We start from the raw sequence: 230686 nt of genomic DNA on the forward strand, positions 1-230686 counted from the left end.
CTAAATAAATAGCCGCAGCCACCAGGAACCAGGTAAACGGCTCCTGAGTACGGGTGGCGATACTTTTGGTTTGCAGCATCAGGTCGTTGACGCTGATCAGCGACACCAGCGCGGTATCCTTCAGCAGCACCAGCCACTGATTGCCAAGCCCCGGCAGGGCATGCCGCCACATCTGTGGCATAATCAGACGCAGAAATATCGCCGATTTTTTCATCCCCAGTGCCTGACCCGATTCCCACTGGCCGATCGGCACCGCTTTCAGCGCACCGCGCAGGGTTTGTGAGGCGTAGGCGGCATACAGCATCGCCAGCGCAATCACACCGCACAGGAATGGACTGACGTCGAAGTTTTCAATTTCTACCTGGATCGGTAACTGAAACAGTCCAAAATTGAGGGTGAAACCGTCAGAGAGGATAAGCAGCAGCTGAGAGGCGCCAAAGTAGATAAACAGCACCACCAGAATCTCCGGCAGGCCGCGGATCAGGGTAACCAGACCGGTGCCGATCCACGCCAGCGGTTTCCAGCGCAGTGACTCCCAGCCAGCGAAAATCATCGCCAGCACCAGGCCGGCGATAAGCGCACAAACGGCAAGGCCGACGGTCATACCGGCGGCGCTTGCGAGTGGGATCATTTCATTCATCAGAAATTACTGCGGGAACCATTTGCTGTAGATCGTTTTGTAGGTGCCGTCGGCTTTGATTTTATCCAGCGCACCGTTAAATTTAGTTTGCAGTTCGGTGTTGCCGGTACGCACTGCAATGCCGAGGCCGGTACCAAAGTAGGCTTTATCGGTGACCTTCTCGCCCACCGGGGCCAGCGTCGCGTTCTGCTTCAGCCACTCATTGACCACCGCCGTATCGCCGAATACCGCATCGATACGGCCATTTTTCAGATCCAGCACCGCGTTCTGATAGCTGTCGTACGGCACGGTGGTGATTTCACTGTGTTTTTCGGTCAGGTATTTCTGGTGAGTGGTGCCGTTTTGCACCCCGACTCGCTTGCCTTTCAGCGCCTCAACGCTGGCGACTTTCCCTTTTTGCGCCACAAACAGCGCTGAGTTGTCGTAGTAAGGCTTGCTGAACAGCACCTGTTTTTCACGCTCAGGGGTGATATCCATGCCGGCCATCACCGCATCAAAGCGACGGAATTTCAGGCTGGGGATCAGGCTATCGAACGCCTGGTTGGTGAAGGTGCAGGTTGCATCAATCTCTTTACACAATGCATTCGCCAGATCGACATCGAAGCCCTGAATCTTGTTGTCAGAATCGACGAACTCAAACGGAGGGTAAGAGGCTTCGGTGGCGAAACGGATGGTCTGCGCCGCGGTGGCGCTCAGGCTAAAACCAGCAAGCAGTGCAGCAAGTACGACTTTTTTCATTGTTAGCATCCTGACTTAGTGCGAAAGATAGTGAGCAAACGCCTCGGTTTGCGGCTGTGTAAAGCGGCTGGCATCACCCTGTTCCACAATGTGACCATTTTCCATGTAGACCACGCGGCTGGCGGTTTTACGCGCCACTTCCACTTCATGGGTCACGATCACCTGGGTAATCCGGGTCTGGGCCAGTTCGCGAATAATGGTGACAATCTGAGCGGTAATTTCAGGGTCGAGCGCAGCGGTCGGCTCATCAAACAGCAGCACCTGCGGCTCCATCATCAGGGCGCGGGCAATCGCCACACGCTGCTGCTGACCGCCGGAAAGATGCAGCGGAAAACGGTCGCTGTAGGGCGTCAGACGCAGACGATCGAGCAGCTTGTCTGCCCGGGCGCGTGCGTCACTCTTGCTCAGACCCAGCACCCGGCAGGGCGCTTCCATCAGATTCTGCAGCACGGTGAGGTGCGGCCAGAGATTATATTGCTGGAACACCATTCCGACGTTCTGGCGCAGTTCACGGATCGCGGCCTCAGCCGGCTTCTGGCTGAAATCGAAATGATTACCGGCGATCTGCAACTGGCCCGAGCGGGGTTGCTCCAGCAAATTCAGTACCCGCAGCAACGAACTCTTACCGGCACCGCTGGGACCCAGCAATACCAGTGTCTCGCCTTGCGGACACTCAAGATTAATGTCGAACAGCGCCTGATGAGCACCGTAGAAGCAGTTTATTGCGTTTAGTTGAATACTCATGCGCCAGATTTGAATAGCTATTAGTGTCGCGAATTTTAACGTCACCAGAATAGTTATGCAATTGAGGTGGGTTAAAATTTATGAAACAGCCGGAGAAACCGCTAAAGCTTAGCACAATATCGTGTGCTGTCCGGCGGGATGAACCGGTGATTGCCGGGCCAGCGGAAACAAAAAAAGCGCGGGCATCAGTACCTCGCGCTTTTTATCACTCGCCAAACAGGTGATTATTTTTTCGATTTTTCAAGCATCTGACTCAGGCTGCCACCCTCGGCATGTGCCGGGTTCGCCATATAGCGAACATCATCGACTACCCAGCAACTGCCCTGGTGGATCATCAGTACTTCATCCTGCCACTGCTTGCCGTCGCGGCTCAGGTCAACCCGCAGCGGAATGTTGCGCGCATCACGGTTAGGAATGGTAGAGGCGTCGGCTACGCTGGCAGCGGTCGGACCCTGCGACTGGCTGGAGAAGAGATCGCCGTTGCGCCACTGTGCGCCGGCGTTACTGCCGCTGGCGGCCTGCAATGAGCGATAGAGCGCATCGCTCAGGTAAGGGCGATATTTTGCCAGCGTGTTGCTGTCCGGCAGACCCTGGGTCGGCTGCTGAACGCGCAGGTCGTAGAACTGTTGGGCAACCTGGTCAGGGCCGCCTTCGATGCACGGCGCGCTACGCGGGCCATTATCCTTAATCACGGGCTCAACGGTGGTACAGGCGCTGAGCAGCAGGGCCGCGGGGATCATTAGCGCAAACGCGTTGTTTCTCATCTCGATTTCCTTATTGTTCTCTGGCAAGGTGCCCTTTTTAGCATAGAGTATAGCCGTGCTTTTTAGTCGAAAGAGCCTTAGTCCGGTTTTCAACAAGGAGAAGACGATGAAATTTTCAACCACCCCGACGCTGGAAGGCCACAGCATCACCGATTATTGCGGTGTGGTGACCGGTGAAGCGATTCTCGGTGCCAATATCTTCCGCGATTTTTTTGCTGGTATTCGTGACATCGTCGGTGGCCGCTCCGGCGCCTATGAAAAAGAGCTGCGCAAGGCGCGGGAGATCGCCTTTAAAGAGCTGGAAGAGCAGGCCAAAGCGCTGGGCGCTAACGCGGTGGTCGGCATTGATATCGACTACGAAACGGTCGGCAAAGAGAGCAGCATGCTGATGGTCAGCGTCAGCGGGACGGCGGTAATCGTTCGTTGAAACGCCTGCTGTTGCTGCTCGCAGCGCTGATGCTGGTGGGCTGTCAGTCCGGGATGGAATCCCGTCCCGGCTACTGGGCCGACCTGCGACATCCTGCTCTGGGTGCGCGACCGCGGGTTAAAGTGATTGTGATTCACTATACCGCTGAGGATTTTTCCTCTTCGCTGGCCACCCTGACCGATCAACAGGTCAGCGCCCATTACCTGATCCCCCGCCAGCCGCCACAGCGCGCCGGTAAAGGCGTTATCTGGCAACTGGTGCCGGAGCAGCAGCTCGCCTGGCACGCCGGACCCAGCTTCTGGCGTGGAGCCAGCCGGATTAACGACACCTCAATTGGCATCGAGCTGGTGAATCGCGGTTATCGCCGTACCCTGACCGGCCGCGAATGGCAGCCGTTTACCACCGCACAAATCACGGCGCTGGAGGCGCTGCTGCGTGATATCAGCCAGCGCTACGCGATTGCGCCGGAAAACATTGTTGGTCACAGCGATATTGCCCCGCAGCGTAAACAGGACCCCGGCCCGCTGTTTCCGTGGCAGCAACTGGCGCAGCGTGGACTCGGTGCCTGGCCTGATGCCCGGCGGGTAGCGTTTTACTTAGCCGGTGCGGAGCCGCATGCAGCAGTGCCGGTTGAAGTGATCGTCGAGCGCTTACAGCGTTACGGTTATCCGGTGAATAGCGCGATGAGCGCGCGTGAGCAGCAGACGGTGATCGCGGCGTTTCAGATGCATTTCCGGCCGGCAGACTATCGCGGCAAGGCCGATGCCGAAACTGCCGCGATAGCGGCCGCGCTGCTGGAAGAGTATGGCGCGGCGCAGTAAGCGGGAAAGATTACTGCTGCAGAAAGGCTTTCCAGTGGGCCACCACCTGCTCAAGCGCGGCGCGATCGGCATCCAGATGGGTCACCAGTCGGGTACGGGGACCGGCGCTGATCAGCACGCCGCGCGCTTTCATCCACGCCGCTAACGGTTCAGCCTGGCTGGCCGGGAGCTGAACAAACAGCATATTGGTTTGCTGATCAATCACTTCCACGCCAAACTCATGCAGTTGCTGCCCCAGCCAGGCGGCATTATCGTGATCCTGCTGCAGGCGCGTCACGTTATGCTGCAGGGCATAAAGCCCGGCCGCTGCCAGGATTCCGGCCTGACGCATGCCGCCGCCGGTCATTTTACGCCAGCGGCGCGCCCGCTCAATCAGCGCCGCATCACCACACAACAGCGAACCGACCGGCGTACCCAGACCTTTTGACAGGCAGATGGTCAGGCTGTCGCAGTAGCGGGCGAGTGCCGCCAGCGTAGTCTGCTGGGCGACGACCGCGTTGAAGATGCGTGCGCCATCAATATGCAGTGCCAGCTGCCGCTCTCGGGTAAAAGCCCAGGCCTGTTCCAGATAACTTATCGGCAATACTTTGCCGTGATGGGTGTTCTCCAGGCTCAGCAGGCGGGTGCGGGCGAAGTGAATATCATCAGGCTTGATGGCGGCGGCCACGTCGCTGAGCGGCAGCGTGCCATCGGCAGCGGCCAGAATCGGCTGCGGCTGGATACTGCCCAGCACCGCCGCGCCGCCCGCTTCATATTTGTAATTATGCGCCTGCTGACCGACGATATACTCATCACCGCGCTCACAGTGGCTCAGCAACGCCACCAGGTTTGCCTGGGTACCGGTCGGGAAGAACAGCGCCGCCGCTTTACCGCTCAGGCGCGCCGCTTCAGCCTCAAGGGCGTTAACGGTAGGGTCGTCACGATAGACATCATCACCGGTTTCGGCGGACATCATGGCGCTTAACATGGCGGCACTGGGCCGGGTCACGGTATCACTGCGTAAATCGATCACCTGGAGCTCCTGAACGTGGCGGAAAAAAAAGGCGGGCATCGCGCCCGCCTGGGTGAAGCTGTTGTTTTACCGCAGCCAGTTGGTTTTCGCCAGTTCTACCACTTCGTCGCCGCGTCCATTCAGAATGGCGCGCAGCATGTAAAGGCTGAAGCCCTTGGCCTGCTCCATTTTAATCTGCGGCGGCATCGCCAGTTCTTCTTTGGCGGTGATGACATCGACCAGCACCGGACCGTCATGGGCGAACGCCTGCTCCAGCGCGCCGTTCAGCTCTGATGCTTTTTCAACCCGGATACCTTTGATACCGCATGCCGCGGCGATGGCCGCAAAGTCAGGATTGTCCAGTTCGGTGCCGTCGGTGAGGTAGCCGCCGGCTTTCATTTCCATCGCCACGAAACCCAGCACGCTGTTGTTGAAGATCACCAGTTTGACCGGCATTTTCAGCTGGGCCAGCGAGATAAAATCGCCCATCAGCATGCTGAATCCGCCGTCACCGCACAGCGCCACCACCTGGCGATTACGGTCAATCGACTGGGCACCCAGCGCCTGCGGCATTGCATTGGCCATTGAGCCGTGGTTAAACGAGCCGAGCAGCCGACGCTTGCCGTTCATCTTCAGATAACGCGCCGCCCAGACCGTCGGCGTACCGACGTCACAGGTGAAGATGGCGTCTTCACTGGCGTAGTGACTGATCTGCTGCGCCAGATATTGCGGGTGGATCGGCTGTTTATCATTGGGCTGGGCCAGCTCGTCGAGGCTTTTACGCGCATCAACATAGTGTTCCAGCGCGCTGTCGAGATGACTGCGATCGGTTTTGCTGGTCAGCTGCGGCAGCAGTGCCTGCAGCGTGGTTTTCACGTCGCCGACATAGGCTTCATCAACGTGACAGTGCGAACCGAGGCTGCCGGGATTGATATCGATCTGAATAATGCGGGCCTTTTCCGGATAGAAGGCGCGGTAGGGAAACTGGGTGCCGAGCAGCACCAGCGTTTCGGCGTTCATCATGGCATGGAAGCCGGAAGAGAAGCCAATCAGCCCGGTCATGCCGACATCGTAAGGATTGTCATATTCGATGTGCTCTTTACCGCGCAGCGCATGAACAATCGGCGCTTTCAGCGTCTCCGCCAGCTTCACCACTTCCGGATGCGCACCGGCACAGCCGCTGCCGCACAGCAGGGTAATGTTGCTGGCCTGATTCAGGGTGTCAGCCAGCTGGGCCAGTTCAGCGGCCTGTGGCAGAACCTGTGGCAGCTGCGGCGGATACCACGCGGGGTTAGCGTTTTCGGGAGCGGGCTTGAGTGCGACATCGCCGGGCAGGACGACCACCGAAACACCCCGATTAAGAATCGCTTTGCGCATGGCGATACCCAGCACCTGCGGCAGCTGCTCAGGATTAGAGACCAGCTCGCAATAGTGGCTGCATTCGCGGAACAGCTCCTGCGGATGGGTTTCCTGGAAATAGCCGCTGCCGATCTCGCTCGACGGGATATGCGCCGCAATCGCCAGTACCGGCACACGGTTGCGATGGCAGTCGAACAATCCGTTGATCAGATGTAAATTGCCCGGCCCGCAGGAGCCGGCGCAGACCGCCAGCTCCCCGCTGATATGCGCTTCCGCGCCTGCAGCAAACGCCGCCACTTCTTCGTGGCGTGTCGGCATCCATTCAATGGTGCCCATGCGATTCAGACTGTCACTCAGGCCGTTTAATGAGTCCCCGGTAACGCCCCAGATGCGTTTAACGCCGGCGTTTTCAAGCGTTTTAGCGACCAGCGCCGCCACGGTTTGTTTCATCTTATTCTCCTTTGTCGGTGCGCCAGACCGATGGCGCCACCAGAACCGCAAAAAAGAAGCGTAGACGACGTAACAGAAAAGCAGCCGTGAAAAAATGCGCTGGAGGCTGCCCGCACCGGTCAGGCTGAGAACAGGGCGATCAGAATCGGAGCCAGCAGGCTCATCACAAAGCCGTGCACAATGGCGGCGGGCACGATCTCATTGCCGCCGGCCCGCTGCAGTACCGGCAGGGTAAAGTCCATTGAGGTGGCACCGCATAAGCCTAAGGCGCTGCAGCGATGGCGGGCGATGAGCGCCGGGATCAGCATAATCGCCACCAGCTCGCGCAGCAGATCGTTGAAGAAAGCAGCGCTGCCGATCACCGGGCCAAACGCTTCGGTGAGCAGAATGCCGGAGAGCGAGTACCAGCCGAATCCGCTCGCTAACGCCAGACCGGTTTTCAGCGGCAGGCCAAGTGCCAGCGCTGCGATCATCCCACCGACCAGCGCGCTGGTCAGCACCACGCTGGCCACCAGCATCCCCCGTCGGTTGAGAATGATCTGACGCAGCGTCATCCCGCTGCCACGCAGCTGAATACCCACCAGAAACAGCAGGAAAATCAGCGCATATTCACTGGCGGTAGCGGCATAATGCAGGAACGGCCACTGGGTCAGGCCGAGCACAAACCCGATCACTACCACGCCGCACAGTTTGAGTGAATCCAGCGCCATGTGCAGCCGTGAAGGCAATTTTTCCTGTTTATGGCTGTGCTGCCAGGGCACGCGCTTCTCCAGCCAGCGCAGCGCCAGCAGGTTACACAACAGGATGCACAGCGCGGCCACCAGCGCGGTGTGAAATACGGTAACCAGATTGCTGCTGAGGTTATCAAGAAACGCCAGGCTGATGCCCATGAAAAAAAGAATCACGTAGACCATCCAGCCCAGCAGGCGATTGACCTGACGCAGCACGGCGGTTTGACGGAACGGTAACAGCCAGCCCGCAATCAGGGGCAGCAGGATAATCAGAAGTCCGGAATACATAAAAAAATAAGGCCATCCATGCAGTAAGTGGCGACACGCTAACGAAAAAGCGCGGTAGAGTAAACCCTCAGCCCCGCGTGACTTGACCCACCGGTATCCGGCGACCAGGCTTGGTTTAGCAAGAGGATGGAACCCTATGATTCTGGAACATATCGACATTCGTGGTTTTCGCGGCATTAACCAGCTTTCCCTGCCTTTAACCCAGACCAACCTGCTGATTGGTGAGAATGCCTGGGGTAAATCCAGCCTGCTTGATGCGCTGAGTTTATTGCTGTCACCGCATCACGATGAGTACGTTTTTACTCCGGCCGACTTTCATTTTACGCCGGGCGATGTCACCGATTCGATGCGTCGTCTCTCGGTGGTGTTTCACTTTCGCGACGATGGCAGCCCTGACGATGCGCTGCTGGCACCGTTCTGGCAGCGTGACGCACAGAACTCGCGCTGGCTCTATTACAGCGTGCGTGCCACCTGGCGTCAGCAAGGGGTCAGTGCCAGTCGACGCTTTGTCGACCGCCAGCTTCAGCCGCTGACACAGGAAAACTGCGCGGCGGCCATTGCACGCCTGCTGCAGCGGCATCCGGTATTGCGACTGCGCGATGCGCGCTTCAGTAAACGAGCCCGGCTTGAGACGCCGCCGGACGATCCGATCCTGCATCCTCAGTTGATGGCCGGAATGGAAGGTCTGGCGCGCGATCTGGAGCGGCATCCGCAGCAACTGAGCGATGAGGTCTTGCGGCAGGGATTGAAAACGCTGCAGCAACTGATGGAACATTACTTTCTGGTGCAGCAGCCTGCCGCCGCGATTACCCGGCGGGTCGATCCACAACAGCGTCACGGCGATCGGGGCTGGCAGGCGCTGGATCAGCTTAATCAGCTGATCGCCGGCAATGATTCACGCAGCCGGCAACTGATTCTGCTGCAGATGTTCACGCTGCTGATCCAGGCGCGGGGCGATCTGCCGCTGGTACCTGAGGCGCGTCCGCTGTTGCTGATTGAAGATCCGGAAACCCGCCTGCATCCCATTATGCTGTCGGTGGCGTGGAATATGCTGTCGCTGCTGCCGCTGCAAAAAATTGCCACCACCAACTCGGCGGAGCTGCTGTCGCAGGTGCCGTGGAGAATGTCTGCCGACTGGTGCGTGAACCATCACGGGTCGCGGCGTGGCGCATCGGTCCGGAAGGCCTGAGCGCAGAGGAGAGTCGCCGCATCGGCTTCCATATCCGTGTTAACCGGCCGGCGGCGCTGTTTGCCCGCTGCTGGCTGCTGGTGGAAGGCGAAACCGAAGTCTGGATCATCAATGAGCTGGCGCAGCAGTGCGGCTACAATTTTGCCGCCGAAGGGGTAAAAGTCATTGAGTTTGCCCAGTCCGGCCTGAAACCGTTGCTGAAATTCGCTCGCCGGATGGGGATCGCCTGGCATGTCCTGACGGACGGAGACGAGGCGGGCAACAAGTATGCCACTACCGCCCGCAGCCAGCTGCAGCCGCACGATAGCGAGCAGCAGCACCTGACGCAACTGCCGGCGCTGGATATCGAAAACTTCCTCTTCCAGCAGGGCTTTCGCGATGTTTATCTGCAGATGGCGCACCTGCCGTTAAACGTGAGGATGAGTGCCAGGCGTATTATTACCAAAGCGATTCACCAGAGTTCGAAGCCTGAGCTGGCGATCGCAGTGGCTACGTCAGCGGCGGAAATCGGTCAGGATGCCATTCCGCTGTTAATGCGTGAGATGTTCGCCCGGGTCATCGGGCTGGCGCAGGGTAAGGCGGATTGAACGCGGGGCACAAGAAAAATGCCAGCGTCGGTGGCTGGCATTTTTAGGGGAGTGTTCAGTCGGGGGAGGCAGAGGTCAGGCAACGGCCTGTACTTCTGCTACCGGCACGATCAGACTGGCGTGATTGCCTTTCGGACCTTCGTGGACATCAAACTGAACTTGCTGGCCAGCTTTCAGCGTTCTGTAACCCTCCATCTGAATCGTTGAGTAGTGGGCAAAGATGTCTTCGCCACCGCCAACTGGACAGATAAAGCCAAAGCCTTTGGCGTTATTGAACCATTTAACTGTACCCGTCTCCATGCTTTTACTTCCCTCGCAAGACATTTTATAAGTAGGTGAGGTCATTGAAGCTGTGAGTCGAGTTTGATTAAAACTCAATCAGCTTGTGCAAGTAGAATGTAGAGAAATGGCCGCTGGCGTCAAGCAAACCCCCGGGCTCGGTGGGGAAAAAATCATCAAAATTTGAGGCAGTTAACGCTATTGCAAATTTTGTGATACAGGTCGCGGCTGGGAATTTCTGAATAAATTTCCATCAGCGGTCAGCGGTCAGCGGCTTGACAGGCATGTTAAACTGTCAACATGTAGCCGCTTAAATGCGATGGGCGAAATCTCAACGGAACACTATGGCAAACACAAACGACTGGCTTAACTTTGAACATCTGGCCGAAGACAAAGTACGCGAAGGGTTAAAGCCGCCTTCAATGTATAAAGTCATTCTGAATAATGACGATTATACACCTATGGAATTTGTTATTGACGTTGTACAAAAGTTCTTTTCTTATGATGTTGAACGTGCAACGCAACTGATGTTGAAAGTTCACTACCACGGCAAGGCGATCTGTGGTGTATTTACCGCAGAAGTCGCCGAGACTAAAGCGGCCCAGGTGAACAATTATGCGCGGGAAAACCATCATCCGTTGCTGTGTACGCTGGAAAAAGCCTGATCCCGTCTCCATATAGGAAACAGGTCAGAGCGATAATTGGGGGAGGTGCCTAATGCTCAATCAAGAACTGGAACTCAGTTTAAATATGGCTTTCGCCAGAGCGCGTGAGCACCGTCATGAGTTTATGACCGTCGAGCATCTGTTACTGGCATTGCTCAGTAACCCGTCGGCCAGAGAGGCATTGGAAGCCTGTACGGTGGACATTGTGGCTCTGCGGCAGGAACTCGAAGCCTTCATCGAACAAACCACACCCGTTTTACCTGCCAGTGAGGAGGAGCGCGATACACAACCGACGCTCAGCTTCCAGCGCGTATTACAGCGTGCGGTTTTCCATGTCCAGTCATCCGGTCGCAGCGAAGTCTCCGGTGCGAACGTGCTGGTCGCTATCTTCAGCGAGCAAGAGTCGCAGGCCGCTTATCTGTTGCGTAAACATGAAGTCAGCCGTCTTGATGTGGTGAACTTTATTTCACACGGTACGCGCAAAGATGAGCCTGGCCAGGCGCCTGGCGCAGAAAATCCGGTTAACGAAGAGCAAGCAGGCGGGGAGGATCGTATGGAAAACTTCACCACCAATCTCAATCAGCTTGCTCGCGTCGGTGGCATTGACCCACTGATCGGTCGCGATAAAGAGCTGGAGCGTACTATCCAGGTGCTGTGCCGTCGCCGTAAAAACAACCCGCTGCTGGTGGGGGAATCGGGCGTCGGAAAAACCGCCATTGCTGAAGGGCTTGCCTGGCGTATCGAGCAGGGCGACGTGCCGGAAGTGATGAAAGACTGCACCATCTACTCGCTGGATATTGGTTCGCTGTTAGCCGGTACCAAATACCGCGGTGACTTTGAGAAACGTTTCAAAGCCCTGCTGAAGCAGCTCGAGCAGGATGAGAGCAGCATTCTGTTTATCGATGAAATCCATACCATCATCGGTGCAGGTGCCGCCTCGGGCGGCCAGGTTGATGCTGCTAACCTGATTAAACCGCTGCTTTCGAGCGGGAAAATCCGGGTAATGGGTTCCACCACCTATCAGGAGTTCAGCAACATCTTTGAAAAAGACCGTGCCCTGGCGCGTCGCTTCCAGAAGATCGATATCACGGAGCCTTCTGTTGATGAAACCGTGCAGATCCTGAATGGCCTGAAAACCAAGTACGAAGCGCACCACGACGTGCGTTACACCGCGAAAGCGGTACGTGCGGCGGTGGAGCTGGCGGTGAAATATATCAACGACCGTCATCTGCCGGATAAGGCGATTGACGTGATCGATGAGGCCGGTGCGCGTGCGCGCCTGATGCCAGCCAGCAAGCGTAAGAAAACCGTTAACGTGGCTGACATTGAAACCGTGGTCGCACGTATTGCCCGTATTCCGGAGCAAAGCGTTTCAGCAACCGATCGCGATACGCTGAAAAATCTTGGCGACCGCCTGAAAATGCTGGTGTTTGGTCAGGACAACGCCATTGAGGCGCTGACGGAAGCGATCAAAATGAGCCGGGCAGGATTGGGTCAGGATCGTAAACCCGTCGGTTCATTCCTGTTCGCCGGACCGACCGGTGTCGGTAAAACTGAAGTTACCGTACAGCTGGCGAAAGCGTTGGGCATTGAACTGCTGCGCTTTGATATGTCCGAGTACATGGAGCGTCACACTGTCAGTCGTCTGATCGGTGCGCCTCCGGGGTATGTCGGCTTTGATCAGGGCGGCCTGCTGACGGATGCGGTGATCAAACATCCTCATGCAGTGGTACTGCTGGATGAGATTGAGAAAGCGCACCCTGACGTGTTCAACCTGCTGCTGCAGGTGATGGATAACGGCATGCTGACGGATAACAACGGTCGCAAAGCGGACTTCCGTAACGTGGTGCTGGTGATGACCACCAATGCCGGGGTACGTGAAACCGAACGTAAGTCTATCGGCCTGATTCATCAGGACAACAGCACCGATGCAATGGAAGAGATCAAGAAGATCTTTACGCCAGAGTTCCGCAACCGTCTGGACAACATCATCTGGTTCAGTCACCTGTCACCAGAGGTGATTCATCAGGTGGTCGACAAGTTTATTGTCGAGTTGCAGGCGCAGCTGGATGCGAAAGGCGTGTCGCTGGAAGTCAGTGATGAAGCACGTGACTGGCTGGCTGAGAAGGGCTATGACAAAGCGATGGGGGCCCGTCCGATGGCACGCACCGTACAGGAAAGCCTGAAAAAACCGTTAGCTAATGAACTGCTGTTTGGTTCGCTGGTGGATGGCGGCTCAGTCTCGGTGGCGCTCGATCGTGAAAAAGGTCAGCTGACCTATCACTTCCTCAGCGCAGAGAAACGCAAAACAGAAGGCACCGTGCACTGATTGACGGCAGCCAGATATGAAAAAGGCCGGATTCTCATCCGGCCTTTTTTTTCGCTGCATTTCTGGTGCCGCGAGACTATCGCAGCTTAGCGACTACGGAAGACAATGCGGCCTTTGCTCAGGTCGTACGGGGTCAACTCGACTGTGACTTTGTCGCCCGTCAGGATGCGGATGTAGTTTTTGCGCATTTTACCGGAGATATGAGCGGTAACCACGTGTCCGTTCTCAAGTTCTACGCGGAACATGGTGTTAGGTAACGTATCCAGTACGGTACCTTGCATTTCAATATTGTCTTCTTTGGCCATCGAATCCTCTGGGTGTACTACCTTTCAGTTGAACCGGCAAGATAATGCCCAATTCAACGATTTATGTAAAGAACCGTCGGCGATTTTGCCAACGCTTTGCCGTGCTTCGCGTCATAACGCGAGCATTACGGAAAAATTCGGGTGTTTATGTGACGTCTGCGGGGGATTAGCGGGCTAAGAATCTGTATCAACCGGTTACACGCGCACGATTGAAACAGTTCCGAGAGTGCGTTGAGATTCCCAGCCTGGCAATTCCGGCTTGTAAAAACTAAGCGCGGACGACATACCAAACTCGACTATTATATCACTTATACGCCTTTATGTGTGCAAAACATCTGCGCGCGGTTAAAAAAGGGTTTGTGTTCGCCAGCATCCGTCGCTGACCGGTTGCCACGCAAGGCTTTGTACATATTGCAGATAGTCAGCACGCGGGATTTCCTGCGCGCCCAGTGACGCCGTATGCGGGTTAAGTACCTGACAATCCACCAGACGCCCCTGATGTTTGAGGAAGTGCTGGCAGAAAACCAAAAGTGCGGTTTTTGAGGCGTTCTCCTGACGGCTGAACATCGATTCACCGCAAAAGATTTGGCCCAGCGCCAGACCATACATGCCGCCCACCAGCTGGTGCTCATCCCAGACCTCAATCGAGTGCGCATGTCCTGATTCATACAGCCGCAGCCAGGCCCGTTTCACCTCAAAGGTGATCCAGGTTCCTTCTTCACGGCCCGTGGCGCAGCCGTCAATCACCTCAGCAAACGCCTCGTTCATCGTCACGCGATAAGGCGAACGCTGATGAAAACGCTTCATACTGCGGCTAAGGTGAAAATGCTCCGGTAACAGTACCGCGCGTGGATCGGGCGACCACCAGAGAATCGGATCGCCGGGTGAAAACCACGGGAAAATGCCGTGCTGATAAGCGTTTAGTAAGCGGGCAGGGGAGAGATCGCCGCCCATCGCCAGCAAGCCATTCGGTTCACGCAGGGCCATCTCCGGCGGCGGAAATTGCAGAGATTCCCGTGATAGTTGTACCAGTCTCATCGCGTTGTTCTACTCATCAGCATGTCGCCAGACTATAGCGCAATCCGCTGTTGGAAACGCCAGTAGCGGCCCGCTTTTGAGATTAATTCGGCATGGCTGCCTTGCTCGACAATCGCACCGTTATCCATCACACAAATGCGGTCCATCTGCTCCAGCCCGCTCAGGCGATGCGTCACCATCATCACCGTTTTGCCGATCGTAAGCCGCTGCAGCAGGCTGAGGATGTGCTGTTCAGTGGTGGCGTCCAGCCCTTCGGTGGGTTCATCCAGCAGCCAGAGATCGCCGTTATGCAGCAGTGCCCGGGCTATCGCCAGGCGCCGCAGCTCACCACCCGAGAGTGGTCGGCCACCTTCGCCCAGCCAGGCATTTAAACCCTCTGGCGTCTCCAGCAGGCGCTGCAGGCCGGTGTCGATCAGCACCTGACGTAATCTCTCATCGCTGGCGGTGGGGCAGGCCAGCAGCAGGTTATCACGCAGGCTCTGGCTGAACAGATGAACCCGCTGAGTCACTACGCTGATACGCTGGCGCAGTTCTGCTTCCGGCCAGGCGGCGATCGGCAGATCGTTCAGGCCGATCGCGCCAGGCTGGCTCTCCCAGGCGCGCGTCAGCAGCGCCAGCAAGGTTGATTTGCCACAGCCGGTCGGTCCGAGCAGCGCAATGTGCTCACCCGCGTTAAGCCGCAGCGAAAACTGATTCAGCACCTTATCCGGACGATCGGGATAGCTGAAATCAAGCTGCTCAATCTTTACCGCCAGGCTACCGGTCCGGGCGCGGCCCTGTGCGGGAAAAGTGATTGCCGGCACCTGATCGATAATGTCATTAACCCGCTGTGCCGACGTGATCACCTGCGACATTGGCAGAAAAGCAGCGGCAACCGGGGCCAGCGCTTCGAATGCCGCCAGCGAACAAAAAACCACCAGCGCGATCAGTGCGCCGGGTAACTGCTGTTCGCTGATGCTACCCGCGCTCAGCCACAGTAGCGAGGTCACCGTCAGGCCACTGATCAGCAACAGCAGACTCTGCGCGGCAGCCTGTAACCGCAGCTGCTGGCCCTGCGCACACAGCCAGTGCTGTTCCTGCTCATCAAGCTGTTTACGCCACGTCGGTGAAGCGCCATACAGGGTAAGTTCGGCCTGGCCGGCCAGCCAGTGCATCAGCTGGGTGCGCCAGCGGGCCCGGCCACCGGCAATGGCTACCCCGGCTGGTGAGCCAAGGCGATAAAACAGCGCCGGCAGGATAATCAGCGTGCCCAGCATGATAGCGCCCAGCGTGAGTCCCAGCTGCAAATCGATAAAACTCAGGCCGAGGGTAACCACCATCGTTACCACCAGCGCACCCGCCAGCGGGGAAATGACCCGCAGATAGAGATGATCAAGCGTATCGACGTCTGCAACAAAACGGTTGAGCAGATCGGCCTGGCGAAAACGCGACAGTTGGCCCGGTGAAAGAGCAATCAGGCGGCTGAAAGTATGCACCCGCAGATGCTGCAATACCCGGAAAGTCGCGTCGTGGCTGACCAGCCGTTCAGCATAGCGGGCGGCGGTGCGGATGATGGCTGCGCCGCGAACGCCAGCAGCAGGCAGCATATAGTTGAAACTGTAAAGCCCGGCCACGCCGGCCACTGATGAGGCGGCAAGGAACCAGCCGGAGAGCGTCAGTAAACCAATGCTGGCCAGTAAGGTGAGGATCGCCAGCACTACTCCCAGCGCCAGGCGAAAAGGGTGACGCAGCCAGAGGCGCAGAAACGGACGTAGAGCGGACATCAGCCAATCTCCTGTTGACGGTGTTTCAGCATCTGACTGAACGGGCCCGCTTGTTGCGATAGCGTCTGCCAGTCACCCTGTTGCACCAGTTTGCCGGCCTCCATCACCCACAGCGTCTGCCAGTTGCTTAATGCATCAAGCTGATGGGTGATCATCAACGTGGTCTGTTGGGTAGCTGCCTGATTCAGCGCCTGCATCACATGACGTTCACTAAGCGCATCCAGACTGGCTGCCGGTTCATCCAGCAGCAGCAAATGCGAGGGTTTGTAGAGCGCGCGCGCCACCGCAATGCGCTGTGCCTGGCCGACCGACAGCTGGTTGCCGCCATCGCCGGGCGGTGTCTCAATTCCCTGTGGCAGCCGTGGCAGAAATTCGTTAACGCCACTGGTCTCGAGCACAGCGGCAAAGCGTACCGCATCCCAGCTGGCGTTCATCACAATATTGTCACGCAGCGTGGCGGCCGGTAACTGAGGATTCTGCCCGACCCAGCTGAGCTGCTGATGCCAGTCAGTACGGCGTATGTCGCGGACTTCCACCCCGTTCGCCTTCAGCGAGCCCTGGTAGGGCAGAAAACCGAGCAGGGCGTTCATCAGGGCCGTTTTGCCGGCACCGCTTTGACCAACCAGCGCGACGCGCTCGCCTGGCGCCAGGGTAAAGGTCAGCGGGCCACACAGCGGCTGGCCATCCGGCGCAAAGACCAACAGATCGACCGCAGCAAGAGTAAGCGGGGCGCTGGCAGTAAACGGCATGTCACCCTGCGCCGGGCCGCTGGTTGGGCTGCCCTGCATGAACTGTTCGAGCGCATCGGCACCGCCGACGGCCTGCGCTTTCGCATGGTAAAACGCCCCTAAATCGCGCAGCGGCTGGAAGAATTCCGGTGCGAGAATCAGCACCAGGAAACCCGCAAACAGGGTGACGCCCTGGCCGTAATCGCCGAAGTGCAGTTCGCCGAGATAAGAAAAACCAAAATAAACCGCCACCACGGCAATCGCTAACGAGGCGAAGAATTCAAGTACCGCCGAAGAGAGAAAGGCCAGACGAAGCACTTCCATGGTGCGCTGACGGAAGTCGGTAGTGGCTGCCGCCACCGCCTGCTGCTCCGCCTCGCCGCGGTGAAACAACCGCAGCGTTTCGCGGCCGCGTAAGCGATCAAGGAAGTTACCGCTCAGACGCGCCAGCACCAGAAAGTTGCGGCGGTTTGCTTCGGCTGCACCCATCCCGACCAGCGCCATAAACAGCGGAATCAGCGGCGCGGTCGCAAACAGAATCAAACCCGCCGTCCAGTTAAGCGGAAAGATCGCCAGCAAGATGCAGCAGGGGATCAGCACGGCCAGCGTCATTTGCGGCAGGTAGCGGGCATAATAGTCCTGCATCTCTTCGATTTGCTCGAGCAGCAGGGTGGCCCAGCTGCCCGCGGGCTTGCCCTGAATCCATGCCGGACCCAGCGCCGATAAGCGATCTAACACCTGTTTACGTAATGCCTGACGAATAGCCTGGCCGGCACGGTAACCGACCCGTTCGCGGGCATAATTTATCGCGGCGCGCAGCATGAAACAGAGCAACAGCAGCAGCATCTCGCTGGCCAGTGCAGCACGCGGTTGCTGTTCAACAATCAGTGCCTGCAGCAGCGAAGCCAGCAGTGCGGCCTGAACAATGATCAACAGTGCGCTAACCACGCCCAGCAGCGTGCTCAGTCGCAACCAGCGACCGGCGAAATGACGTTGCTGACGAAGCCAGCGGGTGAGGTGCTGCTGTCGGGTTTTGTCCATGCGAGACCCTGCGTTGAGCCGATGAGCGATGAAAATAATCGGGCATTTTCATCCCGTTCAGGCGCAAGAATCTAGCATGCGGGCAATAAAAAAGGCGACTGAAAAACAGTCGCCCGGAACATTTGAGATCAGAGGGTTAACAACTTACTTATCGTTTTTAACCAGCCCGTCAAGGAAACGTTCAGCATCTAACGCAGCCATACAGCCGGTGCCGGCAGACGTAATCGCCTGGCGATAGATATGGTCCATGACATCACCCGCGGCAAACACCCCAGGAATGCTGGTCTGGGTCGCATTACCGTGCAGGCCAGACTGAACTTTGATGTAACCATTTTCCAGTTCAAGCTGACCGTCAAAGATGGCGGTATTCGGGCTGTGGCCGATTGCCACGAACAGGCCTGCGACCTCCAGGGCTTCGGTCTCTTCACTGTTCAGGGTTGAACGTAACGTCAGGCCGGTAACGCCCATCTGATCGCCTACCACTTCTTCCAGTGTACGATGGGTGTGCAGCACGATATTGCCGTTGCGGACTTTTTCCATCAGGCGATCAATCAGGATCTTCTCTGCCCGGAAACTGTCACGACGATGGATCAGGTGCACTTCCGCCGCGATGTTAGCGAGATAAAGCGCCTCTTCCACCGCGGTGTTACCGCCGCCGATCACCGCCACTTTTTGGTTGCGATAGAAGAAGCCATCGCAGGTGGCGCAAGCGGAAACCCCTTTGCCTTTAAACGCCTCTTCCGACGGCAGGCCAAGGTAGCGGGCGGAGGCGCCGGTCGCAATGATCAGCGCATCGGCAGTGTATTCACCGCTGTCGCCGGTCAGGCGGAACGGACGATTCTGTAGATCGACCGTGTGGATATGGTCGAAAATGATCTCAGTATTGAATTTTTCGGCGTGCTCATGCATGCGTTCCATCAGCGATGGACCTGTCAGATCGTGCGGGTCACCCGGCCAGTTTTCCACCTCGGTGGTGGTGGTCAGCTGTCCGCCTTTTTCCAGGCCGGTGATCAATACCGGATTCAGGTTGGCGCGTGCAGCATAAACGGCTGCGGTATAACCCGCTGGACCGGAGCCCAGAATGAGTAACTTACTGTGTTTGGCCGTACTCATGCGTTCCTCAGTTTCATTCGGCTGACATAGCCTGCGATTGTAGGGAATATCCAGCGGCAATGACAAGGCTTAGGCAATTTTGTTAACGATAGCTGCAAACGGCGTAGACGATGAGTCCGCTTTTCGCCTGCCTGCTGCGCCAAAAGGGGGCAAAAATCGGTTTTTGCTGGTGCAGCAGTTCAAAAATACTCATTTAAAAACAGATACCCAGCGGTCTGTCTGGCATCTTGTACTGAATTTGGACATTTTACTTTGACAATCGCCTGCGCTTTTGCGAAAACATTATCAGAAGCGAATAACATTAATCGGAACAAAACAGGGTTTCCTCTCCTGTTTTGCACACAACACCGAATAAATGCAGCCTGATATTGGTAATGACGCATGATGTGGACAGACAACATGCGTCATACGGATGAGTGTGAAAGCGCACAGGCTCGGTTAGTTCACTTCAGAAATGCCCCGAACAATGAGCGTTTTCAGGGCGTGGCAGGTAAAGGGAAGGAATTAAGAGAGACAATAATAATGGTAGACAATAAGAAACGCCCCGGGAAAGACCTCGACAGAATTGACAGGAATATTCTGAATGAGCTTCAGAAAGATGGTCGCATTTCAAACGTGGAACTTTCCAAACGCGTAGGATTATCGCCTACGCCATGTCTTGAGCGTGTGCGTCGTCTCGAACGTCAGGGTTTTATCCTTGGCTATACCGCGCAGTTAAACCCACATTATCTTGATGCTTCACTGCTGGTGTTTGTTGAGATTACTCTGAATCGTGGTGCGCCCGATGTGTTTGAGCAATTTAACGCCGCTGTACAAAAACTTGAGGAAACTCAAGAGTGTCACCTCGTTTCTGGCGATTTCGACTACCTGCTGAAAACGCGCGTACCTGATATGTCCGCTTACCGTAAACTGCTGGGTGAAACCCTGCTGCGCCTGCCAGGCGTAAACGACACGCGGACCTACGTGGTGATGGAAGAGGTTAAACAAAGCAATCGGCTGGTAATCAAAACTCGCTAATGCGGGGCAGGTGCAAAACCTGTGAGATTTCGGTACACTCCTGTGAATTCATACAGGACCAGCGTCGGGCTAGCCCGACGCTGTTGCTTCTTACTTTACAGGCACCTGGAGAGTTCTCTTGAGCCAGGAATACACAGAAGATAAAGACGTTTCGTTACAATCGCTGAGCAGTGGACGTCGTCTGCTGGAAGCGTTGCTCATCCTGGTGGCGCTTTTTGCCATCTACCTGATGGTTTCTCTGGTCAGTTTTAACCCTTCCGACCCGAGCTGGTCGCAAACGGCCTGGCATGAACCCATTCACAACATTGGCGGCAGCGTTGGCGCCTGGCTGGCTGACACCTTACTTTTCATCTTTGGTGTGATGGCCTACGCCATTCCTCCGGTGATCCTCGGCCTGTGCTGGATTGCGTTCCGTCAGCGCGATAACCAGGATTATTTTGACTATTTCGCCGTTGGCTTGCGTCTGATCGGCGTGCTGGCGCTGGTGGTCACCACCTGCGGTATGGCGGCGTTGAATGCAGATGACATCTGGTATTTCGCCTCAGGCGGCGTGATCGGCAGCCTGGTGAGTAATGCGATTGCCCCGTGGTTTAGCCCGGCGGGCGGCACGCTGGCCTTACTCTGCGTCTGGGCGGCCGGCATTACGCTCTATACCGGCTGGTCATGGCTGGCTATCGCCGAAAAAATTGGTGGCGTGGTGATGGGCGTGCTGACGTTTGCCAGTAACCGGTCGCGCCACGATGAACCCTGGCAGGAAGAAGAGGATGAACCGGAAGCGCGCGAGCATACTGACGCGCCGCTGCTGCGTGCTGCTGACCCTGACGATGATGACGATGTGTTGCTCTCGGCACCGCGCAGTGCGGCTGCCGGGGCGGAACTTTCTCAGCAGGATCCGCTGCTGGCGAAAGCTGCTGCGGCGACCAGCGCGGCCGTAGCGGCCACCACCCAAGCGGCAGAAGGGGAGATCGCCCCAGCGGCAGTCTCTGCACCAGCCACGTCTGCAACGTCCCCAGCGCCAGCAACGTCTGCGGCATCACCTGCGCCCGTAGCCTCTGCACCTGTCTCGCAGCCAGCTGCTTCTCCGGCCTATACGGCACCGCAAAGCGCTGCACCGGTAGCCAGTCACGCTACTGAGTCTGCATTCGCCGCAGCCGGTACGTCTGCGCATCACGCGCCAGCGGAGAATCCGCCGTTATATCGCTTTGAAATGCCAGATGAAGCGCCCGCTTCATCGTCGTTCAACGCTGATGACGATAATGAACCTAAGATGGGTAACTGGCGTGATACGCAATCCATACCTGCCGCACCGACCGCAGCCGTAGCCACGGCTGCTGAGGCGGCGACGCGCAGCGCGCCAGTGTTCGATCTGGCGCCTGAAGCCACCCTCAATCCGCAGGTTAAGCAGGGCATCGGTCCGGCACTGCCGCGTCCGAATCCGGTAAAACTGCCCACCCGACGCGAGCTGGCCTCGTATGGCATTAAGTTGCCCTCTCAGCGGATGGCGGAAGAGAAAGCGAAAACCGAAGAGAGTGTTTCGGCTGCACCTTTAGAAGCGGAAGCGGAAGAGGCGATGCAGCAGGCTGAACTGCGTCAGGCATTCCAGTCTGAACAGCAGCAGCGTTATGGCACTGGCTGGCAGCAGGACGACGAAGATGAGCAGGAAGCGCAGCAGCAGGCCGCGCTGGCTCGCCAGTTCGCCGAACAGCAACAGCAACGGTATGAGCCGGAAGTGAAAAAAGAGGCCCCGCTATTTAATCTGGATACGGCGTCTGCTTTTGACTTCTCACCGATGAAAGATCTGGTCGACGAGGGGCCGGTCGAGCCGCTGTTTACGATAGCCGCCACCCCGGAACCGGAAGCACCTGCCGCCTCGCATGAGCCATGGCAGCAGACGCGTGAGGTTTCAACGCCTCAGTCAGCCGCGCAGGTGCCGGCACCTGCCGCGCCGCAGCAGTCTGCCTATACCGCATCGGCTGCGACGCCGTCGCCGTACTCTGCCTCACCGGCAGCCGCACAGACGCCAGCACCGGGCGCTTTTGCACCCGCCGCGCCAGAGCAGTCCGCCTATACGGCACCTGCCGCACCGCAGCCGCACACAGCGTCACCGACGGCTCCACAGCCAGCCGCATATACTTCGCCGGCCGCCGCGCCGGTTGAAGAGGCTAAGCCGACGCTGCATGAAAGTCTGATCCATCCGTTCCTGATGCGTCACGAACAGCCGCTGGAGAAACCATCTACTCCTCTGCCTTCGCTGGATCTGCTGACCGCACCGCCAGAAGAGGAAGAGCCGGTCGATATGTTCTCTCTGGAACAGACCGCCCGACTGGTTGAGTCGCGCTTAGGCGATTACCGGGTCAAAGCAGAAGTGGTTGGCATTTCACCTGGCCCGGTGATTACCCGCTTCGAACTGGACTTAGCGCCGGGCGTTAAAGCCGCGCGTATCTCCAACCTGTCGCGGGACCTGGCCCGTTCACTCTCCACCGTGGCGGTGCGTGTAGTGGAAGTGATCCCGGGTAAACCTTATGTCGGTCTGGAATTGCCGAATAAGCATCGCCAGACAGTTTACCTGCGAGAAGTACTGGACTGTCCTAAGTTCCGCGACAATCCTTCACCGCTGGCGGTGGTGCTGGGTAAAGACATTGCGGGTCAGCCGGTGGTGGCCGATCTGGCGAAAATGCCACACCTGCTGGTCGCCGGTACCACCGGTTCCGGTAAGTCAGTCGGCGTTAACGCCATGATTATCAGCATGCTGTATAAAGCCACGCCGGAAGAAGTCCGCTTCATCATGATCGACCCGAAAATGCTGGAGCTGTCAGTCTATGAAGGCATCCCGCATCTGCTGACTGAAGTGGTTACGGACATGAAAGACGCCGCCAATGCGCTGCGCTGGAGTGTCGGTGAAATGGAACGTCGCTATAAGCTGATGTCGGCGCTGGGCGTGCGTAACCTGGCCGGTTACAACGAAAAAGTTGAGCAGGCCGAAGCGATGGGCCGTCCTATCCCCGATCCGTTCTGGAAACCGGGTGACAGTATGGACATGACGCCGCCGGTGCTGGAAAAACTGCCTTACATCGTGGTGATGGTCGATGAGTTTGCTGACCTGATGATGGCGGTCGGGAAAAAAGTTGAAGAGCTGATTGCCCGACTGGCGCAGAAAGCCCGTGCCGCCGGTATTCACCTGGTACTGGCGACGCAGCGTCCTTCGGTGGATGTGATTACCGGTCTGATTAAAGCCAACATCCCGACGCGTATTGCCTTTACCGTGTCGAGCAAAATTGACTCCCGTACTATCCTCGACCAGGGCGGCGCGGAATCGTTACTCGGTATGGGTGACATGCTTTACATGCCGCCAAACTCGTCTATGCCTGTCCGTGTTCACGGCGCGTTTGTCCGGGATCAGGAAGTGCATGCTGTGGTTCAGGACTGGAAAGCGCGCGGTCGTCCGCAATACATTGAAAGTATCACCGCGGGTGAAGAGAGCGAAGGCGGCGGCGGCATCGACAGTGATGAAGAGCTTGATCCGCTGTTTGATCAGGCGGTGGGTTTTGTGGTCGACAAACGTCGCGCCTCTATCTCCGGCGTTCAGCGTCAGTTCCGCATCGGCTATAACCGGGCCGCACGTATCATTGAACAGATGGAAGCGCAGGGCATTGTCTCTGCACCGGGACACAATGGTAACCGTGAAGTACTGTCGCCACCGCCGCACGATATGTGACGTGTGACGATACGTTTTGCAACATTAATCAATGAGCCAGTTCTGACTGGCTCATTGTTTTTACGCGGTATAACCCCATATCTGAGTGAGCTTTCGGTTTATTCTCCTGTTCTGATGGCGGAATGGCGACCAGGCTTAATGCAGCTATTCATGGGAACGTTTAAATAAGGAATTGAAGCAGATGAAATTACGCGTAATCGCTCTTGGCCTGCTGGCCACCTTTTCTTCAGCCAGCGTCCTGGCTGATGCTTCCAGTGATCTGCAACAGCGCCTGAACAAGGTCAGCAGCTTCCACGCCAGTTTTACTCAAAAAGTGACCGACAGCAGCGGTGCTAACGTGCAGGATGGGGAAGGCGAGCTGTGGGTAAAACGTCCCAGCCTGTTTAACTGGCACATGACCGCCCCGGATGAAAGCATCATCATTTCCGACGGCAAATCGCTGTGGTTCTACAATCCTTTTGTTGAACAGGCGACCGTCAGCCTGCTGCAGAATGCGACCAGCAATACCCCGTTTATGTTGATTGCCCGCAATCAGTCTAATGACTGGAAGCAGTACAACATCAAACAGCAGGGCGACAACTTCGAGCTGACGCCGAAAAACAGCGACGGCAACCTGAAACAGTTCACTATTCAGGTAACGCCAGGCGGAACCATTAACCGCTTCAGCGCCATTGAACAGGATGGTCAGCGCAGCGATTACCAGCTGAAAAGCCAGCAGAATGGCGCGATCAGCCCGGATAAATTTACGTTCACTCCGCCTAAAGGCGTAACGGTGGACGATCAACGTCAGTGAGGTCACAGTGAGTAACCTGTCCCTGGATTTTTCCACTGAAAATTTCAAACCTCTGGCCGCGCGTATGCGGCCAGAAACGTTGAAACAGTACATTGGTCAGCAGCATCTGCTGGGTGCCGGAAAGCCGTTGCCGCGTGCCATTGAAGCAGGCCATCTGCACTCGATGATTCTGTGGGGGCCACCCGGGACCGGCAAGACCACGCTGGCTGAAATTATTGCGCATTATGGCAATGCCGATGTGGAGCGCATTTCGGCGGTGACCTCCGGCGTCAAAGAGATTCGTGAAGCCATTGAGCGTGCCCGCCAGAGCAAACAGGTCGGGCGACGCACCATTCTGTTCGTTGATGAGGTACATCGCTTCAACAAAAGCCAGCAGGATGCATTTTTACCGCATATCGAAGATGGCACCATCACCTTTATCGGTGCCACCACCGAGAATCCCTCGTTTGAGCTGAACTCAGCGTTGTTGTCGCGTGCCAGGGTCTATCTGTTGAAATCGCTGACCCACGACGATATCGAGCAGGTGCTGGATCAGGCGATGCAGGATAAAACGCGTGGCTATGGCAATAGCGACATTGTGCTGCCAGAGAATACCCGCCGGATGATCGCTGAACTGGTCAATGGCGATGCACGTCGAGCGCTGAATACGCTGGAGATGATGGCCGACATGGCCGAAACCAACGCGTCGGGTCAGCGCGAACTGACGCCGCAACTGCTGAATGAGGTGTCGGGCGAACGTTCAGCACGCTTCGATAACAAAGGCGACCGCTTTTACGATCTGATTTCGGCGCTGCATAAATCAGTACGCGGCTCTGCGCCGGACGCTGCACTTTACTGGTACGCGCGGATTATCACCGCTGGCGGCGATCCGTTGTACGTGGCACGGCGTCTGCTGGCGATTGCCTCTGAAGATGTCGGCAATGCCGATCCGCGCGGCATGCAGGTGGCGATTGCGGCCTGGGACTGTTTTACCCGCGTTGGCCCGGCGGAAGGGGAGCGCGCCATTGCTCAGGCGATCGTCTATCTGGCCTGCGCACCGAAAAGCAACGCAGTCTATACCGCGTTTAAAGCAGCCATGCGTGATGCTCGCGACCAGCCTGATTATGACGTGCCGGAACACCTGCGTAACGCTCCGACCAAACTGATGAAAGAGATGGGCCTGGGCAAAGAGTACCGCTATGCCCATGACGAGGCGAACGCCTACGCGGCGGGCGAAGTCTACTTCCCACCTGAAATGGCGCAGGCGCGCTATTACGTCCCTACTCAGCGTGGACTCGAAGGTAAGATTGGTGAAAAGCTAAGCTGGCTGGCTGAGCAGGATCAAAATAGCCCGACAAAACGCTACCGCTGAAACAGACGTTACGGTAATGTGGTCAAGGATTTCAACGCATTCCGCTGGAATGAGCCCCTTCTTTCAATCAACTTTTAAATACACAGGATAAGCATGCTCGATCCCAATCTGCTGCGTAACGAGCCAGACGCAGTCGCAGAAAAACTGGCACGCCGGGGATTTAAACTGGATGTGGAAACGCTGCGTACGCTTGAAGAGCGTCGTAAAGTCTTGCAGGTCGAAACAGAAAACCTGCAGGCGGAGCGCAATGCACGATCCAAATCCATCGGCCAGGCCAAAGCCCGTGGGGAAGACATCGAGCCACTGCGTCAGGAAGTGAATGCGCTGGGCGAACGCCTGGATGCCGCTAAAGCAGAACTGGATGAACTGCAGAATCAAATTCGTGACTTTGCGCTGGCGCTGCCTAACATTCCAGCGGATGAAGTGCCGCTGGGTAAAGATGACAGCGAAAACCAGGAAGTCAGCCGCTGGGGCGAACCGCGCCAGTTCGACTTCGAGGTAAAAGATCACGTTGAGCTGGGTGAAGCGGCAAAAGGGCTTGATTTTGCGGCCGCCGTGAAGCTGACCGGTTCACGCTTTGTGGTGATGCAGGGCCAGATCGCGCGTCTGCATCGCGCCCTGAGTCAGTTCATGATCGACCTGCACACTGAGCAGCACGGTTATCTCGAAACCTACGTGCCTTACCTGGTCAACCATGAAACGCTGTACGGTACCGGTCAGTTGCCGAAGTTCGGTGAAGATCTGTTCCATACCCGTCCGCTGGAAGAGGAATCAGACAGCAGCCACTATGCACTGATCCCGACGGCGGAAGTCCCGCTGACCAACCTGGCGCGTGACGAGATTCTTGAAGAGGAGAGCCTGCCGGTTAAGCTGACTGCGCATACTCCCTGCTTCCGTTCTGAAGCCGGTTCTTATGGCCGTGACACTCGCGGCCTGATCCGTATGCATCAGTTCGATAAAGTCGAGATGGTGCAGATCGTAACGCCGGAACAGTCAATGGATGCGCTGGAAGAGCTGGTCGGCCACGCCGAGAAAGTTCTGCAGCTGCTGAACCTGCCTTACCGTAAGGTTTTACTCTGTACCGGCGATATGGGCTTTGGATCGACTAAAACCTACGATCTGGAAGTCTGGTTACCGGCTCAGAATACCTACCGCGAGATCTCCTCATGCTCCAACATGGGCGATTTCCAGGCGCGGCGTATGCAAGCGCGCTGCCGCAGCAAGCAGGATAAGAAACCGCGTCTGGTTCATACCCTGAATGGCTCAGGCCTGGCAGTGGGTCGTACGCTGGTGGCGGTGCTGGAAAACTATCAGCAGCAGGATGGCCGCATCGTGGTGCCTGAGGTTTTACGTCCGTACATGAACGGTGTTGAGATTATCGGCTAAGCCCGCACTGAATAGCAGACCCGGCTTCGGCCGGGTTTTTTTATGTCTGTTATCCCTGCGCAGGGTTAGTTCTTCTTAGGAACTTATCACAAATAAACGTTATCGATATCAGTGCAGCTGAATGGGTTAAAAATCCTGTTTTTCAGAGAGATAGCATTTGTGGCTCTGCCGCTTAGTCTGTTTGTAACCCACTGAAGATTAGTAAATTAAATTGTGACGCAGCAAAATGTGCTGCGCCAAATTTCTGCCCATTGACTTTAAAAAAGCCAGTGGCAAACTGCGCGCAATTTCCTTCATTTGCTTTGGTTCCTGTCCCCTATGTCAACCTGGTCACGCCCCGTGATATTGCTGCTTTGCGGCCTGCTGTTAATGACCGTCTCGATCGCCGTGCTTAACACATTGGTTCCGCTGTGGCTGACCCATGACTTACTGACTACATGGCAAGTGGGTATCGTCAGTTCATCCTATTACACCGGTAACCTCGCGGGCACAGTGCTGGCTGGCTGGTTAATCAGGCAGTACGGGTTCAACCGAAGCTACTATCTCGCCACCGGCCTGTTTGCCGTGGCGACCATCTGTCTGGCGATGATGGAGGGCTTCTGGGCGTGGAGTTCACTGCGATTTATCGCTGGCGTTGGTTGTGCGCTGATGTGGGTAGTGGTGGAGAGCGCCTTGCTGTGCAGCGGCACGGTGCGAAATCGCGGCCAGTTACTGGCGGCCTATATGATTGTCTACTATCTCGGCACCGTGGCCGGTCAACTGCTGGTCAGTAAGCTGTCGACAGAATTGCTAAGCGTGATCCCGTGGGTAACCAGCCTGGTGTTTTGCGCGGTATTGCCGCTGGTCTTCACCCGTGTTTCCGCCAGCAGTGAACCGCCTGAAGCGGCACCAGGACGCATCTGGCCTATGTTGCGTCGTCGCAGTTCGCGCTTAGGCATCAATGGCTGCATCATCTCAGGCATCGTGCTGGGTTCGCTTTACGGCCTGATGCCTCTCTATTTGTCGCACCAGGGCATGAGCGATGCCAATGTAGGTTACTGGATGGCGCTGCTGGTAAGTGCTGGTATCGTCGGTCAGTGGCCCATTGGCCGGCTGGCTGACCGCTTTGGCCGCATGCTGGTATTACGGGTGCAGGTATTTGTGGTGATTCTGGGTGCGATGGCGATGCTGACCAACGCCGCGATGGCACCGGCACTGTTTGTGCTGGGGCTGGCTGGTTTTACGCTCTATCCAGTGGCGATGTCCTGGGCCTGCGAAACGGTGGCGCACCATGAACTGGTGGCAATGAATCAGGCGTTGCTGATGAGCTATACCGTTGGCAGTCTGGTGGGGCCGGGTATGACCTCAATGCTGATGCAAAATTACTCTGACCGGCTGCTGTTTGTGATGATTGCGGCGGTGGCATTGATCTATCTGGTGATGCTGCTGCGTAAAGCGAATCATCATGCCACACCGGTGGCGCATGCCTGAGGGCAGGACATTAAAAAAGGGAGCCACCGGCTCCCTTTCTCTTGTTATCTGGCTAATCAGTACATTACTTCGTGACCATAGCTGGCGAGAATATTTTTAACCCGCTCCATCGTCTCTTTAGTCGGCGGTTTTATGCCATCCAGCTTGTACTCTTCACCCATCGCAATCCATTTATGCTTGCCCAGTTCGTGGTACGGCAACAGTTCAATCTTCTCAACGTTTTCCATATCACGGGTAAATTCACCCAGCCGATGCACGCTATCATCATCGTCGGAATAGCCGGGCACTACCACATAACGAATCCAGGTCCGCTTACCTTTTTTCTGCAGGTAGCGGGCAAATTCCAGCGTGCGATGATTCGATACGCCGACCAGAATCTGGTGGATCTCATCATTCATCTGTTTGAGGTCGAGCATCACTAAATCGGTGACCTCAAGCAACTCATCAATAACCGGATCGTAGCGGCGGACAAAGCCGTTGGTATCAAGACAGGTGTGAATGCCTTCAGCTTTACAGGCGCGGAACCAGTCGCGCACGAATTCAGCCTGAAGTATTGCCTCACCGCCTGACGCCGTGACGCCGCCGCCTGACGCGTTCATAAAATGACGATAAGAGAGGACATCCGCCATCAACGCCTCGACGCTGATCTCTTTACCTCCGTGAGTATCCCAGGTGTCACGGTTGTGACAGTAGAGGCAGCGCATCAGGCAGCCCTGGAAGAAGGTGATGAAACGGATGCCGGGACCATCGACGGTACCGCAGGATTCGAACGAGTGGATACGACCGTTGACTGACATTGCGATGTATTCTCCAGTGAGTCTGCCGGGACAGACGGCGCAATCTCTGTTGCGCTCAGGGCAGGAAATCGATTCTGGTCGTGACCGTGGCTGAGATCACCATCAGAACAGACTTTTGAATAAAAGGCTCCTTGCGGAGCCTTTTTATATTCAGGATAGCGCGTTGTTTACAGTGACTGCGTAAACGTACGGGTAATCACATCCTGCTGCTGTTCTTTAGTCAGCGAGTTGAAGCGTACAGCGTAACCGGAAACACGGATGGTCAGCTGTGGATAGTTCTCTGGATGCTCCATGGCGTCCAGCAGCATTTCACGGTTCATCACGTTGACGTTAAGATGCTGACCGCCTTCAATGCTGGCTTCATGATGGAAGTAACCATCCATCAGGCCGGCAAGGTTAGCTTTACGCACGTTATCATCTTTACCCAGCGCGTTTGGCACAATCGAGAAGGTGTAAGAGATACCATCTTTTGCGTAGGCAAACGGCAATTTAGCCACCGAGGTCAGTGACGCTACCGCACCTTTCTGATCGCGGCCGTGCATTGGGTTCGCACCGGGTCCGAATGGCGCGCCAGCACGACGACCATCTGGAGTGTTACCGGTTTTCTTACCGTAAACCACGTTAGACGTAATGGTCAGGACAGACTGGGTCGGAACGGCATGGCGGTAAGTGTTGAGCTGCTGAATTTTCTTCATGAAGCGCTCAACCAGATCGCAGGCCAGGTCATCAACGCGCGGATCGTTGTTACCAAACTGCGGATATTCGCCTTCAATATCAAAGTCAATCGCCAGACCATCTTCATCACGAACCGGTTTCACTTTGGCATATTTAATGGCTGACAGTGAATCCGCTGCCACCGACAGACCGGCAATACCACAGGCCATGGTGCGATAAACATCACGGTCATGCAGCGCCATCAGTGCGGCTTCGTAGCTGTACTTGTCATGCATGTAGTGGATGATGTTCAGCGACGTCACATACTGTTTAGCCAGCCAGTCCATGAAGTGGTCCATACGCGCCATAACGGTGTCGAAATCCAGCACGTCATCGGTAATTTTGTCTTCTTTCGGTCCAACCTGCATTTTCATTTTTTCATCAACGCCGCCGTTGATTGCGTATAGCAGGGTTTTCGCCAGGTTGGCACGCGCACCGAAGAACTGCATTTGTTTGCCGACGATCATCGGGCTGACGCAGCAGGCGATGGCGTAGTCATCATTATCGAAATCCGGACGCATCAGGTCATCATTTTCATACTGCAATGATGAGGTATCGATGGAGACTTTCGCTGCATATTTTTTGAAGTTAATAGGCAGTTTTTCAGACCACAGAATGGTCATGTTCGGCTCTGGTGAAGGACCCATGGTGTAAAGGGTATTCAGGAAGCGGAAGGTGCTTTTCGATACCAGCGTACGGCCATCAACGCCCATACCTGCCAGTGATTCGGTTGCCCAGATTGGATCACCAGAGAACAGTTCGTCATATTCCGGTGTGCGCAGGAAACGGACCATACGCAGTTTCATTACCAGGTGGTCAATCAACTCCTGCGCCTGCTCTTCGGTCAGTTTACCGGCTTTCAGGTCACGTTCGATGTAGATATCCAGGAAGGTAGAGACGCGACCAAACGACATTGCGGCGCCGTTCTGTGATTTAACCGCAGCCAGGTAGCCGTAGTAAGTCCACTGTACCGCTTCCATAGCGTTGGTTGCCGGACCTGAAATGTCATGGCCATATTTGGCTGCCATCTCTTTAATCTGGCCCAGAGCACGATGCTGATCGGAAATTTCTTCACGCAGACGGATAGTGGCTTCCAGATTAACGCCATTTTCCAGGTCACTTTGTAAAGAAGCAAACTGGGCGTATTTGTCCGCCATCAGATAGTCGATACCGTATAAAGCCACACGGCGATAGTCACCGATGATGCGGCCACGACCGTAAGCATCAGGCAGACCGGTCAGGATACCTGATTTACGGCAGCGCAGAATATCCGGGGTATAAACGTCGAACACACCCTGATTATGCGTTTTACGGTATTCGGTAAAGATTTTTTTCAGCGACGGGTCAAGTTCACGGCCATAAACTTTGCATGAGCCTTCGACCATTTTAATGCCGCCATAAGGAATAATGGCGCGTTTTAAAGGGGCTTCGGTCTGCAGACCAACGATTTTTTCCAGCGGCTTAATGATGTAGCCAGCGTCATGCGAAGTAATGGTTGACGCCAGGTCGGTATCGAAATCTACCGGCGCGTGGGTGCGGTTCTCAATTTTAATGCCTTCGAGCACGCTTTCCCATAATTTTGTGGTCGCTTCGGTCGGACCCGCCAGGAAAGACTCATCACCTTCATACGGTGTGTAGTTTTTCTGGATGAAGTCGCGCACATTGACGCTATTCTGCCATTCACCTTCAGCAAATCCTTCCCAGGCTGAAGCCAGTTTTGCATTAAGTTCGGTCATAATATACCTGCCTTATATGAGGAGACTTTACGGTCGGGCGCAGTGAACATATTGCGCCGTCAAAAATGCGTTTAATGTGACTGGTCACCGTTACGGAGATAGATGATCCAGTAGGTCAACCCGACCAGTACACCGCCGCCGATAATATTGCCGAGGGTGACGGGAATCAGGTTGTCAAAAATAAAGTTGCTGACTGTGAGCGACTGGAACTGTGCAGCGGTAGCGCCGGTAGCCTGCCAGAACTCAGGGCTTGCGAAGTCGCGAATCACAATGGCAAAAGGGATGAGAAACATATTGGCAATGCTGTGCTCAAAGCCACTGGCGACAAACATCCCCACAGGAAAGATCATCACTACCAGCTTATCGGTGAGAGTCCGGCCTGAATAACTCATCCAGACGGCCAGGCAGACCAGCAAATTCGCCAGGATACCCAGACACATCGCTTCAATAAACGTGTGATGCATTTTGTGGTCAGCGGTTTGCAGGACGTTTAGTCCCCAGGCACCATTCGCCACCATGTACTCGCCGGCAAACCACATCAGTCCGACGAAGAAGAGCGCGCCTGCCAGGTTACCGAGATAGACGTTTATCCAGTTGCGGGCCAGTTGAGACCAGCTGATGCGTCCGCTGGCTTTGGCCACCACAATCAAAACGGTAGAGGTAAAGAGGTCGGCGCCACACACCACTACCAGCATTAAACCCAGAGAGAAACAGATGCCACCGATCAGTTTGGCGATGCCATATGGCATTGCGGCGGTACCGGTGGTTGCTGTGATATAAAAAACAAAGGCAATGGAGATAAATACGCCGGCGTTTATCGCCAGAAAGAAGGTGGTAAAAGGATGTTTAGTTGCTTTGTATATACCTGCATCTTCAGCAACTTTCGCCATCTCGGCCGGTAGTAACAGATTAAAAGGGTTGTCAGCTTTCACACTAACTTACTCCATAAGTTGTCTGAAAAAATACTAACAAAGGAGTATAGGTCAGTAATTGATTTGGATCATGTTTGCCGGAGCAGCTGACGATGCGTGCCCGACTGCAGTAAATAATATTCTATAACTGATTGAATTATCTAAAATAAATAAATTTTAAAAATACAAATATATTTTAGTATAAAAATTCTGTGCAGTTTTTACGCGCGGCTAATGTTATTTATTATTGTCTGATATGTTAAGGATAATGAAGTGTTGAGACGCTAAATAATTTTAATGACGCTAATGTTTCATAAAAAATAACGCCCTGCCATCAGGCCAGCCTGGTAGCAGGGCGTCAGGCGTCATTTACCGTTCAGCAACGGGTAATTACGCGCTTTGCCAGTAACGACGTTTGGCCGCTTGCAGCTTTTCATAGGCCGCAAGCAGAGACTGATGAGCCGGGAATGCTTTCAGCTCCTGATCAACCGCCTGAAGTCCGTAGAACGGACTCTCACCGCTGATGGCTGCTGAAGCAGCTTCCATCGCCTCAGTGCCATACATACGTACAAACGCATGATGATATTGCAGGGGATCACGCTCGTCTTCCATTGCCAGTAACAGCAAGGTTTGCAGGCAACGATAATAGTTGGCACGTTCCGGGGTAAAGATTGAACTGTTGAACTCCATCGTCCATTCGGTCCAGATCAACGCCTGCTCAAGATCGCCGCCCGCCATCGCCAGCATCGCTTTTAGTTCGCCAATGCGCAGCGTGTACCAGCCATTATCTTTACCGGTCGCCAGACCCAGCAGTTCGCGCACGCGGGTAAAGTCATCAAAGCCCTCATCATCAAGCTGCCCAATCAGATCCAGATACTCTTCAGGATTCCAGTTACTGTCAGGCAGGGCCAGTAAGGTTTCACGCATACCGGCGCCCATGCTGTTATTTGCGAGCAATAAATCTTCCGCCGGATAGATGTCTGACATGCCAGGCACAATAATGCGGCAGGCGTACACGCCCAGGTGCTCGTAATCAGCAATATAAACTTCCTGATCTTCAGCGGCGAAAATCGCCATCAGCGTGGCAAATTCCTGCTCAGTGGTACCGGCAAACGTCCAGTCGACAAATGGATAGTCTGCGGTCTCTTTGAACAGATCCCAGGAGATCAGGCCACTTGAGTCAATGAAGTGCGTTTCAAGGTTCGCGTGTTCTGCCACTTCCTCATCATCAAAGGTCGGCGGGGTGAACACGTCCAGATCTTTAAGGCTGCGGCCCTGCAATAATTCGGTGACGGTGCGCTCCAGCGCCACACCAAAATCAGGGTGGGCACCGAATGAAGCGAAACAGGTGCCGTTGGCCGGATTGAACAACACCACGCAGATGACCGGGTATTTGCCGCCCAGCGAGGCGTCATAAGCAAAAATGGGGAATCCTTCAGCTTCCAGCCGCGCAATCGCTTCAACCACATCGGGATAGCGCTGCATAACGGCATCCGGGATCGCCGGCAGGCTAATCGCTTCGGCAATGATGCGGTTTTTAATGTAGCGCTCAAACACTTCTGACAGTCCCTGAACCCGCGCTTCATTGGCGGTGTTGCCGGCTGACATACCGTTAGAAACGTAAAGGTTGCCGATAATGTTCATCGGAATGTAGACGGTTTGCTGATCTGACTGACGGGTGAAAGGCAGCGCGCAGATGCCGCGCTCGACATTGCCGGACTGCAGATCAATCAACTCTGCTGCCGTCAGCGCATTATCCGGGTCATAAAAAGCCCGCAGACGCGGATCAAGAATGCCCTCTGGCAGTGATTCATCAGCCGGCAGCGCAAACCATTTTTCATTGGGATAGTGAACGAAGTCGCCGTTGGCGATACTTTTCCCTAACCAGAAATCGGCGAAGAAATAATTGGTTGAGAGGCGTTCAAAATATTCGCCCAGCGCGGAGGCCAGCGCCGCTTTTTTGCTGGCGCCTTTGCCGTTAGTGAAGCAGAGCGGGCAATCGCGGTCACGAATATGCACAGACCAGACATGGGGAACAGGATTCAGCCAGGAGGCTTCTTCAATATTAAAGCCAAGGTCCTGAAGTTTATTCTGGAAACGGGTAATGGAGTCTTCCAGCGCGGCATCTTTGCCCGGGATAAATGTTTGCGTCATAGTGCCGCTCTCTCAGTTGTCATAGGGTGCGTAAAGCGCGCAATGATACGGATTTTGCTGACGATCCGCTATCAAGGCAGGATAAATTTACCGGCTTAGTTTTCACCTTCTCGCCAGTCAGGCCAAACGGTAAACCGGCAGGCTGGACGAAGCCTCACAAAATTTCGTGCTGGTTTGCATTGGTAACATAACCTCCGGCGCGGCGGATTCAGAAAATGTGACCGCTACCCGATTTATGATTGCAGCCGTCAGGATGCAGTGATAAAACCGGTAAGTTATTCATAACCGTTCGATATGACAGTGGTGAGGGGAAATGACGCAAGTTTATAATTTTAGCTCCGGCCCAGCGATGCTGCCGGTTGAAGTGCTCCGTCGTGCAGAACAAGAGCTGACAAACTGGCGTGGCCTGGGAACCTCCGTAATGGAGATCAGTCACCGCAGCAAAGAGTTTATTCAGGTTGCTGAAGAGGCGGAGCAGGACTTCCGTGATCTGCTAAAAATACCGCCTAATTACAAAGTATTATTCTGTCACGGTGGGGCGCGTGCGCAGTTTGCGGCCGTGCCTGGCAACCTGCTCGGCACCGCTTCCAGCGCAGACTACGCCGATGGCGGATACTGGGCGCACAGCGCCATCAAAGAAGCGCAAAAATATTGCTCCCCGCGCACCCTGGATGTCAAAACCACCCGCGACGGTAAACGCGCGATTCTGCCGATGCGGGAATGGGACGTCAGTGATGCATCCGCCTATCTGCATTTCTGCCCGAATGAAACTATCGACGGTATTGCGATCGACGAGCAGCCTGACTTTGGCAGCAAAACGGTGGTCGCCGATTTCTCCTCTACTATTCTGTCCCGCCCGATTGATGTCAGCCGCTATGGCGTGATCTACGCCGGTGCGCAGAAGAACGTCGGGCCTGCTGGCTTAACGCTGGTGATTGTGCGCGAAGATCTGTTAGGTCAGGCGCAGGCGTCAGTGCCGTCAATCCTCGATTATAAAGTGTTGGCCGACAACGATTCGATGTTCAACACCCCACCTACATTCGCCTGGTACCTTTCAGGGCTGGTCTTCAAATGGCTGAAAGAGAAAGGCGGCGTGGCTGAAATCGATCGGATCAATCAGGCTAAAGCTGACCTGCTGTACGGCGTGATTGACCACAGCGGCTTCTACCGCAACGATGTGGCAACGGACAACCGTTCGCGCATGAATATTCCTTTCCAGCTGGCCGACGCGTCGCTGGATGGCCTGTTCCTTGAAGAGTCATTCAAGGCGGGACTGCATGCGCTGAAAGGACACCGGGTAGTTGGGGGCATGCGTGCTTCTATCTATAATGCCATGCCGCTGGAAGGTGTTAAGGCGTTGACCGACTTTATGGTCGATTTTGAACGCCGTCACGGCTGATTAATGACATATCAGCATTGATGCTGATGCCAGACCTCGCCAGGTGGCGAGGTCTTCGTATTTTTTGAGGATTTCGTTTCACATGCAGGACTCCCTGACTCTCCAACCCATCGCCCGCGTTAATGGTACGGTAAATCTGCCCGGTTCTAAGAGCGTATCAAATCGTGCATTACTGCTTGCCGCCCTCGCTAAAGGCACCACCCGTCTGACGAATTTACTCGACAGCGATGATGTTAAGCACATGCTTAATGCGCTTAGCGCGCTGGGCGTAAGCTATACGCTCTCCAGCGATCGCCGGGTATGTGAAGTCACCGGGAAGGCTGGCCCTCTGCAATCATCACAGCCTTTATCGCTATTCCTGGGCAATGCCGGCACCGCGATGCGTCCACTGGCCGCGGCGCTCTGCCTGGGACAGCAGGATATCGAACTGACCGGCGAGCCGCGGATGAAAGAGCGTCCAATCGGCCATCTGGTCGATGCGTTACGTCAGGGCGGTGCCAGCATTGAATATCTGGAGAATCAGGATTATCCGCCGCTGCGCTTACGCGGTGGATTTACCGGCGGAGATGTCAGCGTGGATGGCAGCGTTTCCAGCCAGTTCCTGACGGCGTTATTGATGACCGCGCCGCTGGCTGAGCAGGATACCCGCATCACCATCAAAGGTGAGCTGGTTTCCAAACCTTACATCGACATTACGCTGCACCTGATGCGCTGCTTTGGCGTCGAGGTTGAAAACCAGAACTATCAGCACTTCCTGATCAAAGGACAGCAGCAGTATCAGTCGCCAGGCGATTATCTGGTTGAAGGCGATGCCTCTTCTGCCTCCTATTTCCTCGCTGCCGCGGCGATTAAAGGCGGCACGGTGCGGGTTACCGGTATTGGCCGTCAGAGCGTGCAGGGCGATATCCGTTTTGCGGATGTCCTGGAAAAGATGGGCGCGCAGATTGAGTGGGGCGATGACTATATTGCCTGTACTGCCGGCACGTTACGCGCCATTGATATGGACATGAACCATATCCCCGATGCGGCGATGACCATCGCGACTACGGCGCTGTTTGCCGAAGGCACCACCCAGCTGCGTAACATTTATAACTGGCGGGTGAAAGAGACCGATCGGCTGAGTGCCATGGCCACTGAGCTGCGTAAAGTGGGGGCGGAAGTGGAAGAGGGCCACGATTATATTCGTATTACGCCGCCAGCGACCCTTATTCATGCGGATATTGGCACCTATAACGATCACCGTATGGCGATGTGTTTTTCGTTAGTCGCGCTCTCTGATACGCCGGTCACCATTCTCGATCCGGGCTGTACCGCAAAAACCTTCCCTGACTATTTCGATCAGCTGGCTAAAATCAGCCAGCCTGCCTGATAACTTCCCTCCGGTGCGATATCGCACCGGAAACCCTCATATTATCTGGCCGTATCGCGGCAGAAATCCTCTGATTTGCCTGGAATTATTAACTCCGTCAGTGCGAAAGGGTAACCAAGGTGGTTTGGGCAGCGTATAATGCTAGTCATTACCGATGGCCGACAGGCCGAAGAGCGCGCAGCAACAGGAGGGAATAATGACAGTAACTGCCCCGGTCATAACTATCGATGGGCCAAGTGGTGCGGGAAAAGGGACCCTGTGCAAAGCGATGGCGGAAGCATTGCAGTGGCATCTGCTGGATTCCGGTGCGATTTATCGCGTGCTGGCATTAGCGGCATTGCATCACCAGGTTGATATCGAATCTGAAGAAGCGCTGGTGCCGATTGCGGCACATCTGGATGTACGCTTTGTGTCACAAAATGGCGAAATGCAGGTGATCCTCGAAGGTGAAGATGTCACCGGTGAAATTCGTACCCAGGAGGTCAGCAACACCGCCTCCCGCGTGGCGGCTTTCCCGCGTGTACGTGAAGCTTTGCTGCGTCGTCAGCGTGGTTTTCGCGAAGCGCCAGGCTTAATTGCCGACGGTCGCGATATGGGTACCGTGGTTTTCCCGGATGCACCGGTCAAGATTTTTCTCGATGCCAGCGCGGAACAACGTGCCCAGCGCCGTATGCTACAGTTGCAGGATAATGGCTTTAATGTTAACTTTGATCGCCTTTTAGCCGAGATAAAAGAACGTGATGACCGCGATCGCAATCGCGCAATCGCGCCTTTAGTACCCGCTGACGATGCCCTGATGCTGGATTCTACTGAAATGTCCATCGATCAGGTCATTGAAAAAGCGCTACACTATGCCCGTGAAAAGCTGGGTATTACGGCTTAACTGAATTTTATCACCCTGTACCACGGATCCGGTGCTGGGCATGTGAAACAACCCCATCCGACATGAAGTCAGATGGACGTTAAATTGAAGAATCCTGAAGATTATCAATATGACTGAATCTTTTGCTCAACTATTTGAAGAATCCTTAAAAACAATCGAAACCCGCCCGGGTTCTATCGTTCGTGGCATCGTCGTTTCTATCGACAAAGATGTCGTTCTGGTTGATGCGGGTCTGAAATCTGAATCTGCAATCCCTGCAGAGCAGTTCAAGAACGCAGCCGGCGAACTGGAAATCCAGGTTGGCGACGAAGTTGATGTTGCTCTGGATGCAGTGGAAGACGGCTTCGGTGAAACCCTGCTGTCCCGTGAGAAAGCTAAGCGCCATGAAGCCTGGATCACGCTGGAGAAAGCTTACGAAGACGCTGAAACTGTTACCGGTGTTATCAACGGCAAAGTTAAAGGTGGCTTCACAGTTGAGCTGAACGGTATCCGTGCGTTCCTGCCAGGTTCACTGGTCGATGTTCGTCCGGTGCGCGATACGCTGCACCTGGAAGGCAAAGAGCTTGAATTCAAAGTAATCAAGCTGGATCAGAAACGCAACAACGTCGTGGTTTCACGTCGTGCGGTTATCGAATCCGAAAACAGCGCAGAGCGCGATCAGCTGCTGGAAAACCTGCAGGAAGGCATGGAAGTCAAAGGTATCGTTAAGAACCTTACTGACTACGGTGCATTCGTGGATCTGGGTGGCGTTGACGGCCTGCTGCACATCACTGACATGGCCTGGAAACGCGTTAAGCATCCAAGCGAAATCGTCAATGTGGGCGACGAAATCACTGTTAAAGTGCTGAAGTTCGACCGCGAGCGTACCCGCGTATCCCTCGGCCTGAAACAGCTGGGCGAAGATCCATGGGTGGCTATCGCTAAGCGCTATCCGGAAGGCACCCGCCTGACCGGTCGTGTGACCAACCTGACTGATTACGGCTGCTTCGTGGAAATCGAAGAAGGCGTTGAAGGTCTGGTACACGTGTCTGAAATGGACTGGACCAACAAAAACATCCATCCGTCTAAAGTTGTAAACGTAGGCGATGTGGTTGAAGTTATGGTTCTGGACATTGACGAAGAGCGTCGTCGTATCTCCCTGGGTCTGAAGCAGTGTAAATCTAACCCATGGCAGCAGTTCGCTGAGACGCACAACAAAGGCGATCGTGTTGAAGGTAAAATCAAGTCAATCACTGACTTCGGTATCTTCATCGGCCTGGACGGCGGCATCGACGGTCTGGTTCACCTGTCTGACATCTCCTGGAACGCGACTGGCGAAGAAGCCGTTCGTGAGTACAAAAAAGGCGACGAAATCGCTGCCGTTGTACTGCAGGTCGATGCAGAGCGTGAGCGTATCTCTCTGGGCGTTAAGCAACTGGCAGAAGATCCGTTCAACAACTACATCACGCTGAACAAGAAAGGCGCTATCGTTAACGGCAAAGTCACTGCTGTTGATGCTAAAGGTGCTACAGTTGAATTAGCAGACGGCGTTGAGGGTTACCTGCGCGCTTCTGAAGCTTCACTGGACCGCATTGAAGATGCCACTCTGGTTCTGAGCGTTGGTGACGACGTTGAAGCTAAATTCACCGGCGTTGATCGTAAAAACCGTGTTGTTAGCCTGTCTGTCCGTGCGAAAGACCAGGCTGATGAGAAAGAAGCCATCAATACTGTTAACACCAAACAGGAAGAAGGTAACTTCTCTAGCGCCATGGCTGAAGCGTTCAAAGCGGCTAAAGGCGAGTAATCGACCTGAAGCACCGGGTGGGCAACCGCCCGGTTTCGGTAAAAGCTGTCATACATTCCCAGAGGGATAACCGGAGGTTACATGACCAAGTCAGAACTGATCGAAAGACTGGCGGGACAGCATACTCATATACCGGCGAAAGTCGTTGAGGATGCAGTAAAAGAGATGCTGGAGCACATGGCCACCACGCTGGCACAGGGCGAACGCATCGAAATCCGGGGATTCGGCAGCTTTTCTTTGCACTATCGCGCTCCGCGCACTGGTCGTAACCCGAAAACGGGTGACAAAGTGGATCTGGAAGGTAAATACGTTCCCCACTTCAAGCCAGGCAAGGAACTGCGCGATCGCGCAAATATCTACGGCTGAGCCGATACCGAACCAGACAAACGACATCTCCGGATGTCGTTTTTTTTTGCCTTCTCTTTTTCAGCGCCGATATCCCGAGTTGCCTTTTGAAGATGCCTTCCGAATTAGTGCAACCCACTCTGCAAGCCCTGCGAATTAATGCGATGCCGCTCGCTACTGCCTGATTACCTGCTTTAACCCTTACCTCCACCGTTCAGAATAGACATATTCATCAGGATGGATGTGATTATGCTGACATGGATGGTTTTAGCCCGGCTGGCAATTATTGCTACGTTGCCTTTACTGTTTATCGCCCGACTTCCTTCTGGCGGCGTCATTCTCGGTTTGCTAATAACCGGGATGGTGTTACTGCAAAGTCGTCCGCAGACCCTGCGGATAACCGGCATTGGCCTGTTGTTTCTGGCATGGGCAACCAACGATGCGCGATTAATGGTGAGAGATATTGAACACCATGCTGCGCGACCAGCCACTTACAGCATCCTTATTAGCGAACTGAGAAAGGAGAGGAAGCAAATCAGAGTTCGTCTGCTGAAAGAGGGCGAAAAGATGCTGTTTCCGCCACGTTTTGCCTGGCTTTACTTTGACGCCGATCCTGAACAGTACTGTCCGGGCCAACGCTGGACCATGACGCTGCGTTTACGCGCGATTCATGCCCGATTGAATGAGGGCGATTTTGATGCGCAGCGTTTTGCATTGGCCAACAATACGCCGCTACAGGGACGTATTATCAAGCAGCAGGCGGTAGAAAATAGCTGCGACTGGCGCTGGCGATTTATTTTATGGCATCGTGCCAGCCGGGGAGAAATGCCAATGCATTCCACTCTGGAGGCGCTGGCATTTGGTAATCGCGACGAAATGAGCCGCGAAACGCGGCAGTTATTACGTGACACCGGTACTGCTCACCTGATGGCGATATCAGGTATGCATATCGCACTGGCTGCCAGTACGGGCTGGTTATTCGCTCGCGGCCTACAGCTTCTGTTACCTGCCCGTTATATTGGCTACCTTTTTCCTCTCATTGTCAGCTGGCTGCTGGCTGCGGTTTATACCTGGCTTTCAGGCGCACAACCTCCTGCCGAGCGTTCTCTTCTGGCGCTGACATTATGGGTATTGACCCGAATTGCTGGCGTCCAACTGAACAGCTGGCAAGTCTGGACGCTGTGCGTTGCTTTGCTATTACTGTCAGATCCGTTAACCGTGTTATCTGACAGTTTCTGGCTCTCTGCGCTGGCGGTGGGAATGTTGATCATCTGGTACCAATGGTTTCCACTGGCAAGAAGGTTTCGTCATCAGCGGCGCTGGCTGCCCATACAGCTGCTGCATTTACAGGCAGGAATGATGATTCTGATGGTGCCGTTGCAGGTGACTATCTTTAACGGCATTAGCCTGACTGCACTGGTTGCTAACGTCGTGGCCGTCCCTGCCGTTTCCTTCATAACTATGCCGCTGGTGACCCTGGCGATGCTGCTGCCGTTCGCACAATTATCCGCTTTTTTCTGGAAGATGGCCGATTTCTCATTGCGTGCGCTGTTTTACAGCCTGGAGTTGCTACCACCAGGCTGGTGGCCGCTGAATGGCGTAACCTGCTTTACTGTGCTGGTATGGGGTGGGTTGATCGTATGGCGAACCCAGCTGTTCTTTGCGCTGCCAGTGAGCAGCAGCGCAATCGCGCTGGCGATGGTATTAAGTCGCCAGCCAGAGCAGGGGCAGGGATGGCGCATCGATATGCTGGACGTTGGTCACGGTTTAAGCATGGTGATCAGTCAGGGCGATGAGGCGGTACTGTACGATACCGGTCCGCGCTGGCAGACCGACAATGCTGGCAGTCGGGTGATTATTCCGTGGCTGGAGAGAAAACAGCTGCGGTTACAGCAGGTGATCCTCAGCCATAAACATCTTGACCATACTGGCGGCCTGGCGTCGATAACAGCGCGCTGGCCAACGGTGAAAGTGCGTAGCGCGTTAGCAAACAACGCCCATTTACCCTGCGTACGCGGTACGGAATGGCATTGGCAGCAACTCCATTTTGAGGTTCTCTGGCCGCTGTCGATACCGACGCCGGGTGACAATAACGATTCCTGCGTGATCATCGTTGATGATGGTCAGGTCAGAGTGATGTTAACCGGTGATATTGAAGCGCTGGCGGAACGTCAGTTGGTGGCGCTGGAAAAACAGCGTCTCAGAGTGGATATTCTGCAGGTACCGCATCATGGCAGCCGCACTTCCTCAACACGGCTGCTGTTGCGCAGTACGGCGGGTAAGACCGCGATAGCCTCGCTGGCACGCTACAATGCATGGCGGATGCCCGCTAAAAGCGTGCTGGAAAATTATCAGCGAAGCGGTTTTAACTGGTTCGACACCGGACAATCGGGTCAGATAAGCATCACTATTCGACAGGGTAAAATTGCGGTATCTGGTCTGCGCGATCAATTAATGCCCCGTTGGTATCATCAGTGGTTTGGCGTCAAACGCGAATCCAGGTAGAATGGCCGGCTATTTCCAACAGCGTGAATAAATAATGCATCTAGATAAAGATCTCTCTACGTGGCAGACATTCCGCCGACTCTGGCCGATGATCGCGCCTAACAAGGCGGGATTAATTGTGGCCTCCATTGCCCTGATTATTAACGCTGCGGGCGACGCCTTAATGCTCTCCCTGTTGAAACCGTTACTGGATGATGGGTTTGGTAAAGCCGATAAATCGGTGATGCTGTGGATGCCGTTAGTGGTAATTGGCCTGATGCTGATCCGCGGCGTGACCAGTTATATCTCCAGCTACTGCATCTCCTGGGTTTCTGGCAACGTGGTCATGAATATCCGCCGTCGGCTGTTCAGCCATATGATGGGCATGCCGGTTTCATTCTTTGACCAGCAGTCAACCGGTACCCTGTTATCACGTATCACCTACGATTCCGAACAGGTGGCTTCCTCCTCCTCCGGGGCGCTGGTCACGGTGGTACGTGAAGGTGCGTCAATTATTGGCCTGTTCATCATGATGTTCTACTACAGCTGGCAGCTGTCGTTGATTCTGATTGTTCTGGCACCGATCGTTTCTTTTGCTATCCGCACCGTCTCTAAGCGTTTCCGTAACATCAGTAAAACCATGCAAAATACCATGGGGCAGGTGACAACCAGCGCTGAACAGATGCTGAAGGGCCATAAAGAAGTGCTGATTTTCGGTGGTCAGGAGATTGAGTCTGAGCGCTTTGCCCGCGTCAGTAATCGCATGCGCCAGCAGGGAATGAAGCTGGTTTCAGCCTCATCAATCTCCGATCCGGTGATTCAGCTGATCGCTTCTCTGGCGCTGGCATTCGTGCTTTACGCCGCCAGCTTTCCCAGCGTTATGGATACCCTGACTGCCGGTACCATCACCGTGGTGTTCTCATCAATGATCGCCCTGATGCGTCCGTTGAAATCGCTGACTAACGTCAATGCCCAGTTCCAGCGCGGTATGGCCGCCTGTCAGACGCTGTTCTCTATTCTCGACAGCAAGCAGGAAGTGGATAACGGCACTCGTGAAGTCACCCGTGCGAAGGGCGATATCGAGTTCCGTAACGTCACCTTTACCTATCCGGGTCGTGATGTGCCGGCGCTGCGCAATATCAATCTCTCGCTGCCGGCAGGCAAAACGGTTGCTCTGGTGGGTCGCTCCGGTTCCGGTAAGTCGACCATGGCCAGCTTACTGACCCGTTTCTACGATATTCAACAGGGAGAAATCCTGCTGGACGGTTACGATCTGCGGGAGTACACCTTACGCTCGCTGCGTAATCAGGTGGCGCTGGTGTCGCAGAATGTTCATCTGTTCAATGACACCATTGCCAATAACATCGCCTATGCCCGCAGCGAACAGTATAGCCGCGCGGAGATCGAAAAGGCTGCGACCATGGCGCATGCGATGGATTTCATCAATAAAATGGATCAAGGGCTGGATACGGTGATCGGCGAAAACGGCGTGCTGCTGTCAGGCGGCCAGCGTCAGCGTATTGCAATTGCGCGCGCCCTGTTACGCGATTGTCCTATTTTAATCCTGGATGAAGCGACATCGGCTCTGGATACTGAATCTGAGCGGGCCATTCAGTCAGCGCTGGACGAACTGCAGAAGAACCGTACCTCGCTGGTGATTGCACATCGACTCTCTACCATCGAAAAAGCGGATGAAATCGTGGTAATCGAAGATGGTCAGATTGTTGAGCGCGGTACGCATCAGGTGCTGTTAGCCGAGCGCGGAGCCTATGCCCAGCTGCACAAGATGCAATTCGGCCAATGATTGAGCGTATCTGGAGTGGTCGTTCACCCCTATGGCTGCTGTTATGGCCACTGAGCCTGCTGTATGGGGCGATTACCACTCTGATTCGATTCAGTTATCAGCGCGGCTGGCGTAAAAGCTGGCGCGCACCGCTGCCGGTGGTAGTGGTGGGTAATCTGACGGCTGGCGGCAATGGCAAAACGCCGGTAGTCATCTGGCTGGTCGAGGCATTGCAACAGCGGGGTCTGCGTGCGGGCGTGGTGTCGCGTGGCTACGGCGGTAAAGCCGAGCAGTATCCGCTGCTGGTTACCGGACAGACCTCCACCGAACAGGCTGGAGATGAGCCGGTGCTGATCGCCCAGCGCACCGGCGCGCCGGTGGCCGTAGCGCCAAAGCGGCGGCTGGCGATTGAAGCGCTGCTGAAACAGGGGCCGTTAGATGTGATCATCACCGATGATGGCCTGCAGCACTATGCGCTCCAGCGCGACCGCGAAATTGTGGTGGTGGATGGGGTACGTCGTTTTGGCAATGGCTGGTGGTTACCGGCCGGGCCGATGCGCGAACGCGCCAGCCGCCTGGGTCAGGTGGATGCGATTGTGGTTAACGGTGGTGACGCGCAGTCTGGTGAGATCGCCATGCAGCTTCAGCCAGGGCTGGCGACGCATTTGCTGAGCGGCGAAACCCGGCCGGTTGATCAGCTTGATCCGGTTATCGCCATGGCCGGTATCGGGCATCCGCCGCGCTTCTTTACCACACTGAAACAGCTGGGCATCACCCCGGTGGCAGAAGTCGCCTTTGCCGATCATCACGCTTACAGTCAGGATGAGCTGACGCGTCTGACAACAGACGGACAGCCGCTGCTGATGACCGAAAAGGATGCGGTGAAATGCCGCCACTTTGCCCAGCCCAACTGGTGGTATCTGCCGGTTGATGCCCGTCTGCAGGGCACGGCAGTCACCCCATTGCTGAACGATATCGAACAGCTGTGCCGCAGCGGTCAGGCGCGCACCTAGTCACCAGACCGGATAAGGAAGAGAATGAACCCTCTGCATTCACTTTCATTACAGCAAACACGTCACCTTCATCTCGCCGCGCAGGGCCTGCTGCGTCCACCGCGTCAGCGCGCCCGCTATCAGGATCTGATTGACTGCATCTCCCGTATGTCGCTGCTGCAAATCGATACCATTAATGTGGTGGCCCGTAGCCCCTATCTGGTGCTGTTCAGTCGCCTCGGTGACTATCCTCAGGTGTGGCTGGAACAGGCGCTGGCGCAGGGCGAGGTATTTGAATACTGGGCACACGAAGCCTGTTTTATTCCGCGTGCCGACTACAGATTGCTGCGTCATCGTATGCTGGCGCCGGAACGGCTGGGCTGGAAATACAATGCGAAATGGGTCGCTGACCACCAGCAGGAAATCGCTGAGTTACTGCAGCAGATCCGCGAAAACGGCCCGGTACGCGCAGCGGACTTTGCGCATGCCGCGAATCATAAGCCGGGATGGTGGGCGTGGAAACCGCACAAGCGGCATCTGGAAAATCTGTTCAGCGCCGGGGAACTGATGGTGACTGAGCGCCGAAATTTTCAGCGGGTATACGATCTGCGCAGCCGGGTGATGCCTGACTGGCAGGACGATTTGCACAGCATCAGTGAAGCTGAAGCGACCCGCTTAATGTTACTTAACAGCGCCCGCAGCCTCGGCATTTTTCGCGGCAGCTGGCTGGCAGACTATTACCGCCTGAAACGGGTGCCGCTCAGTGCCTTCCTGGCGGAAGCGCAGGAAGCGGGCGATCTGATTGCGGTGATGACCGACGGGCTGGGCGAGATGTGGCTGCATCGCGATTTATTGCCGTTGCTTGAGAAGCCGTTGCAGGCGACGCACAGTGCGCTTTTGTCGCCGTTCGATCCGGTAGTCTGGGACCGCAAGCGTGCGCTGGAACTGTTCAACTTTGATTACCGTATCGAGTGTTATACGCCGGCGGCTAAGCGCAAATTTGGCTATTTTGTCCTGCCGATGCTGCACCGTGGTGAAATAAAAGGCCGGCTGGATGCCCGTATGTTGCGTCAGTCAAAGCAGCTGGAGATTAAAAATATCTGGCTTGAGCCGCAGACGCGGGTCACATTGCGATTTGTGCAGGATGTCCGGCGGGCGATAGAGCGCTTTGCGGCGTGGCAGGGGGCGGAAACCGTCTCTCTGCTGCAGATGCCTGCCTCGCTGCGCCAGCACTGGCCGGCACTGTGGTCGCTGAATTGCGAAGCGGGCTGTTCGTGATCTGCTGATACGTTTTACGCCCTCCCGCCCGGGCTGGGCTATGGTATGCTTTACCCCTTACGCATTCGGTCCCTGATGGAGGACATATGGATCATCGTTTACTCGAAATCGTTGCCTGCCCGGTGTGCAATGGCAAACTCTACTATAACAATGCGCAGCAGGAGCTGATTTGCAAACCGGACGGCCTGGCGTTTCCGGTGCGTGACGGCATTCCGGTGTTACTGGAAAATGAAGCCCGTACGCTCTCTGTGGAAGAGATTCATCCATGAGTTTCACCGCCATCATTCCTGCGCGTTATGCGTCAACCCGCTTACCGGGTAAGCCGCTGGTCGACATCCACGGCAAGCCAATGGTGGTACACGTGATGGAGCGCGCCCGCGAATCGGGTGCCAGTCGGGTGATCGTCGCCACCGATCATCCGGCGGTGGCGCAGGCGGTTGAAGCCGCAGGCGGTGAAGTCTGCATGACCCGTGCCGATCATCAGTCCGGCACCGAGCGTCTGGCGGAAGTGATCGAAAAATATCAGTTCGCTGATGATGAGATCATCGTCAATGTGCAGGGTGACGAGCCGATGATTCCGGCGGAGATCGTGCGTCAGGTAGCCACCAATCTGGCCGGATCTGCGGCGGGAATGGCGACGCTGGCGGTACCTATCACCGAGGCGGAGGAAGCGTTTAATCCCAATGCGGTTAAAGTGGTGATGGACGTTAACGGCTATGCGCTCTATTTTTCGCGCGCGACAATCCCGTGGGATCGTGAACGTTATGCCCGCTCACGCGAGCAGATTGGTGACACTCTGCTGCGACATATTGGCATCTACGCTTACCGGGCCGGCTTTATTCGCCGCTATGTCGCCTGGGCGCCATGCCCGCTGGAACAGATCGAACTGCTCGAACAGCTACGGGTATTGTGGTACGGCGAAAAGATTCATGTTGCCGTAGCGCAAACCATCCCCAGCGTTGGGGTGGATACGCCAGATGATCTGCAGCGCGTTCGCGCCGCGATGCAGGCCTGATCAAACGGGGAGATAATCCCCGTTACTGCGCAATTTTATTGATCCGCCACTAAACTTCTTATCTGTAGTCCCTTCAGGATAGTGTGAAATTCATCTGAGGAGGATGCCGCATGGAACAGCTCAAATCCGAACTGGCGCTGGTACTCGGTGAAACCATCAGTCGTCTCGAAGTGATCAGCGAACATCCACCCACCCGACTTTATGCACTTTACGATAGTGAAGGCCAGCCGATGCCGGTGATGGCGAAGTATTTCCGTCATCTGGGCCGTGCTGCACTGGAAGCAAAAAAACTGGCGCTGCTGGGGCATGCCGGATTGATTGCGGTGCCAGCGGTGTTTGGTCTGGTGATGAGCCAGCAACCGCCGGTGCATGAAATGCTGCTGCTGGCGCGGCTCAATGGCGTGACAGCTGAAGCGCCGGCGCGTGATGGCCAGCGCTGGCAACAGTTTTGCGAACAGGTAGTGGAAGGGCTGCTTGCCTGGCACCGGCTGGACAGCCACGGGCTGGTGGGCACGGTGGACAGTACCCAGGAGAACCACTGGCCCGCCTGGTATGCGCAACGGGTAGAGGTGCTCTGGTCGACCTTAAGTTACCTGCGACCGCCCGACTTTACGCTGGACGATCGTCAGATTCTGTTCCGCAGCCGGGCGCGGTTAGCGCATCTGTTTCGCGACTTTAACGATCCCTGCGTGCTGGTTCATGGCAATGTCAGGCTGCAAAGCATGCTGAAAAATCCCCGCAGCGATCAACTGCTGGCGATGACGCAGCCGGGCACGATTCTTTGGGCGCCGCGTGAATACGATCTGATCCAGCTGGACGAGTCGCCCGCTGAAACCGCACTGCTGCACGCCTATCTGCAGCGCGCGCCGGTTGACGAAGGCTTTGTCTGGCGGCGCTGGCTCTATCAGCTGTGGGATTGTATCGATCGGCTGGTGCAGACCGGCGAATTTGACCGGCCACGTTTCGATCGCGCCCGCGCGCAGCTACTCCCGTGGCTCGGTTGACCGCGCTTCCTCTCCCTTCAGCCGCTGCAGTACCGTTCCCAGCGTTTCATAAACAGCCCGCTCGCTGTGGCTCAGCCAGATTGAAGACGGAATGGCGCGCTCCCAGCCGTTGAGCGGCGAGGTGATCGCCAGCTGGTTGGCCGGCGCGGCAATCGGTTTTAGCCCCACCGCATGGAAAAAGCGCATCGCCCGCGGCAGGTGATTGGCCGAGCTGATCAGCAGGAAAGGGCGTTGACCCACTTCCCCCTTGACCGCCTGGGCTTCGTCAGCGGTGTCCCGCGGCTGATCGAGAAGCTGAATATGATCCGCTGGTACGCCCAGGCTTTCCGCCACCTGCGCCGCTACCCAGGCACTGCTGCGCGGATTAGTGCCGCCCGCGGCACCGGTAAAAATCAGCGTGGCATGCGGATAGCGACGCCACTGACGTACCCCTTCCGCCACGCGCGGCAGGCTATTGTTGAGCAGGTTCGAGCTGGGCGCCCAGTCAGGATTAAAGGTATATCCGCCGCCGAGCACCACGATGTAATCGACCGGCTGCGAGCCGTTCCAGGTCGGATAGCGGCTATCAAGCGGCAACAGCAGGCGGTCAGCCAGTGGCTGCAGGCTGAGCAGCAGCAAAAACAGCCAGCTTACGGAGAGTAAAATTTTGCCGCTTTTCTGCCAGTCGGTGAACCAAAGCAATAAAATACCGAGCGCCATCAGCAAAAGCAGAAACGGCAGGGGTAACAACAACCCACCGATCACTTTTTTCAGGGTAAAAAACATCAAAAAAGACTCCTGTTGTCCGAAAAAACAGCAGCCGGAAGGGAAGATGGGGATGAAAGGTTCATTCTTCTGGTGCCTGTGACAAAATAGCACAAGTCTCACCGCAGCATACCGGAGCGCATGCCATGCAGGATCGTAACTTTGACGATCTCGCGGATAAATTTTCGCAAAATATATACGGCACCACCAAAGGGCGAGTACGCCAGGCGATCCTGTGGGATGAGCTGGAAACCATTCTGCCCGGACTGTCACCGCATCCGCTGTCGGTTCTCGATGCGGGCGGCGGGGTTGGCCAGGTCTCCAGCGGGCTTGCCGCGCGCGGTCACCAGGTTCTGCTGTGCGATCTCTCCGGTGAGATGTTGCGCCGCGCCGAGGAAAATGCCGCGGCGCAGGGTGTGAGCCACAACATGCAATTCAAACAAATTAGCGCACAGCAGGTGGGCGAACATTTGGATAAGCCGGTGGATCTGGTATTGTTTCACGCTGTGCTTGAATGGGTCGCGGAACCGGAAAAAGTGCTGAAGGCGTTGTTTGATCTGTTGCGTCCAGGCGGCGTGATGTCGCTGATGTTTTATAACCTGCATGGCCTGACGCTACGCACCTTAACGCTCGGCAACTTCGGTTATCTGCGGACCAATCTGACCAAACGTAAAAAGCGTACGCTGTCACCTGACTATCCACGCGATCCCGATCAGGTTTACCGCTGGCTGGAAGCGTGCGGTTTCGTCATTGAGCAACGCGCCGGGATCCGGGTGTTCAGTGATTACATGAAACCGCCGAAAGATGAGCCTAAAAGCGACGAAGAAATTATTGAGATGGAGCGGCGTTACTGCCGTCAGGAACCCTTTTTGAGCTTAGGGCGCTATATCCATGTAACTGCGCGCAAACCCGGGCAGAAGGACGAATTATGAGTGAATTTTCCCAGACGGTACCTGAACTGGTATCCTGGGCGCGCAAGAATGACTTCTCTCTTGCGCTGCCAGTAGAACGTCTGGCCTTTTTGCTGGCTATCGCCACCCTCAACGGTGAGCGGATGGATGGCGAAATGAGTGAAGGCGATCTGATAGATGCTTTCCGTCACGTCAGTAAGGCTTTCGAACAAACCCATGAAACCGTGTTGGTTCGCGCCAACAACGCCATCAACGACATGGTGCGACAGCGCCTGCTTAACCGATTTACCAGCGAACTGACCGAAGGCAATGCCATCTATCGTCTTACTCCGCTGGCGATTGGCATTACCGATTACTACATCCGGCAGCGTGAGTTTTCGACCTTACGCCTGTCGATGCAGCTCTCCATCGTGGCCAATGAGCTTAAGCGGGCCGCCGATGCTGCGCAGGAAAACGGGGATGAATTTCACTGGCATCGCAACGTCTTCGCGCCGCTGAAATACTCGGTGGCTGAGATATTCGACAGCATCGACATGACCCAGCGTCTGATGGATGAACAGCAGCAGGCGGTGAAAAATGATATCGCCGAACTGCTGAATAAAGACTGGCGTGCGGCGATCTCCAGCTGTGAAATGCTGCTGTCGGAGACCTCCGGTACGCTGCGTGAACTGCAGGATACGCTGGAAGCGGCAGGCGACAAGCTGCAGGAGAACCTGCTGCGAATTCAGGATGCGACGCTGAACAGCCCGGATCTGGGCTTCGTCGATAAGCTGGTGTTTGATCTGCAAAGCAAACTTGACCGCATTACCAGCTGGGGCCAGCAGGCGATCGACCTGTGGATCGGCTACGACCGCCACGTACACAAATTTATTCGTACCGCCATCGATATGGACAAAAACCGCGTCTTTGCCCAGCGTCTGCGGGTTTCTGTGCAGAACTACTTCGATGCGCCCTGGGCGCTGACCTATGCCAACGCCGACCGCCTGTATGACATGCGCGATGAAGAGCTGACGCTGCGTAATGACGAAGTGATGGGCGAACTGCCGGCCGAGATGGAGTATGAAGAGTTCAACGAAATTCGCGAGCAGCTGGCAGCGATGATTGAAGAGGCGCTGCAGATCTACAAAACGCAACAGAAACCGCTCAACCTCGCGTCAGTGATGCGTGACTATCTGGCTCAGTACCCCCGCGCCCGTCATTTTGACCTGGCGCGGATTGTGGTCGACCAGGCGGTACGCCTTGGCGTAGCGGAAGCTGATTTAGCCGGCTTGCCTGTGGAATGGCAAGCCATCAATGATTACGGAGCCAAGGTGCAGGCACATGTCATCGACAAATATTGAACAAGTGATGCCGGTTAAGCTGGCACAGGCACTGGCAAATCCGATCTTTCCCGCGCTCGACAGCCAGTTGCGCGCCGGACGACATATCGGTATTGAAGAGCTGGACAATCACGCTTTTCTGATGGATTACCAGGCATTTCTCGAAGAGTTTTACAGCCGCTATAACGTTGAATTGATCCGTGCGCCGGAAGGTTTTTTTTATCTGCGTCCGCGTTCAACCACGCTGATCCCACGCTCGGTGCTGTCTGAGTTAGACATGATGGTCGGAAAAATTCTCTGCTATCTCTATCTCAGCCCGGAACGGCTGGCGAATGAAGGCATCTTCACCCAGCAGGAGCTGTATGACGAGCTGCTGTCGCTGGCCGATGAGAGCAAGCTGCTGAAGCTGGTTAACCAGCGTTCAACCGGTTCGGATCTCGATCGCACCAAACTGCAGGAAAAAGTTCGCGCGTCGCTGAGCCGTCTGCGCCGCCTCGGTATGGTGTGGTTTTTCGGTAACGACAGCAGCAAATTCCGTATCACCGAATCGGTGTTCCGCTTCGGCGCGGATGTGCGCAGCGGTGATGATGCCCGCGAAGCGCAACTGCGCCTGATCCGTGATGGCGAAGCGATGCTGCTGGAGAGCGCCACGGCTGCGGTTGACGCCGATGAAGGCGAGGAACAGGAAAGCGATGCGAGTGAGAACGCAGAGGAACAACAGGCATGATTGAGCGCGGAAAATTTCGTTCGCTTACGCTGATCAACTGGAACGGCTTCTTTGCCCGCACCTTTGATCTCGATGAATTAGTGACCACCCTGTCAGGCGGTAACGGTGCGGGGAAATCCACCACCATGGCCGCGTTTGTTACCGCGCTGATCCCCGATTTGACGCTGTTGCACTTCCGTAACACCACCGAAGCGGGGGCCACCTCAGGTTCACGCGATAAAGGCCTGCACGGTAAACTGCGCGCTGGCGTCTGCTATTCGATGCTCGACGTGGTTAACTCCCGCCATCAGCGGGTAGTGGTAGGCGTCCGTCTGCAGCAAATCGCGGGACGGGATAAAAAGGTCGACATCAAGCCGTTCAGTATCCACGGCCTGCCGACCGACACCAACCCGACGGATATGCTGACGGAGATCCTAAACAGCCGTCAGGCGCGCGTACTGCCGCTTAACGAAGTTAAAGAGCGCGTCGAGGCGCAGGAAGGCGTTCAGTTCCGCGCCTACAGCTCGATCACCGACTATCACGCCATGCTGTTTGACCTGGGTGTGGTGCCGCGTCGTCTGCGTTCCGCCAGCGATCGCAGCAAGTTTTATCGCCTGATTGAAGCCTCGCTTTACGGCGGTATCTCCAGCGCGATTACCCGCTCGCTGCGTGATTACCTGCTGCCGGAAAACAGCGGCGTACGTAAAGCCTTCCAGGATATGGAAGCGGCGCTGCGCGAGAACCGCATGACGCTGGAAGCGATTCGCGTTACGCAGTCGGACCGCGATCTGTTTAAGCATCTGATCTCCGAAGCGACCAGCTACGTTTCTGCCGACTATATGCGTCACGCCAACGAGCGCCGGGTGCACCTCGACAGCGCATTACAGCTACGTAATGAGCTGTTCAGCAGCCGCAGCCAGCTCGCCTCTGAACAGTATCGCCACGTTGAAATGGCACGCGAACTGGCCGAGCACAGCGGGGCAGAAAACGATCTCGAAGTGGATTATCAGGCGGCCAGCGATCATCTGAATCTGGTGCAGACCGCGATGCGCCAGCAGGAAAAAATTGAGCGCTACGATGCCGATATCGAAGACCTGACGCTGCGGCTGGAAGAGCAGAGCGAAGTGGTGGCGGAAGCCCGCGAGATTCAGGAAGAGAATGAAGCGCGTGCCGAAGCAGCCGAACTGGAAGTGGATGAGCTGAAAAGCCAGCTGGCCGACTTCCAGCAGGCGCTTGACGTTCAGCAAACCCGCGCTATTCAGTACCAGCAGGCACTGCAGGCGCTGGAACGCGCCCGTTCACTCTGTCAGCTGCCTGATTTAACCATCGACAACGCCGCAGAATGGCAGGCCAGCTTCCAGGCCAAAGAGGAGGAGGCGACTGAACGGTTACTCAACCTCGAGCAGAAACTGAGCGTGGCCGAAGCGGCGCACAGCCAGTTTGAACAGGCGCTGGCGCTGGTGACCAGCATCGCCGGTGACGTCACCCGGCAGGATGCGTGGCAAACCGGCCGGGCATTGCTGCGCGACGCCAGCAATCAGCGGCATCACGCCGAGCAGCTCTCTTCGCTGCGTCTGCGGCTCAACGAGCTGGAACAGCGCCTGCGCGAGCAGCATGAGGCCGAGCGCTTGCTGGCGGAGTTTAGCAAACGCCAGGGACAGCATTATGAAGCCGATGCGCTGGAAGGTTTGCAGCGCGAACTTGAAGCGCAGATTGAGCAGCTGAACAGCAGCGTCGCTGACGCAGGTGAGCAGCGCATGATGATGCGCCAGGAGCTGGAACAGCTGCGCGAACGGATCGCCACGCTGACTGCCCGGGCACCGCACTGGCTGGCGGCGCAGGAAATCCTGACGCAGCTTAGTGAGCAGACCGGCCAGGCGCTGACCAGCAGTCAGGACGTGACCGAATATATGCAGCAGCTGCTGGAGCGGGAACGTGAAACCACCGTTGAACGTGACGAAGTGGCGGCGCGTAAACGCGATATCGAGCAGCAGATTGAACGTCTCAGCCAGCCCGGCGGTGCCGAAGATGCGCGCCTCAACCAGCTGGCCGAACGCTTTGGCGGCGTCTTGCTGTCCGAAATTTATGATGATGTGACGCTGGATGATGCCCCTTACTTCTCGGCGTTGTACGGTCCGTCACGTCACGCGATTGTGGTGCCCGATCTGTCGCTGGTGCGTGAGCAGCTCGACGGTCTGGAAGAGTGTCCGGAAGATCTTTACCTGATCGAGGGTGATCCGCAGTCTTTCGATGACAGCGTCTTCAGCGTCGATGAGCTGCAGAATGCGGTGGTGGTGAAGGTTGCGGAGCGTCAGTGGCGCTATTCGCGCTTCCCGAAAATACCGCTGTTTGGCCGCGCCGCCCGTGAGAATCAGCTTGAACTGCTGCACAGCGAACGCGATCGGCTGGCCGAGCGCTATGCCACGCTGTCGTTCGACGTACAGAAAACCCAGCGCCTGCATCAGTCTTTCAGCCGGTTTATCGGCAGTCACCTTGCGGTGGCGTTTGATGCCGATCCGGAAGCCCAGATTCGTCAGTTGGGCGCGCGCCGCGGCGAGCTGGAGCGGGCGCTTAATCAGCACGAGAGCAATAATCAGCAGCAGCGTCAGCAATATGAACTGGCGAAAGAGGGCGTAGCGCAGCTCAACCGGCTGCTGCCGCGCGTCAATCTGCTGCTGGATGAGACGCTGGCCGATCGCTGTGAAGAGATCCGCGAGCAGGTTGAGGAAGCGCAGGAGGCAGCGCGCTTCCTGCATCAGCATGGCGCGAAACTGGCGAAACTCGAACCGATTATCGCCGTACTGCAGAGCGATCCGGAACAGCATGAACAGCTGCAGGCCGATTATCAGCAGGCGCAGCAACAGCAGCGCAACGCCCGCCAGCAGGCTTTTGCCCTGACGGAAGTGGTGCAGCGTCGTGCGCACTTTGGCTATGACGATTCGTCGAGCATGCTTAACGGCAACAACGATCTCAGCGATAAACTGCGTCAGCGGCTGGAGCAGGCGGAGGCGGAGCGGAGTCGCAGCCGTGAACGTCTGCGCGAGCATCAGGCGCAGCTGACACAATACGCCCAGGTGCTGGCCTCGCTGAAAAGTGCCTACGACGCCAAACGCGACATGCTGAAAGAGTTGCAGCAGGAGATGCAGGATATCGGCGTTCACGCTGATGCCAACGCCGAAGCACGGGCGCGGGTGCGTCGTGATGAACTCTATACGGCGCTGAGCCATAACCGTGCGCGGCGTAATCAGCTGGAGAAACAGCTGACCTTCTGTGAAGCGGAAATGGAAAACCTGCAGAAGCGACTGCGCCAGCTGGAACGTAACTATCATCAGGTTCGCGAACAGGTGGTCAGCGCCAAGGCGGGCTGGTGTACAGTGCTGCGGCTGGTGAAAGAGAATGGTGTCGAACGTCGCCTGCATCGTCGTGAACTGGCTTACCTGAGCGGCGACGAGCTGCGTTCTATGTCGGATAAGGCATTGGGTGCGCTGCGTCTGGCGGTAGCCGACAACGAACATCTGCGTGACGTGCTGCGTCTGTCGGAAGATCCGAAACGTCCGGAACGTAAGATTCAGTTCTTTATTGCAGTTTATCAGCATCTGCGCGAGCGTATTCGTCAGGATATTATTCGCACCGACGATCCGGTCGAAGCGATTGAACAGATGGAAATTGAGCTGAATCGCCTGACGGAAGAGCTGACCGCGCGTGAGCAGACGCTGGCTATCAGTTCGCGCAGTGCCGCTAACATTATCCGCAAAACCATTCAGCGTGAGCAGAACCGTATCCGCCAGCTGAACCAGGGCCTGCAAACCGTGAGCTTTGGTCAGGTGCGCAGCGTGCGGCTCAACGTCAACGTGCGGGAAACGCATGCGATGCTGCTGGATACGCTGTCGGAAGAGCATGAGCAGCATCAGGATCTGTTTAACAGTAATCGTCTGACCTTCTCAGAGGCGCTGGCGAAGCTTTATCAGCGCCTCAATCCGCACATCGATATGGGCCAGCGTACGCCGCAGACCATTGGTGAGGAGCTGCTGGACTACCGTAACTATCTTGAAATGGAAGTTGAGGTTAACCGTGGTTCTGACGGCTGGCTGCGCGCAGAAAGTGGCGCACTGTCAACCGGTGAAGCGATCGGAACCGGGATGTCAATTCTGGTAATGGTGGTACAGAGCTGGGAAGAGGAGTCGCGCCGCCTGCGCGGTAAAGACATTTCGCCATGCCGGTTGCTGTTCCTCGATGAAGCGGCCCGTCTCGATGCGCGCTCTATCGCCACGCTGTTTGAGCTGTGCGAGCGGCTGGAAATGCAGCTGGTGATCGCCGCGCCGGAAAACATCAGTCCGGAGAAGGGTACGACTTACAAGCTGGTGCGTAAGGTGTTTAACAACACCGAACACGTGCACGTGGTTGGACTGCGCGGTTTCGCTGCCGATCCTTCTCCGGCCCGACGTCAGGATGAGAGCGATTCGCTGCCCGATTTAGCCGGTGAAAAATCGCAGGCGGAAACGTAGTCAAAAACAGAACCATTGGTTAATCTGGTAACGGCATTTGTCGCGTGAGGCAAATGCCGTTTTTGTTTGTATACTCAACATTATGAGTAAGCAGCCCGGTCGCAGTAGTTTCAGGGAACGCTGCGCAGTTGAACAGATGAGGGGGCAGGGATGTTGCTGGCAAATAGGTTTAAACATCATCGCGTTGGTTCATTGTTAGCGCTGGCGCTAACCGTGGTTCCATTTACGCTGCCGCAGGCCGCTGTGATCGCCGCTATGCCGGGGATCACTCAGGGGGCGACGTCAGTTACCGAAAGTCAGCAACAGATACGGCAGGCCTTCTCCAGCGCCGATCAGCCATTTTACCTGCCTTCACTGGCCACGCTGTATGCGTCGCGTCACATGCAACCAATCTGGCAGGATCGCCAGGCGGTGCAAAAGTTTCAGCAGCAGCTGGCGGAAGCCGCGCTTTCTGGCGTGCAACCCCAGTTTACCCGTTGGATTGAACGTCTGACCGATCCGGCGATTTCTGGTTTTGCCCGTGATGTGACGCTTTCTGATGCGATGCTCGGCTACCTGCAGTTTGTCTCCAGCGTGCCCACTCAGGGTGAAACCTGGCTCTACAATAACGTGCCGTATAAGCTGGCCCAACCGTCGGTATCAGTGGTAAATCAGTGGCAGAACGCGGTGAATGCCGGTTCTGACAGCGTGTTTATCACCTCACTGGAACCGCAGCACCCGCAATATCGCCCGATGCATGCTGCGCTTAAAACATTGCTCAGCGACAAACGGCCGTGGCCACAGCTGAAAAATAGCGAAACCCTGCGTCCGGGACAGGTGAGTGATGATGTGCCGGCGTTACGTGAAATTCTGCAGCGCAGCGGGATGCTGACCGCCCAGACCACCGCACCTGCACCGGATGAGGACGCAGTTCCGGTTTCAACCGTGCCGGTCAGCCACAGCGACCAGCCGGTAGTGGTCAGTCCGTCGGCTACGCCGGTCACCGATCTGCCGGTCTCATCGCCACAGTCACCGGGCAACGTGCAAAGCCTGACGCCGGATACGAATAACAGCGCGAATGTCTACGACACGACGCTGGTGGCGGCGGTGAAACGTTTTCAACAGTGGCAGGGACTGGATAGCGATGGAGCAATCGGTGCCAGAACGCGTCAGTGGCTTAACGTGTCACCGCAGATGCGCGCCTCCCTGCTGGCGCTGAATATCCAGCGACTGCGTTTGCTGCCGGATGATATGCACAACGGCATTATGGTGAACATCGCCAACTACTCACTGATTTACTACAACAATGGCAACAAGATTTTGTCATCACGGGTGATCGTCGGTCGTCCCGATCGTAAAACGCCGCTGATGCGCAGTGCGCTGAACAACGTGGTACTGAATCCACCGTGGAACGTGCCGACCACGCTGGTGCGCAAAGATATCATTCCGAAGGTGAAGCAGGACCCTGGCTACCTGTATAAACATGGCTATACGCTGCTGTCAGGCTGGAGTGAAGATGCCGAGGTGATTGACCCCAGCATGATCGACTGGAGCATGGTATCAGCCTCCTCGTTCCCGTATCGTCTGCGGCAGGCTCCAGGTCAGATGAACGCGCTGGGACGTTACAAATTCAACATGCCGAGTTCGGATGCTATCTATCTGCATGACACGCCGAATCATAATCTGTTCCAGCGCGACATCCGTGCGCTGAGCTCAGGCTGCGTGCGGGTAAACAAGGCTTCTGAACTGGCCGGACTGTTGCTGCAGGATGCGGGATGGAATGATTCCCGCATCTCCAGCACGTTGAAGCAGGGCGATACCCGCTACGTGCCGATTCGCCATCGTATTCCGGTCAACCTCTATTATCTGACCGCCTGGGTCGCTGATGACGGCAAACCGCAGTTCCGAACAGATATTTACAATTATGATGACACGGCACGTTCAGGCAGCCAGGCGCTATTACGGGCTGAACAATTGCTGCTCTAGTGATTGATTTTCAATCGTTAGGCCTCTTCCTCCGCGAATGTACTTCTTCATTAAAAGGCGATCCCACCCGGGATCGCCGCACAAAGCTGCCCACGATGGGTTGACGCCTCTGTGAGAGAAAGTTATGGTTCGGCCTGTGCGCTTTTTGCACATTTCTATGGCTTCACTCTCAGGTAATACGGTTAATGTCTACTATTGATTCTTTTCGTCGCAAGCTACTGCTTTGCGGAAGTGCTGCCGCCGGACTGGCATTATTGCCGGCTTCTGCAAGGGCTTCACTTTCAACTTCTCGCCCGCGGGTATTAACGCTTAATAATCTTCATACGGGTGAAACCCTTAAAACTGAATTTTTTAATGGTAAGAGTTACGACAGGGATGAGTTGTCACGATTAAATCACTTTTTCCGTGACTATCGCGCCAATAAAGTGAAAAGCATCGACCCCCATCTGTTCGACCAGATTTTCCGTCTGCAGGCGCTGCTGGAAACCCGTAAGCCGGTACAGCTGGTTTCCGGTTATCGCTCCCTGGCCACCAATAATATGTTGCGTGAGAGCGGCCCAGGCGTGGCGAAACACAGCTACCACACCAAAGGACAGGCGATGGATTTCCACATTGAAGGCGTTAGCTTAGCCAATGTACGCAAAGCGGCGTTATCTCTGCGCGCGGGTGGTGTAGGATATTATCCTCGCAGCAACTTTGTGCACATTGATACCGGGCCGATCAGGCACTGGTAACGACGCCGGCAACGCTGCGTGAGCCGGTCATGGAGCGTTATGAATTACCATATTATTCCTGTTACAGCCTTTGCTCAGAACTGCTCGGTTATCTGGTGCGATACCACCGGGGAGTCGGCGCTGGTCGATCCGGGCGGTGATGCCGAACGTATCAAACAAACGCTGGAACAACACAAACTGAAACCCGCGCAGATTCTGCTCACCCATGGTCATCTCGATCATGTCGGGGCGGCGGTCGAACTCGCGGCATTTTATCAGGTGCCCGTCGTTGGACCGCAGAAACGCGATGCGTTCTGGCTGGAAGCGTTACCGACGCAGAGCCGCATGTTCGGGCTGGACGAGTGTGCGCCTTTCACGCCGGATCGCTGGCTGGAAGAGGGTGACAGCGTGCAGGTCGGACTGGTGACGCTGGAGGTATTACACTGTCCGGGCCATTCGCCAGGTCACGTGGTGTTCTTTGATCGTCAGGGACGCCTACTGATCTCAGGCGATGTGATTTTCAACGGCGGTGTCGGCCGCACTGATTTCCCGCAGGGCGATCATCAGCAGCTGATCGACGCCATCCGGACAAAATTACTGCCGCTGGGCGATGATGTGACTTTCCTGCCGGGGCACGGGCCGATTTCAACACTGGGCCGTGAACGGATCAGTAATCCTTTTCTGCAATAAAAAATGGGCCGGCTGGCCCATTTTTTCATCACGATTACAGCACCGCGACAATCGCCTCACACAGCGCCGACATATTGTCTGGCGTCATGCCCGCCACGTTTACCCGTCCTGAGTTAACCGCATAGACCGCAAACTCTTCACGCAGGCGAATCACCTGATCTTTGGTCAGGCCGCTAAACGAGAACATCCCGTTCTGCCGGATGATGAAGCTGAAGTCACGCTGCGCACCTTTCTCTGCCAGGGTATTCACGAACAACTGACGCATACGCTGGATACGCTGGCGCATGTCTGACAGCTCCTGCTCCCAGATGGTACGCAGGGCATCGTTGCCGAGGATGGTGGCAACCACGGCCGCACCGTGAGCCGGCGGATTGGAATAGTTGGCGCGGATAGTGTATTTCACCTGGCTGAAGGCGGTATCGGCCACGTTGGCATCAGCGGCCACCAGCGTAATGGCCCCGACGCGCTCGTTATACAAACCAAAGTTCTTTGAATAGGAGCTGGCGACAATCAGTTCCTGATGCGACGCGGCAAAAATACGCAGTCCTTCCGCATCTTCTTCCAGGCCACGGGCGAAGCCCTGATAGGCAAAGTCGAATAACGGTAACCAGCCGCCAGCCTGCGACAGCTGTGCCAGTTGCTGCCACTGTTCAGCCGTGGGATCGATGCCGGTTGGGTTATGGCAGCAGCCGTGGAATAGCACCACGTCGCCCGCCTGCACCTGTTTCAGCGACGCCAGCAGGCCATCAAAATCCAGCGAGTGATTTTCCGCATCGTAATACTGGTATTCACATACCTCAAGACCGGCAGCATTGAACACATTTTTATGGTTCGGCCAGCTGGGATTGCTGACCCAAACCCGTTTAACGCTGGTCTGGGTGGCAAGGAAATCCGCCGCCACGCGCAGCGCACCGGTTCCGCCTGGGGTTTGTGCTGTACGCGCACGACCGGCGGTAATCAGCGCGCTCTGGTTGCCAAACAGCAGCGCCTGGGTACAGCGGGCGAAATCAGCCAGACCATCAATGCTGAGATAGTTTTTAGTGGTTTCGTTTTCCAGCAGGTACTGTTCGGCTTTCTTAACGCTGGTCAGCACCGGGGTCTTGCCGGTTTCGTCTTTATAGACGCCGATACCGAGGTTAATTTTGTTAGGGCGGTCATCAGCGCGAAACAGATCGGCCAGCCCAAGAATGGGATCGGCGGGTGCAGCAGAGATCGATTCAAACATGAGTCAGGTCCAGTAGCGGGAACGTTAGCAAAATGAGCTCTCAGGTTAGCGTCAGGCCAGGCAAAAGCCAACCGTTTGCGAGACTTATTGATACATTTTGCGCGCCTGCTTCCGCTCTGCCCGCCGTCAGTGGAGCATGAATGAGGAAAGGAGCAGGAGAAATGCGCTATTGCCGGCTAACAGACATAAAAAAACGGGGCCGATGGCCCCGTCTTTAAACATCTTCTGACAGCGAGATTAGAACTGGTAAACCAGGCCAACCGCTACAGTATCATCAGTGTTCAGACCCAGACGGTTGTTGTCATCCAGCTGGTTGATCTGATAGTCCACATAGGTAGACATGTTTTTGTTGAAGTAGTAGGTTGCGCCGATATCAATGTATTTGATCAGGTCAGCATCGCCCACGCCTTCGATATCTTTGCCTTTAGACTGAACGTAGGCGATAGATGGACGCAGACCGAAGTCGAACTGATACTGTGCAACCAGTTCAATGTTCTGTGCTTTGTTGGCGAAAGCGGTGGTATCGGTGCCCGGACCAGTTGTCAGCGTGAACGGCGTTGAGTTACGGGTTTCACCGTAGTAAGCCGCCAGGTAGACATTGTTTGCATCATACTTCAGACCGGTTGCCCAGTTTTCAGCGCGTTTACCCTGACCTACAACAGTACCGTTAGCTGCAACGCCAGCGGCCTGTGCATCGGTACGGTCGCTGCTGCTATAGGCACCCACAACACCTACACCGATTGGTGAGACGTAAGAAGTTGACAGACCCCAGCCGTCGCCGTTCGAACGACGAATTTCATCACGCTCGTTTTTGCCCTGATACTGAACGGCGAAATCCCAGCCATCTACCAGGCCAAAGAAGTTAGTGTTGCGGTAAGTCAGCAGGCCGGTGCTACGACCGTTCATGAAGTTATCTGAGTATCCTGAGTCGCCACCGAACTCTGGCAGCATATCGGTCCAGCCGATTGCATCGTAAACCACACCGTAGTTACGGCCGTAGTCGATTGAGCCAGCATCACCGAATTTCAGACCGGCAAAGCCCAGACGGGTTCTGTTACCGTCTTGCGCATCATCGCCTTCAGAGTTGTTAGCCTGAACGTTGTATTCCCACTGGCCGTAACCGGTCAGCTGGTCGTTAATCTGAGTTTCACCCTTGAAGCCGAAGCGAACGTAAGTATTGTCGCCATCGTTGCCGTCGTTATCAGAGAAGTAGTGCAGGCCAACGGCTTTACCGTACAGGTCCAGTTTGTTGCCGTCTTTATTATAAATTTCGGCTGCGTTTGCTGCGCCTGCGGCTAACAGAGCAGGGATAACCACTGCAAGAATATTGCGCTTCATCATTATTCATTACCCTCGTTGGAGTTATTTGTACACCTGCCACTGCCGTCAAGAAACCTTTACGGGAACCTTGAAAGAAGTTTGGTGTCTTCCTGTGTCTGCACGCATCTTTCCATCCCCCCAGCCTTAATTCTACCTCGAAAATGCTACGAAACTCGTAATCTGGTTTCAAAAGGAAAATATGTATTACAAAATGTAAAAAACACGGAACTTTGTGAGAGAACTCAAAATTTACAAAAATAAAAAAAGGCCGGCAGTGCCGACCTCTTTATATATATGAATTTCTTATAATTAATGCAGAAAGTTAGAAGCTCGCATTACGTGGAGTACGTGGGAAGGGGATAACGTCCCTTACATTTTGTACACCGGTGACATAAGCGATCAAACGTTCGAAACCTAATCCAAAGCCAGAATGTGGCACGGTACCGTAGCGACGCAGGTCACGATACCACCAGTAATCTTCTTTATTCAGACCCATTTCTTCGAGACGTGCGTCGAGAACATCCAGACGCTCTTCACGCTGCGAACCACCGATAATTTCACCGATGCCCGGTGCCAGTACGTCCATCGCCGCTACGGTTTTACCGTCGTCGTTCAGACGCATATAAAACGCTTTAATGTCTTTCGGGTAGTTTTTCACCACCACAGGCGCTTTAAAATGCTTCTCGGCCAGGTAACGTTCATGCTCAGAGGAGAGATCGATACCCCACGACACCGGATTCTCAAAGCTCTGACCGCAGTTGATCAGAATCTCAACCGCGTCGGTGTAGTCGACCTGGGCGAAGTCGGTAGTGATGAAACGCTGCAGGCGCTCAACCGCTTCTTTGTCAACGCGCTCAGCAAAGAACGCCATGTCATCAGCACGCTCTTCCAGCACCGCATTGAACACATACTTCAGCATCGCTTCCGCCAGCGCAGCTGCATCATCCAGCGACGCAAAGGCAATTTCCGGCTCCAGCATCCAGAACTCCGCCAGATGGCGGCTGGTGTTAGAGTTTTCTGCGCGGAAGGTCGGGCCAAAGGTATAAATCTTTGACAGGGCGCTGGCATAGGTTTCGCCGTTCAGCTGACCAGAAACGGTCAGGAACGCTTCCTTGCCAAAGAAATCTTCGCTGAAATCGACTTTGCCCTGATCGTTGCGCGGCAGGTTCTCAAGGTCCAGCGTTGAGACGCGGAACATCTCACCGGCGCCTTCAGTATCCGAGGCGGTAATCAGCGGAGTGGAGACCCAGAAATAACCATTTTCATGGAAAAAGCGATGCAGCGCCTGCGCCAGAGTATGACGAACGCGGGCGACGGCACCGATCAGGTTGGTGCGTGGACGCAGGTGAGCCACTTCACGCAGATACTCAATGCTGTGACGTTTCGCCGCCATCGGGTAGCTGTCAGGATCTTCCACCCAGCCAACAACCTCAAGACGGGTTGCCTGAATCTCAAAAGCCTGGCCCTGACCGGGCGAGGCCACCACGGTGCCGGTGACAATCACGGAACAGCCGGTGGTCAGACGCAATACTTCATCCTGATAATTATTCAGAGAATTATTGACGACTGCCTGAACGGGATTAAAGCAGGAGCCGTCATATACGGCGATGAAGGAAAGACCGGCTTTTGAATCTCTTCGGGTACGCACCCAACCACGTACGGTGACTTCACTGTCAACCGCGACGCGACCGTGCAGTACGTCCGCTACAGGCACAACGCTCATAAATATCTCTCTATATAGAAGAAGTGAGTAAAAAGGTCCCCGAACCGGGGGTTTTGCTATGTTACTTGCGAGTCTTCAGGAAACAAGCAAAATCCGGCGGAATGGATGATTTATTACAGCAGAAGCGGGGCGCATCAACGCCCCGATAAGAAGTGGCTTAGCTCGCTTTTTTCACCAGCGGCAGGTCAAAGGCTTTGCGCAGGGCCCGGACGAAGGCTTTATCCTGGCAGATGGTTTTACCCGGACTGTCGGACAGTTTCGCCACCGGTTTGCCGTTGCACTGCACCAGCTTGATCACAATATTCAGTGGCGTAATGCCCGGAATATCGCAGGTCAGGCGGGTACCGATGCCGAAAATGACGTTGGCACGCTGACCAAAGTGGCGATAAAGCGCCAGCGCTTTGTCGAGGTTGAGATTGTCGGAAAAAACCAGCGTTTTGCTTTGCGGATCGATTCCCAGCTTCTGATAGTGGGCAAGGGCTTTCTCGCCCCATTCGACCGGATCGCCAGAGTCGTGACGCAGCCCCTGATAGCGTCGGGCAAATACCGGACCGAAATCACGCAGGAAAGCATCCATGGCGATACAGTCGGTCAGGGCGATACCGAGCTGATCATCATATTCGTCCAGCCACGCCTGCAGCGCGGCGCGCTGACTGTTGGCCAGCACCGGGCTGATCTGCTGGAACGCCTGGAACCACTCGTGCGCCTGCGTACCGACCGGCGTCAGCGTCAGGCGACGCGCCAGATCGTAGTTGCTGGTGCCGATCAGCCACGGGAAGTCCTGTTTCAGCGTTGCCACAATCGCCTGCTGGACATCCTGTGAATAGCGACGGCGGGTACCGAAATCCATCAGGTGGAAGCGTGACATATCCAGATCGGTCACCTGATGAGTAAAGTCGGCAAGCTTATCCTGCAGATGGTCGACCGCCTGTTGCGTGGTGATCTCAGGGGTGCGATGACGATGCACCACTTCACTGATCAGCGCCAGCAGCGGCACTTCCCACAAAATCACTTCACGCCACGGTCCCTGAATACGCAGTTCCAGTTTGCCGTGGTGATTACGTACCTCAACCTGATCGGGGTTGTAGCGAAAATCGCGCAGCCAGTTCAGGTAATCCTGCTGAAAGAAGGGCAGACGGGATAACCAGTGATATTCGTCATCGGTCAGCGCCAGCGTTTGCATTGCGCGAATCGCATCACGAATCTCATCAGCGTAGAGGCCCAGCAGTTCGTCGCCGCGGCAGCGAAACTCCGCCGCCACCGTGACATCATGATAGCGGTGGAAGACGGCTTGCTGCATGTGGAGCTTATAGGCGTCCGTATCGAGCAGCGAGGTCAGTATCGGGGAAGCATGTCCTGTCATGGCGCGTTTCAGCATCCTGTTCGGTGGCGCAGAGCCCGGTGTTGTACACAGTCTTAAAGACGCGGAAGTATAATTCAGTCATTAACGCCAATCACAGCATATTTCACTGTAATGGGTCGAGGCCAATCTGTGCCATTGTTAACAATTTGTAGCCATTTCGCTCATTAGGTGCATTGTGCGTGGCAAGCTTGTAGTAACAAGCTTAGACTTTGCCAGGTAAACTTATAACAACGCGAGACGGAATATGACGCAACAGCCCCAAATTAAATATCGCCACGATTACCGTGCGCCGGATTACACCATTACTGACATTGACTTAACCTTTGAACTGGATGCGTCGACCACCCGCGTAACGGCTACCAGTCAGGTTAAACGTCTCGGTGACAGCCAGGCTGATTTGCGTCTGGATGGCGAAGATTTAACGCTGATCGCACTTGAGGTGGATGGACAACCCTGGACGGACTATCGCCATGAGAACGGTGCGCTGGTGCTCAGCCAGTTGCCGGACAGTTTCACGCTGAAAATCATCAACGATATTCATCCGGATCAGAACACGGCGCTGGAAGGGTTATACAAATCAGGCGAGGCGCTCTGTACTCAATGTGAGGCTGAAGGCTTCCGTCATATTACCTGGTATCTGGATCGCCCGGATGTGCTGGCGCGTTTCACCACCACCATTTTTGCCGACGGCGAACGCTATCCGTACCTGCTGTCAAACGGTAACCGCGTCGACAGCGGGCGTGATGAGCAAGGCCGTAGCTGGGTTAAATGGCAGGACCCGTTCCCGAAACCGTGCTACCTGTTTGCGCTGGTGGCGGGCGACTTCGACGTGCTGCGTGACAGTTTCACTACCCGTTCCGGCCGTGACGTAGCGCTGGAGATTTTTGTCGATCGTGGCAATCTCGACCGCGCTGATTGGGCAATGACCTCGCTGAAAAACAGCATGAAGTGGGATGAGGAGCGTTTCGGTCTCGAATACGACCTCGACATCTTTATGATCGTGGCGGTCGACTTCTTCAATATGGGCGCGATGGAAAACAAAGGCCTGAACGTCTTTAACGCCAAATATGTGCTGGCGAAAGCGGAAACCGCCACTGATAAAGACTATCTCGGTATCGAAGCGGTGATCGGCCACGAATATTTCCATAACTGGACCGGCAACCGTGTCACCTGTCGTGACTGGTTCCAGCTCAGCCTGAAAGAGGGGCTGACGGTGTTCCGCGATCAGGAGTTCAGTTCTGACCTCGGTTCACGCGCCGTTAATCGCATCGACAACGTGCGTATCGTGCGCGGCGCGCAGTTTGCTGAAGATGCCAGCCCGATGGCTCACCCGATCCGCCCGGATCAGGTGATTGAAATGAATAACTTCTACACCCTGACGGTGTATGAAAAAGGATCGGAAGTGATCCGCATGCTGCACACCCTGCTGGGCGAAGCCAATTTCCAGAAGGGGATGCAGCTCTATTTTGATCGTCACGACGGCAGTGCGGCCACCTGCGATGACTTCGTACAGGCGATGGAAGATGCTTCCAATGTGGATCTGTCACAGTTCCGCCGCTGGTACAGCCAGTCCGGTACGCCAGTGCTGACGGTACGCGATGATTACAACCCGGAGCTGGAGCAGTACACGCTGCACGTCACGCAGCACACCCCGGCGACTGCCGATCAGAAAGAGAAGCTGCCGCTGCACATCCCGCTTGATATCGAACTGTATGATAACGAAGGGAAAGTGATTCCGCTGCAGCACAACGGCCATCCGGTGCATCATGTGCTGAACGTCACCGAGGAGTTTCAGTCCTTCATTTTCGATAACGTCTACTTCCAGCCGGTGCCGTCGCTGCTGCGTGAGTTCTCTGCGCCGGTGAAGCTTGATTACAAATGGAGCGATGCGCAGCTCACCTTCCTGATGCGTCATGCGCGTAACGATTTCTCCCGCTGGGATGCGGCACAGAGCCTGCTGGCAACCTATATCCGTCTCAACGTGGCGCGCTATCAGCAGGGGCAGCATCTGTCACTGCCGCTGCATGTGGCAGACGCGTTCCGCGCAGTGCTGCTTGATACCGACTGTGATCCGGCGCTGACCGCGCTGATTCTGACGTTGCCGACTGAAAATGAGATCGCCGAACTGTTCGATGTCATCGATCCCCAGGCGATTGCGCTGGTACGTGACGCGCTGCAGCGCACGCTGGCGCGCGAGCTGGCTGACGAGTTCTTTGCGATTTATAACGCCAATCAGCAGAGTGAGTACCGGATTGAGCATGCCGCGATCGGTCAGCGCAGCCTGAAAAATATCTGCCTGACCTATCTGGCCTTTGGCGATGCGCAACTGGCGGACAAGCTGGTGCAGACGCAGTATCACCAGGCGACCAACATGACCGACGCGCTGGCGGCACTCTCTGCAGCGGTAGCGGCGCAGCTGCCGTGCCGTGATGCGCTGCTGGCGGCCTACGATGAGCGCTGGCATCAGGATGGTCTGGTGATGGACAAGTGGTTTGTGCTGCAGGCCACCAGTCCGGCGGCCAACGTGCTGCGTAATGTGCGTCAGTTACTCAACCACCGCTCCTTCAGCATGAGCAACCCTAACCGGGTCCGTTCGCTGGTGGGGGCCTTTGCCTCCGCTAACCCGGCTGCGTTCCATGCCAAAGATGGCAGCGGCTATAAATTCCTGGTGGAGATGTTGATCGACCTGAACACCCGTAATCCGCAGGTTGCGGCGCGGATGGTGGAGCCATTAATTCGACTGAAACGCTATGACGACGATCGTCAGGCGATGATGCGCGAGGCGCTGGAACAGCTGAAAGGGCTGGAGAAGCTGTCGGGCGATCTCTACGAGAAGATCACCCGGGCGCTGAACGCCTGATAGCAGAACGGCGGAGTACCAGTCGGACTCCGCCGTTTTTTTTAACGCTGCCGCGCAACACGGACCGGTTGCGAGGGTGCGGTGCGGCGCATTACCCGATCCAGCACTTCCGCCTCTAATTCTGCCAGACGCTGCGATCCGCGCCTTCTGGGACGCGGTAAATCAACCAGCAGATCCAGACCAATCTCGCCTTCTTCAATCAATAGCACCCGATCGGCCATCGCCACCGCTTCACTCACATCATGAGTAACCAGCAGAACCGTGAAATGATGCTGCTGCCACAGCGATTCAATCAGTTCCTGCATTTCGATGCGGGTCAGGGCATCCAGCGCACCGAGTGGCTCATCCAGCAGCAGCAAACCCGGCCGATGAATCAGCGCTCTGGCCAGCGCCACCCGCTGTTTCTGTCCGCCTGAGAGAGTAGCCGGCCACTCACTGGCCCGATCGGCAAGCCCGACCGCCGCCAGCGCCTCCTGTGCCGCACTGCGCCAGGCGTTGCCTTTTAGCCCGAGGCCGACATTATCAATCACCTTTTTCCACGGCAGCAGCCGCGCATCCTGAAACATCAGGCGGGTATCGTCACGTGCCGACTGTAACGGCGCATTGCCCGCCAGTAGCTGGCCGCTGGAAGTCTGCTCCAGCCCGGCCAGCAGGCGCAGCAGGGTACTTTTGCCGCAGCCGCTGCGGCCAACCACCGCCACGAACTGACCTGACGGAATATGCAGGTCGATGTTCTTCAGAATGGTACGGTTGCCATACTGCTTGCTGACGTTGTTAACGCCAACCGGGGTGCCCGCATTGAGGCGCGCCGGGGAAAGGGTCTGACTCATGCGTTCTCCTCCTTCAGTTGATAAGCCGGATGCCAGCGCAGCCAGACGCGTTCCAGCAACAACGCGGCGACATCAGCCAGTTTACCGAGCAGGGCATACAGAATGATGGCGACCACCACCACATCGGTCTGCAAAAATTCACGCGCATTCATCGCCAGATAGCCGATGCCCGAGTTTGCCGAAATGGTTTCTGCCACGATCAACGTCAGCCACATCAGGCCGAGCGCGAAACGAACGCCGACCATGATGTTCGGTAGCGCACCGGGCAGGATCACCTGAATAAACAGGCTCCAGCCGGTGAGGCCATAGCTGCGGGCCATCTCCACCAGTCCGCGATCGATGTTACGAATGCCGTGGTAGGTATTCAGGTAGATCGGAAACAGCGTGCCGAGCGCCACCAGGAAGATTTTGGCCGACTCATCAATACCGAACCACAGAATGACCAGCGGGATCAGCGCCAGATGGGGAACGTTACGTAACATCTGAACCGAGGTATCCAGCAGCCGCTCGCCGGTGCGGGAGGTGCCGGTGATCAGCCCCAGCAGCAGACCAATCGATCCGCCGATGCTGAAACCAATCAGTGCCCGCCAGCTACTGATCGCCAGGTGTTGCCACAGTTCACCGCTGGCGGCCAGCTGCCAGAACGTGGTCACTATTTTTTCAGGCGCCGGCAAAATGCGGGTCGATAACCAGCCGGTTTGCGAGGCGATCTGCCACGCCACCACCAGTAGAGCTGGCAGCACCCACGGCACCAGCGTATCGGCGAGACGTTTACCTGTTCTGGCCATGATGTTCTCCTCAGCCGCGGGCGACTTTTTTCTCAGGGGTAAAATCGTTGGCGACCGCTTCTCCGTGTGCCTGCACTACGCGCGGCTGTGGCACCAGCGGAACCTGCAGATCGAGATGCGGGAACAGCAGTTCGCCAACCCGATAAGCTTCTTCCAGGTGTGGATAGCCAGACAAAATAAAGGTTTCAATACCCAGCGCTTCATACTCTTTAATTCGCGCGGCGACCGTGGGTCCGTCACCGACCAGCGCGGTGCCTGCGCCGCTGCGCACCAGGCCGACACCGGCCCACAGGTTCGGGCTGATTTCCAGCTTGTCGCGGCGACCGCCGTGAAGCGCCGCCATCCGGCGCTGCCCGACCGAATCTGCCCGCTGAAACGCGGCCTGCGCTTTGGCGATGGTGGCATCGTCCACATTGGCGATCAGTTTGTCGGCGGCCTGCCAGGCTTCTTCATTGGTTTCACGCACGATCACATGCAGACGGATACCGAAACGTACCGTACGTCCCTGCGCGGCGGCTTTGGCACGGACCTGGTCGATTTTCTCTTTCACCAGAGCCGGTGGTTCACCCCAGGTGAGATAGACATCGACCTGTTCAGCCGCCAGATCCTGCGCCGGTTCAGACGAGCCCCCAAACCATAACGGCGGACGCGGTTGCTGTACCGGTTTAAACATCAGGCGGGCACCGCGCACCTTAACGTGCCTGCCTTCGTAATCGACCGTTTCGCCCTCCAGCACCCGACGCCAGACGCGGGTGAATTCAGCTGACTCGGCGTAGCGCTCACGGTGATCAAGGAAAACGCCGTCACCCGCCAGCTCTTCCGGATCGCCGCCGGTGACCAGATTAAACAGCGCGCGGCCGTTGGATAAGCGATCCAGCGTCGCTGCCTGGCGCGCCGCCTGGGTCGGTGAAATTACGCCAGGGCGTAAAGCCACCAGAAAACGCAGGCGCTGCGTCACCGGGATCAGGGATGCGGCAACCAGCCAGGCATCTTCACAGGATCGGCCGGTTGGGATCAGTACGCCGCCAAAGCCAAGACGATCGGCTGCCTGCGCCACCTGTTGCAGATAGGCGTGATCCACCGGACGTGCACCTTCTGCGGTGCCAAGATAGTGGCCGTCACCATGGGTCGGCAGAAACCAGAATATGGATACCATTTTTTGCTCCTTATTGAGTCACGGAATGTGGTTGCCAGATGCGATCGCGAATCGATACTTTCACTGGCAGCAGATGATTGGCATAGAACAGGTCAGCGGTGTGCTGTTGGGCAACCGCCGTTTTGTCGCTAACCGGCGTAATGGTGGTGGGCGGACGATGGCTGAGATAGCTGGCAATCACCGGCTCGGGTAAGCCTATCGCCTGTGCTAATAGCGTAATACTCTGCGGGCGCTGGCTGACGGTCAGCGCATCGGCCGCGCTAAAAGTGTCCAGCACCTGCTGTATAAATGCGCCGTGCGCCTCGGCGTAACTGCGGGTGGCTAAATAGAACGAGCCGGTCAGATTGAGTTTGCTGCCATCAACCAGCACCCGGGAATTGCCCTGTAACAGCACTGACGAGTAATAGGGATCCCAGATTGCCCAGGCATCAACGTTCCCCTGCTGGAATGCGGCGCGCGCATCTGCGGGAGTAAGATAAACCGGGGTGATATCTTTAAAGCTCAGGCCGGCCTGCTGCAGGGCGCGCAACAGTAAATTGTGTGAGCTGGAGCCTTTCTGAAAGGCCACTTTCTTGCCCTTCAGATCGGCGACCTGTTGCAGCGTGCTGGTTTTCGGGACCAGAATCACTTCAGCCTGCGGCTTGGGTGGTTCGGAACCGACGTAAAGTAAATCAGCGCCCGCAGCCTGGGCGAACAGCGGCGGAAGATCGCCGGTACTGCCAAGGTCAATACTGTTCACATTCAGCGCTTCCAGCATCTGCGGGCCGGCCGGAAATTCAATCCACTGAATTTTAGTGTGCGGAAAACGCTTCTCTAATAGCTGGTGCGACTTGGCCAGCACCATACTGACTGACCCTTTTTGATAACCAATACGGATTTGTGCCGGATCGGGCTCAGCAGCCTGCGCCTGCAGACCCGCCAGTAATAATCCCGCCGTCAGCCATTTAACGAATCTCTGTTTCATCGAACTGCTCCTTTTATACCGCTTGTGCAACGGGATGGTGATGACGGGTCAGCGCCAGCCAGAACGCGGCTACCGCGTCGTCAAGGCGCTGTGCCAGCGAGTCCTGTAGCTCCGGCTGACGATCGTAATGATGAATCTGGTTATCTTCGGCATACACGCCATGCAGAATTTCCTGCGCTTTCAGGGCGTTGAGCACCGGCTTTAGCGCATAGTCGAGGGCCAGCATATGGCCTGCACTGCCGCCGCTGGCTAAGGGCAGCACCACCTTGTGCTCTAACGCACGTTCCGGCAGCAGATCGAGCAGGGTTTTGAGTGCACCAGAAAAAGAGGCTTTATAGATAGGCGTCGCCACAATCAGGCCATCCGCAGTGGCCAGATCTTCACGTAATGCCAGCAGCGCCGGGGCGTCAAAACGCGCATTGATCAGATCGTCCGGCTGGAAGTTATGAATATTCCACGGAATGACTTCGATACCCCGTGCTTCCAGTTTGTGCTGACACAGCGTCAGTAGCGACGTTGAGCGTGAAGGAAACCGTGGGCTGCCTGCCAGCGTAATAACTCGCATCATCACTCCTTATAACTAAAAGTTATTGATTATCTAATGTTGAGAACTTATGCCTTCATACTGTCAGAGCAGGGGAGTGGGCTTAAATGATTTATCCGGCAATCTAAAAGTGAAATCTGCAAATAGGCGGGCTAAGCAATAAGCGATGGTAAAGCGGCTTCCGATAATTCTTAAATTTTGGGCTGTCCGTCCGATTACTCATTAAAGCTGATGAAGCGAGATCACAAAATAAGCGAGCCGCCGCCAGTAAATCATCCGCAGACTGATTGCTTAACCATTCTTATTATGGTGAGAGGCGTGAAAAGCGAGGCGGCTGGGCAAATAATCGGAAAAAACGATATAAAATCAACCCCTCCCAGGGCGGGAGAGTAACAACAGCTCAGATTAATTGCAGAAAGGTCACTGAAACGAAAACAATGTAATAATGAAGATATTAACGCTTTCAGGCATTCGCTTACATTTTCCGGAGACCGGTTACCGCTGCTTTTTACTGCAAAATTAAATCAATCCTCAACCGTTTTAACATCCTATCAGACTATAGATGCAACTTATTTAACAGTGACAGCCTGTTTTTCACTGCGCTATTTTTTTCCGACTGGTCTTTATCGGCTTAACCGGTTTAAGATAATCAGGCTCAAAGTAAGCAGCTTTAATAATGAATACTTCTTTTCCGACGTTTCGCCTCTGGTCATGACCTGCATCAGGCAGGTGAATCGTATTGTCATTTTCTAACAGCAGAGAATTGCCTATGTCTGACATCCTGTTATCGGTGATTATTCCGACTTACAACGTTGAGAAATATATTGTGGAGTGCGTTGATTCATTATTGCGTCAGGTAAAAGCGCCGAATGAAATAATCATTGTAAATGATGGATCAACCGATGGAACACTGGCCCTGATTGAGCAGAATTATGCGCATCTTTCTCAGGTAAAAGTGATCACCATTGAAAATGGCGGACTGGGCAATGCCCGCGATACCGGTATTGCGCTGGCGCAGGGCGAGTTCCTGTTCTTCTGTGACCCGGATGACGTGGTGGTTGATGGGCTGGTGGCGGAGCTGGCCAGCGTTGTGGAGAAACATCCCCGCACCGACCTGTTCTGCTTTAATTCCTGCGTCTACGAAGATGGCCATATTGAGATAACCTCACCCAAAGTCCAACATGACCAGTTTGGTGTGCAGCGGCCTCAGGAAGTCTTTATGCGCCTGCTGCGTAACGGCAGCTATACCTCGGCGGTGTGGAACTACGTGTTGAGAAAAAGCGTGATAGAGCAGCATAAATTACGCTTCGTTCGCCGGATTCATGAAGATCATAATTTCACGCTGTCGGTATTTATGAAATGTCAGCAGGCGTGGGTTAGTCGTCAGGTTTATTATAAGCAGCGTATTCGCAGCGGCTCGCTGACAAACAGTACCAAAGGTGATGAGTTTTTCTTTCAGCGCTACGACGCGTTTATGCACGCTTACAATACCTTAAATAGCTCCCAGGCTAAAACAGAGTGGCGTACGACGCTGGAGAAAGCCTATTTAACCCACTCGTTCCGCCTGATGATCTATTTATCGCTGTATAATCAAACGCCGGTGCCGGAATATGTGCGTAATGCCATTCGTTTTATGGGGCGTGGTGTGAAAGCACAAAACTTTAAAGAGTGGTTGCTGTTCAATCAACCGGATCTGTTTATTGCCTTGCAGAGCTACAAGGTCAAAAAAGAAATTAACCGCGCAGCCTGATTCTGAAAAGTGTTTAGCAATATTGTTTATGCCTTAGCGAAATGAGAAGGTGAGACATGCAATGTGTATAAGGTTGTTGCGACATGGCAAAAGTTCTTGATAAAAGTCTGATTATTAATATCTTCTCACTGCTGGCCTACCGCGGCGCTTCGTTTCTGTTTCCGCTGGCGACCTTGCCTTATCTGGCGCGCATCCTCGGCGTCGAACAGATGGGGACCCTGGCGCTGGCGATTGCCTGCGTGCTCTATTGCAGCACCATCTCCGACTGGGGGTTTAATGTCTTTACCACCAAAGATATTGCTCACCATCGTGATGACAAAGCGCGGGTCAGTCAGCTGTTCTGGTCGACCTTCAATGCCAAACTGATGCTGCTGGTGCTGACCAGCGGCACCTTGCTGACGGCCACCTGGTTTAATCCGGCCTGGCATCCGCTGTTCTTTATTATTCTTGCCAACTGCACCACACTGATCGGCTCGCTGTTTTCGTTTGGCTGGCTGATGCAGGGCTTTGAGAAGCTCGGCAAAACGGCGGTGATTGCCACCTTTGGTAACTTCTGCGCTATCCCGCTGACCTTTTTGCTGGTCAAAACACCTGAGGATACCTGGCTGGCTGCCCTGATCCCGGGGGCCGTTTCGATTATCAGTGCGGCCATCACCCTGAAATTTGTGCTGGAGATGAAGGTGATTGGCCGTTACCGCTTTGAGCCACGCGAAATCAAACAGCGCATCACCGACAGCATGGATGTGTTTATCGCTATCGCCGGGGCCAATCTGTTTAACAGCGTCAATGTGGTAATCCTCGCCTCGTTTACCTCGCACTACATGGTCGGTATTTACAACGGGGCAGATCGCCTGCGTAAAGCGGCCAACTCGGTGCCGGAACAGATCGGCAGCGCCTTCTTCCCACGCGTCAGCCACCTGTTTGGACGCGATAAGCGCGCCGCGATTGCCGCCACCCGTAAAAGTTTGCTGCTCTCGTTTTCTCTCAGCCTGTCGATTGTGATATTTACCTGGCTGTTTGCCGATCAGGTGGTGTCACTGCTGCTGGGCAAGGCGTTTATGCCGTCGGCGGATGTGCTGCGGGTGTTCGTGCTCTGCTTCCTGTTCGGCAATATCTCTTATCCAGCCGGTTTGCAGATTCTGATCCCGCACGGCCTGGCGCGCCAGCGTATGCTGGTGATGATGGCGGCTGGGGTCATCAACGTGCCGCTTTGCTGCCTGCTGGCGTGGCAGTATGGGGCGATAGGTGCTGCCTGGTCGATGGTGCTGGCGGAAGCGTTCGTCTGCATCGGCATTTTTGGCATCATGCTGCGGCGCGGTATTCTGCGTGAATACCTGTTTCCCGCCCACGCCCGAATCGACCCCGTAAACGATTCCGTGGGGTAAGATCAACTCAGCTTCAGATACTTTTCCCCTTCCTCGCCGTTCGATTTACTTTTGCGCCAGAGCACTTTACCATTCTGGCGCACATTTTCCCGTGCACCGACTTTCACGATTGCTTCCGTCCTTCAGGAGAGTGCATGTTTTATCCTATCGTCCGACCGGCGCTGTTTAAACTCGACCCCGAGCGCGCGCACGAACTCACCTTTCAGCAACTGCGTTTCATGAGCGGCACACCGCTGGAAGGGTTAATCCGCCAGAAGCTGCCGTCGCGTCCGGTAACCTGTATGGGATTAACCTTTGATAACGCCCTCGGCCTGGCGGCAGGTCTGGATAAAAATGCCGAATGTATCGATGCCTTTGGCGCAATGGGCTTCGGCTTCGTTGAGGTCGGTACCGTCACGCCACGTGCCCAGCCGGGCAATGACAAACCGCGGATGTTTCGTTTAGTCGAAGCGGGCGGCATTATTAATCGCATGGGGTTCAATAATCTCGGCGTTGATCACCTGGTTGAAAACGTCAAAAAAGCACGTTTTAAAGGGGTACTGGGGATCAATATTGGCAAGAATAAAGATACCCCGGTCGAGCAAGGCAAAGAGGACTATCTGATCTGCATGGAAAAGGTCTACGCCCATGCCGGTTATATTGCGATCAATATCTCCTCGCCGAACACCCCGGGATTACGCTCACTGCAATATGGCGAAGCGCTGGACGATCTGCTGGTCTCGATCAAACAAAAACAAAAAGAGCTGGAACAGCGTCACTTAAAATATGTTCCGGTGGCGGTAAAAATCGCCCCCGACCTCACCGAAGAAGAGTTAATTCAGGTCGCCGACAGTTTAGTCCGTCACCAGATTGATGGCGTCATTGCCACCAATACCACCCTCGATCGTTCACTGGTGAGTGGCCTTAAATATGCTGAAGAGGCCGGTGGGCTAAGTGGTCGTCCGGTCCAGTCGCGCAGCACTGAGGTGATTCAGCGCCTGTCTCAGGAGCTGAAGGGTCGACTGCCAGTTATTGGTGTAGGCGGGATTGATTCGTTGACTGCGGCACGCGAAAAGATCGCAGCGGGTGCGACGCTGGTACAGATTTATTCCGGCTTTATTTATCAGGGACCAGGATTAATTAAAGATATCGTCACTTATCTCTAAGACATTTCTTACAATCGTCAGCCGGGGGGTTTATTTATCCTTCCGGCTCGTTTATATTTTGGCCTGTTGCACGAATTTTCAGCTTTTCCTTATGTTTCTTTTTTCGCTGAATTCTGCGTGATTTTTGGCGCAGCGGTAAATACAGGGCACACTATGAAAATCAAACCTGATGATAACTGGCGTTGGTATTTCGATGCCAGCCACGACCGAATGATGCTCGACCTGGCTGACGGTATGCTTTTTCGTTCCCGCTATTCCCGCAAAATGCTCACCCCGGATGCGTTTAATGAAACCGGCTTTTGTGTTGATGACGCCGCGCTCTATTACACCTTTGAAGAGACCTGTCGGCAGTGTAAGTTGAGCAGCCAGCACCGCGCGGAGCTGGTGTTAAATGCGCTGGTGGCGGCACGATTCCTGAAACCGCTGATGCCGAAAAGCTGGCATTTCTCATCTTATGCGCCCGCCCTGCAGCCGAATATCGGTGAGATGGTGCAGGTCACGCTGGCGGACAATGGCGAACCGGCACGTCTGCTGGTGGTGGAGAAGGGCGATAACGCCGCACTCTGCCTGCTGGCACAGCCCGGTCTGACGCTGGCGGGTAAGTCGATGGTGCTTGGCGATGCTATCAAAGTGATGAACGACCGCCTGCAACCTTACTGTCAGGATATTATGCCGCGCTATGCCCGCGCGGTGTAATCAGTTCAGTTCCACATCGCCAGCCGGAATACAGCTGCAACTCAACAGGGTGCCATCCTGACCTATGGCGCTTTGCTTGAGGGCCTTAACTTCCCCCGCAACCAGCCTGAGCTTACAACTGCCGCATAAACCTGCCCGGCAAGAGTAGGGGATACGGAACCCCTGCATCTCCAGCTGTTCCAGCAACACCTGCTGATTATCACCGGTGAAGGTCTGGCCCTGAAAGGTAATGTTGACGGCCGACGGCGCCTGCCGCTGGGGTTGCAGCGTCTGAACCACCTCACCCGCGCCGTAAACACGCGGCGAACGTCGTTTAATAACGGTAACCGTATCACCGGCGCGAACCACGCCCGAATTGCGGGCAATTAAATTCAGACCGAAATCAATGTCGCCACTGCCGTCCTGCGCGCTGCGAAAGCCCTGCAATGTCGCCAGGGGCTGGCCAGCCGGATGTTTATGCCCGGTCTCCGGGCTGACGGTGGTGAACACGCAGCGGCTGCACGGTTTGGTGACTTCGAATAACACCTCGCCAATCTTAATCTCCGCCCAGCTATCTTCTTCCCAGGCTGCGGGACCGCTGACCACCAGATTCGGCCGAAACTGTTCAACACGGACGCTGGCCGGGCAGCGCTGTTGCAGATCGGCTAACGAGGCGCTGTTGACCAGCAGAAACGGAAAGCCATCGGCAAAGCTGAGCGGCACTGACGCGAAATTTTTGACCCGTCGGGTGGGTTGCGGACCGACCCAGCGCAGCTGCACCTCGCGCGGAAAGAACTGACTGAGCCACTGGTTGATTGCCTCTGGCGCGATACGGGCGGTGAAATGGTTGCCCCAGACTTCAGTCGGATGATACTGCCCGCTGAAATCACTGAAGCTAACGCTTGAATGGCTGCCGTCCGGTGCCAGCAGCAGCAGGCCATCCGGCAGAATCACCGGTGTGAAACGGACCATCTCCGGGTATTGTCGCGCCGTAATAAAGGTTCCATCAGGTTCAGTCACCATGAACAGGCGATCAAACGCCAGTCCGCTGTCTGAAACCTGCGCATGCGACAGTTGCAATCCCCGCATCGACTTCACAGGATGAATAAATAAGCGGGAAAGCATAATCATGGTGATCTCCTTGAAACCAGGCGCGCAAGACAAAAGTAGCTAACTTTATGACATAGGTCTCCGATTCGCTATAATGCGCAACAATTTTCTCAAGAGTTAAAAAGTGACGATATGAATTCTCTGTTTGCCAGCACGGCGCGTGGGCTCGAAGAGCTGTTAAAAAGTGAGCTGGACGCGCTGGGCGCGCAGGATTTGCAGGTGGTGCAGGGCGGTGTTCACTACCAGGCCGACGAGCGCGTAATGTATCAAAGCCTGATGTGGAGCCGTTTAGCCTCACGCATCCTGCTGCCGCTGGGAGAGTTTGGCGTCTACAGCGATCTGGATCTTTATCTGGGTGTGCAAAGCGTTGACTGGCCAACGATGTTCGGCAGCGACAAAACCTTTGTGGTGCACTTTAGCGGAACCAATGATTCGATTCGCAATAGCCAGTTCGGCGCCCTGAAGGTGAAAGACGCCATTGTCGACAGCTTTACCCGCCAGAATCTGGAGCGTCCGAATGTGGATCGCGAGCAGGCGGATATCCGGATTAACGTCTGGCTGAACGACGATCGCGCCAGTATTGCGCTGGATCTGAGCGGCAGTGCGCTGCATCAGCGCGGCTACCGCCAGCAGACCGGACAGGCACCGCTGAAAGAGAACCTGGCCGCGGCGATCGTGCTGCGTTCAGGCTGGCAGCCAACTACGCCGCTGATCGATCCGATGTGCGGATCGGGCACGCTGCTGATCGAAGCGGCACTGATCGCCTGCGATCGCGCGCCGGGCCTGTTGCGTAAGCACTGGGGCTTCACCGCATGGAGTCAGTTTAACGCCGCGCTGTGGCAGGAAGTGAAAACCGAAGCGCAGACCCGCGCCCGTAACGGCACGGCGGCGACTCAGGCACGTTTCTTCGGCTATGACAACAATGGTCGGGTGCTGGAATGGGCGCAGGCCAATGCCCGTCGTGCTGGCGTATTCGAACTCTTTACCTTCGGCCAGCAGGATCTGCTGAAGCTGACTAACCCGGTCGATCCACTGATCCACGGCACGGTGCTGAGCAACCCCCCTTACGGTGAACGTCTGGAGAGTGAGCCGGCGCTGATTGCGCTGCACAGCCAGCTCGGACGCCTGATGAAGCTGCACTTTGGCGGCTGGAATCTGTCGCTGTTCAGCGCCTCGCCGGAACTGCTGAGCTGTCTGCAACTGCGCGCCGATCGCCAGTTCAAAGCGAAAAACGGTCCGCTGGATTGCGTGCAGAAAAATTATCAGCTGTCGGTCAACAGCGGTGAAAGCGCCGGCCAGATCGCGGAAGATTACGCCAACCGCCTGCGTAAAAATCTGAAGAAGCTGGAGAAGTGGGCGCGGCAGGAAGGCATTGAGTGTTATCGCATTTATGATGCCGATCTGCCGGACTACAACGTGGCGGTCGATCGCTACGCCGATTGGGTGATCATCCAGGAATATGCGCCGCCGAAAACCATCGATCCGAACAAAGCGCGCCAGCGCCTGTTCGATGTGATCAGTGCGACGCTCACCGTGCTTGAACTGCCCGCCGACCGTCTGATCCTGAAAACGCGTGAACGCCAGAAAGGCAAAGCGCAGTATCAGAAGCTCAGCGAGAAGGGCGACTATTTTGAGGTCAAAGAGTTTAATGCGCGTTTCTGGGTCAACCTGACTGATTATCTCGACACCGGTCTGTTTCTTGATCACCGAATTGCGCGCAAAATGCTGGGTCAGATGAGTCAGGGAAAAGACTTCCTTAACCTGTTTGCCTATACCGGCACCGCCAGCGTGCACGCCGGTCTCGGCGGCGCGCGCTCAACCACCACGGTGGATATGTCACGTACCTATCTGGAGTGGGCGGAGCGCAATTTACGTCTGAACGGCCTGACCGGTCGTCAGCATCGCCTGATGCAGGCGGATTGCCTGAGCTGGCTGAATGAAAGTGATGAGAATTTTGATCTGATCTTTATCGATCCGCCGACCTTCTCGAACTCAAAACGTATGGAAGAGAGCTTCGACGTGCAGCGCGATCACATGATGCTGATGCGCAACCTGAAGCGTCTGCTGCGTCGCGGCGGCACCATCATGTTCTCCAATAACAAACGTGGTTTCAAAATGGATATGGATGGTCTGAAGGCGTTGGGCCTGCAGGCGCAGGACATTACCCAAAAAACGCAGTCGCAGGACTTCGCGCGTAACCGTCAAATTCACAACTGCTGGCTGATCACTCACGTCGGTAAGGAATAAGTTTACATGTCATTAATCAGTATCCACGGCGCTTATCTCTCCTTCAGCGATGCGCCGCTGTTAGACAATACCGAACTGCACATCGAAGAGAACGAGCGCGTCTGTCTGGTGGGCCGTAACGGTGCCGGTAAATCGACCCTGATGAAGATCATCAACGGCGAACAGCCGCTGGATGATGGTCGCATCGTTTATGAAACCGATTTAGTTGTTGCGCGTCTGCAGCAGGACCCGCCGCGCAATATTACCGGTTCAGTGTATGACTTCGTCGCCGAAGGCGTGGAAGAACAGGCCGAACATCTCAAGGCTTATCACGCTATTTCCCATGTGGTGATGGAAGATCCCAGCGATAAAAACCTCAATGAAATGGCGCGTTTGCAGAGCATTCTCGACCACCAGAATTTGTGGCAGCTGGAAAGCCGTATCAATGATGTGCTGGAGCAGATTGGTCTGCAGCCCGATACCGAACTTTCATCGCTGTCGGGTGGCTGGCTGCGTAAAGCGGCGCTTGGTCGGGCGCTGGTCAGCAATCCGCGCGTACTGATGCTGGATGAGCCGACGAACCACCTCGATATCGAAACCATCGACTGGCTGGAAACTTTCCTGAAGAACTTCAGCGGCAGCATCGTGTTTATCTCGCATGACCGTTCGTTTATTCGCAACATGGCGACGCGAATTGTCGATCTCGACCGCGGTAAACTGGTTTCCTGGCCGGGCAATTATGACCAGTATCTCGAAGGGAAAGAGGAAGCGCTGCGCGTCGAAGAGATGCAGAACGCGGAATTCGACCGCAAGCTGGCGCAGGAAGAGGTCTGGATCCGTCAGGGCATCAAAGCGCGCCGTACCCGTAACGAAGGCCGCGTGCGTGCGCTGAAAGCGCTGCGTCGTGAACGTTCAGAACGTCGCGAAGTGATGGGCAAAGCCAACATGCAGGTGGGCGAAGCGTCGCGCTCGGGCAAAATCGTGTTTGAGCTGGAAAACGTCGACTATGCGGTTGACGGCAAAGTGTTGGTGAAAAACTTCTCTTCCCAGGTGCAGCGTGGCGATAAAATTGCGCTGATCGGCCCGAACGGCTGCGGTAAAACCACTTTACTGCGCCTGATGCTGCAGCAGCTGCAAGCCGATCATGGCCGCGTTCATTCTGGCACCAAGCTGGAAGTGGCCTATTTCGACCAGCACCGCGCCGAGCTCGATCCGGACCGCACCGTGATGGATAACCTTGCTGAAGGCAAGCAGGAAGTGCTGGTCAACGGCAAGCCGCGTCACGTGCTGGGCTATCTGCAGGACTTCCTGTTCCACCCTAAACGCGCCATGACGCCGGTGCGTGCCTTGTCCGGTGGTGAGCGTAACCGCCTGCTGCTGGCGCGTCTGTTCCTGCGTCCCAGCAACCTGATGATTCTCGATGAACCGACCAACGACCTCGACGTTGAAACGCTGGAGCTGCTGGAAGAGCTGATTGATGGCTATCAGGGCACCGTGCTGCTGGTGAGCCACGATCGTCAGTTTGTCGACAATACCGTCACCGAGTGCTGGATCTTCGAAGGCAACGGTGAAATTGGCACCTTCGTCGGCGGCTATCACGATGCCCAACAGCAGCGTGCGGCCTATAAGCAGCAGAAAGCGGGCGCACCGGCCAAAGCCGCGAGCACTGTGGCAAAACCTGCGACAGAGAAAAACGAGGCTGCCAAACGCAGCGTCAACAAACTAAGCTATAACCTGGCGCGTGAGCTGGAACAGCTGCCGCAAAAGCTGGAACAGCTGGAAGCGAGAATTGGCGAACTGCAGGCGAAAATGAGTCATCCGGACTTCTTCAGCCAGGCCCATGATCAGACGCAACCGGTACTGGACAGTCTGGCGCAGGCTGAGCAGGAACTGGAAACCGCTTTCGCGCGTTGGGAAGAGCTTGAGTCAATGAAAAACGGCGCGTAGAGCAAGGGATAACGGATGTGTTCAGCAGATAAAAGTGACGCGTGGATGCTCTGTCCACAATGCGATTTAATGAATAAGCTGCCGGACATCCCCGTTGGCAGCCGTGCCTCATGCCCGCGCTGTCACACTTCCCTGACGGCGAACTGGTACGAGCCGCGCAGGCGGCCAACCGGTTATGCGCTGGCCGCCTTGTTTATGCTGCTGCTGGCTAACCTGTTTCCATTTATCACCATGAAAGTGGCCGGGCTCAGCAGCCAGATCACTCTGACAGAGATACCGCAGGTGATGGTGTCGGAGGACTACAGCAGCCTGGCGACGCTGTTCCTGCTGTTTGTTCAGGCGATTCCGGCGTTCTGCATGGTCACCATTCTGCTGCTGGTAAATCCGGTGCCGCTGCCCAACAGCCTGAAACTGGGGCTGGCGCGCATACTGTTTCAGTTACGCAACTGGGGCATGGCGGAAATCTTCATGGCGGGGGTGCTGGTCAGTTTCGTCAAGCTGATGGCGTATGGCGATATCGGGTTGGAAACCAGCTTCTGGCCGTGGTGTCTGTTCTGCCTGCTGCAACTGCGGGCCTTTCAATGCATCGATCGGCGTCAGCTGTGGCAGAGCATTGCGCCACTACCTGCTCTGCCGCATCCACCCAAAGTTGGCGTCACCGGCCTGCAGCAGGACTTGCGATCTTGTCCCTGCTGCACCGCCATTCTGTCGGCAGAGCAGCGCCACTGTACCCGCTGCGGAGTGGTGGCATCAGTGCGTCGTAAACACAGCCTGCAATGGACGCTGGCGCTGCTGCTGACTTCGGTCATTCTCTATATTCCCGCTAACCTGATGCCCATTATGGTGACAGAAACGCTGGGCAGCGCTTATCCCTCCAATATTATGGCGGGCGTGATCTTACTGTGGAGCGACGGGTCTTATCCGGTGGCGCTGGTGATTTTTATCGCCAGTATTATGGTGCCGACGCTGAAAATGCTGGCGATCGGCTGGCTCTGCTGGGATGCCGGCGGACGTGGAAGCCATGATAGCCACAAGATGCACCTGATTTATGAAGTGGTTGAATTTGTTGGTCGCTGGTCGATGATCGACGTATTTGTGATTGCCGTGCTCTCTGCGCTGGTGCGCATGGGGCAATTAATGAGTGTGTATCCCGCGTGGGGGGCAGTGTTATTTGCGCTGGTGGTCATTCTGACCATGATTGCTGCAATGGCCTTTGACCCGCGATTAACCTGGGATCGTGTACGCGAAAACAATATTAAGGAGTCGCGCCTTGACGGAAACTAATCACGGCCATGCAAAGGTGGAACAGATCAAGCGCTGGTCGCCAGTCTGGATTGTCCCCATCGTTACGCTGTTAATCGGCGGATGGATTCTGTTCTATCACTTCAGCCACCAGGGTCCGGTCGTTACTCTGATTACCGAAAATGCTGAAGGCATTGAAGCAGGTAAAACCACCATCAAAAGCCGCAGCGTTGATGTCGGTGTGGTCGAGAGCGCAGTGCTGAGCGACGATCTGCATCACGTAGAAATCAAAGCCCGCCTCAATGCCGGTATGGGAAAACTGTTGCACAAAGACAGCGTTTTCTGGGTGGTTAAACCGCAAATTGGTCGCGAAGGCATCAGCGGGCTGGGAACCCTGCTGTCAGGTGCCTATATTGAATTACAGCCGGGTACCAAAAGTGAAGCGCCTGAACAGTTTAACCTGCTGGATGCGCCACCATTAGCGCCACCGGATGCTAAAGGCATCCGCATTATCCTCGACAGCAAAAAAGCCGGCCAGCTGAATCCGGGCGATCCGGTGCTGTTCCGTGGCTATCGCGTGGGTACGGTTGAAACCAGCACCTTCGATACCGATAAACGCATGATGACTTATCAGCTGTTTATCGCGGCACCGTACGATCGGCTGGTGACCACCAATGTCCGCTTCTGGAAGGACAGTGGCATCGCCGTCGATATGTCTGCCTCAGGTATGCGGGTGGAAATGGGATCGCTGACCACGCTGTTCAGCGGTGGCGTCAGCTTTGACGTGCCGGATGGCTGGGATCTGGGCCAGGCCGCACAGAATCAGTCTGATTATCATCTGTTTGACGATCAACGCAGCATTCAGGACTCGCTGTATACCGATCATATCGATTATCTGCTGTTCTTTACCGATTCGATTCGTGGCCTGCAGGCCGGTGCGCCGGTTGAATTCCGCGGCATTCGCCTCGGTACGGTGTCTGAAGCGCCACTGATGAAAGCGGGTCTGGATCAGGCGCTGAACAATGATTATCGGGTGCCGGTGCTGATCCGCATCGAACCGGATCGTTTTATCAGCCGACTGGGCGAAAACTTCGACCTGCAACAGCATCTGCAGGATGGTAAGAAACGCGGCCTGCGTGCCACGCTGAAAACCGGCAACCTGCTGTCTGGTGCGTTATACGTCGATCTCGACTTCTATGACAATGCGCCAGCTTACAAAGGGCCGCAGAAAGTATCGGGTTATGAAGTTATCCCCACCGTCAGCGGTGGCCTGAGTCAGATTCAGCAGAAGCTGATGGCGGCGCTGGATAAGATCAACGGACTGCCGCTTAACGGTATGATTAGCGAAGCGACCGGCACGCTGAAAGAGAGTCAGCGAACGATGCGTGACCTGCAACGCACCATCGAAAACATTAATAAAGTGACGGCCAGCCCGGCAATGAAAACGCTGCCGGAAGATATGCAACAGACCTTGCGTGAGCTGAACCGCAGCATGAAAGGACTGCAGCCAGGCTCACCAGCGTACAGCAAGCTGGTCGGAGATATGCAGCGACTCGACCAGGTGCTGCGTGAACTGCAGCCGGTGCTGAAGACGCTGAATACCAAGAGCAACGCGCTGGTGTTTGAGGCGAAACCGGGACAGGATCCCCAGCCTAAGAGGGCGAAACAGTGAAGAAAGGAATGATACTCTCTGCCGCGCTGCTGCTGAGCGCGTGCAGCAGCACCATCGATAATACCTGGTATCAGCTGCCCTCCGGGGCGGCGCCGATGAAGGTCAGCAGTAGCAGCACCACTGAAGCGCAACCGATGCTGTGGGTTCAGCAGGTTACGGTGCCTGATTATCTGGCAGGTAACGGACTGGTCTATCAGACCAGTGACGTAAAATATGTTATCGCCGCCAATAACCTTTGGGCCAGCCCGCTCGATCAGCAACTGCAGCAAACGCTGATTACCAACCTCAGTAAAGCCCTGCCGGGCAGACTGGTCGCCGGTACGCCAATGGGCGCGCAGCACGACACCCTGAACGTGACCATTACTGGCTTCCAGGGTCGCTACGACGGCAAGGCGGTGATCAGTGGTGAGTGGACGCTCGAACATCAGGGTCATCTGACCAAGCAGGCGTTCAATCTGGCGCTGCCACAGACTGAAGATGGTTACGATGCGCTGGTCAGAACGCTGGCGGTGGGCTGGCAGCAAACCGCGCAGCAGATCGCCAACAGTACGGTTGCGTTAAATTAAGAAGAGTATGAATAAATAAGCTAAGCCCCTGATTTTCGTTAAGCACCAGCGACGAAAAACAGGGGTTTTTTTATTAGCGTAATCAGCGAGATAGTGTTGCCGGATCCATCACAAAATAGCGTAATTTTGTCAGACAGAGGTCACATTTATGACACTGGCGTGAAGATTGCGCATTGATCTTTGGGCGCGTAGCGGGTAGAACATTAGGGTGGTTGAACATTAATTCACCACCTTTTTCTTTCCACCAGATTCCACAGACCTTACATGAGGGACACGGAGTATGAAGAGACAGAAACGAGACCGCCTCGAACGCGCCCATTCACGTGGTTATCAGGCAGGCATTACTGGACGCTCAAAAGAGATGTGTCCGTATCAGATGATTGACGCTAAGTCTCACTGGTTGGGAGGTTGGCGACAAGCCATGGAGGACAGGTCGGTAGCTGCCTAGCCGGATGTCACTGAAAAGGGAATATAACCTCCGCTGCGCGCGGAGGTTTTCGTTTCAGGGGGAAACGTTTAGAAAGCTGCGGTATCTTTGAACAGGCCTACTTTCAGATCGCTGGCGGTATAGATCAGGTTGCCATCGACCAGCACTTCGCCATCGGCAACGCCCATCACCAGTTTGCGGTTGATGACGCGTTTGAAGTGGATACGGTAAGTGACCTTCTTCGCTTCAGGCAGAACCTGACCGGTAAATTTCACTTCACCCACGCCCAGCGCACGACCTTTACCTTCGCCGCCCAGCCAGCCCAGATAGAAACCGACCAGCTGCCACATGGCATCCAGGCCTAAGCAACCTGGCATCACCGGGTCGCCAATAAAGTGGCAGCCGAAGAACCAAAGGTCAGGATTGATATCCAGCTCTGCTTCAACAAAGCCTTTATCATATTTGCCGCCGTCTTCGGTCATCTTGACCACGCGGTCCATCATCAACATGTTGCCTGACGGAAGCGGCGGACCATTTTCGCCAAACAGTTCACCACGACCTGACAGAATCAGATCTTCTTTGGTATAGGATTCGCGTTTATCTACCATGTTTACAATAAGCCTTTTTTTAGTGAATCACGAATATTAGCGAACAGTTGTACGCTGAGCAAATCGGATTAACGGTGGTTAAACCAGTTAAGCCAGCGTAGTCCCCACGGACGGTGCGGCACGTCCGACTGGTGCAGTTGGCTAATACGTTCCTGAATGGTGCGCAGCAGGCTGTCGCCTTCACCATCCTCAGTATCCCAGACTTTGCCGGTCAGCAGCGGCAGTGCTTCATCAGCACGTTCAATCGCCCAGATATGGAAGCGACCTTGCTCAACCGCACTGACCACGGCCTGATTCAGACTCAGGTGGCGCACGTTGCAGGCGGGTATAATCACGCCCTGCTGGCCGGTCAGTTCACGCTGATGGCAAATATCGAAGAAACCTTCGATTTTTTCGTTCAGCCCGCCGACCGGCTGCACATTACCAAACTGATCGACCGAGCCGGTAACCGCAATTTGTTGATTGACCGGCTGGTTTGCCAGCGCACTGATCAGCGCACACAGCTCCGCCAGCGAGGCGCTGTCGCCGTCGACTTCAGAATAAGATTGTTCAAACACCAGCGAAGCCGAGAAGGGCAGCTGCTGTTCCAGTTCCAGTTCGGCAATCAGATAAGCCTGCATAATCATCATGCCTTTCGCATGAATATTGCCGCCCAGCTCTGCTTTGCGTTCAACGTCGGTAAATTCACCGTCGCCGGGATGCACTACGCAGGTAATACGTGACGGATCGCCCCAGGCGCGTGGATGGCCGGGATACTCCACCACTGACAGACCGTTAATCTGGCCGACCACTTCGCCTTCGGTTTCAATCAGAATCTGTTTCAGCAGGATCTCATCGCGCATCCGCTCGTTGAGATAATTTTCACGCCACAGGCGCGCTTCGAGTGCATCACGCAGCGCTTCCGCATTAAGCTTTTCGCCCATCAGTGCTGACTCACGCATCTGGCGTTGTAACCAGCGCGGGCAGAGCGGCAACGTTTCCTGATCGCCGCTGAAGCGTACGCCTTCTTTAATCAGTTCCGGCCAGAAATCCGCTTCCGGTAACGGTAGCCCGGCTTGCTGCGCCAGCTCAGCAGTCCAGCGGCACCAGGCGAGCATGTCATCTTCATCCAGAACCTGAATGTTCTCTTCAAATTCGGTGTAAATCGCCATTTCATGTGCTTCAGGATCGAGTTCCTGAAAATCAGCCAGCGCTTCACGATCGCCACACAGGACCAGATTTAACTGCAGCGGTAATGGCGGGATAGCGATCGGCAGCGGACGACGTTCATCCTGAGATGTCCAGTCGACATAACCCTGCTCGATGCATTTCTTCAGGCGTAGCCAGAGAATCGGCTGGGTCATAAAACTGCGCAGCGACAGCACCAGCGTGCCGCCATTGGCGCGATGGATCAGGCCCGGCTCAAGCTGGATACGATCCTTGTGCTGACGCACACAGCCAAACAGCTGTTCGGTCTCAATCCAGTCGGCGAAATGGATACCGCCCTGACTGGTGAAAGGGCGCTGCGGGTCAGAAGGGGGCTGCAGCGTGACGTTGTCGGCCATGATATGGTAATCACCACCATACAGCGTGGTGTTGTCCTCCATGACCCGCTGAGCCGCCTGGGCTATCAGCGCCAGGTAGTCGCGATTTTCCTGGCTGCGAACCAGCAGTAACGGGAATCCCTGCGTCTGGTGGTGTAAATGCGCCAGTGCATTCAGCAATCGGGGCTGTACCGTTGCCAGAGCATCGGTTTCTTCATCAGCAATTCGGGAGAAAACGGATTGGTATTGTGCGCTATCCGGCTGTAAGGTTTGCCACGTAAGTTGGGTGCTGGTCAAAATAATCGCATTTGTCTGATTTAAGAAAAGCGAGATTATACAGGATTCACCCTTGTTAAGCACTGCAGACTTCCTGTTGAAGATGTGACGTTGACAGCATGTTTTTCGTTGCTGCATCCGGGAAAAAAGCTGTTATTCTTAGCTCGTTACGTGATCACGATGAGATTCCGATGAAATACCAGCAACTCGAAAATCTTGAAAGTGGATGGAAATGGAAATACCTGGTGAAAAAACATCGGGAAGGTGAACTGATCACGCGTCACCTTGAATTAAGTGCGGCGCAGGCGGCAGTCGATAAGCTGCTGGCGATGGAAAATAATCCGGTTACGGTCAACGAATGGATTGCTGAGCATATTCATGCCGACCTGGATAATCGGCTTAAGCAGACCATTCGTGCGCGGCGCAAACGTCACTTCAATGCTGAGCATCAGCATACGCGGAAGAAGTCGATTGACCTTGAGTATCTGGTCTGGCAACGGCTGGCAGGACTGGCGCAACGGCGTAACAGTACCTTGTCTGAGACGGTAGTGCAGTTGATTGAAGATGCCGAACGCAAAGAGAAGTATGCCAATCAGATGTCGAGTCTCAGAGAAGATCTGCAGGCGATTCTCGGTAAGTCTGGCACAGAAAAAGAGTAACTACACCCGTATAGTCTGGCAACTTTGCCGACAGACTGGCATAAAAAAACCCCGCCTTAGCGGGGTTTTTTATTACGTGTAAACTTAAGCCTGTGGCTGAGTTACAACGTCTTTGATGCCTTTAACGTCGATTTCTACACGACGGTCCGGCGCCAGGCAGTCGATCAGGGCATTGCGGCCTTTCACGCTGTCACAGGTGTTGCCGGTAACTGGGTTAGATTCACCCATGCCACGTGCAGAGATCTTGTTAGAAGGGATACCTTTAGATACCAGGTAATCTACTACTGACTGAGCACGTTTCTCAGACAGTTTCTGGTTGTACTGCTCTGAACCGATGCGATCGGTGAAGCCCAGTACGACAACGGAACCATCTTTAGGATCCATTGAGCTCAGCTGGCTGTACAGCTGATCCAGAGCCTGCTGACCTTCTGGCTTCAGGGTAGCTTTGTTGAAGGTGAACAGAACGTCAGACTTCAGAGTGAAACGCTTGGTTTCAACAACTGGTGCTGGCGCTGGAGCCGGAGCTGGTGCTGGAGCAGCTTCATCCTGACCGAAGCGGTATGAAACGCCTACGCTCAGCATGCCGTTGTCTGGACGGGTACCAACGGTCTGTGCATCACCAATGTTGTTAACCCACTGGTAATCCAGACGGGTAGCCCAGTTTTTGGTCAGCGCATACTCAACACCAACTGCTGCCAGTGGAGAAACACCGGTGTCGTGGTCGCTGATGCGGCCATTAGTTGGGTTAGTCTGCGTTGAGTCTGCACGCCATACCATGCCGCCCAGACGAGTATACACGTCCAGATCGTCATAAATTGGGTAGCTCAGTTTAGCAGCCAGCTGAATGCCTTGTGCTTTGAACGCGCCGTTAGTCACGTTGCCTTTATTAGGCATGCGACCCAGCCAGTCATAGCCCAGCTCGAAGCCCAGGTATGGATTTGCCTGGTAACCAACGAATGCACCTGCACCCAGCTGGCTTTCGTGAGTTGGACCGTCATTGTTTTGGTAACCGTTACCGTAGTAACCAGTGTCGTGGTACTGAGACCAGCCCAGTTTAGCACCGGTGTACCAGGTGTCATCTTTCGGAGCGGCCTGCGCTACGGTAGCGAAGCCAGCCAGTGCCACTGCGATTGCGATAGCTGTCTTTTTCATTTTGCGCCTCGTTATCATCCAAATAGGCAATGAGCAAAAAGGTTGCTCTTGGTTTAATCCTTCGCCGGGTCAAAACGCTCGCTTATGACTCTACCGCAAAAAAACGGAGGTTATTGAGCACCCTGGCGAGATAAAGTCTACAACGAGATTGGAAACTTACAAGTATGATGTGAGGCGCTTCTGTAAAAAAACAGAGATTTATACACAAATTCTAACAATTAGCCTGGTATTATTGTCGCGGCTCAACGCCCAAAAAACCTGCTAAACCATTGTCAACGCTCGAACTAACAGAATCAGTGGTTTAGCGACGACAGATAAGAAATATAGCTTGAGAAACTTCCGATTTTTACTTAATGAAACAAATCCGACTGAATTTTTAGCGCATTTTGTGGTCCGAGAGGCGCTTCGGGTGTTCCACTCGAACGCAAAATCAATCCCAGGGCATCACCTTCGGCTGCTGCATTTTCCAGTTGACGTCGTTCATCTTCATCCAGCTCGTAGGGAATCCATGCCAGAACGACACTGTAATTTCCGGTACGCAGCGCTTTAATCATCGCTTCAACTGCGTTCAGACGCTCAGAATCGGCAATATGCATGCTCTTGTCCAGCGGCAAGCCGGACTGCTGTAGCCAGGCGCGATTCAGCTTATGCGCAGGGGTTAACCACAGTTGCCAGCGCGACTGCTGACTCAGCTGCTGCAACAGCGGTAACAGTAACATCTGCATCATTCCGGGCTGCTCACTATAGCGTAACTCAGTAATCCAGCCGTGTTGAGAAGCGGATACGGAAGAGGACGCATAATGATGAGCATAGCGTGTATTGTTCGGATGTTGTGTTCGCATAAGTTAATCACTCAGCAGTGGACTGTATGAATATACAGTACTGGCGTTGCGCATAAAGATCAACCCAAATTTCTGATAACGGCTCGCAAAAACGTCACAAGGTTAGCGGAACCGCTATTAATTGATTGAACCGATCAGGCCTTTTTCCTATCTTCTAATTGTCTGAAACAAAAGATAATTTCAGGCATTTCTCTTACATGGAGGTGGTGTGATGAAAAAGTTAAATCCGATCATTGAACGTTCCAGAGCGCAGCTAGCCCCGCTGGGTACGATTGAGTCGCGAACCCAGTTTGGTGGTTATGCACTGGCTGTCGAGCGCGTGGTTTTTGCTTTAGTTAATAATGACGCACTCTATCTGCGCGCCAGTGAGCCGTTACGTGAATACATCGCGCAGCGTCCGCTGGAGCCGTTAATTTTTCGTAAGCGTGGCGTGCTGGTCAGCCTCAACTATTACCGGGTGGACGATGCCTTATGGCATACGCCAGCACATCTGTTGACGCTATCAGCCGCATCACTGGAGACCGCAAGGGAAGAGCAGCAGCATAAGCAGTTATCCCTCCGCTTAAAAGATCTGCCTAATCTCAGCCTGCGTATGGAGATGATGTTGCATGAAGCGGGTATTCTGAACGTTCAGCATCTTCATGAGATTGGGGCTAAGCAGTGCTGGCTGAAGCTTAAGGTGGTGAACCAGAATATCGGATTACAAACGCTGCTGGCGCTGGAGGGAGCAATATCGGGTCATCATTATGCAGCCCTGCCGCAGGCGGTCAGGGCGGAACTTAACGCCTGGTTTCAGCGTACCGTGCTGATGACGCTGAACCCGAAAGGCGGGGTAAACTAGTCTGCGTTAAGCGTGCGGCGCAGGCGAGCGACCTCAGGCATCAGCGCCACCAGCAAGCCAAGTTGCTGCAATACCAGTGGCGCGCGCGTATCCGCATCGGTGGCCAGCTGGCTGATGCGCTGAGCCAGTTGATGACGCATCGTCTCAGCCTGTTGATCGCTGACGACATCCGTTTGCAGCACATCCTCAACATAACAGACCGTATCATCCAGCAGTTTGAGCAGTTCCGGTTCGCTAATTTTATCGCGATGCGCACCCAGTGCAGAGATGTAGCTCAGGAAAGAGTGATTTGAGCACAGCAGCTGAAAAGCGGATTCACGCATCGCCTGGCTGGTACGGCTTTCACTGCTCATATTGGAAACCACCGACGCCAGTTCGGCATCGGCATTATGCGCATCCCGTCGGGCAATACGATAAGCCAGCCGGTTATCTTTGCCCTGATGGTATTGCTCCATAATCGCATCAAGATAGCGACAGTTGGCCTGCAAGGTGCGTTCTGCCACCGCCGGTAACTGACGGAAGCGCCAGTCAGGCCAGATAAAGGCGACGGCCAGCCAGGCCAGACCACAGCCCAGCAGCGTGTCGACCACCCGCGGTAAAGCCACCTCAAACCCTTCGCCGAGCAGGTTGAAACAGAGCAGCACCAGCAGCGTGATAAACAGCGTCGCCTGCGCGTACTGCACCTGCCGGAAGGCGAAAAACAGCACCCCGCTGATCACGATCAGAATCAGTTGTCCTTCGACCGAGGGCACCAGCCAGAGCACCGGCAAGCCAATAGCGATCCCCGCCAGCGTCCCGCCAATGCGTAGCGCCAGCCGCCGCTGTGTCGCATTGTAATTGGGCTGGCAGACAAACAGACTGGTCAGCAGTATCCAGTAGCCTCGCTCCAGTCCGGTAATCTGAATGAAGCCGTAACCGATACACAGCACCACCGACATCCGCACCGCATGACGGAACAGCGCCGAGGCGGGAGTCAGGTGACGACTGAAGCGCAGCCGGATATCGCTCCAGCCGCTCAGGCCTTCGCGTGATAGCAGATTGTCGCTGTGCTGCGGATCGTCGCCTGCCAGCGTCTGCTCCGATTCGATAGAGGCCAGCTGGGCGTCAATCGCCTGCAGGTTGCGCAGCAGCCAGTAAAGCGCACGGGTATGGGTGGCCTCTGGCTCACGCTGCTCAAGGCGTTCTATGGCTTTTTGCAGCCGTTCAAATGCCCGCTCAAACCGGCTGTCGTGCACCCAGCGTTCACGCATTAAAATAGAGTGCGCCAGCTGCCGACAGGCCTGGGCCTGCATATTGAGTAAGCGCTGGAAGCGGAACAGGATCTCGTTATAGCGCCAGTCACCACGCAGCAGGTGATATTGCAGATGAGAAGAGCTGGCACGTTCATGGATATCCTGCGCCACAAAGTAGTAGTGCAGACTGCGCCGGGTACCACGTGAACCGCGATCGCCACGCAACCGGCTCTGCAGAGTGGTCTTGGTCAGATTGAGCTGGGCAACGAGCTGGCTGTTGACCATCGCGGCATCAATAAAGGTCGCATCATCCTGTTCGCCAGCATCCGGATCGAACAGATTGGCTTTGGCATCCAGATAACGCGCCAGCTGGGAAAAACTGCCCGCCAGTTGTTCCTGAACCGGCCGAACCGGAAACATCAGGTGACCGAGCAGGGTCAGCAGGTTGTACCAGAGCGCGCCCACCAGCAACAGAATCGGCTGCATATACCACTGGCTGAACAACCCGATGCCGAGCATGGTATAGACCGCAATCAGCAAGGCACCAAAGGCAATGGTGGCGTAGCGCTGACCGAGCGCCCCCAGCAGAATGAAGCCCCAGGTGGAGATCGCCAGTCCGGCAATAAACGCCAGCGGGTAGGGAAACAGCAGTTCAACCGACACCGAAGCGATACAGAAGCAGAGCAGGGTGATCAGCAGATTCTTTAGCCGCCCGGCTAGCCGATCATCAAGATCCGCCAGCGCCGCGGCCACCACGCCCAGCGTCAGCGGGATGGTCCACTCAATCTGGTGCAGCCACCAGGGAATGGCGGCACACCCGCTCAGCGCAAACAGAATGCGCAGCAGGTAGCGCCAGGTACTGTTAAACAGATACTGCCGCCAGCCGGGCAGGCTTTTCGACATCATACTAATAGCGACGGGCATTGGCTTCGCGCGCGGCACGCGCCTCTTCCACCGATACGACGCGGCGTCCTACCGGCCACAGCGCAATCGCGGCAATTTTGAAGTTAGCGATACCGACCGGAATGCCGATGATGCTGATGCACTGCACAATGCCGACCGAAATGTGCGACAGGCAGAGCCACCAGCCAAAGAAGATCAGCCAGAAGATATTCAGGAAGGTTCCGCCGGTGTTCATGATGTGGCTTCTGTTTTCCGGGCGCAGCACGTCGACATGCACCGCTTCATTGCCAAATGGCAACAGCGACAGTTTGGTAATTTCCCAGCAGGAGCGGGTCAGCGGCAGGGTAAAAATCAGCACAATGCTGATTAAGGTGGCAAACAGCCAGCTCAAGGTGGTGAAAAAGCCACCCAGAACGAAATTAAGAACGTTTAAGACGGTGCGCATGACATTTTTTTCCTTTTGCATTCCGCAAGATGTGACGCCAAGTTTAGCCTGTTTTAAGGCTGGAGCGCCAAGGGTCTGACAGGTAAACTCCCCCTAATCCTATTCTCTGTCGTTGGTGTCGGCGTGGAACTGAAAGCAACCTCCATGGGCAAACGGCTTGCCCAGCATCCTTATAATCGGGTCCGTCTGATGGCGGCTGGCGTCGAAGTCAGCGGCGATAAGCATGAGTACCTGATCCCTTTTAACCAGCTGCTGGATATCACCTGCAAACGCGGGCTGGTGTGGGGAGAGCTGGAATTCTTACTGGCTGACGAAAAAGTGGTCCGGCTGCACGGCACGGAATGGCAGGAAACACAGCGTTTTCACCACTACCTGCTGCAATCCTGGCAGCAGTGGAGCCTGGAGATGAGCGAGGTGTGCCGCGAGGTTTTACAGGCGCTGCGTAGCGAGATTGAGGCGTTCAGCACCCAGGGTCGCTGGCTCAACCGCAGTGAGCTGCAGGGGTTAAAAGCGCAGATCGTTAAACAGTTTGATGCCTTGCCCCTGCCGCTGACCCGCCTTAATGAATTTGCCACCTGTCGCGATGACCTGGAATTTTGCCAGCGTTGGCTGGAGCAGGGCGAAACGGCGCTGCGTCAGCGTAATCGTGACTGGACCGCCGCCATGCTGACGCGCTATCACGACTTCTTCGCCAGCGTAGAAACAACGCCGCTGAATACCGCCCAGTGCGAAGCCGTGGTGAACGGTGAAGCTTCGCTGCTGGTGCTGGCAGGCGCCGGTAGCGGAAAAACCTCGGTGCTGGTGGCAAGAGCGGGCTGGCTGATGCAGCGCCGGCTGGCCAGTGCCGATCAAATCCTGCTGCTGGCCTTTGGCCGGCAGGCTGCGGAAGAGATGAACGATCGGATCCAGTCCCGTCTGGGCGCCAGCGATATTCAGGCACGTACTTTTCACTCGCTGGCGCTGCACATTATTCGCGAAGGCAGTAATAAGCAGCCGGCGATCAGTAAACTGGAGAGCGATACCGACGCTCGCCGGGCCTTACTGATTCAGCACTGGCGTCAGCAGTGCAGCGAGAAGAAAGCGCAGGCCAACGGCTGGCGGCAATGGCTGCGTGATGAGCTGGAGTGGGAGCTGCCGGAGGGCGCGTTCTGGCAGGATGACCGGCTGGCTAACCGGCTGGCAACGCGACTGGAGCGCTGGCTGAGCCTGATGCGCATGCACGGCGGCGCCCAGGCGGCAATGATCGCTGAGGTACCGGACGAAACCCGCAACCTGTTCAGCAAACGCATCAGGCTAATGGCGCCGCTGCTGAAAGCCTGGAAGAGTGCGCTGAAAGAGGAGGGTGCAGTCGATTTTTCCGGCCTGATCCACCAGGCGATTGCGATACTGGAAAAGGGCCGTTTCATCAGCCCGTGGAAACATATTCTGGTCGATGAATTCCAGGATATTTCTCCGCAACGCGCAGCGCTGCTGACCGCATTACGCCAGCAGAATAAGCGTACCTCGCTGTTTGCGGTGGGAGATGACTGGCAGGCGATCTACCGTTTCAGCGGGGCAGAAATGTCGCTGACCACCGCCTTTCATCACTATTTTGGCGAAGGCGATCGCTGTGTACTGGACACCACTTATCGCTTCAACGATCGGATTGGAGAGATCGCCAATCGCTTTGTGCAACAAAACCCGCAGCAGTTACGCAAACCGCTTAACAGCGTGACCAAAGGGAATAAGAAGTCAATTTCGCTGCTGGCACAGGATCAGCTCGAAGGGCTGCTGAACAAGCTCAGTGGCTACGCAAAACCGGAGGAACGCATCCTGCTGCTGGCGCGCTACCACTATCTGCGGCCGGAACTGCTGGATAAAGCGAAAACCCGCTGGCCAAAGCTTAAGCTTGATTTCATGACGATTCACGCCAGTAAAGGACAGCAGGCAGATTACGTGATTCTGCTCGGCTTACAGCAGGGGAAAGAAGGCTTTCCTGCGGCGGCGCGTGAATCGATCATCGAACAGGGATTGTTACCGCAGCCGGAAGCGTTTCCGGATGCAGAAGAGCGACGGCTGGCCTATGTGGCACTGACGCGGGCGCGTCAGCAGGTCTGGCTGATGTTCGATAAAGCGCAGCCGTCGGTGTTTGTCGAACAGTTCCGCGAACTCGGTGTGCCGGTGCTGCGCAAAGCCTGAGTTACTTCAGGCGTTCCGCCATGTAGCGCTGATAATCGGGGATCAAAATATCAACCGCGCCGGCAAACAGCGGCGACTGAATAATAAAGTCGGCGGTTGAGCGGTTGGTGGCGACCGGAATGTTCCACACGGTCGCCAGACGCAGCAGCGCTTTGACATCCGGATCGTGCGGCACCGCATTCAGCGGATCCCAGAAGAACATCAGCGCATCAATTTTGCCTTCGGAGATCATCGCACCGACCTGCTGGTCACCGCCCATCGGGCCGCTCAGCATGGCGTTAACGGTTAAACCAGTATGACGATTGATCAGCGTGCCGGTGGTGCCGGTGGCGTACAGGGTATGCGGTTCGAGTGCGGCCTGGTTTTGTTTAACCCAGTCGAGTAACGCGGCTTTGCAGTGGTCATGGGCAACCAGTGCGATATGTTTTTTTATGCCGAGGGTACGAACGGTTTGTTCCATAAAGGCTTCCTGATAAGTCTCATGCGGAAGAATCGGTGGCATGAGTTTACCCCTGGCCTTTCCTCTCTATCAACTCGTACGTAACATTTTGACCAGTGTCATAAACTGCTGGCGGGTCGCTTCATCAAAGCGCTGAAACCAGCGATGAAGCGAGGGCAATTCCGCCTGGGGGGTCCAGGCAAGATCGGCGGTTAACCGGGAGGAGGAAGAAGACGTCTTCACCTGGCGAGCAAACTGCGGTACCGAGGCGACCTGACCGGTGCGATTATAGTTAAGCATCGCCTTTTCCATATCTGCGCTGGCGCTGGCTGGCAGATGGTCGCGCATACTGACAATCTCTTTGCCGTGTTCATCCACCAGCTGGAAATTGAGGGTGCGATCGAAATGGTAACGCTCGCGTTTGGTCTCCAGCGACGGCAGCTTAATGGTGATGGTTTTGGCGGCGGCGGTAAACGTAACGATCATCGGCACCGACTGGTAGCGCTGAACCGTATCCGGTTGATCGTTTCGCAGTTTTTCAACCCGGAACAGAAACTGATGCTGACCGCGATCCAGCTCTAAGCTGTCGGCACCTTTGAGCAGCGAGCCCGAAATTTTTCGGCCATCCAGCACTAACAGGTCAATCTGCGGATCGAGCTTTAAGGTGATGGCATAACAAGACGCCGAGACGAGGAGTGTTAACAGCCCCGTGACAGCCAGCGACAGCTTCATTTCAACTCCAGTAGCAGTGGGCGCAAGGGAAGGCGTGTAGCAAATTCTTACATTATGGCAGTTAATTTACATTTGAACATATTTATTCGTGCGCCGGTTCAATTAATTTCGCTGCCGGCTTCGCCGTGAATGACCCGGCCAATCTACACTCAACGCAGGCCAGAAAGGAGATAACAATGAACGATCAAACCATTCGTGATGTGCTGACGCGTACCCGACGTATCGCTTTAGTGGGCGCGAGCGACCGCCCGGAACGCCCGAGCTATGGGGTGATGAAGTATTTACTCGATCAGGGCTATGAGGTGATCCCGGTCAGCCCGAAACTGGCGGGCAAAACGCTGCTGGGGCAGCAGGCTTATGCCACCCTGGCTGAGGTGCCCGGGAAAATCGATATGGTGGATGTGTTTCGTAATTCTGAAGCCGCATGGGGCGTCGCGCAGGACGCGATCGCGGCGGGTGCGGATACGCTATGGCTGCAGCTGGGGGTGATCAATGAACAGGCGGCGGTGCTGGCACAGGATGCGGGCATGACGGTGATTATGGATCGTTGCCCGAAGATTGAGATTCCGCGTCTGGGGATCACGCGTTAACTGAGCAGACGTGGCGGCAAACCGTGCCGCCACGAATCAATGTCGCAGATGAGGGGCCTGCAGTTGCTGACGGACTGACGCAGCCAGTTCGTCCATTGACGGCTGTTCCGGATGCTCAACGCTGGTTTCACCGGCAAGCTGAATCTCAGCAACGTAGGTATGCACCTGATCGCCTTCTTCATCTTCCATCACTACATGATACCAGGGCGCGCTGCGCAGCTTCTCTTCTGCGCCAACGTCTTCAATTTTAGGCTCATCTAACGAGTATTCCGGGTCGACATCGACGATAACGCCCAGCACACCGGACAAACGATGACGAACCTGCTGACCAATACCAAATTTACTGGCAATCATAGTGACCTCCGAAAAAAGTACTCCTGATCCAATATGGGGTCAGGAGCCATTTTTTCAAGTCACATTACCCGACAGGCGAAACCTTTCAGATAGAGACCTTCCGGATAGCTGGCAATGACCGGATGGTCAGCCGCCTGACGGAACTGCTCAATGAACTGCACCTCGTGTCCGGCATCCAGCGCCGCGTCGGCGATAATCTTCTGAAACAGATCGGTCGCCATCAGGCCGGAGCAGGAGAAAGTCAGCAGAATGCCGCCTGGGTTGAGCAACTGGATCGCCAGCATATTGATATCTTTATAGCCGCGACAGGCGCCCATCAACTGGCTCTTATTCTCAACAAACTTCGGCGGATCCATGATGATCAGATCAAACTTCTCGCCCGCGTCACGATAACGACGCAGCAGTTTAAACACGTCATCCCGTTCAAAACGGGCGCGCGACACATCCAGCTGGTTAAGCTCAACATTCTGACGCGCCACATCCAGCGCATCCTGTGAGGTATCAACGCTGATCACCTCTTTACAGCCGCCCATCAGGGCAGAGACGGCAAATCCACCGGTATAGGAGAAGCAGTTCAGCACCCGGGCATCTTTGGCGTAGCGGCGTGTTGCCAGACGGCTGTCGCGCTGATCGAGGTAATAGCCGGTTTTATGGCCGCCCTGAATATCCACCAGCAGCTTCATGCCATGTTCGGTAATCGGCAGCAGCGGCGGCGGGATCTCACCGGTAACGGTGCCCTGCGCCAGTTCCAGTCCCTCTTTCTTACGGACCGCGACATCAGAGCGGTCATAGATAGCGCAGCCCGGGAAGCAGTGCTGCAAGGCAGAGATAATCGCCGGACGCTGATATTCCGCCCCGGCGGATAACAGCTGCATCACTAAAAAATTGCCGAAGCGGTCAATGGTGACGCCGGGTAAACCGTCTGATTCACCGGCTACCAGACGGTAGCTGTCCAGGCCATCACGGGCGGCCAGCCATTCGCGCCACTGCTGTGCCTGTTCAAAGCGGCGGACAAAGAAGGCGATGTCGATGGATTCATCAGCTTGCCAGCTCCAGACGCGGGCACGAATCTGCGACTGAGGTGACCAGGCGGCACGGGCCAGCCATTTACCGTTACTGTCGCAAACATCAATGGTTTCGCCCAGTTGCGCTTTGCCTTCCATACGGGCAACCGCACCCGAAAAGACCCAGGGGTGGCGACGGAGCAGGGACTTTTCACGTCCCTTCGCGAGAATCAATCTGACTGTCATAGTTTGCTATGCTTACCTGAAAAAATGAGGCGCCATTGTCCGGTGGATAACGGGAAAATGCAACGAACAGCAGCAGGAGTGAAAAATGTCAGTAGCCTGTGTTAAAGCGTGGGTTCACGGTCGCGTACAGGGCGTCGGTTTTCGTTACAGCACCCAGGCCGAAGCAAAAACGCTCGGCCTGCAGGGATATGCACGTAATCTGGACGATGGCAGTGTCGAAGTGCTGGCCTGCGGTGAGTCTGAACAGGTCGATGCGTTAATCAGCTGGCTGAAAGCGGGCGGACCGCGCAGCGCCCGGGTCGACCAGGTGCTGGTGGAACCCCATCAGCCTGCTCAGCCGCCGCGTGGTTTTACCACCGGTTGACCCTCCGTCATGCTATAAGCATTTGGCCGGTTTGGGCAGGCCAGCGATTTTGGTCGCCTGTTTGGCCGGCCCTTCAGGAAACAGACGAAACAGATAGCGACTGTTGCCTTTCTCTTCGCCATATTTCTGCGCCATTGCCTTAACCAGCATCCGCACCGCCGGCGAGGTGTTGTATTCGAGGTAAAACGCCCGCACAAAATTCACCACTTCCCAGTGCGCCTCGGTCATCACAATACCTTCCTGGTCGGCGATGTGGCTGGCCAGTGCCTCACTCCAGTCGTCACGATGCTTCAGATAGCCTTCGGCATCGACGGCGATTTCGTTACCGTTGAAATTCACGTTCGGTCCTCTTGATTAATCACGGCGCAGTTTACCAAATTCGCCCGGCAGAAAAAGCAAAAACCCCGCCGAAGCGGGGTTGAGCAGGTTTGGCCGGCGATAACAGGTTAGTTACTGCGCGAGAAACCGAGGATGCTCAGCAGGCTGATAAAGATGTTATACAGCGAGACATACAGGCTGACCGTCGCGCGGATATAGTTCGTTTCGCCGCCGTGAATGATATTGCTGGTTTCCCACAAAATCGCACCGGCTGAGAACAGAATAAACAGCGCGCTGATAGCCAGATGCAGCGCTGGCAGTTGCAGGAACAGGTTAGCGATGACTGCCACCAGCAGTACCACAAAGCCTGCCATCATCATTCCGCCGAGGAATGACATATCGCGGCGGGTGGTCAGCACATACGCCGAACAACAGAAGAACACCAGCCCAGTACCGCCCAGCGCCAGCGCGATCACATCGCCCATGCCGGCAGTCAGGAACGAACTAAGGATAGGGCCGAGGCAATAGCCAAGGAAGCCGGTAAAGGCGAAAGCGGCCAGAATACCCATCGGGCTATTGGCCAGACGGTAGGTCAGGAACATCAGCCCGTAGAAGCCGACCAGCATCAGGATCAGTCCCGGCGCAGGCAGGGCCAGCAGGGTACTGGCGGTCGCGGTTACCGCTGAGAAGGCCAGCGTCAGGCCGAGCAGAAAATAGGTATTACGCAGAACTTTATGGGTCGTCAGCAGTGACGACTGCGATGAAGTAACAATTCTTTCCATGTTGCGCTCCTTTTAGCAGAACACTGAATATGCGCTGAGAATACGCAGTGCAATAATGAGGGAAAAGGCGTTTTACCCTTCTTTACGCGCCATTCCGCTAATTCTTTGAGCAGAGTGGCGATTTTGACATCGAATAATCGCAATTTGACTGTTTTTCAGGCGAATGAATTGATCGATGCTTTACATCGCCAAACGGGATGTTTATAGTGCGCGTCATTGCGGAGGGGTGGCCGAGCGGCTTAAGGCAGCGGTCTTGAAAACCGCCGATGGGAAACCATCCGAGAGTTCGAATCTCTCCTCCTCCGCCACTTTATCTGCTCAGGCGATAAAGCGGCAAAATGTCTGATGATGATTTTGCTTATGCAGTAATGTTACAAAACGGAGGGGTGGCCGAGCGGCTTAAGGCAGCGGTCTTGAAAACCGCCGATGGGAAACCATCCGAGAGTTCGAATCTCTCCTCCTCCGCCACATTTTACAGAACAGGCCAGCACATTGTGCTGGCCTGTTCTGTTTCTGCTATCCGTCTTCCGCATTTCCGAAATTCTCCCGTTTAGCTTTCTGATGAGCGCGGCAGCGTTCATCTGCCCGGCGCATCTCTGCTATAGTCCACTCACTGTTTTTGTAAACATCTGGCGATTTTCCTGGATGAGCTGGGTTACACTGTTTAGCACTTCGCTCTGAGGCGAGCTAATCGGTTGATAGCCAGAGTGTTTCTCTACTGAATGAATGGAATAGGCACAATGATCAAGAAACTGAGTCTTTGCGCATTATCAGTGCTGGCAGCATTACCTGTCGGAACGGTCGCCTTCGCCGCTGATGGCGATATGCAGCTGCAACAGGTGCTGATGTTAAGTCGACATAATTTGCGTGCGCCGCTGGCCGATAATGGCAGCGTGCTGGAGCAGTCGACCAAAAAAAGCTGGCCACAATGGGATGTGCCCGGTGGACAGCTGACCACCAAAGGCGGCGTGCTGGAAATCTACATGGGTAACTACACCCGTCAGTGGCTGGCGCAGCAGGGCCTGGTGCAAAATGGCAGCTGTCCTGACAGCAATAACGTCTTCGTTTACGCCAATAGCCTGCAGCGCACCGTCGCTACCGCCCAGTTCTTTGTTAATGGTGCCTTCCCGGGTTGTGATGTCGCCGTCACCCATCAGGATGCGATGGGAACCATGGATCCTATTTTTAATCCGGTCATCACCGATGGCAGCGAAGCGTTCAACAAGCAAGCGCTGGCTGACATGGCTGCCGCCAATGAAAAGCTGGCGCTGAAACCCGCTTTCCAGCGGCTGGAAAAGATCGTTGACTACAAATCCGCACCGGCCTGTAACAACAAAAAGCAGTGCGATCTGAGCAGCGGCCAGAATAGCTTCAGTGCAGAAAATGGCAAAGAACCTAACGTCAGCGGCCCATTAAAAGTGGGGAACTCGCTGATGGATGCCTTTACGCTGCAATATTATGAAGGTTTCCCGCTGGAGCAGGTTGCCTGGGGTCAGATTAAAACGCCTGAGCAGTGGAAAGAGCTGTCTGCGATTAAAAATGGTTATCAGGATACGCTGTTCACCAGCCCGACGATTGCCCGTGAAGTGGCGGCCCCGCTGGTGGATTACATCCGTAGCCAGCTAGTCGATCAGGACAAGGCTAATGCGCCAAAAGTGACCCTGATGGTTGGTCACGACTCTAATATCGCCTCCTTGCTGAGTGCGTTACAGGTGAAGCCATATGAGCTGCCGGATACCTATGAAAAAACGCCGATTGGCGGTCAGGTGGTATTTGAGCGCTGGCACGATGCCAAAAATGATAAAGATCTGCTGAAGGTCGAGTACGTTTACCAGACCGCCGATCAGTTGCGTGATGCCGATGTACTGAGCCTGAAAAACCCGCCGAAGCGCGTCACTCTGCAACTGACCGGTTGTCAGACCGATGCGAATGGCTATTGCAGCTGGGAGCAGTTCTCGCAGGCGTTAAATACCGCCTTGCAGGGTACGCCAATGCAGCCTGCGGCTGCACCTAAACCGGCGGCAGCGGCTCAGCCTGACAGCGATGCGGCACCGGCGGCTGCAGCGACTAACGACGCAGCTAACAGCGCAACCGAAAAGCCTGCGGACAACGCGAACGCCGACAAAGCCGCTGCGGATAAAGCCAAAGCAGAGAAGGCCGAAGCTGACAAAGCAGCAGCTGAAAAAGCCAAGGCAGAGAAAGCCGCAGCTGAAAAAGCCAAAGCAGAGAAGGCTGAAGCCGATAAAGCTGCAGCTGAAAAAGCTAAAGCAGACAAGGCAGCAGCCGACAAAGCAGCAGCCGACAAAGCGGCGGCAGAGAATGCTAAAGCAGAGAAAGCAGACGCTGAGAAAGCCGCGGCTGAAAAAGCGAAAGCCGACAACGCCACAGCCAGCCAGGCCCCGGCCGCTGCGCAAAACGACGACGCAAAATCGGTGGCAACCGCAGCGCAGTAACTTTATCTGCCGCTGTAAAATAAAAAACCCCGTCGAAACGGGGTTTTTTTATGGCTGACGTCTGGTTAACCGGCGACCACCACCAGCTTCTGATTGGCAAATTCTTTAATGCCGAGGTCTGAAAGCTCACGACCATAGCCGGAACGTTTAACTCCACCAAACGGCAGTTCGGCCGAAGTGTCACTTTGCGAGTTGATGAACACCATGCCGGTTTCAATCGCTGAAGCCAGCTTGCGACCGCGTGCAATATCACGGGTCCAGACCGATCCACCTAAACCGTAGTGAGAATCGTTGGCCAGCGCGATGGCAGCCCGATCGTCGCCAACCACGTAAACCTGCGCAACCGGGCCGAAAAATTCCTGATAATAAGCCGGGTTATCCGGCGTAATGCCGGTGAGCAGGGTAGGTTGATAGTAACATCCAACGCCTTCAACGGCTTTGCCGCCGGTGACCAGCTGCGCGCCATGCGCCACCGCTTCATCCACCTGTTTCACCAGCCGGTCACGCGCATCACTCGACGAAAGCGGGCCCAGCGTGGTTTTCTCATCCAGCGGATCGCCCAGCGTGACGGAACTCAGCGCCGCGCTGAACTGGCTGATAAAGCGGTCGGCAATCTTTTCATGCAGGATAAAGCGCTTGGCGGCGGTACAGACCTGACCACAGTTGCTCAGGCGAGCCTGTACCCCCTGACGCACCGCTTCATCGAGATCGGCATCATCCAGCACCACAAAAACATCGTTGCCGCCCAGTTCAAGGGTCGACTTTTTCAGGTGTTTACCGGCCTGCTCTGCGACGGCGCTGCCTGCCCGCTCCGAACCGGTCAGCGCCACGCCCTGAACCCGATCGTCGGCAATCAAATCCGCAACCTGATCGGTTGAGATAAACAGGTTAGTCCAGGCACCTTCAGGCGCACCGGCTTCGCGGACCAGCTTTTCAAACACGTCGGCACAGTGCGGGACGATATTGGCATGTTTCGCCAGCACCGGATTACCCAGCGCCAGATTAGGTGCCAGCACCCGCATCAGCTGGTAATAGGGGAAGTTCCACGGCTCAACCGCCACCAGCACGCCAATCGGATGATACTCAATCCAGGCTTCGCCCAGTTCACTTGGGTAGGACTGCGGTTTCAGGATACGTTCTGCGTTTTCGGCATAGTAGCGCGCAATCTGCGAACAAATTTTTACTTCGCCGCGGCTTTGACCAATCAGCTTGCCCATCTCTTTACTGGCGATGGTGGCCAGCTCTTCCGCACGGCTATCAATCAGATCGGCCAGTTTGTGCAACACCTGCAGACGTGGCTGAATATCGCCTTTGCTCCAGTCTGAGTAGTAAAGGCGATCGGCGACCTCCAGGGCATGGCTGACGGCCGCCTCATCATGGGAGGGCCAGCCTTTCAGCAGCTGGTTGTTCGCGGGATTAATGCTTTGATAGGAAGACATAGCGTGCTCCTTGGTCAGTTAAAAAGTCGAGGCGGGAAATTCCCGCCCCTGAATTACACGTTTTTTCGTTCTACTGTTTTGTCATCCCAGGTCAGGACATCTTTATCGGTTTTTTCAAAGGCGCGAATCAGCACGTCGTCACTGCCTTGCTGGCGCCAGATCTCTTCTGCAAGCCGCTCATCGTAATTTGCCACTTCGAAAATGGCCTCGGCGATTTCAGGCGAGGTATGACGCAGACTGGCCCATTCGCCAACGTGATGTGCTTTTGCTTGTTCAGTAGCCATAATGTTCTCCTTCGATGAAATCAGTCCTTCAGTTTTACAGTCAGCCCGGCAACGTGCTCACCCTGATAGCGGGCGATGTTCAGTTCCTCTTCCGTGGGCTGACGTGAACCATCCCCGCCCGCCAGGGTAGAGGCGCCATAAGGCGTACCGCCGCGTGTCCGGGAAATATCAAACAGCTCTTGCGTGCCGTAGCCGATCGGGACAATCACCATGCCGTGATGCGCCAGGGTGGTCCAGACCGAGGTAATCGTCAGCTCCTGGCCACCACCGGTGCCGGTTGAGGTAAACACGCTGCCAACTTTTCCATGCAGCGCACCCGAGGCCCATAGTCCACCGGTGCGATCCCAGAAGGTGCGCATCTGACCTGACATATTGCCGAAGCGGGTTGGGGTGCCGACGATAATGGCGTCATACTGCGTCAACACCTCAGGGGTTGCTTCTGCAGCCGCCTGTTCGGTTTTACCGCCCACCTGCGCAAAGCGCTCGGCATCCATGGTTTCTGGCACCCGCAGGATATCCACTTCCGCACCAGGCACCCGACGAGCGCCTTCTGCAACCGCGTTCGCCATCGTTTCGATATGTCCATACATTGAGTAGTAGAGCACCAGAATCTTAGCCATTGATCTCTCCGGGTCGGTTTGACGTCCTGAAAAGTATAGAAGAGCTTTCGTTTCACGTGGGCGAAGCGCGGCTCAGGTGTCCGGCAGTCGGGTAATAAACCGCCAGGCAATCGGTTGTAAGGCAACAGAATGTGCGTTGTTTAATCAAACTGGCGGTGAATAGTCTGTTGCTAAATGTGACTGTCGCAGGAGCGAAAACAGAACCTGGCTATTCTTTAAGCATGGCTGAGACCGGTGCTATTGCCGTCAGTCACAGGTTGCTTTCTTTCCTCATTTATCGCGTTACGCGACAGGAGTAGATCATGGCATCACATCGTGGAGGTTCAGGAAATTTCGCTGAAAACCGAGAACGTGCTGCAGAAGCAGGGCGAAAAGGCGGTAAAAACAGCGGCGGGAACTTTAAGAACGATCCGCAACGCGCTGCCCGTGCTGGCGAGAAAGGGGGGCGCAGCAGCAGTAAAAAATCCGATGATGCATAAACCTCTGTTCCGCCGGTAACTACCGGCGGTCAACGCCGTTGATTTTCCCCTGTTCACTCCGCACAATAAGCCCGAATCCATCATCAGGTGAATTATGTCGGACGCACCCCGCGGTTTATCCCTGCGCCTTACGCGGCAGGAGCTGGTACTACTGTTTATCACCATGGTCTGGGGCGGCACCTTTCTGGTGGTGCACCGGGCGATGCAGCATTCCGGTCCCTTTTTCTTTGTCGGGCTGCGCTTTGCTACGGCAGCGCTGCTGCTGGCGCTGTTTTTCCGCCGGTATCTGGCCGCCGTCAGCTGGCTGGAAATCAAGGCTGGCACCCTGATTGGCCTGTCGATTGCCGGCGGTTACGGCTTACAGACCTGGGGAATGCAGACCATCTCCAGCAGCCAGTCGGCGTTTCTTACCGCGCTCTATGTGCCGGTAGTGCCGCTGCTGCAATGGCTGTTTTTACGCCGTCCGCCGGGGGTGATGTCGTGGCTCGGCATTGTGCTGGCGTTTACCGGCCTGTTGCTGGTGGCTGGGCCGCAGGATGGCCGCATCAGCCTGAACGCCGGTGAACTGGCGACCCTGCTCAGTACTCTGGCGATCGCGGCTGAGATCATCTTAATCAGCCGCTATGCCGGTCAGGTTGATGTACGCCGGGTTACTCTGATACAGCTGGCGGTGGCGTCGCTGTGCGCTTTCGCGCTGATGATCCCTAATGGTGAAACGGTGCCGGCGCTTTCGATGCCGCTGCTGCTCAGCGCGCTGGGGCTTGGCGCGGCCAGCGCCTTAATTCAGGTTACGATGAACTGGGCGCAGCGCAGCGTTTCACCGACCCGGGCGACGGTGATTTATGCTGGCGAACCGGTCTGGGCGGGCGTAGTCGGGCGGATAGCGGGCGAGCGTTTGCCTGCTTTAGCGCTGCTCGGCGGGGCGCTGATTGTCTGCGGCGTGATTGTCAGTGAGCTGCGGCTGAAAAGGAAGAAAGCGGTACAGCCAGCGGCCACACCGCAGGAATCGCAGGAATAGTTAGCCCTCCTGTCGCGCCAGCGGTTTATCCGGCAGCGTCATGCCGCGTCGGCGCAGAATCGCATTAAGGATAATGGCGCCAAAGGTGGCGGTGCCGATACCGCCGAGGGTAAATGAACCGATCTTCAGCGCAAAGTCACCGGCACCCAGCACCAGGGTGGTGGCAACCATAATCAGGTTACTGTTCTGGCTGAAATCAACGTGATTTTGTACCCAGATGCGTGCGCCTGCCACCGCAATCAGCCCAAACACCACAATCGATGCGCCGCCAATTACCGGAGCCGGAATGGTATGGATCAGCGCACCAAACTTCGGTGAGAAACCGGCCAGAATGGCAACGATTGCCGCCGCGACAAACGCCAGCGTTGAGTAGACTTTGGTGACCGCCATCACCCCGATATTTTCGGCATAGGTGGTCACACCGCTGCCGCCGATCGAGCCGGAGAGCATGGTCGCCAGACCGTCGCCGACAAACGCCCGACCCATATACGGGTCAAGGTTACGTCCGGTCATTCCGGCCACCGCTTTCAGATGACCGAGATTCTCCGCCACCAGAATGATCGCGACCGGTGCGATCATCACCATCGCCTGCAGATTAAAGGCTGGCGCGGTGGTGTGCGGCAGACCAAACCACGGTGCCTGCGCCAGCGACGTAAAGTCGACCGGCTTGCCGAGCCCCAGCCCGTTGGTCAGCAGTGCATAGAGCGCCCACGCCACCATCAGGCCAATCAGGATCAGCAGGCGCTGTATCATGCCGTGCGTAAATACCGCCACCACGCCAATACACAGCACTGTCATTACCGCCACCCAGCTGTCAAACGAGGAACCGGATACGCCATGCACCGCAATCGGGGCCAGGTTCAGCCCGATGGCCATCACCACCGCGCCGGTTACCACCGGCGGCATCAGGTTTTCGATCCAGCGGGTTCCGGCTTTCATCACCACCAGCCCAATCAGGGTATAGACCAGGCCACAGGCGATCACGCCGCCCAGCGCCACGCTGAGATTGGGGTTGAGTCCCTGACCGCTGAAGCCGGTCACGGCGATCACCACCCCGACAAACGCGGCGCTGGAGCCAAGGTAACTGGGCACCCGACCGCCGGTAATCAAAAAGAACAGCAGGGTGCCAATCCCCGACACCAGAATCGCCAGGTTAGGGTCCAGCCCCATCAGCAACGGCATCAGCACCGTTGCGCCAAACATCGCGACTGCATGTTGCAAACCCAGAATCAGCGTTTGCCCCATCGGCAGCGTTTCATCCGGGGCGATAATGCCGTTTTCACTCAGTGCCGACTTCTTTTGCCATTGCGGGAACCAGGAACGAGCCATCGTATACTCCAGAAAGTGATGAATGCCGGGGCCAGGCCTGCTGAGGGCTGGCGGATTAACAGGCTTCCTGCCGCATAAGCGGATGATAACCGCGGTCAAACCACGCCAGACCGTGGGTATCGTCGTTACGCACCAGCGCCAGTACCTCACAAAACAGGATGTCGTGGGTTCCGACGCTGACAATCTGGCTGATGCGACAGTCAAACGAGGCAACTGCGCCGCTCAGCACCGGCGAACCGGTAACCGCCGTAGACCATTCGGCAGCAATAAAGCGTTCGGCCATCGGCGTCTTGCCGCCGAACAGGTTGGATAAGGTTTCGTGGCCCGCCGCCAGCGTATTGACACACAGCTGGCGGTTTTCACAGAACACCGGCCAGACCGAGGCGGAACGATTGAGGCAGACCAGCAGGGTAGGTGGCGAATCGGTAACGCTGCAGACCGCCGAGGCGGTAAAGCCAGCGCGCCCGGCCGGGCCTTCGGTGGTGATGATATTGACAGCGGCACCCAGCCGCGACATGGCGTTACGAAACTCAGTTTTCTCTACCACAGGCGCAAGATGATTCGGATTCATCGCGATCTCCACAAAAAGGGTTACCCGGTGACGCGTGCCAGCGGCTGCACGTCATCGGTGTCATCCAGCCACTGCAGCAGCAGGGCATTAAAACGATCGGCATCGGTTACGCTCATCGCGTGGCCGCCCCATGCCATTACCTGCTCCGAAGCGTTCGGCAGCGCCGCCGCCAGCTGAGCGGAACAGCTCCAGGGCACCAGCAGATCGTCCTGACTACAGATCACCAGCACCGGCTGGGGAATAGCGGCGGTGCGGGCGCTGAAATCGGCGCTCATCAGGGCGTGCAGACGCCGCATCAGGTTCTCCATTCCCTGGAAATGGGCAATGTGATGGCTGTCCTCCTGTTCCAGCCGCGACTGATGCTGCGCCATCCACTCCGCCGGATAGAGAAACAGCGGCTGGGCACGCACAAAGGCTTCAACACCGACGTTAAGCAACAGATCCTGGCGCACCTGAAAGCAGCGGCGCGTGTGGGGATGCAGCGTCAGCCAGCCGTTGATCACCACGATCCGTTCAACCCGCTCCGGATAATCCAGCGCCAGCTGCAACCCCACCAGCCCGCCCAGCGCATGACCGATCAGACTGAAACGCAGGATCCCCTGCTGCGCCAGCGCGGCGGCCAGCTCTGCCGCCATCATCGCCATGCTGTAACCTTCCGGCAGGGTATCGGCGCTGCGACCGGTGCCGCGCTGATCGTAGAGCACCACCCGGTAACGAGCGGTCAGGGCAGCCAGCTGCGGCTGCCAGAAGCCGGCCACGCCACCCAGACCGGAAGAGAGCACCAGCGTTGGGGCATCCGGCGACTGCAGGCCAAGGATATCCAGCTGCATCAGACCTCCTGTTTACCGATGTGCGCCACGCTGGCGATTTCAATCAGCGCATCGGGTTTGACCAGCCCGCACTGAATACAGAAGCGGGCCGGTTTATCACCGGGAAAATAGTCGGCATAGACCTGATTCACCGCCGCGTAATTGGCCCAGTCGGTAATGAATATCGAGTTGAACGTCACGTCCGCCATGCTGCCGCCAGCGGTTTCAATCACCTTCTTGATGGTTTCCAGCACGTGGCGGGTTTGTGCCGCAGCGTCGCCAACGTGCACCACGTTATTGTCAGCATCGAACGGTAACGTACCCGAAACGTACACCACGCCATCAGCCAGCGTGCCAGGGACGAAAGGGGCAATCGGGGTAGTGGTCCCCGGCGGAATAATCACGCTTTTTGGCATAACAACTTCTCCTTTGTGGATCGCTCAGCGGGGATCCGCCGGTTTCAGGCTCTCGCAGAAGGTGGCGACGTCCGACACCCAGCCAAAAAACGTTTCGATATTGAACAGGGCCGCCTGCTGTGCAAAAGCCGGTCCGGCCTGATAAGTCGCGTCTTCCAGCACCACGCCGAAATACTCAAGGAAGAAACCGTCACGCAGCGTCGATTCGACGCAGACGTTAGTCGCAATGCCGGTGAAGATCAGATGACGGATACCGCGGCTACGCAGCATGCTGTCGAGCGGCGTATTAAAGAAGCCGCTGTAGCGCGGTTTCGGCAACACAATGTCGCCGGGCTGCGGCACCAGCTGATCGACCAGCGCATAATCCCAGCTGCCTTTCGACAGCAGCGTGCCGTGCAGTTCCGGACGGTTACGCATGGTTTTCAGCGCATTCGACTTGTGGAAGTTGGGTGAACCGGCATCGCCAGCTTCAACGTAATCTGCATCCCAGCCGTTCTGGAACCAGATAATCTGGATGCCTGCCGACCGGGCTGCGGTCACCGCCTGTGCGATGCTGGCGATCACCGGCTGGGTGGCAGAGACATCAAACCCGGCCAAATCCAGATAACCGCCTTCGGTGGCGTAGGCATTTTGCATATCCACTACAATCAGCGCGCTCTGGCTGGGTGGAAAAGCGATTGGTTCGGGACGCGCCGGCAGTTCAACCTGTGGCACGTCGGGGGTGTGGGCGCAATAAACTGTACTCATCAGGCCACCTCCTGCCGGGCTTCCAGCAGGGCACTGCGGCACTGCATCAGCGGTTGAATATGTTGACCAAAGTCCTCGATGCCCTGCAGGAAATCATCAAACGTCAGCAGTACGCCGTGGGTACCGTCCACCTGCGCCACCTCATCCAGCATCCGCGCCACGCTGGCATAGGAACCGACCAGCGTCCCCATATTAATGTTGACCGCCGAGGTGGGATCGGCCATCTGGCGCACGTTGGTGTCGCTGCCGGATTTAGTGTCCTGCTGGCTTTGGGTGGTCAGCCATGAGAGTGCCTCTTCATCGGCGCCGGCTTTGTAATGTTCCCATCGGGCGCGGGCTTCTTCATCAGTCGCGGCCGCGATAATCATAAACAGCACATAGGAACCGACATCGCGTCCGGCTTTTTCCGCGGCCTGCTTCATCCGCGTGGAGGTCGCGCTGAACGCAGTAGGGGTATTCACGCCTTTACCAAAGCAGAAGTTGTAATCGGCGTGCTGAGCGGAAAATGCCATACCGGCATCACTCTGACCGGCGCAAATCACCTTCATCGGACGCTGAGGTTGCGGGCTGACGCGGCAGTCATTCATGGTGAAAAAATCACCCTTAAAGTCAGACTTGCCGGTGCCCCACAGATCGCGCAGCACGGTAACGTATTCGGTCAGATAGGCATAACGGCTGCCAAAGTACTCATCGCCTGGCCACAATCCCATTTGCTCATATTCGGGCTTCTGCCAGCCGGTCACCAGGTTGACACCGAATCGGCCATTGGAAATCGAATCAATGGTGGCAGCCATGCGCGCAACGATAGCCGGGGGCAGCGTCAGCGTGGCCGCCGTCGCGTAGATCTCAATGCGCGAGGTGACGGCCGCCAGGCCCGCCATCAGGGTGAAGGACTCAAGGTTGTGATCCCAGAATTCGGTCTTACCGCCGAAGCCGCGCAGTTTGATCATCGACAGCGCAAAGTCGAAATGGTAATGCTCTGCTTTCAGCACGATCGCTTTGTTCAGTTCAAAGGTCGGCTTGTATTGCGGTGCATGGGATGAAATCAGCCAGCCATTGTTACCAATCGGAATAAAGACGCCTATCTTCATGTGAAACCTCTATGCAGTCGGGGGAGGACATTTCACGCGCGGCACTGCTTCCTGCTTCATCCCTGATGGCTGCGCTCAGTCACAGTTCTGCAAAGGGTGTGCCACTTTTTTTAATGCAATAGATAACAACAAGTTAAACTTAACCCGAAAGAGGTAACCGGAGCAGATGGTCCATTTCGGACCGTTTGGTCAAAATTCGCTGCACATTTTCCATGCAGGCTGGGCAAAAAAGGTGCAGGCGGTGGATTGGGCAGGGCGGAAGCACTTTGCTATGATGCGCTAACACAAGAGGGATGAGGTAAACGTGTGAAAACCGATGAAAAAAAGCCAACGCGTCGTTCGCGTGCCGTCGCCGCGAAACGTGCTGCCATTCTGGAGGCGGCATTGACCTTCTTCTCACAGTTTGGCATTCATGGCACCAGCCTCGATAAGGTGGCAGAACGGGCTGACGTATCGAAAACCAATCTGCTCTACTATTTTCCCTCTAAAGAAGCGCTGTATGTGGCGGTGCTGAAACAGATACTCGATGTCTGGCTGGCTCCGCTGCGGGCGCTGGCGCACGATCAGGATCCGCTGGTGGCGATTCGCCGCTACATCCGCCTTAAGCTGGAAGTATCTCGCGATCATCCGCAGGCCTCGCGGCTGTTTTGCCTGGAGATGTTGCAGGGCGCACCGCTGCTTAAAGGTGAGCTGGCGGGCGATCTGAAACAGCTGGTGGATGACAAAGCGGCGATTATTGAGCGCTGGATTGATGAAGGCCGGCTGGCAGGTGTTCAGCCGCAGCATCTGATCTTTATGCTGTGGGCCACTACCCAGCACTATGCCGATTTTGCCAGTCAGGTCGAAGCGGTCACCGGTCAGACGCTTAACGATCCCGATTTTTTTGATCAGACGGTCAGCAACGTGCAGCGCATGATAATTGAAGGGATTCGGGTGCGCTGACTGACGCTGGATCGACCGTTCGCGACGGAGTAAACCATGGATTCTGTTTCGCAGTTGGTACTGGGTGCCGCGGTCAGCGTGGCGGTAATGGGACGGCGGGTGCCGGTCTGGCAGGCTGCGGCGGTCGGGGCCGTCTGCGGCACCTTGCCCGATCTTGATGTGTTCCTTGATCATGGCGATGCGATACGTAATATGACGCTGCATCGCACCGAAAGTCATGCGTTGCTCTATCTCACCTTAATATCGCCACTGATCGCCTGGCTGGTGGCGGGGCTGTTCCGGCATCGGGTGAAATGGCCGGCATGGTGGCCTGCGATCTGGCTGGCGCTGATTACCCATCCGTTACTCGATTTAATGACGGTGTATGGTACTCAGCTTGGCCTGCCGCTTACCGATCATCCCTATGCGATTGGCAGTATTTACATTGTCGATCCGCTGTATACGTTGCCACTGCTGATTGGCGTGGCGCTGGCGCTGTGGCGGCGCAGTGAGCGCGGGCTACGCTGGAACCGGCTTGGCCTGACCCTGAGTACACTCTATCTGCTGTGGAGCGTGATCATTCAGAGCGTGGCGACAGGGCAGATTAAGCAGGCGCTGATGCGGCAGGGAATTCCAGCTGATAAGGTGCTGGTCACGCCGACCGCCTTTAATACCCTGGTGTGGCGCAGCGTGGTGATGACACCGGATCGCTACGGCGAGGTTTACTGGTCACTGCTGTCACCACGGCGCGCGCTGCAGGTGGTATGGCGTCCCCGTCATCCCGAACTGTTTGATGCGCTGCGCGGCGACTGGTATGCCGAGCGGGTCGCGTGGTTCAGCCACGGTTTTTATGCCATGGCGGAACGCAACGGGCAGATCACCATCGCCGATCTGCGGATGGGAGAAGGCGATGATTTCACCTTTACTTTTAACCTCGGTCGCCCACAACAGCCCGATCCACAGCCACAGCGGCTGCCGTCAGAGCGGCCTGCTTTGCAGGCGGTGTTCTCTGCACTGTCTGAGCGGCTATAAAAAAGGCCCGGTCAGTGACCGGGCCTTTTATCTCCAGCAGGCGATTAGCGCGGTTGACTGCGGCGGCGCACCAGCCAGCCCATCGTCAGCAGCGCAAACCACAGCGGTGTCACCATCAGGGCCTGGCGCGTATCTTCCTGCAGCGTCAACAACACCAGCACGAAAACGAAGAACGCCATGCAAACCCAGCACATGAACTTGCCCATTGGCATTTTAAAGCCGGACTGCGCATGACGCTGCGGATACTTTTTGCGGTAGGCCAGATAGCTGCACAGGATGATGGTCCAGACGAACATGAACAGAATGGCGGACACGGTGGTCACCAGGGTGAATACCGTCATCACGTCCGGGATCAGGTAAATCAACGCCACGCCAGCCAGCAGACACAGGCAGGAGAAAAACAGGCCGGTGGTCGGAACGGCACGTGCTGACAGGCGGCCAAAGGCACGGCTGGCCACGCCCTGCTGCGACAGGCCATACAGCATACGGCTGGTCGAGAAAATACCGCTGTTAGCAGAGGAGGCAGCCGAGGTCAGGACCACGAAGTTAACGATACTGGCCGCAGCGGGCAAGCCAATCAGCACAAACATTTCAACAAACGGGCTACGGTCAGCCATCACCTGGGTCCAGGGGGTTACCGCCATGATCACCATCAGCGCCAGCACGTAAAACATAATCACCCGCAGCGGAATGGCGTTAATCGCGCGCGGCAATACTTTATGCGGATCGTGAGTTTCTGCTGCGGCGGTCCCGACCAGTTCAATGCCGACAAAGGCAAACACCGCAATCTGGAAGCCGGCAAAGAAGCCACTCAGCCCTTTTGGAAACAGCCCACCGTGATCCCAGATATTGCTCAGCGAGGCAGTGCCGCCGCCGGGCGAGGGGTAGTGCATCGATACCAGCACAATGCCGGTGATGATCAGCGCCACAATCGCCACGATTTTGATGATCGCGAACCAGAATTCCATCTCACCAAACAGTTTGACCGTCGCGATGTTGAGTGTCAGAAAAACCACCACGCACAGCAGGGCGCTCATCCAGATTGAGAAGCCGGGAAACCAGAGCTGAAAGTAGGCGCTGATGGCAACCACATCAGCAATGCCGGTCACCACCCAACAGAACCAGTAGGTCCAGCCGGTAAAATAGCCCGCCCAGGGACCGAGCAGATCAGCGGCAAAATCGCTGAATGATTTGTACTCAAGATTGGAGAGCAACAACTCACCCATTGCCCGCATCACGAAGAACAGCATAAAGCCGATGATCATATAAACGAAAATAATCGAGGGACCTGCCAGGCTAATGGTTTTACCGGACCCCATGAACAGGCCGGTACCGATAGCGCCGCCGATGGCGATAAGTTGAATGTGGCGATTATGCAGGTTGCGCTGTAGCTTATCCGGGCCTTCCTGCGCGAGTGGCGCGTCTTTAGATTGATCAACCATAGAATTGTCTTTCCTTTCTTGATGTTGTGTCAGCTCTGCTGGCTGTTACTGAATGGAGCCGCCCGAAGGCAAGCCGGCATAAGATAGTGGAAGTCAGTCTAAAGCCGGTAACGGTTTTTTATCAATTGTGACCATTGCCGCTCAATCAGGTGGCAGCAAAGCGTTACGCGGGTTAATCCTGCGTCAGGCTGGGTAAGTTTTCATCACGTTGTGTCAGGTCCAGGGCGCGACGGGGATTGTACTTCTACACTTTTTGTTGGTTATTCATCATGCTGCGAGAGGGACTATGCGCACGCTTATCCTGCTTTTGCTGTTGATCGCGCTGGGATGGGTCAGTTTACCCTGGCTAAAACAGCACCTGCCGCCGCAGTTTAACCCCTTTACTCCGCTGTCAGTTACCGACCCGTCCGGCTGGATGACGCAACTCAAAATGAAACGGCTGGCGGGCGATCCTGCCGCCTGTCTGGCGGTGATGCGGCGCGCACAGCAGGCGGGCTGGGTCAGCTTCAGCGAAAGACCGCCGTTACGGGGCAATTGCCCCCTCGCCGATCCGTTGCGCATCCAGAAATTTGGCCCGGTCAGCCTGAGCAGCAGTTTTCTTGCCAGCTGTCCGATGGCGGTAGCCAGCACCATGTACGCCATACGCAGCCGTGAACAGGCCCTGCAGCAGATGCACAGTCCGCTGGTGCGGATTAACCACGTCGGCAGTTATGCCTGTCGCAATATTTATCATCGGGCCGAAGGGCGGTTAAGCGAGCATGCCACAGCTGATGCCTGGGATGTGACCGGCTTTCAGCTGGCCAATGGTCAGCGGCTTACTGTCAGCCAGCACTGGCAGCAGCCCGCAGAAAAAGCAGCCTTGTTGCATACGCTGTGGCGTGGCGGTTGCCAGGTGTTCGGTAATGCGCTGGGACCCGACTATAACGCCGCTCATACCACCCATTTTCATCTGGGTATGCGTGGCGCTGGTTACTGCCGATAAATCATAAAACAGGATTAATGCCGCGTTTGATTATGAAATGGTTGGCTGGCCACGAAAAAACAAATCCAGTCATCATCGCTAATTGCAACATAAACCAGAAGCGACTTCCTGACGGATTGATCTGCTGATGCAGCACAAATTTCAGGGCCAGCGACATAAAGAGAAAAATACCAGCCTGACAAATCAGCAGCGGAAAGGCGCTGCGTTTAAATGCCAGCGACAATCGTTGCCAGAATGATTTTTTTTCATGTTGTCGCAGGGATAAAAATTGAAAAAGCAGCAGTAACAGCAAAGAGATCAGCAGTGAAATGGCTGCCTGTTGCCAGATCAATAGCGGTATTTTCAGATAGTTCAGCAGCGTGATAATTGGTAAGGTTAGCGCCTCAGCTAAAATACAGGCGGCAGATGAGATAGCAGTGGCGATAAATAGGGTTTGCCAGCCGCGATAGCGGGGTGCTTTGGGCGAAAGCAGTAACGCTGCTTTTAACTGATGGCGGGGAATGCGACCGAGATACCACCATGCCAGCCAGCCGATAAACGGCAGATAAAGCCCGGTGAGTGGCCAGATCAGGTTCATCAGTTTGCCGGGCTGACGATAAAGGAAAATATCCTTGGTAATCATCAGCGCGGTACAAACGCCGGACACCAGAAAGAGTAAAGCCCACTGATTTAGCATCGTATGCTCCTGTGCCGGGTTAATCTATGCCGTGTTAACGCGCGCATGTAACGGTTGTTTCGTCCGGGATCTTAAGGGTAGTCACGTTGCCCGCAGGTAAAGCGTAGTCTCAGGATCAAAAGAGTGAAATGGGTTCTTATTTCCTGATGAAAAATATGTTGAAAACAATTTTTACCGCTTCGCTTATATTACGCGTAATTAACCTGCTGTTTAGTCGCAAATTACTGGCGCTTAGCAAATGACTTTTTTCGCCATACAGGAACGTTTCCCACCCTGATGCAAAACTCACCGACAGACAAGGATTGAAATTCTATCGGAAAAATCTTATTCTCCGTCAATGATTGAAAGTTGCCCCGGACGGCCGCATATTGACCGGGTACGGCAATTTTCCCGGAGCCTGTGGTTCAGAGAATTAACTACCCTGTTTATTGTGGCGATGGCGATTTGTACAATAAATTAATTTACTCCTGATAATTTATTTTTTATCTGAATAACCAAAATGAATAACGCGCAAATGCGTAAAAATAATGCCGAGGCAATATGAGTAGCAGGGATTATTTCGCCTGGCGGGGTGAAGCTGAAGAAAAATTTCAGGCATTAACGTGTTCTGCTGAACTTAAGACGTTATTGCAACATTTTACTGAAGCCTTAGGTTTCGACTATTTTTCCTTTTTGATTCAGCATCCGGTACCTTTCACCCGGCCGCGGATTCATTTGCACAGCAGTTATCCCCCACGGTGGGTTAAGCATTATGAAGCGAACAATTATTACGCGGTTGATCCGGTACTGACACAGTGCCAGCGGCCCGGCAAAGGAATGGTGTGGACGCATGCGCTGTTTAACGAGGCCGGTAACCTGTGGCAGGAGGCGAGAGAGCACGGCCTGCAGAGCGGTTTTTCTTGCTCTGCGATGGCACCAAATCGCGTCATTGGTATATTATCTATATCATCGCAACAGCCGCTTCCTATTCAACAGCGCCGCATTGAGCTGGAAGTCAAACTACACTTTTTAGCGGAGCTAAGCTTAGATACGCTGGAACGCTTTAGCGATGATGCCATGCTGGTACTAAAAAAAGAGTTTAGTCAGCGCGAGCTGGAAATTTTGAAATGGACTGCAGAGGGAAAAACTGCGGTAGAAATTTCGCTTATTCTATCCATCTCTGAACATACCGTTAACTTTCACCAGAAAAATATGCAAAAGCGTTTCAATGTTTCCAATAAAACCCAGATTGCCTGCTATGCAGCAGCAGCTGGGCTGATTTAGACGAAAAGCAACTACCAGTTTTAGTAGTTCCCTCGTCCAGGTCAGTTGTCTACCCTGCGCCGGGGCTTTGCCAGGCTGGCGCAAAGAAATCATTGCAAACATGGGGATGTCAGAGGCGCATGATGAAAATAGTTCAAACGCAATTAAAGGATATGCCATCCTCTTTGCTTGCCGAACTTGGCAGCTACCGTTATAGCGTATTTGCGCGCGGCGAAGGCTGGTCTATTCCGCCGCGTCTTAGCACGCCGGGACAGGAATACGATCGCTACGATCGCTCCGATGTGACCTGGTTGATCGCCTGGAATGCGCGAGAAGGAATCAGCGGCTGCGCCCGGCTTATGCCGTGGTTCGAGCCTGAACAAAGTGAAGGCATTGTGTTGCCCTTCAGCCATGAAAAGGTGTGGGAGATGTCGCGCTTTTCTGCCCGGCTGGAGGTAGATCCTGAGTTGCCACTGAACATTCTCTGGCACGCAGTGCAGCTGGCCGAACTGAATGGCATGGAGTACATCATCAGCTCAGCCACGCCGATGCTGGAGAAAATGTTTGAGCAGCACCAGGTGGTGTATGAGCCGCTGACGCCGGGCTTAATCCTGTCTGAGGATAATCTGTTCGCGATTCGGATCCCGGTGGAGCAGCCCGCGCTGGCGGAGAAGTATCGCGGCACCCGACGTTTCAGCCCGGAAGAGGTGCTGCCGTCGCTGGGTGTCTCCGTTAACTGGCAGTCGCACAACTAACTAATTTGCCCCCGCAACTGGGGGCAAAAGGTTTACTGGCGGTAGGCCGCTTTGATCTGCTTAATGGTGTTGCTGAACACTTCTGCCTGCGGCTTATCGCCCAGCGTCTGCACGTAGCGTTCCATATTGATAATGACTTTTCCGGCGTCCGCCTGACCCATTCCTTTCAGAATCAGCGTGATCATCATTTTCAGACCCGCTATTTCATCCGCTAATTTGCGCGCTTCCTGCGAAGTTGCAAAGTCTTCATCGCTCATGATTTTCTCCTTGGTGAATAACAACGTGTCGGCAATCTCGTCCGTACAGCAGTGCGTGAGTATACCACAGGGCGGTTAAGTTGCTGATCGAGCCGGTTCGCTTCTGTCAGAAAAGTCTATATATTCAGCATGGCTAATCAATCGCGGAAAGTGATCATCGCCTCTCACAACCGGCAGAGCGTCTGAGCGCTCGCGCATAAATTCCGCGATTAATTTTACTTAAGCCAATGAATAGCTAGATTTTTAGCTCTATTTCACTGGGCGGACGGGACAGGATCCAACTTCAGGTAAGGTAACTATTATGATCGGTTTTTAATCCGGCATTGCCGCTACTGTTTTACTTTGTTGATGTGCTTTTGAGGTGAAAACGGGTATGATTACCGCCTGAAATCGTTAATTGCTTCCTCTTTTTTAGCCTCTGGAGTCTTCCCGTTGATCAGTGTGCTTCTTGTTGATGACCATGAACTGGTCCGTGCTGGTATCCGCCGCATCCTGGAGGATGTCAAAGGTCTGGTGGTAGTCGGAGAAGTTAACTGTGGTGAGGACGCGGCCAAATGGTGTCGTGCCAATCAGGTCGATGTGATTTTGATGGATATGAACATGCCCGGCATCGGTGGGCTTGAGGCGACACGGAAAATTGTGCGCTACAATCCTGACATCAAAATCATCATGCTGACAATCCATACCGAGAATCCATTGCCGGCCAAAGTGATGCAGGCCGGTGCCGCAGGCTACCTGAGTAAAGGGGCAGCGCCGCAGGAAGTGATTAACGCGATTCGTTCGGTTAACGCCGGACAACGCTACATCGCCTCGGACATTGCGCAACAGATGGCGCTGAGCCAGATTGAGCCGCAGAAAGCCGAATCACCTTTCAGCTGTTTGTCGGAAAGGGAATTGCAGATTATGCTGATGATCACCAAAGGACAAAAGGTGACGGAAATTTCCGAGCAGTTGAATCTCAGTCCTAAAACCGTTAACAGCTACCGTTATCGTATGTTCAGTAAGCTGAACATCAGCGGTGACGTAGAGTTAACGCATCTGGCCATTCGACATGGCCTCTATAATGCGGAGCCGTTAATCAGTAGTGAGTGACGTTTTTAATTCCAAAGCCTTTCTGAGTACGGTGACCAGTAAGCCCGGCGTCTACCGCATGTATGACGCCTCAGGCACCGTCATCTATGTTGGCAAAGCCAAAGATCTGAAAAAGCGTTTGACCAGCTATTTTCGCACTCAGGTCGGCAGCCGCAAGACCGAAGCGCTGGTAAGCAATATCCAGCACATCGATATCACCGTAACCCACACCGAAACCGAAGCGCTGCTGCTTGAGCATAACTACATCAAGCTGTATCAGCCGCGCTATAACGTCTTGCTGCGCGATGATAAATCCTATCCCTACATCTTTCTGAGCGCTGACACCCATCCACGGCTGGCGATGCATCGGGGTGCTAAGCACGCGAAAGGGGAATACTTCGGGCCGTTTCCCAACGGCTATGCGGTACGCGAAACCCTTGGGCTACTGCAAAAAGTTTTCCCGATCCGTCAGTGCGAAAATAGCGTTTACCGCAACCGATCACGTCCTTGTCTGCAATACCAGATTGGTCGTTGTCTGGGGCCGTGCGTGGCCGGACTGGTGAGCGAAGAGGAGTATGCGCAGCAAACCGATTATGTGCGCCTGTTCCTGGCGGGCAAAGACGATCAGGTTCTCAATCTGCTGGTGAAGCGGATGGAAGAGGCGAGCGTCGGGCTTCGATTTGAAGAAGCGGCCCGCCTGCGCGATCAGATTCAGGCGGTGCGGCGGGTCACGGAGAAACAGTTTGTCTCCAATCAGGGCGATGACCTGGATGTTATGGGCGTGGCTTACGAGGCGGGTATGGCCTGTCTGCACGTACTGTTTATTCGCCAGGGCAAAGTGTTAGGCAGCCGCAGCTACTTCCCGAAAGTGCCGGCGGATACCGATCTGGCCGAAGTGGTGCAAACCTTTGTCGGCCAGTTCTATCTGCAGGGCAGTGAAGCACGCACCTTGCCGGGCGACATCCTGCTCGACTTTACGCTGCCGGAGCGCGAACTGCTGGCCGACTCGCTGAGTGAACTGGCCGGTCGTCGGGTCTCGATTCAGAGCAAACCGCGCGGCGATCGTGCCCGTTATCTGAAGCTGGCGCGCACCAATGCCGCTACTGCGTTAACCACCCGACTGTCGCAGCATTCAACCATTCATCAGCGGCTGGCGGCGTTGGCTGAGTTTCTTCAGCTCGACAAGATCACCCGCATGGAGTGTTTTGATATCAGTCATACCATGGGCGAGCAGACCATCGCTTCCTGCGTGGTGTTCGATCAGAACGGTCCGCTGCGTGCCGACTATCGGCGCTACAACATCAGCGGCATTACGCCCGGCGATGACTATGCCGCGATGAATCAGGTGCTGCGCCGTCGCTATGGTAAAGCGATCGAAGAGGACAAAATCCCGGATGTGATCCTGATCGATGGTGGTAAAGGGCAGCTGGCCCAGGCGAAACAGGTATTCGCCGAGCTGGATGTGCCATGGGATAAATCCCGGCCGATTTTACTGGGCGTGGCCAAAGGTAGCGATCGTAAAGCAGGTCTGGAAACGCTGTTCTTTGAAGCGGAAGGTGAGGGCGTTTCCCTGCCGCCAGATGCGCCAGCGCTGCATGTGATCCAGCATATTCGTGACGATGCTCACAATCATGCAATTTCGGGCCACCGTAAAAAACGCGCCAAAGTAAAGAACACCAGCGCGCTGGAAAGCATCGAAGGAGTAGGACCGAAACGGCGTCAGCAACTGCTTAAGTACATGGGGGGCCTGCAACCGCTGATGAATGCGTCAGTGGAGGAGATCGCCAATGTACCGGGTATCTCACACGCTCTGGCAGAAAAAATATACTACTCGTTGAAACACTAGCATTGAAACGGGGGGGGCAATGTAGGAACATACGGTAAATTCTACCCATTCCAGACAGTTACCGGCATATGCAATTTAACATTCCGACGTGTCTCACCCTGTTCCGAGTCGTCCTCATCCCGTTCTTCGTGCTGGCTTTCTATCTGCCGTTTCACTGGGCGCCGCTGGCCACTGCATTGATCTTCATTTTCGCTGCCGTCACCGACTGGTTTGACGGCTTTCTGGCGCGCCGCTGGAAACAGACCACCCGCTTCGGCGCGTTCCTTGACCCGGTGGCCGATAAAGTGATGGTCGCGATGGCGCTGGTGCTGGTAGCCGAATATTTCCATGCCTGGTGGATTACGCTGCCCGCCGCCACCATGATTGCCCGTGAGATTATCATCTCGGCGCTGCGTGAATGGATGGCTGAGATTGGTAAACGCAGCAGCGTGTCGGTGTCATGGATTGGTAAAGTGAAAACCACCGCCCAGATGCTGTCGCTGTTTGCCCTGCTGTGGCGTCCTGACAGCACGGTGGTCGGGATTGGCGTGGTAGCGTTATACATTGCTGCGGTGCTGACTTTCTGGTCGATGTTCCAGTATTTAAGCGCGGCGCGCGGCGATCTGCTCGAACCGTGATCGATGCGATTTAAAAAGCAGCAAACAGACGCACGGTGAGGATAATTTTATTGACTCATTGCGTCAGGTAAGTAGAATGCATCGCATCGAACGGCAGCCAGTCTGCCAGAAGATAAATAAAATCAGCAAGTTCGATGCAGTTGCTAAAATGCGGGAATAGCTCAGTTGGTAGAGCACGACCTTGCCAAGGTCGGGGTCGCGAGTTCGAGTCTCGTTTCCCGCTCCAGATTCGCAGGCCAGGTTAACCTGGCGGCACATCAGTTTAAGGCGCGTTGGCAGAGTGGCTATGCAGCGGATTGCAAATCCGTGTACCTCGGTTCGACTCCGGGACGCGCCTCCAGTTACACCCTGCCCGGGTGGTGAAATCGGTAGACACAAGGGATTTAAAATCCCTCGGCTGTAAGGCTGTGCGGGTTCAAGTCCCGCCCCGGGCACCATATTTAAGCCGAATAAAAAAAGCAGTAAGCAATGTCGTAAGCCACCTTAACAGGTGGTTTTTTTGTTTCTGCAGGGTGTCGAAGACGACGGTTACACAGACCGTGCCCTCGTGCTCGATTATCCTTCCCCCCTTTCTCTGCAAATTCCGGCCTCAGGCGCGCGAGCTGAAAACCAGCTGGTCGTCAGCGTTACTGATCAGATACATTCGCTGCGCTTCACCGCTGGAAGAGACAAAGGTCACCTGTTGGCCGATACTGACAGCATCAAATGCCTCGGTAGGTTGCAGCTGTTTCTGGATCTCAAGCACGATGCGTGATTTAAAGGGCTTTTCATTCACCGTATCAATATGGTAACTGGCGGTGAATGTCAGATCCGGATGATCAAGAATATAAAATTGTCCTGAGGGCATAGTCATTACCTCTTCGCTTATTTCAGTATGCTGAACGCCGGAAGCGTTTCCCCTGACAGTCTGGCTTTTAAGGCTAGCTGAAGAATGCGTGATTAAAAGCATTAGCAACCTATTTTTATGGTTTCCGCTTTTTTATCAAATATTCACCGCTTGCGCTTGCAGCCTTATTAGCCGGCACTACCCTTACTTTAATCCGCCGTTAATACTGCAGTACCCAGGCTAAAATATCCCGCCAGGTGGCGGGCAGGTCTTCTGAAGGGGAAGGCGGTCGATTACGCCGGGCAGGCAGCCTGAATGCTGGTTAAGCAAGGCAACGGGCAGCGCGCCGTGGCAAAGGGTTACGCGAGGCAGGGTGAGGTGCCGGGCGGGGAAACACGGGCATAGTATAACGGTATTATTGCAATTTTTCGGGGATTGCCGATGCAGGTTCAACTCCTGCTGCCTGGTCGTGCTGCTATCTGCCTGATGATAAAAATAACCGTAGCCGGGGTTAGCCTGCTGGAAATAATCCGGCTGAATAGTTAATCAGTTTAGAGATGAGCCGATATTTGAAATTATTATATTAACCAGTCGGCTGGACACGCTATTCCGCTTTATGTTGACAGAACAATTTCCTGCTGTATTGGCTTACCCGTTTACGGATATTCGTGTGTCTGTTACGCCGCGCAGGGCGATATGTTTAAAAAACGCTTAATGGCTGCTCGTTGTGGTGGAATATATAAGCCTTAATAGTCGACTTGTGGTTTTAACCCTGCTGCAGAAATCATCATCAACGTGCAGGTCAGCCGCACAGGTACTTATACCCATCCTGCTACTGAGTGCCTACCCACCACTGATACAATGGCAGACTTCTGTTACATCGCTTTTCACTCAATTTTGCGGCCTGAGTCGGCCTTTGTAACCTGTTGAAAGTTATTCATTTACCGTATGGTAAGGTTATCCATTCTCAGCCGCAAAAGAAGTCGGGACCCTTTATAATGACGCTTTCCACTGACCAGCAGCCTGATACCGCATTTCCGCCGATGATTGGCGTAATCTCCAGCCCGTTACTGAATTCCTGGCAGCAGAAAATCCTCCATCAACTGACGTACCAGCTCAACGCGCGTGGCGTGTTGATGCTCCTGTTGAATGCCGCCACTGAACAGGCGCTCGCAGCACAGCTGACTCAGGCGGCCCCGCTCGGGCTGCGTGGTTTACTGCTGTTGCCGGGTGCGTTCAGTGACTCACCGCCTGCAAGCATCCTGACCACGGCCTCGCTGCCCGTGCTGCAGCTTGACGCTGAGCAGGCGATGCAGTCTGACGCCAGGCAGGCGGGCGAAGCGATCGGGCGGCTGCTGCTGGCAGAAGGTCATCAGCGGCTGGGTTATCTGCAGAGCCAGGCAGGGTCATCGCCACAGAAACAAGGCTACAGCGCCAGCCTGATGGCGGCAGATCAAGCGATCTGCGTCGATCTGGTGGCGGGCGGCAACGATCGTGAACAGGGCTGGCAGGCGATGACCGATTATCTGAAACAGACCCGCGCCGCCGAGCGCATCCAGGCGCTGTTCTGTGAATCTGATCTGCTGGCGTTTGGTGCAATGCAGGCAATCCGCGATTTTGGTCAGGGCGCGCACGTAGCGGTAGTCGGGTTCGGTGATCTTGATGAAGCACAATGCTCAACCTGGCATCTGACCAGCTGGTCAGTCAATATCGAGCGGGCAATTAACGACGCGCTGAACCGCCTGCTGGGACCCTGTGCAGCACAAGATGAAACGGATGGCGAAGGGGGATTAAAGCGTCGTCACTCCCATTTAGGCAAACAGCGACCGGGAGAGATGTCTGAGTGCGGGTGCGCCCATCGGCACTAGTCCGCCCGGCGACGGATGCATCGTGATCCGGGCGGAAGATCCTGAACTCAGGGCTAGAGGTTCAGGATTGTGGCTGACCAACCGGGCCACTGCCGCCAGGCGCACCGATCGGCTGCTGACCACCTGGCGGTGACGGCGGCGGCGGCGCATCTCTGCCCGGCGACTGAGGCGCACAGGCGGAAAGGGTAGTGATAACGGCAAAAGCTGACAGCAATAAGGCGCAACGTTTCATCAAGGTATCCTGAAAGTTAAACGGTGCCTTTAGTATAGAAAAGTCCGGTGGAATCACCTGATACGCCGTCTTGTCCCAGCCAGAGCAGAAATTGCGGCCGATTATTTGAGACGCCTCTCAACTCAGCTGCGCCAGCAATGCGTTTTGTGTCGAACCTCGCTAAGGTAGCGCATCAATAAAGAGGAGTGGTTATGAATGGCATCGTGAAGTTCGTCCGCGGCTGGCTGGTGTTCTCTGTACTGTGGGGCGTGTTCATGTGGTTTATGTCATGGCAGCAGCAGGGCAAAGAGATAGGATTGGCAATTCTGATGAGTCTCTACGCCGGTCTGATCTATCAGGCATTAGTGACAATGGTCGCCCGCTACAAAGCGCGCCGGCAACAGGCCTGAGCCTGACCGGCAGCCTCGCATGCCGCCGGTCAGCCAGAAAAAATCGCAGGGTTAACCGAAATTACCGGTTAACCGGCGATGGAAATCAGTACTGCGGTTATCCAGCCCCTCAATCGTCACCTGCGCGCCATAGCGCTGATAGCGATATTCAATGCCATCCAGCGCCGCCACGCTTGACGCATCCCAGATCTGCGCATGGGTTAAATCAATAATGACGTTCCTGGGATCGTGGGCATAATCGAAATGTTCAAACAGATCGTTGCTGCTGGCAAAAAACAGCGGTCCGCGCACCGTATAACGTACCGATTCGCCATCCTCGCTTAACTGACGCTCGGCGTGAATGACGTGGGCAATGCGGCGGGCAAACAGCATCATGGCGATAATCACGCCAGCCAGTACGCCCAGCGCCAGGTTACCGGTCCAAACGGTCACCACCACGGTCAACAGCATAATCAGCGTTTCAGACCACGGCATGCGTTTCAGCGTAGCCGGCTGCAGGCTGTGCCAGTTGACGGTTTTCACCGCCACCACCATCATAATCCCCGCCAGAACCACCATCGGGATTTGCGCCATAATCTGGCTCAGACCGGTAACCAATAGCAGCAGCACCAGCCCGGCAGCCACGGTAGAAACCCGACTGCGTGCCCGGCCCAGTTCGACGTTAACGATGGTCTGCCCGATCATCGCGCAACCGGCGATGCCGCCATAAAAACCAGCAAAAATGTTGGCGACGCCCAATCCCCAGGATTCACGACGTTTGCTGGAAGGCGTATCCGTCAGGTCATCAACCAGTTTGGCGGTCAGCAGCGACTCCATCAGACCGACAAAGGCGATACTGAGCGCGGTCGGCCAGATAATCTGCAGCGTCTGCAGATTCAGCGGCACCATCAGGCTATTAAAGCCGGGCAGGCCGGGGCTCATCGGGCCTTCGTCGCCAACATTCGGCATGCGGTAGCCCATCAGCAGGGCAACGCCGGTTACCACCACAATCGCCACCAGCGGTGAAGGAACGCTTTTCACCAGCCGCGGCAGCAGCAGCACGATCGCCAGCGTCACGGCAAAGAAGATCCACACCAGCGATGATTGTCCCCAGACGTGCGGAACCTGAGCAAAGAAAATCAGCACCCCCAGCGCATTCACAAACCCGAGCATCACCGAGCGTGGAATGTAGCGCATCATGCGCGCCAGTCCGGCCAGACCAAACAGGATCTGAATCACGCCGCCCATCACTACCGCCGGCAAAATATAGTTAACGCCATGCAGATGCACCATCGGGCCGATCACCAGCGCCACCGAACCGGCCGCTGCGGTGACCATTGCCGGACGGCCGCCGAGAATCGACAGCGTCAGACAGAGCACCACCGAGGCGACCAGGCTGACTTTAGGGTCAACCCCGGCAATAACCGAAAAAGAGATCACTTCAGGGATCAGCGCCAGCGCGGTGATAACACCGGCCAGGCATTCACGGGTCAGCAGCGCCGGAGAGCGTAATACGCGCCCGACACTGATATCACTCGCTACAACCGGTGTTGCAGCGACATCATTCGATTGAGTCATAAAGGTTTGCAGGCTCTTTTTTGTTTTGCTCCCGCGCGAAGGGCGAGAAAGTCGGGATAAAAGTGCGGGGCAGATGTTACCGGGCGCTGGACGAAGATGCCAGAAAAAGGCGGGGTGACTCCCTCCATGGAGTCGGATTATAACGAGAAATCATCCGGGGTTTTATGGACCACCAGCTCAAGCAGTTGCCGATAGATTTCCAGCGACTCCCGGTCGCTTTCCAGTTCCAGCCGATGAATCAATTTAGAAATAATCGCCTTATTACTGACCGGCATGCCGGACTGCAGGATCTCCGCGACGATTAAGCCGAGCATCTCCATATCACTGGCCGGTTTATTGGCGGCAGCATTAAAGTAGTCGGCAATTTCCTGATCGGTTCTGGGAACCATATTGTGGTTCTGCATGTGTAAGCCCTTCAAAACAGCCCGATTCCATTTCGGATGTCAGGACAAAAAGACATAAAAAAACCTCCGCATGGACAGATGCGAAGGAACCCAACGTCATAAATTAACAGATAAAAAAATAACCTCTGAAGGTGGAAATCCACTGACACCTTCAGAGGCGACGCAAGTGCATCATTCGTTACAGAGTCGCAAAACAACTCGTGGGGATAAAGTTATACAATGAAGTCCAATCTGTACAATCGGATTCCTAAGCAAAATGTGCTATTTGAGCGTTAACAGGGGTTTATAAGGAATATTCCGAGAAAAAAATTGTACAGAAAATGTGTACAGCCTGGAAAGTTGACTTAAATGATGCGGAAAGCGTGCGACAACTTCCCGCGTTAACCTTAACTGAAAAGCGCGAGTCTGGCGGTCAGCTTGCGCAGGGCTTTTTTCTCACCGACCACCGCAATGCCCAGCAAACGCCATTGCTGGCGCGGCTTCTGCCGCATCGCCTCACCCAACGCCTGGTAATCGGTAGTGGACTGTCCCTCTTCCGGAAACAGCACCATATCGCAGTCAGCCTGTTCGGCGTTTTCCCGCAGCAGGCTGAGCTGCTCGGTGGTGGCCGCCAGCACCGGGATACCGACCGGGATCAGGCCGGGGCAGGGATGGGCACTGGCATCTTCCAGCGCCTCGCCAACCAGCGCCGGATGACGCTGGCCGAGGGTTAATGCCATGACGGCAGCGGCATTGGTGGCTTTGCCTGGCGACAAGCTGGCATTTAAAATCATCACACAACGTAAGTCCTGCATCGCGCTTCTCCTGACTAAAAAGCGCATTGTGGCAAGCGGATCAGGCCGGGTCTGGAAGATTTGTGCAGGCACGCTGGTAACGTGCCGGGCTAAGCTGGCAGGCGCGCTTAAACCAGCGTCCGAGATGGCTCTGATCGGCAAAACCCAGCGCGGCGGCGACGTCGGCCACCGGCTGGCCCTGAGCCAGTCGCCGCCGGGCCTGACTCAGCCGCCACTGCACCAGCCAGGCGTGAGGCGGCAATCCCCAATGGGCCTGGAACAGTCGCGACAGACGAAAACGATCCAGCTTCAGGCTCTGCGCCATCTGCTGCAAACCCGGATTATCAGCATGATGAGCAATCAGCCAGTCCCGTGCCTGCAGCGCCAGCCGGCCATCCGGGAAAACCGGCCCGGACGTGCGCCATAACCGGTGCTGCGTCAGCTGACCAAACAGCCGGTCAAGTGCCGCATCTTTGATTAATGCCGGATGATCGTGCCACAACGCGTCGAAGGCGTGCCAGACCGCATAAGCCAGCGGGCGGTCGTCGCGTAGCGTATCCGCAAAGCCTAACTCGCGCTGCTCCGGTCCTTCCGCCAGCAGCGGGGCGAGATGCTGCGCGATCTGCTGGGGTGAAAGATAGAGCATGCGATAGGTGAAGCCCTGTTCGTTAATCGCGTCGCCATCATGTAATTCCTCCGGCTCCAGCATAAATACCGTTCCGGGTCGGCTTTGATGCTGTTTGCGTCGCGAATGAAACTGCTGTACACCTTGCTCAGTCACGCCAATCAGATAACTGTCGTGCCAGTGCGGATCGTAAGCGTGTCCGGTAAAATGGGCGCGCAGCGACTCGATGCCGCTGGCAGCGTCACGGCGCAAATCCACCCAGTTTTTTGCAGCTGTAGTCATGGTGTTTCACTCCCGGTTGCGGCCTCTGGACATTCTGCCGCGATCCACTAATTTTTAACAGTTCAGGCGCTTTTCATTCGCGTTTGGCTTTGCGTATAATAACGCATTCATTTAATTAGATGTCTAACAATTAGGTTGCTAACATTTGTCATCGCATACTCGTACATTTACCCATCTCCTGCATCTCACCGCGCACGCCTGGCGCCTGGCCGTCGATCGCCATCTGAAAGATAGCGGTCTGAGCATGAGCAGCTGGATGGCGATTGGCCTGATTGCCAGTGAACCTGAAAGAATGACCCAGACCGAGCTGGCACAGCTGCTGGGACTGGAGGACGCCAGCATGGTGCCGCTGGTCGACCGGCTGGTGAAACAGTCGCTGCTGTCGCGGGTTCAGCCGCCGGAAGATCGGCGTAAACGCCATCTGGTGCTGACTGAAAAGGGCAACCAGGCGTTTGCTAAAGTGAAAACCCAGGCCGACGCGCTGCGGAGCGAAATGCTGGCCGACATCGATCCGCAGGATCTGGCCGTGACCGAACGGGTGTTACAGCAACTCCTGACGCGAATGGGAAGCATGTAAAGGTGGCGAAGCGCAATCCTTATGCCGCGCGCGAGTGGTTACCGCATGAAAAACCGATGCTGCCTGGGTCACCCTCAACCCCGCTGCATCCGCTGCCGAAGCGGGTGGCGTTTGGTCTGATTGGCCTGCTGATCTCCCTGACCGGGGCGCTAAGTAATGCGCTGGTCACCGCCAATCTGATCAATCTGCAGGGCACCTTTGGTGCCTATTCCAATGAGATTGCCTGGCTGCCAGCGGTCTACGTGATGGGCAATATCTCCATCAACCTGCTGCTGGTGAAATTTCGTCAGCAGTTTGGCCTGCGCGCGTTCACCGAAGCGTTTCTGGTGCTGTATGTGCTGGTGGCGTTCTTTCACCTGTTTGCCAACGATCTCAGTTCGGCGATCATCGTGCGTACCGCGCACGGCATGGTGGCGGCGGCGCTCAGTTCGCTGGGCATCTATTACCAGGTGCAGGCGTGGCCGGCGAAGCATCGTCTGAAAGCGCTGGTGATTGGGCTGACGGTGTCGCAACTGGCGATTCCGCTGGCGCGTCTGTTCTCTTCAGAACTGCTGCAGCTCAATGAGTGGCGCGGTCTCTATCTGTTTGAACTTGGCCTGGCGTTGATTGCGCTGGGCGGAGTGCTGCTGGTCAAGTTGCCGCCCGGCGACCGTATCAAAACCTTTGAAAAAATGGACTTCGTCACCTTTATGCTGCTGGCTCCGGGCATGGCGATGCTGTGCGGCGTGCTGTCACTGGGTCGGATTGAGTGGTGGTTTACCACGCCGTGGCTCGGTATCTGCACCGCCATCGCGTTAACGCTGATCGTGGCCGCGATTGTGATTGAGCACAACCGGCGTAATCCGCTGATCAATACCCGCTGGCTCAGCAGCGGCATGATGGTCCGGCTGGGGATTGTGATGATTATGATCCGCATCGTACTGGCGGAACAGAATACCGGCGCGGTCGGCTTTTTACAGCAGATTGGCTTACAGAACGATCAGATGCGCGGGCTGGCGCTGGCGATTATTGCCGGCGTAATTGTCGGTATCGCCGCCAGTGCGCTCACCATCAAGCCTGACCACCTCAACTGGCCCATCGTCACCTCGCTGGTGGTGATGATTATCGCGTCGCTGATGGATGCGCACTCCAGTCCGCTGACCCGCGCCAACAATATGTACTTCAGCCAGTTTCTGCTGGGTTTCAGCAGCGCCTTCTTTATGGCACCCGCGATGCTGATGGGGATTGGCAGCGTGGTCACCCAGCCGAAAAATCTGGTGAGTTTTGTGGTGCTGTTTGGCATGAGCCAGAACCTTGGCGGACTGATTGGTTCAGCGATCCTCGGAACCTTTCAGACCTGGCGGGAAAAATATCACTCCAGCCTGCTCAGCGATCAACTCTCGCTGCTTGACCCCAACGTCAACCAACGTCTCAGCCAGTACAATGCGCTGTTCAATAGCCTGGTCGGCGATAACGTTCTGCTCGGCGCGCAAAGCAGCAGCCAGCTGCAAACCGTCGCGACCTTACAGGCCAACGTACTGGCCTATAACGACACCTATCTGTTAACGGCGGCGCTGGCATTGATCACCCTGATGTGGGTGATCTGGCGGTTAACGCGTCGGCGTTATCTCGACTGGCGCCAGGCGCAATTTAACCTGCGTGAGCAGCATCAGCTGGCCGCATTACAGGAAAACACGGAGAAACAATGAGTCAGCAGGACGAACTTCAGGCAGCCGAACGCGACCGTGCGAACCGCCGCCGTATTCTTTCGATTGCCGCCGGCAGCGGCATTGTAGTGATTGGCGTATTAGTCATTCTCTACGCCTGGCAACTCTGGCCTTTCACCAGCGCAGTGCAAACCACCGAAAATGCCTATGTGCGCGGTCAGGTAACCTTTATCAGTCCGCAGGTCAGCGGCTACCTGACCTCGGTTGACGTCATCGATCTGCAACCGGTAAAAAAGGGGCAACTGCTGATGACCATCGACGATCGTATCTATCGTCAGCGGGTCCATCAGGCCCAGGCTCAGCTGGCGATGAAGCAGGCGGCGCTCAGCAATAACCTGCAGCAGCGACGCAGTGCTCAGGCGACGATTGAAAGTAATAAAGCGGTGCTGGAAAACGCCAAAGCCCAGGCGCTGAAAAGCGGCTTTGACCTGAAACGGGTAGAGAACCTGACCGCTGACGGCTCGCTGTCGGTGCGCGAACGGGATGCCGCCCGCGCGGCTAACGCCCAGGCACAGGCACAGGTCCGTCAGGCTGCGGCTCAGATCGCGGTCGCAGAGCAAAATCTGCAAACGGTGATCGTCAACCGTGCGTCGCTGGAAGGGCACGTCGCCAGTGCGCAGGCGGCACTGGAACTGGCGGAGATCGATCTGGCCAACACCCGGATTATCGCGCCGGATGATGGTCAGCTCGGCCAGCTGTCGGTGCGAACCGGCGCTTATGTCACGGCCGGAACGCGGCTGACCTCGGTGGTACCTAACCACAAGTGGATCATCGCCAACCTGAAAGAGACGCAGCTGGCGCGGATCCGGCCCGGTCTGCCGGTCACCATCCGGGTCGATGCGCTGGATGGCAAACGCTTTACCGGTCAGGTTGAATTTATCTCGCCGGCTGCCGGGTCGGAATTCAGCGCCATTTCGCCTGACAACGCCACCGGTAACTTCGTCAAAATTGCCCAGCGAATTCCGGTTCGTATCCGCATCGATGAGCAGGATATGCAGCAACTGCGGCCCGGCATGTCGGTGGAAGTGAGCATTGATACCGCTGCACAGCCGGCAGGTGAGGGCGCACCATGATCGTCCGCGGTTTACTGATTGGCGCGCTGACGCTGACGCTGGCCGGTTGCGCGACCCAGGTTGAAAAAGCGCCGTCGTCACTGCCGATCCCGCCAGCCTGGCGCGATCGGGTCGGGCCTGCTGCTCCGCCAGAAGCGGGCTGGTGGCGCGCCTTTGGCGATGAGCACCTCAACCGGCTGGTGACGCAGGCGCTGCGCAACAATCCCGATATCCTTACCGCGCGTTCGCGGGTGGATCAGTATCGCGCTCAGCTGCGTGCGGCGCAGGGCGACAACTATCCGACCCTGAGCGCCGGCGCGGCGGCAACCCGTGAACGTACGCTCTCCTCCGTCACCGGCCAGCCCTATGAAACCGACGTTTTTCAGGGCCTGCTGCAGGCCAATTACGATGTCGATTTGTGGGGCGCGCGCAGCAGTTCGATCGATGCGGCGCAAGCCTCGCTGGCGGCGCAACAGGCTGCGGCATCGGCGGCGGAGCTGACCATTGCCAGCTCGGTCGCCTCGGGTTATCTCAACTTATGTGCTCTTGATGAGCAGCTGCGCGTCACCGAAGCGACGCTGATCACCCGCAATAATTCGCTGACCCTGGCGAAGCGCCAGTTTGAAACCGGCTACACCTCGCGGCTGGAGTGGATGCAGGCGGCCTCGGAGTACCAGTCAGCCAAAGCACAGATACCGCAGCTTAAGCATCAGATTGCCCGGCAGGAGAATGCGCTGAGTATTCTGGTGGCGATGAACCCGCGCGAAATTGCCCGCCGACAGCAGTTCAATCAAATATCGCCGCAGCAGTTACCGTCGTTGCTGCCGTCCCAGTTGCTCAATCGCCGACCGGATATCGTTCAGGCGCAGCGCCAGCTGCTGGCCGCCGATGCCAGTCTGGCTTCGGCCAAAGCGCAGCTGCTGCCCAATCTCAACCTGACTGCGACCGGCACCTTACAGAGTTCGGTGCTGCATCAGCTGGCGGATAATCCGTTCCGCCTGTGGAGCGTCGGCGGCAGTATTCTGGCGCCGTTGCTCAACCGTGAAGCGCTAACCGCAGAAGTGGATGTCTCAATGGCCAGCCGTAACCAGGCGCTCTATGGCTATGAGAAAGTGGTGCGTAACGCCTTCTCAGAAGTGAACGATGCGATGGATGCGATCCGGCAGGGAGAGGCACAACTGGAAGAGCTGCAAAAGCAGGAGAACTATGTGGCTGAAGCCTTGCGCATCGCCAGTAACCGCTATCAGAACGGTTACGCCTCCTATCTTGATGAGCTGGATGCTCAGCGCACCCTGTTTACAACCCAGCTGAATCTGGTGACGGTGAAAAATAATCTGCTGCTGGCGCAGATTGATCTCTATCGCGCGCTGGGCGGCGGCTGGTCAGCAAACGCCACGTCATCCTCTGAATAACCCTTTCCCTTGATACGGTTCCGATCCAGCAGCAGTCAGAGATTTTGTTTGCTGGATCGGCGCTGTCGCGTCCCGCGCTGCTGTGCGCGGCCCGGTTAGTGAGTTCGCCACCATGCTGACCGGGAAGCACACCAACAATATGACCGGCACCACCTATGTGCAGATGATGCCGCACACCACCGCGGTTAATGCCGGGCTGTTTTTCGGCCTGCGCGGTCGGGTGATCCCCACCGCCAGCGCCTGCACCTCCGGCAGCCAGGCGATTGGCGAGGGGGCCGGCACGCTGATCCTCGAATCGCTGGTGCATGCCCAGGCGCGCGGTGCCTTCGGCCATACGCTGGGAGCCTGTGGCGCGCTGGAGGCGTGGATGAGCATTGAGATGATGCGTGAGGGCTGGTTCGCCCCGACGCTTAATCTTTCGCAACCGGCTGACAGCTGCGGCGCGCTGGACTCCATCATGGCTGAGCCACGGCAGATTGAGACTGACTACATCCAGAGCAATAACGTCGCCTTTGGCGGCATCAATACCTCTCTGATCTTCAAACGCTGGCGCGGCGTCTGATCCGCTGCCCATGCCGCGCGGGCACGGGCATTCTGCCTTCGTCATCGCGCGGCTGTTCCCGGCTGTTTATTACCCGCGCTGACTGCTGATTTTGCTTGCAATTGGCAACGCCCTGCGCATAATCGCAAACCGCAATAATAATGATTCTCAGTCCAATTAAATTCAGGGAACAACCATGCGTCAGCGCCTTTTAACCCCAGGATGTAAACCGACACTGTTGGCAATGCTGATCGGTGCCGGCTGTCTGCCCGTGATGGCGGCAACGCCAGCCTCGTCTGCCGCTCCGCGTGATGCCGCACAGGACGCCAGCCAAAGCGGACAAACCATGACGGTAACCGCCAGCGCCGACGATGACTTCACGCCGGGCGGCGATCAACCGGTCCCGGCTTATCTGGAGGGGCAGGTTGCCCACGGCGGCCGGCTGGGCATGCTGGGTGAGCAAAAGGCAATGGATGTGCCGTTCAACGTCATCGGCTTTACTGCAAAAATGATTGAGGATCAGCAGGCCAAAACCATCGCTGATGTGGTGCGCAATGATGCTGGCGTGCAGAACGTCAAAGGTTATGGCAACTTCGCCGAAAGCTATCGTATCCGCGGTTTCCTGCTGGATGGCGATGACATGACCTACGGCGGCTTGCCGGGCGTGGTGCCACGTCAGGTGATGGATGCCTCGCTGGTGGATCGGGTCGAAATTTTCAAAGGCGCTAACAGCCTGCTGAACGGTGCGGCCAGCAGCGGTGTCGGCGGCATTATCAACCTTGAGCCTAAACATGCCGGCGCTACGCCGCAGGCGCGAGTCGGTGTGGATTACACCTCTGATGCGCAGATCGGCACAACCGTTGATGCGGGACGCCGGTTTGGAGATAACGACCAGTTTGGCGTGCGGGTTAACCTGGTGCATCGTGAAGGTGAAAGCGGCGTGGATGACGAGAAAAAGCGTACCACCGCCGCCTCAATCGGTCTCGACTATCACGGTGATCGGTTACGCACTTCGCTGGATGTTGGCTATCAGAAAAAGACCTTCCACGACGGCTTGCAGGGCATCAACATCAGCGGCGTCGACTTTATTCCCGCCGTGCCGTCCAACTCGCGTAATTACAGCCAGCAATGGGTCTACAGCGACATGGAGTCGGAGTTTGGTATTGCCCGGGCGGAGTACGATCTCAGCGATAGCTGGACCGCGTATGCCGGTTTAGGCGCGCAGCATGCCCATGAAACCGGTAACTACGGCACGCCAAAACTGCTGAACCGCGAGGGTGATGCCACTATCAGCACCTTCAATACCAACCGCGTGCAGGACAACATGAGCGGCATGGTCGGGCTGCGCGGCAATTTCGATACCGGCTTTATTTCGCACAAGGTCAATGTTGGCTATTCCGCGCTGACCACCAATGCGAAAAATGCCTACAACATGTCGCTGACCAGTGCGAACACCAACATCTATCATCCGGATGAGGTTGCCGCGCCGCCGGCAAACTTTGCCGGCGGAAACTTCTCCGATCCGCTGACTACTGCACGTTCGCGTACCCAGGGCTATCTGCTGAGCGACACGCTGGGCCTGTTTGATGATTCGCTGCTGCTGACGGTTGGCGCGCGCCATCAGAAAGTGTGGGTGCGTAATTACAACTACAACAGCGGCGCAGAAGATACCGCGTCGCGCTACACCAATAGCCGCTGGATGCCGACCTATGGGGTGGTCTACAAGCCGTGGCAGTCGATTTCGCTGTATGCCAACCACACCGAAGCGCTGCAGCCAGGCGCGGTCGCGCCGCGTAATGATACGGTCACCAATCCGGGTGCCATTACCGGCATCGCCCATTCAAAACAAAATGAAGTTGGGGTGAAAGGGGATTTCGGTCGCATCGGCGGCACGCTGTCGCTGTTTGAGATTAAAAAACCGTCGGGGATGATTGGCGCGGATGGCGCGTATGGCATGAACGGTGAGCAGCGACATCGCGGCATTGAAACCAACCTGTTTGGCGAGCCGGTATTAGGCTTCCGCCTTAACGCCAGCGCCACCTGGCTGGATCCGGTGATGACCAAAACCTCCGGCGGCACCTATGACGGCAAACAGGCGGTGGGGGTGCCACGCGATAACTATACGCTGGGTGCCGAATATGACATTAAACCGCTGGAAGGGTTGACCGCTACCGCGCTGATCACCCACACCGGTTCACAGTGGGCTGATGCGGCGAACAGTAAAAAAATCGACAGCTATACCACGCTGGATCTCGGACTGCGTTACCGCACCCGGCTCAACCAGAATGATATGGTGTGGCGCGTCGGGGTCGAAAACGTGACCAATGAGAAGTACTGGGCCAACGTTGATGATACCGGCACTTATCTGTCGCAGGGCGATGGTCGTACGCTGAAAGTTGGGGTGACCTACGACTTCTGATCGGCGGAGCTGAAAGGATAACGGAGCGCAGCACGCGCTCCGTTTTTTTTTCGGGCGAAAGAACCGGACGAAAAACAGGCTTTCATCTACACTGTGACGCGCTGCTTTTTCGCCCGTTCACCGAATTTTACAGGAAGCCCATGTCGTTACCATCGCCACCCGACGATCAGGATGAGCCGATTCGCCAGTCGCTCGACGATGCGCACTTTGCGATTGTGGTGCTTGCGGTGACCTCGGTTACGCTTATAATCTTTGTCCTGATGATTACGCTCTGGATGAGCTGACTCCGGCGTAATTCAAGGGAATGGAACAGGAGAAGGCGATGGAATCCAGAGATGACAAACTGATCGCAATTATCGGCCTGCTGGCGGCCTGTCTGATTGGCGTCACCTTTCTGTTCACCATGACCTGGTTAACCGATGTACGCCATCCCACCGATCCTTCCCTTGATGTTCAGTCCTGCTCCCCCAAAAAACCGCCGTCTCAGCCAGTCTGATCGCGTCGGGTAAATTTGATCTGCTGACTGCGCAATACCAGTGCCAGCGCTTCATGCAGATTGCGGTTGCCGTTGGGATCGGCCAGGCCGAGCAGCGGACCGGGTGAACGTCGGTCATCAGCCCAGGCGGGGTATTCCACCACCGGGTAGAGCGACACCCCTTCCACCGCAATGCCCTGATCCAGCGCCACTGCCACATTCTCACTGATCTCCTGCAGCCACGTCGCACGCGCTTCGCCTTCGGCACCGGTTTCGGCAATCAGCATCGGCCGCTGAAAGCGTTGCCAGCATTGTGCCAGCAAAATATGCAGCGGCACCCGCGCCGGATCGTCGGGTGACATCGGCCGATCGGGGAAGAACCAGTGATTATCGGGATAGTAATTCAGGCCGAGGATATCGAGACAGTCTTCACTGCCGCCTAACTCTTTGTCGAGGCGGCCAGCCAGCATATCCCAGGCTTCAAACTGCGCCTGATGCTGGGCGTCGGCGTAGGGTTTACTGTCCGGATTGTCGGCATGATGGGCAATCTGAACCAGCGGATCGGTCAGCACAAAGCGCGCATTCGGGTAGACCTCGCGAATGGCATGAATGGCCGCCAGCGAGGCGCGAACCAGTTGACGCTTCAGCTCTTTGCCGCGTCCCGCCGCGTGTGGATTAAACCAGGCGACATCGGCACCGGCCCACGACCAGAAAGAGATTTGATTAACTGGTGTGAAAAACGGTTGTTCGATGCCTTCATCGCGCATCAGTTGAGCCATCGCCCGGGCGAAACGGCTAAAATGGTCAACAAACTCCGCTTTCCAGATATTAAGATGATCGGGATAGCCGAAGTGCGCCAGTTCCCAGATAATCTGTAAATTCTGGCGCTGCGCCGCAGCGATCATCGGCAGAAAGCTCTGCCAGTCATACTGATTGGGAATTTTTTCAATCAGGTGCCAGCGTGCGCCGTCGCGCGCGGTGAAAAGATGCTGTTCCGCCAGCGCGGCGTAATCCCTCTCCAGCAGCATATCGTGGCCGCTGCTGATAACCATGTCGAGTCGTTTTCCCGGCGTGCGGCAGGCGGTGGAACAGGGAAAACTGCCCTGGAAAAAGCTGCGGAACAGACTGGGATGATGGCGCTGGCGGGCGTCTGTAAGGGGTTGATGTGACATATTCCTCTCCTGCCGGGCCGATGCCGGTCACAGATCGTCCGACTAAGTCTAGACTAAAAACCGGTCGCAGCGTTTTTAGCAAGTCGGAAGGATCGTATAGCGTCAGACCGCGGGCCGGGGAATAATAAAAATAACTGCATTTTACAGGGAATGGTCATGACCGAAGCGTTTGAGCTGTCTCAGCAATCCGAACAGCCCAGCTGGCTGGAAGCGCAGCTGGTGCCACAGTGCCAGCGCCATCCGGGGCTCAGCGGGATTTATCCGCTCAGCGACGGGCTGGACGCCTTTGCGGCGCGCTACCTGCTGATGCAAAAAGCGGAGCGTTCGCTCGATATTCAGTACTACATCTGGCAAAACGATCTCTCTGGCCGGCTGCTGTTCAGCGCGATGCTGGAGGCGGCACAGCGCGGGGTGAAAGTGCGTCTGCTGCTGGATGACAACAATACGCCGGGCCTGGATGAAACGCTGGCCCAGCTCAATCGTCACCCCAATATTGCGGTGCGACTGTTTAATCCTTTCTCGTTTCGCACCCTGCGGGCGCTGGGCTACCTGACCGACTTTGCCCGGCTGAACCGCCGCATGCACAATAAAAGCTTTACCGTTGATGGCGTCACCACGGTGGTCGGCGGGCGTAACGTCGGCGATGAATATTTCGGAACCGGCAATGAGCCGCTGTTCGCCGATCTCGACGTGCTGGCGATCGGCCCGGTGGTCGATGAGGTGGCGCAGGATTTTGAACGCTACTGGAACAGCCGGCCGGTCTCGCCGCTGCAGCAGGTGCTGGACGAGCAGGAGCGGGAGGAAGACAGCGTTAGCCTGCCGGCCGAGTGGCGTCACAGCGAGGCGGTACAGCGTTATCTGCAGCGCCTTGAAAGCGCCTCGCTGCTGCAGGATCTGGAGCAGGGCAGGTTAGCGCTGACCTGGGCCAGAACCCGGTTGCTGAGTGACGATCCGCGTAAGGGGCTGGGCAAAGCGCGTCGGAAAACGCTGTTGCCGCAACGGATGCTGGAGGTGATCGGTACGCCGCAGCGGCAGTTCGACATTATCTCCGCCTATTTTGTCCCGACCCGCGCCGGCGTGGCGCAGCTGCTGTCGCTGAAGCGCAAAGGGGTAAAGATTGCCATTCTGACCAATTCGCTGGCCGCCAATGATGTGTCGATTGTGCACGCCGGTTACGCTAAATGGCGCAAGAAGCTGCTGCGTCACGGCATCGCCCTCTATGAACTGAAGCCGCAGGCGGCGCTGCAGGATGCGCCGCACGATCGTGGCTTAACCGGTAATTCTGGCTCTAGCCTGCATGCCAAAACCTTTTCGGTCGATCAGCAAACGCTGTTTATCGGCTCATTCAACTTTGATCCGCGTTCAGCGGTACTCAATACCGAAATGGGGCTGGTGATTGAGAGCGAGGCGCTGGCAAAGGAAACCCATCAGCGTTTTAGCCAGTCGATGCGCGATCGTGCCTGGACGCTGCGGCTGGATAAGTGGGGGCGGGTCAACTGGCTGGAATATCCGGATGAAGCGCAACAGGTGGTGCACAAGCACGAGCCTGGCTGCTCGTGGTGGCAGCGGCTGCAGGTGCGGCTGGTGTGGCGCTTGCCGATTGAGTGGCTGCTGTAAGCTGGGCGCTGCTCAGGCTCAGGCTCAGGCTCAGGCTCAGGCTCAGGCTCAGGCTCAGGCTCAGGCTCAGGCTCAGGGAGCATACGGCCTCCGCAAAGACGCAAAACCCGCCATCTCTGGCGGGCTCAGCGCGGGCGGTTACGCACCGCATCCCTGAGGTGCGCCCGTCGCCGGGCCAACGCTCTGCGTTGTTCAAAAACGCTCCCGGCGTTTTTGTCCGCTTTACTTCTGACCTATGCTCCCATCGCTTGAACGCGTCAGCAGACGGAAGCCAAACCCATCAATTGCCTTTACCCGGCTTATTTGCGTTCAAACTTACCCGAGAACAGGAAACGCAGCAGCGGTATCCGCAGATGAATTTCATACAGCAGGAAGGCGATCCCGAACACCATCAGCAGGCCGAGGAAGAAGCCCAGCGTGTTGTTTTCGATGCGCGGGGTGACGTAGATGCCGTACAGCAGGGTCAGTGGATGGTGCACCAGATAGATGAACAACGACGCATTGACCAGGTACATGATGCGCGGCGAATGCGCGTTCAGCAGCTTGTGGCCAAAGCAGAAGCAGACGCTCAGCATGCACAATCCCATCAGGGTTGAAATCAGGGCATCCAGCTCATACAGCCAGCCTTCGCCGCTGCTCAGGCGCTGATTGGCGCAGTAGGCAATAAACATCACCACCGCGCCGACCCACATCAGCGGATTGAAACGCACAAACAACTGCTTCAGCGGCGGATGTTTCCATGCCAGCGCGCCCAGCATAAAGAACGGCAGATAGAAGAGAGTTTGCATCACGATAATGCTGAACAGGCCATCCATCAGCCAGGCTGGCTGGAACAGGAAGATCAGGCGGCGGAACAGACACCACAGTAATGCCCAGGCCGTGACGCCCGCGGCCAGTGAACCCCAGCCGACCCGGCTGTAATCAGTGGTGCTGTGCTGATCGCGCAACCAGCGGAATGTCACCATCCCAAGGGTTGTCAGCATCACCAGCACCACCAGAAACCACAGGTGCGAGATCAGCTCCCACATCAGGTTATTAAATTTTTCATATGGGCTGAAGCGCGGCCAGTCGGCCAGCTTGCTGGTCCAGTTTTTCAGCATAAAAAACTGCGGCAGGGTTATCAGCGGAATAGCCGTCAGTAACGGGATGCCAACCCGCTCAAGCCGCACCTTCAGAAAGCGTCGCGGCTGATAGCGCAGATAGAGCATGTAAGAGAAATAGCCCGAGATGACGAAAAACACCTGCATACGAAACGCATGAATAAAGTCATTGAACAGCGTCAGCCATAGCGAGGCTTCTGTGCTGTTAACTGCCCATTTCTGCGTCGAGTAAATCAGGGAGACGTGAAACGGTACTCCCAGTAACATCAGATACGCCCGGATTGAGTCGAGGAAGTATTCACGTTCAGGTTTTGCTGTACTCATAAAGTTCCAGTTCGTTAGTACGTATGACCGGTTTCGCCCTGAAACCGGATTATGCTCGGGCAGAATTCTACCTGCGATAAACAAGGTATACTATCAGTGGAATCCGTAGTGTTTAATTGTCCTAAAAGCGGGTGTTTGCCTGACGAAATGCGGGAACAATGTTGCGCATAAGCTGTCGGAAAACCGAATAATCCTTTAAGATAAGCGGGTTTGATTTAAGCACACGAAAGGGGGGGATGTGCTGACTAAAGAAAAAAATAAAGCCGGACTGATGAAGGTACGCTGGATTGGTACTGCGGTTCTGCTGGCGTTATACGCCAATAACAGTTGGGCGTTTAACATCGATGATGTTGCCAGACAAGCCAAAGCGTTGGCAGGGAAAAGCTTCGAAGCGCCAAAAAGCAATTTACCCTCTCAATTTCGTGAAATGAAATTTGCTGATTATCAGCAGATCCAGTTTAACCACGATAAAGCGTACTGGGGCAAACTGCGCACGCCGTTCAAGCTGGAATTTTATCACCAGGGGATGTATTTCGACACCCCGGTGCAAATTAATGAAGTGACCGCGAACGCGGTGCGAGAGATCAAATACAGCCCCGATTATTTTAATTTTGGCAATGTAAAACATGATGCCGATGCGGTGAAAAACCTCGGATTTGCCGGTTTCAAAGTGCTCTACCCGTTAAACAGCAAGGGTAAAGACGATGAGATCGCCAGCTTCCTCGGTGCCAGCTATTTCCGGGTAATCGGTGCCGGTCAGGTTTATGGGCTGTCGGCCCGAGGCCTGGCGATTGATACTGCGCTGCCGTCCGGTGAAGAGTTCCCGCGTTTCAAAGAGTTCTGGATTGAACGTCCGAAGCCGCAGGATAAACAGCTGGTGATCTATGCACTGCTCGATTCGCCGCGCGCCGCGGGTGCCTATCGCTTTGTGCTGCGTCCGGGCCAGGCGTCGACCGTTGACGTGCAGTCGAAAGTCTACCTGCGTGACAACGTCGGTAAACTGGGCGTAGCGCCGCTGACCAGTATGTTCCTGTTCGGTCAGAACCAGCCATCCAACGTGAGTAACTTCCGTCCGGCGTTACATGACTCAGACGGTCTGTCGATTCACAGTGGTAACGGTGAATGGATCTGGCGTCCGCTGAATAATCCGCGCCATCTGGCGGTCAGTACCTACACCATCGAGAGTCCGAAAGGGTTTGGTCTGCTGCAGCGTGGACGTAACTTCGACAACTATCAGGATCTTGACGATCGCTACGACCTGCGCCCAAGCGGCTGGGTTGAGCCATTAGGCGACTGGGGCAAAGGCCGGGTAGAACTGGTTGAGATCCCAACGGCTGATGAGACCAACGACAACATCGTGGCGTTCTGGACCCCGGAGACGTTGCCGGAGCCGGGCAAAGAGATGAACTTCAAATATCGCCTGCACTTCTCACGTGATGAAAATCAGCTGCACTCTGACGATACCGCATGGGTGAAAAATACCCTGCGTTCAGCGGGTGACGTGAAGCAGTCTAATCTGGTGCGCCAGCCAGATGGCACCGTGGCTTTCACCATCGACTTCGTGGGTAAAGACATGAGCAAGATGGCGGAGAACAGCCAGGTGGCACCGCAGGTCAGCGTGGGTAAAAACGCGGATGTGGTGGAGCAGAGCGTACGTTATAACCCGGTCACTAAAGGCTGGCGTCTGGTGTTGCGTCTGCGTGTGAAAGACAACAAGCAGCCCACCGAAATGCGTGCGGCGCTGGTTAGCGGCGACAAGACATTGACGGAAACCTGGAGCTATCAGTTACCTGCCAATGAATAAATCGACTTTTACACCTCAACGTTACGTGGAATCCCTGCCGCTGGATGCGGCGGGGAAGGCGCGCCTCAGCGCCTCGCTGCAGAATGCGGCAGCGTTTCACTTCATTCATGATGCGCTGGGCAAGGATGTGGCCGCCAGCGATCGTCCCGATGATGCGCCGTTAAAATCGGTGTCATCGCGGGTCGAAATGGCCTGGCCCGACTCGCTCGCTAACGGTCAGCAGCTGGGTAAAGATGACCTCGATCGTACCACGCTAAAGGCGATGCCGAAGGTCAAACGCTCGCTGATGTTCCCGGAAGCGTGGCGGACCAACCCGGTCGCGCGCGCCTGGGACTCACTGCGTGGACATAAATCGGTGCCGCGCTACGCCAATGCGGAAGAGCAGCGTGCAGAAGAGAAATGGCGTCATGTCGGATCGATTCGCCGCTATATCCTGCTGATCCTCACCATCATGCAGACCGTGGTTGCCACCTGGTACATGAAGACCATTCTGCCGTATCAGGGCTGGACGCTGCTGGATCCGATGGAGATGATCAATCAGAACTGGCAGCAGTCGGTGATGCAGATCCTGCCGTATGTGTTGCAGACCGGCATCCTGTTCCTGTTCGCCATTCTGTTTTGTTGGGTCTCGGCCGGTTTCTGGACCGCGCTGATGGGCTTCCTGCAGTTACTGATTGGTCGCGACAAATACAGCATTTCCTACTCTACTGTCGGGGATGAACCGCTTAATCCGGCGCACCGTACCGCGCTGATTATGCCGATCTGCAACGAAGATGTTGAGCGGGTTTACGCCGGTTTGCGAGCCACCTGGGAATCGGTGGTGCGGACCGGCAACGCTGAGCATTTCGACGTTTACATCCTCAGCGACAGTTACGACGCTGATATCGCCATCGCCGAACAGAAAGCCTGGATGGAGCTGGTGCGCGACGTCGGCGGTGCCGGCAAGATTTTTTATCGCCGTCGTCGTCGTCGTGTGAAGCGTAAAAGCGGCAACATCGATGACTTCTGCCGTCGCTGGGGCAGCAACTACAGCTACATGGTGGTGCTGGACGCCGACAGCGTCATGAGCGGTGAGTGTCTGACCGGTCTGGTTCGCATGATGGAAGCCAACCCCAACGCCGGTATTATTCAGTCGTCGCCGAAAGCATCCGGTATGGACACGCTGTATGCGCGCTGTCAGCAGTTTGCCACCCGCGTTTACGGTCCGCTGTTTACCGCTGGCTTGCACTTCTGGCAGCTGGGGGAATCCCACTACTGGGGGCACAACGCGATTATCCGGGTGAAACCGTTTATCGAGCACTGTGCGCTGGCACCGTTACCGGGTGAAGGCTCCTTTGCCGGATCGATTCTGTCGCACGACTTTGTTGAAGCTGCGCTGATGCGTCGTGCCGGCTGGGGCGTCTGGATTGCCTACGATCTGCCGGGCTCGTATGAAGAGCTGCCACCGAACCTGCTGGATGAGCTGAAGCGTGACCGTCGCTGGTGCCACGGTAACCTGATGAACTTCCGACTGTTCCTGGTGAAAGGGATGCACCCGGTTCACCGTGCGGTGTTCCTGACCGGTGTGATGTCTTATCTGTCAGCACCGCTGTGGTTCATGTTCCTGGCGCTCTCTACCGCCTTGCAGGTGGTGCATACGCTGATGGAACCGACCTACTTCCTGCAACCGCGCCAGCTGTTCCCGGTGTGGCCGCAGTGGCGTCCGGAACTGGCGATAGCGCTGTTCTCCACCACGCTGATATTACTGTTCCTGCCGAAACTGCTGAGCGTGATATTGATCTGGTGCAAAGGGGCGAAAACCTACGGTGGCGCGATCCGTCTGTTCATCTCGCTGATGCTGGAAATGCTGTTCTCGGTGCTGCTGGCTCCGGTGCGCATGCTGTTCCACACCGTGTTCGTGGTCAGCGCCTTCCTCGGCTGGGAAGTGGTATGGAATTCGCCACAGCGTGACGATGATGCCACGCCGTGGAGCGAGGCGTTTAAACGTCACGGTTCGCAGATGGCACTGGGACTGGTGTGGGCAATCGGTATGGGACTGTTGGATCTCAACTTCCTGTGGTGGTTGTCACCGATTGTCTTCTCGCTGATTCTGTCGCCGTTTGTGTCGGTGATGTCGAGCCGGGCAACCATCGGTATCAAGAGCAAGAAGGCCCGACTGTTCCTGATCCCGGAAGAGTATGAGCCGCCGAAAGAGCTGGTGGACACCGATCACTACCTGCAGCTTAACCGTGAGCGGGCGCTGGAAAATGGCTTTATGCACGCGCTGTTCCACCCGGCGTTTAACGCGCTGGCGACGGCACTGGCGACGTCACGGCATAAGCAGAGTCAGCTACTCGACTACGCCCGCGATCGCCGCGTCGATCAGGCGTTAAGCGATTCGCCGGATAAACTGAATCGTGAACAGCGTTTACAGCTGATCAGCGATCCGGTGGTGCTGGCACGTGTGCATACCCGGCTGTGGGAGAACGCTGAGAAGTATCATCAGTGGGTGGAGAGTTATCAAAAACTCACCCTCAACCCCAACGCGCTGGTCAAAAACGCGTAAAATGAAAAAGCGGCAGCGATGCCGCTTTTTTTTGCCGGTTATTCGCGGCCAGAGTAACAGCAGAGTTGAGCTGGTTGTGGCGGGATAAATCGGGCTAACGGGGCGCGCAGCGCGGGATAACGATAATGATTGTTAGTGGCGGGTATCAGTGGTGAAACGGTGTCTGAAAACAGCGGTGTTAGCGCTGGCGGTGATCTGTCTGAGCGGTTGCGGCAGTATTATCAGCCGTACCGTGCCCGGTCAGGGGCACGGTAATCAGTACTATCCTGGGGTACAGTGGGATGTACGTGACGGCGCCTGGCGCGTATTGACTATCCTTGACCTGCCGCTGTCGCTGGTGGTTGACACCCTGCTGTTACCGGTCGACGCCAGCCATGGTCCTTACGAATAACCGCGATCGGAGTCGCTGTTATCATCTTCCCACTCCTGCGCAGCGGCTTCACCCTCTTCGGTATCCAGCGGCGGCTCCAGCTGAAACTCGCCGTCGTCCCACTCGTGCAGGGTGTTTTCCGCTAACCACTCCTGACGCAGTTCAACCTCATCGAAGTCAGCATCAAAAATCGCCTGAGCGGCCTCACCGCTGCGAATTGGCAGGCATTCACCTGCATCGCCTTCGTCAGCCAGAAACTCCGCCTGCCACATAATATCACCGTCCTGCATGACATATTTTTGCAGGCCAAACTGGCTTACCGATGCATCGCCTTCCTCAAGTTCCGGGTGGTTAGCGAGAAACTCTTCACGTGCAGCATCAATCGCTTCCTCTAAGGTACTGTACATGCTCATCGCTGTTCTCCTTGCCTGGTTGATTTGATTTCAGTGAAGAATAGACGAAATCTGGCGGAGGGAAAGGGCGGGGAGGTTTGATTGGCGGGAAATAAAGCACTTCCCGCCATTCACGGTCAGACTCCTTTTTGCGGGAAGTGCAGAACCGGGCGCACCGACTCATGAATCACCGGCGCAGAGTAGCGAATACAACATTTTATACAGGGCTTGACTTTCTTAAAGTTAATTCGGGCGATCGATAATGCCTGACTCAGATTATATAAGGTACCAATAAATATTACGTCTTCTTTATCCGGCATCCGCCGGCATCCTTTCCGGTGAAGCGCATGATAGTTGTCCTGATCGGTGCTGATTGTCACATAATAGTAGAGGCCTTTATTCATATTATAAGTCCTGCTAAGAAGGTTGCTGTGTGTCATCTTTTTATGTTTTTGCCTTCGCAGTTAAGCATCTAACTGTCACAGCAGAAATTACCGATAACCACTCACATATTCAAATGCAATAATGGCCTATCAGACTATTGAAATTTTGTAAAAACGGAATATGACACAGCACGCAACGACAATTGCTTGTTAATTAAGTTAATTTTACTGGATTAATAAGCTGCGGGAAATGATTAAGCCTTGCTAAATAGGAATTGACCTGGCGTTCATATAAATTAGCGCCGCCGGTGAATATAATAAATCGTTAAAAAATTAATTTATCCGGCACAAAAAAGGACGCCAGCCCTGCTAACTCACTGTAGATGGGTTAAGGATGCTAATTATATCGTGCAGTTATCAGTTAATCCGATCGCGGTGTTGATTAATTACTGGACCGGGAATCGGGCCGGCGTAGGCTGGCAGCAGCAAAAGATTGTTTTAGCCGGGCAGGAATAAAGCGAAAATCGCGCTAAACGGCCCCATAGCGACCGTTTAGCGTCGGTGATTTAATAGCGTGAGGGTTCCCCTTCCGGACGGGTTTTGAAGCGGCGATGCAGCCACATATACTGTTCAGGAGCCAGTAAAACGCCTTCCTCAACCACCTTATTCATCCGGGCTGCGGTCTCTTCCTCGCTCGCCAGGGTAAAGGCATCACTGATGTCAGGTAAAATCATCAGTTCATAACCCCGGCCTTCTGGCAGACGGCGCGGTACAAACGGGATCACCGCCGGTTTACCCATGCGGATTAACAGATGGGTGCCGACCGTGGTGGCCGCTTTGTCGACGCCAAAAAACGGCACAAACACGCTGCTGCGCGGGCCGTAATCATGGTCGGGTGCGTACCAGATGATATCGCCACGTTTCAGGGCGCGAATCATCCCTTTAAGATCTTTACGATCGAGCATGCTTTTGTTGGAACGCATCCGGCCATGCACCTGCAGCCAGTCAATCAGCTTGTTGTCGTTCGGCCGGTAGACGCCGATGCCCGGGTTATGGATGCCAAACATGCGGGCACCAATCTCCAGCGTCAGAAAGTGCATACCAATCAACAACACGCCGCGCTGAGTGTCGTGCGCCTGCTGAATATGCTCTAAGCCAGAAGGTTTATGCCATTTGTTAATCCGCCAGTCGGGCCAGAACCACGCCATGCCGGTTTCAATCAAGCCCATGCCGACGGATTCGAAGTTGTGCTTAACCATCGCTTCACGATCGTTGGGCGGCATATCCGGAAAGCTTAATTCCAGATTACGGCGTGCAATGTTAACGCGACGCTTCATAAAGCGCATGCCTATACGGCCAATATTGCAGCCGAGCACATAAAGCAGGGGATAAGGAAGTAGCACCAAAAGATAAAGGAAGAACACGCCCAACCAGGTTAACCAATAGCGTGGGTGAAGCAGTTCTCGTGAAAATTGAGGCAACTGGGTCATGTGAAATTGTTTTTTCCTGCGTCGCGCACCGTGCGGTGCTGATATCTCGTTGATTTTCACTATTGTGCCAGTTTTTATCTTGCGTATAAATGTCACTGTCAGCGTCAATTCTTTCGGTCAGTAATATAGGCGAGCCGGCAGTGCGGGAAAAACAGCCAACCGGCAATCAATTTGGCCGGTGGTCTTTGCATCCCGTTGAAATCAGGTATCATGTGCGCGCTAAATTTCTTCTATTGATAACAGGAACGAACACCATGCCAGTGTTACATAACCTCGTTTCCAATAAAGAGCTGAAGGCGCGCATGCTGGCTGAAACCGAGCCGCGCACCACTGTCTCTTTTTATAAGTATTTCCAGATCGCCGATCCTAAAGCGTTTCGTGATGCACTCTATCTCGGTCTGACCGCCCTTAAGGTGTTTGGCCGGGTTTACGTCGCGCACGAAGGGATTAACGCCCAGATCAGCGTTCCCGCCAGTCAGTATGAAAAGATGAAAGCCCATCTCTACGGCTTTGACCCGGCGCTGAATAATCTGCGAATGAACGTTGCGCTGGACGACGACGGTAAATCCTTCTGGGTGCTTCGCCTGAAAGTCCGTGACCGGATTGTGGCGGACGGCATTGCCGACGGTACGTTCGATGCCAGCGACGTGGGGCAATACCTTAAAGCCGCAGAAGTGAACGCCATGCTGGACGATCCGGATGCGGTGTTCGTTGATATGCGTAACCATTACGAATATGAAGTCGGTCGCTTTGATAACGCGCTGGAGGTGCCAGCCGACACCTTCCGCGATCAGCTGCCGATGGCGGTTGATATGCTGCAGGACAAAAAAGACAAAAAGATTGTGATGTACTGCACCGGGGGAATTCGCTGCGAGAAAGCCAGTGCCTGGATGCGTCATAACGGTTTTGAAGATGTCTACCACGTCGAAGGCGGCATTATCGAGTATGCCCGGCGTGCCCGTGAGCAGGGGTTACCGGTCCGATTTAAAGGCAAAAACTTTGTCTTTGACGAGCGGATGGGTGAGCGTATTTCTGATGATGTGCTGTCGAACTGTCACCAGTGCGGTGAACCGTGCGACACTCACGTCAACTGCGTCAATGATGGTTGCCATCTGCTGTTTATTCAGTGTAAAAGCTGTGCAGAGAAGTTTGAGAACTGCTGTAGTCCGCTCTGTCAGGAAGAGGCGAAACTGTCGCCGGAAGAGCAGCGTGCCCGTCGCGCCGGGCGTGAAAACGGCAATAAAATTTTCAACAAGTCGCGTGGTCTGTTAAACATGACCATCCCGTCACCGGTTAAAAAATAAGTGATACCGCCTGAAGCCTGGCTTCAGGCGGTATAGCCGTTTACTGACGTACGCCTTCTACCGAAATCATCAGCTGAACCTTTTGCGAGGCTGGTCCGAGATCTTTGGTGATATTAAAATCTTTCAGCGCAATTTCGCCCTCGGCTTCGAAGCCTGCGCGATAGCCGCCCCACGGATCTTTACCTTCACCCAGCAGTTTCGCTTCCAGCGTTACCGGTTTGGTCACACCGTTCAGCGTCAGGTCGCCGGTAATTTCCAGCTCATCACCCTCTTTTTTCACTGATGTCGATTTGAAGCTGGCCTGTGGATTTTTCCCGACGTTCAGAAAATCGGCACTGCGCAAATGCTTGTCACGTTCAGCGTGGTTGGTATCAATGCTGTTGGTATTGATGGTGACGTCGACTTTATCAGCTGAAGGGTTGCTTTCATCAAAGCTAAAGCGGCCGTCAAAATCTTTAAAGGTGCCGTACAGCCAGCTGTAGCCTAAATGCTGAATACGAAACTGAATAAAGGCATGCTGGCCTTCTTTATCAATTTTATACTCAGCGGCGTTAGCGGTCAGTGAACCCAGCAGCAGGCTGGCGCCCGTCATGGCCAGTAGCGTCTTCTTTAGCATATTAATTCTCCTTTTCAGCGGGTAAAGGGATGAGCAAACCTGACATCCGTTTTAAGGTGGTATCGCGGTCGATAAAGTGATGTTTTAACGCGGCCAGACCGTGCAGCAGCGAAAGGATCACTACCGTCCAGGCCAGCCACAGGTGGATATCGCCAGCCAGATCGGCCTGTTCGCCTGCACCACTCAGCAGTGCCGGCAGGTAAAACAGGTTAAAAACGGCAATCGGCTTGCCATCGGCAGTGGAAATGAAATAGCCGCTGAGCAGGATTGCCAGCAGCAGCGTGTAGAGCAGCCAGTGCGCAACCACTGAACTGATGCGCACCTGCCGGGAATAGCTGCTTAACGGTTTAGGCGGCGGCGATATAATCCGCCACAGCAGGCGAATCACTAATGTCAGCAACAGAATCACGCCAATACTTTTATGGATTTCCGGCGCATCGTGATACCAGCTATCGTAATAACCGAGGCCGACCATCCATAATCCAAGCGCAAACATGGCGTAGATAACCAGCGCCATCGACCAGTGCAGTAGCACCGCGATCAGACCAAATTGATGAGGGGTATTTCTTAACATAGTTTATTTATTCAGGTGAAATAATCTGAAATAAGCATCTACATTATGAAATATAAAAGCAATCGACCTTACGCTTCTATAACTTTCTTTCGCGATAGTGAAAAGGGTGAATTAAAAAGACGATATATGCGCAATATTACTGAATGAGTTATTTTCACCGCGTGGGACGTCAGTCAAAAAAGACCAGAATTGACTTTCAGTGCGAATTATCTGTACTGCTAATGTCAGCAATATTCAATTTTCTTCAGTTTTTGTCAGTCGGGTGCTATCAGATGATACCACCCGAAAGAAGAGTCAAAAGCGCGAGAGGCGGAAGGGGGTCAGATCGAATGAGAACGGCTTTTGCTGAGCAAATTCTGCCGCCAGTTCACCCAGCACGCTGGCGAATTTAAAACCGTGACCGCTTAAGCCGGTAATCAGTAACCGATTCGGTTCGTCTGGCAGGGTATCGATAATAAAATCTTCATCCGGACTGAAATCGTAACTACAGGCTTCGCCGTGCAGACACACGCCAACACCCGGCAAAAACTGACGCAGGAAACCAAACGCTTCGCTGCCATCTGCCGCGACGGTGCCAAAGGGTTTACGATCTTCAGGCTGCTGCATCAGCTGGCCGCCATCATGGCGTCCCACTTTCAGCGCATTGTTATCCGCCGGGAAGCCATAAAACTGGCTGCCATCCGCCATCTCAACGGTAAAGCCCGGGAACTGGTTGTTCTCACTGTAGCGACCATCCGCCTGATACCAGGCAAATACCTTGCGGGTCGGGGCAACCGGCAGGTTGGGCACCAGTTTACCGACCCAGGTGCCAGCACTGATCAGCATCTTGCGGCCGCGGTATATGCCGTCGAGGGTAGTCACCTGTTGCAAATCGCCGTCGCGACCTATTTCAGACACCGGGCAGTTGAACAACTGGGCACAGCCCGCCTGTTCTGCCAGCTGGATCCAGCTGCGGACTGCCTGCTCGCATTTGAGGTAGCCTGACTGCGGCTCAAACACCCCCAGATAGCCTTCGGGCACGTTGATCTGCGGCCAGCGCTTGCGCACCTCATCCGACTGCATCACCTCAATATTGAGCTGCCATTGCCTGGCGCTGTCGATAACGTTCTGAATAAACGCTGACTGAATCGGTGCCAGGTTCAGCACGCCGCTGCGGTGCATGATACGTTCACCGGCGCGCTGTTCCAGCTCATCCCACAGGGTTTGCGCGCGCAGCACCAGCGGCACATAACGTTCGCCTTCACCGTAAGCGTGGCGAATCAGCCGGCTGTCACCGTGATGCGTACCCTGATTGTGCGGCGGATGGGCGCTGTCGATCATCAAAACCGACAGGCCCGCCTGGGTCGCATAGTAGCCTGCCGCCGCGCCCACTGAGCCGCTGCCGACAACGATAAGATCATAAATCATGGTAACCCTGCTCCTGAAAAAGACAGATAATCAAAAGCATAACAGAAACAGAAACGAAAAAGGCACCCCTGAGGGCGCCTCTTTGATGTGGCAGGAATTAGTGCTTCTTAAGGAGTCGTTCTACTTGCTCGGCTGATTCAATCTTAGCGATACCCGCTTCGAGGATCGAGATGAACTGCCTTGCCACATCCGTTGTCAGCCAGTAGGTCGGGCCAACATCCGCTTCTTCTTCTTTTTGATCCTGCGACGATAACGAGTGCAGGCGGATCATCATGGCATCATAACTGTCAACGGTACTGATATCCCAACCCACCAGCGGATGGGTCTGAATCACATCTTTTCTTCTGTCCATTATAACCTCCTTATTACTCGTTAAACGAAGTGCATGATGAGGTTCAATGCGGCTTTTTTATTCCAATAGCGGGACTATTATAACAGTAAACCGGGCTATTACTGATGAAAAAATGCCTGCACCCAGCTTCTCACAGAATATTTGTGTTTAAAAGGTGGTGGATGAAAAAATAAAATGCCTGACGGTCAGGCATTTTAATCAGTGATTCTATAGCAGCAGAAAAGCGGGGGAGGGAACCTGGAGCCGCGGTTAAAGCGCCGGGGTTTCCGGTGCGATGCCGCCACCGCGCTTTTGCAGCGCTTCGGCCAGACGGGCAAAATGCTGTTGCAGTTGCTCATCATGGTTCTGGTTTTGAGCTTCCAGTGACAGATTGTGCACCAGCAACTGACTGGCACGATCGTCAAGACAGAAAATCAGACTGGAAAAGGCATTTTCCAGCACCGTCAAACGACGCTGCTGATCACCAATCAGTGCTAACAACTCACCAAAGGTCATCGCCTCTTCCGGTTTATCAGTAGTCATGGTATCGCACCTCCTGTTATGCATGACGAGCGCAAGGATAGGGCATTGATCATTCAGAGTCTAGATGCAGCGATGGGGAAGTGCGAGAGGGGAGAAAAGATAAAAAAACCGGGTGGCGAAACCCGGCAAAAACAGCACAGAGGCGGTTAATCGGTAATGAACCAGTCGTCAGCGCTTTCCCACGTTTGCTGCAGGATTTCGCTGATCTGATCGCGAGTCTCTTTGCCCCCGCCCAGCACGCTCAGGTTATTGGCGCTGGCGTAGCGCACTTTCACGTGATTGGTGCTGTCCGGGAACTGTTCGTCAATGCGGCGCGACAGCTCGTCGCTCAGCGCTTCTATCGCGCCCGCAGGAAGAGGTCGGGTATTCGATACGGTAATTTCAACACGCATAGGAGCCTCCAGATAAGATACTGTATATATTTACAGTATCATCAGGCTGGAGGCAAGCGAAATTATGCAATACGCCAGTTCAGCGTCTCACCGGCAAGGAACGGCACCAGTGAATGCGCGCCGAGCGCGATGCTCTCCGGCACCTGCCATGATTCACGTACCAGCGTAATGCGGCTGTCGTTGAGCGGCAGGCCGTAAAAGCGCGGGCCGTTTTCAGAGCAGAACGCTTCAAAATGCGCCAGCGCATCCAGCTCTTCAAATACCGTGGCGTAGGCCGCTAACGAGGTCGGCGCACTGAAAACACCAGCGCAGCCGCAGCTGGCTTCTTTCAGGTGACGCAGGTGCGGCGCGGTATCGGTGCCGAGGAAGAAGCGCGGATGGCCGCTGGCCACCACCTGACGTAGCGCCTCCTGATGCACATTACGCTTGAGGATCGGCAGGCAATAGAGATGCGGACGAATCCCGCCGACCAGCATGTGATTGCGGTTAAACATCAGATGCTGCGGGGTGATGGTTGCGCCGAGCGTCTCATCGGCCGCTGCCACGTACTCTGCTGCCTCTTTAGTGGTGATATGCTCCATCACCACTTTCAGTGCCGGAAACTGCTGGCGAAGCGGCATCATCACCGTCTCAATAAAGCGCGCCTCGCGATCGAAAATATCAATGTGGGCATCGGTAACCTCACCGTGCACCAGCAGCGGCATACCGAGTCGCTGCATCCGCTCCAGTACGCTGGCGATGGCGCCGATGTTGGTGACGCCGTGGCTGGAGTTGGTGGTGGCATGCGCCGGATAAAGTTTGGCGGCGGTAAACAGGCCGGCAGTAAAGCCGCGCTCCAGCTCATCCGGGTCAAGCGAATCGGTGAGGTAGCAGGTCATCAGCGGGGTGAAGGCGTGGTCAGTGGGCAGCGCCGCCAGAATCCGATCGCGGTAGGCTTCACCGGCCGCCACGCTGGTCACCGGCGGCACCAGATTGGGCATCACAATGGCACGACCATTCACCGCGCTGGTATACGGCAGCACCGTTTTAAGCATTTCATCGTCACGCAGATGAATATGCCAGTCGTCAGGACGGCGGATAGTAAGTTGCTGAGGTTGTGCAGTCATTAATAAGGCTCCGGCAGAAAGGAAACGAAAGGCACGTTTAGGCCGGGGTCTAAGCATAAGGATTCAGGCAACCGTTTGCACCTGCTTTTTGCAGCCGGATGAAAATCCGCGCCCTCAGGCGCGGCCGTTGTTCAGTCAGTAAACGGGATCACCAGCTCACCCGGTTTTACTTCCAGCCCTTTGGCAAATTTCTTCGCTAGCGACTCCGCTTTACTGCGATCGGTACTTAGCACGTAAGCCGGCTTCTGATCGAAATAACTTTTCAGCGACTGATTCAGATAGGGCGTCAGCGTCTTGATGATCGAGGCCATTTTATCTGGCGTGACCTGCGCATCAACAATCTCCAGATCGCGCAAATATATTGCTCCCTGCTGCTGATCGAACACCGGCTGAGCGCGCATCTTCAGCTGCATATCGGCCTGCTGCGGTCCGAACAGCGAAGTGACATTGATCTTCGCGTTACCGGAAAGCGTCACTTTGCCTGGCTCTTCACGGCCAATCTGGCTGGTGAGATTATTGAGCACGATATGGGCGTTAACCAGTCCGGAGAGCCCGATATCTTTCTCATAGTTATTGTGCTTTTGCAGCGCCTGATTCACTTCCTGTTCGCTGATAGTGTACTGCGTCAGTTGATTACAGCCGCTAACCAGCAGCACCAGTAACAGAGCGGCAAGGCCGGAAAAACCCTTTTTCATCGATATTCATCCTAAATGACGAAGCTAATTGAACAGCGCATAGCGTGCCTGAATGCCTGTCAGGTGTCATCAGGAAAGGGATGAGAAACGCATTCGGTTTCTCATCCGTTAGGGGTTACTGGGCGATCGAGGAGAGCAGATTGACCTGGGTTTGCTTGGCCATATTATCGCGGTACTCCGCGACTCTGGCCGGCCAGTCGATACCGGCAACCAGCGTCAGCGAGCGTAGCAGCGGAAACAGATTAAAATCATCCTCAGAAAGTTCACCGTTAACCGCATTCGGCTGAACAATTAATTTGTCGAGCTGGCGCAGATCGCCGCTGACATTTTTGATCATCCCGGCAGCATGACTTTTCAGCTCGGTGAAATCCCCGATGCTGGCCTGCTTTTTGTTGCGGAAGTAGTCGCGCGCTTCCGGGGTGGCAAACTCAGCGAAAGGTGCCTCGGCGATGCGTGGCAACAGCAGTTTGTTAACGTAGCTGTTCATGTGGCGCAGCCAGTCGGCGATGGCCGGATTAAGGGCACCGGTGATCAGTGGCTCGCCCTCCAGCCGATCAACATAATGCACGATATCCATACTCTCCGGCATGGCGCTGCCATCCTGCTTTTGCAGAATCGGGGCCATTTTCTGACCGATCAGTCGTTTCGGCGTTTCTTCGTCATCATTGAGCATCACTACCAGCTCAACCGGCAGATTTTTCAGGCCGAAAATCATCCGCGCCTTAACGCAGAAAGGGCAGTGTTCATAGATATACAGCTTCATCCTGATCTCCTTTGTTGACAGCATGAATCAATTCATCCTGTTTTCGGACTCGCCAAAAAGTATGGAAGAGATTAAGCGGCAGGGCAAACCTGTGTCCGCCTCGGGCGTGGGGCCGATGGCCGCCCGCGCGGGGCCGGGCCGGCTGGCAGATGCTTGATGGCACGCCAGAGAAGCCGATGGCCGCCCGCGCACGGCCGGGCCGGTCATCACCACACATATCGACGACGATAACAGAGCAAAATCAAGGTGTTTGCAGCTTGAACGCCGGTAACGTTTTACCGCAGCCCAGGCGGCGGTTATAGTGAAAGCAGGGTAATTACGGCTCATCATTATCGGCCATTGATTTCAGGAGTCAGGATGTTTGGCTATCGTTCTGCCGCGCCCAGGGTGCGATTAACCACCGACCGGCTGGTGGTCCGTCTGGTTCACGAGCGTGATGCCTGGCGGCTGGCAGATTATTACGCAGAAAACCGCCTGTTTTTAAAGCCGTGGGAACCGGTGCGCGATGAAAGCCACTGCTATCCCTCAGGCTGGCAGGCGCGTCTTGGGCTGATTACCGATATGCATAAGCAGGGATCGGCATTCTATTTCATTCTGATGGACAGCAATGAAACTGAGGTGCGCGGCGTCGCTAACTTCAGCAACGTGTTGCGCGGTTCGTTCCACGCCTGTTATCTGGGCTACTCACTCGGCGAGAAATGGCAGGGGCAGGGCATGATGTTTGAAGCGCTGCAGTCGGCTATCCGCTATATGCAGCGTCAGCAGCATATCCACCGCATCATGGCTAACTATATGCCACACAACCAGCGCAGCGGCGATTTGCTGGCGCGGCTCGGATTCGAAAAAGAGGGTTACGCCAAAGATTATCTGTTGATCGACGGCCGCTGGCAGGATCACGTCCTGACGGCATTAACCTGGCGAGAATGGACGCCCGATCGGCGTGGATAATAATAAGGAGTCAGCATGAAATTGACGTTGTCAGCAGCGGCTTTGCGCGTATTGGGCTGTCTGCTGGAGAAAGAGGTGACGACGCCGGAGCAGTATCCGCTGTCACTGAATGCCGTGGTCAGCGCCTGTAATCAGAAATCGAACCGTGAGCCGGTGATGAACCTGAGCGAGACCGAGGTGCAGAATCAGCTCGATCAGCTGGAAAAAATGCATCTGGTGACCGCCAGCAGCGCATCGGGCCAGCGGGTGGTTAAATATGCCCAGCGCTTCTGCAACTCCGCCTTTGGCACGCTGAAGCTTAACAGCGCGGAAGTGGCTGTACTCACACTGCTGCTGTTGCGCGGTGCCCAGACGCCGGGTGAACTGCGTACCCGCAGCGGACGGCTGCATGAATTTACCGACGTCAGTGAAGTGGAACAGACGCTCAACGCGCTGCTGCAGCGTGATGACAGCGCCACGGTGATCCGTCTGGCGCGAGAGCCGGGTCGGCGCGAACACCGATTTATCCATCTGCTGAGCGATGAGGCGGAACGGCCACAGCAGAACGACGCCGCAGAGCCGGACGATCTCACCGCGCGCGTTACCGCGCTGGAACAGCAGGTGGCGCAACTGCAGGCGCAACTCAGTCAACTGCTGCAACCGGAGAGCTAAGATGACGTTACGTATTGGCGTGGTGGGACTGGGCGGTATCGCGCAGAAAGCCTGGCTGCCGGTGTTGTCAGCGGCCACTGACTGGACGCTGGCGGGGGCCTTTTCGCCCAATCAGGCCAAAGCCCGGCCGATCTGCGACAGTTTTCGCATGCCCTGTTTCAGTTCGCTCGACCAACTAGCCGCCGCCTGCGATGCGGTGTTCGTCCACAGCAGCACCGCGACCCATTATCAGGTAGTCAGGGCGCTGCTGCTGGCCGGCAAAGATGTTTGTGTTGATAAGCCACTGGCGGAAACCCTCGATCAGGCGGAAGCGCTGGTTGAACTTGCCGCACAGCAGCAGCGCAAACTGATGGTGGGTTTTAATCGTCGCTTTGCTCCACGCTATCAGCAGCTCAAAGCTGAGATGGGCAGTGTCGCCTCGTTGCGGATTGAAAAACACCGCAGCGACAGCGTCGGACCGCACGATCTGCGTTTTACCCTGCTGGATGACTATCTGCACGTGGTGGATACCGCGCTGTGGCTCGGCGGTCAGCCGTTGAGTGACGTGCAGGGGCGCATTACCACCACCGCGCAGGGAGAAATGCTTTACGCTGAACACCACTTTACCGTGGCCGGCGTGCCGATCACCACCAGCATGCACCGGCGTGCCGGCAGCCAGCGTGAGCGGGTCAGCGCGGTGTGCGAGCGCAAATGCATTGATATCAGTGAAATGCGCGACTGGCAGGAGGAAACCACCGACGGTCTGCTGATCGCGCCGCCGCCCGCCTGGCAGAGCCATCTGGTGCAGCGCGGCTTCAGCGGCGCGGCACACCATTTTATCCAGTGCGTGCAAAATCAGACGATGCCCGAAACCAGCGGTGAACAGGCCCTGCTGGCGCAGCGTGTGGTGGAAAAACTGTGGCGTGATGCCACACAGTAATAATGCCTTGTAACACTCCGTGCTGGTCATTTCCCGCCGTGGCAGTAGACTATCGCCGGGCATCATCCGGATGCCCGCGCTAAGTCTCTCATTTTGCCGATTCTTTTCAGGATGCGCCGTCAATTATGAATTTGTTGAAATCGCTGGCAGCGGTCAGTTCCATGACCCTGTTTTCCCGCGTACTGGGCTTTGCCCGAGATGCCATTGTGGCCAGGGTGTTTGGCGCCGGAATGGCGACCGATGCGTTCTTTGTCGCCTTTAAACTGCCCAATCTTTTACGGCGTATCTTTGCTGAAGGCGCCTTCTCACAAGCGTTTGTGCCGATTCTGGCGGAATACAAAAGTAAGCAGGGCGATGAAGCGACGCGGCTGTTCCTCGCCTATGTCTCCGGCCTGCTGACGCTGGCGCTGGCGCTGGTCACGGTGGCAGGGATGATCGCCGCGCCGTGGGTGATTATGGTCACTGCGCCGGGCTTTGCCGACAGCGCCGATAAGTTCGCGCTGACCAGTTCGCTGCTGCGGGTGACCTTTCCTTATATCATGCTGATTTCGCTTGCCTCGCTGGCGGGGGCGGTGCTGAACACCTGGAACCGCTTCTCGGTTCCGGCGTTTGCCCCGACCCTGCTGAATATCAGCATGATTGGTTTCGCGCTGTTTGCTGCACCGCATTTCCATCCGCCGGTGATGGCGCTGGCGTGGGCGGTGGTGGCAGGCGGCGTGCTGCAGCTCGGTTATCAGCTGCCGCACCTGAAAAAGCTCGGCATGCTGGTGCTGCCGCGCCTGAACCTGCGTGATGCCGGCGTCTGGCGGGTCATGCGCCAGATGGGACCGGCGATTCTCGGCGTCTCGGTCAGCCAGATCTCGTTGATCATCAACACCATTTTCGCCTCCTTTCTGGTATCAGGATCGGTGTCGTGGATGTATTACGCTGACCGGCTGATGGAATTTCCGTCCGGCGTGCTCGGCGTGGCGCTGGGAACCATCCTGCTGCCTTCGCTGGCTAAGAGTTTCGCCAGCGGCAATCACGATGAATATTCCCGGCTGATGGACTGGGGCTTACGCCTCTGCTTTTTGCTGGCGCTGCCGAGTGCGGTGGCACTGGGGATGCTTTCTGGCCCACTGACCGTGGCGCTGTTTCAGTACGGTAAGTTTACCGCCTTTGATGCGGCAATGACCCAGCGGGCGCTGATCGCCTATTCCGTCGGGCTGATGGGCTTAATTGTGGTTAAAGTGCTGGCACCGGGCTTTTACTCGCGGCAGGACATCAAAACCCCGGTTAAAATCGCGATTGTTACTCTGATTATGACTCAGCTGATGAACCTGGCGTTTATCGGCCCGCTGAAGCACGCCGGTTTGTCGCTGTCGATTGGTCTCGCGGCCTGTCTTAATGCAGCGCTGCTCTACTGGCAGTTGCGTAAAAAGCAGATCTTTATGCCACAGCCCGGCTGGACAGGCTTTCTAATCCGTCTGCTGATTGCGGTGCTGGCGATGGCGGCGGCGCTGTTTGCGATGCTGCAGTGGATGCCAGCGTGGGAACAGGGTTCAATGCTGTGGCGGCTGCTGCGTCTGGCGGCGGTGTGTGCGGTCGGGGGCGGCGCTTACTTTGTGACCCTCGGACTGCTCGGCTTCCGGCTGCGCGACTATGCGCGACGCACGGCGGTTTGATAAAAAACAGGCATGCAAAAAATCCCGCTACCTGGCGGGATTTTTTTTGCCCGGTCAGGCGTCAGGCTTTGCGGCTGAGTGTCGCCTGACCTTTACCCATCCCATCGGGACCATAAAACGCCTGAGTCTGGTGCGGTTTCAGCACCTGCAGCGCATCCTCAGTGTAACGAATCTGATGTTGCAGCAGCAGGCCATTATGCACGTTGGCATCCTGCAGGCGACGGGTGTGCTGCTGAATACGTTGCCAGCGGCTCGCCATGTCGCTCTGACCACGATAAGGTGCCGGGGTTGCCAGGCTTTGCTCGGCGGTACGGCGCATCTCATCCAGATAGTTCAGCGTACTGAGCAGCGCACCTTTATCTTCAGTGATACGCTGCAACAGGTTGCTGTTAATGCTTCCGGCTGACAACTGCTGCTGCTCTTCTTCCAGCAGGGTTGTCAGCGATGCCAGCACATCCTGCATCTTATCTAATGTGGTCAGCAAATTACTCATGGGGACTAGTTACCCTCTAAATACGCCTTAGTGTCGGCAATCAGCGCGTCGGCGATCTTGCCGGTATCCATTTTTAGTTCGCCATTACGAATGGCGGTTTTCAGTTGTTCAACCCGCTGGACGTTGATGTCCTGGCTGCCTGGCTGCATCAGCTGTGACTGCGCGCTGCTCAGGCTGACCTGGGCGGCGGCTGGCGTGCTGGCCGCTGGCGTGGTGCTTTGACGCACTTTGGTGCTGGCCGGCTCGCTGGTGTCGCGGCTCTGTACGGTGCTGGCGGGTTTCAGCGGTTGCGTTCTGTCGATGCTCATATTCGGGCTCCTGTACGGTCAGGGGAGTCTGCCACCTGAATCAGAATAGCGTAATTGCTTAGTTGATTCTTCTATCGGCAGAACAACTGGCTTCTTTAACGCTTTATAATGTTATAAGAATATTCCCATCATCCCGCACCCGACCGCTGACAACCTGCCCATTTCCCATTCGTACCCGCACCCACTGAGACTGGGTGGCATTGTTCAGTGCCTTACCCTCGCCGCTGGCGTCAAAACCGTCGCCACTGGCGATTACCATTACGCTCTGACCCGCCTTTACCCGCCACGGCTGACGCAGCATCGACGGATTAATCGGCTGTCCCGGCTGAATGTCACGTAGCACCACGGCATCGGCTACCGCCTCATCGTTCAGCAGCGCACGCGCCGGCAGGGTATCGAGCCGGCCGGTCTGCAGGCTGAAATCCGCCGCACTGACGCTGCTGCCGCGTGTTAACAGCCGGTTTGCGACCAGATAAGGTCCGGTGACCTGCACCTGAACCTGAATGTAGCGGCGGTTCTCACCGCAGTTAGCGGCCACGCTCATGTTGCCCCACAGGCGGCTGTTGCCCGGCAGGGTGAATTTCGGCGCGTCGCAATCGGGCCACTGGGCCTGCGGCGTGCGGACCACCACGGTCATGCCGTCGGCATGCTGGGCGTCGCGCGCTTTAAAAAATTGGTTCAGTTGTGCACTGAGATCGCCGGCGGTGACCGGCAGGGCGATCAGGACCAGCAGGCTGGCCAGCAGGGTTTGATATCCACGCATGGTGTTTTTCCTCACTGATGATGGCAACGAGTGTACGCGCAGCAAAAATTATTCAAGAGCCAAAATAGCGTGGGTTTTTGGCCTTATTCAGACGATCACCTCTTGCTTTTCCAAATTAAGCTGCCAGCTCGAAATTCTCATTCGCGGAGGAACCATGCTCGACAAACTGGATGCGGCGCTGAAATTTGGTACGGAAGCCCTCAACCTGCGTGCTCAACGTCAGGAGATCCTGGCGTCAAACATTGCCAACGCCGATACCCCTGGTTATCAGGCCCGGGATATCGACTTTGCCAGCGAGCTGAGTCGGGTGATGGCCAATGGTCGTGCGGAAGGCAGCAGCATGGCGTTAAAAGTCACGTCAGCTCGCCACATTGAAGCGCAGACCAACTCGGCACCGTCGATGGACATGCTCTATCGCATTCCCGATCAGCCAGCCGCCGACGGCAACACTGTAGATATGGACCGTGAACGTACTCAGTTCGCGGATAACAGCCTGAAATATCAAACCGATCTCACCCTTATCAGTAGCCAGATCAAAGGCATGATGAGCGTGTTACAAGGGCAATAATTATGGCCTTGCTGAACATTTTTGACATTGCCGGCTCAGCGATGACCGCGCAATCACAGCGATTAAACGTCAGTGCCAGTAACCTGGCCAACGCCGACAGCGTAACCGGCCCGGATGGGCAACCTTACGTCGCCAAACAGGTGGTATTCCAGACCGATGCCGCGCCTGGCGCAGCCACCGGCGGCGTGAAAGTGGCGAAGGTGGTGGACGATCCGACCCCCGCCAAACTGGTGTATGACCCGGGTAACCCGATGGCCGATGCCAAAGGCTACGTCAAAATGCCCAACGTGGATGTGGTCTCTGAGACCGTCAACACCATGTCAGCGTCACGCAGTTACCAGGCGAACGTTGAAGTCCTCAACACCGTGAAGTCGATGATGATGAAAACCCTGACGATCGGGCAATAACGGAGAACAATTATGGCTATCGCGGTAGGCGTTAATGAGAAGCTGGACCCCACGGTCCTCAGCTCCTCCAGCACCAGTGGCACCGGCAACAGCGCGCAGGATCTGCAGAATCAGTTCCTGACCATGCTGGTGACCCAGTTACAGAACCAGGATCCCACCAATCCGATGGACAACAGCCAGCTCACCACCCAGCTGGCACAGATCAACACCCTGAGCGGGATTGAGAAACTGAATACCACGCTGGGATCGATTTCCGGCCAGATCAGCACCAGCCAGTCACTGCAAAGTTCGACTCTGATTGGGCATGGCGTGATGGTCAACGGCTCGCAGATCCTCGTCGGCAGCGGCACTACCACGCCGTTTGGCGTTGAGCTGACCTCGGCGTCGACCGCCTCATCCGCCACGATTAAAGATGCTAACGGCACGGTAATCGACACCGTTGACCTCGGCGCCCTGAGCGCCGGCGTTCATACCTTCTCGTGGGACGGCAAACTGAGCGACGGTTCAACCGCGCCAGACGGTAAATACAGCGTTGCGATTGCCGCAAGCAATGGCAGCACACAACTGGTGGCACAACCGCTTAACTACGCCTACGTCAATGGGGTGAGTACTGCGAACGACACCACAAAACTGGATCTCGGCACCATGGGCTCCGCTTCCCTTGACGAAGTACGTCAGATTCTCTGATTAACCTGTAGACAGGAGACACACACATGTCATTTTCCCAAGCGGTCAGCGGCCTTGGCGCTGCCTCAAGTAACCTTGATGTCATCGGCAACAACATCGCCAACTCCGCGACAGCGGGCTTTAAATCAAGCACCATCGCCTTTGCTGACATGTTCGCCGGTTCTAACGTCGGCCTCGGTACCAAAGTAGCGGCGGTGATCCAGAACTTTAACGACGGTTCGACCACCACCACCAGCCGCGGCCTCGACGTCGCCCTGAGCGGCAACGGTTTCTTCCGTATGACCGACACCAGCGGCGCGGTTTATTACTCACGTAACGGCCAGTTCACGCTGGATGCTAACCGTAACCTGATCAACACCCAGGGCCTGAACGTGACCGGTTATCCGGCCAGCGGCTCGCCGGCGACTATCCAGGCGGGCGCTAACCCGGTGGCGATCAGCATTCCGACCGAGCAGATGCCGGCTCGCGCAACCACCACCACCGGCCTGGTCGCGAACCTGAACTCAACCGACACCGCACCCACAGTGGCGACGTTCTCTACTGCCAACGCCGACAGCTATAACAAGAAGACCACGGCGACCGTCTATGACTCGCAGGGTAACGATCACGCGCTCGACATGTATTTTGTCAAAGACACCGCCAGCAACAGCTGGACCGTGCACGCGATTGATGCCAACACCGGTGCATCTGCGGGTGACTTCAAAATGGCGTTCGACACCAGCGGCAAGCTGACCCGCATGGACAAGCTGGGGGCGAACGGCGCTGTTGTCAGCAGTAGTACTGATGGCACCGTCGGGTTAACCCTGAACGTGCCGGCAGCCGGCCAGACCACCGCGGCCAACGGTGCGGTGGCTAACCAGCCGATCACCCTGAGCATGCTGGGCAGCCTGCAGCAGAACACCGGCGCTACCACCTTCGGCAGCCCGACTCAGGACGGTTATGCGCCTGGCGATCTGACCAGCTACGCGATTAACGATGACGGCACCATCACCGGCACCTACTCCAACCAGAAAACCCAGCTGCTGGGTCAGATCGTGCTGGCGAGCTTCTCTAACCCGGAAGGCCTGCAGTCACAGGGTGACAACGTCTGGTCGGCGTCGAATGCCTCCGGTCAGGCAGCGATTGGTCTGGCGAACACCGGCACCTTCGGTTCGCTGACCGCTGGCGCGCTGGAAGCCTCTAACGTCGACATGAGTAAAGAGCTGGTGAACATGATTGTGGCGCAGCGTAACTATCAGGCGAATGCGCAGACCATCAAAACTCAGGACCAGATTCTTAACACGCTGGTTAACTTACGTTAATTCGCTAACAGGATTGCTTTATGGATCACGCGATATATACCGCGATGGGCGCGGCCAGCCAGACGCTGGATCAGCAGGCGGTTACCGCCAGCAACCTCGCCAACGCCTCAACGCCAGGCTTTCGTGCGCAGCTCAATGCGCTGCGTGCGGTGCCGGTCAGCGGCTGGTCACTGCCAACCCGCACGCTGGTGACAGCATCCACGCCGGGCGCCGATATGAGTCAGGGCACGATGGATTACACCGAGCGCCCGCTCGACGTCGCGGTGCAGCAGGATGGCTGGCTGGCGGTGCGAACTGCTGACGGCAGTGAAGCCTATACCCGCAACGGCAACATGCAAATCAGCCCGAACGGGACGCTGACGATTCAGGGCAATCCTGTGATGGGCGATGGCGGTCCGATTGTGATCCCGCAAGGATCGGAAATCACCATTGCCGCCGACGGTTCAATCACCGGCCTGAATGCCGGCGATGCGCCGAATGCCACGGTCCAGCTGGGTAAGCTCAAGCTGGTTCGGGCCACCGGGCAGGAGTTGCAGCGCAGCGATGACGGTATGTTCCGCCCGACGGCAGCCACCCAGAACACCCGTGGCGCGGCATTGCAGGCTGACGCGACCATGCAGGTGATGCCGGGCGTGCTGGAAGGCAGCAACGTTAAACCGGTTGAAACCATGGTCGACATGATCGCCAACGCCCGACGTTTTGAGATGCAGATGAAAGTCATCACGAACGTTGATGAAAACGAACAAAAAGCCAACCAGCTGCTGAACATGAGCAGCTAAGGCGCGAGGATAACAACATGATTCGTTCTTTATGGATCGCTAAAACCGGTCTTGATGCGCAGCAGATGAACATGGACGTAATTGCCAACAACCTGGCAAACGTCAGCACCAACGGCTTTAAGCGTTCGCGTGCGGTGTTCGAAGATCTGATGTATCAAACCATGCGTCAGCCCGGCACCCAGTCGTCTGAACAGACTACGCTGCCGTCCGGCCTGCAGATTGGTACCGGTGTTCGTCCGGTCACTACTGAGCGTCTGCATACGCAGGGCAACCTGTCGCAGACCAGCAATTCAAAAGATATCGCCATTAATGGTCAGGGTTATTTCCAGATTCAGATGCCGGATGGCACCTCTGCCTATACCCGTGACGGCGCGTTCCAGGTCGATCAGAACGGTCAGCTGGTGACCAACTCAGGTTTCCCGGTGCAGCCCGGCATCACGATTCCAGCCAACGCCACCAGCATTACCGTGGCGCGTGACGGGGTGGTGAGCGTGACGCAGCAGGGCCAGGCGCAGGCGACACAGGTCGGCCAGCTGACCCTGAGCACCTTTATGAACGATGCCGGTCTCGATAGCGTGGGTGAAAACCTCTATCAGGAAACGCAGGCTTCGGGTGCGCCAACTGACAGCACGCCAGGCCAGAACGGCGCTGGTCTGCTTTATCAGGGCTACACCGAAACCTCGAATGTCAACGTGGCGGAAGAGCTGGTAACGATGATCCAGACTCAGCGCGCTTACGAAATCAACAGCAAAGCGATCAGTACTTCCGATCAGATGCTGGCGAAACTGACTCAGCTTTAATCCCCAACCGGGCCAGTTCCGGCTGGCCTGAAGAACAGACACAGATAAGGTCGTGACTCCGTGGCGAAGCAACAGATTCTCAAGCCTGGACATTGGTTAGTCGCCTCGCTGCTGCTAACCCTTAACGGTTGTGCACTGGTTCCGCGTACACCGCTGGTCGAAGGGGCGACGACGGCGCAGCCGATGCCGTCCGCGCCACCGGTGGTTAACGGTTCGATTTTCCAGGGCGTCGCGCCACTCAACTACGGCTATCAGCCGCTGTTTGAAGATCGTCGCCCACGTAACATTGGCGACACCCTGACGATTACGCTGCAGGAAAACGTCAGCGCCAGCAAAAGCTCCTCGGCGAATGCCAGTCGGGATGGCAGCAACAGCTTCGGCTTAAGTGCGGTTCCGACCGGGCTGGCAGGGCTGGTGGGGGCCGGTGGCGAAAAAGCCAACTTTGGCGCCGAAGGCAAAAACGATTTCGCGGGTAAAGGCGGCGCATCCGCCAACAACACCTTTACCGGCACTATTACCGTCACCGTGGATCAGGTGTTGTCGAACGGCAACCTGCACGTGGTGGGCGAGAAACAGATCGCCATTAATCAGGGCACGGAGTTCATTCGCTTCTCGGGCGTGGTTAACCCTCGCACCATCAGCGCCAGTAACGCCGTGTTATCTACTGCCGTCGCCGATGCACGTATTGAGTACGTCGGAAACGGTTATATCAATGAGGCGCAGACCATGGGCTGGTTACAGCGTTTCTTCCTGAACATCTCGCCGATGTAAGAGGTTTCAATGAAAAAGTTAACGCTGTTGCGCGTCGGACTGGCGCTGCTGCTGGGCATCAGCCTGCTGGCAAAAGCCGATTTGATCCGTGATTTAACCACCGTACAGGGCGTGCGGGAAAACCAGCTGCTCGGTTACGGACTGGTGGTGGGGCTGGACGGAACCGGTGACCAGACCACCCAGACGCCGTTCACCACCCAGACGGTGAGCAACATGCTGTCGCAGCTCGGGATTACCGTGCCGACCGGCACCAACATGCAGCTGAAAAACGTGGCGGCGGTAATGGTAACCGCAAAACTGCCGGCGTTTGCCCGTCAGGGACAGACGCTTGACGTGGTGGTGTCGTCACTGGGTAACGCCAAAAGCCTGCGCGGCGGAACACTGCTGATGACCCCGATGAAAGGGGTGGATAACCAGGTTTATGCGCTGGCTCAGGGGAACATTCTGGTTGGCGGTGCCGGTGCCTCGGCAGGCGGCAGCAGCGTGCAGGTTAACCAGCTGAACGGCGGCCGGATTACCGGTGGCGCGACGGTAGAACGTGAACTGCAAAGTAACTTCGGTTCGCAGAACACCATTAACCTGCAGCTGAACAGTGATGATTTCTCGATGGCGCAGCGCATTGCCGATGCGATTAACGCGCGTGGCGGTTACGGTGCCGCCCAGCCGCTGGATGCGCGTACCGTTCAGATTCGCGTATCACCGAATAACGGGGCTCAGGTGCGTCTGCTGGCAGATATCCAGAACATCAACGTTTCGATTCCGGTCGAAGATGCGAAAGTGATCATCAACTCCCGTACCGGTTCGGTGGTGATGAACCGTGAGGTGACGCTGAATCAATGTGCCGTGGCGCAGGGCAACCTGTCGGTGACGGTGAATCAGCAGCAGAACGTCAGCCAGCCTGATACGCCACTGGCCGGTGGACAGACGGTGGCCACCACCCAGACCCAGATCGATCTGCGTCAGAGTGGCGGGGCACTGCAACGTGTAAATGCCAGCGCCAACCTGAACAATGTGGTGCGCGCGCTGAATGCGCTGGGTGCATCGCCAATCGAACTGATGTCGATCCTGCAATCAATGCAGAGCGCTGGCTGTCTGCGCGCCAAAGTGGAAATTATCTGATGACGGATACGCAATCTCTGATGAGTGCGGCTTACGACAGCCGCTCACTGAACGAACTGAAACACCAGGCCAGCAGCGATCCGAAAGGCAAAGCGCTGCAGGTTGCCCGTCAGGTGGAAGGGATGTTTGTTCAGATGATGTTGAAAAGCATGCGTGAGGCGTTGCCGCAGGACGGCATGATGAGCAACGAGCAAACCAAACTTTTTACCTCAATGTACGATCAGCAGATTGCGCAGGAGATGGGTAAACGTGGACTCGGGCTGGCGGAAACTATCGTTAAGCAGATGCAGCCCGCCATCGCCCCGGATGAAAAAGCCGGCACGGTGCCGATGAAGCTGGACAACAGCTTTATTCTCAGCACCGTCGGTGCGGTGCAACAGCCGGCGCAGCAGCTGGAGCAGCTGGTGCGTAAAGCCATGCCGCGCCTGCCGGTCTCGTCACCGACCGGCTTGCCTACCGACAGCCGTGAGTTTATCGCTCAGCTGACCCAGCCAGCCCAGGCGGCCAGTCAGCAGAGCGGCATTCCTCATCATCTGATTCTGGCGCAGGCGGCGCTGGAGTCAGGCTGGGGCCAGCGTCAGATCCTGACCCGCGAGGGTAAACCAAGCTACAACGTGTTTGGTATTAAGGCCAGCGGCGACTGGAAAGGCGACACCACCGACATCATGACCACTGAATATGAGCAGGGCGAAGCGAAGAAAGTGCGTGCCAGCTTCCGGGTCTACAACTCCTATTTCGAAGCCCTGACCGATTACGTCAAACTGATCAGCAATAACCCACGCTACGCGGCGGTCGCTAATGCGTCGAGCGCCGAGCAGGGCGCCCAGGCGCTGCAGGTGGCAGGCTATGCCACCGATCCTAAATACGCGCAAAAGCTGGTGGGAATGATTCAGCAATTCAAGAACATGGGCGACAAAGTCGTAAAAGCCTACAGTCAGGATTTAGGCGACCTGTTCTGATAATTGAGCCTCAAGTTTCACTTAAGCACGCCGATAACACCATCATAAGCCAGATGCGTTTTCGCCTGCTGGCGCCCACTTTGATGACTGCCAGCCCGGTTGACGGGGAATGTAAGGAACCGAGATGTCCAGCATAATTAACTCCGCGATGAGCGGATTGAGTGCCGCGCAGGCCGCCCTGAGCACCACCAGTAATAACATTACTAACTACACCGTGGCGGGCTATTCACGCCAGACCACCATCCTTGCCCAGGCGAACAGTACCCTGCAGGGCAACAGCTACTACGGCAATGGGGTTAACGTGACTGGCGTACAGCGCGAATATGATGCTTTTATCGCCGCCCAGCTGCGTGGCTCCAGCGCAAACTACAGCGCGGTGAACACCCAGCACAGCCAGATTTCCAATATTGACGATCTGCTGTCAACCTCGACCACCAGCCTGTCGACTTCAATCCAGAAATTTTTTACCAACCTGCAGAACGTGGTAAGCAACGCCAACGATCCGTCGGCACGTCAGTCGATGCTGAGCAACGCCAAGGGGCTGGTCAGCCAGTTCCAGACTACCTCCCAGTATCTGACCAGCATGCAGAACAGTGTTAACAGCGACATCGGTTCCAGCATCAATCAGGTCAATACCTACACCACTCAGATTGCCGATCTCAACAAGCAGATCGCCAGGCTGACCACCGGTACCGGCACTGCACCAAACGATTTGCTGGATAAGCGCGATCAGCTGGTCAGCGACCTGAACAACGTAGTCGGCGTGACCGTCTCAGAGCAGGATGGCAACTACAGCGTCTCGATGGCTAACGGCCTGACGCTGGTCAACGGCACCAAATCAAATTCGCTGGTGGCGATGACCTCCAGCAGCGATCCAACCCGGACCACCATCGGCTATGTTGATAAACAGGCGGGTAACGTTGAGATCCCGGAGAAGCTGATTACCACCGGTTCACTGGGTGGTCTGCTGGCGTTCCGCTCGCAGGATCTCGATCTGGCGCAGAATCAGCTCGGCCAGCTGGCCGCGACCTTCACCAGCAGCTTCAACGCCGTGCATAAGCAGGGCTTTGACAGCAACGGCGATCAGGGCGTCGATTTCTTTAATATCGGCACCCCGACCGTGGTCAGCAACAGTAAAAACAGCACTGCGGCTTCAGTCACCGCCGAGTGGACCGATACCAGCGCGCTGAAAGCGTCAAACTATACCCTAAGCTATGACGGCAGCAACTGGACCGCGACCCGCGCGTCTGACAGCATCTCGGTCCCGATTACCCCAGGCACCGATGCGAACGGCAATACCACGCTGAGTTTTGATGGCATGAAGCTGACCGTCGCTGCGACGCCTTTGCCAGCGGCGAAAGACAGTTTTATGGTGAAACCGGTACAGAACGCCATTAACGATATGTCAGTGGCGATCACCAGTGAATCACAGATTGCCGCCGCCGGTGCGACCGGTGGCGAAAGCGATAATCGTAATGCGCAAAAGCTGCTGGACCTGCAGGACGCCAAACTGGTAGGCGGCAACGCCACGCTGGCACAGGCTTACGCCAGCATTGTCAGTACCGTCGGCAACAAAACCAGCTCGCTGGAAACCACCAGCACCACGCAGAAAAGCGTGGTCAGTCAGCTGACCGATCGCCAGCAGTCAGTTTCTGGCGTCAACCTCGATGAGGAGTACGCCAACCTGACAAAATATCAGCAATATTACATGGCAAATGCGCAGGTACTGCAGACTGCCAGCACCATTTTTGATGCATTGATCAATATTCGCTAAGGGTAGGGCAAAGCATGCGAATCAGTACAAATATGATGTTTAACCAGCAGGTGCGCGGGATTACCGACTCGCAAGCCTCCTGGCTGAAAGTGGGCGAGCAGCTCTCCAGCGGCCGCCGCGTCACTAATCCGTCTGACGACCCGATTGCCGCCTCACGCGCGGTGGTGCTGTCACAGACGCAGGCGCAAAGCAGCCAGTATTCGCTGGCACGGACCTTTGCAAACCAGGGATTATCGCTGGAAGAGAATGCGCTGAAAGGCGTGACCAGCAGTATTCAGGATGCGCAAACGCTGATCGTTAACGGTTCAACCGGTACGCTGAGTGACGATGACCGTGGCTCGATTGCCACCCAGCTTGAAGGCATCCGTGCCCAGTTACTCAACCAGGCCAACAGCCAGGACGCCAACGGTCGCTATATCTTTGCCGGTTACAAAACCGACAGCGCGCCGTTTGTCGATGGCGCAGGCACTGGCGTGAGCTATGCCGGCGGCACCGATGCGATCACCCAGAAGGTAGACAGCAGTCGCACCATGACCGTCGGTCATACCGGTGATGACATCTTCATGGCGATCACCGGCAATGCCACTAAAGAGCCGGACGGCAGCGCCAACGAAACCAACCTGTTCGCCATGCTCGACAGCGCAATTGCCGCGCTGAAAGTGCCGCAGGATGACGCCGATGCCGCCACTAAGCAGACTTTCCAGGCTGCGATGGATAAAACCAACCGTGGTCTGGGCAATTCGCTGAATAACGTGTTAACCGTGCGCTCCGAGATTGGTACCCAGCTGTCGGAACTCGATACGCTGGATGCGCAGGGCGACGATCGTAATGTGATTTACAGTTCGCAGATGAGCGACCTGGTGGATGTCGATTATACCGCTGCGGTCTCCAGCTATACCATGCAGCAGACGGCGCTGCAGGCGTCGTACAAGACCTTTACCGATATGTCTAAGATGTCCCTGTTCCAGCTGAATTCGTAATCTGACCTGAAAATTTGAGCGTACTTTAACCGGGTGCGCTTAGTTTCTCCCACCTTGCTGATAACAGAGGGTGGGATTTTTTTTGCCTGAATTCAGGCGGAACCCGGCACCACCGGCATAAAAAAACCCCGGCTTTCAGGCCGGGGTCAGGTTCAGGTCAGGGGCAGCGTTATGGCTTGGTCGCGGGTGCCGTGGCCTGATGGGTTGCGGCGTGACCGCCAGCAGATCCGCGACCGTCGAACTCGTACGGCGAACGTACCCAGTCGCTGTGACGTGCTGGTTCGGGCTGCCAGACTGGCGCAGGCGCTTTGGTCATCGGTGCAGAAGCGAAGTGCTTCCAGCGCGTGACGTCTGCGGCGACCAGCGGCTCAGCAGCAGGTGCTGGTGTGGCGGCAGCTTCAGCTACGGCGGCCGGCTCGATGTCACGGGCGGCGACCGGTGCATGCGGTTCACTGGTCGGGGCCGTTTCTGCTGCGGCGGCCACCGGGGCGTTCAGCACTTCTTCTACCTGCGCTTCTGTTTCGCGGCTGACTTCAACGGGCGCTTGCTGCGCAATCTCTGTCGGCTGTTCGCTGTTATCAGCGGAAGCACTGGCGGGTGCGTCACTGACCGGCTCAGCAGGCTGTGCCTGAGCCGCGACAGTTTCAGCAGTCGCTTCAGCCGCAGCCGGGATGACCGAAGGCTGATGATCAACCGGCGCGTCGATAGCGCGGGTATCGTCAGTGTTCACCACGGTGACCGGCGTTTCTGCCTGGGGTTCAGCCTGCTGCACTGGCGCATCCTGTGATGCTGCCGATTCAGCCGCCGCAGCAACCGGCAGTGCAATGGCGTCTGCGGTCTCCTGGTGGGCGTAATCTGGCGTTGTCTGCACCGCATCCTGCACAACCTGCTCTTCGCTGGCCTGGCTCACCGGATAACGTACCCACACTTTACCGGATGCCATCTCTGGTGACGCGGCTGCCGCAGCCAGTGGCATAGCGGACTGAGTCGGGTAACGCTCATCACGATAACGGCGGCGACGCTGACCGCTGACGCGCAGATGACGTGGCGAACGACGTGAACGACGCGGCATATTGGCGTTGTCACGGCTATCGTTATCATCCTGCTCTTCGATCTGCGGCGCTTCGGTCGGCAGCACTTCTGCGGCAGGCTGCTGTACTGCACGCGCTTCGGTCGGCACGGCAATGTCAGTGGCTTCTGCTGGCAGTGGCTGACGGTTATCGTCAACGCGGACTTTCTGGCTCAGCTGACGCGGCTTACGACGCGGCATCACCTGCACGCGATCGTCATCCTGCGCTTCTGGTGCTTCGGCAACCGCTTCTGCTACCACCGGCTGCTCAGCGGCTTTGGCTGCTTCCTGCTGGGCGCGTTTCTCTTCCTGACGACGACGCTGACGCTCAGCACGCTGTTCACGACGCTGTTGCTGCTGCTCGTCACGTTGCTGACGGGCTTCTTCGCTCAGTGCCGGGCGCTCTTCACGTGCCTCATTAGGCTGAGACTGACGCTTGTTGCGACGGTTCTCATTGCCTTCGCGCGGCTCACGATTTTCACGTGGTTCGCGGCTTTCGCGCGGCTCACGACTTTCACGTGGCTCACGCGGTTCGCGGCTTTCACGTGACTGACCGTTCTCACCGTTACGCGGCGTACGCTCACGACGGTTGTTATTGCGGCGGTTGTTGTTACGACGTTCGCCACGCTGATTCGCGTTCTCTTCTTCGCTTTCCGGCGCTTTCTGTGGTTCCGCTACTTCAGTGGCGGCTGGCGTCACTGCAGGGGCTTCTTCACCACCGAACATTTTCTTCAGTCCACCAAACAGGCGGCCAAGGAAACCGGTGCTGACCGTGGCCGGCGCTGCGACGGCCGGTGCCGCTTTGGCTGCCGGTTGCGCTTCGGCGCGTGGCGCTTCAGGTGCCACTTCTACCGGAGCCGGTGGTGCATCTGGCATCACGAATGCCGCCAGTGCTGGCTGTTCAGGACGACGACGTTCGCCATGCTCTTCTTCCGATGGCAACGCCATTTCTGCTTCATGCAGCTTCGGCAGGTGGTAGCTCAGGGTCTGAGTCTCTTCACCTTTGCGCACCCGCAGCACCGAGTAATGCGGGGTTTGCATCTTGTCATCAGGCACGATGATCGCTTTGACGCCACCCTGGCGTTTTTCAATGGCGTTCACCGCTTCACGTTTTTCATTCAGCAGATAAGAGGCCACCTGAACCGGAACGATCGCGTGAACTTCTTTGGTGTTGTCTTTCAGCGCTTCTTCTTCAATCAGACGCAGAATAGACAGCGCCAGCGATTCGTTATCACGGATGGTGCCGGTACCGCTACAGCGTGGGCAGACGTGATGGCTGGATTCGCCTAACGACGGGCTCAGACGCTGACGTGACATCTCGAGCAGGCCGAAGCGGGAAATATGGCTAATCTGGATACGTGCACGATCCTGACGGACCGCTTCACGCAGACGATTTTCTACCGCGCGCTGATGGCGTACCGGCGTCATATCGATAAAGTCGATAACGATCAGGCCGCCGAGGTCACGCAGACGCAGCTGACGGGCAATCTCGTCTGCTGCTTCAAGGTTGGTGTTAAAGGCGGTTTCTTCGATATCGCCGCCGCGTGTTGCGCGTGCTGAGTTGATATCGATCGCGGTTAACGCTTCGGTGCTATCAATCACAATCGAGCCGCCGGAAGGCAGGCGCACTTCACGCTGGAAAGCGGATTCGATTTGCGATTCGATTTGATAATGGCTGAACAGCGGGATTTCACCGGTGTAGAGCTTAATTTTGCTGCTGAAATCCGGACGGCCCAGCGCAGCAATATGCTGACGCGCCAGTTCGAGAACTTTTGGATTATCAATCAGGATTTCACCGATGTCCTGACGCAGGTAGTCGCGGAATGCACGCACGATCACGTTACTTTCCTGATGGATCAGGAACGGAGCAGGGCGGTTTTCAGCGGCCTTTTTAATCGCTTCCCAGTGCTTAAGACGGAAGCTTAAATCCCACTGCAGCGATTCGGCTGATTTGCCGACGCCGGCGGTACGCACGATCAATCCCATGCCTTCCGGCAGTTCCAGCGCAGACAGGGCTTCTTTCAGTTCGGTCCGATCGTCACCCTCAATGCGGCGGGAGATCCCTCCGGCACGGGGGTTGTTCGGCATCAGCACCAGATAGCTGCCTGCCAGAGAGATAAAGGTAGTCAGCGCAGCGCCTTTATTGCCGCGTTCTTCTTTATCAATCTGAACAATGACTTCCTGACCTTCACGCAGCACGTCTTTGATATTGGGACGACCGTGCGCGTTGTAGCTGGAGGGGAAATATTCGCGGGAGATTTCTTTTAAGGGGAGGAAACCGTGACGCTCTGCGCCATAATCGACAAACGCAGCTTCAAGGCTGGGTTCAATGCGAGTGATTTTACCTTTGTAGATGTTGGCTTTTTTCTGTTCGTGTCCTGGGCTTTCGATATCCAGATCGTACAGACGCTGACCGTCAACCAGGGCAACGCGCAACTCCTCCTGCTGAGTTGCGTTTATTAACATTCTTTTCATCGTGACTTACTCGTTATTCTTTCATGAGTGATTACAGCTGCGGGCATAGTTACCCTGGACGAGTATCAACCGATGGCCCCGTGACTTAGTGCAATGTCGTCAACCTCACGGCTGTCGACCGCGCGAGGGGCGCAAATAACGTCGGTGGCCTGTTTTTCATAAGGGAAAACAGCACCAGATAGTGGAAATGCCTGAGACAAATAAAAAACCCGTGCACCCCATACTGCTGTCCAGGCCGCAACCCGCAGCCCGCTAAGTGCCTGATTTCGCATTACGTCTTACGCCATTGCTGCGTGTCTGCTCGATCCGGCAAAATGACAATTTCGCTCTTTTTCTGCCCTGAAACCCTTCAGGTAAGAAACTTAAGCATTATTCCATTGCTAACCTTCATATAGCAAGGCGACTTTAGCCAGCTTGTGAAGTTTCTTTACATTTATCGTCAAACGGTGTCGGGTAAAACAACAGCTTGCTGAAAAAGCCAGCAGCCGAAGCGCTTACCGCGACACTAACCCCAGAGTTAAGCACAGAAAAAGGGGTGGCGCTATCAGGGGACACTATTTAGAATCGCCGCCATGAAAACAGAGAATCCGGGCGTACAACTTGTCGCCATCACGGCTGAAAATGCCGGACAACGAATTGATAACTTTTTGCGCACCCAACTGAAAGGTGTGCCGAAGAGCATGATTTATCGCATCGTACGTAAAGGCGAGGTGCGGGTGAATAAAAAACGCGTCAAGCCGGAGTATAAGCTGGAGGCGGGCGATGAGGTCCGTATTCCGCCGGTGCGGGTGGCGGAGCGTGATGAAGATGCGGTATCGCCGAAGCTGGCCAAAGTTGCCTCGCTGGCGGACGCCATCCTGTATGAAGATGAATCCCTGCTGGTAATGAATAAGCCTTCAGGCACCGCAGTGCATGGTGGCAGCGGGCTGAGCTTCGGGGTGATCGAAGGATTACGTGCGTTGCGGCCCGAGGCACGCTTCCTGGAGCTGGTGCATCGACTGGATCGTGATACCTCCGGCATTTTACTGGTGGCAAAGAAGCGCTCAGCGCTGCGTTCCCTGCACGAGCAGCTGCGTGAGAAGGGAATGCAGAAAGATTATCTCGCGCTGGTGCGCGGGAACTGGCCTTCACACCTGAAAGTGGTACAGGCGCCGTTACTGAAAAATATTCTGCAAAGCGGCGAACGTATCGTGCGCGTCAGTAGCGAAGGTAAACCTTCTGAAACCCGCTTTAAGGTGGAAGAGCGATTCGCCTTCGCCACGCTGGTGAAAGCCAGCCCGGTGACCGGCCGTACTCACCAGATACGCGTTCATACCCTGCACGCCGGTCATCCCATCGCCTTCGACGATCGCTACGGTGAACGTGACTTTGACAGCCAGTTAGCCTCAACCGGCTTAAAGCGGCTGTTTCTGCACGCCGCGGCGCTGACCTTTACCCATCCTGGCACTGGCGAAGTGATGCGGGTGGAAGCGCCGCTGGATGACGGCCTGAAGCAGTGTCTGCTCAAATTACGCCAGCTGAAAGCGTAATGGCCCTGGCGTCAGTCCGACAGCGGATTGATGCCGGCTTGCCGTAACATGTCGTTAAGCGCGATCAGCGGCAGTCCCACCAGCGTATTGGGATCGCGTCCTTCCAGCCGTTCAAACAGGCAAATCCCCAGTCCCTCACTTTTGAAACTGCCGGCGCAGTGCAGCGGCTGTTCCTTCTCTATATAAGCCGCGATCTCCGCGTCGGTTATTTCACGAAAATGAACCACAAACGGTTCGCAGCACTGCATCAATTGCTGACTGGCAGGGTGATAGAGCGCCAGCCCGGTGTAAAAGGTGATGCGGTTGCCGCTGGCGGCGCGTAACTGCGCCCGGGCATTCTCTACGCTGTGCGGTTTACCGGTAATCATCCCATCCAGTACGCAGACCTGATCGGAACCGATGATCCAGCGATCGGGAAAGGCCAGCGCCAGCGCCTGCGCTTTGGCTATCGCAAGGCGTGTCACCAGTGCGGTCGCGGTTTCGCCGGGCAAGGGGGTTTCATCCACCTCGGGTGCGGCGGTGGTAAATGGCAGGCCCAGCTTTTGCAATAATGCCTGGCGAAAGGGCGAGGTTGAGGCTAAAAGAATCGATGCGGTCATTTTTTTTCAATAGTGATAGCGAATTGGTGACAGTCATTTTAAACTGTGCGCCGCACTGGATGCGAATAGTGGTTGAAAGATGCTGTTTAACGGCCTTTTTCTTTGACTCTATGACATTACAAAGTTAATATGCGCGCCCTATGCAAAAGGTAAAATTACCCCTAACACTGGACCCGGTCCGCACCGCTCAAAAACGCCTTGATTATCAAGGTGTCTACACATCTTCACAGGTGGAGCGCGTGGCCGAGTCAGTGGTTAGTGTGGACAGTGATGTGGATTGTGCCATGTCGTTTGCGGTTGACAGTCAACGTCTGGCGGTACTGACGGGTACAGCTGAAGTACAGGTGACGTTGCGTTGTCAGCGCTGCAACCAGACCTTTCCCCATCACGTACACGTAAGTTATTGCTTCAGTCCTGTCTCTTCTGAAGAGCAGGCCGAGGCATTGCCGGAAGCGTACGAGCCGATCGATGTCAACGAGTTTGGTGAGATCGATCTGCTGGCAGTCGTCGAGGATGAAATCATTCTCGCGCTGCCGGTCGTTCCGGTACATGATTCTGAACACTGTGAAGTGTCCGAGGCGGACATGGTCTTTGGCAAACTGCCTGCAGAGGCGGAGAAACCAAATCCATTTGCCGTATTAGCCAGTTTAAAGCGTAAGTAATAGGAGTAAGGTCCATGGCCGTACAACAGAATAAACCCACCCGTTCTAAGCGTGGTATGCGTCGTTCGCACGATGCGCTGACCACTGCTGCTCTGTCAGTAGATAAAGTTTCTGGCGAAACTCATCTGCGTCACCACATTACTGCGGATGGTTACTACCGCGGTCGCAAGGTTATCGTTAAGTAAGTTTCTTGCTTAGCAAGGCGATACCTTGACACGTTTGACCCTGGCTATTGACGCCATGGGCGGGGACTTCGGTCCTTGCGTGACAGTGCCTGCAGCATTGCAGGCACTGGCCTCTCATTCGCAGCTATTCCTTCTTCTGGTCGGAAATCCCGACATTCTCACGCCATTGCTTGCCAAAGCGGATTCCTCCTTACTGGGGCGTTTGCAGGTGATTCCTGCCGAATCGGTTATTGCAAGTGATGCGCGACCCGCTCAGGCTATCCGAAACAGTCGCGGCAGCTCAATGCGTGTGGCGCTGGAGATGGTCAATGAGGGACGTGCGCAGGCCTGCGTCAGCGCAGGCAATACCGGTGCCCTGATGGGACTGGCCACGCTGATATTAAAGCCGCTGGATGGCATTAAACGTCCGGCGTTAATGTCCGTTTTACCGCATCAGCAGCAGGGTAAAACCGTGGTGCTGGATCTGGGGGCTAACGTCGGCTCAGACAGTGCGATGCTGGTGCAGTTTGCGGTGATGGGATCGGTGATGGCGGAACATGTGCTCGGCATTGCCCGGCCGCGTGTCGCGCTGCTCAATATTGGTCATGAAGAGACCAAAGGGCTGGAAACCATTCGCGACGCGGCGGTAATCCTGCGAGAATCACCGCAGATCAACTATATTGGTTACCTTGAAGGTAATGAGCTACTCACCGGTAAAACGGATGTGATGGTCTGTGACGGGTTTGTCGGTAATGTCACGCTGAAGACCATGGAAGGCGTGGTAAGAATGTTCCTTTCCCTGCTGAAGTCGTCGGGGGAAGGCAAAAAACGGTCATGGTGGCTGAGATTGCTGGGACGCTGGATCCAGAAACGACTGGCGAAGCGTTTCGGGCATCTCAACCCTGACCAGTACAATGGCGCTTGTCTGTTAGGATTGCGCGGGACAGTGATCAAAAGTCACGGTGCAGCAAGTCAACATGCTTTCACCGTGGCGATAGAACAGGCAGAGCAGGCGGTGCGGCAGCAGGTTCCCGAACGAATTGCTGCGCGCCTTGATGCTGTATTAGCCAGGAGTGACAAAGCCTAGATGTATACCAAAATTATCGGTACGGGCAGTTATTTGCCTAGCCAGGTTCGCACCAATGCCGATCTGGAAAAAATGGTGGAGACGTCGGACGAGTGGATTGTCACCCGCACCGGCATCCGTGAGCGCCGTATTGCTGCGCCTGAGGAAACGGTCGCCACCATGGGATTCAGCGCGGCTCAACGCGCTCTCGAAATGGCCGGTATTGAGGCGAACGATGTTGGGCTGATTATTGTCGCCACAACCTCTTCCAGCCATGCCTTTCCCAGCTCCGCCTGCATGATCCAGCAAATGCTGGAGATCAAAGACTGCGCGGCGTTTGACCTTGCTGCCGCCTGTGCGGGCTTTACCTATGCCCTGAGCGTGGCCGATCAGTACATCAAAAATGGCGCGGTTAAACATGCGCTGGTGATTGGTGCTGACGTGCTGGCGCGTGCGCTGGACCCGGCAGATCGCGGCACCATTATTCTGTTCGGCGATGGCGCCGGTGCCGTGGTGCTTGGCCAGAGTGAAGAGCAGGGGATTATTTCAACTCACCTGCACGCCGATGGCCGCTACGCCCAGCTGCTGACCCTGCCTTATCAGGATCGTGCCCATCAGGACCAGCCTGCCTACGTCACCATGGCTGGCAACGAAGTCTTCAAAGTTGCGGTCACCGAGCTGGCGCACATCGTTGATGAGACGCTGCAGGCCAATAATCTCGACCGCGAAATGCTGGACTGGCTGGTACCGCATCAGGCCAACCTGCGCATTATCAGCGCGACGGCGAAGAAACTGGGTATGACCATGGATAAAGTGGTTGTCACCCTGGATCGCCACGGCAATACCTCTGCCGCATCGGTGCCAAGCGCACTGGATGAAGCGGTCCGTGATGGCCGCATCAAACCCGGACACCTTATTTTGCTGGAAGCCTTTGGTGGTGGATTCACCTGGGGTTCTGCACTGGTTCGCTTTTGATTGACAGGAACATAAGATGACGCAATTTGCTTTTGTTTTCCCAGGCCAGGGTTCACAGACGGTCGGTATGCTGGCTGATTTAGCCGCTACCTACCCGCAGGTGGAAGAGACTTTCCGCGAAGCCTCTGCGGCACTGGGATATGACTTATGGCAGTTAGTCAGCCAGGGGCCGGCTGAAGAGTTGAACAAAACGTGGCAGACTCAGCCTGCGCTGTTAGCCGCCTCGGTTGCTATTTATCGTGTCTGGCAGCAGCAGGGCGGTGAACAGCCATCAATGATGGCCGGTCACAGCCTGGGTGAATATTCCGCGCTGGTGTGTGCTGGCGTGCTGGATTTTGCCGATGCGATCAAGCTGGTTGAGTTGCGTGGCAAACTGATGCAGGAAGCCGTGCCGGAAGGGACTGGCGCAATGCAGGCGATTATCGGCCTGGATGACGCATCAATCCGCAAAGCCTGTGAAGAGAGTGCGCAAGGTCAGGTGGTTTCGCCGGTTAACTTTAACTCGCCAGGCCAGGTGGTCATCGCGGGTAACAAAGAAGCGGTAGAGCGTGCCGGTGCGGCCTGTAAGGCTGCCGGTGCTAAGCGTGCGCTACCGTTACCGGTTAGCGTACCGTCTCACTGCGCGCTGATGAAGCCAGCGGCGGACAAACTGGCCGTGGCGCTGGAGTCCATCACCTTTCATACGCCTGCGGTGCCGGTTATTAATAACGTCGATGTCAAAGCCGAAACTGACGCTGGCGCGATTCGCCATGCGCTGGTGCGCCAGCTCTACAGTCCGGTTCGCTGGACTGAAAGCGTGGAAGCAATGGCGGCACAGGGCGTGACCCAACTGCTGGAGATCGGTCCAGGTAAAGTGCTGACCGGTCTGACCAAACGCATTGTGGATAGCCTGACAGCGGCTGCCGTCAACGATAGTGCATCACTGACGGCTGCACTCGGAAAGGAATAAGAGGAAAATCATGAGCTTTGAAGGTAAAGTTGCGCTGGTAACCGGCGCGAGTCGCGGCATTGGTCGTGCGATTGCGGAGACGCTGGCGGCAAAAGGCGCTAAAGTTGTAGGTACCGCGACCAGCCAGAGTGGCGCCGACGCCATCAGTGCTTACCTTGGCGACAAGGGCAAAGGCCTGTTACTGAACGTGACTGACGCTGCATCGATCGACAGTGTTTTAGAGAATATTCGCGCAGAATTTGGCGAAGTGGATATTTTAGTCAATAATGCAGGCATTACGCGTGATAATCTCCTCATGCGCATGAAGGACGATGAGTGGCAGGATATCCTCGATACCAACCTCACTTCTGTCTTCCGCCTTTCTAAGGCGGTATTGCGTGCCATGATGAAAAAGCGCGTGGGCCGTATCATCACCATTGGTTCCGTTGTTGGAACCATGGGTAACGCGGGCCAGGCAAACTACGCGGCAGCAAAAGCGGGTTTAATTGGCTTTAGCAAATCACTGGCGCGCGAAATCGCGTCACGTGGCATTACCGTCAACGTCGTGGCTCCAGGTTTTATTGAGACAGACATGACGCGGGCACTGAACGAAGATCAACGTTCTGGTATTTTGGCGGAAGTACCTGCGGGTCGCTTAGGCGAAGCGCAAGAAATCGCCAATGCTGTGGCATTCTTAGCCTCTGACGAAGCAGCCTACATCACAGGTGAAACGCTGCACGTCAATGGCGGCATGTACATGGTCTGATAAATCACGAAAACATTTGCATTATTTGCGGCTAAAACCGCAAAATAGCGTAAAATCGTGGTTCGACCAGCCGGGATTTTGTTGCATCTTTTTCACCATTTTATACACTACGAAAACCATCGCGAAAGCGAGTTTTGATAGGAAATTAAATAGTATGAGCGATATCGAACAACGCGTTAAGAAAATCATCAGTGAGCAGCTGGGTGTGAAAGAGGAAGAAGTGACCAACTCTGCATCTTTCGTAGAAGACCTGGGTGCCGATTCTCTTGATACCGTTGAGCTGGTAATGGCTCTGGAAGAAGAGTTTGATACTGAAATTCCAGACGAAGAAGCTGAGAAAATCACTACCGTTCAGGCAGCGATCGACTACATCAATAGCCACAAAGGCTAATGAATATCTTCAGGCGGTCGCTCGACCGCCTGATTTTTATGTTTGTCCCACATAGTTCCCTATTTCCCCTCCCTGGAGGACGAACGTGTCTAAGCGTCGTGTAGTTGTGACCGGTCTTGGCATGTTGTCTCCTGTCGGCAATACCGTAGAGTCTACCTGGAGTGCTCTCCTTGCCGGTCAGAGCGGCATTAACCTGATCGACCATTTTGATACCAGTGCCTATGCAACCCGTTTTGCAGGTCTGGTAAGAGGTTTTAATTGTGATGACTACATCTCGCGCAAAGATCAGCGCAAGATGGATGACTTCATCCAATACGGCATTGTTGCCGGCATGCAGGCTATGCAGGATAGCGGTCTGGTTGTGACCGAAGAGAATGCAGGTCGTATGGGCGCAGCGATTGGCTCCGGCATCGGTGGTTTAGGTCTGATTGAAGACAATCATACTTCACTGGTCAACGGTGGCCCGCGTAAAATCAGCCCGTTCTTTGTGCCGTCGACTATCGTGAACATGGTAGCGGGTCATCTCACTATCATGTACGGCCTGAAAGGTCCGAGCATCTCTATTGCGACTGCCTGTACCTCTGGCGTGCATAATATCGGCCACGCCGCACGTATCATCGCCTATAACGATGCTGACGTGATGCTGGCAGGTGGCGCTGAAAAAGCCAGTACGCCATTAGGCGTTGGCGGATTTGGTGCCGCACGTGCGCTCTCCACCCGTAACGACGACCCACAGGCAGCAAGCCGTCCATGGGATAAAGATCGTGACGGTTTTGTGCTGGGTGACGGTGCCGGTATCGTGGTACTCGAAGAGTACGAACATGCTAAGCAGCGCGGCGCGAAAATCTATGCGGAAATCGTCGGCTTTGGTATGAGCAGCGATGCTTACCACATGACTTCTCCGCCGGAAGATGGCTCGGGTGCAGCAGCCGCGATGATCAATGCGCTGCGCGATGCTCAGCTTACGCCAGAGCAGATCGGCTATGTCAACGCGCACGGCACTTCGACGCCAGCCGGTGACAAAGCGGAAACGCGTGCAGTGAAATCGGTATTTGGGGCAGCAGCCAGTACGGTAATGGTGAGCTCAACCAAATCGATGACCGGGCATTTGCTGGGTGCTGCGGGTGCCGTTGAATCGATCTACTCGATTCTGGCCCTGCGTGACCAGGCGGTACCGCCGACCATTAACCTCGACAACCCGGATGAAGGCTGCGATCTCGATTTCGTGCCGCATACCGCGCGTCAGGTTTCCGGACTGGAGTATACCTTGTGTAACTCCTTCGGCTTCGGTGGCACCAACGGCTCATTGATTTTCCGTAAAGTGTAATCATTGTTGATTGCTAAAAAGGCCCGCGATGCGGGCCTTTTTTTATCCTGATTATTCAACAGAGTCAGCATCGGCGCGCCGATCGCTGCCCAACCGGAGAGAACTATGTGGATTAACGGCATCGAACAATCAACTCTGGCGGCCAGCGATCGCGGACTGCAGTTCGGCGATGGCTGCTTTACCACCGCGGCGGTGCAGCAGGGCAGGATCCTGTTACTGGAACGCCACATGCAGCGTCTCAGAGAAAGCTGTGAACGGCTGTTAATCAACGGTATCGACTGGCTGCAGCTGGAAAAAGAGATGCGTCAGGCAGCCCGTGATCAGACACAGGCGGTGCTGAAAGTGATACTCAGCGCTGGCAGCGGCGGACGCGGTTACAGCCGGAAAGGCGTTGGTGAGCCGACGCGTATCGTCTCGCTGGCTGCGTGGCCGCCACACTATGCTGCCTTACAGCAGCGCGGCGCGTCGCTGGCTGTCAGCCCGATTCGGCTGGCGCGCAATCCGCAGTTTGCCGGCCTGAAGCATCTCAACCGGCTGGAACAGGTGATGATTCGGGCTCATCTTGACCAGACAGACGCTGACGAAGCGCTGGTGCTTGACACTGAAGGTTGGGTGGTGGAATGCTGTGCGGCCAATTTATTCTGGCGCCAGGGCCGGGAGATTTTTACCCCTGACCTGCGCTGGGCGGGCGTCGATGGCATTATGCGGCGCAGTCTGATGGCGCAGCTCGCCGCCGCAGGGCAGGCTTGCCAGGTTGTCCAGTGTGAACCAGACGCGTTGCTGGCTGCCGATGAAATCGTACTATGTAACGCCCTGATGCCGGTTTTACCGGTACGACAGCTGGGGGCGGTGAACTTTACGCAACGCACGCTGTTTAATCAGTTGCACGCAAGCTGTAAAAAGATAATGGATGCATCATGAGCCGAAGTAAAAAAATTCTCGCCAGCATTGTGGCGATAGTGGGTGTCGCGGCTGCCTTCAGTTACTGGCAGATAAAACAGTTCGCGTCCGCCCCGTTAACCCTGCACCAGGAAACGATCTACACGTTGCCGGCCGGTACCGGCCGGGTGGCGCTTGAAGCGCAGTTAGAAAGCCAGAATATCATTCCGCACAGCATCTGGTTTGGCGCGTTACTGAAGGTCGAACCCGAACTGGCGACCTTCAAAGCCGGAACCTACCGTCTCGAGCCGACCATGACGGTGCGTTCGCTGCTGCAGCTGCTGGCCAGTGGCAAAGAGGCACAGTTTCCGCTGCGCCTGGTCGAAGGTCAGCGCCTGACCGAGTGGCTGAACGAGCTGCGTAAAGCGCCCTATATCCGGCATACGCTGAAAGATGACCAGTTTGCGACGCTGGCCAGCGAGCTGAAGCTTGATCCGCAGCAGCTGGAAGGTAACTTCTTCCCGGATACCTATCTCTATACCGCTAATACCAGCGATCTGGCGATCCTGCAGCGCGCCCATGAACGGATGAAGAAAACCATCGATCAGGTCTGGCAGGAAAGGGCGGATAATCTGCCGTACAAAACGCCGCAGGATCTGGTGACCATGGCCTCGATCATTGAAAAAGAGACCGCCGTCAGTGATGAGCGCGCCCGTGTCGCCTCGGTGTTTATTAATCGATTGCGAACCGGCATGCGACTGCAAACCGATCCCACGGTGATCTACGGTATGGGCCCGGCCTATAACGGTACCCTGACACGTAAAGACCTGGAGACGGCAACCGATTACAATACCTATATCATTAATGGTCTGCCGCCCGGACCGATTGCCATGCCGGGCAAAGCGTCGCTGCAGGCAGCGGCCCATCCGGAAAAGAGCAACTACCTCTATTTTGTTGCGGATGGTAAGGGCGGACACACCTTTACCACCAATCTTGCCAGCCATAACCGGGCGGTGCAGCTTTACCGGCAAACGCTGAAGGAAAAAAATGAACAGTAAGTTTATCGTCATTGAGGGCCTGGAAGGCGCCGGTAAAACCACGGCGCGCGATGCGATTGTCGCCACGCTGCGCGAACGCGGGATTGAAGATATTGTCTTCACCCGCGAACCTGGCGGAACGCCGCTGGCGGAGCAGCTGCGGGTGCTGGTCAAGCAGGGCATTGAGGGTGAGCAGGTGACCGATAAAGCGGAACTGCTGATGCTCTATGCGGCGCGGGTGCAGCTGGTCGAAACGGTGATCAAACCGGCGCTGGCTCGCGGGGCCTGGGTGATTGGCGATCGACACGATCTCTCTTCACAGGCTTATCAGGGCGGCGGGCGCGGACTCGACAGTGAACTGATGCGTACCCTGCGCGATGCGGTGCTGGGCGATTTTCGCCCCGACCTGACGCTCTATCTCGACGTAACGCCGGAAATTGGTCTGCAACGTGCCCGTGCCCGTGGCGCGCTGGATCGCATTGAGCAGGAATCGCTGCGCTTTTTTGAGCGCACCCGCGACCGTTATCTGGCTTTGGCAGCGGACGATGCGACAATTCTGACCATCGACGCCAGCCAGTCGCTGCAACAAGTGACAGCGTCACTTCAGTCCACTCTTAAGGGCTGGCTGGCGGAGCAGGCGTGATGAACTGGTTTCCGTGGCTCAATCAGCCCTATCGCCAGCTGATCACCCAGCATCAGCAGGGCCGGAGTCATCACGCGCTGCTGATTCAGGCGATGGCCGGGATGGGCGATGATGCACTGGTGTGGGGCATCAGCCGCTGGCTGATGTGCCAGCAGCCCGACGGCCTGAAAAGCTGCGGTGAATGCCACGGCTGCCAGCTGATGCAGGCCAATACACATCCGGACTGGTACCGGCTGGAAGCGGAGAAAGGTAAAAACACCCTCGGTATTGACGCGGTTCGTCAGGTGACTGAGAAAATGTATCATTTCGGTCAGCAGGGCGGCGCCAAAATCGTCTGGCTGCCTGATGCGGCTCAGCTCTCTGAGGCTGCGGCCAATGCCCTGCTGAAAACGCTGGAAGAGCCGCCAGCCAATAGCTGGTTTTTCCTCAGCAGTCGTGACCCGTCGCGCCTGCTGGCGACCTTGCGCAGCCGATGCATGACGCTGCATCTTTCGCCGCCGGACGAAGGACTCAGCCTGAACTGGCTAAAGAAGCAGACGACGCAGGATGAAGTGATGCTGGTCGCCGCGTTGCGACTCAGCGCCGGCGCGCCGGAAGCGGCGCTGAAGCTGCTGGCGGCCGGCCCGTGGCAGGCGCGACAGAAACTGTGCGATGCGCTGCCTGCAGCACTGCAGCAGGACATTCTGCAACTGCTGCCGGTGCTCAACGCCGACGACGCGGCGGTGCGCATTGGCTGGCTGCTCTCGCTGCTGCTGGATGCGATGAAATGGCAGCAGAATGCAGGCCAGTGGCTGAGTAACGTCGATCGTCAGGACGTGGTGACGCTGCTGGCCGGACACTTTACCCCGACTGCGCTCAACAGCAGTGCGCAAGAGTGGATGCGCTGTCGCGAGCAGTTGCTGCACGTCGCGGCGGTTAACCGCGAACTATTGCTGACCGATCGGCTGCTGAGCTGGGCTGATAATATGAAGCCAGCGCTGATCGGCTAAACCTTCTGAGAGTAACTATGTTTATTGTTGATTCCCATTGCCACCTTGATGGCCTGGACTATGAAAAAAACCATCGCGATCTGGATGATGTGATCGCCAAAGCGGCCGCGCGTGACGTGAAATTTATGCTGGCCATCGCCACCACGCTGCCCGGTTTTCATACCCTGAAAGCGCTGGTCGGCGATCGGCCTGAAATCGCACTCTCCTGCGGCGTTCACCCGCTGAATCAGGAGGAAGCGTATGACGTTGAGGAGTTTCGCCGTCTGGCTGCCGATCCGCAGGTAGTGGCGCTGGGGGAAACCGGGCTGGATTATTACTATCAGCAGGAGACCAAAACACAGCAGCAGGCCTCCTTCCGTGAACACATCCGTACCGGCATCGCCCTGAACAAACCGATTATTGTGCACACCCGTGATGCGCGAGACGACACGCTGGCGATTTTACGTGAGGAACAGGTTGAGCGCTGCGGCGGGGTGCTGCACTGCTTTACCGAGGATCAGCCGACCGCGGCGAAGCTGCTGGATATGGGATTCTATATTTCGTTCTCCGGTATCGTTACCTTCCGTAATGCGGAGCAGCTGCGGGAAGCGGCGCGTTACGTTCCGCTGGATCGCATGCTGGTTGAAACCGATTCTCCTTATCTGGCGCCGGTTCCTTATCGCGGTAAAGAGAACCAGCCCGCTTATACCCGCGATGTCGCCGATTATCTGGCGGTGCTGAAAGGGGTAGATATTGAGACGCTGGCCGCCACCACCACCCGCAATTTCGCTGAGCTATTCCACATCCCGATGAGCCGGCTGGGTGCCTGAGTCGGCCGTTTATTTCATACTCTGTAATTAATCTGTAATCTGCGCATATGGCCTTGTTTTTCCAGCAAGGCCAGCTTTTTATTGCTGATTATTCGTGCGGGTCAGTAAGAAATTTCGTAAAGTGCACGCTTGCGATTGTCGAAACGTGATAACCGTCAAAGTAACAAATAACGATTTATTTTACCCTTCGTAATAAATCAAAAGGCGGTCACCGCCAACCCGGTAAAGAATCCTCCCTCTTTACCACGCGCAATGCGCGAAAAAATGCACTCATACTCAGGAGCTTCACGCTATGTTCAAAAATGCTTTTGCCAACCTGCAGAAGGTCGGTAAATCGCTCATGCTACCGGTATCGGTTCTGCCGATTGCCGGGATTTTGTTAGGTGTCGGTTCGGCCAATTTCAGCTGGTTGCCTGCAGTGGTTTCGCATGTGATGGCAGAAGCGGGCGGATCGGTGTTCGCCAATATGCCGCTGATTTTTGCCATCGGTGTGGCGCTGGGCTTTACCAATAACGACGGTGTATCCGCACTGGCCGCGGTGGTCGCTTACGGCATCATGGTGAAAACCATGGCGGTGGTGGCTCCACTGGTGCTGCATCTGCCAGCGGCAGAAATTGAGGCGAAACACCTGGCGGATACCGGGGTACTGGGCGGTATTATCGCCGGCTCGATTGCCGCGTATATGTTCAATCGCTTTTACCGCATCAAGCTGCCGGAATATCTCGGCTTCTTTGCCGGTAAGCGTTTCGTACCGATTATCTCCGGTCTGGCAGCCATCATTCTCGGCGTACTGCTCTCCTTTATCTGGCCGCCGATAGGTTCCGCGATTCAGGAGTTCTCCCAGTGGGCCGCCTATCAGAACCCGGTTGTCGCCTTTGGTATTTATGGCGTAATTGAACGCGCGTTAGTGCCATTTGGTCTGCATCACATCTGGAACGTTCCTTTCCAGATGCAGATCGGTGAATATACCAATGCGGCAGGTCAGGTGTTCCACGGTGATATCCCGCGCTATATGGCGGGCGACCCGACCGCGGGCAAACTTTCCGGTGGCTTCCTGTTCAAAATGTATGGTCTGCCAGCCGCCGCGATTGCTATCTGGCATTCGGCTAAGCCGGAAAACCGTGCCAAAGTGGGCGGCATCATGATCTCCGCTGCGCTGACTGCATTCCTGACCGGTATCACCGAACCGATTGAATTCTCATTCATGTTCGTTGCGCCGATCCTGTACGTAATCCATGCGCTGCTGGCCGGTCTGGCTTTCCCAATCTGTATTCTGCTCGGAATGCGTGACGGTACCAGCTTCTCGCACGGTCTGATCGACTTTATCGTGCTGAGCGGTAACAGCAGTAAAATCTGGCTGTTCCCGATTGTCGGTATCATCTACGGTCTGGTTTACTACACCATCTTCCGTGTGCTGATCGCTAAACTGGACCTGAAAACCCCAGGCCGTGAAGAGACCAGCAGCGAGCAGTCCACTGCAACCGGCACTGAAATGGCGGGCAAACTGGTGGCGGCGTTTGGTGGTAAAGAGAACATCACCAACCTTGATGCCTGTATCACCCGTTTACGTGTCAGCGTGGCTGACGTCGCGAAGGTGGATCAGACTGAACTGAAAAACCTCGGCGCACGTGGCGTGGTAGTGGCAGGTTCAGGTGTTCAGGCGATTTTCGGTACCAAATCCGATAACCTAAAAACCGATATGGATGATTATATCCGCAGCATGTAATGCCAGCGGAATGATAAAAAGCCCCGCCGAGCGGGGCTTTTTTTATGCGCGCGATTTACAGATAGACGCGCAGATATTCAGTCAGGCAGAGCAGCGCCATCGCCTGGCCGTACGGCATTGAGGTCAGTGGAATGGTGCGGTAATAGTCCAGATCGCTGCCCATCGCCGTGCCAAACGACACCTGCTTCAGCTCACCGTCGGCATCAATGTTAGCAATCACGCCGCGCAGCGCCTTTTCCGCCATCTCACGGTATTCTGCTGGCAGATAGCGTTTGCGCACCGCTTTAAGAATGCCATAGGCGAATCCCGCAGTGGCCGAAGCTTCCGGATAGCTCTGCGGATCGTCGAGCAGGGTATGCCACAGTCCGCTGCTGTGCTGGCACGCCTGCAACGCCTTCACCTGCGTCGCCAGCACCTGCTGCAGGAAGCGGCGGGTAGCATGATGCTCGGGCCAGTTCATCATCTCCAGAAAATCAGGAATAACGATGGTCAGCCAGCTGTTGCCGCGCGCCCAGCGGGCATTGGCGAAATTATGCCGACCGTCAAAGTTCCAGCCGTGGAACCACAGGCCGGTTTCGCGATCCATCAGGTACTGGGTATGCAGCAGGAACTGGTAGCTCGCTTCCTCCACCCACTCGTCACGCTTCAGTAACTGGCCAATTTTCGCCAGCGCCATCACGCTCATCATCAGGGTGTCATCCCAAAGCTGCTGGCTGTTTTCATTGTTATAGACAATGTGTTGCAGCCCGCCCTGTTCCGTGCGCGGCATTTCATACATCACCCATTCTGCCCAGCGCTCCAGCACCGGCAGCCATGCGGCATTGCCGGTCTCCTCATAGCGGTAAGCCAGCGTCAGAAAAGGGCAAACGGTATTCACGTTTTTGGTGGGCGTTCCCTCCGCCAGACGCTGGGCGAACCAGTCATCAATGATCGCCAGCGTCTGCCGATCACCGGTCTGCTGATAGTAGTGCAGCATGCCATACAGGCCGATGCCGTGTGTCCATTCCCAACCCGCCCAGCCTTTAGTATCGATCACCCGGCCATCGTCCAGCCGCAGCAAAAATTCGCCGGTTTCGTCGGTGATGTTGACCAGATTTTGTGTCAGCTTGTGGATCAGCTGGACCAGTTCGCTGCGTGGCAGCAGATGTTCAGGTTGGCACAATAGCGCGCTGTGTTTAACGGGAAATACAGTCATGGTTTATTCCTGTCATTTTAAGGTCGGGTTGATAGATGAGAGTAAAGGGCGATGCGTGGGTAACGGCGGCGCAGCGGGCTTCATCCGATTGAGGAAGCCAATGTTATTGTTGCCCCACAGGTTTTCATAGGGCATGCCGGCCAGCGTTTCGACGATCTGTCGCGCTTCAGGCGTGATTTTTTCCGGCACAATGCGTCCCGCTTCGCGCATCTTCAGGGTCTCTTCACGCAGCACGGTATGCGTCTGCAGATTCAGCTTGAAGCGCAGTGAAACCAGGAAACCGCAGGTGAGAACCGCCACGGTGCCGAGGCTCAAAATCGCCAGAATGGTGTGGCTGACGCCCGGTACCTGGGTCGCCTGACCCGAGACGAAACCAGAGAGCTGCAGCACAATACCTACCAGCATCACCGCACCGGCCTGCGAGGCTTTGCGGGTCAGGGTCATGATGCCGGCAAAAATACCTTCGCGACGCTGACCGGTGATCACTTCATCGACATCGGCGATATAGGTGTAGGTGTTCCACGGGACGTAGTTGATGCCGCCACGGCCCAGACCCGCCACCGCTGAGATCAGTAACAGCAGTGCGAGGTTATCGTTCATCCCGGCATACCACAGCCCGGCATAGGAGAGCGCCGCCAGCCCGAACAGCACCGCCACCAGGCGATAGGCGGGAGCCGGTCCCATGCGGATACACAGCGGAATCATCCCCATCACCGCGATAAACTGTAGAACCGCCATGGTGCCCATCAGGTTTGAGGCAATCTGGGCGCTCTGCATCAGGACAAACACCACGTACCAGGTGAAGACCGCGTTAAACACGTCCTGAGCGATATAGCCGCCGAGATACATGCCAAGATGCTGGCGGAAGATCCGCACGCGTAAGGTCGAGGAGAGCTCAACATAGAGCCGTTTGAGATTTTGCAGCAGCGTCAGCTGCTGCTTTTCCTGTTCTGCCCGGCGTGACTCGGCGGAGAAATCATCCGGATGACGTTCCCAGGTAAAGAACCACACCAGCGTCAGCACCAGAGCGCAGATGATCGAGAACACCAGGCTGGCATAGAAGAAGGAGTGTGGGTTGTCTTTGCCAAGCGCGCCGAGCAGGATGCCGGGTAAAAAAGCCGCCAGGATGGCCGAAAGCTGAGCCAGGCCGATGCGTGCGCCAGAGAAGCGGGTTTTCTGCCGGAAGTCGTCGGTCATCTCAGGTACCAGCGTTTCATAGGGCACCAGAATCATGGTGTAGATGATATCGAACAGCAGATAGGTGCAGAGATACCACCAGAAACTCATATCGCTGATCCACATCAGGCTGTAACTGAAAACACAGGGTATGCCGAGCAGGATAAAAAAGCGGCGACGGCCAAAGCGTTTGCCCAGCCAGGTTGAACCAAAGTTATCGGTCAGGAAGCCCATCAGCGGGCTGACAACCGCATCCAGTACCCGGGCGGCGGCAAAAATCAGGGTCGCCTCAATCGGGGTCAACCCACAAAAAGTGGTATAGAAATAGAGCAACCAGGCGGCAGTCAGCGCCGTGGTGCCTGCTCCAAGAAAATCTCCGGAACCGTAGGCCAGATAATGACCCAGACCAATCTTACGTGAGCGCATGGTGCGTGCTCCTTGATGGTGAATGTCGGTAAATCCCTCATGACGACGCCGGGCATCTCAGCCGGACTGAATAGCAAAGTAGAACTGCGACGGCGGGTTAACCTTCGTAATCTGGCAAGGGTCCGGGATGATGTGGCAATGATACAAAGAAAAGGGCGGCTAAAATCTAATTTATAAAACGGCGTTTCATTTTTGTGCGGTGGCGCGCATCAATATCGACCTGTAAAGGTGAGCGGAAGCGCAGGCAGCAGCGGTGGCTGTAAAGAGAGACCAACAATGCAAGAAAAGTGGACCTGAGGTTGAAAGAAAACAAATTTCTCCCGCATACTGATTGATTACGACCCTGGCTAAAGGAATTGCACCATGGCTGAAGAAACCATTTTTAGTAAAATTATCCGTCGCGAAATCCCCGCTGATGTGGTTTATCAGGATGAACTGGTCACCGCCTTTCGCGATATCTCGCCGAAAGCGCCGACCCACATTTTGATCGTACCGAATGTGCTGATCCCGACGGTCAATGAGGTGGAGGCTGCACATGAACATGCGCTGGGCCGCATGTTCACCATCGCCGCCAAAATTGCCCGTCAGGAAGGCATCGATCAGGATGGCTACCGTTTGATTGTCAACTGCAACAAACACGGCGGTCAGGAGGTTTACCACATCCATATGCATCTGCTGGGCGGCGAGCCGCTTGGCCCGATGCTGTCGAACTGAACCTCTAACGGAAACGTGCTATGCGATCCTGGCTGATTGGCCTGCCGTTCCTGCTCAGCCTGGCCGGCTGCAGCAGTGATAAACCGATGATCAATACCTCGCAGTCACTGGTGATGGAGTCATCCGTCTTATCGGCGGGCATTATTACCGATGAACCGACGCTGGATGAGAAGGATGGCCAGATGCGTGCCGCCAGCGTGCTCTATAATCAGCGCGAAACGCCGGTGATTGTGCACTATCGTTACTACTGGTACGACGACAAAGGGCTGGAAATCACCCCGCAGGAGCCGGCTCAAACCGTCAGCGTTCCGGCGCAGGGCAGCATTGTCGTGATGTCGCAACTGGGTAACCTGACTGCCAGCAAGGTTCGCCTTTATCTCTATCTTTAAGGATTGTTTACGTGATACGCAGTGTTAATCGTACTGGAGCGCTACTGATGGCGCTCATTCTGAGCGGTTGTGTGGTGAAACAGCAGCAGCCTGCGCCGGTCGAACCGACGCAGCCGACTGAGCCGCCGGTACAGCCGGTGCCGCAACCTGAACCGATGCCGCAGCCGCAGCCTATCCCGCAGCCGCCGAAGCTGAAAACCATTAACTGGGATGCCAGCGTTCAGCCGTTAGTGGCGCAAATGCTGCGAGCCGCCAGTGCCGAACCGGGCAGCGTACTGCTGGTGGATCGCATCAAAAACAGCACCAACGGCGCACTGCAAAGTGAGAAAGCCACGGATGCGATCCAGAATGCGCTCAACAACAACGGTAAGTTCACGCTGGTGTCGACCGGGCAACTGAATCAGGCCAAGCAGACGCTGGGCTTATCGCCCGATGACAGTCTTAATTCGCGCAGTAAAGCGATCGGCCTGGCGCGCAACGTTAACGCGCAGTATGTGCTTTACAGCAATGCGCAGGGCGATGTGAAAACGCCAACGCTGCAGATGCAGCTGATGCTGGTTCAGACCGGCGAGATCATCTGGTCCGGCAACGGCGTTGCACAGAATTAATCCGGCCTTCCAGCGGATTATTCAGCAGGTGATGGGTGAGACCGATTCTCTGTCGGTCACACCGCTGGCCGGCCTGACCGGTCAGAGCCAGAAAATTGTCACGCCGCGCGGCAGTTTCATCGCGCGGCCTGCGCCACAGCCCGCCATTCCGTTTGTCGATCGGCAGCGTGAGTTTCGTCTGTTAAACAAGCTGCAGCCGGCTGGTGGGGCGGTGCGACCGATTGCGGGCGATCGTCATGGCGTGCTGCTGGCGTGGTCGGCTGGCGAGGCGCTGGATAGCGCGGCGTTCAGCCTGCAGCGTCCGGCAATTATCGCGCTGCTGCTGCAGTTACATCAGCAGCCGCTGACCGGTTATCGCCTGTTGCTGCAACCGCTGTTGTGGCACTACTGGCAGCAGTGTCAGCAGCGCCATTGCCGCTGGCTGCGAGCGCTGCAGGCATTAACCCGCCACGGCGAACCCCAGCCGCTGAGGCTGGCACCGCTGCATATGGATGTTCACGCCGGCAACCTGATTGACGGTGAGCAGGGGCTGCGTTTAATCGACTGGGAGTATGCGGCAGATGGCGATGTGGCGCTGGAACTGGCGGCGGTGTGCGCGGGCGATCCGCTTCATCAGGCTGACTGGCTGAGCGCATATGCTGAGGCAGCACGGCTACCGTTAAGCCGGCTACAGCGGCAGGTGGCACGCTGGCAGCCGTGGCTGCGGCTATTGATGGCCAGCTGGTATCAACTGCGCGCCGAGCAAAGTGGCGATGAAACTTTGCAACAGATGGCTCGACAGAGCTGGGAACAGATTTAATCGTTTTGCGCTGTGACGCAACGCTACAGGATTGAGGTTATGACATCACATTTACCCGGCCCATTGATGCTCGACGTCGAAGGCTACGAGCTGGACGGCGAAGAACGCGAGATTTTGCAGCATCCGCTGGTGGGCGGATTAATTCTGTTTGCCCGTAATTATCACGATCCGGCGCAGTTGGCGGAGTTAGTGCGGCAAATCCGCGCGGCATCGCACACCCGGCTGGTGGTGGCGGTCGATCAGGAAGGCGGACGGGTACAGCGTTTCCGTGACGGCTTTACCCAGTTACCCGCGATGCAATCTTTTGCCGCGTTACACGATCTCACCAGCGCCGGGGAACTGGCACAGCAGGCGGGGTGGCAGATGGCGGCCGAGATGATCGCCATGGATATCGACATCAGCTTCGCGCCGGTACTCGACATTGGCCACATCAGCGCGGCGATCGGCGATCGGGCGTTTCATGCCGATCCGGCAATTGCGCTGGCGGTTGCCCGTCGCTTTATCGCCGGAATGCAGGAAGCCGGCATGAAAACCACCGGTAAACACTTTCCCGGCCACGGTGCAGTAAGCGCCGATTCGCATAAAGAGACGCCACGCGATCCGCGTGATGAAGCGACGCTGCGTGAGCATGACATGTCGATCTTCAGCACATTGATTAGTGAGCAGGTGCTGGATGCGATTATGCCGGCGCACGTGATCTACAGCGAGATCGACCCGCTGCCCGCCAGCGGTTCGCCTTACTGGCTTAAAACGGTGTTACGCCAGCAGCTGGGCTTTGACGGGGTGATCTTCTCCGACGATCTGTCGATGGAAGGCGCGGCGGTGATGGGAAGCTATCCGGAGCGGGCGCAGCAATCGTTGTCCGCCGGATGTGACATGATCCTGGTCTGCAATCATCGTCAGGGCGCGATCAGCGTGTTAGATAACCTGACCTTGATCGGGGCAGAGCGGGTGACACAGTTGTATCATCGGGGCACTTTTACCCGCGACAGCCTGCAGGCAAGCAGTCGCTGGAAAAGCAATGCACAGCAACTGAGTGCGCTTCAGGAACGCTGGCTGGCTTATAAAGCGTCGCGGTAAGCAGTGACTGCCCGGCGCCATCTCAACCTTGAGGATTATCATGATCATCTATCTGCACGGTTTTGATTCCACGAGTCCGGGCAATCACGAAAAGGTGCTGCAGCTGCAGTTCATCGATCCCGATGTCAGGTTAATCAGTTACAGCACCCGTCATCCGAAACATGACATGCAGTTTCTGCTGAAAGAGACCGATAAAATGCTGAGCCTGTGCGACGACGACCGGCCGCTGATTTGCGGCGTCGGCCTGGGCGGCTACTGGTCAGAGCGTATCGGGTTTCTGTGTGGTATTCGCCAGGCGATTTTTAATCCTAATCTCTACCCGTATGAAAATATGGAAGGAAAAATTGACCGCCCGGAGGAATACCAGGATATCGCCACTAAGTGCGTCAGTGATTTTCGCGAACGTAACCGCGATCGCTGCCTGACCTTTCTCTCCCGGCAGGATGAGGCGCTGGACAGTCAGCGTATCGCCGACCAACTGCATCCCTATTATGAAATTATCTGGGATGAGGAAGAAGGGCACAAATTTAAAAATATCTCCCCCCACCTTCAGCGGATAAAAGCTTTCAAAACATTGACTTAATCGAAAATGGCACCGCAAGGTGCCTGTTTTCACTGGGTAATTTTCTGAGTTTCATTCGCCTGATTTGATGTATATCAATTTTCTTATGTTCTCCTCTTCCCGTCATGTTATTCTGCCAGCAGATTGCGATTTTAACTTCGCCAACCCTATGTTTATTAAGGTTTATTTTAACCATTGATTAACTTTTGGTTCACAATTTGAGGGGGTCTTTGTTGACTACATCTGTTAAGAAAATTGTTATCGTTGGAGGGGGCGCTGGCGGCCTGGAAATGGCGACGCAGCTGGGGCATAAGCTGGGTCGTAAAAAGAAAGCCGAAATCATTCTGGTCGACCGTAACCACAGCCACCTGTGGAAACCACTGCTGCATGAAGTGGCGACCGGCTCAATGGATGAAGGCATTGACGCGTTAAGCTACCTGGCACATGCCCGTAACCACGGGTTTGAGTTTCAGCTGGGATCGCTGACTGATATTGACCGCACGCGCAAAGTGATCCAGCTGGCAGAAGTGCTGGATGCGAACGGTGACGTGCTGGTGCCACAGCGTGAAGTGGCCTACGACCAGCTGGTGATGGCGCTGGGCAGTACCTCCAATGACTTCGGTACGCCGGGCGTCAAAGATCACTGTATTTTCCTCGACAACCCACATCAGGCCCGTCGTTTCCACAATGAGATGCTTAACCTGTTTCTGAAATTCTCGGCCAGCGAAGGCAAGGTCGAGAAGGTTAACATCGCGATTGTCGGCGGCGGCGCGACCGGCGTTGAGCTGTCGGCGGAGCTGCACAATGCGGTAAAACAGCTGCACAGCTATGGCTTCAAAGGCCTGGGCCGGGAAGCGCTGAACGTCACGCTGGTCGAGGCGGGTGAGCGCATTCTGCCTGCACTGCCGCCACGCATTTCGGCTGCCGCACATCAGGAACTGACCAAGCTGGGCGTGCGGGTGTTGACGCAGACCATGGTCACCAGCGCTGAACGTCACGGCCTGAATACCAAAAGCGGTGAGTTTATCGAGGCCGATCTGATGGTCTGGGCCGCCGGCATCAAGGCACCGGACTTCCTGAAAGAGATTGGCGGGCTGGCAACCAACCGTATCAATCAGCTGGTGGTCAAAGAGACGCTGCAAACCACGCTGGATGATGACATCTATGCGATTGGTGACTGCGCCTCCTGCGCCTTGCCAGGCGGCGGTTTCGTGCCACCGCGAGCCCAGTCTGCGCACCAGATGGCGTCACGCGCCATGGAAAACATTCTGGCGCAACGTCAGGGCAAGCCGCTGAAAGCCTACGTCTATAAAGATCACGGCTCGCTGGTCTCGCTGTCACGCTTCAGTACCGTTGGCAGCCTGATGGGGAACCTGATGCGCGGATCGATGATGGTGGAAGGACGCATTGCGCGTTTTGTTTACATCTCGCTGTATCGTATGCACCAGATTGCCCTGCACGGTTATTTCAAGACCGGCCTGATGATGCTGGTAGGCAGTATCAACCGGGTGATCCGCCCGCGGTTAAAACTGCACTGATCTCCGGACGCCAGTGATGCAGATTGCTGTCGGCTGCGTTCTATCAAGCCCCCACATCAGGGGGCTTTTTTTATTCGTCTGCCGTGGGCTGACACTTTCTGAAGCGTTTAACGAGCAGGAAACCGATCCACTATAGCGTGAGTGGCAGAAAACCCGATTGATTAGTGGATTTTAGCCTTTCGTGCCTGCGTGTGAAGGGAGGAACCTGATTTCAGGTCCGTTAGAAAGCAGGGAATTAGCCGATATTACAGGCAGTGGAGTCAAGGAGTGTTATCGGAATCGGACATGTCAAAAAGTACCTGGTCAGCGGAGTTAGTGTTGAGGATGCTTTTACGGCGTAATGGCCGATCAACCGCTATTGCTGGTAATTACTGGTACTTCTGTCAGTAACGAGTTTCGTTATTTATTGTAAATTTTGTGTAAGTTTTTTGCTTATTTTTCTTGAGATTTTACCGGCTGGCTGCATAATAAACAGCGAATATGCGGACTGACATATTCGGTTACAGCGATTAAATGGACCTATTATGCAGCCAGAAAATAAAGGACGATTTTCAGCGACAGCGCTTCTGCTATGCGGAATGTTCACCGGTATTACCCAGGCTGCGCCAGGCGATGCGCAGTTGCAACATCAGCAGGAACAACAGAAAGCGCGACAGCAACGTTTACAGCCTGAGGCACCGGACATCCGATTGTCCGAGCCGGTTCCGTCGCCTTCTCATCTCCGTTTCCCGCAGGAATCTCCCTGTTTTGTGATCCGTCACGTCACGCTCTCCGGTCAGGAGGCTCTGCCGCACTGGGTGCCGTTGCAGCGCCTTGCCAGCCAGGCGAATGGCCAGTGCCTGGGCGTGAAGGGCATCAGCCAGTTAATGGCTACCCTGCAGAACCGGCTGATAAACCACGGATGGGTGACATCACGTGTGCTGGCACCGCAGCAGGATCTGCGTCAGGGTGAACTGCATTTTCTGATTGTGCCCGGTAAAGTTCGCCGGGTAGAGCTGTCACCGTCCTCTTCGCACTATGTCAGCCTGTGGTCTGCTGTACCGGCGCACTCAGGCGATCTGCTGGACCTGCGAGACATAGAACAAGGGCTGGAGAATCTGCAGCGACTGCCCAGTGTGGAAGCGCACATGGCGCTCCGTCCGGGCGATAATCCAGGTGAAAGCGACATTGTTATCGAGCGCACACAGCGCCGCTTCTGGCGTTTAGGTGCCTGGGTGGACGATTCGGGTACCGAAAGCACCGGACGTTATCAGGGCGGATTGATGCTGGCGCTGGATAATCCCACCTCACTCAGCGATCTCTTTTATCTCACTGCCAGCCGCGATCTCGGCTTTGCTGGCCGAAAAAGCAGCAAAAGCCTGTCGGGACACTATTCGGTGCCGTTGGGCTACTGGCTGCTGGGCGTAACCGCCAGCGATTACGATTATCATCAGACGGTGGCCGGTTACAGCCGCGACTTTCTCTACGCCGGTAAAAGCCGCTCGCTGGATATTCAGGTCAGCCGGGTATTGCACCGCAACGCTGCGTCCAAAACCACCGTCAGCGCAGATGTACTGGTGAGGGAGTCACGTAATTTCATTGATGACACGGAGATAGTCAGCCAGCAGCGACGCACCAGTGCCTGGCGACTGGGACTGTCGCACCGTCACTATATCGGTCCGGCGACGCTGGATGCAGGCGTCAGCTATCAGCGCGGTACGCGTTGGTTCGGCGCGCTGCCTGCCTGGGAAGAGTCATGGCAGGATTCAACGTATGCCACTGCGCTATCAAAAATTCTCACCTGGCAGGCCGGGCTGATCACACCGTTTACGCTGGGTAAACAGCGTTTAAGTTACAACATCCAATATCGGCGGCAGATGAGCAATACCCCGCTGACCGCGCAGGATGAGTTCGCGATTGGCAACCGCTGGACGGTACGGGGATTTGATGGTGAACGCACCCTGAGTGCCAGCCGTGGCTGGACGGTGCAAAACACCCTGGCCTGGCAGACACCGCTCCCTGCCCAGGAACTCTACATGGGTGTTGACTACGGCGAGGTCGGGGGCAACAGCGTAACCCAGGGCGGGCCAGTAGGACGTCATCTTGCCGGCGGCGTTGTCGGCCTGCGCGGCGCAATCACGCCCGCCAGTCTCAGCTATGACTTTTTTGCCGGGATGCCGTTATCTAAACCCGATGGCTTTAAAACCGATCCGGTCACCTTTGGTTTCAGTGTTAACTGGAACTATTAGGCCTCTTATCTCTCTTGCTGACAATGGACTGTGCGCATTATGAATAAACTTTGCTATCGCATTATCTTCAACCGGGTTCGCGGCATGCTGATGGTGGTGTCTGATATCACCCGCAGCGGTTACTCACCGGTGGCCCGTCGCCGCCAGCGCGCCGCACGTGCAGAAGCGCGACTGCATATCTCACCGCTGAGCTTCTCACTATGGCTAGCCGCGGGCATGGTCAGCCTGCCGGTGCAGGCGAATATCGTGGCGGACAGTCACGCGCCAGCCAGCCAGCAGCCAACGGTCATGTCTACGGCTAACGGACTGCCGCAGATCAATATCCAGACGCCAAACAGCCAGGGCGTATCGCGCAACCAGTATAGTCAGCTGGATGTGGATGCGCGGGGCGCCATCCTGAACAACAGCCATCAGAATAGCCAGACGCAGATTGGCGGTATGGTCGCGGCTAACCCGTGGCTTTCAAAGCAGGAAGCCAGCGTTATCCTCAACGAAGTCAACAGCCGTAATCCCAGCCAGCTAAACGGTTTTATCGAAGTGGCCGGCAAGCGGGCGGCGGTGGTGATTGCTAACCCGTCAGGCATTACCTGTAACGGTTGCGGATTTATCAACGCCAGCCGCAATACGCTGACCACCGGACAGGCACTGATTGAAAACGGCCAGCTCAAAGGCTTCGATGTTAATGGCGGCCGAATCAATATCGAAGGTCAGGGCCTGAATGACAGCGATGCTGACTACACCCAGATCATTGCGCAGTCGGTAGCGGTTAACGCAAAAGTTCATGCCCGCGACCTCAATGTGGTTACGGGCAGGAACCAGGTTGCGGCTGAAGGTTCAGTCACTACGGTGAAAGCGGATAATGGAACGACACGGCCTGAATTTGCGCTCGATGTTGCGGCCATTGGCGGCATGTATGCCCATAAAATTACGCTGACCGGTACTGAGAAGGGCGTTGGCGTGCGTAATGCCGGTGAACTGGGGGCCAGCGCCGGTGAACTGCACCTGACAGTGGATGGCAGACTGGAAAACAGCGGCACGCTGCAAAGTCAGGCATCAATGCAGATAGCCAGCACTGGCGACCAGGAGAACCGCGGGAAAATCGTGTCACAGCAGGATGTCACGCTGACCTCCAGCGGCACGCTGCGCAACAGCGGGCTGGTGAGCGCAGGCCGTAACGCTACGCTCTCCGCCAGTACCATTGAGAGCACCGCTGAAAGTACGCTGGCGGCAGGCGTTGGCGGCAATGAGACGCTGAGCCAGCCCGGTAATCTGCTGCTGACCAGCCAGGGTGAGCTTAAAGCGCGGGGTAAAAACCTGGCGCACGACCAGATTCAGGCGCGGGGCAGCCGGGTCGATCTTGCCGGGAGCCAGACCTCAGCAGATGCCATCGCGCTGACCTCTACGCAGGCGGATATCAGCACCCAGGGCGCCACGGTGGCGGGCCGTACACTCGGGATTCAGGCTGCGACGACGCTTAACAATGATGACGGCAAACTGGCGGCCGGCAGCCTCGCTGTCGCAGCACAAAACATCAGTAACAATCGCGGCCTGCTGCGCCAGCAAAACCGCGAAGCCCTGACGATCTCCACGGGTTCGTTGCTTAACAATCAGGGCACGCTCAGCAATGAAGGCGATATCCGGCTGCAGGCAGAGCATATTGAAAACCGCAGCGGACTCATCGCAGGTAACGGTGACTCACTGCAGCTTGATACGCCATGGCTGGATAATCAGGGCGGCACCGTGCAGCTGGCGGGCAATAATGGCGCGCTGACCCTCAATGCTGCCCGGCTGCAAGGCAATCAGGGCAATCTGCTGTCAGCGGGTGCGTTAACGCTCAGCGGCGACAGGCTCGATCTCTCACAGGGACACACCCAGGCAGAGGCGCTGACGCTGACGGCGGCCACGCTGGATCACCATCAGGGTCTGCTGTCGCAGCGTGGCGCAGGCGAGATGGCGATTACGGTTGCGGGTGACACAGACAACCGTGGTGGACGGATTGAGAGCGGCGGTAATCTGCATCTTTCATCAGGCAGCCTGGATAACAGCGGGGGCACGCTGCTGGCTGCGGGCAGCGGCGATCTGCAACTGCAGGTTCAGGAGACCCTGACGAACGCGCAGGGTGCGCTGCAGGCCAGTCGCAATCTGCAGCTCACCAGCGCAAGCCTGCATAATCAGCAGGGCCTGATTGCTTCAACTGGCGGTGAGGCTGCACTGTTAACCCGTGAGGCTATTGATAACACCCAGGGTCGCATCGAAGCGGGTCAGCAGGTCACCCTGCGCAGTCAGGCGCTGGAGAATCAGCGTGGAACCCTGCTCGGCCGCGGCGTGACCATCGACACGCAGCAGGGTGAACTGAACAATGCAGGCGGCAACCTGGTCGCCCGTACCGATCTCAGCATTTCCAGCGGGACAACGGACAATCATAGCGGTCTGATCCAGTCAGGCGGCGGTCTGACACTTGATACCCACGGCCAGGCGCTGATTAACCGTGACAGCGGTAAAGCAGGGATAATCAGCGGTGGCGCACTTGCCCTTAACAGTGGCGATCTGGATAACCAGAACGGCGTTATCGCCGCTGCCTCGGCGGCCAGTATCAGCAGCGGCCTGCTGACCAACATTGACGGCACACTGATGTCTGATGAGGCGCTGACGCTGAAGACCGGCGCGCTCGACAATCAGCGAGGTTTATTACAATCGGGTCAGGCGCTCTCACTGGATACTCACGGCGCACAGCTGAACAACAGCGCCAGCGGCGATCGCGGCGGCATTGTGGCGCGTGGCAATCTGCAACTCTCAACCGGAAAGTTAGCGGGCGATCACGGCGTCATTCAGGGACAAAACCTGGTGATCGATACGCAGGGCCAGTCCGCTGATTTCAGATCTGCACTGCTCAGCGCCAGGGGTGAACTATTGCTGAGCAGTGGCGCGCTGGATAACAGCGGCGGACGACTGCAGTCCGGCGGTGATATGCAGCTTAATACGCACGGAGAGGCGCTGAATAATGCGGCATCAGGCGGCGTTATTGCGGGGGCTAATCTGCATATCAGCAGTGGTGATCTCGATAACAGCACGGGTTCGCTGGTCTCTGCGGGCACTATGCGGCTCACCAGCGGTGGACTGAACAACGTCGATGGGATTATTAATGCCGATCATGGACTAACGCTGGAAAGCAGCAGCGTGGATAACCAGCGCGGCCTGCTTCAGTCGGGTGAGGCGCTGTCAGTCAACACCCAGGGCGGCGAACTGAATAACCGCGACAGCGGCGAACGCGGCGGTATTATTGCAGGCGGCGATCTGCTGCTCTCCAGTGGCCAGATTGATGGCCGTAGCGGGGTGATGCTGGGACAGAATATTCGCATCGATACTCATCAGCAGACCTTCGACCACCAGCAGGGTCAACTGGGCGCTAAAGGCACACTGCAACTGGATAGCGGACTCCTCAACAACCGGGCAGGCAGGATTGAGTCGGGTGGCGATCTGCATCTGGACACCCACGGCAACAGCCTGATCAACCGTGACAGCGGAGCCGCAGGCGGCCTGTTCAGTGCGGGCATGCTGAAGCTCTACAGCGGCGCATTGGATAATCTGCGCGGCTTCATCACCGGTCATAGCGGCGCGCAGGTTGTGACGGGCGATATCAACAACCAGTCCGGCACGCTGACGGGCGGCAAAGGGCGGCTCGATCTCACCAGCGGGGAGCTGCAAAACCAGGGTGGCCTGTTACAGGCTGGCAGCGACATGACGCTGGACACTCAGGGTCACGCCCTGATCAATCGCGACAGTGGTGACCAGCGCGGTATCGTTGCCCTCAACAGTCTGGATCTGCGCAGCGGGGCAATTGATAACCAGACGGGTTTCATTGCCGCCGGACAGCAGGCATCACTCAGCGCCAGTGAACTGAACAATAGCCAGGGGAAGATCGCAGGCAATGGCGGGCTGACTTTCAACGGTCAGGCGCTGAACAACAATGACGGTGAACTGCAGTCAGCGGGGGATATCACCCTCACCACGGCAGGTCAGACGCTGACTAACCAGCGCGGACTCATTGCCGGTGCCGGTAACCTCAATATTGAAAGCGGCGCGCTGGATAACCAGCAGGGACAGATCCAGGGTGGCACCGATCTGACGCTCAATGCGGGACAGAACGCACTGCACAATCAGGCGGGTAAACTCCTTTCAGCAGGCACGCTATCGCTGACGGCGGGTCAGTTGGTCAACAATGACGGCCTGGTGCAAAGCGTCGGCAACGGCACCCTGTCTCTGAGCCAGCAGTTGGATAACCGCAGCGGGCTGATTCAGGGCGGCCAGCAGATGACGATCTCTACGCCATCGCTAATCAACCGCGATACCCGACAGAGCGGCAAAGGGATTGAAGCGGATAGTTTAACCCTCGAAACCGGCACGCTGGACAACAGTCAGGGTGCTCTGCGCGCAAAACAGAGGCTGGCACTCACAGTGCAACAGGCGCTGGATAACGTCAGCGGGCTGATCTCGTCAGCGGATACGTTGACTATTCAGGACTCAGCCCAGGGGCAGGCGCTCGCCATCAACAATCAGCAGGGTACGCTGATTGCTGATAAAGAGGCACAGATCAACGCAGCTTCCCTGAGTGGCGACGGACAGGTTTTGTCGCAGGGGAATCTTGGCATCACGCTGGCAGGTGATTTTCATAATCTCTCAGAGGTCAAAGCCAACGGCACGCTGCGCCTGACGGCGGGCGGAAACGTGACCAACGATGGCACCCTCGCTGCTCAGCAGGCGCTATTCCTTACCGCGCAAAATATCAGTAATCAGGCAAATGGCGAGATCAGCGGCGGGCAGACTGAAATTACGGCAACTGACACCCTGAACAATCGCGGTCTGATTGACGGCGGACTGACACACCTGGTAGCGGGCGTTTTGAATAACAGCGGCACCGGCCGTATCTATGGCGATCACATTGCCATTGCAGCCACGCTGCTCAACAACCTCAGCGAAGCGGGCAAATCAGCGGTGATTGCGGCGCGGCAGCGACTGGATATTGCGGCTGGCACGCTGAACAACCGTGACCACGCGCTGATCTACAGTGATGGCGATCTGCATATAGGCGGCCAGCTGGACGCGAACAATCAGGCCACCGGACAGGGGCAGCAGCTCAACAATGACGGGGCAACAATTGAGGCCGGGCAGGATGCCACGATCAGCATGGCGGAAATCAACAATACCAACCGTCATCTGACCACGCAGGTCGTTACGACCGAAGATAGCCAGCATCATGAAGCGGTACTTAAAGGCCACACCGATCGTTTTGACTGGGCCGACGTGGATACCAGCAAAAAAAACAAATATGGCGTGCACAGCGCAAAAATGCCGGACGGCACCAGCGGCAGCGAGTTTTATGAGTATGACTACCGGCGGATAGTGAAGGAAACCCAGATCAAAGAGAGCGATCCGGGCAAAATTCTGTCGGGCGGTAACATGACCTTTAGCGCCGGCCGTCTTAACAATCACGACAGCCAGATTGTCGCGGGTGCTATGCTGGGCGGTCAGATAGGCGAGCTGAATAATCAGGCGACAAAAGGAACGCGCGTTACCACGGACGACGGGAAATCGGTTCGCTGGTACGCGAAGAAGAAGAAAAAGAAACTGGGTGGAACCAAAACGTCGCAGGGCAAAGATAAGAAAACGTATCGCCCTGCGCCCGTGACGGAAACCATCGATTTACAGACGCTGAGCTGGCAGGCGAATGCTGCGCCGCAGGGTAATGGCTATCAGACCGGCAACCGCCAGCTGCAGGGCGTCACCGCGCAGGCTGATCGCATCGACACACCAGCCGTCCAGCAGACGGTTGCGGCGGTGGCGCTGAGTGCCACGGATAGCGGCAGTGCGTTACTGCCAGCCGGATTACGCTATGACAGCGCGCTGACGCTGGACAAGCTCGGCAGCCTTAAAGACCGGCCGCTGCTGTTACCGGTCGGGCAACAATTTTCGCTGACGCTGCCAGCAACGGTCGTCGATGGACAGACGATTACGCCGGTGATCCGCGCCGTCTCACCTGATATCCGGCTGCCGGATAACAGCCTGTACCAGCTGCAACCTGGCAGCGACAGCCATTACCTGGTCGAGACCGATCCGCGCTTTGTGAATCAGAAGCAGTGGCTCAGCAGCGACTATATGCAGAACGCCCTGACCACCGACAGCAGCCGGATCCTGAAGCGGCTGGGCGATGGTTATTACGAGCAGCGACTGGTGCGCGATCAGATTATCCAGCTGACCGGCAACCGCTATATCAGCGGGTATGGCAGTGATGAAGATCAGTATCGCGGACTGATGAATAATGGGGTAGCCTTCGGCAAAGCCTACGAGCTGGAACTTGGCGTGGCGCTGACCCCGGCGCAGATGGCGCTGCTCACCAGCGATATCGTCTGGCTGGTGAATCAGACCGTGACGCTGCCGGATGGCACACAGCAGACCGTGCTGGTACCGCAGGTTTATGCGAAGGTGAAGCAGGGTGACTTAACCGGCGACGGCGCGTTGATCGGGGGCGGTAGCGTGGCGCTGAATGCCCGCAACGACATCACTAATAGCGGGGCCATTAAGGGCCGCGACGTGACGCAGCTGACGGCGCAGTCGCTGACCAACAGCGGCTACATCAGCGGCAACACGGTCAGTCTCACCGCCCGTCAGGATATCACTAACCTGGGCGGCATCATCAGCGGTGATAAGCAGGTGTCGCTGCTGGCCGGACGGGATATTACCAGCCAGTCAACGCTGCGCGGCGACGGCACCGACCGCTGGATAGATCGTCCGGCCGGTATCTACGTGCAGGGCACCGACGGAGCCCTGACGCTGAGCGCGCTGAACAACATCACCCTGGCCGCCAGCGATATCGGCAACGCCGGAGAGAAGAGCACCACGAAGATTCAGGCGGGCAATGACCTGACGCTCGGCACACTCAGCACGCAGCACACTGAAAATGACAGCTGGAACAGCAGCAACTACCGTCGCCTGTCACAGCAGAGCGATGCCGGGACACGCATCACCGCCGGCGGCGCGCTGCAGCTGAGTGCCGGACAGGATATCCGCGCTACGGCAGCGGACGTCACGGCGGGCGGGGCACTGACCGCCAGCGCCGGACGCGACATCGTGCTCAGCGCGGGCAACAGCCATACCGATCTCACCGAACACAGCAGGCAGTCCAGCAAAGGGCTGCTGTCGGGCAGCAGTCTGGAAACCCACGACGAACTGCACAGCAGCGAGGCGCTCAGTACCACGCTGAGCGGCGACAGCGTCCGGCTTCAGGCGGGCCGCGACATTGCCGTGACCGGCAGCAACGTCGCCGGTACGCAGGATGTTGCGCTGACCGCCGGCCGCGATCTCAGCATCGCGACCGCCACAGAAACGCGTGATGAAGTGCATCAGCGCGAGGAGAAAAAATCGGGCCTGATGGGCACCGGCGGCATCGGTTTCACCGTGGGTCAGGCGATGCTGAAGAGCAGCACCGACGCCAGCGGCTCACTCAGCCGCGGCAGCACGGTGGGCAGCAGCGACGGCAGCGTTACCCTCAGCGCCGGTAACCAGCTTACCGTGCACGGCAGCGACGTGATCGCCGGTAAAGATCTCTCCCTGAGCGGCAGCGACGTGACCCTCAGTGCGGCCGAAAACAGCCACACCGCACTGACGAAAACCGAGCAGAAGCAGAGCGGGCTGACGCTGGCGCTGTCCGGCACGGTGGGCGCGGCGCTGAACACGGCGGTGCAGACCGCCCGCACCGCCGATGAGAGCGGCGATGACCGGCTGAAGGCGCTGCAGGGCACCAAAGCGGCGCTGACGGCGGCCCAGGCCGCACAGGCGTACCAGATGGACGGCGCGCAGACCGGCGCGGCGAACGCCAGAAACACCGCCGCAGGCCTGAAGCCGGGCGACAAAGGTTATGAAGAAGGCTCCACCAACTCGGTCGGCATCAGTCTTTCTTACGGCAGCCAGTCGTCGAAAAGCGAGACCCGCACCGAAAGCCACGAGGCACAGGGCAGTACGCTGGGTGCGGGCGGTAACCTGGACATCACCGCCACCGGCGCACAGCCGGGCAGCGCGGGCGACATTCTCGTGCAGGGCAGCCAGCTTCAGGCGGGCGGCGACCTCAGGCTGACGGCGAAAAACGACATCAGCCTGCTTTCAGCGCAGAACAGCGAGCGCACCGACAGCACTAACAGCAGCAAGGGCGGCAGCCTGGGCATCGGCCTGACCGCCGGGTCGGGCGGCTACGGCATCAGCGTTTCAGCCAGCGTCAACGCGGGCAAAGGCCGCGAGAACGGCAGCGGGCTGACCCATACCGAGACTACGCTCACGGCGGGCAACGGGCTGAGCCTGAACGCCGGGCGCGACACCACGCTGACCGGCGCACAGGTGCGCGGCGACAGCGTGAAGGTCGATACCGGCCGCAACCTGACGCTGACCTCAGAGCAGGACAGCGACCGCTACGACAGCAGGCAGCAGAACGCCAGCGCGGGCGGCAGCTTCACCTTCGGCTCGATGACCGGCTCCGCGAGCGTAAACCTCAGCCAGGACAGGATGCACAGCAACTGGCAGAGCGTGGCCGGGCAGACCGGCATCTTTGCCGGAAAGGACGGCTTTGACGTGACGGCGGGCGGGCACACCCGGCTGAACGGCGCGGCCATCAGTTCCACCGCCGCCGCCGATAAGAACCGTCTCGACACCGGCACGCTGGGCTTCAGCAACATTGAGAACCACGCGGACTATAAAACCGGGCACCAGAGCGCGGGCATGAGCACCGGCGGCAGCATCGGCAGCCAGTTCGAAGGCAACATGGCGAACGGCCTGCTGGCGGGGCTGAACGGCAGCGGCAGCGCCTCGTCGGTGACGAAGGCGGCGGTGAGCGACGGCACCCTCATTATCCGGGATAGGGCGAAGCAGACGCAGGACGTGGCGGACCTGAGCCGCGACGCGGCGGGTGCGAATCCGGGGCTGGATAAAATCTTCGACAAGGATAAAGAGCAGAACCGGATGGAGACGGCGCAGCTGCTGGCGGAAATCGGCAGCCAGGCGGGCGACATCGCGCGGACGCAGGGCGAGATTGCGGCGACGAAAGCGGCCACGGAGAAGATGAAGAACATCTCGCCGGACCAGAAGAAGGACGCCGAAGCGCAGTGGCGGAAAGCAAACCCGGGTCAGGAGCCGACCGCGGCCGACATCACCGGACAGGTCTATCAGACGCTGTACACCCGGGAGATGCTGGCCGGCGGAATGGGAACCGGCGGTTCGGTGCAACAGGGTATCAGCGCGGCGACGGCGGCGATACAGGGCCTGGCGGGCGGCGATTTGAAAGCCGCACTGGCTGGCGGTTCGGCCCCTTACCTTGCAGAACTGATTAAGCAGAAAGCGCCGGATGAGGCCAGTCGTATAATGGCACATGCTGCGGTAGCCGGAGTCATCGCTGCGGCACAGGGGAATTCAGCGGCAGCGGGCGCTGCAGGCGCGGCTACCACCGCCGCGATGGGTGAAGCCATCAAAAATGCACTTTATGGTGACGTTCCGGTAAGCCAGATGAGCGAACAGCAGAAGCAGACGCTGGTTGCACTGGGCACGGTTGCGGCGGGCCTTGCGGGCGGCATTGCCGGAGACAGTGCGGGAGGTGCGGTGGCGGGCGCGCAGGCGGGCCAGAATGAAATCAGCAATAACATGGTCGGTATGGGCATGTTGCAGCAGATGCTGGCGCACGAAACGCTGAACTCGGCGGCGATGGCTGAAGCAGGCAAAGGCGGAGCTAATGAGCAGGCGGCCCTGGCACTGACAAAAGCAGTTAAGGAAGGCCTTGATTCGACCTGCCGGGCAAATCCCAGCTGCGTGCTGATGGCAATCGTTTCGGCGCAGAGCCAGCAGCATACAAATGGGGCAGGCAGCAAAACGGAAACCGTGCCGGTTGATGATGACCTGACGGGTGGCAAGCTGGTCAATCCGGCGCAGGATGAGAATAAGGGAACTCCGCTGATCTCGCCGGATCGGTCTGGTGAGCAGGGATCCAGCAATACCGGAAATACGGATGGTATGCCGGATACGGGAAGCAATACCACGGTTACGCCGATTTCTGAACAGAATAAGGATGATCTGGCTTATCTGGCTGAAGGGGACAAGCCTGCAAATCTTTCTCCTGAAGGGGCTGGTCGCTCAGGTGCTTTTAATGAGGCGAAGAGACAGTCTGGTATACCAGTGAGTCAGAGCCCCAATAAGGTATCCCCTAATATAGACAAGCGTGGTAATCCTCAACCAGGTTATATATATGAATTTATAGTTCAAAAACCGGGAGGAGGTACGCAAAAAGTTTATATAAGAGATGATGCTGGAGGCCATTTCTTTGGAGTCGATGATCCTCAAAATCGAGGCTCACATTTTAACGATCCTGCAGGTAACCACTATGACTACTGATGTTGTTATTAGATATGCTGAAGATATAAATGAAAAAAATGAGATTACAGATTTTAACTTATTTTCAATAAGCGGCAAGGGTATCTCTGCAGTGAGCTGGGAATTACCCAATGCGCCACTAAAAAAATTTGGTGAGGGTTTATTGAAAAAAATGGTAGAGAGTTATTCTGCAGGTGTTAGCGATGAAGATATATACACATTTGTCGTTTTATCAGCGGAGCAACCTGATAGCGCAATTGTTAACCACAGAAAAACCTGGGGTTTACTTAATGTTAGAGGTGTTAAAGTTAATGGGGTTGAGGAAAAAAAAGATGTGATAGTTAAGGGAAGTGAAGGGTTGATTCTTTCCGGCTTAGGTTCTGTTAAATCAAATAGCTTGGGAGTAATTGAAAGCTTAATTAATAGCGGCGAGAAGGTGTTTTTTTCAACCATCCAATCAACTAATGTAAATATGACTGCTTCCATACCGAGGCAGATAACAGAATGGATGAGTAATATCTGGATAAATAATGGTGTTGTTTTTTTTGCATTGGGGCGTTATGACGAACCTGATTGTGAAATTGTTGCTTTAGGCCAAAAAAGAAACCTGCAAAAACTTAAGTACACCTGACGTTAAGGCGGTGGACATCGCCAGGACACAGGGGCAGATTGCGGCGACGAAAACAGCCACTGATAAGCTGAAGATGATAACGCCAGAGCAGAAGAAGGATGCAGAGGTGTAGTGGCAGTACGCTGGGCGCGCGCGGTAACCTGGACATCACCGCCACCGGCGCACAGCGGGGCAGCGCGGGCGACATTCTCGTGCAGGGCAGCCAGCTTCAGGCGGGCGGCGACCTCGGGCTGACGGCGAAAAACGACATCAGCCTGCTTTCAGCGCAGAACAGCGAGCGCACCGACAGCACTAACAGCAGCAAGGGTGGCAGCCTGGGCATCGGCCTGACCGCCGGGTCGGGCGGCTACGGCATCAGCGTTTCAGCCAGCGTCAACGCGGGCAAAGGCCGCGAGAACGGCAGCGGGCTGACCCATACCGAGACTACGCTCACGGCGGGCAACGGGCTGAGCCTGAACGCCGGGCGCGACACCACGCTGACCGGCGCACAGGTGCGCGGGGACAGCGTGAAGGTGGATACCGGCCGCAACCTGACGCTGACCTCAGAGCAGGACAGCGACCGCTACGACAGCAGGCAGCAGAACGCCAGCGCGGGCGGCAGCTTCACCTTCGGCTCGATGACCGGCTCCGCGAGCGTGAACCTCAGCCAGGACAGGATGCACAGCAACTGGCAGAGCGTGGCCGACCAGACCGGCATTTTTGCCGGAAAGGACGGCTTTGACGTGACGGCGGGCGGGCACACCCGGCTGAACGGCGCGGCCATCAGTTCCACCGCCGCCGCCGATAAGAACCGTCTCGACACCGGCACGCTGGGCTTCAGCAACATTGAGAACCACGCGGACTATAAAACCGGGCACCAGAGCGCGGGCATGAGCACCGGCGGCAGCATCGGCAGCCAGTTCGAAGGCAACATGGCGAACGGCCTGCTGGCGGGGCTGAACGGCAGCGGCAGCGCCTCGTCGGTGACGAAGGCGGCGGTGAGCGACGGCACCCTCATTATCCGGGATAAGGCGAAGCAGACGCAGGACGTGGCGGACCTGAGCCGCGACGCGGCGGGTGCGAATCCGGGGCTGGATGCTATCTTTGATAAGGAGCGTGAGCAGAAGCGGCTGAAGGAGGCGCAGCTTATCGGGGAAATCGGCGGTCAGGCAATGGATATCGCGCGGACGGAAGGGCAGATAGCCGGGGAAAAGGCGAAGAAAGACTCGGAAGCGCTGAAGGCGGCCAGAGAAGAGCTTGCGGCTTCGGGCAAACCGTTTACGGATGCGGACGTGGCGAAGCAGGCCTACAATACCGCGATGGCGCCGTTCGGCACGGGAAGCGCGCTGCAACAGGGAATGCAGGCGGCGACGGCGGCGGTACAGGGCTTGGCGGGCGGAAACATTGCCCAGGCGGTAAGCGGCGCGGCAGCGCCGTATCTGGCGGAGCAGATACACAAGCTGACGGAAGGCAACCCGGAAGCAAAAGCAATGGCCCATGCGGTGGTCGGGGCGGTAACGTCATATGCTGCCGGTAACAGTGCGCTGGCGGGTGCCGCGGGCGCGGTCAGTGGGGAACAGATGGCCAGGCTGGTGATGAAGCAGCTGTATCCGGGCAGGGAAGTGAGCGACCTGACGGAAACGGAGAAGCAGACCATCAGCACGCTGGGAACGCTGGCGGCAGGTCTTGCAGGCGGTGTTGTGGGAGACGGCAGCGGTAACGCGGTTGCCGGGGCGCAGGCAGGTAAGAATGCTGCTGAATTCAACTGGCTGAATTCAAAAGAAGCCCGCCAGCTTGATAAAGAAATGCAGGACTGCAAAGCCTCTGGCGGAGACTGCAATAAGGTTGCTGAAAAATACATCGACATCAGCAACAAAAACAGTAAAGAACTGGCTGAAGCCTGTACCGGTGGTGGTGTTGCCTGTGTGACCTGGCAGGAACTGATACAGGGTGCAACAAACGTTGCCAATGATGCCCATCCGTCACAAATAAGACTGGATGAAAAGCTGAAAGATCCGACGGCGGCAGCACTGGTAAATTATCTTAACGGGACAGATCTTAAATTCCTGGAAGAGAATATCACAACAGGAGACAGGGTATTGTCAGTAATAAGCGATCCGACATCCTGGCCGGTAGCGATAATGGGCGGAAAAGCGATTATTACCAATGCTGTGAATAACACCAAAGAGCAGCTTATAGCGGTGGGTGTCGGTGCCGGATTAGGGGCTGGTATTCAATATGGCACAACAGGTGAAATAAAATTATCGGATGTCATTGGATCGGTAATTGTTGGTGGGATTACAGCCGGTAAAGGATATAACCCAACGATGGCATGGAATGCAGCAGGTGGTTATTACCAGGCTGAAATCAGCGGTGACGATCCTTTTATGGCAGCACTGCTGAGTAAGGCGGGTGCTTCTGCGGGGTATGCTGTGGGTAATGTTATAAAAGTACCGTTTGATAAAAAGCTAAATCCAATATCAAAGCAGTATGAATGGGTTCCAACAGGGGTCTGGACAATAACTAAACCAGCATCACAACATCCATTACCATCAATAGTAGGTAATCTCGGTGATTCTGCCGTATCTGGTATGGTTCAGGATAAACTGAAGGCTGGCAGAGTAAGTGATGAAAAATAGTACTAAGTCATTGCTTAACCTTTTATATTTATGCTGCTCAATGAGCTTAGCGCTGTTTATTTTGACAATGTTTGGACGTTTATTAGGTGCATGGTTGGCATGGGATATGAATGATAACTTTCCATTCTCATCGGATGATTTTTGGGCTTGTCTCAAATTAACTTGGATGGGGCTGCCTGCTGGTTTTATTTTTTGGTATTTTTATTATCGATGAATCTCTGATAAATCCCGGCCAAGTCGCCGGGATCTTTTTGCCTGTCACTCAGCAGGCCGGATCACCAGTTGCCCGCGTTCAACAGCAATGATAACCGGCGTGTCGGTCCCGAATCCGGCCTCTGCCAGCCAGTTGCCTTTGAGGTGCAGGCTGGGTGTGCGGCTGTAGTATGTGGTCATACCGGTAGCCCGCTTAATATGCTGGACACTGGTGTATCCGACTTTATAGCGGCGTAATCCTTTGGAAATACTTACTTCTGGCTTAATATCGTGTGCAGCCATGATCAACTCCTGCTTAGTTGGTTGTGGTCAGCGGGCTGTTGGTGTTGGTAGCACCTTCAGCCCGCGCTAAAAAATCTCTCGTTATGTGCTTCCTATTCTGTTTTTACCTGTTTAAATATACACCACCTGCCAGGTGAACTCGCTGAAAGCTAAGTAATAAATTGCGAGCTGTCTCTGAAAAGCAGATAGTTTTCTCCGGTCTGGCTTTCGTTCATTTTTTCATCCTGTAGCCTTCTGTATTAACTATTACGGGTGGACTTTCATGCTGTGAACCCGCGTTAACCTGCCTTCGATTTGTTTTCCCAATTACGCCGGTGAGCATTGGGATCATATGCAGGAAATGCAAAACACACTCAGAGGATTGAGGAATCATGCAGATACGTTGAAGAACGTAAATAATTCCGAAGCACAAGCTGCATATGGTAGAGCGACGGATGCTATTAATAAAATAGAATCAGCTTTAAAAGGACATGGAATATGATGACCTTCCGTAAATTAATAGGAAATATTAATCTAACTAAAGAGTTAAGTCAGAAATCTTCGCTTGAGCTATGGTTCGAAGGTGTTATTGACACACCTATTGAAGAGCTAACCGTGGAAGATATTTGTCGTGCGATTCGGCAAGAAATATGCATAGCCCAATTGATGCCACGCGTTTTGGAGATTCTGACTGATGATCCGTTGACTGGAGAGTATTACGATGGAGAACTAATAGCCGCTTTATCGACGATAAAAGAAAGCGAGCTAAAAGAGCAGGCGAGTACTTTTATCAAAATACAGAAGATTGTAAATCAATTACCCTCCTCAGATGTTAACGATGATTTGAGAAAGGATATACTGAAAATTAATAGAATAATCAAATAGCTGAACCTAGCTAGTGGGCCGGAACCTGACCCAAACGGTGAGCGGGGCGGCCGCGCCGTACCTGGCGGAGCAGATACACAAGCTGACGACCACGAAAGGCCCGGACGGCAAAGAGGTGGTGAACGTTCAGGCAAACCTGATTGCCCACGCGGCGCTGGGCGCGGCGGTAGCGCAGGCGTAGGGTAACTCCGCACTTACGGGGGCATCAGGCGGGACGGTGGGGGAGTATATCGCGCAGCAGTTCTATACTGCGCTTTCCATCCCGCCACGTCGGGTAATTTCACTGCTGCTTTTTCCGCCTCAGAACTCTCCTAAAAACTGGTCCTGTTGCCTAAGTGACCGTTTTCCTCCATTTATCTGATGTTGCAATTTCGGTCCATCTGTAAAACTTCATCCCAACAAACACGGCGAGTCGCGCACGCCGATCTGCCTCAGTTGAACAGGATGCTTCAGCGGCAGGAATGCGCGGTAACACTTTTCAGGAGGAACTTCCTGTGAATAAATCAATGTTAGCGGGTATCGGTATTGGTGTGGCAGCTGCGTTAGGTGTTGCCGCCGTGGCAGGCATGAATGTGTTTGATCGCGGTCCACAATACGCTCAGGTGCTGGCTGCAACGCCGATTAAAGAGAGCATCAAACAGCCACGTCAGGAATGTCGTAATGTGACGCTGACGCACCGTCGTGCGGTACAGGATGAAAACCGTATTGCTGGCTCTGTATTAGGTGCAGTGGCGGGTGGAGTGTTAGGTCACCAGTTTGGTGGCGGCCGTGGTAAAGATGTCGCTACCGTGGCGGGTGCAGTGGCAGGCGGTTATGCCGGCAATCAGGTCCAGGCAGGTATGCAGAACCGTGACACCTACACCACCACGGAACAGCGCTGCAAAACGGTCTACGATAAACAAGAGAAAATGCTGGGATATGACGTGACCTATAAAATAGGCGACCAGCAGGGCAAAATCCGCATGGAAAATGACCCTGGCACACGTATTCCACTGGATCGCAATGGTCAGCTGATTCTTAACAGCGACCAGGCGTAATTGGGCAAAGTCTTTTGCCGCGTTAGCGGCCACACAGCACCGACGTAAAGAAAAAGGCGCATCTCAGGATGCGCCTTTTGTTATTGCGTTCCGCCATCGACCGAAGGTGGCAGGAAAGGGGACTACGCGCGGTTTTCCGCCAGCTGTGACACGAATCCCTGCACCCACTCCATGCGAACTTTTCTTTCTGACAGTTCACGGTTAAAGCGCAGACGCGTCGGACCTTCCAGCTTCCACTGCTTAGGATCTTTCTGCAGCAGGCTAATCAGCCAGGCTGGATCAACGCTGTTGTTGGGAGCAAAGTCGAAATAGCCGCCTTTGTCGCTGGCTTCGATTTTTCGTACGCCCACGGCGCGGGCCTTAAGCCGCAAAATTGCCACGTCCAGCAGGTTACGCGCCGGATCGGGCAACAGGCCAAAGCGGTCGATCATCTCAACCTTCAGCTCCTGCAGCTCTTCTTCGCTCTCTGCGCTGGCGATGCGTTTATACAGTGACAGACGGGTACTGACATCCGGAATAAACTCTTCCGGCAACAGCGCTGGCATCCGCAGCTCTACTTCGGTCTGGTTGCTGGTGAGATCTTCCAGCGACGGCTCACGACCTTCTTTCAGCGCATCCACCGCATTTTCCAGCAGCTCCATATAGAGCGAGAAGCCAAGCGTCTCCATCTGGCCGCTCTGTTCTTCACCCAACAGTTCACCGGCACCGCGGATCTCCAGATCGTGGGTGGCCAGAGCAAAACCGGCGCCCAGATCTTCCAGCGAGGCGATCGCTTCGAGACGCTTTTGGGCATCGGCGGTCATCGCTTTAGGATGCGGGGTCAGCAGCCAAGCGTAAGCCTGATGATGCGAGCGGCCAACGCGGCCACGCAACTGATGCAGCTGCGCCAGACCAAAGTGGTCCGCACGTTCAATAATGATGGTGTTGGCGGTCGGAATATCGATGCCGGTTTCGATGATGGTGGTACAGACCAGCACATTAAACCGCTGATGATGGAAATCGTTCATCACCCGTTCCAGGTCGCGTTCACGCATCTGTCCATGGCCGATGGCGACGCGCGCCTCCGGCACCAGGTCGGTTAAACGCTGAGCCGCTTTCTCGATATTCTCCACGTCGTTGTAGAGGTAGTAGACCTGACCACCGCGTAAAATCTCACGCAGAATCGCTTCCCGGATCACCAGGTCGTCAAATTCACGCACAAAGGTTTTGACCGCCAGACGACGAGCCGGCGGGGTGGCAATGATCGACAGATCGCGCATGCCGCTCATCGCCATATTCAGGGTGCGCGGAATCGGCGTCGCGGTCAGGGTGAGGATATCCACATCGGCCCGCATCGCTTTAATCCGCTCTTTGTGACGCACGCCGAAGCGGTGCTCTTCATCAACGATCAGCAGGCCGAGATCGCGCCATTTGAGATCGCTCATCAGCAGCTTGTGAGTGCCGATCAGGATATCGATCTTGCCCTCGCTGGCCTGCTCCAGCACCTGCGCCTGCTCTTTTGCCGTGCGGAAGCGTGACAGCATTTCAATCCGCACCGGCCAGTTAGCGAAGCGATCGCGGAAATTATCGTAGTGCTGCTGTGCCAGCAGGGTGGTCGGCACCAGCACCGCCACCTGCTTGTTGTTTTCCACCGCCAGAAACGCGGCGCGCATGGCCACTTCGGTTTTACCAAAGCCCACGTCACCGCACACCAGACGGTCCATCGCCAGCGGTTCACACATATCACTGAGCACCGCATTGATTGCCTGCGCCTGATCGGGCGTGGTCTCAAACGGGAAGCTTTCACAGAACAACTGATACTGCTCACGGTTGTGCTTAAAGGCGAAGCCGGTTTTAGCGGCTCGCTGGGCGTAGATATCCAGCAGTTCTGCCGCCACGTCACGAACTTTTTCTGCCGCTTTCTGTCGGGCGCGTGACCAGGCATCGCTGCCAAGCTTATGCAGCGGAGCATTATCGTCGGCACCGCCGGCGTAGCGGCTGATCAGGTGCAGCGAGGAGACCGGCACATACAGTTTGGCGTCGTTAGCGTAGGAGAGCATCAGGTATTCAGCCTGGATGCCGCCCGCTTCCAGCGTGGTCAGGCCGATATAGCGACCCACACCGTGCTCAAGATGCACCACCGGCTGGCCAGGGTGCAGCTCGGCCAGGTTGCGAATCAGGATGTCCGGGTTGATGGTGCGGCGGGTATCCTGTCGACGACGACTGACGCGTTCGCCCAGCAGATCGCTCTCACAAATCAGCGCCCGGTTACCCAGGGTATCGATAAAACCGCGCTCGCTGGCGCCGATCATCAGGCTGAAACGCTCTTCGCCGGTCTGATCGAAGCGTTTTACCGGCTGAGGACGGAGTTTAATCCGTGCCAGCAGTTCCTGCAGGCTTTCACGACGGCCTTCACTTTCGACCGAGAAAACCACCGCACCGCTGAAGGTTTCGATGAACTGACGCAGATGATCCAGCGGCGCTTTAGCCTGCGCCTGCACCGTCAGGTCGGGCAGCGGCTGATAACCCAGATTGGTGTTGGCGGCTTTAGCGGGCAACTGCTCATTGGTCATCTGGATTCGCGGCCAGCTTTTCAGCTCGCCCATTAACGCATCAGGGCGTAACCACAGGTTGGTGGGTTCCAGCAGCGGACGCATCGGATCAACCCGCCGGTTCTCATAGCGAGCTTCCGCGTCCTGCCAGAAGCGGGTCGCGCTGCCTTCCAGATCGCCACAGTTAACAATCAGTGTATTGTCAGGCAGATAGCTGAACAGGCTGGGTAACGGTTGCTCAAAAAATAGCGGCTGCCAGTATTCGATACCGGCGGGCAGGGTGCCTTTGCTGACCTGCTGATAGACATGCTCCGACTCGCGGCGCACATCAAAAATTTCGCGCCAGCGGCTGCGGAACAGTTCAATTGCCGCTTTGTCGCTGGGGAACTCATGCGCGGGCAGCAGGTTGATTTCCGCGACCGCTTCCAGCGTACGCTGGCTGTCGACATCGAACAGGCGCAGGCTGTCGATCTCGTCATCAAAAAAGTCGATGCGATAGGGCTGGTCGCTGCCCATCGGGAACAGGTCAAGCAGCGCGCCGCGCGTGGCGTATTCGCCGTGCTCCATCACCTGATCGACATGGCGGTAACCCGCCTGCTCCAGCTGATCGCGCAGGCGATCGCGCGATAGTTTCTGTCCCTGCTTCATCACCAGCGCATGGCCGTGCAGGAAGCTGTGCGGACAGACGCGCTGCATCAGGGTATTGACCGGCATAATCAGCATGCCGCGCTGCATCACCGGCAGCTGATAAAGCGTCGACAGACGGGCGGAGATAATATCCTGATGCGGTGAAAAGCTGTCGTAGGGCAGCGTCTCCCAGTCGGCGAGATGCGCCACCGGCAGGTCGGTAAACTGGCGGATTTCGTCCAGCAGACGCAGGGCGGTTTGGGTATCGGGCGTAATCATTAACACCGGACCGGCATGTCGCTCGGTAATGCTGGCACACTCCACCGCGTGCGCAGCGCCAATGAGCTGGCCGAGCTGACGGTGATCGCCGGATTTAACGGGCAGGGTATAGCGAGTCTGTTCGGACATGGGATCTCGGGGTTGCTCCATTTTTACCAGGACGTAATCATTCCATATTACGTCATGGTGATCACCTCTGCGGCACAATTTTCCTGCTGCTGGCTGGCCAGCGGTAACGGCCGGAAGAAGAGAGGCAACGGGAAAACCCCCATCGCGCAGTGGCGACGGGGGTAAATACCCGGACAGGGGAAGACTTATTTTATGGATTGCTGTGTGTAATACATGCGCGGGCGGTCAATGTTCGCCCAGGTTAAATCCTGCTCAGAATGATAGCTATGGTTGCCATCATCCCATTTTACGTAGTAGCCGGCTGCCGCGTCTCCCTGCGCAAAGACGTTGATGACTTCGCCTCTGATCTCCCCGGATTTATGTTTTACGATGCTGCCTTTGGGAAATTTAAACATGGTCGCTACCTCTACCGCTGTGCGATAACGTCACGCTTTATCGTCTTACTGATTGTAGTCTAGCGCGATGAGTGCGGAATAATCCGCCAATAACCGGCCGCTTTAGGCGCTATACCTGCGCTTTGTGGCTCGCAGTGACCTATTCGGATGCAACTTTGCAGCCGACTCAGAGGGTTAGAGGTTTCATAAAGGCAGCGGCTCCTTTATCATCCCACTACCTATTTTCAGGCAACGGCTTACTGGATTCCATGTATCAACCTGTCGCGCTATTTATCGGTCTGCGTTACATGCGCGGACGCGCATCGGATCGCTTCGGTCGCTTTGTCTCCTGGCTTTCTACTATTGGCATTACGCTCGGCGTGCTGGCGATGGTGACGGTTCTGTCAGTCATGAACGGCTTCGAACGTGAACTTGAAGGCAATATTCTTGGGCTGATGCCGCAGGCGCTGATTACCAGCGACAAAGGCAGTCTCAACCCGCAACAGCAACCCGCTTCCAGCCTGGCCCTGCAGGGCGTCAGCCGCATTGCGCCGCTGACCACCGCTAACGTGGTGCTGCAAAGTCCGCACAGCGTCTCGGTTGGCGTGATGCTCGGTATTCAGCCGGATGAAAAAGATCCGCTGACGCCTTTCCTGGTCAATACCCAACAGAGCGTGCTGCAACCCGGCCAGTATAATGTGATCCTCGGCGAACAGCTGGCATCACAGCTCGGCGTGAAGCGCGGCGATCGGCTGCGTCTGATGGTGCCGTCGGTCAGCCAGTTTACCCCGATGGGGCGGGTCCCGAGTCAGCGTCTGTTCACCGTGGCGGGCACCTATGCCGCCAACAGCGAAGTCGATGGCTACCAGATTCTGGTCAATCAACAGGATGCGTCGCGCGTGATGCGCTATCCGGCCGGCAATATTACCGGCTGGCGCTTATGGCTGGATAAGCCGCTGGAGGTTGATAGTCTCAGTCAGCAAACTCTGCCGGCCGGGCTGGTGTGGAAAGACTGGCGCGAGCGCAAGGGCGATCTGTTCCAGGCGGTGCGGATGGAGAAAAACATGATGGGGCTGCTGCTGAGCCTGATCATTGCGGTCGCCGCCTTTAACATCATTACCTCGTTGGGCCTGCTGATTATGGAGAAGCAGGGCGAAGTCGCGATTCTGCAAACCCAGGGGCTGACGCGCCGGCAAATCGTCGCGGTGTTTATGGTACAGGGCGCCAGCGCCGGCATTATCGGCACCTTACTCGGTACGCTGCTGGGCGTGCTGCTGGCCAGCCAGCTGAATAACCTGATGCCGGTGATCGGCCTGTTCCTCGATGGCGCAGCGCTGCCGGTCGACATTAATCTGTGGCAAGTGGTGACCATCGCCCTGAGCGCGATGGTAGTGGCGCTGCTTTCTACGCTCTATCCTTCGTGGCGCGCTGCCGCCGTTCAACCCGCTGAGGCTTTACGTTATGAGTAACTCTCCTTTGTTGCAGTGTCGCGACCTGTGCAAACGCTATCAGGAAGGCAGCGTGCAGACCGATGTGCTGCGCAATGTGGCTTTCAGCCTGCAGCCTGGCGAACTGACGGCGATTGTCGGCAGTTCCGGATCGGGTAAAAGTACCCTGTTGCACCTGCTGGGCGGTCTGGATGCCCCGACCTCGGGTGACGTGATCTTTGATGGTCAGTCGCTGAACGCCATGTCCTCCTCTGCTAAAGCGGATCTGCGCAACCGCGAGCTGGGCTTTATCTATCAGTTCCACCATCTGCTGCCCGATTTTAGTGCGCTGGAGAACGTGGCGATGCCGCTGCTGATTGGCAAAGTCGCCAAAGCTGAAGCGCAGGACCGTGCCCGCGAGATGCTGGCCGCCGTCGGGCTGGATCATCGCGCCACACACCGGCCGTCAGAACTGTCGGGCGGCGAGCGTCAGCGCGTGGCGATTGCCCGGGCGCTGGTCAACCGTCCTCGCCTGGTGATGGCCGATGAGCCCACCGGTAACCTTGATGCGCGCAATGCCGATGCCATTTTTGCCCTGCTGGGCGAACTCAACGTGCGTCAGGGCACCGCGTTCCTGGTGGTGACCCACGATCTGCAGCTGGCGAAACGGATGTCGCGCCAGATGGAGATGCGTGATGGTCAGTTAAGCGAACAGCTGACCATGGCAGGAGCAGAGTAATGGGATCATCGTTATCGCTGCTGTTAGGCCTGCGCTTTAGCCGTGGTCGCCGCCGTGGCGGCATGGTATCGCTGATTTCGGTGATCTCAACCATCGGTATTGCGCTGGGTGTGGCGGTATTAATCATTGGCCTGAGCGCGATGAACGGGTTTGAGCGTGAGCTGAATAACCGCATTCTGGCCGTGGTCCCGCACGGTGAGATTGAAGCGGTCAATCAGCCGTTTCAGCGCTGGCAATCAATGATTGCGCCGATTGAAAAGGTGCCCGGCATTGCGGCGGCGGCCCCGTATGTCAATTTCACCGGACTGATTGAAAGCGGTGCGCGACTGGAAGCGCTGCAGGTTAAAGGGGTGGACCCGGTGCAGGAGCCGCGTCTGAGCGCACTGCCGCAGTTTGTCGCCAACAACGGCTGGTCGACGTTTGCCGCCGGTAAGCAGCAGATCATCCTCGGCGGCGGCATTGCCACTACGCTCAAGGTCAAACAGGGTGACTGGATCACCATCATGATCCCGAATAACGATGGCGATAACAAACTGCTGCAACCGAAGCGCATCCGGCTTCAGGTCAGTGGTATCCTGCAGCTGAGTGGCATGCTCGATCACAGCCTGGCGCTGGTGCCGCTGGCCGATGCGCAACAGTATCTTGATATGGGCAACAGCGTTAGCGGCATTGCGTTGAAAATGAACGATCCGTTCCAGGCGGTTAAGCTGGTGCGTGACGCCGGTGAAGCGACTCGTTCCTACGTCTATATCAAAAGCTGGATCGGCACCTACGGCTACATGTACCGCGACATTCAGATGATTCGCGCCATTATGTATCTGGCAATGGTGCTGGTGATTGGCGTCGCCTGCTTCAATATCGTTTCCACCCTGGTGATGGCGGTCAAAGACAAAAGCAGCGACATTGCGGTGCTCCGGACGCTCGGTGCCAAAGATCGCCTGATCCGCGCCATCTTCATCTGGTACGGTCTGCTGGCGGGCCTGCTCGGCAGCGTCAGCGGTGTGGTGGTGGGCGTGCTGGTGTCACTAAACCTGACGCATCTGGTGCGCGGGCTGGAGTCGCTCACCGGCCATCATCTGCTGGCCGGCGATATCTACTTTATCGACTTTCTGCCGTCGGAGCTGCACTGGATCGATGTGTTCTCGGTGCTGATCACCGCCATCGTGCTGAGCCTGGTGGCCAGCTGGTATCCAGCCAGACGTGCCAGCCGCATCGACCCGGCTCGGGTACTGAGCGGACAGTAATTGACACGCGGCGCGAATTCACTCTTCGCGCCGCGCACATTTTCGGCCTCTGCTGCATGGCACTGTCATGCGCAACCGTTATTATCGGGTGAATTCAGCCCAGAATTTGTTTATAGCGGCTCGCCGAAGCCGCTGCTCCAGGAGATTTTATGCGTACACCACGTCGCCGCATACGACTTGCCCGCCTTAAAAAGACCCGGAGAAAGGTGCATCAGCGCTTTCGCCAGCGAATTTTCGAGCGTGATCGTCAGGCCGAGCTGGCCGCCCATCCACAGCCGCATGTTGTGGTGCTGACCGGTGCTGGCATTTCTGCCGAGTCCGGTATCCGCACCTTCCGCGCCGCTGATGGTTTGTGGGAAGAACATCATGTCGAAGACGTTGCGACCCCGGAAGGCTTTCAGCGCGATCCTGCGCTGGTGCAACGTTTCTACAATGCCCGTCGCCAGCAGTTGCAGCAGGCAGAGATTCAGCCTAATGCCGCCCATCTGGCGCTGGCCGAACTGGAACAGATGTTAGACGATAACTTCCTGCTGGTAACCCAGAATATCGATAACCTGCATGAGCGTGCCGGCAATGCGCGGGTACTGCATATGCACGGTGAACTGTTGAAAGTGCGCTGCGTCAACAGCGGACAGGTGATTGAGTGGACCGGGGATATTACCCCTGACGACCGCTGCACCTGCTGCCAGTTTCCTTCAGCGCTGCGTCCGCATGTGGTGTGGTTCGGTGAAATGCCGCTGGGCATGGAGCAGATCTATCAGGCGCTGGAGCAGGCCGACTACTTTATTGCTATCGGCACCTCAGGCCATGTCTATCCGGCAGCTGGCTTTGTCCATGAAGCCAAACTGCAGGGTGCACATACCGTTGAGCTGAACCTGGAACCGAGTCAGGTTGGCAATGAGTTTGCCGAGCGGCACTACGGTCTGGCCAGTGAAGTGGTGCCGGAGTTTGTACATACGCTGCTGCGTGGCCTGTATAAATAAGCCGGGTGACGACGGGCCGCCCGGCTTTTCTGGCTTAGCGGCCTGCTTTCAGCTGCTGGAACAGCGTCTCATACTGCACGCTGGCATCGCCGACATCATCCTGCCATTCACCGTGCTGAATGATCTCAGCGGACGGATAAAGTGACGGATCGTTTGCTACCGAGGCGGGTAACAGTTTCTTCGCCGCCAGATTCGGCGTCGGGTAACCGATGGTTTCCGCCACTTTTGCCGCCACGTCCGGGCGCAGCAGGAAGTTGATCAGCTTCAGCGCACCCGCTTTGTTCTTCGCGTTGGCGGGAATGGCCAGATTATCCATCCAGAAAATGCCGCCTTCTGCAGGCCAGACAATCGTCAGTGGGGTTCCCGCCTGACGGGCCACATAGGCCGATCCGTTCCAGATCATTCCCAGATTCACTTCGCCTTCCATATACGGGTTGCCTGGATTATCAGAGTTGAACGCCAGCACGTTGGGCATCAGCTTTTTCAGCTCCTGATAGGCAGCCTTGATCTGCGCCGGGTCGCGGGTGTTTCCGGAGTAACCCAGCTTACGCAGCGCCATCTGAAACACTTCCCGCGCATCGTCGGTCAGCAGCAGGCTCTGCTTATATTCCGGTTTCCACAAATCGGCCCAGCGAGTGACGCTCTTAGGGTCGATCTCGTCACTGTTGACGCCAATGGCGGTCGCTCCCCAGATGTAGGGAATGGAGTAATCGTTATTCGGATCGAACGGCTTGTTCAGCAGATTCGGATCCAGATTGCTGAAGTTGCTCAACTGGCTCTTGTCGATCTTCTGCAACATGCCTTCGTTACGCATTTTGGCGACAAAATAGGTTGAGGGCACCACCAGATCGTAAGCGCCATCTTTCCAGGTTTTGAGCTTGGCGTACATGCTCTCATTGGATTCATAAGTCGAGTAGATCACCTTGATGCCGGTCTCTTTGGTGAACTGTTCCAGCAGACCCGGCGGGACATACTCGGTCCAGTTATAGAAGTAGAGCGTTTTACCGTCGTCCGCCTGAGCAGACTGCATCCCCAGTGCCAGCGCGCCCGCTGCCAGCCAGTGAGACCATTTTTTCATTATCAATCCTCGGTTATTTATTTTTGTCACGCAGTAACCACTGACTGCCCGCCACCAGCAGCAACGACAGCAACATCAGAATCGTGGCGAGCGCATTCACTTCAGGCGAAACGCCCACTTTTACCATGGAGTAAATTTTCAGCGGTAATATTTCAAAGGTGGGGCCGGTCACAAACGAAGAGACCACCACATCATCCATCGACAGGGTAAAGCTCAGCAACCATCCGGCGGCGACGGCTGGCATAGCCAGCGGCAGGATAATTTTGCGCAGAATCGTGGTCTCGCTGGCACCCAGATCTTTTGCCGCTTCCAGCATCCGCACGTCAAAGCCTTTCAGCCGCGAATAAACGGTGATCACCACAAACGGCAGACAGAAGGTGATGTGGGAGAACAGCAGCGACCAGAATCCCAGCGAGATCCCCAGCAGCATAAACAGCACCAGCAGCGAAATCGCCATTACAATATCTGGTGACATCATCACCACAAACAGCATGCCGCTGACAAAAGGCTTGCCGCGAAAGCGATAGCGATAGAGCGCTACCGCAGTGAGCGAGCCTATCAGCGTCGCACAGCTGGCCGACAGCACGCCCATGATCAGCGAATGCTGCGCCGCCTGCAGCAGGCTGTCGTTGTTCAGCAGCAGGTGATACCACTGGGTAGTGAACCCTTGCCAGTTAATGCCAAAGCGGGAAGCGTTGAACGAATTCACGATTAAAATCACAATCGGAATATAGAACCAGGCATAAATGAGCGTCATAAAACTGCCGCGTAACAGGCGTGTCATCATCCTAAATCCACCTTGTTATTCAGCAGCCGCGCAACGCGCCAGTAAATCAGCAGCAGCAGGCCCATTAACAGCGTCATCACAATGCTGGTGGCGGCACCAAACGGCCAGTCACGAATATTGAGGAACTGACTCTTGATCACGTTGCCAATCAGCAGGTTTTTCGCGCCGCCCATCAAATCCGCCACATAGAACAGCCCCATCGCCGGGATCAACACCAGCAGGCATCCGGCGATAATTCCCGGCATGGTGAGCGGCAGGATGATGCGGAAAAAGGTCTGTATTTTGCCGGCACCCAAATCACGCGCCGCTTC

Annotated in this window: 203 protein-coding genes, 6 tRNA genes and 4 pseudogenes (2 of these 213 running past the window's edge); 128 read left to right on the top strand and 85 right to left on the bottom strand. The window is 55.9% G+C overall.

Annotated elements, in window-relative coordinates:
- The 4 genes from artQ to AC6I8D_RS06405 all read right to left on the bottom strand — a co-directional run.
- On the bottom strand, positions 1-640 hold the 5' portion of the coding sequence (artQ, locus tag AC6I8D_RS06390; protein WP_312052781.1) for an arginine ABC transporter permease ArtQ. 77 nt of this gene lie to the left of the window's left edge; only the first 640 of its 717 coding nucleotides appear in the window; the start codon lies at positions 638-640; the stop codon falls past the left edge of the window.
- A gap of 6 nt (positions 641-646) precedes the next feature.
- Entirely contained in the window at positions 647-1378 is a 732-nt protein-coding gene (gene artJ / locus AC6I8D_RS06395) for an arginine ABC transporter substrate-binding protein (RefSeq protein WP_312052780.1), read from the bottom strand.
- Positions 1379-1393: 15 nt separating this feature from the next.
- Complete coding sequence (artP, locus tag AC6I8D_RS06400) at positions 1394-2122, bottom strand: arginine ABC transporter ATP-binding protein ArtP (RefSeq protein ID WP_069728086.1); 729 nt, start codon at positions 2120-2122, stop codon at positions 1394-1396.
- Between the two features lie 224 nt (positions 2123-2346).
- Positions 2347-2886 carry a lipoprotein gene (locus AC6I8D_RS06405; RefSeq protein ID WP_312052778.1) on the bottom strand — a complete coding sequence of 180 codons (540 nt, stop codon included), beginning with the start codon at positions 2884-2886 and terminating at the stop codon, positions 2347-2349.
- A gap of 106 nt (positions 2887-2992) precedes the next feature.
- On the opposite strand from AC6I8D_RS06405, the gene AC6I8D_RS06410 reads away from it, so the two are divergent.
- Together AC6I8D_RS06410 and AC6I8D_RS06415 are read left to right on the top strand one after the other, a co-directional pair.
- Positions 2993-3313 (top strand): heavy metal-binding domain-containing protein, encoded by a 321-nt coding sequence (locus tag AC6I8D_RS06410; protein ID WP_031376991.1) that lies wholly within the window; start codon positions 2993-2995, stop codon positions 3311-3313.
- Positions 3310-4134, top strand: a complete 825-nt coding sequence (locus AC6I8D_RS06415) for an N-acetylmuramoyl-L-alanine amidase (RefSeq protein ID WP_312052775.1) — start codon at positions 3310-3312, stop codon at positions 4132-4134. Before AC6I8D_RS06410 ends, AC6I8D_RS06415 begins: the two co-directional genes overlap by 4 nt.
- A 10-nt stretch (positions 4135-4144) precedes the next feature.
- Here the strand turns inward: AC6I8D_RS06415 and ltaE are convergent, their stop codons facing one another.
- The 3 genes from ltaE to AC6I8D_RS06430 all read right to left on the bottom strand — a co-directional run bounded on the left by ltaE (position 4145) and on the right by AC6I8D_RS06430 (position 7953).
- Complete coding sequence (gene ltaE / locus AC6I8D_RS06420) at positions 4145-5146, bottom strand: low-specificity L-threonine aldolase (protein WP_497819811.1); 1002 nt, start codon at positions 5144-5146, stop codon at positions 4145-4147.
- A gap of 66 nt (positions 5147-5212) precedes the next feature.
- On the bottom strand, positions 5213-6934 hold the full coding sequence (poxB, locus tag AC6I8D_RS06425; RefSeq protein ID WP_312756438.1) for a ubiquinone-dependent pyruvate dehydrogenase: 1722 nt from the start codon (positions 6932-6934) through the stop codon (positions 5213-5215).
- Between the two features lie 119 nt (positions 6935-7053).
- Positions 7054-7953 (bottom strand): LysO family transporter, encoded by a 900-nt coding sequence (locus AC6I8D_RS06430; protein ID WP_312052770.1) that lies wholly within the window; start codon positions 7951-7953, stop codon positions 7054-7056.
- Positions 7954-8089: 136 nt separating this feature from the next.
- Between AC6I8D_RS06430 and AC6I8D_RS06435 the strand changes: the two are divergent.
- Positions 8090-9729: pseudogene (locus tag AC6I8D_RS06435) on the top strand (DUF2813 domain-containing protein).
- A 75-nt stretch (positions 9730-9804) separates the two neighbouring features.
- Here AC6I8D_RS06435 and cspD read toward each other — a convergent pair.
- The gene (cspD, locus tag AC6I8D_RS06440) at positions 9805-10029 is read right to left on the bottom strand and encodes a cold shock-like protein CspD (protein WP_312052767.1); all 225 of its coding nucleotides are present in this window, start codon (positions 10027-10029) and stop codon (positions 9805-9807) included.
- 323 nt (positions 10030-10352) lie between these two features.
- Between cspD and clpS the strand changes: the two genes are divergently transcribed.
- Both clpS and clpA read left to right on the top strand, forming a co-directional pair.
- A complete protein-coding gene (gene clpS, locus AC6I8D_RS06445; RefSeq protein WP_003849318.1) occupies positions 10353-10673 on the top strand; it encodes an ATP-dependent Clp protease adapter ClpS in 321 nt (106 codons plus the stop codon).
- A gap of 52 nt (positions 10674-10725) precedes the next feature.
- A complete protein-coding gene (clpA, locus tag AC6I8D_RS06450; RefSeq protein ID WP_031376985.1) occupies positions 10726-13002 on the top strand; it encodes an ATP-dependent Clp protease ATP-binding subunit ClpA in 2277 nt (758 codons plus the stop codon).
- 86 nt (positions 13003-13088) lie between these two features.
- Here clpA and infA read toward each other — a convergent pair whose 3' ends face one another.
- The 5 genes from infA to trxB all read right to left on the bottom strand — a co-directional run bounded on the left by infA (position 13089) and on the right by trxB (position 18990).
- Complete coding sequence (gene infA / locus AC6I8D_RS06455) at positions 13089-13307, bottom strand: translation initiation factor IF-1 (RefSeq protein ID WP_002211347.1); 219 nt, start codon at positions 13305-13307, stop codon at positions 13089-13091.
- Positions 13308-13652: 345 nt separating this feature from the next.
- Positions 13653-14345 carry a leucyl/phenylalanyl-tRNA--protein transferase gene (gene aat, locus AC6I8D_RS06460; protein WP_312052765.1) on the bottom strand — a complete coding sequence of 231 codons (693 nt, stop codon included), beginning with the start codon at positions 14343-14345 and terminating at the stop codon, positions 13653-13655.
- Between the two features lie 32 nt (positions 14346-14377).
- Entirely contained in the window at positions 14378-16108 is a 1731-nt protein-coding gene (cydC, locus tag AC6I8D_RS06465; protein ID WP_497819812.1) for a heme ABC transporter ATP-binding protein/permease CydC, read from the bottom strand.
- On the bottom strand, positions 16108-17877 hold the full coding sequence (gene cydD / locus AC6I8D_RS06470; RefSeq protein WP_312756447.1) for a heme ABC transporter permease/ATP-binding protein CydD: 1770 nt from the start codon (positions 17875-17877) through the stop codon (positions 16108-16110). The genes cydC and cydD overlap by 1 nt, the downstream gene beginning before the upstream one ends.
- Before the next feature lie 144 nt (positions 17878-18021).
- A complete protein-coding gene (trxB, locus tag AC6I8D_RS06475; protein ID WP_312052760.1) occupies positions 18022-18990 on the bottom strand; it encodes a thioredoxin-disulfide reductase in 969 nt (322 codons plus the stop codon).
- Between the two features lie 522 nt (positions 18991-19512).
- Here trxB and lrp point away from each other — a divergent pair.
- The 6 genes from lrp (at position 19513) to AC6I8D_RS06505 (ending at position 28722) form a co-directional block, all read left to right on the top strand.
- Positions 19513-20007: a leucine-responsive transcriptional regulator Lrp gene (lrp, locus tag AC6I8D_RS06480; protein WP_006118610.1), complete on the top strand. Its 495-nt coding sequence runs from the start codon at positions 19513-19515 to the stop codon at positions 20005-20007.
- 118 nt (positions 20008-20125) lie between these two features.
- Positions 20126-23722: a DNA translocase FtsK 4TM domain-containing protein gene (locus AC6I8D_RS06485; RefSeq protein WP_497819813.1), complete on the top strand. Its 3597-nt coding sequence runs from the start codon at positions 20126-20128 to the stop codon at positions 23720-23722.
- A gap of 181 nt (positions 23723-23903) precedes the next feature.
- Positions 23904-24515: an outer membrane lipoprotein periplasmic chaperone LolA gene (gene lolA, locus AC6I8D_RS06490; RefSeq protein WP_031376650.1), complete on the top strand. Its 612-nt coding sequence runs from the start codon at positions 23904-23906 to the stop codon at positions 24513-24515.
- A 7-nt stretch (positions 24516-24522) separates the two neighbouring features.
- Positions 24523-25866, top strand: coding sequence for a replication-associated recombination protein A (locus AC6I8D_RS06495; protein ID WP_312052755.1), 1344 nt, complete (start codon positions 24523-24525; stop codon positions 25864-25866).
- Between the two features lie 93 nt (positions 25867-25959).
- Positions 25960-27252, top strand: a complete 1293-nt coding sequence (gene serS / locus AC6I8D_RS06500; RefSeq protein WP_312052753.1) for a serine--tRNA ligase — start codon at positions 25960-25962, stop codon at positions 27250-27252.
- Between the two features lie 318 nt (positions 27253-27570).
- On the top strand, positions 27571-28722 hold the full coding sequence (locus tag AC6I8D_RS06505; RefSeq protein WP_312052751.1) for an MFS transporter: 1152 nt from the start codon (positions 27571-27573) through the stop codon (positions 28720-28722).
- Positions 28723-28778: 56 nt separating this feature from the next.
- Here AC6I8D_RS06505 and pflA read toward each other — a convergent pair whose 3' ends face one another.
- The 4 genes from pflA to ycaO form a co-directional block, all read right to left on the bottom strand.
- On the bottom strand, positions 28779-29519 hold the full coding sequence (gene pflA, locus AC6I8D_RS06510; RefSeq protein WP_312052750.1) for a pyruvate formate lyase 1-activating protein: 741 nt from the start codon (positions 29517-29519) through the stop codon (positions 28779-28781).
- A 167-nt stretch (positions 29520-29686) separates the two neighbouring features.
- Entirely contained in the window at positions 29687-31969 is a 2283-nt protein-coding gene (gene pflB / locus AC6I8D_RS06515; protein ID WP_312052749.1) for a formate C-acetyltransferase, read from the bottom strand.
- A gap of 71 nt (positions 31970-32040) precedes the next feature.
- A complete protein-coding gene (focA, locus tag AC6I8D_RS06520; RefSeq protein ID WP_279809371.1) occupies positions 32041-32901 on the bottom strand; it encodes a formate transporter FocA in 861 nt (286 codons plus the stop codon).
- Between the two features lie 369 nt (positions 32902-33270).
- A complete protein-coding gene (gene ycaO, locus AC6I8D_RS06525) occupies positions 33271-35034 on the bottom strand; it encodes a 30S ribosomal protein S12 methylthiotransferase accessory factor YcaO (protein ID WP_312052745.1) in 1764 nt (587 codons plus the stop codon).
- A gap of 313 nt (positions 35035-35347) precedes the next feature.
- Here ycaO and serC point away from each other — a divergent pair, with 313 nt between their 5' ends.
- From serC to AC6I8D_RS06585, 12 genes are all read left to right on the top strand, one after another.
- A complete protein-coding gene (gene serC, locus AC6I8D_RS06530; protein ID WP_312052743.1) occupies positions 35348-36433 on the top strand; it encodes a 3-phosphoserine/phosphohydroxythreonine transaminase in 1086 nt (361 codons plus the stop codon).
- A gap of 82 nt (positions 36434-36515) precedes the next feature.
- Positions 36516-37802 carry a 3-phosphoshikimate 1-carboxyvinyltransferase gene (aroA, locus tag AC6I8D_RS06535; RefSeq protein ID WP_312756453.1) on the top strand — a complete coding sequence of 429 codons (1287 nt, stop codon included), beginning with the start codon at positions 36516-36518 and terminating at the stop codon, positions 37800-37802.
- A gap of 196 nt (positions 37803-37998) precedes the next feature.
- The gene (gene cmk / locus AC6I8D_RS06540; RefSeq protein WP_159860754.1) at positions 37999-38685 is read left to right on the top strand and encodes a (d)CMP kinase; all 687 of its coding nucleotides are present in this window, start codon (positions 37999-38001) and stop codon (positions 38683-38685) included.
- 109 nt (positions 38686-38794) lie between these two features.
- Complete coding sequence (gene rpsA / locus AC6I8D_RS06545) at positions 38795-40468, top strand: 30S ribosomal protein S1 (RefSeq protein ID WP_312052738.1); 1674 nt, start codon at positions 38795-38797, stop codon at positions 40466-40468.
- Between the two features lie 54 nt (positions 40469-40522).
- On the top strand, positions 40523-40834 hold the full coding sequence (ihfB, locus tag AC6I8D_RS06550; RefSeq protein ID WP_312052999.1) for an integration host factor subunit beta: 312 nt from the start codon (positions 40523-40525) through the stop codon (positions 40832-40834).
- A gap of 228 nt (positions 40835-41062) precedes the next feature.
- Positions 41063-43318, top strand: a complete 2256-nt coding sequence (locus AC6I8D_RS06555; protein WP_497819814.1) for a DNA internalization-related competence protein ComEC/Rec2 — start codon at positions 41063-41065, stop codon at positions 43316-43318.
- Between the two features lie 34 nt (positions 43319-43352).
- Positions 43353-45101 (top strand): lipid A ABC transporter ATP-binding protein/permease MsbA, encoded by a 1749-nt coding sequence (gene msbA / locus AC6I8D_RS06560; protein ID WP_312052734.1) that lies wholly within the window; start codon positions 43353-43355, stop codon positions 45099-45101.
- Positions 45098-46093, top strand: coding sequence for a tetraacyldisaccharide 4'-kinase (gene lpxK / locus AC6I8D_RS06565; RefSeq protein WP_312052732.1), 996 nt, complete (start codon positions 45098-45100; stop codon positions 46091-46093). Before msbA ends, lpxK begins: the two co-directional genes overlap by 4 nt.
- Positions 46094-46117: 24 nt before the next feature.
- Positions 46118-47350 (top strand): winged helix-turn-helix domain-containing protein, encoded by a 1233-nt coding sequence (locus AC6I8D_RS06570; RefSeq protein WP_497819815.1) that lies wholly within the window; start codon positions 46118-46120, stop codon positions 47348-47350.
- Between the two features lie 86 nt (positions 47351-47436).
- On the top strand, positions 47437-47619 hold the full coding sequence (locus AC6I8D_RS06575) for a Trm112 family protein (RefSeq protein WP_031376635.1): 183 nt from the start codon (positions 47437-47439) through the stop codon (positions 47617-47619).
- Positions 47616-48365, top strand: a complete 750-nt coding sequence (gene kdsB, locus AC6I8D_RS06580) for a 3-deoxy-manno-octulosonate cytidylyltransferase (protein ID WP_312052728.1) — start codon at positions 47616-47618, stop codon at positions 48363-48365. Before AC6I8D_RS06575 ends, kdsB begins: the two co-directional genes overlap by 4 nt.
- 110 nt (positions 48366-48475) lie before the next feature.
- On the top strand, positions 48476-49369 hold the full coding sequence (locus AC6I8D_RS06585; RefSeq protein WP_497819816.1) for a protein kinase family protein: 894 nt from the start codon (positions 48476-48478) through the stop codon (positions 49367-49369).
- On the opposite strand, the gene elyC is transcribed toward AC6I8D_RS06585, so the two are convergent.
- Positions 49349-50134, bottom strand: coding sequence for an envelope biogenesis factor ElyC (elyC, locus tag AC6I8D_RS06590; RefSeq protein ID WP_312052997.1), 786 nt, complete (start codon positions 50132-50134; stop codon positions 49349-49351). The genes AC6I8D_RS06585 and elyC overlap by 21 nt on opposite strands.
- Before the next feature lie 125 nt (positions 50135-50259).
- Here elyC and cmoM point away from each other — a divergent pair, with 125 nt between their 5' ends.
- From cmoM to AC6I8D_RS06625, 7 genes are all read left to right on the top strand, one after another.
- On the top strand, positions 50260-51045 hold the full coding sequence (gene cmoM, locus AC6I8D_RS06595; protein WP_497819817.1) for a tRNA uridine 5-oxyacetic acid(34) methyltransferase CmoM: 786 nt from the start codon (positions 50260-50262) through the stop codon (positions 51043-51045).
- Positions 51042-52364 carry a chromosome partition protein MukF gene (gene mukF / locus AC6I8D_RS06600; RefSeq protein WP_046288417.1) on the top strand — a complete coding sequence of 441 codons (1323 nt, stop codon included), beginning with the start codon at positions 51042-51044 and terminating at the stop codon, positions 52362-52364. The genes cmoM and mukF overlap by 4 nt, the downstream gene beginning before the upstream one ends.
- A complete protein-coding gene (gene mukE, locus AC6I8D_RS06605; protein WP_312052719.1) occupies positions 52345-53070 on the top strand; it encodes a chromosome partition protein MukE in 726 nt (241 codons plus the stop codon). Before mukF ends, mukE begins: the two co-directional genes overlap by 20 nt.
- Positions 53067-57554, top strand: a complete 4488-nt coding sequence (mukB, locus tag AC6I8D_RS06610) for a chromosome partition protein MukB (RefSeq protein ID WP_497819818.1) — start codon at positions 53067-53069, stop codon at positions 57552-57554. Before mukE ends, mukB begins: the two co-directional genes overlap by 4 nt.
- Before the next feature lie 150 nt (positions 57555-57704).
- Entirely contained in the window at positions 57705-59519 is a 1815-nt protein-coding gene (gene ldtD, locus AC6I8D_RS06615; RefSeq protein WP_312052716.1) for a L,D-transpeptidase, read from the top strand.
- Between the two features lie 185 nt (positions 59520-59704).
- Entirely contained in the window at positions 59705-60253 is a 549-nt protein-coding gene (gene mepK / locus AC6I8D_RS06620; RefSeq protein ID WP_312052714.1) for a peptidoglycan L,D-endopeptidase MepK, read from the top strand.
- A 39-nt stretch (positions 60254-60292) separates the two neighbouring features.
- Positions 60293-60922 carry an MBL fold metallo-hydrolase gene (locus AC6I8D_RS06625; RefSeq protein WP_312052712.1) on the top strand — a complete coding sequence of 210 codons (630 nt, stop codon included), beginning with the start codon at positions 60293-60295 and terminating at the stop codon, positions 60920-60922.
- Positions 60923-60956: 34 nt separating this feature from the next.
- On the opposite strand, the gene AC6I8D_RS06630 is transcribed toward AC6I8D_RS06625, so the two are convergent.
- The 4 genes from AC6I8D_RS06630 to pncB form a co-directional block, all read right to left on the bottom strand.
- Positions 60957-62147, bottom strand: a complete 1191-nt coding sequence (locus tag AC6I8D_RS06630) for an amino acid aminotransferase (RefSeq protein ID WP_497819819.1) — start codon at positions 62145-62147, stop codon at positions 60957-60959.
- Between the two features lie 237 nt (positions 62148-62384).
- Complete coding sequence (gene ompF, locus AC6I8D_RS06635; RefSeq protein ID WP_312052709.1) at positions 62385-63488, bottom strand: porin OmpF; 1104 nt, start codon at positions 63486-63488, stop codon at positions 62385-62387.
- Positions 63489-63789: 301 nt separating this feature from the next.
- Positions 63790-65190 (bottom strand): asparagine--tRNA ligase, encoded by a 1401-nt coding sequence (asnS, locus tag AC6I8D_RS06640; protein WP_312052708.1) that lies wholly within the window; start codon positions 65188-65190, stop codon positions 63790-63792.
- A gap of 157 nt (positions 65191-65347) precedes the next feature.
- Positions 65348-66553: a nicotinate phosphoribosyltransferase gene (gene pncB / locus AC6I8D_RS06645; protein WP_497819820.1), complete on the bottom strand. Its 1206-nt coding sequence runs from the start codon at positions 66551-66553 to the stop codon at positions 65348-65350.
- Positions 66554-66797: 244 nt separating this feature from the next.
- Between pncB and pepN the strand changes: the two genes are divergently transcribed.
- Positions 66798-69413, top strand: a complete 2616-nt coding sequence (gene pepN, locus AC6I8D_RS06650; RefSeq protein WP_497819821.1) for an aminopeptidase N — start codon at positions 66798-66800, stop codon at positions 69411-69413.
- A gap of 41 nt (positions 69414-69454) precedes the next feature.
- Here pepN and ssuB read toward each other — a convergent pair whose 3' ends face one another.
- Genes ssuB through ssuE form a run of 5 tightly spaced genes read right to left on the bottom strand, consistent with a single transcriptional unit; the run spans position 69455 to position 73716 of the window.
- Positions 69455-70243, bottom strand: coding sequence for an aliphatic sulfonates ABC transporter ATP-binding protein (ssuB, locus tag AC6I8D_RS06655; protein WP_497819822.1), 789 nt, complete (start codon positions 70241-70243; stop codon positions 69455-69457).
- Positions 70240-71031, bottom strand: a complete 792-nt coding sequence (ssuC, locus tag AC6I8D_RS06660; protein ID WP_031376619.1) for an aliphatic sulfonate ABC transporter permease SsuC — start codon at positions 71029-71031, stop codon at positions 70240-70242. Before ssuC ends, ssuB begins: the two co-directional genes overlap by 4 nt.
- A 10-nt stretch (positions 71032-71041) precedes the next feature.
- On the bottom strand, positions 71042-72187 hold the full coding sequence (gene ssuD, locus AC6I8D_RS06665; RefSeq protein ID WP_312052701.1) for an FMNH2-dependent alkanesulfonate monooxygenase: 1146 nt from the start codon (positions 72185-72187) through the stop codon (positions 71042-71044).
- Positions 72188-72197: 10 nt separating this feature from the next.
- A complete protein-coding gene (locus AC6I8D_RS06670) occupies positions 72198-73151 on the bottom strand; it encodes a sulfonate ABC transporter substrate-binding protein (RefSeq protein WP_312756477.1) in 954 nt (317 codons plus the stop codon).
- Between the two features lie 13 nt (positions 73152-73164).
- The gene (gene ssuE, locus AC6I8D_RS06675) at positions 73165-73716 is read right to left on the bottom strand and encodes an NADPH-dependent FMN reductase (RefSeq protein ID WP_312757314.1); all 552 of its coding nucleotides are present in this window, start codon (positions 73714-73716) and stop codon (positions 73165-73167) included.
- A gap of 748 nt (positions 73717-74464) precedes the next feature.
- Between ssuE and AC6I8D_RS06680 the strand changes: the two genes are divergently transcribed.
- The 4 genes from AC6I8D_RS06680 (at position 74465) to AC6I8D_RS06695 (ending at position 78671) form a co-directional block, all read left to right on the top strand.
- Positions 74465-75445: a glycosyltransferase family 2 protein gene (locus AC6I8D_RS06680; RefSeq protein ID WP_497819823.1), complete on the top strand. Its 981-nt coding sequence runs from the start codon at positions 74465-74467 to the stop codon at positions 75443-75445.
- 83 nt (positions 75446-75528) lie between these two features.
- Positions 75529-76830 carry a flippase gene (locus tag AC6I8D_RS06685; protein ID WP_069728118.1) on the top strand — a complete coding sequence of 434 codons (1302 nt, stop codon included), beginning with the start codon at positions 75529-75531 and terminating at the stop codon, positions 76828-76830.
- A 134-nt stretch (positions 76831-76964) separates the two neighbouring features.
- Complete coding sequence (pyrD, locus tag AC6I8D_RS06690; RefSeq protein ID WP_312052694.1) at positions 76965-77975, top strand: quinone-dependent dihydroorotate dehydrogenase; 1011 nt, start codon at positions 76965-76967, stop codon at positions 77973-77975.
- A gap of 153 nt (positions 77976-78128) precedes the next feature.
- Positions 78129-78671 carry a cell division protein ZapC gene (locus AC6I8D_RS06695; protein WP_312052692.1) on the top strand — a complete coding sequence of 181 codons (543 nt, stop codon included), beginning with the start codon at positions 78129-78131 and terminating at the stop codon, positions 78669-78671.
- On the opposite strand, the gene AC6I8D_RS06700 is transcribed toward AC6I8D_RS06695, so the two are convergent.
- On the bottom strand, positions 78672-79781 hold the full coding sequence (locus AC6I8D_RS06700) for a YcbX family protein (RefSeq protein WP_312756482.1): 1110 nt from the start codon (positions 79779-79781) through the stop codon (positions 78672-78674).
- Positions 79782-79892: 111 nt separating this feature from the next.
- Between AC6I8D_RS06700 and rlmKL the strand changes: the two genes are divergently transcribed.
- From rlmKL to rmf, 6 genes are all read left to right on the top strand, one after another.
- On the top strand, positions 79893-82007 hold the full coding sequence (gene rlmKL / locus AC6I8D_RS06705; protein ID WP_312052689.1) for a bifunctional 23S rRNA (guanine(2069)-N(7))-methyltransferase RlmK/23S rRNA (guanine(2445)-N(2))-methyltransferase RlmL: 2115 nt from the start codon (positions 79893-79895) through the stop codon (positions 82005-82007).
- Positions 82008-82013: 6 nt separating this feature from the next.
- Positions 82014-83933, top strand: coding sequence for an ABC transporter ATP-binding protein (locus AC6I8D_RS06710; protein ID WP_312756484.1), 1920 nt, complete (start codon positions 82014-82016; stop codon positions 83931-83933).
- A 15-nt stretch (positions 83934-83948) separates the two neighbouring features.
- Positions 83949-85217: a membrane integrity-associated transporter subunit PqiA gene (pqiA, locus tag AC6I8D_RS06715; protein WP_312052686.1), complete on the top strand. Its 1269-nt coding sequence runs from the start codon at positions 83949-83951 to the stop codon at positions 85215-85217.
- Complete coding sequence (gene pqiB, locus AC6I8D_RS06720) at positions 85204-86847, top strand: intermembrane transport protein PqiB (RefSeq protein ID WP_312052685.1); 1644 nt, start codon at positions 85204-85206, stop codon at positions 86845-86847. Before pqiA ends, pqiB begins: the two co-directional genes overlap by 14 nt.
- Entirely contained in the window at positions 86844-87413 is a 570-nt protein-coding gene (pqiC, locus tag AC6I8D_RS06725; RefSeq protein WP_312052684.1) for a membrane integrity-associated transporter subunit PqiC, read from the top strand. The genes pqiB and pqiC overlap by 4 nt, the downstream gene beginning before the upstream one ends.
- Positions 87414-87693: 280 nt before the next feature.
- Positions 87694-87861: a ribosome modulation factor gene (gene rmf, locus AC6I8D_RS06730; RefSeq protein ID WP_072050988.1), complete on the top strand. Its 168-nt coding sequence runs from the start codon at positions 87694-87696 to the stop codon at positions 87859-87861.
- A gap of 68 nt (positions 87862-87929) precedes the next feature.
- On the opposite strand, the gene fabA is transcribed toward rmf, so the two are convergent.
- Together fabA and AC6I8D_RS06740 are read right to left on the bottom strand one after the other, a co-directional pair.
- Positions 87930-88448, bottom strand: coding sequence for a bifunctional 3-hydroxydecanoyl-ACP dehydratase/trans-2-decenoyl-ACP isomerase (gene fabA, locus AC6I8D_RS06735; protein ID WP_008925876.1), 519 nt, complete (start codon positions 88446-88448; stop codon positions 87930-87932).
- Positions 88449-88516: 68 nt separating this feature from the next.
- Complete coding sequence (locus AC6I8D_RS06740; RefSeq protein ID WP_497819824.1) at positions 88517-90385, bottom strand: AAA family ATPase; 1869 nt, start codon at positions 90383-90385, stop codon at positions 88517-88519.
- A gap of 53 nt (positions 90386-90438) precedes the next feature.
- Between AC6I8D_RS06740 and matP the strand changes: the two genes are divergently transcribed.
- Entirely contained in the window at positions 90439-90906 is a 468-nt protein-coding gene (gene matP, locus AC6I8D_RS06745) for a macrodomain Ter protein MatP (protein WP_312052681.1), read from the top strand.
- Positions 90907-90990: 84 nt separating this feature from the next.
- Here the strand turns inward: matP and ompA are convergent, their stop codons facing one another.
- Both ompA and sulA read right to left on the bottom strand, forming a co-directional pair.
- Positions 90991-92058, bottom strand: coding sequence for a porin OmpA (ompA, locus tag AC6I8D_RS06750; protein ID WP_312052679.1), 1068 nt, complete (start codon positions 92056-92058; stop codon positions 90991-90993).
- A 350-nt stretch (positions 92059-92408) separates the two neighbouring features.
- Positions 92409-92900 (bottom strand): SOS-induced cell division inhibitor SulA, encoded by a 492-nt coding sequence (sulA, locus tag AC6I8D_RS06755; RefSeq protein WP_312052677.1) that lies wholly within the window; start codon positions 92898-92900, stop codon positions 92409-92411.
- Positions 92901-93111: 211 nt separating this feature from the next.
- Here sulA and AC6I8D_RS06760 point away from each other — a divergent pair, with 211 nt between their 5' ends.
- Positions 93112-93741 (top strand): TfoX/Sxy family DNA transformation protein, encoded by a 630-nt coding sequence (locus AC6I8D_RS06760; protein ID WP_312052675.1) that lies wholly within the window; start codon positions 93112-93114, stop codon positions 93739-93741.
- Here the strand turns inward: AC6I8D_RS06760 and yccS are convergent.
- Both yccS and AC6I8D_RS06770 read right to left on the bottom strand, forming a co-directional pair.
- On the bottom strand, positions 93738-95897 hold the full coding sequence (yccS, locus tag AC6I8D_RS06765) for a YccS family putative transporter (RefSeq protein WP_497819825.1): 2160 nt from the start codon (positions 95895-95897) through the stop codon (positions 93738-93740). The two genes, AC6I8D_RS06760 and yccS, sit on opposite strands and share 4 nt — an antisense overlap.
- Entirely contained in the window at positions 95881-96321 is a 441-nt protein-coding gene (locus tag AC6I8D_RS06770) for a YccF domain-containing protein (RefSeq protein WP_031376112.1), read from the bottom strand. Before AC6I8D_RS06770 ends, yccS begins: the two co-directional genes overlap by 17 nt.
- Positions 96322-96444: 123 nt before the next feature.
- Here AC6I8D_RS06770 and helD point away from each other — a divergent pair, with 123 nt between their 5' ends.
- Positions 96445-98499 (top strand): DNA helicase IV, encoded by a 2055-nt coding sequence (gene helD / locus AC6I8D_RS06775; protein ID WP_497819826.1) that lies wholly within the window; start codon positions 96445-96447, stop codon positions 98497-98499.
- Between the two features lies 1 nt (position 98500).
- Here helD and mgsA read toward each other — a convergent pair whose 3' ends face one another.
- Together mgsA and AC6I8D_RS06785 are read right to left on the bottom strand one after the other, a co-directional pair.
- Positions 98501-98959: a methylglyoxal synthase gene (gene mgsA / locus AC6I8D_RS06780; RefSeq protein WP_312052669.1), complete on the bottom strand. Its 459-nt coding sequence runs from the start codon at positions 98957-98959 to the stop codon at positions 98501-98503.
- Positions 98960-99028: 69 nt separating this feature from the next.
- Positions 99029-99670, bottom strand: coding sequence for a YccT family protein (locus AC6I8D_RS06785; RefSeq protein WP_497819827.1), 642 nt, complete (start codon positions 99668-99670; stop codon positions 99029-99031).
- Between the two features lie 176 nt (positions 99671-99846).
- Between AC6I8D_RS06785 and AC6I8D_RS06790 the strand changes: the two genes are divergently transcribed.
- On the top strand, positions 99847-100260 hold the full coding sequence (locus AC6I8D_RS06790) for a CoA-binding protein (protein ID WP_312052666.1): 414 nt from the start codon (positions 99847-99849) through the stop codon (positions 100258-100260).
- Positions 100261-100296: 36 nt separating this feature from the next.
- On the opposite strand, the gene hspQ is transcribed toward AC6I8D_RS06790, so the two are convergent.
- Together hspQ and rlmI are read right to left on the bottom strand one after the other, a co-directional pair.
- On the bottom strand, positions 100297-100614 hold the full coding sequence (gene hspQ, locus AC6I8D_RS06795; RefSeq protein ID WP_031376107.1) for a heat shock protein HspQ: 318 nt from the start codon (positions 100612-100614) through the stop codon (positions 100297-100299).
- 59 nt (positions 100615-100673) lie between these two features.
- Positions 100674-101864, bottom strand: a complete 1191-nt coding sequence (rlmI, locus tag AC6I8D_RS06800) for a 23S rRNA (cytosine(1962)-C(5))-methyltransferase RlmI (protein WP_046288409.1) — start codon at positions 101862-101864, stop codon at positions 100674-100676.
- Positions 101865-101949: 85 nt separating this feature from the next.
- Here rlmI and yccX point away from each other — a divergent pair, with 85 nt between their 5' ends.
- The gene (yccX, locus tag AC6I8D_RS06805) at positions 101950-102228 is read left to right on the top strand and encodes an acylphosphatase (protein WP_312052662.1); all 279 of its coding nucleotides are present in this window, start codon (positions 101950-101952) and stop codon (positions 102226-102228) included.
- A 12-nt stretch (positions 102229-102240) separates the two neighbouring features.
- Here the strand turns inward: yccX and AC6I8D_RS06810 are convergent, their stop codons facing one another.
- Together AC6I8D_RS06810 and yccA are read right to left on the bottom strand one after the other, a co-directional pair.
- On the bottom strand, positions 102241-102567 hold the full coding sequence (locus tag AC6I8D_RS06810; protein WP_312756507.1) for a TusE/DsrC/DsvC family sulfur relay protein: 327 nt from the start codon (positions 102565-102567) through the stop codon (positions 102241-102243).
- A 107-nt stretch (positions 102568-102674) separates the two neighbouring features.
- The gene (gene yccA / locus AC6I8D_RS06815; protein ID WP_497819828.1) at positions 102675-103328 is read right to left on the bottom strand and encodes an FtsH protease modulator YccA; all 654 of its coding nucleotides are present in this window, start codon (positions 103326-103328) and stop codon (positions 102675-102677) included.
- A 220-nt stretch (positions 103329-103548) separates the two neighbouring features.
- On the opposite strand from yccA, the gene AC6I8D_RS06820 reads away from it, so the two are divergent.
- The 3 genes from AC6I8D_RS06820 (at position 103549) to agp (ending at position 105781) form a co-directional block, all read left to right on the top strand.
- Positions 103549-103636 (top strand) — tRNA-Ser (locus tag AC6I8D_RS06820).
- A 72-nt stretch (positions 103637-103708) separates the two neighbouring features.
- A tRNA-Ser gene (locus AC6I8D_RS06825) sits at positions 103709-103796 on the top strand.
- A 272-nt stretch (positions 103797-104068) separates the two neighbouring features.
- A complete protein-coding gene (gene agp, locus AC6I8D_RS06830; RefSeq protein ID WP_497819829.1) occupies positions 104069-105781 on the top strand; it encodes a bifunctional glucose-1-phosphatase/inositol phosphatase in 1713 nt (570 codons plus the stop codon).
- A 65-nt stretch (positions 105782-105846) separates the two neighbouring features.
- Here agp and AC6I8D_RS06835 read toward each other — a convergent pair whose 3' ends face one another.
- Genes AC6I8D_RS06835 through wrbA form a run of 3 tightly spaced genes read right to left on the bottom strand, consistent with a single transcriptional unit; the run spans position 105847 to position 108124 of the window.
- A complete protein-coding gene (locus AC6I8D_RS06835; RefSeq protein WP_497819830.1) occupies positions 105847-107220 on the bottom strand; it encodes an NAD-dependent succinate-semialdehyde dehydrogenase in 1374 nt (457 codons plus the stop codon).
- 53 nt (positions 107221-107273) lie between these two features.
- A complete protein-coding gene (locus tag AC6I8D_RS06840; protein WP_031376101.1) occupies positions 107274-107504 on the bottom strand; it encodes a YccJ family protein in 231 nt (76 codons plus the stop codon).
- 20 nt (positions 107505-107524) lie between these two features.
- Positions 107525-108124 (bottom strand): NAD(P)H:quinone oxidoreductase, encoded by a 600-nt coding sequence (gene wrbA / locus AC6I8D_RS06845; RefSeq protein ID WP_312052654.1) that lies wholly within the window; start codon positions 108122-108124, stop codon positions 107525-107527.
- Between the two features lie 302 nt (positions 108125-108426).
- On the opposite strand from wrbA, the gene AC6I8D_RS06850 reads away from it, so the two are divergent.
- Both AC6I8D_RS06850 and AC6I8D_RS06855 read left to right on the top strand, forming a co-directional pair.
- Positions 108427-108603 carry a con-10 family general stress protein gene (locus AC6I8D_RS06850; RefSeq protein ID WP_312052652.1) on the top strand — a complete coding sequence of 59 codons (177 nt, stop codon included), beginning with the start codon at positions 108427-108429 and terminating at the stop codon, positions 108601-108603.
- 94 nt (positions 108604-108697) lie between these two features.
- Entirely contained in the window at positions 108698-109621 is a 924-nt protein-coding gene (locus AC6I8D_RS06855) for a DMT family transporter (protein ID WP_312756514.1), read from the top strand.
- On the opposite strand, the gene rutG is transcribed toward AC6I8D_RS06855, so the two are convergent.
- Genes rutG through rutA form a run of 6 tightly spaced genes read right to left on the bottom strand, consistent with a single transcriptional unit; the run spans position 109622 to position 114584 of the window.
- Positions 109622-110950, bottom strand: coding sequence for a pyrimidine utilization transport protein G (gene rutG, locus AC6I8D_RS06860; protein ID WP_312052649.1), 1329 nt, complete (start codon positions 110948-110950; stop codon positions 109622-109624).
- A gap of 55 nt (positions 110951-111005) precedes the next feature.
- Positions 111006-111521 (bottom strand): NADH-dependent FMN reductase RutF, encoded by a 516-nt coding sequence (gene rutF, locus AC6I8D_RS06865; RefSeq protein ID WP_312052648.1) that lies wholly within the window; start codon positions 111519-111521, stop codon positions 111006-111008.
- A gap of 20 nt (positions 111522-111541) precedes the next feature.
- Positions 111542-112351: a pyrimidine utilization protein D gene (rutD, locus tag AC6I8D_RS06870; protein ID WP_497819831.1), complete on the bottom strand. Its 810-nt coding sequence runs from the start codon at positions 112349-112351 to the stop codon at positions 111542-111544.
- Complete coding sequence (rutC, locus tag AC6I8D_RS06875) at positions 112351-112746, bottom strand: pyrimidine utilization protein C (protein ID WP_031376096.1); 396 nt, start codon at positions 112744-112746, stop codon at positions 112351-112353. Before rutC ends, rutD begins: the two co-directional genes overlap by 1 nt.
- Before the next feature lie 24 nt (positions 112747-112770).
- Entirely contained in the window at positions 112771-113493 is a 723-nt protein-coding gene (gene rutB, locus AC6I8D_RS06880; protein ID WP_497819832.1) for a pyrimidine utilization protein B, read from the bottom strand.
- Positions 113493-114584 carry a pyrimidine utilization protein A gene (gene rutA / locus AC6I8D_RS06885; protein ID WP_312756523.1) on the bottom strand — a complete coding sequence of 364 codons (1092 nt, stop codon included), beginning with the start codon at positions 114582-114584 and terminating at the stop codon, positions 113493-113495. The genes rutB and rutA overlap by 1 nt, the downstream gene beginning before the upstream one ends.
- A gap of 306 nt (positions 114585-114890) precedes the next feature.
- Between rutA and rutR the strand changes: the two genes are divergently transcribed.
- Together rutR and AC6I8D_RS06895 are read left to right on the top strand one after the other, a co-directional pair.
- Entirely contained in the window at positions 114891-115526 is a 636-nt protein-coding gene (gene rutR, locus AC6I8D_RS06890; RefSeq protein ID WP_031376093.1) for an HTH-type transcriptional regulator RutR, read from the top strand.
- A 36-nt stretch (positions 115527-115562) separates the two neighbouring features.
- Entirely contained in the window at positions 115563-116537 is a 975-nt protein-coding gene (locus AC6I8D_RS06895; RefSeq protein ID WP_497819833.1) for a metal-dependent hydrolase, read from the top strand.
- Positions 116538-116581: 44 nt separating this feature from the next.
- On the opposite strand, the gene cycA is transcribed toward AC6I8D_RS06895, so the two are convergent.
- The gene (gene cycA, locus AC6I8D_RS06900) at positions 116582-117979 is read right to left on the bottom strand and encodes a D-serine/D-alanine/glycine transporter (protein WP_312052638.1); all 1398 of its coding nucleotides are present in this window, start codon (positions 117977-117979) and stop codon (positions 116582-116584) included.
- A gap of 286 nt (positions 117980-118265) precedes the next feature.
- Between cycA and AC6I8D_RS06905 the strand changes: the two genes are divergently transcribed.
- On the top strand, positions 118266-118961 hold the full coding sequence (locus AC6I8D_RS06905) for an extensin-like domain-containing protein (RefSeq protein ID WP_497819834.1): 696 nt from the start codon (positions 118266-118268) through the stop codon (positions 118959-118961).
- 1 nt (position 118962) lies between these two features.
- Here AC6I8D_RS06905 and AC6I8D_RS06910 read toward each other — a convergent pair whose 3' ends face one another.
- Positions 118963-119637, bottom strand: coding sequence for a DUF4396 domain-containing protein (locus AC6I8D_RS06910; protein ID WP_312052635.1), 675 nt, complete (start codon positions 119635-119637; stop codon positions 118963-118965).
- Between the two features lie 540 nt (positions 119638-120177).
- Here AC6I8D_RS06910 and AC6I8D_RS06915 point away from each other — a divergent pair.
- Positions 120178-120900: an autoinducer binding domain-containing protein gene (locus tag AC6I8D_RS06915; protein WP_312052634.1), complete on the top strand. Its 723-nt coding sequence runs from the start codon at positions 120178-120180 to the stop codon at positions 120898-120900.
- A 122-nt stretch (positions 120901-121022) separates the two neighbouring features.
- Entirely contained in the window at positions 121023-121634 is a 612-nt protein-coding gene (locus AC6I8D_RS06920; RefSeq protein ID WP_312052993.1) for an autoinducer synthase, read from the top strand.
- 32 nt (positions 121635-121666) lie between these two features.
- On the opposite strand, the gene AC6I8D_RS06925 is transcribed toward AC6I8D_RS06920, so the two are convergent.
- Positions 121667-121891: a DUF2594 family protein gene (locus AC6I8D_RS06925; RefSeq protein ID WP_031376087.1), complete on the bottom strand. Its 225-nt coding sequence runs from the start codon at positions 121889-121891 to the stop codon at positions 121667-121669.
- Positions 121892-122323: 432 nt separating this feature from the next.
- On the opposite strand from AC6I8D_RS06925, the gene uvrY reads away from it, so the two are divergent.
- The 6 genes from uvrY (at position 122324) to AC6I8D_RS06955 (ending at position 125862) form a co-directional block, all read left to right on the top strand.
- Complete coding sequence (gene uvrY / locus AC6I8D_RS06930; protein WP_031376086.1) at positions 122324-122983, top strand: UvrY/SirA/GacA family response regulator transcription factor; 660 nt, start codon at positions 122324-122326, stop codon at positions 122981-122983.
- Positions 122976-124808 carry an excinuclease ABC subunit UvrC gene (gene uvrC / locus AC6I8D_RS06935; protein ID WP_497819835.1) on the top strand — a complete coding sequence of 611 codons (1833 nt, stop codon included), beginning with the start codon at positions 122976-122978 and terminating at the stop codon, positions 124806-124808. The genes uvrY and uvrC overlap by 8 nt, the downstream gene beginning before the upstream one ends.
- 68 nt (positions 124809-124876) lie before the next feature.
- Positions 124877-125425 (top strand): CDP-diacylglycerol--glycerol-3-phosphate 3-phosphatidyltransferase, encoded by a 549-nt coding sequence (pgsA, locus tag AC6I8D_RS06940; RefSeq protein WP_031376084.1) that lies wholly within the window; start codon positions 124877-124879, stop codon positions 125423-125425.
- 150 nt (positions 125426-125575) lie between these two features.
- A tRNA-Gly gene (locus tag AC6I8D_RS06945) sits at positions 125576-125651 on the top strand.
- A gap of 40 nt (positions 125652-125691) precedes the next feature.
- A tRNA-Cys gene (locus tag AC6I8D_RS06950) sits at positions 125692-125765 on the top strand.
- A gap of 10 nt (positions 125766-125775) precedes the next feature.
- Positions 125776-125862, top strand: a tRNA-Leu gene (locus AC6I8D_RS06955).
- A 152-nt stretch (positions 125863-126014) separates the two neighbouring features.
- Here AC6I8D_RS06955 and AC6I8D_RS06960 read toward each other — a convergent pair.
- Positions 126015-126272: a hypothetical protein gene (locus tag AC6I8D_RS06960; protein ID WP_031376083.1), complete on the bottom strand. Its 258-nt coding sequence runs from the start codon at positions 126270-126272 to the stop codon at positions 126015-126017.
- A gap of 374 nt (positions 126273-126646) precedes the next feature.
- Between AC6I8D_RS06960 and AC6I8D_RS06965 the strand changes: the two genes are divergently transcribed.
- Both AC6I8D_RS06965 and AC6I8D_RS06970 read left to right on the top strand, forming a co-directional pair.
- Positions 126647-126719 (top strand) — tRNA-Glu (locus tag AC6I8D_RS06965).
- A 530-nt stretch (positions 126720-127249) separates the two neighbouring features.
- Positions 127250-128119 carry a substrate-binding domain-containing protein gene (locus tag AC6I8D_RS06970; protein ID WP_312052630.1) on the top strand — a complete coding sequence of 290 codons (870 nt, stop codon included), beginning with the start codon at positions 127250-127252 and terminating at the stop codon, positions 128117-128119.
- A 61-nt stretch (positions 128120-128180) separates the two neighbouring features.
- Here the strand turns inward: AC6I8D_RS06970 and AC6I8D_RS06975 are convergent, their stop codons facing one another.
- A complete protein-coding gene (locus tag AC6I8D_RS06975) occupies positions 128181-128351 on the bottom strand; it encodes a hypothetical protein (protein ID WP_312052628.1) in 171 nt (56 codons plus the stop codon).
- A 191-nt stretch (positions 128352-128542) separates the two neighbouring features.
- Here AC6I8D_RS06975 and AC6I8D_RS06980 point away from each other — a divergent pair, with 191 nt between their 5' ends.
- Positions 128543-128740, top strand: a complete 198-nt coding sequence (locus AC6I8D_RS06980; RefSeq protein ID WP_312052627.1) for a DUF6404 family protein — start codon at positions 128543-128545, stop codon at positions 128738-128740.
- 51 nt (positions 128741-128791) lie between these two features.
- On the opposite strand, the gene AC6I8D_RS06985 is transcribed toward AC6I8D_RS06980, so the two are convergent.
- From AC6I8D_RS06985 to AC6I8D_RS07000, 4 genes are all read right to left on the bottom strand, one after another.
- The gene (locus AC6I8D_RS06985; protein WP_497819836.1) at positions 128792-130297 is read right to left on the bottom strand and encodes a SulP family inorganic anion transporter; all 1506 of its coding nucleotides are present in this window, start codon (positions 130295-130297) and stop codon (positions 128792-128794) included.
- Between the two features lie 137 nt (positions 130298-130434).
- Positions 130435-130701 (bottom strand): biofilm/acid-resistance regulator YmgB/AriR, encoded by a 267-nt coding sequence (locus AC6I8D_RS06990; protein ID WP_312052623.1) that lies wholly within the window; start codon positions 130699-130701, stop codon positions 130435-130437.
- Between the two features lie 386 nt (positions 130702-131087).
- Positions 131088-131495 (bottom strand): DUF2000 domain-containing protein, encoded by a 408-nt coding sequence (locus tag AC6I8D_RS06995; protein WP_497819837.1) that lies wholly within the window; start codon positions 131493-131495, stop codon positions 131088-131090.
- A 40-nt stretch (positions 131496-131535) separates the two neighbouring features.
- Entirely contained in the window at positions 131536-132381 is an 846-nt protein-coding gene (locus tag AC6I8D_RS07000; protein ID WP_497819838.1) for an AraC family transcriptional regulator, read from the bottom strand.
- Between the two features lie 145 nt (positions 132382-132526).
- Between AC6I8D_RS07000 and AC6I8D_RS07005 the strand changes: the two genes are divergently transcribed.
- The 8 genes and pseudogenes from AC6I8D_RS07005 to AC6I8D_RS07040 all read left to right on the top strand — a co-directional run bounded on the left by AC6I8D_RS07005 (position 132527) and on the right by AC6I8D_RS07040 (position 140584).
- Positions 132527-132958: a MarR family winged helix-turn-helix transcriptional regulator gene (locus AC6I8D_RS07005; RefSeq protein ID WP_497819839.1), complete on the top strand. Its 432-nt coding sequence runs from the start codon at positions 132527-132529 to the stop codon at positions 132956-132958.
- 2 nt (positions 132959-132960) lie between these two features.
- Positions 132961-134646, top strand: coding sequence for an MFS transporter (locus AC6I8D_RS07010; RefSeq protein ID WP_497819840.1), 1686 nt, complete (start codon positions 132961-132963; stop codon positions 134644-134646).
- Complete coding sequence (locus AC6I8D_RS07015) at positions 134643-135737, top strand: HlyD family secretion protein (protein ID WP_497819841.1); 1095 nt, start codon at positions 134643-134645, stop codon at positions 135735-135737. Before AC6I8D_RS07010 ends, AC6I8D_RS07015 begins: the two co-directional genes overlap by 4 nt.
- Positions 135734-137128 carry an efflux transporter outer membrane subunit gene (locus AC6I8D_RS07020; RefSeq protein ID WP_497819842.1) on the top strand — a complete coding sequence of 465 codons (1395 nt, stop codon included), beginning with the start codon at positions 135734-135736 and terminating at the stop codon, positions 137126-137128. The genes AC6I8D_RS07015 and AC6I8D_RS07020 overlap by 4 nt, the downstream gene beginning before the upstream one ends.
- Positions 137129-137189: 61 nt before the next feature.
- A pseudogene (locus tag AC6I8D_RS07025) lies at positions 137190-137690 on the top strand (beta-ketoacyl-[acyl-carrier-protein] synthase family protein); the annotation flags it as partial.
- Between the two features lie 175 nt (positions 137691-137865).
- Positions 137866-140088 (top strand): TonB-dependent receptor, encoded by a 2223-nt coding sequence (locus AC6I8D_RS07030; RefSeq protein ID WP_497819843.1) that lies wholly within the window; start codon positions 137866-137868, stop codon positions 140086-140088.
- 140 nt (positions 140089-140228) lie between these two features.
- Complete coding sequence (locus tag AC6I8D_RS07035) at positions 140229-140372, top strand: hypothetical protein (RefSeq protein ID WP_162836818.1); 144 nt, start codon at positions 140229-140231, stop codon at positions 140370-140372.
- Positions 140373-140410: 38 nt separating this feature from the next.
- The gene (locus tag AC6I8D_RS07040; protein WP_312052611.1) at positions 140411-140584 is read left to right on the top strand and encodes a hypothetical protein; all 174 of its coding nucleotides are present in this window, start codon (positions 140411-140413) and stop codon (positions 140582-140584) included.
- Here AC6I8D_RS07040 and AC6I8D_RS07045 read toward each other — a convergent pair.
- The gene (locus tag AC6I8D_RS07045) at positions 140572-141735 is read right to left on the bottom strand and encodes a glycoside hydrolase family 1 protein (protein WP_497819844.1); all 1164 of its coding nucleotides are present in this window, start codon (positions 141733-141735) and stop codon (positions 140572-140574) included. The genes AC6I8D_RS07040 and AC6I8D_RS07045 overlap by 13 nt on opposite strands.
- Before the next feature lie 156 nt (positions 141736-141891).
- Between AC6I8D_RS07045 and AC6I8D_RS07050 the strand changes: the two genes are divergently transcribed.
- The gene (locus tag AC6I8D_RS07050; RefSeq protein WP_312052607.1) at positions 141892-143352 is read left to right on the top strand and encodes a phospholipase D family protein; all 1461 of its coding nucleotides are present in this window, start codon (positions 141892-141894) and stop codon (positions 143350-143352) included.
- Between the two features lie 299 nt (positions 143353-143651).
- Here AC6I8D_RS07050 and mdoC read toward each other — a convergent pair whose 3' ends face one another.
- Complete coding sequence (gene mdoC / locus AC6I8D_RS07055; protein WP_312052605.1) at positions 143652-144776, bottom strand: glucans biosynthesis protein MdoC; 1125 nt, start codon at positions 144774-144776, stop codon at positions 143652-143654.
- A gap of 268 nt (positions 144777-145044) precedes the next feature.
- On the opposite strand from mdoC, the gene AC6I8D_RS07060 reads away from it, so the two are divergent.
- The 3 genes from AC6I8D_RS07060 to AC6I8D_RS07070 all read left to right on the top strand — a co-directional run bounded on the left by AC6I8D_RS07060 (position 145045) and on the right by AC6I8D_RS07070 (position 149516).
- On the top strand, positions 145045-146580 hold the full coding sequence (locus tag AC6I8D_RS07060; protein WP_312757316.1) for a glucan biosynthesis protein G: 1536 nt from the start codon (positions 145045-145047) through the stop codon (positions 146578-146580).
- Entirely contained in the window at positions 146573-149125 is a 2553-nt protein-coding gene (mdoH, locus tag AC6I8D_RS07065) for a glucans biosynthesis glucosyltransferase MdoH (RefSeq protein WP_497819845.1), read from the top strand. The genes AC6I8D_RS07060 and mdoH overlap by 8 nt, the downstream gene beginning before the upstream one ends.
- Positions 149126-149276: 151 nt before the next feature.
- Positions 149277-149516, top strand: coding sequence for a YceK/YidQ family lipoprotein (locus tag AC6I8D_RS07070; RefSeq protein WP_312756560.1), 240 nt, complete (start codon positions 149277-149279; stop codon positions 149514-149516).
- On the opposite strand, the gene AC6I8D_RS07075 is transcribed toward AC6I8D_RS07070, so the two are convergent.
- From AC6I8D_RS07075 to AC6I8D_RS07085, 3 genes are all read right to left on the bottom strand, one after another.
- Positions 149507-149908: a MysB family protein gene (locus tag AC6I8D_RS07075; RefSeq protein ID WP_031376539.1), complete on the bottom strand. Its 402-nt coding sequence runs from the start codon at positions 149906-149908 to the stop codon at positions 149507-149509. The two genes, AC6I8D_RS07070 and AC6I8D_RS07075, sit on opposite strands and share 10 nt — an antisense overlap.
- Positions 149909-150024: 116 nt before the next feature.
- Entirely contained in the window at positions 150025-150291 is a 267-nt protein-coding gene (locus tag AC6I8D_RS07080) for a hypothetical protein (protein ID WP_312052601.1), read from the bottom strand.
- Between the two features lie 545 nt (positions 150292-150836).
- Positions 150837-151760 (bottom strand): Kdo(2)-lipid IV(A) acyltransferase, encoded by a 924-nt coding sequence (locus AC6I8D_RS07085; protein WP_497819846.1) that lies wholly within the window; start codon positions 151758-151760, stop codon positions 150837-150839.
- A gap of 254 nt (positions 151761-152014) precedes the next feature.
- Between AC6I8D_RS07085 and trhO the strand changes: the two genes are divergently transcribed.
- A complete protein-coding gene (trhO, locus tag AC6I8D_RS07090; protein WP_497819847.1) occupies positions 152015-153064 on the top strand; it encodes an oxygen-dependent tRNA uridine(34) hydroxylase TrhO in 1050 nt (349 codons plus the stop codon).
- A 40-nt stretch (positions 153065-153104) separates the two neighbouring features.
- Here the strand turns inward: trhO and AC6I8D_RS07095 are convergent, their stop codons facing one another.
- From AC6I8D_RS07095 to grxB, 9 genes are all read right to left on the bottom strand, one after another.
- Positions 153105-153680: a YceI family protein gene (locus AC6I8D_RS07095; RefSeq protein WP_312052596.1), complete on the bottom strand. Its 576-nt coding sequence runs from the start codon at positions 153678-153680 to the stop codon at positions 153105-153107.
- Position 153681: 1 nt separating this feature from the next.
- Complete coding sequence (locus AC6I8D_RS07100; RefSeq protein ID WP_497819848.1) at positions 153682-154254, bottom strand: cytochrome b; 573 nt, start codon at positions 154252-154254, stop codon at positions 153682-153684.
- A gap of 294 nt (positions 154255-154548) precedes the next feature.
- Positions 154549-155661 carry an N-methyl-L-tryptophan oxidase gene (solA, locus tag AC6I8D_RS07105; protein WP_497819849.1) on the bottom strand — a complete coding sequence of 371 codons (1113 nt, stop codon included), beginning with the start codon at positions 155659-155661 and terminating at the stop codon, positions 154549-154551.
- 97 nt (positions 155662-155758) lie between these two features.
- Entirely contained in the window at positions 155759-156013 is a 255-nt protein-coding gene (gene bssS, locus AC6I8D_RS07110; protein ID WP_031376545.1) for a biofilm formation regulator BssS, read from the bottom strand.
- Between the two features lie 249 nt (positions 156014-156262).
- A complete protein-coding gene (locus AC6I8D_RS07115) occupies positions 156263-156535 on the bottom strand; it encodes a hypothetical protein (protein WP_031376546.1) in 273 nt (90 codons plus the stop codon).
- A 146-nt stretch (positions 156536-156681) separates the two neighbouring features.
- Positions 156682-156927, bottom strand: a complete 246-nt coding sequence (gene dinI / locus AC6I8D_RS07120) for a DNA damage-inducible protein I (protein WP_003849907.1) — start codon at positions 156925-156927, stop codon at positions 156682-156684.
- Between the two features lie 62 nt (positions 156928-156989).
- Entirely contained in the window at positions 156990-158033 is a 1044-nt protein-coding gene (gene pyrC, locus AC6I8D_RS07125) for a dihydroorotase (RefSeq protein WP_497819850.1), read from the bottom strand.
- Between the two features lie 131 nt (positions 158034-158164).
- Complete coding sequence (locus AC6I8D_RS07130; protein ID WP_312052590.1) at positions 158165-158728, bottom strand: lipoprotein; 564 nt, start codon at positions 158726-158728, stop codon at positions 158165-158167.
- Positions 158729-158843: 115 nt separating this feature from the next.
- The gene (gene grxB, locus AC6I8D_RS07135; RefSeq protein ID WP_312052588.1) at positions 158844-159491 is read right to left on the bottom strand and encodes a glutaredoxin 2; all 648 of its coding nucleotides are present in this window, start codon (positions 159489-159491) and stop codon (positions 158844-158846) included.
- Between the two features lie 357 nt (positions 159492-159848).
- On the opposite strand from grxB, the gene rimJ reads away from it, so the two are divergent.
- The 4 genes from rimJ to murJ all read left to right on the top strand — a co-directional run bounded on the left by rimJ (position 159849) and on the right by murJ (position 163673).
- Positions 159849-160439 carry a ribosomal protein S5-alanine N-acetyltransferase gene (rimJ, locus tag AC6I8D_RS07140; RefSeq protein ID WP_312052587.1) on the top strand — a complete coding sequence of 197 codons (591 nt, stop codon included), beginning with the start codon at positions 159849-159851 and terminating at the stop codon, positions 160437-160439.
- Between the two features lie 15 nt (positions 160440-160454).
- Entirely contained in the window at positions 160455-161090 is a 636-nt protein-coding gene (locus tag AC6I8D_RS07145) for a YceH family protein (RefSeq protein WP_497819851.1), read from the top strand.
- A gap of 1 nt (position 161091) precedes the next feature.
- Positions 161092-162009 carry a Gfo/Idh/MocA family protein gene (locus AC6I8D_RS07150; protein ID WP_312756575.1) on the top strand — a complete coding sequence of 306 codons (918 nt, stop codon included), beginning with the start codon at positions 161092-161094 and terminating at the stop codon, positions 162007-162009.
- A 125-nt stretch (positions 162010-162134) separates the two neighbouring features.
- Entirely contained in the window at positions 162135-163673 is a 1539-nt protein-coding gene (murJ, locus tag AC6I8D_RS07155) for a murein biosynthesis integral membrane protein MurJ (RefSeq protein ID WP_312756577.1), read from the top strand.
- Positions 163674-163734: 61 nt separating this feature from the next.
- Here the strand turns inward: murJ and flgN are convergent, their stop codons facing one another.
- From flgN to flgA, 3 genes are all read right to left on the bottom strand, one after another.
- Positions 163735-164166: a flagellar export chaperone FlgN gene (flgN, locus tag AC6I8D_RS07160; RefSeq protein ID WP_312052583.1), complete on the bottom strand. Its 432-nt coding sequence runs from the start codon at positions 164164-164166 to the stop codon at positions 163735-163737.
- A 5-nt stretch (positions 164167-164171) separates the two neighbouring features.
- A complete protein-coding gene (gene flgM, locus AC6I8D_RS07165; RefSeq protein ID WP_031376554.1) occupies positions 164172-164474 on the bottom strand; it encodes a flagellar biosynthesis anti-sigma factor FlgM in 303 nt (100 codons plus the stop codon).
- 103 nt (positions 164475-164577) lie between these two features.
- The gene (flgA, locus tag AC6I8D_RS07170) at positions 164578-165237 is read right to left on the bottom strand and encodes a flagellar basal body P-ring formation chaperone FlgA (RefSeq protein ID WP_312052580.1); all 660 of its coding nucleotides are present in this window, start codon (positions 165235-165237) and stop codon (positions 164578-164580) included.
- Between the two features lie 154 nt (positions 165238-165391).
- Here flgA and flgB point away from each other — a divergent pair, with 154 nt between their 5' ends.
- The 11 genes from flgB to flgL all read left to right on the top strand — a co-directional run bounded on the left by flgB (position 165392) and on the right by flgL (position 175382).
- Positions 165392-165805, top strand: coding sequence for a flagellar basal body rod protein FlgB (flgB, locus tag AC6I8D_RS07175; RefSeq protein ID WP_031376556.1), 414 nt, complete (start codon positions 165392-165394; stop codon positions 165803-165805).
- A gap of 2 nt (positions 165806-165807) precedes the next feature.
- On the top strand, positions 165808-166212 hold the full coding sequence (gene flgC, locus AC6I8D_RS07180; RefSeq protein ID WP_031376557.1) for a flagellar basal body rod protein FlgC: 405 nt from the start codon (positions 165808-165810) through the stop codon (positions 166210-166212).
- Positions 166213-166224: 12 nt separating this feature from the next.
- Positions 166225-166899, top strand: coding sequence for a flagellar hook assembly protein FlgD (flgD, locus tag AC6I8D_RS07185; RefSeq protein ID WP_312052577.1), 675 nt, complete (start codon positions 166225-166227; stop codon positions 166897-166899).
- Between the two features lie 26 nt (positions 166900-166925).
- A complete protein-coding gene (flgE, locus tag AC6I8D_RS07190; RefSeq protein WP_312756581.1) occupies positions 166926-168200 on the top strand; it encodes a flagellar hook protein FlgE in 1275 nt (424 codons plus the stop codon).
- A 20-nt stretch (positions 168201-168220) separates the two neighbouring features.
- Positions 168221-168979, top strand: a complete 759-nt coding sequence (locus tag AC6I8D_RS07195) for a flagellar basal body rod protein FlgF (RefSeq protein WP_312052573.1) — start codon at positions 168221-168223, stop codon at positions 168977-168979.
- Between the two features lie 17 nt (positions 168980-168996).
- Positions 168997-169779, top strand: coding sequence for a flagellar basal-body rod protein FlgG (gene flgG, locus AC6I8D_RS07200; RefSeq protein ID WP_046288395.1), 783 nt, complete (start codon positions 168997-168999; stop codon positions 169777-169779).
- 60 nt (positions 169780-169839) lie between these two features.
- Positions 169840-170550, top strand: a complete 711-nt coding sequence (locus AC6I8D_RS07205; RefSeq protein WP_031376561.1) for a flagellar basal body L-ring protein FlgH — start codon at positions 169840-169842, stop codon at positions 170548-170550.
- A 9-nt stretch (positions 170551-170559) separates the two neighbouring features.
- Entirely contained in the window at positions 170560-171669 is a 1110-nt protein-coding gene (locus AC6I8D_RS07210) for a flagellar basal body P-ring protein FlgI (protein WP_497819852.1), read from the top strand.
- Positions 171669-172628: a flagellar assembly peptidoglycan hydrolase FlgJ gene (flgJ, locus tag AC6I8D_RS07215; protein WP_497819853.1), complete on the top strand. Its 960-nt coding sequence runs from the start codon at positions 171669-171671 to the stop codon at positions 172626-172628. Before AC6I8D_RS07210 ends, flgJ begins: the two co-directional genes overlap by 1 nt.
- A gap of 124 nt (positions 172629-172752) precedes the next feature.
- Positions 172753-174402 carry a flagellar hook-associated protein FlgK gene (flgK, locus tag AC6I8D_RS07220; protein ID WP_497819854.1) on the top strand — a complete coding sequence of 550 codons (1650 nt, stop codon included), beginning with the start codon at positions 172753-172755 and terminating at the stop codon, positions 174400-174402.
- Positions 174403-174416: 14 nt separating this feature from the next.
- On the top strand, positions 174417-175382 hold the full coding sequence (gene flgL / locus AC6I8D_RS07225) for a flagellar hook-associated protein FlgL (protein ID WP_497819855.1): 966 nt from the start codon (positions 174417-174419) through the stop codon (positions 175380-175382).
- A gap of 169 nt (positions 175383-175551) precedes the next feature.
- Here flgL and rne read toward each other — a convergent pair whose 3' ends face one another.
- Positions 175552-178926: a ribonuclease E gene (gene rne / locus AC6I8D_RS07230; RefSeq protein ID WP_497819856.1), complete on the bottom strand. Its 3375-nt coding sequence runs from the start codon at positions 178924-178926 to the stop codon at positions 175552-175554.
- Positions 178927-179498: 572 nt separating this feature from the next.
- Between rne and rluC the strand changes: the two genes are divergently transcribed.
- Positions 179499-180455 carry a 23S rRNA pseudouridine(955/2504/2580) synthase RluC gene (rluC, locus tag AC6I8D_RS07235; RefSeq protein ID WP_312052564.1) on the top strand — a complete coding sequence of 319 codons (957 nt, stop codon included), beginning with the start codon at positions 179499-179501 and terminating at the stop codon, positions 180453-180455.
- A gap of 11 nt (positions 180456-180466) precedes the next feature.
- Here the strand turns inward: rluC and AC6I8D_RS07240 are convergent, their stop codons facing one another.
- The gene (locus AC6I8D_RS07240; protein WP_497819857.1) at positions 180467-181054 is read right to left on the bottom strand and encodes a Maf family protein; all 588 of its coding nucleotides are present in this window, start codon (positions 181052-181054) and stop codon (positions 180467-180469) included.
- A gap of 140 nt (positions 181055-181194) precedes the next feature.
- Between AC6I8D_RS07240 and yceD the strand changes: the two genes are divergently transcribed.
- The 14 genes from yceD (at position 181195) to ptsG (ending at position 193416) form a co-directional block, all read left to right on the top strand.
- Complete coding sequence (yceD, locus tag AC6I8D_RS07245; protein WP_312052560.1) at positions 181195-181716, top strand: 23S rRNA accumulation protein YceD; 522 nt, start codon at positions 181195-181197, stop codon at positions 181714-181716.
- Positions 181717-181730: 14 nt separating this feature from the next.
- The gene (gene rpmF / locus AC6I8D_RS07250; RefSeq protein ID WP_003849870.1) at positions 181731-181901 is read left to right on the top strand and encodes a 50S ribosomal protein L32; all 171 of its coding nucleotides are present in this window, start codon (positions 181731-181733) and stop codon (positions 181899-181901) included.
- Positions 181902-181926: 25 nt separating this feature from the next.
- The gene (gene plsX / locus AC6I8D_RS07255; RefSeq protein ID WP_497819858.1) at positions 181927-182967 is read left to right on the top strand and encodes a phosphate acyltransferase PlsX; all 1041 of its coding nucleotides are present in this window, start codon (positions 181927-181929) and stop codon (positions 182965-182967) included.
- Positions 182968-183921, top strand: a complete 954-nt coding sequence (locus AC6I8D_RS07260) for a beta-ketoacyl-ACP synthase III (protein WP_312052557.1) — start codon at positions 182968-182970, stop codon at positions 183919-183921.
- Positions 183922-183937: 16 nt separating this feature from the next.
- Positions 183938-184870 carry an ACP S-malonyltransferase gene (gene fabD, locus AC6I8D_RS07265; RefSeq protein WP_312052555.1) on the top strand — a complete coding sequence of 311 codons (933 nt, stop codon included), beginning with the start codon at positions 183938-183940 and terminating at the stop codon, positions 184868-184870.
- 10 nt (positions 184871-184880) lie between these two features.
- Entirely contained in the window at positions 184881-185615 is a 735-nt protein-coding gene (fabG, locus tag AC6I8D_RS07270; RefSeq protein WP_312052553.1) for a 3-oxoacyl-ACP reductase FabG, read from the top strand.
- A gap of 154 nt (positions 185616-185769) precedes the next feature.
- On the top strand, positions 185770-186006 hold the full coding sequence (gene acpP / locus AC6I8D_RS07275; RefSeq protein WP_003849865.1) for an acyl carrier protein: 237 nt from the start codon (positions 185770-185772) through the stop codon (positions 186004-186006).
- An 85-nt stretch (positions 186007-186091) separates the two neighbouring features.
- Positions 186092-187333, top strand: coding sequence for a beta-ketoacyl-ACP synthase II (fabF, locus tag AC6I8D_RS07280; RefSeq protein WP_312756592.1), 1242 nt, complete (start codon positions 186092-186094; stop codon positions 187331-187333).
- Between the two features lie 105 nt (positions 187334-187438).
- The gene (gene pabC, locus AC6I8D_RS07285; protein WP_312756594.1) at positions 187439-188254 is read left to right on the top strand and encodes an aminodeoxychorismate lyase; all 816 of its coding nucleotides are present in this window, start codon (positions 187439-187441) and stop codon (positions 188252-188254) included.
- On the top strand, positions 188251-189270 hold the full coding sequence (mltG, locus tag AC6I8D_RS07290; RefSeq protein WP_312052547.1) for an endolytic transglycosylase MltG: 1020 nt from the start codon (positions 188251-188253) through the stop codon (positions 189268-189270). Before pabC ends, mltG begins: the two co-directional genes overlap by 4 nt.
- Positions 189260-189892: a dTMP kinase gene (gene tmk / locus AC6I8D_RS07295; RefSeq protein ID WP_497819859.1), complete on the top strand. Its 633-nt coding sequence runs from the start codon at positions 189260-189262 to the stop codon at positions 189890-189892. The genes mltG and tmk overlap by 11 nt, the downstream gene beginning before the upstream one ends.
- On the top strand, positions 189892-190881 hold the full coding sequence (holB, locus tag AC6I8D_RS07300; protein ID WP_312052987.1) for a DNA polymerase III subunit delta': 990 nt from the start codon (positions 189892-189894) through the stop codon (positions 190879-190881). Before tmk ends, holB begins: the two co-directional genes overlap by 1 nt.
- A 17-nt stretch (positions 190882-190898) precedes the next feature.
- The gene (locus AC6I8D_RS07305; RefSeq protein ID WP_497819860.1) at positions 190899-191690 is read left to right on the top strand and encodes a metal-dependent hydrolase; all 792 of its coding nucleotides are present in this window, start codon (positions 190899-190901) and stop codon (positions 191688-191690) included.
- A 292-nt stretch (positions 191691-191982) separates the two neighbouring features.
- Positions 191983-193416, top strand: coding sequence for a PTS glucose transporter subunit IIBC (ptsG, locus tag AC6I8D_RS07310; protein ID WP_312052541.1), 1434 nt, complete (start codon positions 191983-191985; stop codon positions 193414-193416).
- A gap of 55 nt (positions 193417-193471) precedes the next feature.
- Here ptsG and bglB read toward each other — a convergent pair whose 3' ends face one another.
- Together bglB and AC6I8D_RS07320 are read right to left on the bottom strand one after the other, a co-directional pair.
- On the bottom strand, positions 193472-194611 hold the full coding sequence (gene bglB / locus AC6I8D_RS07315; protein WP_497819861.1) for a beta-galactosidase BglB: 1140 nt from the start codon (positions 194609-194611) through the stop codon (positions 193472-193474).
- 12 nt (positions 194612-194623) lie between these two features.
- Entirely contained in the window at positions 194624-196213 is a 1590-nt protein-coding gene (locus tag AC6I8D_RS07320; protein ID WP_031377252.1) for an MFS transporter, read from the bottom strand.
- A 363-nt stretch (positions 196214-196576) separates the two neighbouring features.
- On the opposite strand from AC6I8D_RS07320, the gene hinT reads away from it, so the two are divergent.
- From hinT to AC6I8D_RS07380, 12 genes and pseudogenes are all read left to right on the top strand, one after another.
- Positions 196577-196927, top strand: coding sequence for a purine nucleoside phosphoramidase (gene hinT, locus AC6I8D_RS07325; RefSeq protein ID WP_031377253.1), 351 nt, complete (start codon positions 196577-196579; stop codon positions 196925-196927).
- 20 nt (positions 196928-196947) lie between these two features.
- On the top strand, positions 196948-197316 hold the full coding sequence (locus AC6I8D_RS07330) for a YcfL family putative periplasmic lipoprotein (protein ID WP_312052537.1): 369 nt from the start codon (positions 196948-196950) through the stop codon (positions 197314-197316).
- 11 nt (positions 197317-197327) lie between these two features.
- Positions 197328-197924, top strand: a complete 597-nt coding sequence (gene lpoB / locus AC6I8D_RS07335) for a penicillin-binding protein activator LpoB (protein ID WP_312756602.1) — start codon at positions 197328-197330, stop codon at positions 197922-197924.
- A 16-nt stretch (positions 197925-197940) separates the two neighbouring features.
- Complete coding sequence (thiK, locus tag AC6I8D_RS07340) at positions 197941-198723, top strand: thiamine kinase (protein ID WP_497820659.1); 783 nt, start codon at positions 197941-197943, stop codon at positions 198721-198723.
- 39 nt (positions 198724-198762) lie between these two features.
- A complete protein-coding gene (nagZ, locus tag AC6I8D_RS07345; RefSeq protein ID WP_031377256.1) occupies positions 198763-199803 on the top strand; it encodes a beta-N-acetylhexosaminidase in 1041 nt (346 codons plus the stop codon).
- Positions 199804-199843: 40 nt separating this feature from the next.
- Positions 199844-200386 (top strand): alpha/beta hydrolase YcfP, encoded by a 543-nt coding sequence (gene ycfP, locus AC6I8D_RS07350; protein WP_497819862.1) that lies wholly within the window; start codon positions 199844-199846, stop codon positions 200384-200386.
- 212 nt (positions 200387-200598) lie between these two features.
- Positions 200599-201903, top strand: a complete 1305-nt coding sequence (locus AC6I8D_RS07355) for an NAD(P)/FAD-dependent oxidoreductase (protein ID WP_497819863.1) — start codon at positions 200599-200601, stop codon at positions 201901-201903.
- Positions 201904-202481: 578 nt separating this feature from the next.
- On the top strand, positions 202482-204131 hold the full coding sequence (locus AC6I8D_RS07360; protein ID WP_497819864.1) for a ShlB/FhaC/HecB family hemolysin secretion/activation protein: 1650 nt from the start codon (positions 202482-202484) through the stop codon (positions 204129-204131).
- A 39-nt stretch (positions 204132-204170) separates the two neighbouring features.
- Positions 204171-214553 (top strand): hemagglutinin repeat-containing protein, encoded by a 10383-nt coding sequence (locus AC6I8D_RS07365; protein WP_497819865.1) that lies wholly within the window; start codon positions 204171-204173, stop codon positions 214551-214553.
- Positions 214543-215163: a hypothetical protein gene (locus AC6I8D_RS07370; RefSeq protein ID WP_031377911.1), complete on the top strand. Its 621-nt coding sequence runs from the start codon at positions 214543-214545 to the stop codon at positions 215161-215163. Before AC6I8D_RS07365 ends, AC6I8D_RS07370 begins: the two co-directional genes overlap by 11 nt.
- A 113-nt stretch (positions 215164-215276) precedes the next feature.
- Positions 215277-217067, top strand: a pseudogene (locus AC6I8D_RS07375) (hemagglutinin repeat-containing protein); the annotation flags it as partial.
- Positions 217068-217770: 703 nt separating this feature from the next.
- Entirely contained in the window at positions 217771-217995 is a 225-nt protein-coding gene (locus tag AC6I8D_RS07380) for a hypothetical protein (RefSeq protein WP_497819866.1), read from the top strand.
- A 44-nt stretch (positions 217996-218039) separates the two neighbouring features.
- Here AC6I8D_RS07380 and AC6I8D_RS07385 read toward each other — a convergent pair whose 3' ends face one another.
- Positions 218040-218276, bottom strand: coding sequence for a SymE family type I addiction module toxin (locus AC6I8D_RS07385; protein ID WP_497819867.1), 237 nt, complete (start codon positions 218274-218276; stop codon positions 218040-218042).
- 313 nt (positions 218277-218589) lie between these two features.
- On the opposite strand from AC6I8D_RS07385, the pseudogene AC6I8D_RS07390 reads away from it, so the two are divergent.
- The 4 genes and pseudogenes from AC6I8D_RS07390 to AC6I8D_RS07405 form a co-directional block, all read left to right on the top strand.
- A pseudogene (locus tag AC6I8D_RS07390) lies at positions 218590-218757 on the top strand (polymorphic toxin type 28 domain-containing protein); the annotation flags it as partial.
- Positions 218754-219140: a contact-dependent growth inhibition system immunity protein gene (locus AC6I8D_RS07395; RefSeq protein WP_497819868.1), complete on the top strand. Its 387-nt coding sequence runs from the start codon at positions 218754-218756 to the stop codon at positions 219138-219140. The pseudogene AC6I8D_RS07390 and the gene AC6I8D_RS07395, both read left to right, overlap by 4 nt.
- 13 nt (positions 219141-219153) lie before the next feature.
- Positions 219154-219321 carry a hypothetical protein gene (locus tag AC6I8D_RS07400; RefSeq protein WP_497819869.1) on the top strand — a complete coding sequence of 56 codons (168 nt, stop codon included), beginning with the start codon at positions 219154-219156 and terminating at the stop codon, positions 219319-219321.
- Positions 219322-219634: 313 nt separating this feature from the next.
- Entirely contained in the window at positions 219635-220177 is a 543-nt protein-coding gene (locus AC6I8D_RS07405) for a glycine zipper 2TM domain-containing protein (protein WP_312056947.1), read from the top strand.
- Positions 220178-220299: 122 nt separating this feature from the next.
- On the opposite strand, the gene mfd is transcribed toward AC6I8D_RS07405, so the two are convergent.
- Positions 220300-223743 carry a transcription-repair coupling factor gene (gene mfd / locus AC6I8D_RS07410; protein WP_312756618.1) on the bottom strand — a complete coding sequence of 1148 codons (3444 nt, stop codon included), beginning with the start codon at positions 223741-223743 and terminating at the stop codon, positions 220300-220302.
- Between the two features lie 185 nt (positions 223744-223928).
- The gene (locus AC6I8D_RS07415; RefSeq protein ID WP_312056943.1) at positions 223929-224138 is read right to left on the bottom strand and encodes a hypothetical protein; all 210 of its coding nucleotides are present in this window, start codon (positions 224136-224138) and stop codon (positions 223929-223931) included.
- 248 nt (positions 224139-224386) lie between these two features.
- Between AC6I8D_RS07415 and lolC the strand changes: the two genes are divergently transcribed.
- The 4 genes from lolC to cobB all read left to right on the top strand — a co-directional run bounded on the left by lolC (position 224387) and on the right by cobB (position 228510).
- Positions 224387-225586 carry a lipoprotein-releasing ABC transporter permease subunit LolC gene (gene lolC, locus AC6I8D_RS07420; RefSeq protein ID WP_312056942.1) on the top strand — a complete coding sequence of 400 codons (1200 nt, stop codon included), beginning with the start codon at positions 224387-224389 and terminating at the stop codon, positions 225584-225586.
- Positions 225579-226283 (top strand): lipoprotein-releasing ABC transporter ATP-binding protein LolD, encoded by a 705-nt coding sequence (gene lolD / locus AC6I8D_RS07425; RefSeq protein ID WP_312056941.1) that lies wholly within the window; start codon positions 225579-225581, stop codon positions 226281-226283. The genes lolC and lolD overlap by 8 nt, the downstream gene beginning before the upstream one ends.
- Positions 226283-227527 (top strand): lipoprotein-releasing ABC transporter permease subunit LolE, encoded by a 1245-nt coding sequence (lolE, locus tag AC6I8D_RS07430; protein ID WP_312756621.1) that lies wholly within the window; start codon positions 226283-226285, stop codon positions 227525-227527. Before lolD ends, lolE begins: the two co-directional genes overlap by 1 nt.
- A 149-nt stretch (positions 227528-227676) precedes the next feature.
- Positions 227677-228510 carry a Sir2 family NAD+-dependent deacetylase gene (gene cobB, locus AC6I8D_RS07435; RefSeq protein WP_497819870.1) on the top strand — a complete coding sequence of 278 codons (834 nt, stop codon included), beginning with the start codon at positions 227677-227679 and terminating at the stop codon, positions 228508-228510.
- A gap of 34 nt (positions 228511-228544) precedes the next feature.
- On the opposite strand, the gene potD is transcribed toward cobB, so the two are convergent.
- The 3 genes in view from potD to potB are tightly spaced (at most 13 nt apart) and all read right to left on the bottom strand, a layout consistent with a single transcriptional unit that may run on beyond the window.
- Positions 228545-229588 (bottom strand): spermidine/putrescine ABC transporter substrate-binding protein PotD, encoded by a 1044-nt coding sequence (potD, locus tag AC6I8D_RS07440; protein ID WP_312056939.1) that lies wholly within the window; start codon positions 229586-229588, stop codon positions 228545-228547.
- 13 nt (positions 229589-229601) lie between these two features.
- Positions 229602-230375 (bottom strand): spermidine/putrescine ABC transporter permease PotC, encoded by a 774-nt coding sequence (gene potC, locus AC6I8D_RS07445; protein ID WP_497819871.1) that lies wholly within the window; start codon positions 230373-230375, stop codon positions 229602-229604.
- On the bottom strand, positions 230372-230686 hold the 3' end of the coding sequence (gene potB, locus AC6I8D_RS07450) for a spermidine/putrescine ABC transporter permease PotB (RefSeq protein ID WP_089561182.1). The gene runs 537 nt beyond the window's last position; only the last 315 of its 852 coding nucleotides appear in the window; its start codon lies beyond the right edge, outside the window; the stop codon is at positions 230372-230374. Before potB ends, potC begins: the two co-directional genes overlap by 4 nt.

The sequence above is a fragment of the Pantoea sp. X-Soil-MYKO-1785 genome, from assembly GCF_059730675.1.

Excerpts from the sequence above, each read along its gene's own strand:
- AC6I8D_RS07370 (WP_031377911.1), top strand. The coding sequence starts at position 214,543 with ATGACTACTGATGTTGTTATTAGATATGCTGAAGATATAAATGAAAAA.
- AC6I8D_RS06555 (WP_497819814.1), top strand. The coding sequence starts at position 41,063 with ATGCTGACATGGATGGTTTTAGCCCGGCTGGCAATTATTGCTACGTTG.
- AC6I8D_RS06895 (WP_497819833.1), top strand. The coding sequence starts at position 115,563 with ATGGATTCTGTTTCGCAGTTGGTACTGGGTGCCGCGGTCAGCGTGGCG.
- flgM (WP_031376554.1), bottom strand. The coding sequence starts at position 164,474 with ATGAGCATCGACAGAACGCAACCGCTGAAACCCGCCAGCACCGTACAG.
- fabG (WP_312052553.1), top strand. The coding sequence starts at position 184,881 with ATGAGCTTTGAAGGTAAAGTTGCGCTGGTAACCGGCGCGAGTCGCGGC.
- pyrD (WP_312052694.1), top strand. The coding sequence starts at position 76,965 with ATGTTTTATCCTATCGTCCGACCGGCGCTGTTTAAACTCGACCCCGAG.
- artJ (WP_312052780.1), bottom strand. The coding sequence starts at position 1,378 with ATGAAAAAAGTCGTACTTGCTGCACTGCTTGCTGGTTTTAGCCTGAGC.
- pgsA (WP_031376084.1), top strand. The coding sequence starts at position 124,877 with ATGCAATTTAACATTCCGACGTGTCTCACCCTGTTCCGAGTCGTCCTC.
- trhO (WP_497819847.1), top strand. The coding sequence starts at position 152,015 with ATGCCAGTGTTACATAACCTCGTTTCCAATAAAGAGCTGAAGGCGCGC.
- ssuE (WP_312757314.1), bottom strand. The coding sequence starts at position 73,716 with ATGCGAGTTATTACGCTGGCAGGCAGCCCACGGTTTCCTTCACGCTCA.
- AC6I8D_RS07365 (WP_497819865.1), top strand. The coding sequence starts at position 204,171 with ATGAATAAACTTTGCTATCGCATTATCTTCAACCGGGTTCGCGGCATG.
- ycfP (WP_497819862.1), top strand. The coding sequence starts at position 199,844 with ATGATCATCTATCTGCACGGTTTTGATTCCACGAGTCCGGGCAATCAC.
- rne (WP_497819856.1), bottom strand. The coding sequence starts at position 178,926 with ATGAAAAGAATGTTAATAAACGCAACTCAGCAGGAGGAGTTGCGCGTT.
- AC6I8D_RS06760 (WP_312052675.1), top strand. The coding sequence starts at position 93,112 with ATGAAAAAGTTAAATCCGATCATTGAACGTTCCAGAGCGCAGCTAGCC.
- ompF (WP_312052709.1), bottom strand. The coding sequence starts at position 63,488 with ATGATGAAGCGCAATATTCTTGCAGTGGTTATCCCTGCTCTGTTAGCC.
- kdsB (WP_312052728.1), top strand. The coding sequence starts at position 47,616 with ATGAGTTTCACCGCCATCATTCCTGCGCGTTATGCGTCAACCCGCTTA.
- rmf (WP_072050988.1), top strand. The coding sequence starts at position 87,694 with ATGAAGAGACAGAAACGAGACCGCCTCGAACGCGCCCATTCACGTGGT.
- AC6I8D_RS06840 (WP_031376101.1), bottom strand. The coding sequence starts at position 107,504 with ATGGCTACTGAACAAGCAAAAGCACATCACGTTGGCGAATGGGCCAGT.
- rlmI (WP_046288409.1), bottom strand. The coding sequence starts at position 101,864 with ATGACAGTCAGATTGATTCTCGCGAAGGGACGTGAAAAGTCCCTGCTC.
- rpsA (WP_312052738.1), top strand. The coding sequence starts at position 38,795 with ATGACTGAATCTTTTGCTCAACTATTTGAAGAATCCTTAAAAACAATC.
- mfd (WP_312756618.1), bottom strand. The coding sequence starts at position 223,743 with ATGTCCGAACAGACTCGCTATACCCTGCCCGTTAAATCCGGCGATCAC.
- AC6I8D_RS06785 (WP_497819827.1), bottom strand. The coding sequence starts at position 99,670 with ATGAAGCTGTCGCTGGCTGTCACGGGGCTGTTAACACTCCTCGTCTCG.
- AC6I8D_RS06790 (WP_312052666.1), top strand. The coding sequence starts at position 99,847 with ATGAACGATCAAACCATTCGTGATGTGCTGACGCGTACCCGACGTATC.
- holB (WP_312052987.1), top strand. The coding sequence starts at position 189,892 with ATGAACTGGTTTCCGTGGCTCAATCAGCCCTATCGCCAGCTGATCACC.
- AC6I8D_RS07360 (WP_497819864.1), top strand. The coding sequence starts at position 202,482 with ATGTTCACCGGTATTACCCAGGCTGCGCCAGGCGATGCGCAGTTGCAA.
- AC6I8D_RS07030 (WP_497819843.1), top strand. The coding sequence starts at position 137,866 with ATGCGTCAGCGCCTTTTAACCCCAGGATGTAAACCGACACTGTTGGCA.
- AC6I8D_RS06740 (WP_497819824.1), bottom strand. The coding sequence starts at position 90,385 with ATGCAGCAACGAAAAACATGCTGTCAACGTCACATCTTCAACAGGAAG.
- mukF (WP_046288417.1), top strand. The coding sequence starts at position 51,042 with ATGAGTGAATTTTCCCAGACGGTACCTGAACTGGTATCCTGGGCGCGC.
- AC6I8D_RS06770 (WP_031376112.1), bottom strand. The coding sequence starts at position 96,321 with ATGCGCACCGTCTTAAACGTTCTTAATTTCGTTCTGGGTGGCTTTTTC.
- AC6I8D_RS07020 (WP_497819842.1), top strand. The coding sequence starts at position 135,734 with ATGATCGTCCGCGGTTTACTGATTGGCGCGCTGACGCTGACGCTGGCC.
- mepK (WP_312052714.1), top strand. The coding sequence starts at position 59,705 with ATGTCTACTATTGATTCTTTTCGTCGCAAGCTACTGCTTTGCGGAAGT.
- AC6I8D_RS07240 (WP_497819857.1), bottom strand. The coding sequence starts at position 181,054 with ATGACCGCATCGATTCTTTTAGCCTCAACCTCGCCCTTTCGCCAGGCA.
- AC6I8D_RS06835 (WP_497819830.1), bottom strand. The coding sequence starts at position 107,220 with ATGTCTTCCTATCAAAGCATTAATCCCGCGAACAACCAGCTGCTGAAA.
- yccX (WP_312052662.1), top strand. The coding sequence starts at position 101,950 with ATGTCAGTAGCCTGTGTTAAAGCGTGGGTTCACGGTCGCGTACAGGGC.
- AC6I8D_RS07115 (WP_031376546.1), bottom strand. The coding sequence starts at position 156,535 with ATGACTACTGATAAACCGGAAGAGGCGATGACCTTTGGTGAGTTGTTA.
- AC6I8D_RS07415 (WP_312056943.1), bottom strand. The coding sequence starts at position 224,138 with ATGTTTAAATTTCCCAAAGGCAGCATCGTAAAACATAAATCCGGGGAG.
- lolD (WP_312056941.1), top strand. The coding sequence starts at position 225,579 with ATGAGTAACTCTCCTTTGTTGCAGTGTCGCGACCTGTGCAAACGCTAT.
- AC6I8D_RS07260 (WP_312052557.1), top strand. The coding sequence starts at position 182,968 with ATGTATACCAAAATTATCGGTACGGGCAGTTATTTGCCTAGCCAGGTT.
- lrp (WP_006118610.1), top strand. The coding sequence starts at position 19,513 with ATGGTAGACAATAAGAAACGCCCCGGGAAAGACCTCGACAGAATTGAC.
- dinI (WP_003849907.1), bottom strand. The coding sequence starts at position 156,927 with ATGCGTGTTGAAATTACCGTATCGAATACCCGACCTCTTCCTGCGGGC.
- potC (WP_497819871.1), bottom strand. The coding sequence starts at position 230,375 with ATGATGACACGCCTGTTACGCGGCAGTTTTATGACGCTCATTTATGCC.
- yceD (WP_312052560.1), top strand. The coding sequence starts at position 181,195 with ATGCAAAAGGTAAAATTACCCCTAACACTGGACCCGGTCCGCACCGCT.
- AC6I8D_RS06505 (WP_312052751.1), top strand. The coding sequence starts at position 27,571 with ATGTCAACCTGGTCACGCCCCGTGATATTGCTGCTTTGCGGCCTGCTG.
- rutB (WP_497819832.1), bottom strand. The coding sequence starts at position 113,493 with ATGAGTACAGTTTATTGCGCCCACACCCCCGACGTGCCACAGGTTGAA.
- AC6I8D_RS07150 (WP_312756575.1), top strand. The coding sequence starts at position 161,092 with ATGACGTTACGTATTGGCGTGGTGGGACTGGGCGGTATCGCGCAGAAA.
- mukE (WP_312052719.1), top strand. The coding sequence starts at position 52,345 with ATGTCATCGACAAATATTGAACAAGTGATGCCGGTTAAGCTGGCACAG.
- trxB (WP_312052760.1), bottom strand. The coding sequence starts at position 18,990 with ATGAGTACGGCCAAACACAGTAAGTTACTCATTCTGGGCTCCGGTCCA.
- cobB (WP_497819870.1), top strand. The coding sequence starts at position 227,677 with ATGCGTACACCACGTCGCCGCATACGACTTGCCCGCCTTAAAAAGACC.
- AC6I8D_RS06625 (WP_312052712.1), top strand. The coding sequence starts at position 60,293 with ATGAATTACCATATTATTCCTGTTACAGCCTTTGCTCAGAACTGCTCG.
- cydC (WP_497819812.1), bottom strand. The coding sequence starts at position 16,108 with ATGTCCGCTCTACGTCCGTTTCTGCGCCTCTGGCTGCGTCACCCTTTT.
- AC6I8D_RS06995 (WP_497819837.1), bottom strand. The coding sequence starts at position 131,495 with ATGCAGGACTTACGTTGTGTGATGATTTTAAATGCCAGCTTGTCGCCA.
- bglB (WP_497819861.1), bottom strand. The coding sequence starts at position 194,611 with ATGACTGTATTTCCCGTTAAACACAGCGCGCTATTGTGCCAACCTGAA.
- rutD (WP_497819831.1), bottom strand. The coding sequence starts at position 112,351 with ATGCAGCTGGATATCCTTGGCCTGCAGTCGCCGGATGCCCCAACGCTG.
- AC6I8D_RS06570 (WP_497819815.1), top strand. The coding sequence starts at position 46,118 with ATGAACCCTCTGCATTCACTTTCATTACAGCAAACACGTCACCTTCAT.
- cspD (WP_312052767.1), bottom strand. The coding sequence starts at position 10,029 with ATGGAGACGGGTACAGTTAAATGGTTCAATAACGCCAAAGGCTTTGGC.
- nagZ (WP_031377256.1), top strand. The coding sequence starts at position 198,763 with ATGACATCACATTTACCCGGCCCATTGATGCTCGACGTCGAAGGCTAC.
- mdoC (WP_312052605.1), bottom strand. The coding sequence starts at position 144,776 with ATGAGTACAGCAAAACCTGAACGTGAATACTTCCTCGACTCAATCCGG.
- AC6I8D_RS06850 (WP_312052652.1), top strand. The coding sequence starts at position 108,427 with ATGGCATCACATCGTGGAGGTTCAGGAAATTTCGCTGAAAACCGAGAA.
- pflA (WP_312052750.1), bottom strand. The coding sequence starts at position 29,519 with ATGTCAGTCAACGGTCGTATCCACTCGTTCGAATCCTGCGGTACCGTC.
- AC6I8D_RS06430 (WP_312052770.1), bottom strand. The coding sequence starts at position 7,953 with ATGTATTCCGGACTTCTGATTATCCTGCTGCCCCTGATTGCGGGCTGG.
- rlmKL (WP_312052689.1), top strand. The coding sequence starts at position 79,893 with ATGAATTCTCTGTTTGCCAGCACGGCGCGTGGGCTCGAAGAGCTGTTA.
- rutG (WP_312052649.1), bottom strand. The coding sequence starts at position 110,950 with ATGGCTCGTTCCTGGTTCCCGCAATGGCAAAAGAAGTCGGCACTGAGT.
- flgN (WP_312052583.1), bottom strand. The coding sequence starts at position 164,166 with ATGAGTAATTTGCTGACCACATTAGATAAGATGCAGGATGTGCTGGCA.
- AC6I8D_RS06695 (WP_312052692.1), top strand. The coding sequence starts at position 78,129 with ATGAAAATCAAACCTGATGATAACTGGCGTTGGTATTTCGATGCCAGC.
- mgsA (WP_312052669.1), bottom strand. The coding sequence starts at position 98,959 with ATGGAACAAACCGTTCGTACCCTCGGCATAAAAAAACATATCGCACTG.
- AC6I8D_RS07395 (WP_497819868.1), top strand. The coding sequence starts at position 218,754 with ATGATGACCTTCCGTAAATTAATAGGAAATATTAATCTAACTAAAGAG.
- msbA (WP_312052734.1), top strand. The coding sequence starts at position 43,353 with ATGCATCTAGATAAAGATCTCTCTACGTGGCAGACATTCCGCCGACTC.
- ssuB (WP_497819822.1), bottom strand. The coding sequence starts at position 70,243 with ATGAGTCAGACCCTTTCCCCGGCGCGCCTCAATGCGGGCACCCCGGTT.
- murJ (WP_312756577.1), top strand. The coding sequence starts at position 162,135 with ATGAATTTGTTGAAATCGCTGGCAGCGGTCAGTTCCATGACCCTGTTT.
- rpmF (WP_003849870.1), top strand. The coding sequence starts at position 181,731 with ATGGCCGTACAACAGAATAAACCCACCCGTTCTAAGCGTGGTATGCGT.
- AC6I8D_RS06925 (WP_031376087.1), bottom strand. The coding sequence starts at position 121,891 with ATGAGCGATGAAGACTTTGCAACTTCGCAGGAAGCGCGCAAATTAGCG.
- lolE (WP_312756621.1), top strand. The coding sequence starts at position 226,283 with ATGGGATCATCGTTATCGCTGCTGTTAGGCCTGCGCTTTAGCCGTGGT.
- pepN (WP_497819821.1), top strand. The coding sequence starts at position 66,798 with ATGACGCAACAGCCCCAAATTAAATATCGCCACGATTACCGTGCGCCG.
- AC6I8D_RS06700 (WP_312756482.1), bottom strand. The coding sequence starts at position 79,781 with ATGATTATGCTTTCCCGCTTATTTATTCATCCTGTGAAGTCGATGCGG.
- AC6I8D_RS06410 (WP_031376991.1), top strand. The coding sequence starts at position 2,993 with ATGAAATTTTCAACCACCCCGACGCTGGAAGGCCACAGCATCACCGAT.
- AC6I8D_RS07385 (WP_497819867.1), bottom strand. The coding sequence starts at position 218,276 with ATGGCTGCACACGATATTAAGCCAGAAGTAAGTATTTCCAAAGGATTA.
- AC6I8D_RS07100 (WP_497819848.1), bottom strand. The coding sequence starts at position 154,254 with ATGTTAAGAAATACCCCTCATCAATTTGGTCTGATCGCGGTGCTACTG.
- flgE (WP_312756581.1), top strand. The coding sequence starts at position 166,926 with ATGTCATTTTCCCAAGCGGTCAGCGGCCTTGGCGCTGCCTCAAGTAAC.
- aroA (WP_312756453.1), top strand. The coding sequence starts at position 36,516 with ATGCAGGACTCCCTGACTCTCCAACCCATCGCCCGCGTTAATGGTACG.
- AC6I8D_RS07050 (WP_312052607.1), top strand. The coding sequence starts at position 141,892 with ATGACCGAAGCGTTTGAGCTGTCTCAGCAATCCGAACAGCCCAGCTGG.
- rutA (WP_312756523.1), bottom strand. The coding sequence starts at position 114,584 with ATGAAGATAGGCGTCTTTATTCCGATTGGTAACAATGGCTGGCTGATT.
- aat (WP_312052765.1), bottom strand. The coding sequence starts at position 14,345 with ATGAGACTGGTACAACTATCACGGGAATCTCTGCAATTTCCGCCGCCG.
- asnS (WP_312052708.1), bottom strand. The coding sequence starts at position 65,190 with ATGAGCGTTGTGCCTGTAGCGGACGTACTGCACGGTCGCGTCGCGGTT.
- fabD (WP_312052555.1), top strand. The coding sequence starts at position 183,938 with ATGACGCAATTTGCTTTTGTTTTCCCAGGCCAGGGTTCACAGACGGTC.
- AC6I8D_RS07305 (WP_497819860.1), top strand. The coding sequence starts at position 190,899 with ATGTTTATTGTTGATTCCCATTGCCACCTTGATGGCCTGGACTATGAA.
- hinT (WP_031377253.1), top strand. The coding sequence starts at position 196,577 with ATGGCTGAAGAAACCATTTTTAGTAAAATTATCCGTCGCGAAATCCCC.
- poxB (WP_312756438.1), bottom strand. The coding sequence starts at position 6,934 with ATGAAACAAACCGTGGCGGCGCTGGTCGCTAAAACGCTTGAAAACGCC.
- hspQ (WP_031376107.1), bottom strand. The coding sequence starts at position 100,614 with ATGATTGCCAGTAAATTTGGTATTGGTCAGCAGGTTCGTCATCGTTTG.
- AC6I8D_RS07000 (WP_497819838.1), bottom strand. The coding sequence starts at position 132,381 with ATGACTACAGCTGCAAAAAACTGGGTGGATTTGCGCCGTGACGCTGCC.
- infA (WP_002211347.1), bottom strand. The coding sequence starts at position 13,307 with ATGGCCAAAGAAGACAATATTGAAATGCAAGGTACCGTACTGGATACG.
- rimJ (WP_312052587.1), top strand. The coding sequence starts at position 159,849 with ATGTTTGGCTATCGTTCTGCCGCGCCCAGGGTGCGATTAACCACCGAC.
- rluC (WP_312052564.1), top strand. The coding sequence starts at position 179,499 with ATGAAAACAGAGAATCCGGGCGTACAACTTGTCGCCATCACGGCTGAA.
- AC6I8D_RS07040 (WP_312052611.1), top strand. The coding sequence starts at position 140,411 with ATGGAATCCAGAGATGACAAACTGATCGCAATTATCGGCCTGCTGGCG.
- fabA (WP_008925876.1), bottom strand. The coding sequence starts at position 88,448 with ATGGTAGATAAACGCGAATCCTATACCAAAGAAGATCTGATTCTGTCA.
- mdoH (WP_497819845.1), top strand. The coding sequence starts at position 146,573 with ATGAATAAATCGACTTTTACACCTCAACGTTACGTGGAATCCCTGCCG.
- AC6I8D_RS06960 (WP_031376083.1), bottom strand. The coding sequence starts at position 126,272 with ATGCCCTCAGGACAATTTTATATTCTTGATCATCCGGATCTGACATTC.
- flgB (WP_031376556.1), top strand. The coding sequence starts at position 165,392 with ATGCTCGACAAACTGGATGCGGCGCTGAAATTTGGTACGGAAGCCCTC.
- cmoM (WP_497819817.1), top strand. The coding sequence starts at position 50,260 with ATGCAGGATCGTAACTTTGACGATCTCGCGGATAAATTTTCGCAAAAT.
- elyC (WP_312052997.1), bottom strand. The coding sequence starts at position 50,134 with ATGTTTTTTACCCTGAAAAAAGTGATCGGTGGGTTGTTGTTACCCCTG.
- AC6I8D_RS06630 (WP_497819819.1), bottom strand. The coding sequence starts at position 62,147 with ATGTTTGAATCGATCTCTGCTGCACCCGCCGATCCCATTCTTGGGCTG.
- AC6I8D_RS06985 (WP_497819836.1), bottom strand. The coding sequence starts at position 130,297 with ATGACTCAATCGAATGATGTCGCTGCAACACCGGTTGTAGCGAGTGAT.
- agp (WP_497819829.1), top strand. The coding sequence starts at position 104,069 with ATGATCAAGAAACTGAGTCTTTGCGCATTATCAGTGCTGGCAGCATTA.
- AC6I8D_RS06975 (WP_312052628.1), bottom strand. The coding sequence starts at position 128,351 with ATGAAACGTTGCGCCTTATTGCTGTCAGCTTTTGCCGTTATCACTACC.
- pabC (WP_312756594.1), top strand. The coding sequence starts at position 187,439 with ATGTGGATTAACGGCATCGAACAATCAACTCTGGCGGCCAGCGATCGC.
- serS (WP_312052753.1), top strand. The coding sequence starts at position 25,960 with ATGCTCGATCCCAATCTGCTGCGTAACGAGCCAGACGCAGTCGCAGAA.
- rutC (WP_031376096.1), bottom strand. The coding sequence starts at position 112,746 with ATGCCAAAAAGCGTGATTATTCCGCCGGGGACCACTACCCCGATTGCC.
- AC6I8D_RS06575 (WP_031376635.1), top strand. The coding sequence starts at position 47,437 with ATGGATCATCGTTTACTCGAAATCGTTGCCTGCCCGGTGTGCAATGGC.
- rutF (WP_312052648.1), bottom strand. The coding sequence starts at position 111,521 with ATGAATCCGAATCATCTTGCGCCTGTGGTAGAGAAAACTGAGTTTCGT.
- ldtD (WP_312052716.1), top strand. The coding sequence starts at position 57,705 with ATGTTGCTGGCAAATAGGTTTAAACATCATCGCGTTGGTTCATTGTTA.
- tmk (WP_497819859.1), top strand. The coding sequence starts at position 189,260 with ATGAACAGTAAGTTTATCGTCATTGAGGGCCTGGAAGGCGCCGGTAAA.
- AC6I8D_RS07075 (WP_031376539.1), bottom strand. The coding sequence starts at position 149,908 with ATGAGCATGTACAGTACCTTAGAGGAAGCGATTGATGCTGCACGTGAA.
- AC6I8D_RS07035 (WP_162836818.1), top strand. The coding sequence starts at position 140,229 with ATGTCGTTACCATCGCCACCCGACGATCAGGATGAGCCGATTCGCCAG.
- AC6I8D_RS06710 (WP_312756484.1), top strand. The coding sequence starts at position 82,014 with ATGTCATTAATCAGTATCCACGGCGCTTATCTCTCCTTCAGCGATGCG.
- AC6I8D_RS06855 (WP_312756514.1), top strand. The coding sequence starts at position 108,698 with ATGTCGGACGCACCCCGCGGTTTATCCCTGCGCCTTACGCGGCAGGAG.
- flgG (WP_046288395.1), top strand. The coding sequence starts at position 168,997 with ATGATTCGTTCTTTATGGATCGCTAAAACCGGTCTTGATGCGCAGCAG.
- potD (WP_312056939.1), bottom strand. The coding sequence starts at position 229,588 with ATGAAAAAATGGTCTCACTGGCTGGCAGCGGGCGCGCTGGCACTGGGG.
- AC6I8D_RS07130 (WP_312052590.1), bottom strand. The coding sequence starts at position 158,728 with ATGAAAAAGGGTTTTTCCGGCCTTGCCGCTCTGTTACTGGTGCTGCTG.
- AC6I8D_RS07330 (WP_312052537.1), top strand. The coding sequence starts at position 196,948 with ATGCGATCCTGGCTGATTGGCCTGCCGTTCCTGCTCAGCCTGGCCGGC.
- lpxK (WP_312052732.1), top strand. The coding sequence starts at position 45,098 with ATGATTGAGCGTATCTGGAGTGGTCGTTCACCCCTATGGCTGCTGTTA.
- flgC (WP_031376557.1), top strand. The coding sequence starts at position 165,808 with ATGGCCTTGCTGAACATTTTTGACATTGCCGGCTCAGCGATGACCGCG.
- AC6I8D_RS06405 (WP_312052778.1), bottom strand. The coding sequence starts at position 2,886 with ATGAGAAACAACGCGTTTGCGCTAATGATCCCCGCGGCCCTGCTGCTC.
- mltG (WP_312052547.1), top strand. The coding sequence starts at position 188,251 with ATGAGCCGAAGTAAAAAAATTCTCGCCAGCATTGTGGCGATAGTGGGT.
- AC6I8D_RS06990 (WP_312052623.1), bottom strand. The coding sequence starts at position 130,701 with ATGCAGAACCACAATATGGTTCCCAGAACCGATCAGGAAATTGCCGAC.
- AC6I8D_RS06905 (WP_497819834.1), top strand. The coding sequence starts at position 118,266 with ATGCGCACGCTTATCCTGCTTTTGCTGTTGATCGCGCTGGGATGGGTC.
- AC6I8D_RS07080 (WP_312052601.1), bottom strand. The coding sequence starts at position 150,291 with ATGAATAAAGGCCTCTACTATTATGTGACAATCAGCACCGATCAGGAC.
- mukB (WP_497819818.1), top strand. The coding sequence starts at position 53,067 with ATGATTGAGCGCGGAAAATTTCGTTCGCTTACGCTGATCAACTGGAAC.
- yccA (WP_497819828.1), bottom strand. The coding sequence starts at position 103,328 with ATGGAAAGAATTGTTACTTCATCGCAGTCGTCACTGCTGACGACCCAT.
- clpS (WP_003849318.1), top strand. The coding sequence starts at position 10,353 with ATGGCAAACACAAACGACTGGCTTAACTTTGAACATCTGGCCGAAGAC.
- AC6I8D_RS07195 (WP_312052573.1), top strand. The coding sequence starts at position 168,221 with ATGGATCACGCGATATATACCGCGATGGGCGCGGCCAGCCAGACGCTG.
- ssuC (WP_031376619.1), bottom strand. The coding sequence starts at position 71,031 with ATGGCCAGAACAGGTAAACGTCTCGCCGATACGCTGGTGCCGTGGGTG.
- AC6I8D_RS06970 (WP_312052630.1), top strand. The coding sequence starts at position 127,250 with ATGACGCTTTCCACTGACCAGCAGCCTGATACCGCATTTCCGCCGATG.
- pqiA (WP_312052686.1), top strand. The coding sequence starts at position 83,949 with ATGTGTTCAGCAGATAAAAGTGACGCGTGGATGCTCTGTCCACAATGC.
- flgL (WP_497819855.1), top strand. The coding sequence starts at position 174,417 with ATGCGAATCAGTACAAATATGATGTTTAACCAGCAGGTGCGCGGGATT.
- lolC (WP_312056942.1), top strand. The coding sequence starts at position 224,387 with ATGTATCAACCTGTCGCGCTATTTATCGGTCTGCGTTACATGCGCGGA.
- grxB (WP_312052588.1), bottom strand. The coding sequence starts at position 159,491 with ATGAAGCTGTATATCTATGAACACTGCCCTTTCTGCGTTAAGGCGCGG.
- pflB (WP_312052749.1), bottom strand. The coding sequence starts at position 31,969 with ATGACCGAACTTAATGCAAAACTGGCTTCAGCCTGGGAAGGATTTGCT.
- acpP (WP_003849865.1), top strand. The coding sequence starts at position 185,770 with ATGAGCGATATCGAACAACGCGTTAAGAAAATCATCAGTGAGCAGCTG.
- AC6I8D_RS07015 (WP_497819841.1), top strand. The coding sequence starts at position 134,643 with ATGAGTCAGCAGGACGAACTTCAGGCAGCCGAACGCGACCGTGCGAAC.
- clpA (WP_031376985.1), top strand. The coding sequence starts at position 10,726 with ATGCTCAATCAAGAACTGGAACTCAGTTTAAATATGGCTTTCGCCAGA.
- cycA (WP_312052638.1), bottom strand. The coding sequence starts at position 117,979 with ATGGTTGATCAATCTAAAGACGCGCCACTCGCGCAGGAAGGCCCGGAT.
- AC6I8D_RS07320 (WP_031377252.1), bottom strand. The coding sequence starts at position 196,213 with ATGCGCTCACGTAAGATTGGTCTGGGTCATTATCTGGCCTACGGTTCC.
- solA (WP_497819849.1), bottom strand. The coding sequence starts at position 155,661 with ATGATTTATGATCTTATCGTTGTCGGCAGCGGCTCAGTGGGCGCGGCG.
- AC6I8D_RS07085 (WP_497819846.1), bottom strand. The coding sequence starts at position 151,760 with ATGACCCAGTTGCCTCAATTTTCACGAGAACTGCTTCACCCACGCTAT.
- AC6I8D_RS06920 (WP_312052993.1), top strand. The coding sequence starts at position 121,023 with ATGAAAATAGTTCAAACGCAATTAAAGGATATGCCATCCTCTTTGCTT.
- AC6I8D_RS06585 (WP_497819816.1), top strand. The coding sequence starts at position 48,476 with ATGGAACAGCTCAAATCCGAACTGGCGCTGGTACTCGGTGAAACCATC.
- AC6I8D_RS06910 (WP_312052635.1), bottom strand. The coding sequence starts at position 119,637 with ATGCTAAATCAGTGGGCTTTACTCTTTCTGGTGTCCGGCGTTTGTACC.
- AC6I8D_RS06685 (WP_069728118.1), top strand. The coding sequence starts at position 75,529 with ATGGCAAAAGTTCTTGATAAAAGTCTGATTATTAATATCTTCTCACTG.
- AC6I8D_RS07380 (WP_497819866.1), top strand. The coding sequence starts at position 217,771 with ATGAAAAATAGTACTAAGTCATTGCTTAACCTTTTATATTTATGCTGC.
- AC6I8D_RS06980 (WP_312052627.1), top strand. The coding sequence starts at position 128,543 with ATGAATGGCATCGTGAAGTTCGTCCGCGGCTGGCTGGTGTTCTCTGTA.
- AC6I8D_RS06670 (WP_312756477.1), bottom strand. The coding sequence starts at position 73,151 with ATGAAACAGAGATTCGTTAAATGGCTGACGGCGGGATTATTACTGGCG.
- cmk (WP_159860754.1), top strand. The coding sequence starts at position 37,999 with ATGACAGTAACTGCCCCGGTCATAACTATCGATGGGCCAAGTGGTGCG.
- AC6I8D_RS07210 (WP_497819852.1), top strand. The coding sequence starts at position 170,560 with ATGAAAAAGTTAACGCTGTTGCGCGTCGGACTGGCGCTGCTGCTGGGC.
- AC6I8D_RS06915 (WP_312052634.1), top strand. The coding sequence starts at position 120,178 with ATGAGTAGCAGGGATTATTTCGCCTGGCGGGGTGAAGCTGAAGAAAAA.
- bssS (WP_031376545.1), bottom strand. The coding sequence starts at position 156,013 with ATGGACAGAAGAAAAGATGTGATTCAGACCCATCCGCTGGTGGGTTGG.
- wrbA (WP_312052654.1), bottom strand. The coding sequence starts at position 108,124 with ATGGCTAAGATTCTGGTGCTCTACTACTCAATGTATGGACATATCGAA.
- AC6I8D_RS07045 (WP_497819844.1), bottom strand. The coding sequence starts at position 141,735 with ATGTCACATCAACCCCTTACAGACGCCCGCCAGCGCCATCATCCCAGT.
- sulA (WP_312052677.1), bottom strand. The coding sequence starts at position 92,900 with ATGCGAACACAACATCCGAACAATACACGCTATGCTCATCATTATGCG.
- matP (WP_312052681.1), top strand. The coding sequence starts at position 90,439 with ATGAAATACCAGCAACTCGAAAATCTTGAAAGTGGATGGAAATGGAAA.
- cydD (WP_312756447.1), bottom strand. The coding sequence starts at position 17,877 with ATGGACAAAACCCGACAGCAGCACCTCACCCGCTGGCTTCGTCAGCAA.
- artP (WP_069728086.1), bottom strand. The coding sequence starts at position 2,122 with ATGAGTATTCAACTAAACGCAATAAACTGCTTCTACGGTGCTCATCAG.
- ompA (WP_312052679.1), bottom strand. The coding sequence starts at position 92,058 with ATGAAAAAGACAGCTATCGCAATCGCAGTGGCACTGGCTGGCTTCGCT.
- pyrC (WP_497819850.1), bottom strand. The coding sequence starts at position 158,033 with ATGACTGCACAACCTCAGCAACTTACTATCCGCCGTCCTGACGACTGG.
- ptsG (WP_312052541.1), top strand. The coding sequence starts at position 191,983 with ATGTTCAAAAATGCTTTTGCCAACCTGCAGAAGGTCGGTAAATCGCTC.
- flgJ (WP_497819853.1), top strand. The coding sequence starts at position 171,669 with ATGACGGATACGCAATCTCTGATGAGTGCGGCTTACGACAGCCGCTCA.
- ssuD (WP_312052701.1), bottom strand. The coding sequence starts at position 72,187 with ATGGTATCCATATTCTGGTTTCTGCCGACCCATGGTGACGGCCACTAT.
- AC6I8D_RS06680 (WP_497819823.1), top strand. The coding sequence starts at position 74,465 with ATGTCTGACATCCTGTTATCGGTGATTATTCCGACTTACAACGTTGAG.
- pncB (WP_497819820.1), bottom strand. The coding sequence starts at position 66,553 with ATGACAGGACATGCTTCCCCGATACTGACCTCGCTGCTCGATACGGAC.
- serC (WP_312052743.1), top strand. The coding sequence starts at position 35,348 with ATGACGCAAGTTTATAATTTTAGCTCCGGCCCAGCGATGCTGCCGGTT.
- lolA (WP_031376650.1), top strand. The coding sequence starts at position 23,904 with ATGAAATTACGCGTAATCGCTCTTGGCCTGCTGGCCACCTTTTCTTCA.
- AC6I8D_RS07095 (WP_312052596.1), bottom strand. The coding sequence starts at position 153,680 with ATGCTAAAGAAGACGCTACTGGCCATGACGGGCGCCAGCCTGCTGCTG.
- AC6I8D_RS07145 (WP_497819851.1), top strand. The coding sequence starts at position 160,455 with ATGAAATTGACGTTGTCAGCAGCGGCTTTGCGCGTATTGGGCTGTCTG.
- flgA (WP_312052580.1), bottom strand. The coding sequence starts at position 165,237 with ATGCGTGGATATCAAACCCTGCTGGCCAGCCTGCTGGTCCTGATCGCC.
- ycaO (WP_312052745.1), bottom strand. The coding sequence starts at position 35,034 with ATGACGCAAACATTTATCCCGGGCAAAGATGCCGCGCTGGAAGACTCC.
- flgK (WP_497819854.1), top strand. The coding sequence starts at position 172,753 with ATGTCCAGCATAATTAACTCCGCGATGAGCGGATTGAGTGCCGCGCAG.
- yccS (WP_497819825.1), bottom strand. The coding sequence starts at position 95,897 with ATGCCCGTCGCTATTAGTATGATGTCGAAAAGCCTGCCCGGCTGGCGG.
- flgD (WP_312052577.1), top strand. The coding sequence starts at position 166,225 with ATGGCTATCGCGGTAGGCGTTAATGAGAAGCTGGACCCCACGGTCCTC.